200 protein-coding genes, 1 tRNA gene and 5 pseudogenes (2 of these 206 cut by a window edge) are annotated in these 226,871 nt (G+C 72.0%); 117 read left to right on the top strand and 89 right to left on the bottom strand.

The features are described from left to right. The 4 genes from IE244_RS11450 to IE244_RS11465 all read left to right on the top strand — a co-directional run. Positions 1–145 carry the end of a DUF3027 domain-containing protein gene (locus IE244_RS11450; RefSeq protein WP_191873122.1) on the top strand. 782 nt of this gene lie to the left of the window's left edge, so the window shows 145 of its 927 coding nt (coding positions 783–927); the start codon falls outside the window, past its left edge; it ends in the stop codon at positions 143–145. A gap of 265 nt (positions 146–410) precedes the next feature. Then, a complete protein-coding gene (locus tag IE244_RS11455) occupies positions 411–3,674 on the top strand; it encodes a sacsin N-terminal ATP-binding-like domain-containing protein (RefSeq protein ID WP_191873124.1) in 3,264 nt (1,087 codons plus the stop codon). A gap of 290 nt (positions 3,675–3,964) precedes the next feature. After that, a complete protein-coding gene (locus tag IE244_RS11460; protein ID WP_191873125.1) occupies positions 3,965–4,855 on the top strand; it encodes a hypothetical protein in 891 nt (296 codons plus the stop codon). Positions 4,856–5,065: 210 nt separating this feature from the next. Continuing rightward, a complete protein-coding gene (locus IE244_RS11465) occupies positions 5,066–5,896 on the top strand; it encodes a hypothetical protein (protein ID WP_191873126.1) in 831 nt (276 codons plus the stop codon). 62 nt (positions 5,897–5,958) lie between these two features. On the opposite strand, the gene IE244_RS11470 is transcribed toward IE244_RS11465, so the two are convergent. Then, on the bottom strand, positions 5,959–8,355 hold the full coding sequence (locus tag IE244_RS11470; RefSeq protein ID WP_191873127.1) for a cation-translocating P-type ATPase: 2,397 nt from the start codon (positions 8,353–8,355) through the stop codon (positions 5,959–5,961). A gap of 89 nt (positions 8,356–8,444) precedes the next feature. Then, positions 8,445–8,711 (bottom strand): DUF2530 domain-containing protein, encoded by a 267-nt coding sequence (locus tag IE244_RS11475; RefSeq protein WP_191873128.1) that lies wholly within the window; start codon positions 8,709–8,711, stop codon positions 8,445–8,447. 160 nt (positions 8,712–8,871) lie between these two features. Here IE244_RS11475 and IE244_RS11480 point away from each other — a divergent pair, with 160 nt between their 5' ends. After that, positions 8,872–10,323: an NCS2 family permease gene (locus IE244_RS11480; protein WP_191873129.1), complete on the top strand. Its 1,452-nt coding sequence runs from the start codon at positions 8,872–8,874 to the stop codon at positions 10,321–10,323. Positions 10,324–10,360: 37 nt separating this feature from the next. On the opposite strand, the gene IE244_RS11485 is transcribed toward IE244_RS11480, so the two are convergent. Further along, positions 10,361–10,543, bottom strand: coding sequence for a ribbon-helix-helix protein, CopG family (locus tag IE244_RS11485; RefSeq protein ID WP_191873130.1), 183 nt, complete (start codon positions 10,541–10,543; stop codon positions 10,361–10,363). 155 nt (positions 10,544–10,698) lie between these two features. Between IE244_RS11485 and IE244_RS11490 the strand changes: the two genes are divergently transcribed. Together IE244_RS11490 and IE244_RS11495 are read left to right on the top strand one after the other, a co-directional pair. Next, entirely contained in the window at positions 10,699–11,136 is a 438-nt protein-coding gene (locus IE244_RS11490; protein WP_191873131.1) for a MarR family winged helix-turn-helix transcriptional regulator, read from the top strand. Between the two features lie 27 nt (positions 11,137–11,163). Further along, on the top strand, positions 11,164–12,510 hold the full coding sequence (locus tag IE244_RS11495; protein ID WP_373305736.1) for an MFS transporter: 1,347 nt from the start codon (positions 11,164–11,166) through the stop codon (positions 12,508–12,510). 107 nt (positions 12,511–12,617) lie between these two features. Here IE244_RS11495 and IE244_RS11500 read toward each other — a convergent pair whose 3' ends face one another. Then, positions 12,618–13,133, bottom strand: coding sequence for a GNAT family N-acetyltransferase (locus IE244_RS11500; RefSeq protein WP_191873135.1), 516 nt, complete (start codon positions 13,131–13,133; stop codon positions 12,618–12,620). Between the two features lie 39 nt (positions 13,134–13,172). Between IE244_RS11500 and thpR the strand changes: the two genes are divergently transcribed. Beyond that, entirely contained in the window at positions 13,173–13,745 is a 573-nt protein-coding gene (thpR, locus tag IE244_RS11505) for an RNA 2',3'-cyclic phosphodiesterase (RefSeq protein WP_191873137.1), read from the top strand. 218 nt (positions 13,746–13,963) lie between these two features. On the opposite strand, the gene IE244_RS11510 is transcribed toward thpR, so the two are convergent. The 3 genes from IE244_RS11510 to IE244_RS11520 form a co-directional block, all read right to left on the bottom strand. Continuing rightward, entirely contained in the window at positions 13,964–14,965 is a 1,002-nt protein-coding gene (locus tag IE244_RS11510; protein ID WP_191873139.1) for an aldo/keto reductase, read from the bottom strand. Between the two features lie 48 nt (positions 14,966–15,013). After that, positions 15,014–15,598 (bottom strand): Uma2 family endonuclease, encoded by a 585-nt coding sequence (locus IE244_RS11515; protein WP_191873141.1) that lies wholly within the window; start codon positions 15,596–15,598, stop codon positions 15,014–15,016. A gap of 88 nt (positions 15,599–15,686) precedes the next feature. After that, entirely contained in the window at positions 15,687–16,370 is a 684-nt protein-coding gene (locus IE244_RS11520) for a GDSL-type esterase/lipase family protein (RefSeq protein ID WP_191873143.1), read from the bottom strand. Positions 16,371–16,481: 111 nt separating this feature from the next. Between IE244_RS11520 and IE244_RS11525 the strand changes: the two genes are divergently transcribed. Continuing rightward, positions 16,482–17,456, top strand: coding sequence for a PD40 domain-containing protein (locus IE244_RS11525; protein ID WP_191873145.1), 975 nt, complete (start codon positions 16,482–16,484; stop codon positions 17,454–17,456). A 74-nt stretch (positions 17,457–17,530) separates the two neighbouring features. Here the strand turns inward: IE244_RS11525 and serC are convergent, their stop codons facing one another. Further along, entirely contained in the window at positions 17,531–18,649 is a 1,119-nt protein-coding gene (serC, locus tag IE244_RS11530) for a phosphoserine transaminase (RefSeq protein WP_191873147.1), read from the bottom strand. Positions 18,650–18,806: 157 nt separating this feature from the next. Between serC and IE244_RS11535 the strand changes: the two are divergent. From IE244_RS11535 to IE244_RS11600, 15 genes and pseudogenes are all read left to right on the top strand, one after another. Continuing rightward, a pseudogene (locus IE244_RS11535) lies at positions 18,807–21,762 on the top strand (FAD-binding and (Fe-S)-binding domain-containing protein). Positions 21,763–21,819: 57 nt separating this feature from the next. Beyond that, positions 21,820–22,020 (top strand): SCO3870 family protein, encoded by a 201-nt coding sequence (locus IE244_RS11540; RefSeq protein ID WP_031169284.1) that lies wholly within the window; start codon positions 21,820–21,822, stop codon positions 22,018–22,020. A gap of 17 nt (positions 22,021–22,037) precedes the next feature. Next, positions 22,038–22,793: a metallophosphoesterase family protein gene (locus IE244_RS11545; protein WP_191873150.1), complete on the top strand. Its 756-nt coding sequence runs from the start codon at positions 22,038–22,040 to the stop codon at positions 22,791–22,793. A 206-nt stretch (positions 22,794–22,999) separates the two neighbouring features. Beyond that, complete coding sequence (locus IE244_RS42755) at positions 23,000–23,131, top strand: hypothetical protein (RefSeq protein WP_268252888.1); 132 nt, start codon at positions 23,000–23,002, stop codon at positions 23,129–23,131. 97 nt (positions 23,132–23,228) lie between these two features. Continuing rightward, a complete protein-coding gene (locus IE244_RS11550; RefSeq protein ID WP_191873151.1) occupies positions 23,229–25,295 on the top strand; it encodes an ABC transporter ATP-binding protein in 2,067 nt (688 codons plus the stop codon). A 136-nt stretch (positions 25,296–25,431) separates the two neighbouring features. Then, a complete protein-coding gene (locus tag IE244_RS11555) occupies positions 25,432–26,451 on the top strand; it encodes an EamA family transporter (protein WP_229854056.1) in 1,020 nt (339 codons plus the stop codon). A gap of 93 nt (positions 26,452–26,544) precedes the next feature. Continuing rightward, entirely contained in the window at positions 26,545–27,339 is a 795-nt protein-coding gene (locus IE244_RS11560; protein WP_191873155.1) for a TIGR03084 family metal-binding protein, read from the top strand. Beyond that, a complete protein-coding gene (locus tag IE244_RS11565; protein WP_191873158.1) occupies positions 27,336–29,012 on the top strand; it encodes an acyclic terpene utilization AtuA family protein in 1,677 nt (558 codons plus the stop codon). The genes IE244_RS11560 and IE244_RS11565 overlap by 4 nt, the downstream gene beginning before the upstream one ends. Next, positions 29,009–30,607, top strand: a complete 1,599-nt coding sequence (locus IE244_RS11570) for an acyl-CoA carboxylase subunit beta (protein ID WP_191873160.1) — start codon at positions 29,009–29,011, stop codon at positions 30,605–30,607. The genes IE244_RS11565 and IE244_RS11570 overlap by 4 nt, the downstream gene beginning before the upstream one ends. A gap of 8 nt (positions 30,608–30,615) precedes the next feature. Continuing rightward, positions 30,616–32,463, top strand: a complete 1,848-nt coding sequence (locus IE244_RS11575; protein WP_191873161.1) for an acetyl/propionyl/methylcrotonyl-CoA carboxylase subunit alpha — start codon at positions 30,616–30,618, stop codon at positions 32,461–32,463. Between the two features lie 56 nt (positions 32,464–32,519). Then, on the top strand, positions 32,520–33,680 hold the full coding sequence (locus IE244_RS11580; protein ID WP_191873162.1) for an acyl-CoA dehydrogenase family protein: 1,161 nt from the start codon (positions 32,520–32,522) through the stop codon (positions 33,678–33,680). Positions 33,681–33,708: 28 nt separating this feature from the next. Further along, positions 33,709–35,277: a 4-coumarate--CoA ligase family protein gene (locus IE244_RS11585; RefSeq protein WP_191873171.1), complete on the top strand. Its 1,569-nt coding sequence runs from the start codon at positions 33,709–33,711 to the stop codon at positions 35,275–35,277. Continuing rightward, a complete protein-coding gene (locus IE244_RS11590) occupies positions 35,274–36,011 on the top strand; it encodes an enoyl-CoA hydratase family protein (protein WP_191873173.1) in 738 nt (245 codons plus the stop codon). The genes IE244_RS11585 and IE244_RS11590 overlap by 4 nt, the downstream gene beginning before the upstream one ends. 4 nt (positions 36,012–36,015) lie before the next feature. Further along, positions 36,016–36,615, top strand: a complete 600-nt coding sequence (locus IE244_RS11595; RefSeq protein ID WP_191873175.1) for a TetR/AcrR family transcriptional regulator — start codon at positions 36,016–36,018, stop codon at positions 36,613–36,615. A gap of 288 nt (positions 36,616–36,903) precedes the next feature. Further along, a complete protein-coding gene (locus IE244_RS11600) occupies positions 36,904–37,938 on the top strand; it encodes an isopenicillin N synthase family dioxygenase (protein WP_191873177.1) in 1,035 nt (344 codons plus the stop codon). A 121-nt stretch (positions 37,939–38,059) separates the two neighbouring features. On the opposite strand, the gene IE244_RS11605 is transcribed toward IE244_RS11600, so the two are convergent. Further along, positions 38,060–39,160 (bottom strand): citrate synthase 2, encoded by a 1,101-nt coding sequence (locus IE244_RS11605; protein WP_031169308.1) that lies wholly within the window; start codon positions 39,158–39,160, stop codon positions 38,060–38,062. Positions 39,161–39,352: 192 nt separating this feature from the next. On the opposite strand from IE244_RS11605, the gene pdxH reads away from it, so the two are divergent. Then, a complete protein-coding gene (gene pdxH / locus IE244_RS11610) occupies positions 39,353–40,039 on the top strand; it encodes a pyridoxamine 5'-phosphate oxidase (RefSeq protein WP_191873180.1) in 687 nt (228 codons plus the stop codon). A 13-nt stretch (positions 40,040–40,052) separates the two neighbouring features. On the opposite strand, the gene IE244_RS11615 is transcribed toward pdxH, so the two are convergent. Both IE244_RS11615 and IE244_RS11620 read right to left on the bottom strand, forming a co-directional pair. Then, positions 40,053–41,441, bottom strand: coding sequence for a PAS domain-containing protein (locus IE244_RS11615; protein ID WP_191873182.1), 1,389 nt, complete (start codon positions 41,439–41,441; stop codon positions 40,053–40,055). 430 nt (positions 41,442–41,871) lie between these two features. Continuing rightward, positions 41,872–42,627 (bottom strand): SIS domain-containing protein, encoded by a 756-nt coding sequence (locus tag IE244_RS11620; RefSeq protein ID WP_191873184.1) that lies wholly within the window; start codon positions 42,625–42,627, stop codon positions 41,872–41,874. A gap of 203 nt (positions 42,628–42,830) precedes the next feature. Between IE244_RS11620 and IE244_RS11625 the strand changes: the two genes are divergently transcribed. Both IE244_RS11625 and IE244_RS11630 read left to right on the top strand, forming a co-directional pair. Beyond that, the gene (locus IE244_RS11625; protein ID WP_031169316.1) at positions 42,831–43,523 is read left to right on the top strand and encodes an iron-dependent transcriptional repressor DtxR; all 693 of its coding nucleotides are present in this window, start codon (positions 42,831–42,833) and stop codon (positions 43,521–43,523) included. 314 nt (positions 43,524–43,837) lie between these two features. Then, positions 43,838–44,725: an alpha/beta fold hydrolase gene (locus IE244_RS11630; protein WP_191873186.1), complete on the top strand. Its 888-nt coding sequence runs from the start codon at positions 43,838–43,840 to the stop codon at positions 44,723–44,725. Between the two features lie 33 nt (positions 44,726–44,758). Here IE244_RS11630 and IE244_RS11635 read toward each other — a convergent pair whose 3' ends face one another. From IE244_RS11635 to IE244_RS11645, 3 genes are read right to left on the bottom strand one after another with little or no spacing between them, the layout of a single operon-like run. Then, on the bottom strand, positions 44,759–46,345 hold the full coding sequence (locus IE244_RS11635; protein ID WP_191873187.1) for a transporter: 1,587 nt from the start codon (positions 46,343–46,345) through the stop codon (positions 44,759–44,761). Beyond that, the gene (locus IE244_RS11640; RefSeq protein WP_191873188.1) at positions 46,342–47,118 is read right to left on the bottom strand and encodes an ABC transporter ATP-binding protein; all 777 of its coding nucleotides are present in this window, start codon (positions 47,116–47,118) and stop codon (positions 46,342–46,344) included. The genes IE244_RS11635 and IE244_RS11640 overlap by 4 nt, the downstream gene beginning before the upstream one ends. A 52-nt stretch (positions 47,119–47,170) precedes the next feature. Next, positions 47,171–47,836, bottom strand: coding sequence for a bifunctional DNA primase/polymerase (locus IE244_RS11645; protein ID WP_191873190.1), 666 nt, complete (start codon positions 47,834–47,836; stop codon positions 47,171–47,173). 263 nt (positions 47,837–48,099) lie between these two features. On the opposite strand from IE244_RS11645, the gene IE244_RS11650 reads away from it, so the two are divergent. Continuing rightward, positions 48,100–49,485, top strand: a complete 1,386-nt coding sequence (locus tag IE244_RS11650; RefSeq protein WP_191873192.1) for an NsdA family TPR-like regulatory protein — start codon at positions 48,100–48,102, stop codon at positions 49,483–49,485. A 211-nt stretch (positions 49,486–49,696) separates the two neighbouring features. Next, positions 49,697–51,331, top strand: a complete 1,635-nt coding sequence (locus tag IE244_RS11655) for a hypothetical protein (protein ID WP_191873194.1) — start codon at positions 49,697–49,699, stop codon at positions 51,329–51,331. A gap of 29 nt (positions 51,332–51,360) precedes the next feature. Here IE244_RS11655 and IE244_RS11660 read toward each other — a convergent pair whose 3' ends face one another. Next, positions 51,361–52,689, bottom strand: coding sequence for an ABC transporter substrate-binding protein (locus IE244_RS11660; protein ID WP_191873197.1), 1,329 nt, complete (start codon positions 52,687–52,689; stop codon positions 51,361–51,363). 117 nt (positions 52,690–52,806) lie between these two features. Between IE244_RS11660 and IE244_RS11665 the strand changes: the two genes are divergently transcribed. Continuing rightward, positions 52,807–53,307: an SCO4402 family protein gene (locus IE244_RS11665; RefSeq protein ID WP_191873202.1), complete on the top strand. Its 501-nt coding sequence runs from the start codon at positions 52,807–52,809 to the stop codon at positions 53,305–53,307. A gap of 35 nt (positions 53,308–53,342) precedes the next feature. Further along, positions 53,343–54,224 carry a formyltetrahydrofolate deformylase gene (purU, locus tag IE244_RS11670; protein ID WP_191873203.1) on the top strand — a complete coding sequence of 294 codons (882 nt, stop codon included), beginning with the start codon at positions 53,343–53,345 and terminating at the stop codon, positions 54,222–54,224. A gap of 80 nt (positions 54,225–54,304) precedes the next feature. Here the strand turns inward: purU and IE244_RS11675 are convergent, their stop codons facing one another. Together IE244_RS11675 and IE244_RS11680 are read right to left on the bottom strand one after the other, a co-directional pair. Further along, entirely contained in the window at positions 54,305–55,660 is a 1,356-nt protein-coding gene (locus tag IE244_RS11675) for a zf-HC2 domain-containing protein (protein ID WP_373305737.1), read from the bottom strand. Positions 55,661–55,722: 62 nt separating this feature from the next. Continuing rightward, positions 55,723–56,292, bottom strand: coding sequence for a sigma-70 family RNA polymerase sigma factor (locus IE244_RS11680; protein ID WP_191873205.1), 570 nt, complete (start codon positions 56,290–56,292; stop codon positions 55,723–55,725). Positions 56,293–56,627: 335 nt separating this feature from the next. Here IE244_RS11680 and IE244_RS11685 point away from each other — a divergent pair, with 335 nt between their 5' ends. Then, the gene (locus IE244_RS11685) at positions 56,628–57,008 is read left to right on the top strand and encodes an STAS domain-containing protein (RefSeq protein WP_191873207.1); all 381 of its coding nucleotides are present in this window, start codon (positions 56,628–56,630) and stop codon (positions 57,006–57,008) included. Positions 57,009–57,205: 197 nt separating this feature from the next. Continuing rightward, a complete protein-coding gene (locus IE244_RS11690) occupies positions 57,206–57,718 on the top strand; it encodes an EF-hand domain-containing protein (protein WP_191873208.1) in 513 nt (170 codons plus the stop codon). Between the two features lie 53 nt (positions 57,719–57,771). Here IE244_RS11690 and IE244_RS11695 read toward each other — a convergent pair whose 3' ends face one another. Further along, the gene (locus IE244_RS11695) at positions 57,772–59,274 is read right to left on the bottom strand and encodes a class I adenylate-forming enzyme family protein (protein WP_191873210.1); all 1,503 of its coding nucleotides are present in this window, start codon (positions 59,272–59,274) and stop codon (positions 57,772–57,774) included. Between the two features lie 113 nt (positions 59,275–59,387). Here IE244_RS11695 and IE244_RS11700 point away from each other — a divergent pair, with 113 nt between their 5' ends. The 4 genes from IE244_RS11700 (at position 59,388) to IE244_RS11715 (ending at position 63,688) form a co-directional block, all read left to right on the top strand. Next, positions 59,388–60,581 (top strand): amidohydrolase family protein, encoded by a 1,194-nt coding sequence (locus IE244_RS11700; RefSeq protein ID WP_191873212.1) that lies wholly within the window; start codon positions 59,388–59,390, stop codon positions 60,579–60,581. Then, positions 60,581–61,714 carry an acyl-CoA dehydrogenase gene (locus IE244_RS11705; RefSeq protein ID WP_191873213.1) on the top strand — a complete coding sequence of 378 codons (1,134 nt, stop codon included), beginning with the start codon at positions 60,581–60,583 and terminating at the stop codon, positions 61,712–61,714. Before IE244_RS11700 ends, IE244_RS11705 begins: the two co-directional genes overlap by 1 nt. Positions 61,715–61,716: 2 nt before the next feature. Further along, complete coding sequence (locus tag IE244_RS11710) at positions 61,717–62,610, top strand: acyl-CoA dehydrogenase family protein (RefSeq protein WP_191873693.1); 894 nt, start codon at positions 61,717–61,719, stop codon at positions 62,608–62,610. A gap of 541 nt (positions 62,611–63,151) precedes the next feature. Next, positions 63,152–63,688 carry an ATP-binding protein gene (locus IE244_RS11715; RefSeq protein ID WP_191873694.1) on the top strand — a complete coding sequence of 179 codons (537 nt, stop codon included), beginning with the start codon at positions 63,152–63,154 and terminating at the stop codon, positions 63,686–63,688. A 256-nt stretch (positions 63,689–63,944) separates the two neighbouring features. Here IE244_RS11715 and IE244_RS11720 read toward each other — a convergent pair whose 3' ends face one another. Beyond that, positions 63,945–64,871, bottom strand: coding sequence for a cyclase family protein (locus IE244_RS11720; RefSeq protein ID WP_191873214.1), 927 nt, complete (start codon positions 64,869–64,871; stop codon positions 63,945–63,947). Positions 64,872–64,957: 86 nt separating this feature from the next. On the opposite strand from IE244_RS11720, the gene IE244_RS11725 reads away from it, so the two are divergent. From IE244_RS11725 to IE244_RS11735, 3 genes are all read left to right on the top strand, one after another. Further along, positions 64,958–65,869 (top strand): SDR family NAD(P)-dependent oxidoreductase, encoded by a 912-nt coding sequence (locus IE244_RS11725; protein WP_191873215.1) that lies wholly within the window; start codon positions 64,958–64,960, stop codon positions 65,867–65,869. Between the two features lie 86 nt (positions 65,870–65,955). Beyond that, positions 65,956–67,104 (top strand): acyl-CoA dehydrogenase family protein, encoded by a 1,149-nt coding sequence (locus IE244_RS11730; RefSeq protein ID WP_191873216.1) that lies wholly within the window; start codon positions 65,956–65,958, stop codon positions 67,102–67,104. Then, positions 67,104–68,153 (top strand): Zn-dependent alcohol dehydrogenase, encoded by a 1,050-nt coding sequence (locus tag IE244_RS11735; protein WP_191873217.1) that lies wholly within the window; start codon positions 67,104–67,106, stop codon positions 68,151–68,153. The genes IE244_RS11730 and IE244_RS11735 overlap by 1 nt, the downstream gene beginning before the upstream one ends. Here IE244_RS11735 and IE244_RS11740 read toward each other — a convergent pair. Beyond that, positions 68,075–69,139 carry a GlxA family transcriptional regulator gene (locus IE244_RS11740; RefSeq protein WP_191873218.1) on the bottom strand — a complete coding sequence of 355 codons (1,065 nt, stop codon included), beginning with the start codon at positions 69,137–69,139 and terminating at the stop codon, positions 68,075–68,077. The two genes, IE244_RS11735 and IE244_RS11740, sit on opposite strands and share 79 nt — an antisense overlap. Positions 69,140–69,210: 71 nt before the next feature. Here IE244_RS11740 and IE244_RS11745 point away from each other — a divergent pair, with 71 nt between their 5' ends. Beyond that, a complete protein-coding gene (locus IE244_RS11745) occupies positions 69,211–70,515 on the top strand; it encodes an MFS transporter (RefSeq protein ID WP_191873220.1) in 1,305 nt (434 codons plus the stop codon). A 123-nt stretch (positions 70,516–70,638) separates the two neighbouring features. Here IE244_RS11745 and IE244_RS11750 read toward each other — a convergent pair whose 3' ends face one another. Further along, positions 70,639–70,911 carry a hypothetical protein gene (locus tag IE244_RS11750; protein ID WP_191873222.1) on the bottom strand — a complete coding sequence of 91 codons (273 nt, stop codon included), beginning with the start codon at positions 70,909–70,911 and terminating at the stop codon, positions 70,639–70,641. Between the two features lie 76 nt (positions 70,912–70,987). Continuing rightward, complete coding sequence (locus IE244_RS11755) at positions 70,988–71,611, bottom strand: flavin reductase family protein (RefSeq protein ID WP_191873224.1); 624 nt, start codon at positions 71,609–71,611, stop codon at positions 70,988–70,990. An 82-nt stretch (positions 71,612–71,693) separates the two neighbouring features. On the opposite strand from IE244_RS11755, the gene IE244_RS11760 reads away from it, so the two are divergent. Further along, positions 71,694–72,611, top strand: coding sequence for a hypothetical protein (locus tag IE244_RS11760; protein ID WP_191873226.1), 918 nt, complete (start codon positions 71,694–71,696; stop codon positions 72,609–72,611). A gap of 3 nt (positions 72,612–72,614) precedes the next feature. On the opposite strand, the gene IE244_RS11765 is transcribed toward IE244_RS11760, so the two are convergent. The 3 genes from IE244_RS11765 to IE244_RS11775 form a co-directional block, all read right to left on the bottom strand. After that, a complete protein-coding gene (locus IE244_RS11765) occupies positions 72,615–73,403 on the bottom strand; it encodes an enoyl-CoA hydratase/isomerase family protein (RefSeq protein WP_191873228.1) in 789 nt (262 codons plus the stop codon). Next, positions 73,400–75,619: an acetate--CoA ligase family protein gene (locus IE244_RS11770; RefSeq protein ID WP_191873230.1), complete on the bottom strand. Its 2,220-nt coding sequence runs from the start codon at positions 75,617–75,619 to the stop codon at positions 73,400–73,402. The genes IE244_RS11765 and IE244_RS11770 overlap by 4 nt, the downstream gene beginning before the upstream one ends. Before the next feature lie 123 nt (positions 75,620–75,742). Beyond that, a complete protein-coding gene (locus IE244_RS11775) occupies positions 75,743–76,939 on the bottom strand; it encodes a flavin-containing monooxygenase (RefSeq protein ID WP_191873232.1) in 1,197 nt (398 codons plus the stop codon). A gap of 237 nt (positions 76,940–77,176) precedes the next feature. On the opposite strand from IE244_RS11775, the gene IE244_RS11780 reads away from it, so the two are divergent. The 4 genes from IE244_RS11780 (at position 77,177) to IE244_RS11795 (ending at position 79,622) form a co-directional block, all read left to right on the top strand. After that, positions 77,177–77,629, top strand: a complete 453-nt coding sequence (locus IE244_RS11780; protein WP_191873234.1) for a DoxX family membrane protein — start codon at positions 77,177–77,179, stop codon at positions 77,627–77,629. Then, positions 77,626–78,021 carry a Zn-ribbon domain-containing OB-fold protein gene (locus IE244_RS11785; protein ID WP_191873236.1) on the top strand — a complete coding sequence of 132 codons (396 nt, stop codon included), beginning with the start codon at positions 77,626–77,628 and terminating at the stop codon, positions 78,019–78,021. Before IE244_RS11780 ends, IE244_RS11785 begins: the two co-directional genes overlap by 4 nt. A gap of 101 nt (positions 78,022–78,122) precedes the next feature. Then, entirely contained in the window at positions 78,123–78,998 is an 876-nt protein-coding gene (locus tag IE244_RS11790; RefSeq protein WP_191873238.1) for a GNAT family N-acetyltransferase, read from the top strand. Between the two features lie 126 nt (positions 78,999–79,124). Beyond that, the gene (locus IE244_RS11795; protein WP_191873240.1) at positions 79,125–79,622 is read left to right on the top strand and encodes a DUF1453 family protein; all 498 of its coding nucleotides are present in this window, start codon (positions 79,125–79,127) and stop codon (positions 79,620–79,622) included. 73 nt (positions 79,623–79,695) lie between these two features. Here IE244_RS11795 and IE244_RS11800 read toward each other — a convergent pair whose 3' ends face one another. Further along, the gene (locus IE244_RS11800) at positions 79,696–80,361 is read right to left on the bottom strand and encodes a pyridoxine/pyridoxamine 5'-phosphate oxidase (protein WP_191873242.1); all 666 of its coding nucleotides are present in this window, start codon (positions 80,359–80,361) and stop codon (positions 79,696–79,698) included. A gap of 167 nt (positions 80,362–80,528) precedes the next feature. Between IE244_RS11800 and IE244_RS11805 the strand changes: the two genes are divergently transcribed. Further along, entirely contained in the window at positions 80,529–81,503 is a 975-nt protein-coding gene (locus IE244_RS11805; protein WP_229854057.1) for a CorA family divalent cation transporter, read from the top strand. Between the two features lie 10 nt (positions 81,504–81,513). Here IE244_RS11805 and IE244_RS11810 read toward each other — a convergent pair whose 3' ends face one another. Continuing rightward, on the bottom strand, positions 81,514–82,683 hold the full coding sequence (locus IE244_RS11810; RefSeq protein WP_191873244.1) for a thiolase C-terminal domain-containing protein: 1,170 nt from the start codon (positions 82,681–82,683) through the stop codon (positions 81,514–81,516). A 76-nt stretch (positions 82,684–82,759) separates the two neighbouring features. On the opposite strand from IE244_RS11810, the gene IE244_RS11815 reads away from it, so the two are divergent. Beyond that, positions 82,760–83,974 (top strand): acyl-CoA dehydrogenase family protein, encoded by a 1,215-nt coding sequence (locus tag IE244_RS11815; protein WP_191873246.1) that lies wholly within the window; start codon positions 82,760–82,762, stop codon positions 83,972–83,974. Next, the gene (locus tag IE244_RS11820; RefSeq protein ID WP_191873248.1) at positions 83,974–84,453 is read left to right on the top strand and encodes a nitroreductase family deazaflavin-dependent oxidoreductase; all 480 of its coding nucleotides are present in this window, start codon (positions 83,974–83,976) and stop codon (positions 84,451–84,453) included. Before IE244_RS11815 ends, IE244_RS11820 begins: the two co-directional genes overlap by 1 nt. Before the next feature lie 102 nt (positions 84,454–84,555). Here IE244_RS11820 and IE244_RS11825 read toward each other — a convergent pair whose 3' ends face one another. Beyond that, positions 84,556–85,173, bottom strand: a complete 618-nt coding sequence (locus IE244_RS11825; RefSeq protein ID WP_191873250.1) for a LysE family translocator — start codon at positions 85,171–85,173, stop codon at positions 84,556–84,558. A gap of 82 nt (positions 85,174–85,255) precedes the next feature. On the opposite strand from IE244_RS11825, the gene IE244_RS11830 reads away from it, so the two are divergent. Then, positions 85,256–85,708: an Lrp/AsnC family transcriptional regulator gene (locus tag IE244_RS11830; RefSeq protein WP_191873252.1), complete on the top strand. Its 453-nt coding sequence runs from the start codon at positions 85,256–85,258 to the stop codon at positions 85,706–85,708. A gap of 98 nt (positions 85,709–85,806) precedes the next feature. Here the strand turns inward: IE244_RS11830 and IE244_RS11835 are convergent, their stop codons facing one another. Next, positions 85,807–86,442: a TetR family transcriptional regulator gene (locus tag IE244_RS11835; protein WP_191873696.1), complete on the bottom strand. Its 636-nt coding sequence runs from the start codon at positions 86,440–86,442 to the stop codon at positions 85,807–85,809. A 134-nt stretch (positions 86,443–86,576) separates the two neighbouring features. Here IE244_RS11835 and kbpA point away from each other — a divergent pair, with 134 nt between their 5' ends. The 3 genes from kbpA (at position 86,577) to IE244_RS11850 (ending at position 90,195) form a co-directional block, all read left to right on the top strand. Beyond that, on the top strand, positions 86,577–87,329 hold the full coding sequence (gene kbpA / locus IE244_RS11840; RefSeq protein WP_191873254.1) for an AfsK-binding protein KbpA: 753 nt from the start codon (positions 86,577–86,579) through the stop codon (positions 87,327–87,329). 178 nt (positions 87,330–87,507) lie between these two features. Further along, a complete protein-coding gene (locus tag IE244_RS11845; protein WP_191873256.1) occupies positions 87,508–89,862 on the top strand; it encodes a serine/threonine-protein kinase in 2,355 nt (784 codons plus the stop codon). Between the two features lie 129 nt (positions 89,863–89,991). After that, a complete protein-coding gene (locus IE244_RS11850; RefSeq protein ID WP_191873258.1) occupies positions 89,992–90,195 on the top strand; it encodes a hypothetical protein in 204 nt (67 codons plus the stop codon). Here IE244_RS11850 and IE244_RS11855 read toward each other — a convergent pair. From IE244_RS11855 to IE244_RS11865, 3 genes are read right to left on the bottom strand one after another with little or no spacing between them, the layout of a single operon-like run. After that, entirely contained in the window at positions 90,192–90,977 is a 786-nt protein-coding gene (locus tag IE244_RS11855) for an enoyl-CoA hydratase/isomerase family protein (RefSeq protein WP_191873697.1), read from the bottom strand. The genes IE244_RS11850 and IE244_RS11855 overlap by 4 nt on opposite strands. Then, entirely contained in the window at positions 90,962–91,372 is a 411-nt protein-coding gene (locus IE244_RS11860) for a Zn-ribbon domain-containing OB-fold protein (RefSeq protein WP_191873260.1), read from the bottom strand. The genes IE244_RS11855 and IE244_RS11860 overlap by 16 nt, the downstream gene beginning before the upstream one ends. A gap of 10 nt (positions 91,373–91,382) precedes the next feature. Beyond that, positions 91,383–92,537: a lipid-transfer protein gene (locus IE244_RS11865; RefSeq protein ID WP_191873698.1), complete on the bottom strand. Its 1,155-nt coding sequence runs from the start codon at positions 92,535–92,537 to the stop codon at positions 91,383–91,385. A gap of 69 nt (positions 92,538–92,606) precedes the next feature. Between IE244_RS11865 and IE244_RS11870 the strand changes: the two genes are divergently transcribed. Beyond that, positions 92,607–94,238, top strand: a complete 1,632-nt coding sequence (locus IE244_RS11870; protein WP_229854058.1) for a FadD3 family acyl-CoA ligase — start codon at positions 92,607–92,609, stop codon at positions 94,236–94,238. A gap of 72 nt (positions 94,239–94,310) precedes the next feature. Here IE244_RS11870 and afsS read toward each other — a convergent pair whose 3' ends face one another. Together afsS and afsR are read right to left on the bottom strand one after the other, a co-directional pair. Then, positions 94,311–94,502 (bottom strand): regulatory protein AfsS, encoded by a 192-nt coding sequence (gene afsS / locus IE244_RS11875; RefSeq protein WP_191873261.1) that lies wholly within the window; start codon positions 94,500–94,502, stop codon positions 94,311–94,313. 196 nt (positions 94,503–94,698) lie between these two features. Then, complete coding sequence (gene afsR, locus IE244_RS11880; RefSeq protein ID WP_191873263.1) at positions 94,699–97,662, bottom strand: SARP-family global regulator AfsR; 2,964 nt, start codon at positions 97,660–97,662, stop codon at positions 94,699–94,701. 189 nt (positions 97,663–97,851) lie between these two features. Between afsR and IE244_RS11885 the strand changes: the two genes are divergently transcribed. The 6 genes from IE244_RS11885 to IE244_RS11910 all read left to right on the top strand — a co-directional run bounded on the left by IE244_RS11885 (position 97,852) and on the right by IE244_RS11910 (position 105,202). After that, positions 97,852–99,078 (top strand): amidohydrolase family protein, encoded by a 1,227-nt coding sequence (locus IE244_RS11885; RefSeq protein WP_229854059.1) that lies wholly within the window; start codon positions 97,852–97,854, stop codon positions 99,076–99,078. A gap of 5 nt (positions 99,079–99,083) precedes the next feature. Further along, a complete protein-coding gene (locus IE244_RS11890; RefSeq protein WP_191873700.1) occupies positions 99,084–100,001 on the top strand; it encodes an LLM class F420-dependent oxidoreductase in 918 nt (305 codons plus the stop codon). 10 nt (positions 100,002–100,011) lie between these two features. Beyond that, a complete protein-coding gene (locus IE244_RS11895; protein ID WP_191873267.1) occupies positions 100,012–100,782 on the top strand; it encodes an SDR family NAD(P)-dependent oxidoreductase in 771 nt (256 codons plus the stop codon). A gap of 100 nt (positions 100,783–100,882) precedes the next feature. Continuing rightward, on the top strand, positions 100,883–102,001 hold the full coding sequence (locus IE244_RS11900; protein ID WP_191873269.1) for an LLM class flavin-dependent oxidoreductase: 1,119 nt from the start codon (positions 100,883–100,885) through the stop codon (positions 101,999–102,001). Between the two features lie 13 nt (positions 102,002–102,014). After that, the gene (locus IE244_RS11905) at positions 102,015–103,745 is read left to right on the top strand and encodes an N-acyl-D-amino-acid deacylase family protein (protein WP_191873271.1); all 1,731 of its coding nucleotides are present in this window, start codon (positions 102,015–102,017) and stop codon (positions 103,743–103,745) included. Continuing rightward, positions 103,742–105,202 carry an aldehyde dehydrogenase family protein gene (locus IE244_RS11910; RefSeq protein ID WP_191873273.1) on the top strand — a complete coding sequence of 487 codons (1,461 nt, stop codon included), beginning with the start codon at positions 103,742–103,744 and terminating at the stop codon, positions 105,200–105,202. Before IE244_RS11905 ends, IE244_RS11910 begins: the two co-directional genes overlap by 4 nt. A 111-nt stretch (positions 105,203–105,313) precedes the next feature. Here the strand turns inward: IE244_RS11910 and IE244_RS11915 are convergent, their stop codons facing one another. From IE244_RS11915 to IE244_RS11930, 4 genes are all read right to left on the bottom strand, one after another. Beyond that, positions 105,314–106,204, bottom strand: coding sequence for a hypothetical protein (locus IE244_RS11915; protein WP_191873275.1), 891 nt, complete (start codon positions 106,202–106,204; stop codon positions 105,314–105,316). Positions 106,205–106,223: 19 nt separating this feature from the next. Continuing rightward, positions 106,224–106,619 (bottom strand): nitroreductase/quinone reductase family protein, encoded by a 396-nt coding sequence (locus IE244_RS11920; protein WP_191873277.1) that lies wholly within the window; start codon positions 106,617–106,619, stop codon positions 106,224–106,226. 107 nt (positions 106,620–106,726) lie between these two features. Then, complete coding sequence (locus IE244_RS11925; protein WP_191873278.1) at positions 106,727–108,043, bottom strand: carotenoid oxygenase family protein; 1,317 nt, start codon at positions 108,041–108,043, stop codon at positions 106,727–106,729. Then, on the bottom strand, positions 108,040–108,606 hold the full coding sequence (locus tag IE244_RS11930; RefSeq protein WP_191873279.1) for a hypothetical protein: 567 nt from the start codon (positions 108,604–108,606) through the stop codon (positions 108,040–108,042). The genes IE244_RS11925 and IE244_RS11930 overlap by 4 nt, the downstream gene beginning before the upstream one ends. Positions 108,607–108,718: 112 nt before the next feature. On the opposite strand from IE244_RS11930, the gene IE244_RS11935 reads away from it, so the two are divergent. Further along, positions 108,719–109,237, top strand: a complete 519-nt coding sequence (locus IE244_RS11935) for a PadR family transcriptional regulator (protein ID WP_191873280.1) — start codon at positions 108,719–108,721, stop codon at positions 109,235–109,237. On the opposite strand, the gene IE244_RS11940 is transcribed toward IE244_RS11935, so the two are convergent. Further along, on the bottom strand, positions 109,224–110,741 hold the full coding sequence (locus IE244_RS11940; protein ID WP_191873281.1) for a CehA/McbA family metallohydrolase: 1,518 nt from the start codon (positions 110,739–110,741) through the stop codon (positions 109,224–109,226). The two genes, IE244_RS11935 and IE244_RS11940, sit on opposite strands and share 14 nt — an antisense overlap. A 154-nt stretch (positions 110,742–110,895) precedes the next feature. On the opposite strand from IE244_RS11940, the gene IE244_RS11945 reads away from it, so the two are divergent. From IE244_RS11945 to IE244_RS11960, 4 genes are all read left to right on the top strand, one after another. Continuing rightward, complete coding sequence (locus tag IE244_RS11945; RefSeq protein ID WP_191873282.1) at positions 110,896–111,750, top strand: TIGR03619 family F420-dependent LLM class oxidoreductase; 855 nt, start codon at positions 110,896–110,898, stop codon at positions 111,748–111,750. A gap of 144 nt (positions 111,751–111,894) precedes the next feature. Continuing rightward, a complete protein-coding gene (locus IE244_RS11950) occupies positions 111,895–112,101 on the top strand; it encodes a hypothetical protein (protein ID WP_191873283.1) in 207 nt (68 codons plus the stop codon). Positions 112,102–112,155: 54 nt separating this feature from the next. Then, complete coding sequence (locus tag IE244_RS11955) at positions 112,156–114,741, top strand: bifunctional FO biosynthesis protein CofGH (protein ID WP_191873284.1); 2,586 nt, start codon at positions 112,156–112,158, stop codon at positions 114,739–114,741. 57 nt (positions 114,742–114,798) lie between these two features. Beyond that, entirely contained in the window at positions 114,799–115,365 is a 567-nt protein-coding gene (locus IE244_RS11960) for a hypothetical protein (RefSeq protein WP_191873286.1), read from the top strand. Here IE244_RS11960 and IE244_RS11965 read toward each other — a convergent pair. Further along, complete coding sequence (locus tag IE244_RS11965; RefSeq protein ID WP_191873288.1) at positions 115,358–115,864, bottom strand: DUF2165 domain-containing protein; 507 nt, start codon at positions 115,862–115,864, stop codon at positions 115,358–115,360. The genes IE244_RS11960 and IE244_RS11965 overlap by 8 nt on opposite strands. An 88-nt stretch (positions 115,865–115,952) precedes the next feature. Here IE244_RS11965 and IE244_RS11970 point away from each other — a divergent pair, with 88 nt between their 5' ends. Continuing rightward, positions 115,953–118,454 (top strand): tetratricopeptide repeat protein, encoded by a 2,502-nt coding sequence (locus IE244_RS11970; protein ID WP_191873290.1) that lies wholly within the window; start codon positions 115,953–115,955, stop codon positions 118,452–118,454. Between the two features lie 69 nt (positions 118,455–118,523). Then, positions 118,524–118,685 carry a hypothetical protein gene (locus IE244_RS11975; RefSeq protein ID WP_191873718.1) on the top strand — a complete coding sequence of 54 codons (162 nt, stop codon included), beginning with the start codon at positions 118,524–118,526 and terminating at the stop codon, positions 118,683–118,685. A gap of 18 nt (positions 118,686–118,703) precedes the next feature. On the opposite strand, the gene IE244_RS11980 is transcribed toward IE244_RS11975, so the two are convergent. Continuing rightward, positions 118,704–119,159, bottom strand: coding sequence for an SgcJ/EcaC family oxidoreductase (locus IE244_RS11980; RefSeq protein ID WP_191873292.1), 456 nt, complete (start codon positions 119,157–119,159; stop codon positions 118,704–118,706). 95 nt (positions 119,160–119,254) lie between these two features. Between IE244_RS11980 and IE244_RS11985 the strand changes: the two genes are divergently transcribed. Beyond that, complete coding sequence (locus IE244_RS11985; RefSeq protein ID WP_191873294.1) at positions 119,255–119,755, top strand: MarR family winged helix-turn-helix transcriptional regulator; 501 nt, start codon at positions 119,255–119,257, stop codon at positions 119,753–119,755. 21 nt (positions 119,756–119,776) lie between these two features. Here IE244_RS11985 and IE244_RS11990 read toward each other — a convergent pair whose 3' ends face one another. Beyond that, positions 119,777–120,799, bottom strand: coding sequence for an alpha/beta fold hydrolase (locus tag IE244_RS11990; RefSeq protein ID WP_191873296.1), 1,023 nt, complete (start codon positions 120,797–120,799; stop codon positions 119,777–119,779). Positions 120,800–120,903: 104 nt separating this feature from the next. Here IE244_RS11990 and IE244_RS11995 point away from each other — a divergent pair, with 104 nt between their 5' ends. Together IE244_RS11995 and IE244_RS12000 are read left to right on the top strand one after the other, a co-directional pair. Next, the gene (locus tag IE244_RS11995; RefSeq protein WP_191873297.1) at positions 120,904–121,650 is read left to right on the top strand and encodes a TetR/AcrR family transcriptional regulator; all 747 of its coding nucleotides are present in this window, start codon (positions 120,904–120,906) and stop codon (positions 121,648–121,650) included. Positions 121,651–121,745: 95 nt separating this feature from the next. Beyond that, positions 121,746–122,861 carry an ADP-ribosylglycohydrolase family protein gene (locus IE244_RS12000; RefSeq protein ID WP_191873298.1) on the top strand — a complete coding sequence of 372 codons (1,116 nt, stop codon included), beginning with the start codon at positions 121,746–121,748 and terminating at the stop codon, positions 122,859–122,861. A gap of 13 nt (positions 122,862–122,874) precedes the next feature. On the opposite strand, the gene IE244_RS12005 is transcribed toward IE244_RS12000, so the two are convergent. Together IE244_RS12005 and IE244_RS12010 are read right to left on the bottom strand one after the other, a co-directional pair. Then, positions 122,875–124,434, bottom strand: a complete 1,560-nt coding sequence (locus IE244_RS12005; RefSeq protein ID WP_191873299.1) for a sodium:solute symporter family protein — start codon at positions 124,432–124,434, stop codon at positions 122,875–122,877. A 127-nt stretch (positions 124,435–124,561) separates the two neighbouring features. Then, positions 124,562–125,350 carry an SDR family oxidoreductase gene (locus tag IE244_RS12010; protein ID WP_191873300.1) on the bottom strand — a complete coding sequence of 263 codons (789 nt, stop codon included), beginning with the start codon at positions 125,348–125,350 and terminating at the stop codon, positions 124,562–124,564. Between the two features lie 74 nt (positions 125,351–125,424). Between IE244_RS12010 and IE244_RS12015 the strand changes: the two genes are divergently transcribed. After that, entirely contained in the window at positions 125,425–126,273 is an 849-nt protein-coding gene (locus IE244_RS12015) for a hypothetical protein (protein WP_191873301.1), read from the top strand. A 14-nt stretch (positions 126,274–126,287) separates the two neighbouring features. Here IE244_RS12015 and IE244_RS12020 read toward each other — a convergent pair whose 3' ends face one another. After that, positions 126,288–128,180 (bottom strand): DUF8823 domain-containing protein, encoded by a 1,893-nt coding sequence (locus tag IE244_RS12020; protein ID WP_191873302.1) that lies wholly within the window; start codon positions 128,178–128,180, stop codon positions 126,288–126,290. A gap of 236 nt (positions 128,181–128,416) precedes the next feature. Beyond that, positions 128,417–131,071, bottom strand: a complete 2,655-nt coding sequence (locus IE244_RS12025) for a D-alanyl-D-alanine carboxypeptidase (RefSeq protein WP_191873303.1) — start codon at positions 131,069–131,071, stop codon at positions 128,417–128,419. Positions 131,072–131,252: 181 nt separating this feature from the next. Here IE244_RS12025 and IE244_RS12030 point away from each other — a divergent pair, with 181 nt between their 5' ends. The 3 genes from IE244_RS12030 to IE244_RS12040 all read left to right on the top strand — a co-directional run bounded on the left by IE244_RS12030 (position 131,253) and on the right by IE244_RS12040 (position 133,505). Further along, complete coding sequence (locus IE244_RS12030; protein WP_031169459.1) at positions 131,253–132,008, top strand: GOLPH3/VPS74 family protein; 756 nt, start codon at positions 131,253–131,255, stop codon at positions 132,006–132,008. 255 nt (positions 132,009–132,263) lie between these two features. Next, positions 132,264–133,121 (top strand): helix-turn-helix domain-containing protein, encoded by an 858-nt coding sequence (locus tag IE244_RS12035; protein ID WP_191873304.1) that lies wholly within the window; start codon positions 132,264–132,266, stop codon positions 133,119–133,121. Between the two features lie 189 nt (positions 133,122–133,310). Continuing rightward, positions 133,311–133,505: a DUF397 domain-containing protein gene (locus tag IE244_RS12040; RefSeq protein ID WP_191873306.1), complete on the top strand. Its 195-nt coding sequence runs from the start codon at positions 133,311–133,313 to the stop codon at positions 133,503–133,505. Positions 133,506–133,638: 133 nt separating this feature from the next. On the opposite strand, the gene IE244_RS12045 is transcribed toward IE244_RS12040, so the two are convergent. The 3 genes from IE244_RS12045 to IE244_RS12055 all read right to left on the bottom strand — a co-directional run bounded on the left by IE244_RS12045 (position 133,639) and on the right by IE244_RS12055 (position 136,126). Next, on the bottom strand, positions 133,639–134,505 hold the full coding sequence (locus IE244_RS12045) for a MerR family transcriptional regulator (RefSeq protein WP_191873307.1): 867 nt from the start codon (positions 134,503–134,505) through the stop codon (positions 133,639–133,641). Between the two features lie 67 nt (positions 134,506–134,572). Then, complete coding sequence (locus tag IE244_RS12050; RefSeq protein WP_031169467.1) at positions 134,573–135,061, bottom strand: glutathione peroxidase; 489 nt, start codon at positions 135,059–135,061, stop codon at positions 134,573–134,575. A gap of 9 nt (positions 135,062–135,070) precedes the next feature. Next, positions 135,071–136,126, bottom strand: coding sequence for an ArsR/SmtB family transcription factor (locus IE244_RS12055; RefSeq protein ID WP_191873308.1), 1,056 nt, complete (start codon positions 136,124–136,126; stop codon positions 135,071–135,073). An 84-nt stretch (positions 136,127–136,210) separates the two neighbouring features. On the opposite strand from IE244_RS12055, the gene IE244_RS12060 reads away from it, so the two are divergent. Next, on the top strand, positions 136,211–137,401 hold the full coding sequence (locus IE244_RS12060; RefSeq protein ID WP_191873309.1) for an MFS transporter: 1,191 nt from the start codon (positions 136,211–136,213) through the stop codon (positions 137,399–137,401). On the opposite strand, the pseudogene IE244_RS12065 reads toward IE244_RS12060, so the two are convergent. Continuing rightward, positions 137,349–138,173, bottom strand: a pseudogene (locus tag IE244_RS12065) (slipin family protein); the annotation flags it as partial. The gene IE244_RS12060 and the pseudogene IE244_RS12065 overlap by 53 nt on opposite strands. A gap of 217 nt (positions 138,174–138,390) precedes the next feature. On the opposite strand from IE244_RS12065, the gene IE244_RS12070 reads away from it, so the two are divergent. Beyond that, positions 138,391–138,855, top strand: a complete 465-nt coding sequence (locus IE244_RS12070) for a nuclear transport factor 2 family protein (protein WP_229854062.1) — start codon at positions 138,391–138,393, stop codon at positions 138,853–138,855. A 92-nt stretch (positions 138,856–138,947) separates the two neighbouring features. Here IE244_RS12070 and IE244_RS12075 read toward each other — a convergent pair whose 3' ends face one another. The 3 genes from IE244_RS12075 to IE244_RS12085 are packed head-to-tail and all read right to left on the bottom strand — an operon-like array spanning position 138,948 to position 141,256. After that, a complete protein-coding gene (locus tag IE244_RS12075) occupies positions 138,948–139,865 on the bottom strand; it encodes an MBL fold metallo-hydrolase (protein WP_191873311.1) in 918 nt (305 codons plus the stop codon). After that, the gene (locus IE244_RS12080; protein ID WP_191873312.1) at positions 139,862–140,422 is read right to left on the bottom strand and encodes a flavin reductase family protein; all 561 of its coding nucleotides are present in this window, start codon (positions 140,420–140,422) and stop codon (positions 139,862–139,864) included. Before IE244_RS12080 ends, IE244_RS12075 begins: the two co-directional genes overlap by 4 nt. 48 nt (positions 140,423–140,470) lie before the next feature. Next, positions 140,471–141,256, bottom strand: a complete 786-nt coding sequence (locus tag IE244_RS12085) for an SDR family NAD(P)-dependent oxidoreductase (RefSeq protein WP_031169480.1) — start codon at positions 141,254–141,256, stop codon at positions 140,471–140,473. Between the two features lie 242 nt (positions 141,257–141,498). Here IE244_RS12085 and IE244_RS12090 point away from each other — a divergent pair, with 242 nt between their 5' ends. From IE244_RS12090 to IE244_RS12100, 3 genes are all read left to right on the top strand, one after another. Then, positions 141,499–141,984 (top strand): SRPBCC domain-containing protein, encoded by a 486-nt coding sequence (locus IE244_RS12090; RefSeq protein WP_191873313.1) that lies wholly within the window; start codon positions 141,499–141,501, stop codon positions 141,982–141,984. 29 nt (positions 141,985–142,013) lie between these two features. Further along, the gene (locus IE244_RS12095) at positions 142,014–143,138 is read left to right on the top strand and encodes an acyl-CoA dehydrogenase family protein (protein ID WP_191873315.1); all 1,125 of its coding nucleotides are present in this window, start codon (positions 142,014–142,016) and stop codon (positions 143,136–143,138) included. Between the two features lie 101 nt (positions 143,139–143,239). Continuing rightward, the gene (locus IE244_RS12100) at positions 143,240–144,460 is read left to right on the top strand and encodes a cytochrome P450 (protein ID WP_229854063.1); all 1,221 of its coding nucleotides are present in this window, start codon (positions 143,240–143,242) and stop codon (positions 144,458–144,460) included. A 96-nt stretch (positions 144,461–144,556) separates the two neighbouring features. On the opposite strand, the gene IE244_RS12105 is transcribed toward IE244_RS12100, so the two are convergent. From IE244_RS12105 to IE244_RS12125, 5 genes are all read right to left on the bottom strand, one after another. Then, entirely contained in the window at positions 144,557–145,339 is a 783-nt protein-coding gene (locus IE244_RS12105) for a VOC family protein (RefSeq protein ID WP_191873319.1), read from the bottom strand. Positions 145,340–145,492: 153 nt separating this feature from the next. Continuing rightward, positions 145,493–146,020, bottom strand: coding sequence for a hypothetical protein (locus IE244_RS12110; RefSeq protein WP_191873321.1), 528 nt, complete (start codon positions 146,018–146,020; stop codon positions 145,493–145,495). Between the two features lie 69 nt (positions 146,021–146,089). Continuing rightward, the gene (locus IE244_RS12115) at positions 146,090–146,605 is read right to left on the bottom strand and encodes a hypothetical protein (RefSeq protein ID WP_191873323.1); all 516 of its coding nucleotides are present in this window, start codon (positions 146,603–146,605) and stop codon (positions 146,090–146,092) included. Positions 146,606–146,691: 86 nt separating this feature from the next. Beyond that, entirely contained in the window at positions 146,692–147,951 is a 1,260-nt protein-coding gene (locus IE244_RS12120; RefSeq protein WP_191873325.1) for an NAD(P)/FAD-dependent oxidoreductase, read from the bottom strand. Next, positions 147,951–148,274, bottom strand: coding sequence for a 2Fe-2S iron-sulfur cluster-binding protein (locus IE244_RS12125; protein ID WP_031169495.1), 324 nt, complete (start codon positions 148,272–148,274; stop codon positions 147,951–147,953). Before IE244_RS12125 ends, IE244_RS12120 begins: the two co-directional genes overlap by 1 nt. Before the next feature lie 245 nt (positions 148,275–148,519). On the opposite strand from IE244_RS12125, the gene IE244_RS12130 reads away from it, so the two are divergent. Further along, the gene (locus tag IE244_RS12130) at positions 148,520–149,980 is read left to right on the top strand and encodes an MFS transporter (protein WP_191873327.1); all 1,461 of its coding nucleotides are present in this window, start codon (positions 148,520–148,522) and stop codon (positions 149,978–149,980) included. A 216-nt stretch (positions 149,981–150,196) separates the two neighbouring features. Next, entirely contained in the window at positions 150,197–151,624 is a 1,428-nt protein-coding gene (locus IE244_RS12135) for an alpha/beta fold hydrolase (protein ID WP_191873329.1), read from the top strand. A gap of 77 nt (positions 151,625–151,701) precedes the next feature. Here IE244_RS12135 and IE244_RS12140 read toward each other — a convergent pair whose 3' ends face one another. The 6 genes from IE244_RS12140 to IE244_RS12165 all read right to left on the bottom strand — a co-directional run bounded on the left by IE244_RS12140 (position 151,702) and on the right by IE244_RS12165 (position 158,649). Then, positions 151,702–152,949: a cytochrome P450 gene (locus IE244_RS12140; RefSeq protein WP_229854064.1), complete on the bottom strand. Its 1,248-nt coding sequence runs from the start codon at positions 152,947–152,949 to the stop codon at positions 151,702–151,704. An 84-nt stretch (positions 152,950–153,033) separates the two neighbouring features. Further along, positions 153,034–153,798 (bottom strand): SDR family NAD(P)-dependent oxidoreductase, encoded by a 765-nt coding sequence (locus tag IE244_RS12145; protein WP_191873331.1) that lies wholly within the window; start codon positions 153,796–153,798, stop codon positions 153,034–153,036. A 148-nt stretch (positions 153,799–153,946) separates the two neighbouring features. Then, positions 153,947–155,029: a winged helix DNA-binding domain-containing protein gene (locus IE244_RS12150; protein ID WP_191873333.1), complete on the bottom strand. Its 1,083-nt coding sequence runs from the start codon at positions 155,027–155,029 to the stop codon at positions 153,947–153,949. Positions 155,030–155,066: 37 nt separating this feature from the next. Continuing rightward, entirely contained in the window at positions 155,067–156,089 is a 1,023-nt protein-coding gene (locus IE244_RS12155) for an MDR family NADP-dependent oxidoreductase (protein ID WP_191873335.1), read from the bottom strand. A gap of 22 nt (positions 156,090–156,111) precedes the next feature. Next, a complete protein-coding gene (locus IE244_RS12160) occupies positions 156,112–157,383 on the bottom strand; it encodes a cytochrome P450 (protein WP_191873337.1) in 1,272 nt (423 codons plus the stop codon). A 144-nt stretch (positions 157,384–157,527) separates the two neighbouring features. Then, entirely contained in the window at positions 157,528–158,649 is a 1,122-nt protein-coding gene (locus tag IE244_RS12165) for an epoxide hydrolase family protein (protein WP_191873339.1), read from the bottom strand. Between the two features lie 267 nt (positions 158,650–158,916). On the opposite strand from IE244_RS12165, the gene IE244_RS12170 reads away from it, so the two are divergent. From IE244_RS12170 to IE244_RS41865, 11 genes and pseudogenes are all read left to right on the top strand, one after another. Next, complete coding sequence (locus tag IE244_RS12170; RefSeq protein WP_191873341.1) at positions 158,917–159,939, top strand: CaiB/BaiF CoA transferase family protein; 1,023 nt, start codon at positions 158,917–158,919, stop codon at positions 159,937–159,939. A gap of 102 nt (positions 159,940–160,041) precedes the next feature. After that, positions 160,042–161,793 (top strand): MFS transporter, encoded by a 1,752-nt coding sequence (locus IE244_RS12175; protein WP_191873343.1) that lies wholly within the window; start codon positions 160,042–160,044, stop codon positions 161,791–161,793. A 235-nt stretch (positions 161,794–162,028) separates the two neighbouring features. Beyond that, the gene (gene cimA / locus IE244_RS12180; RefSeq protein ID WP_191873346.1) at positions 162,029–163,639 is read left to right on the top strand and encodes a citramalate synthase; all 1,611 of its coding nucleotides are present in this window, start codon (positions 162,029–162,031) and stop codon (positions 163,637–163,639) included. Between the two features lie 34 nt (positions 163,640–163,673). After that, entirely contained in the window at positions 163,674–164,732 is a 1,059-nt protein-coding gene (locus IE244_RS12185) for a ketoacyl-ACP synthase III family protein (protein WP_191873348.1), read from the top strand. A 116-nt stretch (positions 164,733–164,848) separates the two neighbouring features. Further along, positions 164,849–165,862: an aromatase/cyclase gene (locus IE244_RS12190; protein WP_191873350.1), complete on the top strand. Its 1,014-nt coding sequence runs from the start codon at positions 164,849–164,851 to the stop codon at positions 165,860–165,862. Further along, a complete protein-coding gene (locus tag IE244_RS12195) occupies positions 165,849–166,478 on the top strand; it encodes an antibiotic biosynthesis monooxygenase (protein ID WP_191873352.1) in 630 nt (209 codons plus the stop codon). The genes IE244_RS12190 and IE244_RS12195 overlap by 14 nt, the downstream gene beginning before the upstream one ends. Positions 166,479–166,595: 117 nt before the next feature. Further along, complete coding sequence (locus IE244_RS12200) at positions 166,596–166,784, top strand: acyl-CoA carboxylase subunit epsilon (RefSeq protein WP_191873354.1); 189 nt, start codon at positions 166,596–166,598, stop codon at positions 166,782–166,784. 69 nt (positions 166,785–166,853) lie between these two features. After that, complete coding sequence (locus IE244_RS12205; RefSeq protein WP_191873356.1) at positions 166,854–168,623, top strand: fatty acyl-AMP ligase; 1,770 nt, start codon at positions 166,854–166,856, stop codon at positions 168,621–168,623. Further along, a complete protein-coding gene (locus IE244_RS12210) occupies positions 168,620–170,539 on the top strand; it encodes an acyl-CoA dehydrogenase family protein (RefSeq protein ID WP_191873358.1) in 1,920 nt (639 codons plus the stop codon). The genes IE244_RS12205 and IE244_RS12210 overlap by 4 nt, the downstream gene beginning before the upstream one ends. A gap of 46 nt (positions 170,540–170,585) precedes the next feature. After that, entirely contained in the window at positions 170,586–171,845 is a 1,260-nt protein-coding gene (locus tag IE244_RS12215) for an acyltransferase domain-containing protein (protein ID WP_191873360.1), read from the top strand. A gap of 367 nt (positions 171,846–172,212) precedes the next feature. Continuing rightward, a pseudogene (locus IE244_RS41865) lies at positions 172,213–172,470 on the top strand (4'-phosphopantetheinyl transferase family protein); the annotation flags it as partial. Positions 172,471–172,680: 210 nt separating this feature from the next. Here the strand turns inward: IE244_RS41865 and IE244_RS12225 are convergent. From IE244_RS12225 to IE244_RS12240, 4 genes are all read right to left on the bottom strand, one after another. Further along, positions 172,681–173,295, bottom strand: coding sequence for a response regulator transcription factor (locus IE244_RS12225; protein WP_078963912.1), 615 nt, complete (start codon positions 173,293–173,295; stop codon positions 172,681–172,683). A gap of 45 nt (positions 173,296–173,340) precedes the next feature. Then, positions 173,341–174,579 (bottom strand): sensor histidine kinase, encoded by a 1,239-nt coding sequence (locus tag IE244_RS12230; protein WP_191873362.1) that lies wholly within the window; start codon positions 174,577–174,579, stop codon positions 173,341–173,343. Positions 174,580–174,666: 87 nt separating this feature from the next. Next, complete coding sequence (locus IE244_RS12235; RefSeq protein WP_191873364.1) at positions 174,667–176,943, bottom strand: TOMM precursor leader peptide-binding protein; 2,277 nt, start codon at positions 176,941–176,943, stop codon at positions 174,667–174,669. Next, positions 176,940–177,254: a hypothetical protein gene (locus tag IE244_RS12240; protein ID WP_191873366.1), complete on the bottom strand. Its 315-nt coding sequence runs from the start codon at positions 177,252–177,254 to the stop codon at positions 176,940–176,942. Before IE244_RS12240 ends, IE244_RS12235 begins: the two co-directional genes overlap by 4 nt. 292 nt (positions 177,255–177,546) lie before the next feature. Here IE244_RS12240 and IE244_RS12245 point away from each other — a divergent pair, with 292 nt between their 5' ends. The 7 genes from IE244_RS12245 to IE244_RS12275 all read left to right on the top strand — a co-directional run bounded on the left by IE244_RS12245 (position 177,547) and on the right by IE244_RS12275 (position 185,785). Further along, positions 177,547–178,359: an AfsR/SARP family transcriptional regulator gene (locus tag IE244_RS12245; RefSeq protein WP_191873368.1), complete on the top strand. Its 813-nt coding sequence runs from the start codon at positions 177,547–177,549 to the stop codon at positions 178,357–178,359. 532 nt (positions 178,360–178,891) lie between these two features. Continuing rightward, positions 178,892–180,481 carry an acyl-CoA carboxylase subunit beta gene (locus tag IE244_RS12250; protein ID WP_191873370.1) on the top strand — a complete coding sequence of 530 codons (1,590 nt, stop codon included), beginning with the start codon at positions 178,892–178,894 and terminating at the stop codon, positions 180,479–180,481. Between the two features lie 257 nt (positions 180,482–180,738). After that, on the top strand, positions 180,739–182,004 hold the full coding sequence (locus IE244_RS12255; RefSeq protein ID WP_308436260.1) for a beta-ketoacyl-[acyl-carrier-protein] synthase family protein: 1,266 nt from the start codon (positions 180,739–180,741) through the stop codon (positions 182,002–182,004). After that, on the top strand, positions 182,001–183,221 hold the full coding sequence (locus IE244_RS12260) for a ketosynthase chain-length factor (RefSeq protein ID WP_191873374.1): 1,221 nt from the start codon (positions 182,001–182,003) through the stop codon (positions 183,219–183,221). The genes IE244_RS12255 and IE244_RS12260 overlap by 4 nt, the downstream gene beginning before the upstream one ends. A 119-nt stretch (positions 183,222–183,340) precedes the next feature. Next, positions 183,341–183,565 carry an acyl carrier protein gene (locus tag IE244_RS12265; RefSeq protein ID WP_051926997.1) on the top strand — a complete coding sequence of 75 codons (225 nt, stop codon included), beginning with the start codon at positions 183,341–183,343 and terminating at the stop codon, positions 183,563–183,565. Positions 183,566–183,782: 217 nt separating this feature from the next. After that, positions 183,783–185,564: an acyltransferase domain-containing protein gene (locus IE244_RS12270; RefSeq protein WP_229854065.1), complete on the top strand. Its 1,782-nt coding sequence runs from the start codon at positions 183,783–183,785 to the stop codon at positions 185,562–185,564. Beyond that, complete coding sequence (locus IE244_RS12275) at positions 185,561–185,785, top strand: DUF6059 family protein (RefSeq protein WP_191873376.1); 225 nt, start codon at positions 185,561–185,563, stop codon at positions 185,783–185,785. Before IE244_RS12270 ends, IE244_RS12275 begins: the two co-directional genes overlap by 4 nt. A gap of 71 nt (positions 185,786–185,856) precedes the next feature. On the opposite strand, the gene IE244_RS12280 is transcribed toward IE244_RS12275, so the two are convergent. Continuing rightward, on the bottom strand, positions 185,857–186,213 hold the full coding sequence (locus IE244_RS12280; protein ID WP_191873378.1) for a hypothetical protein: 357 nt from the start codon (positions 186,211–186,213) through the stop codon (positions 185,857–185,859). A 236-nt stretch (positions 186,214–186,449) separates the two neighbouring features. On the opposite strand from IE244_RS12280, the gene IE244_RS12285 reads away from it, so the two are divergent. Beyond that, the gene (locus IE244_RS12285) at positions 186,450–187,913 is read left to right on the top strand and encodes a membrane-associated oxidoreductase (protein ID WP_191873380.1); all 1,464 of its coding nucleotides are present in this window, start codon (positions 186,450–186,452) and stop codon (positions 187,911–187,913) included. A gap of 42 nt (positions 187,914–187,955) precedes the next feature. Here IE244_RS12285 and IE244_RS12290 read toward each other — a convergent pair whose 3' ends face one another. Beyond that, positions 187,956–188,618 carry a DUF4097 family beta strand repeat-containing protein gene (locus IE244_RS12290; RefSeq protein ID WP_191873382.1) on the bottom strand — a complete coding sequence of 221 codons (663 nt, stop codon included), beginning with the start codon at positions 188,616–188,618 and terminating at the stop codon, positions 187,956–187,958. Between the two features lie 262 nt (positions 188,619–188,880). Between IE244_RS12290 and IE244_RS12295 the strand changes: the two genes are divergently transcribed. The 4 genes and pseudogenes from IE244_RS12295 to IE244_RS12310 all read left to right on the top strand — a co-directional run bounded on the left by IE244_RS12295 (position 188,881) and on the right by IE244_RS12310 (position 191,827). Then, positions 188,881–189,639: a GbsR/MarR family transcriptional regulator gene (locus IE244_RS12295; protein WP_191873703.1), complete on the top strand. Its 759-nt coding sequence runs from the start codon at positions 188,881–188,883 to the stop codon at positions 189,637–189,639. A gap of 104 nt (positions 189,640–189,743) precedes the next feature. Further along, positions 189,744–190,517 (top strand): annotated as a pseudogene (locus IE244_RS12300) (DUF817 domain-containing protein); the annotation flags it as partial. A gap of 231 nt (positions 190,518–190,748) precedes the next feature. Beyond that, complete coding sequence (locus tag IE244_RS12305; protein ID WP_191873386.1) at positions 190,749–191,339, top strand: hypothetical protein; 591 nt, start codon at positions 190,749–190,751, stop codon at positions 191,337–191,339. Positions 191,340–191,434: 95 nt separating this feature from the next. Next, the gene (locus IE244_RS12310; RefSeq protein ID WP_191873388.1) at positions 191,435–191,827 is read left to right on the top strand and encodes a hypothetical protein; all 393 of its coding nucleotides are present in this window, start codon (positions 191,435–191,437) and stop codon (positions 191,825–191,827) included. Positions 191,828–191,935: 108 nt separating this feature from the next. Here the strand turns inward: IE244_RS12310 and IE244_RS12315 are convergent, their stop codons facing one another. The 4 genes from IE244_RS12315 to IE244_RS12330 form a co-directional block, all read right to left on the bottom strand. Then, positions 191,936–192,250 (bottom strand): hypothetical protein, encoded by a 315-nt coding sequence (locus tag IE244_RS12315; protein ID WP_191873390.1) that lies wholly within the window; start codon positions 192,248–192,250, stop codon positions 191,936–191,938. A gap of 697 nt (positions 192,251–192,947) precedes the next feature. After that, positions 192,948–193,157 (bottom strand): hypothetical protein, encoded by a 210-nt coding sequence (locus IE244_RS12320; RefSeq protein WP_191873392.1) that lies wholly within the window; start codon positions 193,155–193,157, stop codon positions 192,948–192,950. Between the two features lie 190 nt (positions 193,158–193,347). Continuing rightward, positions 193,348–193,590, bottom strand: a complete 243-nt coding sequence (locus IE244_RS12325; RefSeq protein WP_191873394.1) for a hypothetical protein — start codon at positions 193,588–193,590, stop codon at positions 193,348–193,350. A gap of 121 nt (positions 193,591–193,711) precedes the next feature. Then, the gene (locus IE244_RS12330) at positions 193,712–194,506 is read right to left on the bottom strand and encodes an SDR family NAD(P)-dependent oxidoreductase (RefSeq protein WP_191873396.1); all 795 of its coding nucleotides are present in this window, start codon (positions 194,504–194,506) and stop codon (positions 193,712–193,714) included. Positions 194,507–194,715: 209 nt separating this feature from the next. On the opposite strand from IE244_RS12330, the gene IE244_RS12335 reads away from it, so the two are divergent. Together IE244_RS12335 and IE244_RS12340 are read left to right on the top strand one after the other, a co-directional pair. Then, the gene (locus IE244_RS12335; protein WP_191873398.1) at positions 194,716–195,456 is read left to right on the top strand and encodes a class I SAM-dependent methyltransferase; all 741 of its coding nucleotides are present in this window, start codon (positions 194,716–194,718) and stop codon (positions 195,454–195,456) included. A gap of 268 nt (positions 195,457–195,724) precedes the next feature. Further along, positions 195,725–196,207, top strand: coding sequence for a DUF5994 family protein (locus tag IE244_RS12340; protein ID WP_191873400.1), 483 nt, complete (start codon positions 195,725–195,727; stop codon positions 196,205–196,207). 2 nt (positions 196,208–196,209) lie between these two features. Here IE244_RS12340 and IE244_RS12345 read toward each other — a convergent pair whose 3' ends face one another. From IE244_RS12345 to IE244_RS12355, 3 genes are all read right to left on the bottom strand, one after another. Further along, the gene (locus IE244_RS12345) at positions 196,210–197,403 is read right to left on the bottom strand and encodes a PP2C family protein-serine/threonine phosphatase (RefSeq protein ID WP_191873704.1); all 1,194 of its coding nucleotides are present in this window, start codon (positions 197,401–197,403) and stop codon (positions 196,210–196,212) included. Positions 197,404–197,542: 139 nt separating this feature from the next. After that, positions 197,543–198,055 carry a DUF5994 family protein gene (locus IE244_RS12350; protein ID WP_229854066.1) on the bottom strand — a complete coding sequence of 171 codons (513 nt, stop codon included), beginning with the start codon at positions 198,053–198,055 and terminating at the stop codon, positions 197,543–197,545. Positions 198,056–198,308: 253 nt separating this feature from the next. Then, a complete protein-coding gene (locus IE244_RS12355; RefSeq protein ID WP_191873402.1) occupies positions 198,309–199,283 on the bottom strand; it encodes an STAS domain-containing protein in 975 nt (324 codons plus the stop codon). Between the two features lie 1,233 nt (positions 199,284–200,516). On the opposite strand from IE244_RS12355, the gene IE244_RS12360 reads away from it, so the two are divergent. Genes IE244_RS12360 through IE244_RS12370 form a run of 3 tightly spaced genes read left to right on the top strand, consistent with a single transcriptional unit; the run spans position 200,517 to position 206,610 of the window. Further along, positions 200,517–202,262 carry a type I restriction-modification system subunit M gene (locus tag IE244_RS12360; RefSeq protein ID WP_191873404.1) on the top strand — a complete coding sequence of 582 codons (1,746 nt, stop codon included), beginning with the start codon at positions 200,517–200,519 and terminating at the stop codon, positions 202,260–202,262. Continuing rightward, the gene (locus IE244_RS12365) at positions 202,259–203,467 is read left to right on the top strand and encodes a restriction endonuclease subunit S (protein ID WP_191873406.1); all 1,209 of its coding nucleotides are present in this window, start codon (positions 202,259–202,261) and stop codon (positions 203,465–203,467) included. Before IE244_RS12360 ends, IE244_RS12365 begins: the two co-directional genes overlap by 4 nt. Beyond that, positions 203,467–206,610 carry a type I restriction endonuclease subunit R gene (locus IE244_RS12370; RefSeq protein ID WP_191873408.1) on the top strand — a complete coding sequence of 1,048 codons (3,144 nt, stop codon included), beginning with the start codon at positions 203,467–203,469 and terminating at the stop codon, positions 206,608–206,610. Before IE244_RS12365 ends, IE244_RS12370 begins: the two co-directional genes overlap by 1 nt. Positions 206,611–207,037: 427 nt before the next feature. Here IE244_RS12370 and IE244_RS12375 read toward each other — a convergent pair whose 3' ends face one another. The 4 genes and pseudogenes from IE244_RS12375 to IE244_RS12390 form a co-directional block, all read right to left on the bottom strand. Continuing rightward, positions 207,038–208,138, bottom strand: a complete 1,101-nt coding sequence (locus tag IE244_RS12375) for a DUF3644 domain-containing protein (protein ID WP_373305738.1) — start codon at positions 208,136–208,138, stop codon at positions 207,038–207,040. Positions 208,139–208,341: 203 nt separating this feature from the next. After that, positions 208,342–208,611, bottom strand: a pseudogene (locus IE244_RS12380) (hypothetical protein); the annotation flags it as partial. Between the two features lie 158 nt (positions 208,612–208,769). Continuing rightward, positions 208,770–209,270, bottom strand: coding sequence for an NUDIX domain-containing protein (locus tag IE244_RS12385; RefSeq protein WP_191873412.1), 501 nt, complete (start codon positions 209,268–209,270; stop codon positions 208,770–208,772). 35 nt (positions 209,271–209,305) lie between these two features. Next, positions 209,306–210,658: an NsdA family TPR-like regulatory protein gene (locus IE244_RS12390; RefSeq protein ID WP_191873414.1), complete on the bottom strand. Its 1,353-nt coding sequence runs from the start codon at positions 210,656–210,658 to the stop codon at positions 209,306–209,308. Between the two features lie 225 nt (positions 210,659–210,883). Between IE244_RS12390 and IE244_RS12395 the strand changes: the two genes are divergently transcribed. The 5 genes from IE244_RS12395 to IE244_RS12415 all read left to right on the top strand — a co-directional run bounded on the left by IE244_RS12395 (position 210,884) and on the right by IE244_RS12415 (position 214,431). Continuing rightward, positions 210,884–211,633 (top strand): hypothetical protein, encoded by a 750-nt coding sequence (locus tag IE244_RS12395; protein WP_191873416.1) that lies wholly within the window; start codon positions 210,884–210,886, stop codon positions 211,631–211,633. Between the two features lie 83 nt (positions 211,634–211,716). Continuing rightward, positions 211,717–212,628, top strand: coding sequence for a phosphotransferase family protein (locus tag IE244_RS12400; RefSeq protein WP_191873417.1), 912 nt, complete (start codon positions 211,717–211,719; stop codon positions 212,626–212,628). A gap of 1 nt (position 212,629) precedes the next feature. Beyond that, positions 212,630–213,322 carry a class I SAM-dependent methyltransferase gene (locus IE244_RS12405; protein WP_191873419.1) on the top strand — a complete coding sequence of 231 codons (693 nt, stop codon included), beginning with the start codon at positions 212,630–212,632 and terminating at the stop codon, positions 213,320–213,322. 30 nt (positions 213,323–213,352) lie between these two features. Further along, entirely contained in the window at positions 213,353–213,931 is a 579-nt protein-coding gene (locus IE244_RS12410; RefSeq protein WP_191873421.1) for an HAD domain-containing protein, read from the top strand. 110 nt (positions 213,932–214,041) lie between these two features. Further along, entirely contained in the window at positions 214,042–214,431 is a 390-nt protein-coding gene (locus IE244_RS12415) for a TIR domain-containing protein (RefSeq protein ID WP_191873423.1), read from the top strand. Between the two features lie 149 nt (positions 214,432–214,580). Here the strand turns inward: IE244_RS12415 and IE244_RS12420 are convergent, their stop codons facing one another. The 5 genes from IE244_RS12420 to IE244_RS12440 all read right to left on the bottom strand — a co-directional run bounded on the left by IE244_RS12420 (position 214,581) and on the right by IE244_RS12440 (position 220,195). Continuing rightward, positions 214,581–216,296, bottom strand: a complete 1,716-nt coding sequence (locus IE244_RS12420) for a relaxase/mobilization nuclease domain-containing protein (protein ID WP_191873425.1) — start codon at positions 216,294–216,296, stop codon at positions 214,581–214,583. Further along, positions 216,293–216,853 carry a MobC family plasmid mobilization relaxosome protein gene (locus IE244_RS12425; protein ID WP_191873427.1) on the bottom strand — a complete coding sequence of 187 codons (561 nt, stop codon included), beginning with the start codon at positions 216,851–216,853 and terminating at the stop codon, positions 216,293–216,295. Before IE244_RS12425 ends, IE244_RS12420 begins: the two co-directional genes overlap by 4 nt. Positions 216,854–217,199: 346 nt before the next feature. Continuing rightward, positions 217,200–217,997: a DUF2637 domain-containing protein gene (locus IE244_RS12430; RefSeq protein ID WP_191873429.1), complete on the bottom strand. Its 798-nt coding sequence runs from the start codon at positions 217,995–217,997 to the stop codon at positions 217,200–217,202. Between the two features lie 431 nt (positions 217,998–218,428). Beyond that, positions 218,429–219,691 carry a DUF3631 domain-containing protein gene (locus tag IE244_RS12435; protein WP_191873431.1) on the bottom strand — a complete coding sequence of 421 codons (1,263 nt, stop codon included), beginning with the start codon at positions 219,689–219,691 and terminating at the stop codon, positions 218,429–218,431. Positions 219,692–219,955: 264 nt separating this feature from the next. Then, positions 219,956–220,195 carry a hypothetical protein gene (locus IE244_RS12440; RefSeq protein ID WP_191873433.1) on the bottom strand — a complete coding sequence of 80 codons (240 nt, stop codon included), beginning with the start codon at positions 220,193–220,195 and terminating at the stop codon, positions 219,956–219,958. A 96-nt stretch (positions 220,196–220,291) separates the two neighbouring features. Between IE244_RS12440 and IE244_RS12445 the strand changes: the two genes are divergently transcribed. Beyond that, complete coding sequence (locus IE244_RS12445; protein WP_191873435.1) at positions 220,292–220,978, top strand: helix-turn-helix domain-containing protein; 687 nt, start codon at positions 220,292–220,294, stop codon at positions 220,976–220,978. After that, entirely contained in the window at positions 220,975–222,636 is a 1,662-nt protein-coding gene (locus tag IE244_RS12450; protein WP_191873437.1) for a site-specific integrase, read from the top strand. The genes IE244_RS12445 and IE244_RS12450 overlap by 4 nt, the downstream gene beginning before the upstream one ends. A 47-nt stretch (positions 222,637–222,683) precedes the next feature. Here IE244_RS12450 and IE244_RS12455 read toward each other — a convergent pair. The 3 genes from IE244_RS12455 to IE244_RS12465 all read right to left on the bottom strand — a co-directional run bounded on the left by IE244_RS12455 (position 222,684) and on the right by IE244_RS12465 (position 225,875). Then, positions 222,684–222,756 (bottom strand) — tRNA-Arg (locus tag IE244_RS12455). 107 nt (positions 222,757–222,863) lie between these two features. Continuing rightward, positions 222,864–224,486 (bottom strand): IclR family transcriptional regulator domain-containing protein, encoded by a 1,623-nt coding sequence (locus IE244_RS12460; RefSeq protein ID WP_191873439.1) that lies wholly within the window; start codon positions 224,484–224,486, stop codon positions 222,864–222,866. A 153-nt stretch (positions 224,487–224,639) separates the two neighbouring features. Further along, complete coding sequence (locus IE244_RS12465; protein ID WP_229854067.1) at positions 224,640–225,875, bottom strand: M6 family metalloprotease domain-containing protein; 1,236 nt, start codon at positions 225,873–225,875, stop codon at positions 224,640–224,642. A gap of 469 nt (positions 225,876–226,344) precedes the next feature. Between IE244_RS12465 and IE244_RS12470 the strand changes: the two genes are divergently transcribed. Then, positions 226,345–226,871, top strand: partial view of a TetR/AcrR family transcriptional regulator gene (locus IE244_RS12470; RefSeq protein ID WP_191873443.1) — the 5' portion only. It continues 121 nt past the right edge of the window; the window shows 527 of its 648 coding nt (coding positions 1–527); its start codon is at positions 226,345–226,347; the stop codon falls past the right edge of the window.

Below are 226,871 nucleotides of genomic sequence, written 5' to 3' on the forward strand. Positions count from 1 at the left end.
CGCGGTCATGCCCAAGCCCCCGCAGCCGGCGCTCCCGGTCATCGACGAGACCCGGGTGGACCCCTTCCCCCTGCGTCCCGCCCGTGACTCCGGCTCGGTCCCCGACACGAGCGACGAGGCCACAGCGGAACTCGGCCACTCCTAGGCCCCGGCCCGCCCGTCCCTCCCCGGAAGGAGGGACGGGCGGATCCGTTCCCCCGGAAGGAGGGACGGGCGGATCCGTTTCCCCGCCTCCCGCCACGGCCTCCCGCCCCCGACCCCGCCTCCTGGGCCCCGGCGGCCGCCCGTGTCCCGGTACCGGAGGCGGGCCATGCCACGGATGCGCCCTTCACCCCTCCTCGGCGCCCCGGGACCGGTACCCCACCCCGCGCTGTACCTTCGTCCTCACGTCGACGAGGAGAGTGGGGAACGTGAGCAGCAAGTACGTGCGGCCGGCGGTCGAAGGGGCCGACCCGTTCGGGACGGCCCGGCTGCGCCGTGGTGTTCTCGACGCCTGGGCCACCAGCCCCGCCCGGTTCCGCGAGGACGCCAACGCCGAGGAGGACCTGGTCCTGGGCGGCTACCGGGACCGGCTGGTGGTCGAGCTCGCGCAGAACGCCGCCGATGCCGCCGCCCGTGCCCGGACCCCCGGCCGGCTGCGGCTCACGCTCCGCGACGGAGTCCTCGTCGCCGCCAACTCCGGTGCCCCGCTGGACGCGGCCGGTGTCGAGTCGCTGTCCACGCTGCGGGCCTCCGCCAAGCGGGACGCCGAGGTCACGCAGGGTGCCGTCGGCCGGTTCGGGGTCGGGTTCGCCGCCGTGCTCGCGGTGACCGACGAACCGGCGCTCGTGGGCCGGCACGGCGGTGTCCGCTGGTCCCTCGCCGAAGCGCGGGAGCTGGCCGCCGGGACCGCCCGGCACAGTCCCGGACTCGGGGACGAGGTCCGGCGCCGGGACGGGCACGTACCGCTGCTCCGGCTGCCCTTCGCCGCCGAGGGCACCGCTCCGGAGCCGTACGACACCGCCGTGATCCTGCCCCTGCGGGACGCGGCCGCCGGCGATCTCGCCGAACGGCTGCTGAACGCCGTCGACGACGCGCTGCTCCTCGCCCTGCCGGGCCTGGAGGAGGTCGTGGTGGAGATCGGCGACGAGGCACCGCGCGTGCTGCGCCGTCGTACCGAGGGCGCCGTCACCGTCGTGGAGGACTCCCGGGAGGGCACCACGCGGTGGCGCACCGCTTCCGCCCACGGGCCGCTCACCCCCGATCTGCTCGCCGACCGGCCCGTGGAGGAGCGACTGCGCCCCCACTGGTCGGTGACCTGGGCGGTGCCCGAGGACGACCAGGGGCGTCCGGTCCGTCCCCGGACGACCGCCGTCCTGCACGCGCCCACCCCCAGCGACGAACCCCTCGGCGTCCCCGCCCTCCTCATCGCCTCCTTCCCCCTCGACACCACCCGCCGGCACACGGCTCCCGGCCCGCTCACCGACTTCCTGGTGCAGCGCGCGGCCGACGTCTACGCCGAACTGCTCGCCGGCTGGCGCCCGGTGACGGAGGGGATCATCGACCTCGTGCCGGGGCCGCTCGGCAAGGGCGAGCTGGACGGGGCGCTGCGGCAGGCGGTCCTGCAGCGGCTGCCGCGGACCGAGTTCCTCCCACCCGCCCACCCTGCGTTCCTCCCGCCCGCCCACCCTGCGTTCCTCCCGCCCGCCCACCCTGCGTTCCTCCCGCCCGCCCACCAGACCGTCAGCCCCGCCGCCGGTCGGGCGGAGGAGGACGGCGACGGCCTTCCGGAGGCGCTGCGGCCCCGCGACGCGGAGATCGTGGAAGGCGCCGGGGCGGACACCGTGCGGGTGCTCGCCGAGGTGCTGCCCACGCTGCTGCCCGCCGGGCTGGAGCGGCGGGTCGAGCTGCGCACCCTCGGGGTGGCCCGGCTGCCGCTCGCCGATGCCGTCGACCGGCTCGCCGGACTGGAGAAGGACCCCGGCTGGTGGTGGCGGCTCTACGACAGCCTCGCCGGTGTCGACCCCGACCGGCTGTCCGGGCTGCCGGTGCCGCTCGCCGGGGGCCCCTCGCAGGCCTTCGGCACGGGGGCGGGACGGACCACGATCGGGCCCCGGCAGGTACTGCTGCCCACCTTGGACGGCCCCTCGATCGACGCGGAGGTCCTCGGCCGGCTCGGGCTGAAGATCGCTCACGAGGACGCCGCGCACCCGCTGCTGGAGAAGCTGGGCGCGCTGCCCGCCACCCCGCGCGCGGTCCTCACCACCCCGCAGGTGCGGGCCGCCGTCGCCGCCTCGCTGGACGAGGAGGGCGGGATCGGGGGCTGGGAGGAGGACGCCCCGGACGCCGAGGAACTGGCCGACGCCGTGCTCTCGCTGGTCCGGGACGCGGGCCTGGAGCCCGGTGACGAGCCCTGGCTGGGCGCGCTGGCACTGCCCGACGAGGACGGGGAACTCGCCCCCGCAGGTGAACTCGTCCTCCCCGGCAGCCCCTTCGCCCGGGTGATCCGTGCGGGTGAACTGGCCGCCGTGGACCACGACCTGGCCGAGCGGTGGGGCGCACAGCCGCTCACCGCCTGCGGGGTGCTCGCGGACTTCGCGCTCGTCCGGGCCACCGACGTCGTCCTCGACCCGGACGAACTGGAGCCCCGCGAGGGCGACTTCGCCGAGCCCGACGACGCCGGGCTGCTGGACGCGGTCGACGTGTGGTGCGAGGACATCCTCGACCGCTTCCCGGACAGCCCGGTGCCCCCGGTCGCCACCGAGCTGGTCGCGGTACGCGACCTGGACCTGGTGGACGACGAACACTGGCCCGAGGCGCTCGCGCTGCTGGCGCAGCCGCCGCTGCGGGACGCCCTCACCCAGCCGGTCCGCGTCCTGCTGCCCGACGGCACCCACGAGGTCGTACGGCCGTACACCGCGTGGTGGCTGCGCGGGCACCCCGTGCTGGACGGCCGCCGCCCGGCCGGTCTCCTCGCGGCCGGCGGGGACCCGCTGCTGCGCGGGCTGTACGACGAGGCCGACGCCACCGGGTTCGAGGACGAGCAGGTGCTGCGGGCGCTGGGTGTGCGGACCTCCGTGGCGGCCCTGCTGGACGAACCGGGCGGCGCCGCCGAGCTGCTGGACCGGCTGGCCGACCCGGAGCGGCCGGTCACGGCGGCCCAACTGCACGGCCTGTACGGGGCGTTGGCCGAGCTGGACCCGGAGCAGGTGACCCTGCCGGACGAGCTGCGGGCCGTGGTCGACGGGCGGGTGGCGGTCGTGGACGCCGCCGAGGCCGTCGTGGTCGACTCGCCGGACCTGCTGCCCTTCACCTCCTCGGTGCCGCTGCTGCCCGTCCCGCCGGCCCGGGCCGCGGAGCTGGCGGAGCTGTTCCAGGTGCGGCGGCTGAGCGAGTCCGTCACCGGCGAGGTGCACTCCGAGGGCGCCGAGCACGACGTGCCGGAGCCGGTGCGGGTGCTGCTCGGGGCGCGTACGCCCCGGACGTACGTCGAGCACGAAGAGCTGGTCGTGGACGGCGTGGAGATCGACTGGCGGCTCACCGACGACGGGGTGCTGCACGCGGCCACGCTGGAGGGCGTCGCGGCGGGCCTGGCCTGGGCGGCGGGGCAGTGGCCGCGGCGCTTCGAGGTGGCGGCCCTGCTGGAGGACCCGTCCCGGACGGAGGAACTGGCCAGGGACCGCTGGTTCGACTAGCTCCACGGATCTCTCACGACATTCTCAATCTCCTTACAACCGTTCCCCCGCGTGCCGAGTCTGACCCGCTGCAACAACAGGCTCACCGGTCACTACACACGCGGGGGAACACATGCGTATGCGCGCCTCTGTCACCGTCGACGCCACCCCCGCGTGGCCGCGCGGCAGCCCGCGGAACTTGCCGCGTGACCCGTACAACCACCTGGTCACCTCGCGGGTCTGATCCCCCGAGTCGACTGACTCCATGATCACTTGGACCTCGTGTCCACTTTCTCCACACAGGGGAACGCATGCGCATTCGTGCCACCGTGGCCGCCGTCTCCGGCGCCCTGGCCCTCTCCGCCTTCGTCGTGCCGGCCGCCCAGGCCGCCGACAGCGGTGCGTCTCACCGCATCGACTACGTGAAGTACTTCGCCCAGCACGCGTCTTCCGGCAAGACCGCGCTCGCCGCCACCTCGGCGCCCGTCGGCGACCTCGATGCGTCCTTCTCCAACTTCAAGATCGCCAAGGCGATCAAGGTCGGCACCACCAACAAGGTGTCCAGCACCGTCACCTACACGATGACCTACGGCGCCGACGTGGACATCGCCTCCGACAACTTCGTCACCATCCCGCTGATCTACCACGGCTCCGCGGACACCCCGGACAGCGTCCAGGGCTCCGACCTGCCGGCGCTCTGCAGGGTGGTCTCGGCGGGCACCGCCAGCTGCAAGGGCAGCATCGACATCTACCCGAAGACCAGCGACGCGGACCTGAAGCTGCGCAACTCCTACGCCGGTACCTGGCACGGCGCGGCCATCGCCGTGGACTTCGAGAGCGGGAACAGCTCCCTGCAGACGGGCTTCGCCGCCACCCTGGTCCAGCGCAACTCCACGCTGACGGTCAACGCCGCCCCGGAGCCGGTGACGAAGGGCGCCACCGTCACGGTGACGGGCAAGCTCGCCCGCGCCAACTGGGAGGACCACCAGTACCACGGCTACACCGGCCAGCCGGTGCAGCTGCAGTTCCGCAAGAAGGACTCCAGCACCTACACCACGCTGAAGACCCTCAAGACGGACTCCACGGGCAACCTGAAGACGACGACCAAGGCCACGGTCGACGGCTACTACCGCTTCTCCTTCGCGGGCACCTCGACGACTCCGGCGGTCAACGCCGCGGGTGACTTCGTCGACGTGCGGTAGGACGTGACGTAGGCAGCAGGACCCGTCCGGCCCCGGAAGCGCATGCCGCCCCCGGGGCCGGAACGTTTCTTCTCACTTGTGCCACGACCTGGCAATGCGGTCCTCAAATCTGGCCGGAAACCGCTCCTGCCGTACAACCAGCTCCCGGGGTCACGGATCTGATCGCGTGAGTCAACCGACTCCACGATCACTTCTCCCTCAGGGGAACGCATGCGCATTCGTGCCACCGTGGCCGCCGTCTCCGGCGCCCTGGCTCTCACCGCCCTCGCAGTCCCGGCCGCGCAGGCCGTCACCGACTCGGGCACGCCCTACACCCTGGACGCGAGCTTCTCCAACCTCTCGATCGGCAAGGCGACCAAGGTCGGAACCACCAACGAGGTCAGCGTCGCGTACTCGTACACGCTGACGCACGGTGCCGACGTGGACATCGCCGCGAAGGACTTCGTCACGGACGCCTTCCTCTACCACGGCACCTACAGCGACTCGTCCCCCGAGCTGTACGGCGACGACCCGGCGACCTGCACCGCCACCTCGTCGACGACGGCCACCTGCAAGGGGAACGTCACCATCTACCCGGCCGACGGCGACCTGCAGAACGCCTGGGCCGGCAGCTGGAGCGTGGCCGCCGAGGCGGTCGCCTTCAACGGCCAGGACCAGCAGAACCCCGACATGAGCAAGGTCGGCTACAAGGACCAGAGCGGCCTCGCCACGACGCTGGTGCAGCGCTACTCCAAGCTGACGGTGGACGCCGGCCCGGAGCCGGTCGCCAAGGGCAAGACCCTCACGGTCACGGGCAAGCTCTCCCGGGCCAACTGGGAGGACCACCAGTACCACGGCTACACCGGCCAGCCGGTCCAGCTGCAGTTCCGCAAGGCGGGCAGCAGCACGTACACCACCGTCAAGACGGTGACCACGGACGCGTACGGCAACCTGAAGACCACCACCACCGCCGCCTACGACGGCTACTGGCGCTTCAGCTTCGCCGGCACCTCCACCACTCCGGCGGTCAGCGCCACGGGTGACTACGTGGACGTGCAGTGAGGTAGCGCCCCCGCGGGGGCGGGGAACCGCGCGGCCCACGGCCTTGCGGTTCCCCACCGGCTTCAGCCGGGAAACCGCCGGGCCACCCACTTCCACAGGAACTCCAGCGCGGCCGATGCCACCACCGCGATGCCCACCGCGGTCCATGGCATCTCCACGCCGACCAGCTTCAGCGCGAAGAAACCCTGAAGCGACGGCACGACCAGGACCAGCAGGAAGGCCACACCCATCGCGGCCACCAGGGCCACCCGCCACCAGGTGTAGGGCCGGGCGACGATCGCCAGGATCCACATGGAGACGAGGAAGAGGGTCAGGGTGGCCGCGCTGGTCTCCGCGTCCAGCTGGCCGGGCCCGGTGTAGTGGTGCCGGGCGACCAGGTACGTCACGAAGGTCGCCGCTCCGGCCACCACGCCACCCGGGACCGAGTACCGCATCACCCGGCGCACGAAATGCGGTTTCGCCCGCTCCTTGTTGGGCGCCAGCGCCAGGAAGAACGCCGGCACGCCGATCGTGAGGGTGGACAGCAGGGTCAGGTGCCGTGGCAGGAACGGGTACTCGACCCGCCAGCACACCACCAGGACCGCCAGCAGCACCGAGTACACGGTCTTCACGAGGAACAGCGTCGCCACCCGCGTGATGTTGCCGATCACCCGGCGGCCCTCGCCCACCACCGACGGCAGACTCGCGAAGCTGTTGTCCAGCAGCACGATCTGCGCCACCGCACGCGTCGCCTCCGAGCCGGAGCCCATGGCGACCCCGATGTCGGCGTCCTTCAGCGCGAGCACGTCGTTCACCCCGTCACCGGTCATCGCGACGGTGTGCCCGTGCGACTGCAGCGCCCCCACCATGTCCCGTTTCTGCTGCGGCGTGACCCGGCCGAAGACCGTCCCCCCGTCCAGCGCCTCCGCCATCCGGGTCCGGTCGCCCGGCAGGTGCCGCGCGTCCACCGTCGAGCCCTCCAGGCCCAGCTTGGCGGCGACCGCGCCGACCGACACCGCGTTGTCCCCCGAGATGACCTTGGCGCGGACGTCCTGGTCCGCGAAGTAGCGCAGGGTGTCGGCCGCGTCGGGGCGCAGCCGCTGCTCCAGGACGACCAGGGCGGTGGGGCGGGCGCCGTGGGCCGGCTCGGGGTCGTCCAGGTCACGGCTCGCGCGGGCCAGGAGGAGCACCCGCAGGCCCTGCTCGTTCAGGCGCGCGGTGTCGCCCAGGGCCGGGTCGCCCTCGGCGAGCAGGACGTCCGGGGCGCCGAGCAGCCAGGTGCTGGTCTCGCCGTCGGCCTCGCTGAACGCGGCCCCGCTGTACTTGCGGGCCGAGGAGAAGGGCAGCGACTCCACACAGCGCCAGTCCTCACTGTCCGGGTAGGCGTCGATGATCGCCTGGAGGGAGGCGTTGGGGCGCGGGTCGGACTCGCCGAGCGCGCCGAGCACCCTGCGGACGTACCCCTCGTCGGCCCCGTCGAGCGGACGCAGCTCCGTGACGTCCATGCCGCCCTCGGTGAGCGTGCCGGTCTTGTCCAGGCAGACGGTGTCGACGCGGGCCAGTCCCTCGATCGCCGGCAGCTCCTGCACCAGGCACTGCTTGCGCCCGAGCCGGATGACACCGATCGCGAAGGCGACGGAGGTGAGCAGCACCAGCCCCTCCGGGACCATCGGGACGATGCCGCCGACCGTGCGGGCCACGGCGTCCTTGAAGCCGTAGCTCTTGACCACGAGCTGGGTGATCACCAGGCCGATCGCGGCCGGGACCATCATCCAGGTGACGTACTTGAGGATGGTGGAGATACCGGTGCGCAGCTCGGAGTGGACCAGGGTGAAGCGGGAGGCCTCCTCGGCGAGCTGGGCGGCGTAGGCCTCGCGGCCCACCTTGGCGGCCTTGAACGCCCCGCCGCCCGCGACGACGAAGCTGCCGGACAGGACGGGGGCGCCGGGGCGTTTGACGACGGGATCGGCCTCGCCGGTGAGCAGCGACTCGTCGATCTCCAGCCCGTCGGCCTCCGCGCACACCCCGTCGACCACGATCTTGTCGCCGGGCCCGATCTCGATCAGGTCGTCCAGGACGATCTCGGCGGTGGCGACCTCGGTGGCTCTGCCGTCCCGGCGTACGGTCGGCCGGGCCTCCCCGATCACCGCGAGCGAGTCGAGGGTCTGCTTGGCCCGCCACTCCTGGACGATGCCGATGCCGGTGTTGGCGAGGATGACGAAGCCGAACAGGCTGTCCTGGATCGGCGCGACGAACAGCATGATCAGCCACAGCACGCCGATGATCGCGTTGAACCGGGTGAAGACGTTGGCCCGGACGATCTCCCCGAGCGACCGGCTGCTGCGCACGGGCACGTCGTTGACCAGGCCACGCGCCACGCGCTCCGCCACTTCGGCGGCGCTCAGTCCGGTCGCGGGGCTCTTCGGCAGGGCCACGGGGTGCACGGGGTCGAGTTCGGCGCCCGCGTCTATATGGCTCATGCATTCGACGGTACGGGGGGATGTGTCCACCCGCCCGCTTTCCGGCCGACCGGGCGGGAGCGCCCCGCGGTCAGGTCCGGCCGGCGGAACTATTCAGCCGACGCTTCCCGCAGCCCCGCGGCCCGCTTCAGCGCGGCGTCCCGCCTGCGCACGTACCAGACGCCGACCAGCCCCAGCCCGCCGCCGGCCAGGCAGGTCCACAGCCACCACAGGTGCCCGTGGTCGTCGAACCAGCCGTAGAACGGCAGCTGGACCAGGAAGAGCACGAACCACACGATCGTGCCGCCGGTGATGGTGGCGACCACGGGCCCCTCCAGGGGCTCCGGCGCCTCGTGCTTGGGGGTCCACTTGGCCATGCGCACAGCTTAAGCGCCGCCTCCGCCCGGCCCTGTCTACGCGCGGAGATAGCGATCTCGCACTTATACGTTCATACTGAAACCGTTTGTCTTTGACCGCTTCTGCTCGTATGAAACTCCAACAGGGCTCGGGGGAACCCCGTCGGAGATGAGGTCTCGTATGTCCACCTCGGCACCTGCCAAGGTCCCCACCCCCGAGAAGCCGGGCGGCGCGCCCGCCTTCGGCGCCCTCGACCGCTACTTCAGGATCTCCGAGCGCGGCAGCTCCGTCGCCCGTGAGATCCGCGGTGGCTTCGCCACCTTCTTCGCGATGGCGTACATCATCGTGCTGAACCCGATCATCCTCAGCAGCGCGAAGGACATGTACGGGCATCACCTGGACAACGGTCAGCTGGTGACGGCGACCGCGCTGACCGCCGCGTTCACCACGCTCCTCATGGGTGTCATCGGCAACGTGCCGATCGCGCTGGCCGCGGGCCTCGGTGTGAACTCGGTCGTCGCCCTCCAGCTGGCGCCGCGGATGTCCTGGCCGGACGCCATGGGCATGGTCGTCCTCGCGGGCATCGTGGTCATGCTGCTGGTCGCCACGGGCCTGCGCGAGCGCGTGATGAACGCCGTGCCGTTCGGCCTGCGCAAGGCGATCTCGATCGGTATCGGCCTGTTCATCATGCTGATCGGCCTGGTCGACTCCGGCTTCGTCACCCGTATGCCGGACGCCGCGCAGACCACCGTCCCGCTGCAGCTCGGTACGGGCGGCCATCTGCACGGCTGGCCGGTGCTGGTCTTCATCCTGGGCGCGCTGCTGACCTTCGTGCTGATCGTCCGCAAGACGCCGGGCGCGATCCTCATCTCCATCGTCGGCATGACCGTCCTCGCGGTGGTCCTCAACGCGGTCACCACGATCCCGTCCTGGGGGCTGACGGTCCCGAAGTGGCCGGGCAACCCGGTCTCCACCCCCGACTTCGGCCTGGTCGGCCAGGTCAGCCTGTTCGGCGGTTTCTCCAAGGTCGGCCTGCTGACCGGCATCCTGTTCGTCTTCACGGTCCTGCTGTCGTGCTTCTTCGACGCGATGGGCACCATCATGGGCGTCAGCGACGAGGCCAAGCTGACCGACGCCGAGGGCTATATGCCGGGCATCAACAAGGTCCTCTTCGTCGACGGCCTCGCGGTCGCGGCGGGCGGTGCCAGCTCCTCCTCGGCCACCACCGCGTTCGTGGAGTCCACGGCCGGGGTCGGCGAGGGCGCCCGTACGGGATTCGCGAACGTCGTCACGGGCAGCCTGTTCGCCATCGCGCTGTTCCTCACCCCGATCGCCACGATGGTCCCGTCCCAGGCGGCCACCCCGGCGCTGGTCGCGGTCGGCTTCCTGATCCTGTCGAACTCCATCAAGGAGATCGACTGGGCGGACTACACCATCGCGATCCCGGCCTTCGTGACGATGCTGATGATGCCGTTCACCTACTCGATCACCAACGGCATCGGCATGGGCTTCATCACCTTCACCGTCCTGCGCCTGGCCGCCGGCCGGTTCCGGGAGGTCCCGGTGGCGATGTACGTCGTCTCGGCCGTGTTCGCCTTCTACTACCTGATGCCGGCCCTGGGCCTCACCTGAGCCATGCCCCTGCGCGGCGCCTCGGCCCTCCACGGCCTCAGGTGACGCCGTAGAACCTCTCCGTCTCCTCGACGGCGGCCTGGAACCGCTCGTCGAAGTCGTCCCGGATGAGCGTGCGGACCACATAGTCCTGCACGCTCATTCCTCTTTTCGCGGCGTGCTGCCGGAGTCTTTCGAGCAGCTCCCCGTCTATCCGCACGCTGAGCACAGTGGTCCCCATGGGTACGAGGGTCGCCATATCCGGCCACCCGGCGCGTCACTTTCCGGAGCTGACTCACTCATATGGGTGATCAGCCGGTCCAGTGGCCAGGGTCACGGGCATCAGGGGCGTGTCGCGGTGGTCTTTAGCGAGAGTAATGAGTTACTCTAAAGAACATGCCGGACCTCACCCATGGCGACGACGTGGCCGCCGTGAACTCCCTACGCTCCGCCGTGATGCGGTTGTCCCGTCGGCTCAAGCACCAGCGGGTCGACGAATCGCTGAGCCCCACCGAGATGTCGGTGCTCGGCACCCTGTTCCGCTGCGGCTCGGCCACGCCGGGTGAGCTGGCCCGCAAGGAGCACGTCCAGCCGCCGTCGATGACCCGCATCGTCGCGCTGCTCGAAGCCAAGGGGCTGGTCCGGCTGGAGCCGCACCCCGACGACCGGCGCCAGAAGGTCGTCACCCAGACCGAGCAGGCCGAGGCGATGTTGGAGGAGAGCCGCCGCAAGCGCAACGCGTTCCTGGCCGGTCTGGCCGAGGGTCTCGACGAGGACGAGTGGGCCGCCCTGCGCGCCGCCGCCCCCGTGCTGGAGAAGCTCGCGCACCTGTAAGCAAGCCATCAGAGGAGGCGAACCCTTTTGAGTACGGGATCCGGAATACCTTCCGCCCCCGCACCGACCGTCACTAGTGTCCCCACCCCCCGCAAGTCCTCGATGTTCAGCTCGCTGAAGATCAGGAACTACCGCCTCTTCTTCATCGGCCAGGTCGTCTCCAACACAGGCACCTGGATGCAGCGCATCGCCCAGGACTGGCTCGTCCTCAGCCTCACCGGCTCCTCCGCGGCCGTGGGCATCACGACGGCCCTGCAGTTCCTGCCGATGCTCCTGTTCGGCCTCTACGGCGGTGTCCTGGTCGACCGCCTGCCCAAGCGCCCCACGCTGCTGGTCACCCAGGCCGCCATGGCAGTGACCGGCCTGGCGCTCGCCTTCCTCACCCTCTCCGGCCACGTCCAGGTCTGGCACGTCTACGTCGCCGCGTTCGCCGTCGGCCTCGCCACGGTCGTGGACAACCCGGCCCGGCAGTCCTTCGTCTCCGAGATGGTCGGCCCCGGGCAGCTGCAGAACGCGGTCAGCCTGAACTCCGCGAACTTCCAGTCCGCCCGCCTGGTCGGCCCCGCCGTCGCCGGTCTCCTGATCACCGGGGTGGGCACCGGCTGGGCGTTCCTCGCCAACGGCCTGTCGTTCGCCGCGCCCATCGCCGGCCTGCTGCTGATGCGCGCCCGCGACCTGCACGTGGTCGAGCGCGCGCCGAGGGGGAAGGGCCAGCTGCGCGAGGGCCTGCAGTACGTGGCCGGCCGGCCGGAGCTGATCTGGCCGATCGTCCTGGTCGGCTTCATCGGCACCTTCGGCTTCAACTTCCCGGTGTGGCTGTCGGCCTACGCGGACGACGTCTTCCACTCCGGCGCCGGCTCCTACAGCCTCTTCAACACCCTGATGGCCTTCGGCTCCCTGGGCGGCGCGCTGCTGGCCGCCCGGCGTGGCACGGCCCGGCTGCGCATCCTGATCGCCGCCGCGCTGGCCTTCGGCGCGCTGGAGACCGTGGCCGCGCTGGTCCCGTCGTACTGGCTGTTCGCGCTGCTCATGGTCCCGATCGGGGTCTTCGGCCTGACGGTCAACGTCACGGCGAACACCGCGGTCCAGATGGCCACCGACCCGGCCATGCGCGGCCGGGTGATGGCCCTGTTCATGATGGTGTTCATGGGCGGCACGCCGCTGGGCGCGCCGGTCGTCGGCTGGATCACCGACACCTACGGCGCAAGGGCCGGCTTCGCCCTGGGCGGCGTCATCTCCGCCGCCGCGGCCGGGGTGATCGGCCTGGTGCTGGCCCGCATCGGCGGACTGCGGCTCGCGGTGCGCTGGCACCACGGCCATCCGCGGGTCCGCTTCGTGCCGAGGGAGCGGGAGGAGCTGGCGACGGCGGCGTAGGCCACCCGGCCGGGCCGTTCGGGCCGGCGTCGCAGGAGCGATCGCCGGGCGCCGGGTGCGGGTCCGTGGTGGGTTGCTCGCGCGGCTCCCCGCGCCCCTTCGGGGCCCTACAGGACCCGCCGGGCCAGCACCTGGCCCGGCCAGTCGTCCTCGCCGACCGTGAAGGGCTCGGTGCGGGTGAAGCCGTTGTTCTCGTAGTACGCGACCAGCTTGCCGTCGTCGCCCGCGTAGCAGTCCACGCGCAGCAGCGAGATCCCGGCCCGCCGGGTCTCCTCGGCCGCGTGCGCGAGCAGCGCGGCACCGGCACCGAGGCCCCTGAAGCGGCTGTCGGTGGCGAAGAGGTGGATGTACCGCTCGGGCTCGTCGGCGGGCTCCAGGTACGAGCCCGGGGCCTTGCTGAGGGTGAGCGTGGCCGCCGGGGCGCCGTCCACCTCGGCTATGTACGGCGTGCCCGCGCCGGTGATCTGGTGCACCAGCTCCACGGCCCGCTCGTTCGTCGACCAGGGCTCGGTGCCCCACTGACCGGTACGGCCCTGTGAGACGAGCCACTCCACAGCGCTGTCGAGCATGCCGAGGATCAGGGGGGCGTCGGCGGGGCCGCCTGTGCGCAGGGTGATCGTCATGGGCCCATCATGCCGACCGTCGTCTGCGAAGGTGAAGGAATGAGACTCTTCGCCGCGGTGCTCCCGCCGGAGCGCGTCGTCCACGAACTCGCCGCCGAAGTGGCCCGGTTGAAGCGGCTGCCCGATGCGGATCGGCTGCGCTGGACCGGGCGGCCGGGCTGGCACTTCACCCTCGCCTTCTACGGCGAGGTCGCCGACGACCTCGTACCGGACCTGTCGGACCGGCTGGCCCGTGCGGCCCACCGCACGGCCCCCTTCGCCCTGGCCCTGTCCGGCGGCGGCCAGTTCGGGCACGGCAAGGCCCTGTGGACGGGCGCGTCGGGCGAGGTGGAGGCGCTGCGGCTGCTGGCCGACCGGGCGGAGTCGGCGGCGCGCAAGGCGGGCGTGCCGATGGGGGAGCACCGGCGGTACAAGGCCCACCTGACGGTGGCACGCAGCCGGGACTCGGTGGACGTACGGCCGTACGTGGAGGTGCTGCGTGCCTTCGGCGGACGCCCCTGGACCGTGGACGAGCTGGTCCTGGTCCGCAGCCACCTGCCGCGGTCCGGAGTGGCGGGGGAGCAGCCCCGGTACGAGGCGGTTGCCCGCTGGGAGCTCGGCGGGGTTGGTTAGGCTCGGTGGCGTGGACCCGAAAACCCGGAACCGGATCATGGCCGGTGTGCTTGTGCTGATGTTCGTCGTGGTGGCCGTGGCGGCGGCCGTCAAGTAGCGGTGTGACGATGGCGCGGCGGGGAACTGCGGCCGGTACGCCGGGTGTGGGCCCGTCGTGGCCGGTCGCGCAGTTCCCCGCGCCCCTCGGGGGCGCCGCCCTCACGCAGCTGTGAACCGCGTCACCAGGCGAAGGCCTCCGGAGACGGACCCGGCCCCGGGAAGACCTCGTCCAGGCCGGCCAGCAGCTCGTCGCCCAGCTCCAGCTCCACGGCCCTGAGCGCCGACTCCAGCTGCGCGGCGGTGCGCGGGCCGACGATCGGGCCGGTCACGCCGGGCCGGGTCAGCAGCCAGGCCAGGGCCACCTCGCCGGGCTCCAGGCCGTGCTTGCCGACCAGGTCCTCGTACGCCTGGACCTGGGCGCGGGCGGCGGGGTCCTTGAGGGTGTCGGCGGCCCGGCCGGAGGCGCGGCGACCGCCCTCGACCTCCTTCTTGATGATCCCGCCGAGCAGTCCGCCGTGCAGCGGCGACCAGGGGATGACCCCGAGGCCGTAGTCCTGCGCGGCGGGGACGACCTCCATCTCGGCGCGCCGCTCGGCGAGGTTGTACAGGCACTGCTCGCTGACGAGACCGAGGGTGCCGCGCCGGGCGGCGGTCTCGTTCGCCTGGGCGATCTTGTAGCCGGGGAAGTTGGACGAACCGGCGTAGAGGATCTTGCCCTGCTGGACCAGGGTGTCGATCGCCTGCCAGATCTCCTCGAACGGCGTGTTCCGGTCGATGTGGTGGAACTGGTAGAGGTCGATGTGGTCGGTCTGCAGCCGCTTCAGGCTGGCGTCCACGGCCCGGCGGATGTTCAGCGCGGAGAGCCTGTCGTGGTTGGGCCAGGCGGGCTGACCGGGCTGGGCGTCGGTGGCCATGTTGCCGTAGACCTTGGTGGCGAGGACGACCTTGTCGCGGCGCTCGCCGCCCTTGGCGAACCAGTTGCCGATGATGGTCTCGGTCCGGCCCTTGTTCTCCCCCCACCCGTACACGTTGGCGGTGTCGAAGAAGTTGATCCCCGCGTCCAGCGCCGCGTCCATGATCGCGTGGCTGTCGGCCTCGTCGGTCTGCGGCCCGAAGTTCATCGTCCCGAGAACGAGTCGGCTGACCTTGAGTCCCGTGCGTCCTAGCTGCGTGTACTCCATGGTCCTCTAGCCAACGGCTTGAAGTGCGCTCTACGCAAGCGAGTTGGGCTAGTCGCGGGGGAAGTCGCCGGTTTTGAGGGTGAGGCCGAGGGGGGTCGTGGTCATGTCGACATCCGCTCCGAAGGCGACCGTCAGTTCGCTGACGTACTCGCCGTCCTTCGGCTGGCTGCAGAGGTGGCACTTGCCCTGGTAGGGATCGGCGACGAGGTAGACGGGCACCTCGGCGGTGGCGTAGGCCGTCTTCTTGGGGCCGTAGTCGTTGTGTCCCGTGCCCTTGGAGATGACCTCCGCGACGAACGCGACGTCCTCGCAGCGCCAGAGGCCCCCGGGCGTCTTCTCGGCGCCCTCGGCCACGAGTGTGACGTCGGAGCAGAAGCCGTTGAGGTGGCCCGGGTAGTCGATCCGGACGTCCGACTTGACGCGCTTGCGCGGGTACTTGGTGCGCAGCTGCTCATAGATGTCGGCGATGATCTCCCAGCGGGTGTCCCGCTGCGGCGACATGAAGATGGCCCCCTCGACGATGTCGACCTTGTATCCCTCGGGGGTGGTCCGCTCAAGCGACTCGAACAGGTCGTCCAGAGTCAGCTCGCCGCTCTCCTCGGCCATCTCGATCCTGTCTTCAAGGACGGTCATCGTGGCGCTCCTCCCCGGCTGCCCCACGCACGAGTGCAGCCGCGCGGTTCAACGATACGCACGGTGACCGGGGCACGCCGGAATCAGGTCAACCTGTTCCCGCCCCGTACGTCTGTCCGACCCCCCACGCCTCCCACATCGCCCCCGCGAAGGCCTCCGCGATCCGGTGTTCCCCGCTCGCGTTGGGATGCGTGCCGTCGTAGGTGTCGGTGTGGATGTCGTACGACTGGGGCGGCGAGGCCAGCAGGATCGGTGAGCGGGGTTCGTCCAGGTCGGCGACCGTCTTGGCGAGCAGGACGTTGAAGAGGTCCACCTGCTCGGCGAAGGAGGCGTCCGCCTCGGCCCGGATGTTCGGGATGACCGGGAGCAGGACCATGCGGATGCGCGGGGCGGCCTCGCGGGCACCGGTGACGAAGGCGCGCACGTTCTGCGCCGTCTGTTCGGCGTTGGTGTAGAAGCCCAGGTCGATCAGGCCGAGGGAGACCAGGAGGACGTCCGCCCGGTGCCGTCGCAGCGCGTCGCCGATCAGCGGTGCCATGTGCAGCCAGCCCTCGCCCCAGCCCGCCAGGTGGTGGCGCGGGAAGCCGGGATCGGCGTAGGCGTACGACGTGGGGGCGTCGGCCGACTTGTCGTACAGCTCCTCGCGGGGGCCGACGAAGGTGAACGGGCCGCCGTACGTGTCGCGCAGGTGCTGCCACAGACGGTAACGCCATGTGTGCTCGCCGGCGCTCCCGATCGTCATGGAGTCACCTACGGGCATGAACCTGAGCATCCGCTCATGATGGACGATCACGCGGGACGGTGGAATGTGAGGCCCACCACGTCCGACGGGCGCCGAGGAGCGCGCCGGGTGAACCCCCGGAGGGAATGGCAGGCTTGGGGCATGCGTCGATCGTTCGCCGTTCTCGCCGGGGTGCTGCTCACCGGCGCCTGCGCGCTGCCCGCCTCCGCCGCCGACGGGCCCGGCGACCAGGGGTTCACCCTCAAGGACCCGAGGATCACCGAGTCCAGCGGGCTCGCCGCCTCGCATCTCCACCCCGGCGTCTACTGGACGCACAACGACAGCAGCGACGGGCCGTACATCTACGCCGTCGACAGCCGGACCGGGAAGACCGTCGCCCGGATCACCCTGCGCGGCATCGGGTCCCCGCGGGACGTCGAGGCCATCTCGATCGGGCCCCACGACGAGATCTACGTCGGCGACATCGGCGACAACATGGGCGGCAAGTGGCCGTACGTGTGGATCTACCGGCTGCCCGAGCCGAAGGAGCTGAGGGACCAGACGGTCACCGCCACGCAGTACGTCGTGAAGTACGCGAACGGGCCGCGGGACGCCGAGTCGCTGATCGTCCACCCGAAGACCGGGCGGGTCTACATCATCGACAAGAAGGAGGACGGCGGGCACCTGTACGAGGGCCCGGCCGCCCTCTCCACCTCCGGCGCGAACATCTTCCGGCCCGTCGCCCCGGTCGACCTGTGGGCCACCGACGCGGCCTTCTCGCCGGACGGACGGCAGCTCGCCGTGCGCGGGTACCTCGGCGGGATCCTCTACGACTGGAACGGCGGGAGGATCAAGCGCGAGGGCCAGCTGGACGTGCCCCTGCAGGGACAGGGCGAGGGCGTCTCCTACTCGGCCGACGGGACGAGGCTGCTGTACAGCAGCGAGGGGGCGGACAGCGAGGTCGTGGCGAAGGACGCGCCGGACCGCCCCGCCGCCAAGTCGCCCTCTTCCGGCACCGGTTCGCGGAGCGGGAGCAGCTACGGCAGCGGCGGCTACGGCCTGAAGACCGGTGCCGTCGTCGTCGCCGTCGCTGTGGCCGCCCTGTTCGGGTTGCGGCGGCTGCGGCGCGGGAGCTGAGCCATACGAAGGGCGCCCGGTGTCCACCGGGCGCCCCTTGTCGTCTTACGCGGGAGGTCGTCTTCCGCGGGAGGTCAGAGCCGCTCGATCACGTGGTCGACGCACTTCGTCAGCGCCTCGACGTCCGCCGGGTCGATCGCCGGGAACATGGCGATGCGCAGCTGGTTGCGGCCGAGCTTGCGGTACGGCTCGGTGTCCACGATGCCGTTGGCGCGCAGCACCTTGGCGACCGCGGCCGCGTCGATCTCGTCCGAGAAGTCGATCGTGCCGATGACCTGCGAGCGCTTGGCCGGGTCGGTGACGAACGGGGTGGCGTACTTGGACTCCTCCGCCCAGGAGTACAGGCGGGTCGAGGAGTCCTTGGTGCGGGCCGTGGACCAGGCGAGGCCGCCCTGGCCGTTGAGCCACTTCAGCTGCTCGTTGAGCAGGAACAGGGTGGCGAGCGCCGGGGTGTTGTACGTCTGGTTCTTGCGGGAGTTGTCGATCGCCGTGGGGAGGCTGAAGAACTCCGGGACGTGGCGGCCGGAGGCGTGGACGCGCTCGGCGCGCTCGATCGCGGCCGGGGAGAAGACGCCGATCCACAGGCCGCCGTCGGAGGCGAAGGACTTCTGCGGGGCGAAGTAGTAGACGTCGGTCTCGGCGACGTCGACCGGGAGGCCGCCCGCGCCGGAGGTGGCGTCCACCAGGACGAGCGCGCCCTCGTCGGCGCCGGCCACGCGCTTGATCGGCATGGCGACACCGGTGGAGGTCTCGTTGTGGGTGAAGGCGTACACGTCCACGCCCGCCTCGGCCCGGGCCTCGGGGTGGGTGCCGGGGTCGGCGGCGACGACGGTCGGCTCGGCCAGCCAGGGCGCCAGCTTGGCGGCCTTGGCGAACTTGGACGAGAACTCGCCGAAGCTCAGGTGCTGGGACTTGTTCTCGATCAGACCGTGGGTGGCGATGTCCCAGAAGGCGGTCGAGCCGCCGTTGCCGAGGACCACCTCGTAGCCCTCGGGGAGCGAGAACAGGGAGCCGATGCCTTCGCGGACCTCGCCCACCAGGTTCTTGACCGGGGCCTGGCGGTGGGAGGTGCCGAGCAGGGAGCTGCCGGTGGCGGCGAGCGCCTCAAGTGCCTCGGTACGCACCTTGGAGGGGCCCGCGCCGAAGCGTCCGTCGGCGGGCTTGATGTCAGCGGGAATCTGGATGTCGGCCACGGTTCGGAGGGTATCCCGCGGGGCGAAACCGGGCGTAGCCGTGTCCGTCGGATGAGACAAGATCGTCAAAGCCTGGACTTGTGAAGTAGTACGACGATATGGGCGGGGCTGTGGAAAACTTTCGGTGACGGTCCGTGAGCGGATGCATCCTGGACGCATGACGGATCACTCGGGTCTGCGGGCGGAGCTGCGCGGGGTCGTCCGGGGCGAGGTCGGTTTCGACGTCACCTCCCGGGCGCTGGTCACCATGGACGCGTCCAACTACCGGCGGGTCCCGCTGGGCGTCGTGGCGCCGAGAGACGCCGACGACGTGGCCGCCGTGCTGGAGGTCTGCCGGGCGCATGGGGTGCCGGTGGTGGCGCGCGGCGGCGGCACGTCCATCGCGGGGCAGGCGACCGGTGCGGGCGTGGTGCTGGACTTCACCCGGCACATGAACGGCCTGCTGGAGCTGGACCCGGTCACCCGTACGGCCGTCGTCCAGCCGGGGCTCGTCCTGGACCGCCTCCAGGAGGCCGCGGCCCCGCACGGCCTGCGCTTCGGTCCCGACCCGTCCACGCACAGCCGGTGCACGCTCGGCGGGATGATCGGCAACAACTCCTGCGGCGCGCACTCGGTGGCCTGGGGGACCACCGCGGACAGCGTGCGCGAGCTGTCCGTCCTCACCGCGCGCGGGCAGCGGCTGCGGCTCGGCCGGGACTGGGCCGGGGCGCCCGAGGGGCTGCGGGAGCTGACGGAGGGCGAACTGGCCCGCCTGCGCACCGGCTTCCCGGACCTGCCCCGCCGCATCTCCGGGTACGCGCTGGACGCACTGCTGCCCGAGAGGGGCGCCGACGTCGCCCGCTCCTTCTGCGGTTCGGAGGGCACCCTCGGCATCCTCACCGAAGCGGTCGTGCGGCTCGTCCCGGCCCCCCGCGCCCATGCCCTCGCCGTGCTGGGGTACGGCGACGAGAGCGCCGCCGCCGAGGCCGCCGCCGGCCTGCTGCCGTACGGCCCGCTGACGGTGGAGGGCATGGCCGCCGACCTGGTGCGCGCCCCGGCCGGACTGCCCGAGGGGGGCGCCTGGCTGTTCGTGGAGACCGGCGGGGAGTCGGCGGCCGAGGCGGGCGCGCGTGCGCGGGAGATCGTCCGCGCGGCCGACGTGTCCGACTCCCTGGTGGTGACGGAGCCCGCCGCCCAGCGTGCCCTGTGGCGCATCCGCGAGGACGCGAGCGGCACGGCCACCCGCATGCCGGACGGCAGCGAGGCCTGGCCCGGCTGGGAGGACTGCGCGGTGCCGCCCGCCCGGCTCGGCGGCTATCTGCGCGACTTCCGCGCCCTGCTCACCGCCCACGGCCTGCGCGGTACGCCGTACGGCCACTTCGGCGACGGCTGCATCCACGTCCGTATCGACTTCGACCTGCTCACCGAGGCCGGCGTCGGCCGCTTCCGCCGCTTCTCCGAGGACCTGGCCGACCTGGTGGTGGAGCACGGCGGCTCGCTGTCCGGGGAACACGGGGACGGACAGGCCCGCGCGGAGCTGCTGCCACGCATGTACGGCGCCGAGACGGTGCGGCTGTTCGAGCGGGCCAAGGCGGTCTGGGACCCCGACGACCTGCTCAACCCCGGCATGCTGGTCCGTCCCGCCCCGCTCGACACGGGCCTGCGCTTCTCCGTGCTGCCGCGCAGGCCCGTCGACGTGGCCTTCGGCTACCCCGCCGACGACGGCGACTTCCGCGCCGCCGTCCGCCGCTGCGTCGGCGTCGCCAAGTGCCGGACGACCACGGCGGCCGGCCCCGCCGTGATGTGCCCGTCCTTCCGGGTGACCGGCGAGGAGGAGCACTCCACCCGCGGCCGGGCCCGGCTGCTGCACGAGATGCTGGCCGGCGAACTGGTCACCGACGGCTGGCGGTCCACAGAGGTCCGCGACGCCCTGGACCTGTGCCTGTCCTGCAAGGGCTGCCGCTCCGACTGCCCGGTCGGCGTCGACATGGCCACCTACAAGGCCGAGTTCCTGCACCACCACTACGCCGGCCGCCGCCGGCCCGCCGCCCACCTCAGCATGGGCCGGCTGCCGCAGTGGCTGCGCTGGGTGGCCCGCACGCACACGGCCCCGCTGCTCAACGCCCTCGCCGCGGTGGGGCCGTTGGCCGGTGCCGGCAAGCGCCTGGCCGGGGTCGCCGCCGAGCGGCGGATTCCCCGGCTGGCGAGGCGGACCTTCACCGGCTGGTGGCGCACGAGGAAACCGGCCCCGGGCCCCCGGGGAGCCGGCATCGGGCGGCCCGGGCGACCTGGTCGTGCTGTGGCCGGACACCTTCACCGAGCATCTGTCCCCCTCCGTCGGCCGGGCCGCCGTCCGGGTGCTGGAGGCCGCCGGGCTGCGCGTCGCCCTGCCGCCGACGCTGCTGCCGCGCGGGGGACGGATCGGTGACGGCCGGGCCGGACCGGCCACCGCGCTGCTCGCCGCCCGCCGGGCCCGGGTCTGCTGCGGCCTCACCTACCTCTCCACCGGCCAGCTCGACCGCGCCCGCACGGTCCTGCGCCGCACGCTGGACCTGATGGAACCGGTGCTGCGGGCCGGAGCCCCGGTCGTCGTCCTGGAACCGAGCTGCGCGGCGGCCCTGCGCACCGACCTGCCCGAGCTGCTGCACGACGACCCGCGTGCCGCCCGGCTGGCCTCGGCCGTCACCACCTTCGCCGAGGCCCTGGAGCGGCACGCCCCGCACTGGACTCCGCCGGCCGTGGACCGCCCGGTCGCCGGCCAGACCCACTGCCACCAGCACGCGGTGCTCGGCGACACCCCCGACCGGCGGCTGCGCGAGGCCGCGGGCCTCACCGGCGAGCTGAGCGGCGGCTGCTGCGGCCTCGCGGGCAACTTCGGCTTCGAGAAAGGCCACTTCGAGGTGTCGAGGGCCTGCGCGGAGGAACAGCTCCTCCCCGCCGTCCGCGAAGCACCCGAGCGAGCGGTGGTCCTGGCCGACGGCTTCTCCTGCCGCACCCAGCTGGAACAGCTGGCCGGGGTGCGGGGCAGGCATCTGGCGGAGGTGCTGGCGCAGGCGTTGGACGAAGAGGGGGCGAGGAGAGGGAGAAGGAAGAGGGGAGTTGAGGGGAAACCGGGTACGCACAAGGGCAGTTGACAGCGGATCCGTAGACTCGAAAGTGACCAGTCGCCTCACATCTCGGAGGAACCCCCCATGACGAAGGCACCGTTCGCCTCCCTGTCCGCCGCGATCGCGGCGCTCGGCACGGCTCTCGCGTTCCTCGCGGTCCAGCTCCGCACGGACGGATACGAGCCGTACGTCGAATCCGTGGCCACCGCCAGCGTCGTCATGTTCGTCACCGCGGCGCTCGTGGTGGTGACGTGGGTCCGTGCCGGCCGACGGCACTCGAACTGAACACCGCGGAACCGGGGGTGGAGCACACCCGCCTGGCGGTCCTCTCCGACATCCACGGAGTACTGCCCGCCCTGGAGGCAGTCCTCGCCGAGCCGGAGGTGGCCGCCGCCGACCGCATCGTCGTCACCGGCGACATCGCGGCGGGGCCCCAGCCGGTGGAGGTACTGGACCTGCTGCGGGAGCAGGGCGACCGGGTGCTGTGGCTCGCGGGGAACGCCGACCGGGAGCTCGTGGAGTACCGGCGCGGGCAGCGCACGGACATCCCCGACCCCATCGGCCCCTTCGCGGCCCGGGCGCTCCGCGACGACCAGGTCGGCTTCCTGGAGGCCCTCCCGAAGACCCTCACCCTGCGCGTCCGCGGCCTCGGCACGGTCCTGTTCTGCCATGCCACCCCGCGCGACGACGAGGAACTGGTCCTGGTGGACTCCCGGCCGGCCCGCTGGTCGGAGGTCCTGGGCGGCCTGGCGTCCGGCATCGGCACGGTCGTCTGCGGCCACACACACATGCCCTACGTCCGCCTGGCCCACGGCCGCCTGGTCGTCAACCCGGGCAGCGTCGGCATGCCCTACGGCCGCCCCGGCGCCCACTGGTGCCTCCTCGGCCCCGGCACCGACCTGCGCGTGACGCCGTACGACATCCCGGCGGCCGTCGCCCGGCTCACCGCCGCGTGCGCCTACCCGGACATCGCCGCGTGGGCGGACTACCACCTCCACGCCCGTGCGACGGACACGGAGGTGCTGGCCGCGTGGGGGCCGAAGGCCGGGAGCTCATAAGGCTGCTCTCAGGTTCGCAAGGGTTCGTAAGGGAATTCTCAGCTTCGAGCGGGTCCCTCAGGAACCGCAAAGGTATTCCAAGGTACTCACAGCCCCCCTTTGCCGATTTTGCCGTTCCGACTCCTGAGCGGCGTGTAAGTTCTTCGGTGTCGGGTTCCGGACGCGGAATTCAGCATCACACGTACAGTGCGAAATCAGGAGTCGGAATGAGCCTCAAGAAGCTGGCCCCGCTGCCCCCCAAGCCGAAGAAGCAGCTCCCGCCGCCGCCCCCGCCGAAGCCCAAGAAGAAGCACGCGCCGAAGCCGCTGCCCAAGCCGCTGCCCGGCCAGGACCGCTGAGCCGGCTGAACGCGCGGTGAATTAAAAGGGGGCCGATGGTGCACCGCCGGCCCCTTTTTCTTTTTCGTTCGGGACGGCGATTCGAAAGGGGAATCCGATGGGCGACGAGGACGACGAGTTCGAGTGCGAGACCCCCACCATTCCCGCCCGGACGGCATTCCGCCGTTTCTGGCCGCTGACGAAGGGGCTCAGGAGATGGCTGCTCCTCGTCTGGCTGTGCACGGTGCTCGCCGCGCTCGCCGAGACCGAGGCCATCCTGCTGTTCGGTGACCTCACCGACCACGCCCTGCAGAAGGGCTCGCCGGCCGCGTTCTGGAGCCCGGCGCTGAAGTGGCTGGGCATCGCGGTGCTCGGCGCGCTCGTCGCGTACGCCGGCAACTCCCTCGCCGCCTGGGCGACCGAGCGGTTCGTGATGCGGCTGCGCGAGCACGTCTTCGACCACGTCCAGCAACTGCCCCCGCACTTCTTCCAGCGTCACCGCCAGGGCGATCTGCTCTCCCGGCTGACCAGTGACGTGGAAGCGATCGAGACGATGGTCGTGTCCGGCCTGGTGGGCGCCGCCTCGGCGGCCTTCTCCGCCCTCTTCTACGCGGCCGCCGCGTTCTGGCTGCGCTGGGACCTGGCCGCCGCCACCTTCGTCCTCGCGCCCCTGTTCTGGCTGGCCGCCCGCCGCTTCTCCGGTTCCATCAAGGACGTCTCCCGCGAGGGCCGGGTCGCCGACGGCGCGATCACCTCCGTGGTGGAGGAGGCCCTCGGCACCATCGTGCTGACCCAGGCCTACGACCGCCGCGACGCCGAACGCCGCCGGCTGCACGAGGAGGCCACCGCCTGGTTCCGCGCCTCGGTCCGCTCCGCCCGCCTGAACGAGGCCTACGAGCAGCTCGTCCAGGTCATCGAGACGGTGTGCGTGCTCGCCGTGATCGGCATCGGCGCCTGGGAGATCTCCACCGGCCGGATGACCCTCGGTGAGCTCCTCGCCTTCGCCGCGTTCCTCGGCTACCTCTACCCGCCGGTGCGCGGCCTCGCCCAGCTGGGCCTCACCGTCACCGCCGCCACGGCGGGCGCCGAGCGGCTCATCGAGATCCTGGACGCCGGACCGTCGGTCACCGACCCCCGGCACCCGGCCGACACCGGCCGCCCGGACGGAACCGTCGAGGTCCGGGACGTGACCTTCCGCTACCCGGGCGCCGACGACACCGCCCTCGAAGGCCTGTCCTTCGCGGTGCGCCCCGGCGAGCTGGTGATCGTCACCGGCCCGAGCGGCGCGGGCAAGTCCACGGTGTCCAAGCTGCTGCTGCGCTTCTACGACCCGGACGCGGGCGACGTCCTGCTGGACGGCACCCCGCTGCGCGACTTCCCGCTGGCGCGCCTGCGGGAGTACGTCACCCTGCTCCCCCAGGAGACCCTGGTGCTGCACGACACGGTGCGCGCCAACATCGCCTGCGGCCGGCCCGGCGCCAGCGACCAGGCCATCGAGGAGGCGGCGAGGGCGGCGGACGCCCACGACTTCATCGTCCGGTTGCCCGACGGCTACGACACGCCGGTGGACTCCCACTCGGCCCGTCTGTCCGGCGGTCAGCTCCAGCGTCTGGCCATCGCCCGCGCCATCCTCCGCGACGCCCCGGTCCTGGTCCTGGACGAGCCCACGACCGGCCTGGACGCGATGGCCGCCCGCCGCGTGGTGAAGCCCCTGCGCCGCCTGATGGCCGGCCGTACGACGATCATGATCACGCACGACCTCAACCTCGCCCCCGACGCCGACCGCATCCTCGTCGTCGACCGGGGCCGGGTCGTGGAGACCGGCCGGCATGACGAGCTGCTCGCCCGGGGCGGGGCGTACGCGCGGCTGCACCGCTCGCAAAACGGCGCGGTGATGGACACCGGCGAACTGCGCATGCCGCTGTGGGAGGACCAGCGGGCACGGCAGCCGGATCACACCCCTCGGTACGGGCAGCCGGAGCACCCGGACCAGCATGGGCAGCCGGCTCCGACGTACCCGCATGGGCAGCCGACCCAGACGTACCCGCACGGGCAGGGATTCGAGGCGTACGCCCCCGCCGGGGCCTGGGCCCAGCCCGGCTGCGAGCCGTGCGGAAACATGCCGGCGTACCTGCCCGACGGCCGCCCCCTCTTCCGTGAGGAGCAGGCCTGGCCGGGCAGTTGACGGGGCGTCCGGCCGCCGACGGGATCCCACCATCCGGGACAGTGCCGTAAAGGGTTCACGCTCCTGTCGAAGTCCACTACCCTGGACCTGGCAGTACATCGCGATGAACGAACTCGATCAAGCACCAGGACCGCCCGTGACCGCCACCTCCAGCACCGCCACGCAGACCCCGGTCGCCCCCGTCCAGGGGCCGCGCCGCCTCGGCTCGCTGGGCCCGGTGGGCCTCGTCCTGGCCGGCGGAGTCTCGGTCCAGTTCGGCGGCGCCCTCGCGGTGACGCTGATGCCCCGGGCCGGCGCACCCGGCGTCGTCACCCTGCGCCTCCTCGCGGCGGCGCTGGTCCTCCTCCTGGTCTGCCGCCCCCGGCTGCGCGGCCACTCCCGCACCGACTGGGGCACGGTGGTCGCCTTCGGTATCGCCATGGGCGCGATGAACGGCCTCTTCTACGAGGCGGTCGCCCGTATCCCGCTGGGCCCGGCGGTCACCCTGGAGGTCCTCGGCCCGCTGGCCCTGTCCGTCCTGGCCTCCCGCCGCGCGATCAACGCCGTGTGGGCGGGCCTGGCCCTGCTCGGTGTGTTCCTGCTGGGCGGCGGAGGCTTCGACACCCTCGACCCCATAGGTGTCGCTTTTGCCCTGGGGGCCGGTGCCATGTGGGCGATCTATATCCTCTTCAGCGCCCGCACGGGCCGCCGCTTCCCCCAGGCGGACGGTCTGGCCCTCGCCATGGCCGTAGCGGCCGTTCTCTTCCTTCCGATCGGTGTGGCCTCGGCGGGCACCCGTCTGCTGAACCCCACCACGATCGCCCTCGGCGCGGCCGTGGCCCTGCTGTCCTCGGTCCTGCCCTACACCCTGGAACTGCTCGCCCTGCGCCGCCTGCCCGCCTCCACCTTCGCCATCCTGATGAGTCTCGAACCGGCGATCGCGGCAACGGCCGGTTTCCTCATCCTCGGCCAGTCCCTGTCCCTGCGGGAGGCGGGCGCGATCGCCCTGGTCATCGCGGCGAGCATCGGCGCGGTCCGCACCCAGGTCGGCCGGTCGAAGAGTCAGGCGGCGAGCGATGCGGGGGGCCGCGCGGGGAGCCAGGCGGAGAGTCGGGCAGGGAGTCGCGCTGAGAGTCACGCGGGGAGTCAGGTGGCGAGCTCCCCTCACGGGGCATAGGCGCCGGCACGCGCAGGGGAGCCGGCCCTGCGGCCGGAACAAATTCATGCAAGCACGCTTGATTGTTTCTGAGCCCGCTGCCATGCTCCCCTCATGGCCGACCCGACGCCCGTCATCGACGACCTGCGTGCGGAGAGCGAGGAACTCGACCGGCTCACCGCCGAGTTGACCCCCGCGCAGTGGGCGCTCCCCACTCCCGCGCCCGGGTGGACCCTCGCCCACCAGATCGCCCACCTCGCCTGGACCGACCGCTCGGCGCTGCTGGCCGTCACCGATGCGGACGCCTTCCAGGCGCTGGTCGAGAAGGCGCTCACCGCTCCCGGCTCGTTCGTGGACCAGGGCGCGGAGGAAGGCGCCCGTCTGGCGCCCGCCGAACTGCTGGCGGGATGGCGGGAAGGGCGTGACGCGCTCGACCGGGCGCTGCGTGCGGCTCCACCCGGCTCCCGTTTCCCCTGGTACGGCCCGCCCATGTCGGCCGCCTCGATGGCCACGGCCCGTCTTATGGAGACCTGGGCCCATGGGCTGGACATCGCCGAGGCGCTGGGTGTGGTCCGCCCACCCGGCGATCGGCTCAGGCATGTGGCCCGGCTCGGGGTGCGGACCCGCGACTTCGCCCACACCGTCCACGGGCTCACCCCGCCCGCCGACGAGTTCCGCGTGGAACTGACCGCGCCCTCCGGCGAGGTGTGGACATACGGCCCCGAAGACGCCCCGCAACGCGTCACCGGCCCCGTCCTCGACTTCTGCCTCCTCGTCACCCAGCGCGCCCACCGCACCGACCTCGCCCTGACCGCCGTGGGCCCGGACGCCGACCGCTGGCTGGACATCGCGCAGGCGTTCGCGGGCCCGCCCGGTACCGGCCGCCCGCCGAAGGGGGCTCCGGCGTGACCGTGCTGCGCGTCGGCAACTTCTCCGGCTTCTACGGCGACCGCGCGGCCGCCCTGCGCGAGATGCTCACCGGCGGCGAGGTGGACGTCCTCACCGGCGACTACCTCGCCGAACTCACCATGCTGATCCTCGCCCGCGACCGGTTGAAGGACCCGTCCGCCGGATACGCCCGCACCTTCCTGCGCCAGCTGGAGGACTGCCTCGGCCTCGCCCGCGAGCGCGGGGTGAAGATCGTCGTCAACGCGGGCGGCCTCAATCCGGCCGGACTCGCCGAGGCGACCCGGGAACTGGCCGGCCGGCTCGGCATCCCGGCCGCCGTCGCGCACGTCGAGGGCGACGACCTGACCGCCCGCCACCCCGGCGCCCTCGCCGCCCACGCCTACCTCGGCGGCTTCGGCATCGCCGAGTGCCTGCGGGCCGGCGCGGACATCGTCGTCACCGGGCGGGTGACCGACGCGGCCCTCGTCACCGGGCCCGCCGCCGCCCACTTCGGCTGGCGGCCGGGGGAGTACGACCGGCTCGCGGGCGCCGTCGTCGCCGGGCACGTGCTGGAGTGCGGCACGCAGGCCACCGGCGGGAACTACGCGTTCTTCCGGGAGGGGGACGTACGCCGGCCCGGCTTCCCGCTCGCCGAGATCCACGCCGACGGCAGCAGTGTCGTCACCAAGCACCCCGGCACCGGCGGCCTGGTCGACGTCGGCACGGTCACCGCCCAGCTGCTGTACGAGACCGGCGGCGGCCGGTACGCCGGGCCCGATGTCACCGCCCGGCTGGACACCGCCCGGCTGAGCCAGGACGGCCCGGACCGGGTGCGGATCGAGGGTGTGCGGGGGGAGGCGCCGCCGCCGACGCTCAAGGCCGGGCTCAACCGGCTCGGCGGCTTCCGCAACGAGGTCGCCTTCGTCCTCACCGGACTCGACATCGAGGCCAAGGCGGACCTGGTGCGCGAGCAGCTCACCGACGCGCTCGCCAAGTCCCCGCCGGCCGAGGTGCGTTGGGAACTGGTCCGCACCGACCGGGCGGACGCCGGCACCGAGGAGACGGCGAGCGCCCTGCTGCGGCTCGTCGTACGGGATCCGGACGAGCGGGTCGTCGGCCGGGCGCTGAGCGGGGCCGCGGTGGAGCTGGCGCTGGCCAGCTACCCGGGCTTCCATGTGCTGTCCCCACCCGAAAAGGGCACCCCTTACGGGGTCTTCGAGGATGTGGCCGTCGCCCATGGCGCCGTAGACCACACGGCCGTTCTCCCCGACGGACGCCGTGTTCCCGTGCCGCCGCCCCGGGAAACCCGGCCGCTGAGCGACGTACCGCCCCCACCCCTGCCCCCGCCGCTGCCGGCCGGTCCGACCCGGCGTGCGCCGCTCGGCCTGGTCGCCGGCGCCCGCAGCGGGGACAAGGGCGGGAACGCCAACGTCGGCGTCTGGGCCCGCACCGAGGACGCCTGGCGGTGGCTCGCGCACGAGCTGACCGCCGAAAGGTTCCAGCAGCTGATCCCCGAGAGCCGCGACCTGCCCGTCACCCGGCACGTGCTGCCGAACCTGCGCGCGGTCAACTTCGTCGTCGAGGGCATCCTCGGCGCGGGTGTCGCCGCCCGCCACCGCTTCGACCCGCAGGCCAAGGCCCTCGGCGAATGGCTGCGCTCCCGCCACCTGGACATCCCGGAGACCCTCCTGTGACGGTTCTCAAGACAGCGCTGGACCCCGCCGGCCCCGATCACCGGGCCCACCGCGAGGCCATGCTCGCCAAGCTCGCCGACCTCGACGCCGAGCACGCCAAGGCGCTCGCGGGCGGCGGCGAGAAGTACGTCGCACGGCACCGGGAGCGCGGCAAGCTGCTCGCCCGCGAACGCATCGAACTGCTCCTCGACCCCGACACCCCGTTCCTGGAGCTGTCCCCGCTCGCCGCCTGGGGCAGCGACTACACCGTCGGCGCCTCCCTGGTCACCGGCATCGGCGTGGTCGAGGGCGTGGAGTGCCTGATCACCGCCAACGACCCGACCGTGCGCGGCGGCGCGAGCAACCCGTGGAGCCTGAAGAAGGCCCTGCGCGCCAACGACATCGCCCTCGCCAACCGGCTGCCCTGCATCAGCCTGGTGGAGTCGGGCGGTGCGGACCTGCCGTCGCAGAAGGAGATCTTCATTCCCGGCGGCGCGATCTTCCGCGACCTCACCCGGCTGTCGGCGGCCGGGATTCCCACGATCGCGGTCGTCTTCGGCAACTCCACGGCCGGGGGCGCCTACGTCCCGGGCATGTCCGACCACGTGATCATGGTCAAGGAGCGGGCGAAGGTCTTCCTCGGCGGGCCGCCGCTGGTGAAGATGGCCACCGGCGAGGAGAGCGACGACGAGTCCCTCGGCGGCGCCGAGATGCACGCGCGCGTGTCCGGCCTCGCCGACCACTTCGCCGTCGACGAGCCGGACGCGTTGCGCCGGGCCCGCCGGGTGGTCGCCCGCCTCAACCACCGCAAGGCGTACCCGGACCCCGGACCCGCCGAGCCGCCCCGGTACGACCCGGAGGAGCTGCTGGGCATCGTCCCCGGCGACCTCAGGACGCCCTTCGACCCGCGCGAGGTCATCGCCCGGATCGTGGACGCCTCCGACTTCGACGAGTTCAAGCCGCTGTACGGCACGAGTCTGGTGACCGGCTGGGCGAGCCTGCACGGCTACCCGGTCGGGATCCTGGCCAACGCCCAGGGCGTCCTGTTCAGCGCCGAGTCGCAGAAGGCGGCCCAGTTCATCCAGCTCGCCAACCAGCGCGACATCCCGCTGCTCTTCCTGCACAACACCACCGGCTACATGGTCGGCAAGGAGTACGAGCAGGGCGGGATCATCAAACACGGCGCGATGATGATCAACGCGGTGAGCAACAGCAAGGTCCCGCATCTGTCCGTGCTCATGGGGGCGTCGTACGGCGCCGGGCACTACGGCATGTGCGGACGGGCGTACGACCCCCGGTTCCTGTTCGCCTGGCCCAGCGCCAAGTCCGCCGTCATGGGCCCGCAGCAGCTCGCCGGCGTGCTGTCGATCGTCGCCCGCCAGTCGGCCGAGGCGAAGGGGCAGCCGTACGACGAGGACGCGGACGCCGCCCTGCGCGCCATGGTGGAGCGGCAGATCGAGTCCGAGTCGCTGCCGATGTTCCTGTCCGGGCGGCTGTACGACGACGGTGTCATCGACCCGCGCGACACCCGCACCGTCCTCGGCCTGTGCCTGTCCGCCGTGCACACCGCGCCCTACGAGGGCGCGCGCGGCGGCTTCGGCGTCTTCCGGATGTGAGGGACCACGTGATTTCGACTCTGCTCGTCGCCAACCGGGGCGAGATCGCCTGCCGGATCTTCCGCAGCTGCCGCGACATGGGCATCCGGACGGTCGCCGTGCACTCGGACGCCGACGCGGACGCACTCCACACGCGCGTGGCCGACGCCGCCGTACGGCTGCCGGGCGCGGCGCCCGCCGAGACGTATCTGCGCGGCGACCTGATCGTGGAGGCGGCCCTGGCCGCCGGGGCCGACGCCGTGCACCCCGGCTACGGCTTCCTCGCCGAGAACGCCGGCTTCGCCCGCGCGGTCCTCGACGCCGGACTGACCTGGATCGGCCCCCCTCCGGAGGCGATCGAGGCGATGGCGTCCAAGACCCGCGCGAAGGAGCTGATGGGCATCGCCGCCCTCGCCGAAGCCGACATCGTCGAGACCGACCTGCCGGTGCTGGTCAAGGCGGCCGCCGGCGGCGGTGGACGCGGGATGCGGATCGTGCGCCGCCTGGACGAGCTGGGCGCCGCCCTGGAAGGCGCACGCGCCGAGGCCGCGAGCGCCTTCGGTGACGGCGAGGTCTTCGTGGAGCCGTACCTGGAACACGGCCGCCACGTCGAGGTGCAGATCCTCGCCGACACCCACGGCACGATCTGGCCGCTCGGCACCCGCGACTGCTCCCTCCAGCGCCGCCACCAGAAGGTCATCGAGGAGGCCCCGGCGCCCGGCCTCTCCGAGGCGCTCACCAACGACCTGTACGCGCTCGCCGTGCAGGCCGCCTGCGCCGTCGCCTACGTCGGCGCCGGCACCGTCGAGTTCCTGGTCGCCGACGGACGCGCCCACTTCCTGGAGATGAACACCCGCCTCCAGGTCGAACACCCGGTGACGGAGGAGGTGTTCGGCGTCGACCTGGTGGCGGAACAGATCCGCGTCGCCGAGGGCCACGCCCTCGAAAAGGACCCGCCACGCGCGCGTGGCCACGCCATCGAGGCCCGCCTGTACGCCGAGGACCCCGCCCGCGACTGGGCCCCGCAGACCGGCACCCTGCACCGCCTCGCCGTACCGGCCGGCGTCCGCCTGGACACGGGCTACACCGACGGCGACACCGTCGGCGTCCACTACGACCCCATGCTCGCCAAGGCCGTCGCCCACGCCCCCACCCGCGCGGAGGCGATCCGCCGGCTCGCCGGCGCACTGGAGCGCACGGTGATCCACGGCCCGGTCACCAACCGGGACCTGCTGGTGCGCTCGCTGCGCCACGAGGAGTTCACCGGCGGCCGCGCCGACACCGGCTTCTACGACCGCCACCTCACCGGACTCACCGAGCCCGCCCCCGATCCGTACGCCCCCCTGGCCGCCGCCCTCGCCGACGCCCACGGCCGCTCCCGCTTCGGCGGCTGGCGCAACGTTCCCTCGCAGCCGCAGGTCAAGCGGTACGAGATGGCGGGCGAGGAGCACGAGGTCCGCTACCGCCACGGCAGGCAGGGACTCGCGGCGGACGGGGTGCGGGTCGTGCACGCCGGGGAGGGCCTGGTCGTCCTCGAAGCCGACGGTGTGGAGCGCCGGTTCGAGGTGTGCGCCTACGGCGACGAGGTGTACGTCGACGGCACCCGTCTGACCGCCCTGCCCCGCTTCCCCGACCCCACCGCCCAGCTCGCACCGGGCTCCCTGCTCGCCCCCATGCCGGGCACGGTCGTACGCGTCGCCGAGGGCCTGACGGAAGGGGCGACGGTGCAGGCCGGCCAGGGACTCGTATGGCTGGAGGCGATGAAGATGCAACATCAGATCACCGCGCCGGTCACCGGCACGCTCAGCGCCCTGCACGCCAGACCCGGGCAGCAGGTGGAGCCCGGCCTGCTGCTGGCAGTGGTGCAACCCGCCTGAAGGGGCGCGGGGAACCACGCGAGCGACCACCCACACGCCGCACTCGGAGGACTCGCATGACCACGCACATCGAATCCGAAGAACACAAAGCCCTGCGGTCCGCGGTAGCGGCCCTGGGCAGACGTTTCGGCCGCGACTACCTCGTACAGACCGTCGCCGCGGGCAGGCCCCCCACCGAACTCTGGTCCGAAGCGGGCAAACTCGGCTACCTGGGCGTCAGCCTCCCGGAGGAGTACGGAGGCGGCGGCGGTGGCATCACCGAACTCTCCCTCGTGCTGGAGGAGTTGGGCGCCGCAGGCTCCCCCCTCCTCATGCTGGTGGTCTCACCGGCCATCTGCGGCACCGTGATCGCCCGCTTCGGCACGGAGGACCAGAAGCGGCAGTGGCTCCCCGGTATCGCCGACGGCACCCGCCTCATGGCCTTCGGCATCACCGAACCCGACGCCGGCTCCAACAGCCACCGCATCACCACCACGGCCCGCCGCGACGGCGCCGACTGGCTCCTGACCGGGCGCAAGGTCTTCATCTCCGGTGTCGACATCGCGGACGCCGTCCTCATCGTCGGCCGCACGGAGGACGCGCGCACCGGACGCCTCAAGCCCTGCCTGTTCATCGTCCCGACCGACGCCGAGGGCTTCCACCGGCGCCCGATCGACATGGAGCTGAGCGCCGCCGAGAAGCAGTTCGAGCTGGTGCTGGACGACGTACGGCTGCCTGCCGACGCCCTCGTCGGCGACGAGGACGCCGGCCTGCTGCAGCTGTTCGCCGGGCTCAACCCCGAGCGCATCATGACGGCGGCCTTCGCCATCGGGATGGGCCGCTACGCACTCGCCAGAGCCGTCGAGTACGCCCGCGACCGCAACGTCTGGAAGACCCCCATCGGCGCCCACCAGGCCATCGCCCACCCCCTGGCGCAGGCGCACATCGACCTGGAACTGGCCCGGCTGATGACGCGGAAGGCGGCCCACCTCTACGACGCCGGCGACGACACCGGCGCGGGTGAGGCCGCCAACATGGCCAAGTACGCGGCCGGGGAGGCCTGCGTGAAGGCCGTCGACCAGGCCGTGCACACCCTCGGCGGCAACGGCCTCACCCGGGAATTCGGACTCGCCTCGTTGATAACGGCCGCACGCGTGGCTCGTATCGCTCCGGTGAGCCGGGAGATGATTCTCAACTACGTCTCCCATCAGACCCTGGGCCTGCCCAAGTCGTACTAGGCGAGCCGCAGACCGTCCTGGAGGAACCGTGTTCCGCAGCGAGTACGCAGACGTTCCGCCCGTAGCACTGCCCATCCACGACGCCGTCCTGGGCCACGCCGCCGACTTCGGCGAGCGCCCCGCCCTCGTCGACGGCACGGACGGCACCACCCTCTCGTACGCGCAGGTGAACCGGTTCCACCGGCGCCTCGCCGCCTCCCTCGCCGACGCGGGCGTCCGCAAGGGCGACGTCCTCGCCCTGCACAGCCCCAACACCATCGCCTTCCCGACCGCCTTCTACGGGGCCACACGCGCGGGCGCGGCCGTCACCACCGTGCATCCGCTCGCCACACCCGAGGAGTTCGCCAAACAGCTCGGCGACAGCGGCGCCCGCTGGATCATCACCGTCTCCCCCCTGCTGGAGACGGCCCGCCGCGCCGCCGAACTCGCGGGCGGCGTACGGGAGATCTTCGTGTGCGACAGCGCGCCCGGACACCGCTCCCTGACCGACATGCTCGCCGCCGACGCCCCCGAGCCGCACCTCACCATCGACCCGGACGAGGACATCGCCGCGCTGCCCTACTCCTCCGGCACCACCGGCATCCCCAAGGGCGTGATGCTCACCCACCGGCAGATCGCCACCAACCTGGCCCAGCTGGAGCCCGCCGTCCCCACCGGACCGGACGAACGCATCCTCGCCGTGCTGCCGTTCTTCCACATCTACGGCCTCACCGCCCTGATGAACGCCCCCCTGAGGAAGGGCGCCACGGTCGTCGTACTGCCTCGCTTCGACCTGGAGACCTTCCTCGCCGCGATCGAGAAACACCGCATCACCGGCCTGTACGTCGCCCCGCCGATCGTCCTCGCCCTCGCCAAGCACCCGGCGGTCACCCGCTACGACCTCTCCTCACTGACGTACGTCATGAGCGCCGCCGCCCCGCTGGACGCCGCACTCGCCCGCGCCTGCTCCGACCGGCTCGGCCTGCCCCCCATCGGCCAGGCCTACGGCATGACGGAACTGTCACCCGGCACCCACGTCGTCCCCCTCGACCGCCTGCACGAGGCCCCCGCCGGCACCGTCGGCAGGCTCATCGCCGGCACCGAGATGCGGATCGTCTCCCTCGGCGACCCCGGCAAGGACCTCGGCACCGGCGAACCCGGCGAGATCCTGATCCGTGGCCCCCAGGTGATGAAGGGCTACCTCGGCCGTCCTGACGCCACCGCCGCGATGATCGACGCCGACGGCTGGCTGCACACCGGGGACGTCGGCTACACCGACGCCGGGGGCTGGCTGTTCGTCGTGGACCGGGTGAAGGAACTCATCAAGTACAAGGGCTTCCAGGTGGCCCCCGCCGAACTGGAGGCCCTGCTGCTCACCCACCCCGGCATCGCCGACGCCGCCGTCATCGGCTCCCGCAACGACGACGGCAACGAGATCCCGCACGCCTTCGTCGTCCGCGCCGGCACCGCCCCGGACCTGACCGAGAACGAGATCATGCTGCACGTAGCCGAACGCGTCGCCCCCTACAAGCGGGTCCGCCGGGTCACCTTCGTCGACACCGTGCCCCGCGCCGCCTCCGGAAAGATCCTGCGCCGACAGCTCAGGGAGCGCCCGTGACCGCGCTGATCGGCCGCACGCGCGCCCGTGCCGTCGAAACCCTCAGCCTGGACGCCACCGAGACCCGCAACGCGCTCTCGGCGGCACTCGTCCGCGACCTCGCGGGCGCCCTCACCGACTGCGCCGGGGACCCCGAGGTCCGGGCCGTCGTCCTCACCCACACCGGCACCACCTTCTGCGCCGGCGCCGACCTGCGCGACCCGCCCCACCCCGACGCCCTGCTCGCCCTGCTCCGGCAGGTCGTCGAGCTGCCCAGACCCGTCGTCGCCCGGGTCACCGGACACGTCCGCGCCGGCGGCCTCGGCCTCCTGGCGGCCTGCGACATCGCCGCCGCCGGCCCCCGGGCCACCTTCGCCTTCACCGAGGTCCGCATCGGCGTGGCCCCCGCGGTGATCTCCCTGCCGGTCATCCCGCGCACCGACCCCCGCGCACTGGCCCGCTACTACCTCACCGGCGAACGCTTCGACCCCGCCGAAGCCGTACGCCTCGGCCTGCTCACCGTCACCGGTGACGACGTGGACGAAGCCCTCGCGCCCGTACTGGACGGCCTGCGCCGCTCCTCCCCCGAGGCCCTGGACGAGACGAAACAGCTGCTCACGGCTAGGGTGCTGGAAACGTTCGACCGGGACGCGGCGGAGCTGACCGCGCTCTCGGCCCGGCTGTTCTCCACCGCCCAGGCCCGGGAGGGGATGACGGCCTTCCTGGAAAGACGGGATGCGGCATGGGTGGTGTGACCACATGAGCACAACGGTGGAACGCGACCGCGTACCCAAGCAGGACCGCAGCCGGGCCACCCGGCAGCGGCTCCTGGAGGCCGCCGTGGCCTGCCTGGCCGAACACGGCTGGGCGGGCTCGACCGTCGCCGTCGTCGCCGAGCGCGCCGGTGTCTCCCGCGGCGCCGCCCAGCACCACTTCCCGACCCGCGAGGACCTGTTCACGGCCGCCGTCGAGTACGTCGCCGAGGAACGCTCCACCGCCCTGCGGGCGCTCTTCCCGGGCGGCCCCGCCGACCGCCGCGCCGTCGTCGCCGCCCTCGTCGACCTCTACACCGGCCCCCTCTTCCGCGCCGCCCTGCACCTGTGGGTCGCCGCCTCCAACGAGGACCAGCTGCGCTCGCGCGTGACCGAGCTGGAGGCCCGCGTCGGCCGCGAGACCCACCGCATCGCCGTCGACCTCCTCGGCGCCGACGAGTCCCGCCCCGGCGTCCGCGAGAACGTCCAGGGCCTGCTCGACATGGCCCGCGGCCTCGGCCTCGCCAACCTCCTCACCGACGACACCGCCCGCCGGGACCGCGTCGTCGCCCAGTGGGCCGACTTGCTCGACCGCGCCCTGGGCTGAGCCGCCACCGGGGCCCGGTCCCGGCCACAGGGACCTTCCGGACCGCCGAGCACACCCGCTCCGAGCGTGAGGTGGGCCACACCCCTATCCGGCGGCGGGCAGTACCCTTGCCGCATGCTTCCGATGCTCGTTCGACGCCGCCACGTGGACTACGTGCGCGTCACGAGCATGGGCTGTCGCCATTCGGCCTGATTCAGCCCCCTTTTTTCTCCCCTTCTTACGGCATCCTGGGCGCCGCCCTACCCTCGGCGGCCTGCCCGTGGCCCACACACCCCTGTGGACGCATCCATGACGACGCACACCGCGACGACGACCTCGTCGTACGACCAGCTCCCCATCATCGACCTGTCGGCGGCCGAACACGGCCCCCAGGCCCGCGCACTGCTCCACGCCCAACTGCACAGCGCCGCACACGACGTGGGTTTCTTCCAGCTCGTCGGGCACGGCGTCACCCCGGCCGAGACCGACGCGCTGCTCACCGCCATGCGCGCCTTCTTCACCCTCCCCGAGGCCGACCGGCTCGCCCTCGACAACGTCAACTCGCCCCATTTCCGCGGCTACACCCGCACCGGCGACGAACGCACCGCCGGCGCCCGCGACTGGCGCGACCAGCTCGACATAGGCGCCGAACGCCCCGCCCGCGTCCCCGCCGCCGGCGAACCCCCGTACTGGTGGCTGCAGGGCCCCAACCAGTGGCCGGCCGCCCTCCCCGAGCTGCGCACCGCGGCCCTCGCCTGGATCGACAAGCTCAGCGGGGTCGCCGAACGCCTCCTGCGCGAACTCCTCACCGCGATAGGCGCCCCCGCCGACTTCTACGACCCGGTCTTCGGCGACCACGCCCACCCCCACCTCAAGCTCGTCCGCTACCCCGGCAGCGCGGGCGACGGCACCGACCAGGGCGTGGGTGCCCACAAGGACTACGGCTTCCTGACCCTGCTCCTGCAGGACACCGTGGGCGGCCTCCAGGTCCAGCGCGAGGACGGCCGCTTCCACGACGTCCCGCCCATCGACGGCGCCTTCGTGGTCAATCTCGGCGAACTCCTGGAGGTCGCCACCAACGGCTACCTGCTGGCCACCAACCACCGCGTGGTCAGCCCTCCCGGGGCCACCGAACGCTTCTCCGTGCCGTTCTTCTACAACCCCCGCCTGGACGCGCGGGTCGAGCCGCTGCCCTTCCCGCACGCGTCGAAGGCCCCCGGCATCACGACGGACCCGACGAACCCCCTCTACGCCGAGTACGGCTACAACGAACTCAAGGGCAAACTCAGGGCCCACCCGCTGGTGGCGGAGAGGCACCACGCGGAGCTGCTGGCGCCCGCGTGAGAAGCCGCCCCCAAGGGGCGCCTCTCAGGGGCGCGGGGCGGTACCGACAGGCGGCTCCGCCGCGTGGGCGCGACGGGCCACCACCGGCCCGCAGCCGTCCGCGCCCCTGAGCCGCCCCTTCTCAGCGGGCGATCTCCCCGTACCCCTCGATGTCCTCCGGCCGCCGCGGCCCCGGTCCCACATACCGAGCGGAAGGCCGCACCAGACGACCGGTCCGCTTCTGCTCAAGAATGTGCGCCGACCACCCCGCCGTACGGGCGCACGTGAACATCGAAGTGAACATGTTCGCCGGGACCTCGGCGAAGTCCAGCATGATCGCGGCCCAGAACTCCACGTTCGTGGCCAGCACCCGATCCGGCCGCCGGTTGTGCAGCTCCTCCAGCGCCGCCTTCTCCAGCGCCTCCGCGACCTCGAACCGCGGAGCCCCCAGCTCCCGCGCCGTGCGCCGCAGCACCCGCGCCCGCGGATCCTCCGCCCGGTACACCCGGTGCCCGAACCCCATCAGCCGCTCACCCCGGTCCAGGGCCTGCCGGACATACGCCTCCGCGTCCCCCGTCCGCTCGATCTCCTCGATCATCCCGAGCACCCGCGACGGCGCACCCCCGTGCAGCGGCCCGGACATCGCCCCGACCGCCCCGGACAGCGCCGCGGCGACGTCCGCGCCCGTCGACGCGATCACCCGCGCCGTGAACGTCGACGCGTTCATCCCGTGCTCGGCGGCGGACGTCCAGTACGCGTCCACGGCCGCGACATGCCGCGGATCCGGCTCACCCCGCCAGCGGATCATGAACCGCTCCACCACCGACTTCGCCTTGTCGATCTCCCGCTGCGGCACCATCGGCAGCATCTGCCCCCGCGCGGACTGGGCGACGTACGACAGCGCCATGACGGCCGCCCGCGCCAGGTCGTCCCGGGCCCGCCGCTCGTCGATGTCGAGCAGCGGCTTCAGCCCCCACACCGGCGCCAGCATGGCCAGCGCCGACTGCACGTCCACCCGGATGTCCCCGGAGTGCACCGGGATCGGGAACGGCTCCGCGGGCGGCAGACCGGGATTGAAGGCACCGTCGACCAGCAGCCCCCACACGTTCCCGAACGAGACGTGCCCCACCAGATCCTCGATGTCGACGCCCCGGTAGCGCAGGGCACCGCCCTCCTTGTCCGGTTCGGCGATCTCCGTCTCGAACGCGACGACTCCCTCGAGTCCGGGTACGAAATCGGACATCAGGCGGCTCCTCGTGATGTGGTCGGCGGCGGTCACCCCCGTGATGCCCCGATCGGCCGGTGGTCACCCAAACCGCAAGGGAACCAGCACGATAACCCCCAGTGTCACACTTGGGGAGCCCACGCGACACTCAGTGCCAGAGCCGTCGGAGGCCTCCTGGACGCACACACCGCACGTCGGCAAGATGACCGCGTGACCGACCGCGAACCCTTTCCGGACCCCGTCCTCGACCCTGCGGCCATGCGCAAGCAGTACCGGGCCGAGGGCCTCGCCGAACAGGACCTCGCCACGCACCCCATGGACCAGTTCGCCCGCTGGTTCGAGGACGCCGCCCGGGCGGCCCTGCACGGCACGGTCTACGAACCCAACGCGATGGTCGTCTCCACGGCGGACGCGACAGGCCGCCCCAGCTCGCGCACCGTCCTCATGAAGCAGTTCGACACCGAGGGCTTCGTCTTCTACACCAACTACGACTCCCGCAAGGCCCGCGACCTGGCCGAGAACCCGCACACCTGCCTGCTCTTCCCCTGGCACCCGCTCGCCCGCCAGGTCATCGTCACCGGCACCGCCCACCGCACCGCCCGCGACGAGACCACCGCCTACTTCCGCAGCCGCCCGCACGGCTCACAGCTGGGCGCCTGGGCCAGCGCCCAGTCCGCACCCATCGCCTCCCGCGCCGAACTGGACACCGCCTACGCCGACCTGGAGGCCCGCTACCCCGAAGGCGAACAGGTCCCCGTCCCCCCGCACTGGGGCGGCTACCGCGTCACCCCGGAGACGATCGAGTTCTGGCAGGGCCGCGAGAACCGCCTCCACGACCGCCTCCTGTACACCCTGCGGCCCGACGGCCGCTGGCAGGTGGAACGCCTCAGTCCCTGACCCGCCCCGAGGCCTACGCGTCCCGCACCGCCTCCGCCAGATCCAGCGCCGCCGCGATCCGCGCCGCCACGTCCTCCGCATAGGCCGCGTCCGACCGTTCGAAACGGCTGCGTCCCGCACCGCGCAGGAACGTCACCACACCCAGCGTCCGCCCCCGGCTGCGCAGCACCACACACAGGGCGTGCACCGCGTCACCGGGCCACTGCCGGGCCAGCGCCCACTCCCGCGCCCGCTCCGCGGGGACCGACCCGGCGTCCGCGCGAACGGCCCCGGACCGCTCCACACACTGCAGCGCCGGATGACCCGCCTCGTAGCGCACCGGCAGCCCGGCCGCGCCCGTGAGCAGGCTCGGCCCCGGCGCCCCGGCGGGCGTCGCCGCCAGCCGCACCAGCCGTACGGCCCCCTCCTCACCCGCCGGACGCGGGGACGGCAGGACACGGTCGATCAACGCGTGATCCGCGAACCCCGCCAGGGCGAAGTCCAGATGGACGGTGGCCGCCTCGGCCGGATCCTCGCACTCGGCGGCGGCACGCGCGGCCCGGTGCAGCTGGTTGGTACGGAACCGCAGCAGGGCCGCCTCCTGCTCGCCCTGCTTGGCCTCCGTGACGTCCTGGAACAGCCAGCCGACGCCCAGCGGCACCGGCTCCTCCGCCAGCGGCGAGGCCAGCCGCACGAACCCGTTCCGCCAGCAGCGCCGCTTCTCGCCCTCCGAGGCCCGCACGGCCACCCACATCTCGGCCGGCGCGGGCGGCGCACCCTCGGCCAGCACATGCGTGAGCGCGGCCTCCAGCTCCTCCACGCCCTGCGCGAGCAGCTCACCGAGCGGCCTGCCCAGCGCCGACGTGCGCCCGATCCCGAGGACCCGGGCCGCGTACGCGTTGACCACGGCGGGCCGCAGATCGGCGTCGATCAGTACGACCCCCCAGGCCGCGTCCTCGAACAGCGCCTCGCTCAGCGCGATCGACCGCTCCAGATCGATCTGCGCGTGCACCTCGCTGAACGCGCAGTACAGGCCGGCCGGCTTCCCCTCCGGACCGCGCACGGCGGCGGACTGCGTCCGCACCAGCACCCGTCCGCCGTCCTTCGTGACCAGCGCGAACTCATGCACCTGCCGCCCGGGCGCGTGCATCGCCGAGATCAGCCGGGCCTGCACCTCCTCGGCGTCGGCGCTGCGCACCGCCCACCCGGCGAACCCGTGCCGCCCCACCGCCTCGGCGGCCGTCCACCCCAGGATCCGCTCGGCCTCACGGTTCCAGTGCGTGACGACCCCGTCGGCGTCGAAGGCGCACAGCGCCGCGTCCATGCCGTCGAGCAGCGCGGCGAGCAGGTCGGATCCCCCGGACTCGCCGGGCTCGTCCGGCCCCAGCTCATCGGTGGTCCCACTCCGCCGGGAAGCACTCACATGGACCCCCTGGAGGCTGCGTCGGCGCGCATCCGGCGCGCGGTTCGCTCACTGCCCTTCATTCAACTCGAACGTGACCCAGCCCACATCCTGTTCCCGCAAGATTGAGGGAATCGATGCGCACCGAAAGACGCGCGCCGAAAAAAGAGGTTGAGCGCCTCCCGTCGGCTTCCTAGGCTGTGGGTACACGAGAAGGGAGGTGGTTCGGCAGATGTATGAGAACCGGACGCGTGAGGTGGCTGCGGGCTAGCGGCCCGCCACCACATCCAGTGCGGTGCCGGACCAGCACGTAAAGGCGTGCAGCCGGCCCAATCCCAAGCAGTCACCCGACCCGCGAGCTCGCCGGTACGTCCGGCCGGCTTCTTGGCCCGAGAGGCCAAGGACCCGAGCTCGCGGGTCGTCTGCGTGTGCGCGAGCGGCGGTGCCCTGCTCAGCGGCGGTAGAAGATCCGGTCCCCGTACTCCTCCAGCACGCGGGCGTTCCACTCGTGGCCGCCGTCGACGTTGCCGGAGCGCAGGAGCGGGGGTTCGATGCCGCGGTCGGCGAGGGTGGCGGCGGTGGTGGCCAGGACGGCCTGCATCAGGGCGGTGGTGACGACCGTGGAGGCGGGGGCGAAGGGCGCCGGGATGGTGTCCAGGGTGAGTTCCGCGTCGCCGACGGCGATCTTGGAGTCCAGGACGATGTCGCAGTGGTCCTTGAGGAAGGTGCCGGAGCTGTGCCGGGACGTGGTCTGCGCGGCGTAGGCGACCGAGGTGACGCCGATGACCCGGACGCCGTGGGCGCGGGCGTTGAGGGCCATCTCCACGGGCAGTGCGTTGCGGCCGGAGAGGGAGATGATCACCAGGGCGTCGCCCGGCCGGACGGGTGAGGTGTCGAGGACGGCGCTCGCGAGTCCGTCGACGCGTTCGAGGGCGGAGCCGAGGGTGGCGGGGGTGACGTCGACGCCGACGACGCCGGGGACGGCGAGCAGGTTCATCAGGGCGAGGCCGCCGGCGCGGTAGACGACGTCCTGGGCGGCCAGCGAGGAGTGCCCGGCGCCGAAGGCGAACAGGCGGCCGCCGGCGGCGACGGTGTCGGCGAGCAGGGTGGCGGCCGCGGTGATCGGCTCGGCCTCCTCCTCGCGGAGCCGTCGCAGCAGGGTGATGGCGGCGTCGAAGAACAGGTCGGCAGGCGTGCCGTCGCTCATGCGGTGCCCCTTCGCAGCGTCTGTGTCGCGGATCACCGTGCGGTCTGGACCAGTGCGGTGTCAATACGGCGCGGCGCGGGCGGCGGCTCCCCGGTGGCCGCCCGTTTTCGCCGCGGCCCCCAGATGTCAGTGGGATCCGGCAGAATTGATGCCAGGGCCAGCGCACGCGCCGGGCTGCCGGCAGAGGTAATCGAGGGGCACGTATGTCCGGACTGATCGACACCACGGAGATGTATCTCCGCACCATCCTCGAACTCGAAGAGGAAGGCGTCGTCCCCATGCGCGCCCGCATCGCGGAGCGGCTGGACCAGAGCGGGCCGACGGTCAGCCAGACGGTGGCGCGCATGGAGCGCGACGGTCTGGTGTCCGTGGCCAGCGACCGGCACCTGGAGCTGACGGACGAGGGCCGTCGGCTGGCGACGCGCGTGATGCGCAAGCACCGGCTGGCCGAGTGTCTTCTCGTCGATGTGATCGGCCTGGAGTGGGAGCAGGTGCACGCGGAGGCCTGCCGCTGGGAGCACGTGATGAGCGAGGCCGTCGAGCGGCGCGTGCTGGAGCTGCTGCGGCATCCCACCGAGTCGCCGTACGGCAACCCGATCCCGGGGCTTGAGGAGCTGGGCGAGAAGGACGGGGCCGACCCGTTCCTGGACGAGAGCATGGTCTCGCTGGCCGACCTGGATCCGGGCACGGACGGCAAGACGGTCGTGGTCCGCCGGATCGGCGAGCCGATCCAGACGGACGCCCAGCTGATGTACACGCTGCGGCGTGCGGGTGTGCAGCCCGGCTCCGTGGTGAGCGTGACGGAGTCGGCCGGCGGTGTGCTGGTGGGCAGTGGCGGCGAGGCGGCCGAGCTGGAGGCGGATGTCGCCTCGCATGTGTTCGTCGCCAAGCGCTGAGCAGGGGAGGGCCCCGGCGCCTTGTGGCGCCGGGGCCTGTCCTCCCCTGTGCTGACCCGGAGCCCCGAGCTCTCAGGGTCATCCCCCTCGGACCGTTTTTCCCCGAGCGGTCCGCCTCCCGCCAGAAAAGATCCCCTGGGCGGCGGCGATCATTCCTGGAGGGGTGTCACTCGAATGAGGGGTGTTGTCCGCAGAGACAGATCTTTCGAATGGGTATTCGATAGTCTGCGGCGGCAGTACGACAGCGACAGCAGCGAGTACGAGTACGGCAGTACACCGGTACGAGGCAGGCGGAGCTGGGGGGTGCCAGGCCGATGGCGCGGCGTATGGACGTGACGGGAGCGGGCGGTGTGCGCCTGGCCGCCTGGGAGTTCGCCGATCCGCCCAAGACGGGGCTCGACGGCCCGGACGGCGGGGCGGACCCCGGGCCGGGCGGTCCGGGCGTGCTGTTACTCCACGGTCTGATGGGCCGGGCCTCCCACTGGGCCTCGACCGCCCGCTGGCTCGCCGCACGCCACCGCGCGGTCGCCCTCGACCAGCGCGGCCACGGGCAGAGCGAGAAGCCCCCGCAGGCGGCCTGGACCCGTGAGGCGTATGTCGAGGACGCCGAGGCCGCGGTGGAACAGCTCGGTCTCGCCCCCGTGGTGCTCATCGGCCACGCGATGGGCGCGCTGACCGCCTGGCAGCTCGCCGCGAGGCGCCCGGAACTGGTGCGGGGCCTGGTCATCTGTGACATGCGGGCCTCCGCGCTGGGGGCCGCCTCGCAGCGGGAGTGGGCGGACTGGTTCAGGGCGTGGCCCCTTCCCTTCGCGACGCTCGCCGACGTCCGCAAGTGGTTCGGTGAGGACGATCCGTGGGTGGAGCGGCCGAACCCGGCGCGCGGGGAGTACTACGCCGAGGTGATGCACGAGTGCGCCGACGGCTGGCGGCCCGTCTTCGAGCCGGAGCAGATGCTCAGGTCCCGGGAGACATGGGTGTACGACGCGCACTGGGAGGAGCTGGCCCAGGTGCGGTGCCCGGCGCTGGTCGTGCGGGGGCTGGACGGGGAGCTGGGGCGGGCGGAGGCGCAGGAGATGGTGCGGGTGCTGCCGGCGGGGCAGTACGCGGAGGTTCCTGATGCCGGTCACCTCGCGCACTACGACATGCCGGGGGCTTGGCGGGAGGCCGTGCAGTCGTTTCTTGACCAGGTGCTCGGGGACTGAGGGCGCCTTCCCGGCGCCCCTGAGGGACCGCGCTCACCCCTTGCTGACGGCGGTCAGGATCTCCGGGAGGCGGGCCGCCGTTCGCGGAGCGGCCAGGCGCAGGCCCACCAGGGTCAGTCCCGTGCCGTACGCTCCCCCGGCCGGCAGCAGCAGCCACCCCCACCCCGTCCCGTCCGCGCTCACGTGGAGCCAGACGGTGAGGGCGATGACGGGGGAGCAGAGCAGGGCCGCTGCGATCATGCCGCCGAAGATGGAGATCCAGGCGAGGCCGGCCTGGCCCGGGGCGACGTTCCTGTGGCCCTCCTGGGGGATGGAGTAGGGGAAGCGGGCCGACGTCCAGGCGCCGGTCGCGAGCATCGCCCCGAGCAGTGCCAAGGACAGCCCCAGGACCTCCGGCAGCCGCTCCCAGGTGCCCAGCAGCGCCGTCGTCAGCACCGTCACGAGTGCCGCGTAGGGCAGGGTGACCAGCAGCAGGGCCAGGGCCCGGCCGCGCAGCTCGGCGTAGGCGTCCCGGGGCGCGGAGATGGTCGAGGCCACCATCCAGAACGCGGAGCCGTCCTGCCCGAACTGGTTGTACATCTGGATGCCGAGCATCCCGGCCGCGAAGCACGCGAAGTACACCGACCCGGTGCCCTGTACCGCGTTGAACACCGGCACGATCAGCCCGATCGCCAGCGCGGCGACCCAGGCGGCCTTGGTCTTCGGGTCCCGCCAGATGTAGCGCAGGCTCCGTTCCATGACCGTGCCCGTGCGGCCTCGCGGCAGCAGCCGGCCGGGGCCGGCGGCCGGGCGGCTGCGGCTTCCCGTGCCGGCCGGCGGCAGTGTGGAGGCGTCGGGCGCGGTCATCAGCCGGGTGAGGCTCCGCGCCCAGAGGGTGATCAGTGCCGCCAGCCCGGCGCCGGTCACGGCGAGCTGGGCGGCGGCGACGCCGTACGACCCCTCGCTCGCCGTGCCTACCGCAGCCACCGCCGACGCCGGCGGCACCCAGGCCAGCACGTCCGCGACCGGCTGCAGGGGTCGCAGGCCGGCCGAACCCAGCCGCTGCGCGCCGAAGTTGACCAGCTGTGCCCCGACGGCGATCACCAGCCCGCTCAGGACGGCCAGGTCGCGGCCCTTCCTGCTGCTCAGCAGCCGTACGTTGGCGGTGGCGACGGCCCGGGCCAGCGCCACGCAGACCAGCAGGGAGGGGACGACGACGGCGACGGCGCACAGGTACCCGGCGGGGCCGTGCGCCAGGGACAGTGCGCAGCCCGCGAGGACCAGCAGGGTGAACAGCGGGCCGGTGCCGACCAGGGAGGCCGCGAGCAGCGCCCGGACCAGCGGCCGGGGGCGCAGCGGAAGCATCACCAGCCGGGTCGGGTCCAGCGTCTCGTCGCCGGTCGGGAAGAACAGCGGCAGCACCGCCCAGCCCAGCGCCAGCAGGGCGGTCCCCGGTACGGCGACGGCCTCGGCGTGCGGATGCCCGTGCAGCGCGAGCAGTCCGAGCAGTTGCAGCAGGGCGAACAGGACCGTGACGACCGCCGAGGCGACGAACGCGGCCCGCCGGCCCCCGGACTGCCGTAGTCCGTTCCGCAGCAGGGACAGTTTCAGCCGCACGAGGGCGGCGGTGAGGTTCGTCATCGGGCCGCCCCGCCGCCCAGCCAGTCCAGGTCGGACCCGGTGTCCCGGCCGCTCGCCCCGACCAGCTCCAGGAACGCCCCCTGGAGGGTCGGATGCGCGCCGCGGACCTCGGCCAGCGGGCCGGTGGCGCGGATCCGCCCGGCCGCCATCACCGCGACCCAGTCGCACAGCGACTCGACCAGCTCCATGACGTGGGAGGAGAAGACGACGGTGGCGCCGGAGGCCGTGTACCGCTCCAGGACGCCCCGGATGATCTGCGCGGACACCGGGTCGACGCCCTCGAAGGGCTCGTCGAGGAAGAGGACGTCGGGGTTGTGCAGCAGGGCGGCGGCGAGTCCGATCTTCTTGCGCATGCCGGTCGAGTAGTCGACGACGAGCTTGTGCTGGGCGCCGGCCAGGTCGAGGACGTCCAGCAGCTGGGTGGCCCGTTTGTCGACCTCGGCTCCCGGCAGCCCGCGCAGCCGCCCCGCGTACCCGAGCAACTCCCGCCCCGACAGCCGCTCGAACAGCCTGAGCCCCTCCGGCAGCACCCCGATCCGTGCCTTGACGGCCACCGGGTCCCGCCACACGTCGTGCCCGACGACCTCCACGGTCCCGTCATCGGGCCGCAGCAGCCCGGTCACCATGGAGAGGGTGGTGGTCTTCCCGGCCCCGTTCGGCCCGACCAGCCCTATGAACTTCCCGGCGGGCAGGGCGAGATCGATGCCGCCGACGGCGACCTGCTGCCCGAACCGCTTCCAGAGCCCCCGCACCCGCACTGCCACATCCGTCATGCATGAAGGCTACGGCGCGGGCAGCGGGACCGGATCCACGCGGCGGAGACGGCTACCGGTCCCGGCCGCACGCGTAAGCGAGCGGCGAGATCAACTCCTCCGCGTCCGGCAGCCACCGGTTCGCCGGCGTGGGCCGGCAGGCCCACTGCACAGCTCCCCGGGACCCGAACCGGGTGGGGGGAGCGGCCACATACGATCCTTCGCCCAGGGCGACCAGATCCAGGGACGAGAGCGTCCACCCCAACTTCCGTACCCGCTCGGGGACTTTTGCGGACGCCCCCGGCAGGACGAAGAAGTTCATCCGCCGGTCCGGGCTGAGCGTGACCGGGCCCAGGGTCAACTCCATCCGCTCCATCCGGGCGAGGGCCAGGAATCCCGCGCTCTCCGGGACGGACAGCGCGTCGAACGTCCGCCCCGTCGGCAGCAGGATCGACGCCGTCGGCTGCTTCTGCCACATCCGGCGGGCGACCGTCGCGCTGCCGGTCGCCTGTGTGGCCCAGTCGGGGCGCGCGGGGTGCGCACCCGGCGCAGGGCAGGAAGCGTCGCCGCACGAGCAGCGCTGCTGGCCGGCGACCGCTTCCAGACAGGTGCCCGGGAACACGTCCCAGTGGCGTTCCTCGGCGTAGCGTACGGCGGTCTCCAGCAGCGATTCCCTGCGTTGCTGCGGAATCTGACCGGCAATCTGAGTGTTTCGGGCGCCCGCGATCGTCTCTTCCACGTCCCTCTCAACTCCCGCGTCCACCTGGAGTTACGGCTGCGGTGCGCGCGGGGGCGGAGCATCGGTTCCGCAGTCGGGGCGCATGGGTGCACGGGCGGGGGCGCGCGGGAGGAGGCACGGCGTGAGCTGGGTAGCCAGGGAGGGGGTTGGCAGCCGTCGTTACCCCGGCAAACGGCACATGTCGCGCATTGACGGTATGTCAGCTGGGCAGTGATCTTTCCGGAACGGTCACGTCCAGGGGATCGCAACGCAGGGGGTAGCACATGGCCGCAAGGCCTCTCGTGGCGAGGCAGCCGAACGAACGGCTGCAGGCACTCATCCAGGAAGCGGGGTGCTCGAACGCCGGGCTGGCCCGGCGGGTCAACATGTGCGGCGCCGAGCACGGCCTCGACCTGCGCTACGACAAGACGTCCGTGGCCCGCTGGCTGCGGGGCCAGCAGCCCCGGGGCCGGGCCCCGGCGATCATCGCGGAGGCGCTCGGGCGCAAGCTCGGCCGTACGGTCACGATCGACGAGATCGGCATGGCCAACGGCAAGAACCTGGCCTCGGGCGTCGGTCTCCAGTTCTCGCCGACGGTACTGGGGGCCATCGAGCAGGTCTGCGAGCTGTGGCGCAGCGACGTGGGCCGGCGGGACTTCCTGTCCGGCTCCTCCGTCGCCGCCTCCGCGCTGGTCGAGCCCAGCCGCGACTGGCTGATCTCGGCGCCGGACGCCCAGGTGAGCCGGCAGGCCGGGCCGCGCGTGGGGCAGGCCGACGTGGCGGCCGTACGGTCCATGACGCAGGCGCTGACCGATCTCGACCACCAGTACGGCAGCGGGCACGTCCGCCCGGTCGTCGTGCACTACCTCAACAGCGTCGTGTCCGGGCTGCTCGCGGGCTCGTACCGGGAGACGGTCGGGCGGGAACTCTTCGCGGCCGTGTCCCGGCTGACCGAGCTGGCGGGCTACATGGCGGTGGACACCGGGCAACCGGGGCTGGCCCAGCGGTACTACATCCAGTCGCTGCGGCTGGCGCAGGCCGCCGGGGACCGCGGGTACGGCGGTTACGTCCTGGCCGCGTCCATGAGCCACCTCGCCGCGCAGCTCGGGAACCCGCGTGAGATCTCCCAGCTGGCGCGGGCCGCGCAGGAGGGGACGCGGGGGCAGGTGACCCCGCGTGTGGAGGCGATGTTCCACGCGGCCGAGGCGCGCGGGCACGCCCTGCTCGGCGACACCCGCGCGGCGCAGGCGTCCATCGGGCGGGCGGTGACGGCGATGGAGCAGGCCGACGGCTCCCGCGACGACGACCCGGTGTGGATCCGGCACTTCGACGAGGCGTATCTCGCCGACGAGCTGGCGCACTGTCACCGCGACCTCGGGCAGGCCGAGCAGGCGGCCCGGTACGCCGAGCAGTCGCTGGCCGGGCATCCGGAGACCAGGGCCCGCAGGCGCGCCATCGGCTATGTGCTGCTGGCCACGGCCCAGGTGCAGCAGCGGGAGATCGAACAGGCCTGCAGCACGGGCGTGAAGGCGGTGGAGCTGCTGGAGTCGCTGCGCTCCAACCGGGGAGCGGAGTACCTGGAGGATCTGCAGCAGCGCCTGGAGCCCTTCCGGGAGGAGGCGGTGGTACGGGAGTTCGGGGCGCGCCTCGATCTCCAGCAGGCGGCGTGAACACCGGTCCCGCGGTCGCGTGAACGCATGGCGAACGGCACCCGTCGGCAGGGAGGGGCGCCCTGTACGTGCCATGTACAGCGCTCCGCGGGACGGCTGTGTTACCGGTGTCACAGGGAAGAAGATCGCGCCCTGAGCTGCGTGGCACCCGGCTCGGGGGACCCGGTAGCGTGAGCCCGATTCACAAGGTCCCCCATTAGTAGGAGTCCCGGTGACGCAGAGTGGACGGGGCGAGGAGCCCTCGGCGCGGCCCGCGCACGAAGGCATCGTGCTGCCCTCCGACGGAGGCGAGCCCTTGCTGCCCGGCATGACCGGCCCGCCCGCCCCCGCCGCGCCGGCCGGCGGTCAGGCCTGGGGCGGTTCCTGGGGGCCCGGGCAGCAGGCGCCCCAGCAGGACCAGGCCTGGCCCCCGGCGGCGGCCCAGCAGTGGCACACCCCCGATGCCCCGCACCAGCAGCTCCCCGCCGCGAACCCCGGCCCGCTGCCCCCGGAGGGCGCACCGGCTCCGGCGTACGCCGGCCAGCCGTCGTACGACCACCAGGGTGGCTACGGCGCCGGCCCGCAGCCCGGTCACGGCACCCCCGATCCGTACCAGCAGCCGCGGCACCCGCAGCCGCAGGCGGGCGCCGCGCCGCTTCCGCCGGCCGTGCCGGACGCCTACCCGGCGGCCGCCGCCCCGCTGCCCCCGACGGCCGACGGTGCCACGCAGTACATACCGCCGGTCCCGGCCGCACCCGCCGACGAGGGCGCGACGCAGTACATCCCGCCCGTGCAGGCGGCCGGCGCCGAGGGCGCCACCCAGTACCTGCCGCCGGTGCCGGCGGCGGCGGACGACGGCGCGACCCAGTACATCCCGCCGGTGGCACCCGGCGCGCTGCCGCCCGAGTCGGGCGCCGAGGAGACGCGGTACCTCGGCCAGGTGCCCCGGCAGCAGACGCCGCCCGCGCCGTCCGACGCGGAGGCCACCCAGTACATCCCGCCGTACGCCGCGCAGGCGCAGGGCGCGGACCGGCAGCCGCCCTCCGAGTTCGACAACCTCTTCCGCGGCGGCCCGGCGGGCGGCGACGGCCCGGCCGGCTCCACCCAGCAGATGCCGCGCGTCCAGCAGCCGGACGCCTACCCGGGTCCGGCGCAGGCGTCGTACAGCCCGCAGCAGCCCTCCTACGGCGCGAACCAGCCGTCGTACGACCCCGGGCACGACGACGACCGGCCCCGCGGCCGGTCGCGGGTGCCGATGATCGCCGCCATCGGTGTCGGCCTCGTCGTCGTCGGCGTGGGGGCCGGCGTGCTGCTCAGCGGCGGGGGCGACAAGAGCCAGGGCACCGACGGCAAGACGGTCGCGGCCACCTCCCCGGCTCCCGGCCAGGGCTCCTCCGCGCCCGCCGCCGACCCGGCCCGGCAGCAGGCGGTCGCGCTGGACAAGCTGCTCGCCGACAGCGGCAGCAGCCGCGCCTCGGTGATCAACGCGGTGGGCGACGTCAGGCGCTGCGACAACCTCGACCAGGCCGCCACCGACCTGCGCGACGCGGCCAAGCAGCGCAACGGACTGGTCACCCGGCTCGGCGGGCTGAGCGTCGACAAGCTGCCGGCCAACGGTGATCTCACCGCCGCGCTCACCAAGGCCTGGCAGGCGTCCGCCGCGGCCGACGACCACTACGCGGCCTGGGCCGACCAGGCCAAGGGCCGCAAGGTCTGCCGCAAGGGCCACGCCCGCGTCACGGGCGAGACCCAGGCCGCCAACCGGGAGAGCAACACCGCCAGCGCGCAGAAGGTGAAGGCGGCGGCGCTGTGGAACGCGATCGCCCGGAAGTACGGCCTGACCCTGCGCCAGCCCACCCAGCTGTGACCCGGGCGTGAGGGACGCGCCGGCGGGGGTCACACCACGTCGGCGCTCTCCAGCGTGCGCGTCATGTCGGTGATGCCGTCGAGGCCGCCGAGGCCCCTGCGGGCCGCGACCAGCTTGCCGTCCTGGACCACCTGGAGGGTGACGTCGGCGTTGACCATCCGCGGGAAGCCGACCGCGGCCAGCTTGCCCTCGTAGGGCCAGTGCAGGGTCGGGGTGAGACCGCCGGTGGAGACGCGCAGGCCGTCGTCGAGGGTGTGCCGCACGCTGTCGGCGCTCACCTCGCCGGTGCCTATCTTCTCCAGGGCGGCCTTCAGCACGGTGTAGGCGATCCAGGTGGTCTGCACTCCGGCGTCCGCGGGGTCGATGCGGTTGTCGCCGAAGGCCTCCTCGTTGATCACCTTCTTCATCGGGTCCCACCGGGCGTCGGACGCCGGCGGGTACCAGCCGGTGATGTACGCCCCCTCGTACGGTCCGGACGCACCGCCGGTGGCGTTGATCACGGTCTGGTCGACGCTGCCGAGCACGGTCCCGAGCCGTACCCCGGGGAAGGATTCGCGAGCCCGCCGGAAGGAGTCCATGAAGGTGTCGGTGCGGTCGCCGAGCGCGGGCACGACGCAGCCCTTCTTCAGCACGTCCTTGGTGGCGTAGCGCAGCGCCTGGTCGGCCTGGTCGCCGTACTCGGTGGCGTCCTCGGCGGCCAGGTGGTCGCCCGCCTGAACGTGTCTGCCCGCCTTGAGGCCGGAGTCGAGCAGGGCGGGCAGTTCGTCGCCGGCGATGCTGTCCGGGCGGATCAGGGCGACGTTGCCGCAGGTGGCGGCGAGAGCCTGGCCGAGACCGGCGAGCAGGGCCGGCTGGCCGCCGTTGACCGGGTAGGACATCTGGCCGGTGAACTCGTCGTTGGTGACGCCGTAGCCGCCGATGTAGGGGATGCCGGCGCCTTCCAGCGGGGCGAGGTAGGAGTCGCCGAACTGGCTGTAGGAGCCGACGACCGCGACCACGTTCTCGTCGGCCGCGCGCCGCGCGCACTTGGCGGCGCCCACGCCGTCGTTGTTGTCGTTGCAGGTCAGGACCTGGAGCTTGCGGCCGTCGAGGCCGCCGTGCGCGTTGATCCACTTGGCGTAGGCGAGGGCCATGGCGGGCATGCCCGGCTTGTTGGTCGCGTCGGTGTCCTGCGGGGCCCAGGTCATGACCTTGACCGTGTCGTCGTCCCCGGTGCCCCCCGTGACACCGGGGACGACCCCGCACCCGGCGGTGAGCGACGCACAGAGGGCCACGGCGCCCGCGGACAGCGCGGTGGCTCTGCCGGGGCGGAAGGCCGGGTGGAGGAAGGTACTAGCGGTGCGTCGCCTGCCGGTCATGCACACGCACGATTCCCTCACACCACTAACCGGGGAGTGACCCAGAGTCAACGAAGAGTGACATCGAGGTGAATTACAGGGGGTGGTGAGGCTGGTGTGACAGGGAACGTACGATCGATGACCGTGCAAGGTTCGGAGAACTCTTCCCGTCGCGGCCGTCGCTCCTTCACCATGGGCGGCATGCCCCTAAGCGACATGCCATGGTGGCGCTGGCGCAGCAATGTGCGCTCGGCGCTGCACATGCTCTCCGATCCGGTGTTCCAGCGGGACGTCTGGCTGGCGGGCGTGGACGGGTACGGCGACGTCACCGACGCCGTGTACCGGCTGGTGGAGGACACCTGGCTGGACAACTGGTCCGCGGAGAAGTACGTCGGCACGATCTTCCGGGACTCCCAGGAGGCGGCGCTGGTGGACACCGCCGTCCTGCGGGTGCTGCGGATCATGCACCAGGTCGGCCCGGACGCGCCGGTCTCCGCGTACCTCGACCACGAGGGGTGGCCGGAAGCGGTGCGGGCGGCGCGGGACGCGCACATACGTCTCGCGGCGAGTGACGGCGATGACCCGGACACGCCGCCGAAGAGTCTGGAAGTGCTGCGGATTCTGACGCGAACCGCGTAGGCGCGGCGGCGACGCGGTGTGCGAACCTGTAGGGCATGAATGAGCAGCCTGCGCCCGCCGCCGCACCGGCCGACCAGTACGTCCTCACCCTTTCCTGCCCGGACAAGCAGGGCATCGTGCACGCCGTGTCGAGCTACCTGTTCATGACCGGCTGCAACATCGAGGACAGCCAGCAGTTCGGCGACCACGACACGGGTCTGTTCTTCATGCGGGTCCACTTCACGGCCGACGCGCCGCTGACGGTGGAGAAGCTGCGGGCGAGCTTCGCGGCGATCGGCGACTCCTTCCACATGGACTGGCAGATCAACCGGGCCGACGCGAAGATGCCCATCGTGCTGATGGTCAGCAAGTTCGGGCACTGCCTGAACGACCTGCTGTTCCGGGCCCGGATCGGTGCGCTTCCGGTGGACATCGTGGGCGTGGTCTCCAATCACACCGATTTCGAAGAGCTGGTGGGCTCGTACAACATCCCCTTTCACCACCTTCCGGTCACGAAGGAGACGAAGGCGGAGGCCGAGGGGAAGCTGCTGGAGATCGTCCGCGAGCAGGGCGTCGAACTGGTCGTCCTCGCCCGTTACATGCAGGTCCTCTCGGACGACCTGTGCAAGCAGCTCAGCGGCCGGATCATCAACATCCACCACTCCTTCCTGCCGAGCTTCAAGGGCGCGAAGCCGTACCACCAGGCGCACGCCAGGGGCGTCAAGCTCATCGGGGCGACCGCGCACTACGTGACCGCCGACCTCGACGAGGGGCCGATCATCGAGCAGGAGGTCGAGCGGGTGGGGCATGACGTCACGCCGGACCAGCTGGTCGCGATCGGACGGGACGTGGAGTGCCAGGCGCTGGCACGGGCCGTCAAGTGGCACGCGGAGCGCAGGATCCTGCTCAACGGGCGCCGTACGGTGGTGTTCGCCTAGCGGACCGGCGGCGGCCGCGGGTGCGGGTGTGCGGCCACGTACGACCCACCCACGGCCACCCGTGAGACGGCGACCAGCCCCTACATCCGGCTCAGGCTCGCCACGGCGAACAGCACGTCCCTGATCGCCTCCCGGTCGCCCGCCTGCCCCGCTGCCGCCTCCGCGGGAGACACATGACCCGCGGCCAGCTGACAGAACTCCGAGCCGTCCAGCGCGACATGGGCCACCTCGAAGTCGGCGGAGCCCCGTGCCGCCGGTGAGTCCAGGGGGATCAGCCACTCGCCGCCGCCCGAGCCCTCGATCTCCAGGCGCAGGCTGCGGCCGGGCTCGCCGGCGAGGCCGAGGTGCCGTCCCCGGCCGGGCGCGGCCAGCCCTCTTCGCCGGCGGTCCGCCAGCACGGAGGGCAGCATGCGGGCCGCGAGGTCGATCATCCGGTTCATGTGACGCGGCGCGGGCGGCTGGTAGGGGTAGTCCACCGCCTCCGCGATGTCCTCGGCGTGCACCCAGCACTCGAAGGCCCGGTCCAGCATCGCGTCGTGCAGCGGCAGGTCGAAGTCGCCGTACGACACGGCGAGTCCGCCCGCGTGGCCGCCGGTGAAGGACGTCGTCCGCACCAGGCTGTGGCTCTGCTCCCGCCAGGGTCCCCGCACCGACCGGGTCGGCGGGAAGCGGGAGGTCCGCCAGTACGCCTCGGTGCGTCCGGCCGGGCCCGCCGCGTGCTGCTCCGCCTTCCCGGCGACCTCGGCCAGCGGGTCCTCCAGGCCGAGCGCGACGGCGATCAGGCCGTCCACGGACAGCAGGTGCGCGATCACCCCGGCCACGGTCGTACGCCGGTTCCGCGCCGTGTCGGCCGCGAACCACCGCAGCCGCACCGGCGCATGCCACTCCGCGTCCCCGAAGTCCTGCAGCAGGGCGTCCAGACGGGCGGTCTCGGCGTCGTACGGCGCCGCCCACTCCGGCACGGGGATGCGCGGCGGCCGGCGCTCCAGGCAGCTCTCCAGGACGCGGGCCCGCAGGCCGGGGTCCAGGTCGAGGCTCTCGTGCTGGTGCAGCAGGCCGACCGCCTCGCGCAGCCGGCGGGCCTCGTCGGCGCAACCGCCGCACGAGCCGAGGTGATCCTCGACGGCCGCGGTCTCCGCCGCCGAGCAGGCGGCCAGCGCCCAGGCGCCCAGGAGTGATTTCAGCACGTCGTGCGGCAGGTCGAGCGGCGCGGGCGCGAGGCCGGCGAGGTCGGGCAGCACAAGGCCGTTGTCCTCGACGGAGGCGCGGGGCGTCGGTATGCGCGGCGGCACGTCCGGGCCGGGGGCCTCGGCGCCGGGCGGCGTGTGCCCCGTGCCGTCGCCGGCGCTCCCGCCGCCGGGGTGGCCGTCGCCACGCCGGGCACCGGAGGCGCCGTGCCCCTCGGGGCCCCGCCGCGAGGATCCCTCGCCCCCCACTCCTCCTCCGCGCCCCTCTTCTCCCTCGGGCCCGTCGGACGCCTCGAACCGTCCCGCCCCGCTCACACCGCACCTCCGTGTCCCGGTGGTGTCCCGGCGTCGTGGGCGGTGGAGAGCAGCTGCAGCCCGAGGCGGAGCCGGCGGCGGGCCTCGTCCTCGGTGACGCCGAGGTCGACGGCGGTCTGGCGGTAGTCGCGGCGCTGGAAGTAGGCCAGGTCGAGGGCGCGCCGCAGCGGGGCGGGCATGGAGTGGACGATGTAGTCGGCGCGGGCGGCGACCGAGGCGCGGCGCACCTTGCGCTCCAGGTCCGCCAGGGAGCCGCCGCCCTCCGGCAGCGCCGCGGTCTCGCTGTCGCGCAACCGCTGCACGGCGAGCCGGTGGGTCACCCCGGCGACCCAGGTGCGCAGCGGGCCCTTCCCGGGGTCGTACGTCTCGGGGTGTTCCCACAGGTGCGCGAAGACCTCGCGGGTGAGGGTGTCGGCGGCCTTCTCGTCGCCGAGGACGCGGTGGGCGAGGCCGTGGACGAGCGAGGCGAACCGGTCGTACATCTCGCCCAGGGCGGCGGCCTCACCGCGGGCGAGCCGCTGCTGCATCTTGCGGTCCCCGCGGGGCGGTACGTCCTTCGTGGCCATGCGGTCCCCTCCCCTCACCCGTGTCCGGCCCGTCCAGCGTGTCTGCACCGTGTTCTCGAATGTAGTCGGCACCTCTGACAGTGCACGCCCCTTTGTGTCAATGTGCGCCCCCCGAAGCGCCGCTGGTGATAGTGCCCTCTTCACATAAGCTTCACACGGAGCGTGAGTTTCTCTGATCGAACAGGATCGGTAGTGACCGAAACAAGCCCTCTGTTGATCACGGCTGGTTTGCTGCTCGACGTTTCAGGGAACGGCCGGTGGGCAGCCGCTGCGGAAGCAAGCGAAGGAACTGCTTCCGTTTCCGGGCGGTTCCGGGATCCGGCGAGCGGAGGGGCATGGCCGTGGCATTCAACGTGACCGGCGTCGAAGAGGGCGAGTGGGCCGTGCTCCGGGTGTCCGGGGAGCTGGACCTGATGACGTCGCCGGTTCTGCGGCAACGTGTGCACGACGTCGTCGCCGAGGGGCACCACAGTCTCGTCGTGGACCTCTCCGACGTGTTCTTCTGTGATTCCAGCGGGGTCGGTGTCCTCATCGCCGCCCGCCGGCTCATCCGCTCCTGTCAGGGCCGGCTCCGGCTCATCCTGCCCGACCGGGGCGCCGACGACGGTTCGCACGTCAACCGGGTGCTCGGCGCGCTCGGTGTCCGCCGTCTGTTCGACGTCCACCCCGATGTGGGATCGGCGACGAGCGACGAGGCGGACCCGCTCTCCGCGTGACGGCCGCCGAGGTCTTCGCGACAAGGCCACACTGTTGTCGCAGAATTCCCCCGGTCTTGGCACAACCGCCGGATTCCCGTCGTCCGGCGGCCGTCCGCGCCTTACGCTCGCTCCTGCCAGGTCGGTCACGCAACCGCCCGACGCACCACCCCTTGGCCGTACCCGTACGACGCACACATAAGGCGGTCCGAACAGACATGGTCAGCACCGAGTACGAGCGCAGGATCGCCGCCCGGTTCGCCACCTTCGACCAGGACGGCAACGGCTGGATCGACCGTGAGGACTTCAACGCGGCGGCCAAGGCGCTCCTCGCCGAGTTCACGGTGACCGCCCGCTCCGACAAGGGGCAGGCGCTGTACGCCGGCGCGGAGGCGTTCTGGCAGGGCATGGCCGGGATCGCGGACCGGGACGGCGACCAGCGCATCACCCGCGAGGAGTTCGTCACCGGCGCGGTCAAGCGCCTGCGCGACAACCCCGAACGCTTCGCCGAGATCGCCCGCCCGTTCCTGCACGCCGCCCTCGCGGTGGCGGACCCGGACGCCGACGGCCGGCTCACGGTCGCCGACACCGCGCGCGTCCTGCGCGTCCTGCACGTCCCCGCGGACGTCGCCGAGGCCACCGCCGCGGCCCTCGACTCCGACGCCGACGGCACCATCACCGAACCGGACGTCATCCCGGCCTTCGCCCGCTACTTCACGGTCGCGGAGTAGCCACCCCCGCCGGGACACCGGCAGGGCGGGACCCAGGGGTGCCCGCCCTGTTGTCAGGGTCTCGAAAACCGTTCCCGCAGTCGGTACTTCAGCACCTTGCGCAGGGTGTCGTTGCGGGGCAGCTCCCGTACCACCTCCAGCCGCTCCGGGAGCTTGTGCACGGACAGGCCCGCCGCGCGCAGGTACGCGACGGCCGCCGGCAGGGTCAACCGTTCGGCTCCCGAGGGCTGTTCCACCACCGCGCAGACCAGCTCGCCCCGTTCGGCGTCCGGCAGGCCGATCACGGCCGCGTCCGCGACCGCGGGATGCGCGGCGAGCAGGTCCTCGATCTCCTTGGCCGAGATGTTCTCGCCCTTGCGGATGATCACGTCCTTCAGGCGGCCGGTGAGCACCAGATGGCCGGACTCCGTCAGCCGGCCCAGGTCGCCGGTGCGCAGGAAGCCGTCGGCGTCGAAGGCGGCGGCCGTCTGCGCGGGGTCCAGATAGCCCTGGCAGACGGCCTCACCGCGCAGCCGTATCTCACCGTCCACGATCCGGATCTCCATGCCGGCCGGCGGGCGGCCCTCGGTGGTGGCCAGGTGCTCCGGGGTGTCCCGCGGGTCGCCCATGGTGATCATCGGGACCTCGGTCATGCCGTAGCCGTGGGTGAGCTGGACGCCCATCTCGCGGACCACCGCGTGGTAGACCTCCGGCGGCTTGGGCGCGCCGCCGCCCGCGAGCAGGCGCAGGGACGGGATCACCTTCTCCTGCGGCCGTCTGCGCTGCTCGGCCAGGAACATGGAGTAGAAGGCCGTGGAGCCGCCGGCCACCGTCACCTTGTGCCGCCGGTACTCCGGGAGTGCGTCCGGCAGCGCGAAGTGCTCGAACATCACCGCCGGGAAGCCGTACAGCAGCAGCATCACCGTGTAGTCGGGGCCGGCTATGTGGGCGTAGGGGAAGGCCATCGAGCCGACGTCGTCCGGGGTCAGGCGCAGGGCGTGGGCGAGGCAGGAGCCGCCGGCGATCAGGGAGCGGTCGGTGTGCAGCACGCCCTTGGGGTCGGAGGTGGTGCCCGAGGTCCAGTAGATCCAGCGGACCGAGGTGCCCTCGGCGGGCGGGGCGGGCAGCACGGACGGGTCGCCGTCGGGAAGGGTGTCGTACGCCTCGAAGACGCCCTTCGCACCCAGCCGGCGGGCCATCTCCGTGTGGTCGTGGCCCCGCCACACGCCCGGGACCGCGAAGAACTCCGCCTTCGACTCCCTGAGCGCGAAGCCGACCTCCCGGTCCCGGTAGAACGGGATCACCGGGGACTGCACGGCGCCCAGGCGGGCCAGCGCGAAGGACAGCAGGGCGGTCTCGATACGGGTGGGCAGCTGCCAGGAGACCACCGTGCCGGGACGCACGCCCATGCCGTACAGACCGGCCGCCACCCGCTCGGCCCGTGTGCGCAGTTCGCCGAAGGTGAGGGTGCGGTCCTGCTGGAGCAGCACCGGGCGGTCCGGGGTGCGGCCGGCGCGGCGGACGACCAGGTCCCACAGCGTGCGGGCGGAGCCCAGGGAGTGCGGGGTCTCGTTCACGGATGCCCCTGACTGTCTTGGCTGACGAACCGTCAGGTGCCATGCTATCTGACGGGTCATCAGATAAGTACCCGTCCGGGTGCTGTCCGACGGAGGGGAACGCGAGGGGAACCATGACCGAACTGCCCCGCATCATCAGCGTCGACGACCATGTGATCGAGCCCGCCCACCTCTTCGAGGCCTGGCTGCCGGCCAGGTACCGGGACCGGGGGCCCAAACCGCTGACCGCCGGCATCGGGGAGCTCGCCTACGTCGGCGGCAAATACCAGATCACCATGGACCCGGAGGGCCAGCCGACGGACTGGTGGATCTACGAGGACCTGAAGTTCCCGTACAAGCGCAACATCGCCGCCGTCGGCTTCGACCGGGACGAGATGACGCTGGAGGGGATCACGAGGGAGCAGATGCGCCCGGGGTGCTGGGACCCCGCCGAGCGTCTGAAGGACATGGACCTCAACCACGTCGAGGCCAGCCTCTGCTTCCCGACCTTCCCCCGCTTCTGCGGGCAGACCTTCGCCGAGGCGCACGACAAGGAGGTCGCCCTCGCCTGCGTCCGCGCCTACAACGACTGGATGGTGGAGGAGTGGTGCGGGGACAGCGGCGGCCGGCTGATCCCGCTGTGCCTGATCCCGCTGTGGGACGTCGGGCTGGCGGTCGCCGAGATCCGGCGCAACGCCGCGCGCGGGGTGCGGGCGGTGACCTTCTCCGAGATCCCCACCCACCTCGGGCTGCCGTCCATCCACTCCGGCTACTGGGACCCGTTCTTCGCGGCCTGCCAGGAGACCGGCACGGTCGTCAACATGCACATCGGCAGCAGCTCCCAGATGCCCGCCGCCTCCCCGGACGCCCCGCCCGCCGTCCAGGCCTCGCTCAGCTTCAACAACGCGATGGCCTCGATGATGGACTACCTCTTCAGCGGGGTCCTGGTGAGGTTCCCCCGGCTCAAACTCGCCTACTCGGAAGGCCAGATGGGCTGGATCCCGTACGCCCTGGAGCGCGCCGACGACGTGTGGGAGGAACACCGGGCCTGGGGCGGTGTGCGCGACCTGATCCCGGAGCCGCCGTCGACGTACTACTACCGGCAGATCTTCTGCTGCTTCTTCCGCGACAAGCACGGTATCGCCTCGCTCGACGTCGTCGGCCGCGACAACGCCACCTTCGAGACCGACTACCCGCACGTCGACTCGACCTTCCCGCACACCAAGGAGGTCGCCCTCGACCATGTGAAGGGCCTGGACGACGAGACGGTCCACAAGCTGATGCGGGGCAACGCCATCCGCATGCTGGACCTGGACCTCGACAGGTGATGGACCTCTCCCACACGCCCGAGGAGGACGAGTTCCGGGCCCGGCTGCGCGAGTGGCTCGCCAAGGTGCTGCCCACCCTGCCGGCCGGGCCGCCCCCCGCCGACTGGCCCGCGCGCAGGGCCTACGACCTGGGCTGGCAGCGGATGCTGTACGACGCCGGGTACGCCGACGTCCACTGGGACGCCTCGCCGACCACCCGGCTGATCTTCCTGGAGGAGACCGAGAAGGCGGGCGCGCCCTATGTGGGGGCGAACTTCGTGGGGCTGCTGCACGCGGGCCCCACCATCGCCGCCGAAGGCACGCCCGAACAGCGGGCGCGCTGGCTGCCGCCGATCCTGCGCGGCGAGGAGGTGTGGTGCCAGGGGTTCAGCGAACCGGACGCCGGCTCCGACCTCGCCGCGCTGCGCACGCGCGCGTGGCGCGACGGCGACGACTACGTGGTCACCGGGTCCAAGATCTGGACCTCCCACGCCGAGGTCGCCGACTGGTGCGAACTGCTGGTCCGCACCGACCCCGGGGCGCCCCGGCACGGGGGCATCACCTGGCTCGCGATGCCCATGGACGCGCCGGGCGTCTCGGTACGGCCCCTGCGCACGCTCGCCGGGTCGGCGGAGTTCGCCGAGGTGTTCCTGGACGAGGTCCGGGTGCCGGTGGCCCACCGGGTGGGCGCGGAGAACGACGGCTGGCGCGTGACCATGGTGACCCTGTCGTTCGAGCGCGGCACGGCCTTCGTCGGCGAGGTCGTCGCCTGCCGCCGGGTGCTGCGCGAGCTCGCCCGCACGGCACGGGAGAACGGCCGCTGGGACGATCCCGTGCTGCGGCGCCGGCTCGGACGGCTGGAGGCGGAGTTCCGGGCGCTGTGGCGGCTGACGCAGTGGAACGTGAGCGAGGCGGAGGCGAACGGGGGAGTGCCGGGTGCCGGAGGCTCGGTCTTCAAGCTCCGCTACTCGCACGCCCGCCAGGAGCTGTACGACACCGCGGCCGACGTACTCGGCCCGGACGGCCTCGACCTGGACCGTCCCTGGGTCCTGGACCGCCTGTCCTCCCTCTCCTACACGATCGCCGCAGGCACCTCGCAGATCCAGCGCAACATCGTGGCGGAGCGGATCCTCGGCCTGCCGAAGGGGAGATGAGTGTGCGTTTCCAACTCAGCGACGACCAGCGGGCGTTGCGGTCCGGTGTGCGGGAGGTGCTGGACCGGCGGTTCGGGCGGGAGGCGTTGCGCGCGGCCGTCGACGCGCCGGGGCGGCTCGACCGGGAACTGTGGCGGGCGCTCGGGGACGCGGGGCTCTTCGCCCTGCGGCTGCCCGAGGCGGAGGGCGGGGCCGGGCTGGGCCTGCCGGAGGCGGTACTGGCCTTCGAGGAGGCGGGCCGGGCACTCCTGCCCGGCCCGCTCGTGGCCACCCACCTGGCGGCCGGCACCGTCCCGGGCGCGTCCACCGGCGAGACGGTCGTGACCGCGGTGGACGGGGAACTGGTGGAATGGCTGGACGCGGCGGACGTGGTGCGCGGCGACGCGACCGGCTCCGCCCCCATCCGTTCCCTGGACCCCCTCACCCCCCTGCACCGCCTCCCGGCCGGCACGGACTCCGGCGCGCCCGACGGCAACGGCACCCAGATCCCCGTGGCCACCCTCCTCACCGCCGCGGAACAGCTCGGCACGGCCGCGCGCGTGACCGAGCTGGCCGTCCAACACGCCCGCACACGGGAACAGTTCGGCCGTCCCATCGGCGCCTTCCAGGCGGTCAAGCACCTGTGTGCCGACCTCCTGACCCGCACGGAGACCGCACGCGTCGCCGTGTACGCGGCCGCCCTCACCGCCGACCCGGCGGACATCGCCGCCGCCCGGCTGCTCGCCGACGAGGCCGCCGTACGCGGTGCCCGCGACTGCCTCCAGGTGCACGGCGGGATGGGTTTCACCTGGGAAGCCGATGTGCATCTGCACCTGAAGCGGGCATGGGTGCGGGCCCAGCGTGGCGGGGGGAACACGGAGAGTGAGGAACTTCTCGCCGCTCACCTGGTGACCTGAAGAGCCGACAGTGCCCTGGGCTGCGACGCGGCAAAAGCCTTGGCCCACGATGTCGCGGATCGTGGCATATCGGTATCACGGAGCGTCGATATCTGGTTGTGTCCAAAGCGCGACTCGTCACGGCCCGGAGTCGGGACCCCTCTCCGGTACCTTGTGTGGGATGCGAGTGGCTGCGAGCACGAGCCGGGCCGGCGATGCCCCTGGGGTGATGCCGGGTCGCGCCGCTGCTCGCGGGGCGGTTACGGCTTCGGCCACCGCCTGTTCGACTCCCCGGAACGAGCGTCGCACAGTATGCCTCGCGCGTACTCCTTCGCGCTGGAATATGCCCGAAGCGCTTGTTGGGGTGACTGTACGTCAACCATGCTGTCGCGTAAGGGATTCACGGTCCGTGACCCTTGCTCTGGCCGTTGTTCTGGCCATGCAGAAAATGGCTACGATCGTGGCCCTCGTGATCGTCGCCGCGGCCTCGTCCGTGGCGGCCGGTCGGCGTGGGTTCATGTGTCCGCCGGTTCGGATGGTGTGAGCGGTGCAGGTGCTTCAAGTGCAGCTGGAGATCCGGCCCGACCCCTCGGAGGTGGGACGGGCGCGGAGGTGGGCCCGCTCGCGGCTCGCGGGGCTGGGGATAGCGGCCGACGAGCCACTGGCCGAGACCCTGATCCTGCTCGTGTCCGAGCTGGTGACCAACGCCGTGGTGCACACCGGCCACACGGCCGTCCTGCGGCTCTCCCTGCCCGGCGCGGGTCCCGAGGCGCCCGGGGTGACGGACACCGCCGAGGTGGCCGGCCCTGCCGAGGTGGCCGGCGCCGCCGAGACGTCCGCGGTGGACACGGTGCGCGTCGAGGTGGCCGACAGCTCCTCCCGCGCCCCCGTGCCGCGCTGCGCCGGCAGTGACGCCACCGGCGGCCGGGGCCTCGCCCTCGTGGACTGCCTGGCCGACCGCTGGGGCTGGAGCCCCGAGGGTGTCGGCAAGAGCATCTGGTGCGAACTGGACCGCTGTTCGAAGCCCGGGAAGAGCGCGGCGATGGCGTACGGGGGCGGACTGTCCGCGTACGAGGGTCTCGCCTTCGAGGCGGTGTAGCGCCCGGCGCGGTGTGCGCCGGGGATGCTTCCGTGCGCGGGCGCCGTGAACAGGGCGTACGTAACAGATCCCGTACCGGCGTTGACGAGTCGTGACCGTCTGATCACGCTTGTGGGCGACGATTCGCCGCGAGGGGACGGCGAGGGCCTGGGTGACGGCGGCCCTCGCCGAGTGTGGGTCGCACCCGGTGGGCGGCGCGTGCGCGTGACCGTGGGGGGAGGCGCGCCGCCGGCCGGTCCAGCGGTCCGCGGACCACTCAGAGGACGGCCACGGGTGCCACGGGGGTCCCTGTCGCACCGACGAACGGCTCGGGCATCGCCGACAGCAGGAACGCGTACCGCCCTTCTTCTCCACAGGCTGTGGACAACTCTTCGAGATTCCAGTTCTGCCCCTGCAGCATCCCCATCTCCACCAGGTCCAGGGCGTGCACGGGCAGCCACAGATTCTCCGTCTCGGGCGGAAATATCTCAAAAGTGAGCGTGTCGTTCGCGACCGCCGCCACGTCGCGCGCGTGGAACCACTCCGGCGTGCGGATCGACAACCCCGGCGACGGATAGCCGTACCCGTGCCGGTCCCCGGCCAGATACACCCGCACCTGCCCGGTGCGGACGAGCACGACGTCCCCGGCCCGCACCCGCACCCCGCCGAACTCCTCCGCCGCCTCCAGGTCCTCCGGTGTGACCGCGTGCGCCCCCGCCAGCCGGTCCACGCCCCGCGCGCGTGCCACATCCAGCAGCACCCCGCGCGAGACGATGTGCCGCGCCTTGTCGATCCCGCCGAACTCGGCGCCGCCGTGCGCGGTGACCGTGTGCGCCGGGCGGCCGTTGTAGAGCTTCCCCGAGTGCGAGACATGGGTGAGGGCGTCCCAGTGGGTGCCCGCCTGCAGGCCCATGGTCACCGCGTCGTCGCTGCACGCCACCGTGCCCGGCCCGAACAGCTCCTGGTTGATCTGGACCATGGCGTGCAGCGGGTTGACGCGGCCGGGGATCACGCCCGTCTGCACCCCGTCCGGCCGGAGCGGCAGTGCGAGGGGGACACGGCGGCCGGTGCGGACCCCGGCGGCGGCCCGGCGCACCACCTCGTCCGTGATCAGGTTCAGGGTTCCGATCTCGTCGTCGGCCCCCCAGCGGCCCCAGTTGTTGACGCGCTCGGCGATCTCGTGGAACTCCTTCGGCAGTGCCATCCGGTGCCTCCCCGGGGCTTGTGTCCGCGCAACCGACGCGCCATAAAATCTAACGGTCCGTCAGAAACCACGGGAAGGGGCCGGGCGTGGGGAACTTCTTGGCAGGAAGGGTCGTCGCCGTGACGGGCGCCGGACGTGGCATCGGCCGGGCGGTCGCGCGGGCGGCCGCCGCCGAGGGGGCGAAGGTCGTCGTCAACGACTACGGCGTCTCCGTGGACGGCGCCTCGCCCACGAGCGAGGTCGCCGCGGCCGTCGTCAAGGAGATCGAGGCGGCGGGCGGCGAGGCGGTCGCGGTCGCCGACGACGTCTCCACGATGGCGGGCGGGCAGCGGGTGGTGGACACCGCGCTGTCGGTGTACGGCCGGCTGGACGGGGTCGTGTGCGTCGCCGGGATCCTGCGCGAACGCATGCTGTTCAACATGACCGAGGAGGAGTGGGACCCCGTGGTCGCCACGCACCTCAAGGGCACGTTCACCGTCTTCCGGGCGGCGTCGGCCGTGATGCGGCGCCAGCGCTCGGGCACGCTGATCGGCTTCACCAGCGGGAACCATCAGGGGTCGGTGTCGCAGGCCAACTACAGCGCGGCGAAGGGCGGGATCATCTCGCTCGTGCGCAGCGCGGCGCTGGGTCTGCACAAGTACGGGGTGAGCGCGAACGCGGTCGCGCCGGTGGCCCGTACGCGGATGTCGGCGAACGTTCCCATGGAGCTGGCGGAGATCGGCGAGCCGGAGGACGTGGCCGCGCTGGTGGTGTACCTGCTGTCCGAGGGGGCTGCCGCGCAGGGCGTCACCGGGCAGGTGTACACCGTCGCGGGGCCGAAGATCGCGGTGTGGGCGCAGCCGCGTGAACTCCGTGCGATGTACGGGCAGGGGCGCTGGACGCCGGAGCGGATCGCCGAGGCTCTGCCGGGGTCGGTGGGGGTGGACCCGATGCCGATGCTGTCCCGGCTCTCGGCGATGGAGGAGGCGGCGCGGAGTGGTACTCGGCCGAACGCGTAAGAGCTCGGGGGTGCGTGGTGATCCGGCGGTGGCCGCTCGCGCAGTTCCCCGCGCCTCTGCCGGGGCGCTCAAGCTGAGGGGGTTCCATGGATTTCGGGTTCAGCCGTGAGGACGAGGACTTCCGGGCCGAAGTCCGTGCCTGGCTCGCCGCCCATGTCCATCGGACAGCGGACCGCCGCACCTGGGAACGCACCCTCGGCGCGGACGGCTGGATCGGGCTCGGCTGGCCGGAGGCGGGGTACGGGAACCGCGCGGCCACCCTCACGCAGCAGGTCGTCTGGGCCGAGGAGTACGCCCGCTCGGCCGCGCCGCCCCGCTCGGGGCACATCGGCGAGAACCTGCTCGCCCCCACCCTCCTCGCGCACGGCACGGCCGAGCAGAAGTCCCGTTTCCTGCCCCCGGTCGCGGCCGGCGAGGAACTGTGGTGCCAGGGCTACAGCGAACCCGGCGCCGGGTCGGACCTGGCGGGTGTGCGCACGGCGGCGGTGCGGGAGGGGGACCGGTACCGGATCAGCGGACAGAAGATCTGGACCTCGCTCGCCCGCGAGGCCGACTGGTGCTTCGTGCTGGCCCGTACCGACCCGGAGTCCAGGCGCCACCACGGCCTCGGCTTCCTCCTCGTCCCCATGGACCAGCCCGGCCGCGTCGAGGTCCGCCCCATCCGGCAGATGACCGGCACCAGCGACTTCAACGAGGTCTTCTTCGACGGGGCGTACGCGCGCGTGGAGCACCTCGTCGGGGGAGAGGGGCGGGGGTGGGAGGTGGCCATGAGCCTGCTCGGCTTCGAGCGGGGGGTCGCCACACTCGCGCAACAGGTCGGCTTCGCCGCCGAGTTGGACGCCGTCGTGCGCGCGGCGGTGGAGAGCGGAGCGGTCCGCGACCCCGTCGTACGGGCGCGGCTCGTGCGGCAGTGGGCCGAGCTGCGGACCATGCGCCGGCACGCCCTGCGCACCCTCGGCGGTTCGGCCGGACCCGGCGCCCCCAGCGTGGCCAAGCTGCTGTGGGGCACCTGGCACCAGCGCCTCGGTGAGCTCGCCGTCCAGGTGCGCGGGGCGCGGGCCGCCGTCGGCCCCGCGGACTGGTCGCCCTCGGCGCCGTACGAACTCGGCGCGGACCAGCACCTGTTCCTCTTCTCCCGGGCCGACACGATCTACGGCGGCTCGGACCAGGTCCAGCGCACGATCATCGCCGAGCGCGTGCTCGGTCTGCCCAGAGAGCCCAAGGGGGCCGTGTGATGCGTGGTGTGGTGTTCGACGGCAGCCAGGTGCGGGTCGTGGACGATCTGGTGGTGCGCGAGCCGGGCCCCGGCGAGGTGCGGGTGGCCGTCGCGGCGGCGGGACTGTGCCACAGCGATCTGTCCGTGGTGGACGGCACCATCCCCTTCCCGGTACCGGTGGTGCTGGGGCACGAGGGTGCGGGGGTGGTGGAGGCGGTCGGCGCCGGCGTCACCCATGTCGAGCCCGGCGACCATGTGGCGCTGTCCACGCTCGCCAACTGCGGCGCGTGCGCGGACTGCGACCGGGGCCGGCCGACGATGTGCCGGCGGGCGATCGGCCGGCCCGGGAAGCCGTTCACCCGCGGGAGCGCGTCCGTCCACCAGTTCGCCGCCAACTCGGCGTTCGCCGAGCGCACGGTCGTCAAGGCCGTGCAGGCGGTGCGGATCCCCGAGGACGTCCCCCTGCGGTCCGCCGCGCTGATCGGGTGCGGGGTGCTCACGGGCGTGGGGGCGGTGCTGAACCGGGCACGGGTGGACCGCGGGGACAGCGTCGTCGTCATCGGGACGGGCGGCATCGGGCTGAACGTGCTGCAGGGCGCGCGGCTCGCCGGGGCGCTCAGGATCGTCGCCGTGGACGCCAACCCGGCCAAGGAGGAGGCGGCCCGGCTGTTCGGCGCCACCGACTTCCTGACCTCGGCGCGGGGAGTGCGGGACCTGCTGCCCACGGGCGCCGACCACGTCTTCGAGTGCGTCGGCCGGGTGGAGCTGATCCGGCAGGCGATCGACCTCCTCGACCGGCACGGCCAGGCGATCCTGCTGGGCGTGCCCCCGGCGACCGCCGAGGCGTCCTTCGTCGTCTCCTCGCTGTATCTGGACAAGTCCGTCCTCGGCTGCCGCTACGGCTCCGCGCGCCCCCAGCGGGACATCGCCCTCTACGCCGAGCTGTACCGGCAGGGCCGCCTGCTGCTCGACGAGCTGGTGACGGCCGTCTACCCGGTGGAGGACTTCGCCAAGGCCCGCGCGGACGCGGAGGCGGGGCGGGTGGCCCGCGCGGTGCTCACGTTCTGACGCCGCTCCTTGAACGTCCGGCGGTAGGCGGTCGGTGTCACTCCGAGCGCCTGCTGCAGGTGCTGGCGCATCGACTGGGCCGTGCCGAAGCCCGCCTCGCGGGCCACCTGGTCGATGGACAGGTCGGTGGTCTCCAGCAGGTGCCGGGCGCGCTCGACGCGCTGCTGGGTGAGCCACTGGCCGGGGCTGACCCCGGCCTCCTCGCGGAACCGGCGGGTGAAGGTGCGTACCGACATGGCCTCCTGCTCGGCCATGTCCCGCAGCTGGATCGGCTCGTGCAGCCGGCCCAGCGCCCAGGCGCGGGCGGCCGTGGTCGTGGCCCACTGCGGGTCGGGCACCGGGCGTTCGATGTACTGGGCCTGGCCGCCGTCGCGGTGCGGCGGTACGACCGTGCGCCGGGCGACCTCGTTGGCGACCGCCGTACCGAAGTCGCGGCGCACCATGTGCAGACACAGGTCGATCCCGGCGGCCACCCCGGCCGAGGTCAGCACGTCGCCGTCGTCGATGAACAGCACGTCCGCGTCCACTGCGATCTTCGGGAACATCCGCTGGAAGCGCTCGGCGTCGGCCCAGTGCGTGGTCGCCGGGCGGCCGTCCAGGTATCCGGCGGCGGCGAGGACGTAGACGCCGGTGCAGATGGAGGCGAGCCGGGTGCCGGGGCGGACACGGGCGAGCGCGGCGGCCAGCTCGTCGGTGAGCCGCCCCTCCTCGAAGACCGGGCCCAGCTCGTACGACGCCGGGACGACGACCGTGTCGGCGCCGGCGAGCGCCTCCGGGCCGTGGGCCACGTGGATGGCGAAGTCGGCGTCCGTCTCGACCGGGCCGGGCGGCCGTACCGAGCACGTCACCACCTCGTACAGGGCCCGGCCCCGCTCGTCCTTCGGGCGGCCGAAGATCCGGTGCGGGATGCCCAGCTCGAAGGGAAGCAGGCCGTCGAGTGCGAGGACGACGACCCGGTGCGGACGGAACTCCTCGGAACCACGCATGGCCCGATCCTACCGAACGCTGTCCTTCGGGCCACTCGATGCACGCTCATCGAGGAAGGACGCTCTATGACGTGACTCAGACAAGCCCCGCCGCAGCCCCCGTCCAGGCCCCGCCCGACCGGCGCCGCCGTGTGCACCGCGCCTGGTTCGTCGCCGCCGTCACCTTCGTCACGATCATCGGCGCGGCCGCCTTCCGTTCCCTGCCCGGCCTGCTCATCGACCCGCTGCACCAGGAGTTCGGCTGGTCCCGCGGCACGATCGGCGCGGCCGTCTCCCTCAACCTCGCGCTCTACGGCCTCACCGCGCCCTTCGCCGCCGCGCTGATGGACCGTTTCGGCATCCGCCGGGTGGTCGCCGTCGCGCTGACCGTGATCGCCGTCGGCTCCGGCCTCACCGTGTGGATGACGGCGGCCTGGCAGCTGTGGCTGTGCTGGGGCCTGCTGGTCGGCCTCGGCAGCGGCTCGATGGCCCTGGCCTTCGCCGCCACCGTCACCAACCGCTGGTTCACCGAGCGGCGCGGCCTGGTCAGCGGCATCCTCACCGCCGCGTCCGCCTCCGGCCAGCTGATCTTCCTGCCGGTGCTGTCCTGGCTGACCGAGCACCACGGCTGGCGCCCGGCCGCCGTGACCGTGGCCCTGGCCGCCCTCGCCGTCGTCCCCTTCGTCTGGATCCTGCTGCGCGACCACCCCGCCGACATCGGCCAGAAGCCGTACGGGGCCCGGGAGTTCGTGCCCAAGCCGGCGCCGGTGACCGGTGCCGCCCGCCGCACGCTGAAGGTCCTCTCGGCCTCCGTCCGCACCGGCACCTTCTGGCTGCTCGCCGGGACCTTCGCGATCTGCGGCGCCTCCACCAACGGCCTGATCCAGACCCACTTCGTGCCCGCCGAGCACGACCACGGCATGCCCGTCACGACGGCGGCCTCGCTGCTCGCGGTCGTCGGCGTGTTCGACGTGGTCGGCACCATCGCCTCCGGCTGGTTCACCGACCGCTTCGAACCGCGGCGCCTGCTGGCGGTCTACTACGCCCTGCGCGGCATCTCCCTCGTCTTCCTCCCGATGCTGCTGGGCCCGGCGGTCCACCCGCCGATGCTGTTCTTCATCGTCTTCTACGGCCTCGACTGGGTGGCGACCGTCCCGCCGACCCTGGCCCTGTGCCGCGAGCAGTACGGCGAGGACAGCGCCATCGTCTTCGGCTGGGTGCTCGCATCCCACCAGGTCGGCGCGGCCCTCGTCGCCTACCTCGGCGGCCTCGCCCGGGACGTCTTCGGCTCCTACGACGTCGTCTGGTACGCCTCCGGCACGCTGTGCGCGGCGGCGGCCCTGATGTCCCTGGTGATCCGCCGCCGCCCGGCCGCCCTCGTGCCGGCCGTGTCCTGAAGGGGCTGCCCCGCGCGGACGCCCGCCCCCGCCACCCCCACGCGAGCGACCCGCGCGGCCCCCTGCACACGGCGCGCGGGGCCGAGGTGACCTCGCTGTGGCGGCCGGGGGGCTGAGAGCCCGTCAGAAGCGTCCCGCGAGCTCACCGGTGAGGCTGGTGAGGAGGCCCTCGTCCTCGTCGTCATCGTCCGGGTGCGCGGCCTCGGCGCGCGTGTGGCCGCGGGTGAGGCCGCGGGTGAGGTCGCCGTGCGTCCGGCCGTGGGTGGGCTCGGGCCGGGTGCCCGGCCGCGTGACGACGGACCACTTCGGAACGGACGCGGCCGCGCCCGTCACGCCGATGCTGGCGAGCAGGACGGGGGTGGTGAGCACGACGGCCAGGGCTCTACGGGCAAGCATGACTTTCTCCTCGTTCAGGACGATTTGTCGCCGCCTAGCTACCCCGGCGTCCCTTCCGAAAAAACCGCTCATCGAACTAATCGCTCGTACGGCCGGGCGCCTTCCCTCCCTGGCCGAGCAGGGCGAAGCGACCCCGGTGGAAGAGCAGCGGGTCGGCCGGTTCCTCGGCGCCGAGGGCGTTCACCCGGCCCACCACGATGAGGTGGTCGCCCCCGGTGTGCACGGCGTGGACGATGCAGTCGATCCAGGCGGCGGCACCGGCGAGGCGCGGTGAGCCGGACGCGGGCGCCGGGTCGTACGCCACGCCCGCGAACTTGTCCGCCCCGCTCACCGCGAAGGCCCGGCACAGCCCGTCCTGGCCGGCGCTGAGCACGTTGACGCAGAAGACGCCCGCGCGGGCGATGCGCGGCCAGGTGGCCGACGTACGGCCCACCATGAAGCAGACCAGGGGCGGTTCCAGGGAGAGGGAGGCGAAGGACTGGCAGGCGAAGCCGGCGGGGGATCCCGAGGGATCCTCCGGCGGTGCCGTGATCACGGTCACGCCGCTCGCGAAGCTCCCCAGCACCCGCCGGAACTCCCCCGGCTCCACCGGTGCCCGCTCGTCCTCCCGCACGCACCGCAACTCCGGCCGCGGCAACGGCTCCACGGGCCCGCGCCCCAGATACCGGACGGCGGCGGCCGCCGCCCCTGCGTGTCCCATCACGCCGTCCATTGAAGCTGACGGATCGTCAGATAGGAAGCCTGGTGACCGGCCCCGTGCCGGCACTTCGTAGGGTGCGGCCATGGGGTGGGCGACAACGCGTGAACAGGTCCGGGCGGTGCGGAGCGATCTGGCCGCGGCGATCCCGGTGAACGCGGCGCAACTGCCGGCCGCCGGGCTGCTGTGGTGGATCCTGAGCACCACCGAGGACCAGTACGACAGCGGCTACGACGGCGCCTGGGGGATCTTCTGCCTGCTGGTGTTCGCCCCGCTGCTGCTGCCGGTCCTCGGCCTGCTGCTCTCCGTCGTGCTGACGCTGCCCGCCGTCGTGTTCGCCCGGCCGGTGACGCGGCGGTCCGGCGGCCCGGAGTGGGCCTGCCGCACGGTCGCGGCGGCGGTCGTGGCCGTCGGCTGGGGCGCGGTGGCGGCGGTGCTGTGGCACTGGCCGTTCGTCACCACCACCTCGGTCCTCACCGCCCTCGGCCTGCTGCCCGCCCTCGGCATCGCCTACGTCCGCACGCGCTCCTGGTCGAGGTGGGGCCTGTGGTGGCGCTCGGCACTCGCCTGCGCCGCCCTCTTCGCCCTGGCCCTCGGCGGCGGGCTCGCGGCCTCCCTGAGCGGCCTGGTCCCCCCGTACGAGCCGCCCCGGCTGACCCCCGCCCAGCTCACCGGAGTCTGGCGCGGCGACAACGGCGCCGAGCTGCGCCTGGAGCGTGCGGGCCGGGCCGAGGCCCGCGGACTCCCCGTCGAACCCACCGACCGCGACCCGGCGACCCCGGGCCACAGGGACTACGTGGTCTGCTCGGGCTCCGGCGCCTGGAAGCCGGACGCGGGGACGGGCGACACCGACCGCCCCGGCATCCTCCTGCACCTCGACACCGGCTGCGGCGAGGACACCCGCTGGTCCGTCAGCGGCACCGAGGAAAGTCCCCGGCTGTACGTCCTGTTCGGCGATCCGGACGCGGGCACGCTGCGTGTCCTCGACCGCGCCGACGGCTGACCCTCACCGCCCCCGGAACTCCGGGCCGCGCCGCTCCGCGAACGCCCTGAGCCCCTCCCGGGCGTCCTCGGTCGTCATGTTGATCTCCTGGGCCCAGGCCTCCGCCGCGAAGGCGGTCGCGCGGTCGCTGTCGAGGGAGGTGTTCACGAGGTGTTTGGTCAGGGCCAGGGCGCGGGTGGGGCCGGAGGCCAGACGTGTCGCCCACGCGCCGGCCGTCTTCTCCAGGTCGGCGTCGGGGACGACCCGGTTGACCAGGCCCAGACGCTCCGCGTCCGGTGCCGGGAGCGCGTCGCCGAGGAACATCAGCTCCTTGGCCCGCTGGGGGCCCAGCAGCCGGGGGAGCAGATAGGCGCCGCCGGCGTCCGGCACCAGCCCCCGGCGGACGAACACCTCGATGAAGCGGGCCGACTCGGCGGCCAGGACCAGGTCGCAGGCGAGCGCCAGATGCGCCCCCAGCCCCGCCGCCGTCCCGTTCACCGCGGCGATCACCGGCTTCTCGCAGTCCAGGACCGCCGCGATCAGGCGCTGGGCGCCCAGGCGGAGCACACGCGCCACATCGCCCGGCAGCCGGCCGCCGCCCCCGGCCCCGCCCCGCAGGTCCGCTCCGGCGCAGAAGCCCCGGCCGGTGCCGGTCAGCACCACCGCCCGTACCCCCGGGTCCGCCGACGCCTCGGCCAGCAGGCCGATCAACCGGTCCCGCAGCTCGGGGGTGAGCGCGTTGAGGGCATCGGGGCGGTTCAGGGTGAGGTACGCGACCTGAGCGCGGACCTCGTGCGTGATCCCGGCGGTCATCGGCACACCACCAGCGCGTCCAGCGCGACCGCGCCCTGCCCCCGCGGCAGCACCAGCAGCGGGTTGATGTCCAGCTCCGCGATGTGGTCGCCGAGTTCCAGGGCCATGCGCTGCACCCGCAGAACCACCTCCACCAGCGCGTCCCGGTCGGCCGGCGGCCGGCCCCGGACGCCGTCCAGCAGCGCCCGGCCCCGGAGCTCCCCGAGCATGGCGCGGGCCTGGTCCTCGCCGAACGGGGGAACGCGTACGGCGGCGTCGTGCAGGACCTCCACCAGCACCCCGCCGAGTCCGGCCGTCACGGTCGGGCCGAACAGGTCGTCGTGGGTCACCCCGACGACCATCTCCACGCCCTGCCCGACCATCTGGCACACCAGGATCCCGTCCAGCTCGACCCCTTCGTAGCGGGCGATGTCGGTCAGTTCGCGGTAGGCGTCCCGGACCTGACTGGCCGAGGTCAGGCCGATCTTCACCAGGCCGAGTTCGGTCTTGTGGGCGATCCGGGCGCCGGACGCCTTCATCACCACCGGGTAGCCGACCTGCGCGGCGGCGCGTACGGCCGCCGCCGCGCTGGTCACCAGCTGCTCGCGCGGGACCCGGATGCCGTAGGCGCGCAGCAGCTGCTTGGCCGCGTGCTCGCTGAGCTGCTGGCCGGGGTGCATCAGGGCCTCGGCCTTGCGGAAGGAGGGGGACGGGGTGCGCGGGGCCTCGTCGAAGGGGGAGCGGTAGTCGCCGACGAAGGCGTGGTGGTCCAGCCAGGCGCGGACGGCGCTCAGGCAGTTGCCCACCGTGCGGAAGGTGGCCACGCGGGAGGAGCCGAGCAGGACCTCGCGGTACGCGGCCTCGGTGCCGACCGGCGAGCCCCACACCACGCACACCAGCTTGTCCGTCTCCTCCGCCGCCTCGACCAGGTCCGCCACGAGCCTGTCGCTCAGCGGCGGGAAGGGGCCGGTGATCGGGCAGATCAGCGCCCCGACCGACGGGTCGGCGAGGAGCGCGTCGATGATCTTCCGGCCCCGGTGGTCGCCGACCGGATGCCCGCCGTTGTCCACCGGGTTGGCGACGCTCAGGTACTCCGGTATCCACTGGTGCAGCTCGGCCTGCTTGGCCTCGGACAGCCGGGGGAGCCGCAGCCCGGCCGCCGTGGCCAGGTCGGCGGCGTGGGCGCCGGTGCCGCCGGAGATCGAGTACACGGCCACCCCGTCCGCCAGCGGGGCCCGGGCCCGCGCCAACAGGGCGGCGGTGTCCTGGAGTTCGTCGAGTCCGTCGACCCGGACGACCCCGAACTGGCGCATCGCCGCGTCCACCACGTCGTCGGCGCCCGTGAGCTTGCCGGTGTGCGAGGCGGCCGTACGCGCGCCGGCCTCGGTGCGGCCGACCTTCACCGCGACCACCGGCACCTTGCGGCGGGCGGCGCGGTCGGCGGCCAGCAGGAAGGCGCGGCCGTCCTTCAGCCCCTCCACGTAACAGGCGATGGCGCCGACCTCGGGCTGCTCGGCGAACCAGGAGAGGAAGTCGGCGGTCTCCAGGTCGGCCTCGTTGCCGGTGGGAGCCCAGTGGGAGAGCCGGATGCCCAGCTCCTGGAGGGCGAAGACGGGGCGGCCCTGGTGTCCGGACTGGGTGATGAGCGCGATCGCCGGGCCGGTCAGGTCCTCCCGGAAGTGCTCGAAGGCGTTGAGGTTGGTGTTGGGGCCGAGCAGCCGCAGGCCCGAGCGGCGCACGGCGTCCGCGAGCCGCCGCTGTGCCTCGGCGCCCGTCTCGCCGGTCTCGGCGAACCCGGAGGCGAAGGCGACCGCGAACTTCACCTTGGTGTCGGCCAGTTCGCGGATCACCGGCAACGGGTCGGCCACCAGCAGCACCGCCAGGTCGACCGGTCCGGGCAGGGCGGCGACGGAGGCGGCGCAGGGGATGCCGAAGACGGACGGGCGGGTCGGGTGCACCGGATGCACCCGGGCGCCGACCCGCTCGGCCCACGCCAGCAGCTGCCGGGTGATCCCGGTGTTCGGCCGCCCCTCCGCGTCCGAGGCGCCGATCACGGCCACCGACTCGGGCCGGAAGAAGCGGGTGAGGTCGGGTACGTCCGTGTACAGCGGGCGTCCGCTGACGTCGAGGTCGTCGACCCGGTCGTGGACGGCGGGGCCGGGCCGCTGCCCGCCGCACGCGATGACCCGGGCCCGGCGGGAGTCGGTGGTGAGGGTGCCGTGGGTTGATCCAAGCATCGGTCCGCCCCGCTCCTGTGAGACAGCACAAGTAAACTGACGCTCTGTCAGATTACTGAACTGACGCATTGTCAGGAACGGGTCGGACACCGCAAAGTTACCGCCGGGTGCGGCACGCGGGCATCACCGCCGGCTGCGCAGATACCCGGCCGCCGCCTTCGCGATCTTCCTGGCGTCGAGCGCCATCTCGCGGAACATCCCGCTGATCGGGTTGGTGTACCCGGTGAAGTACAGGCCCGGCGCCTGCGCGGGCGTGCCGCCGCCGTGCACGACCGGCTTCCCGCGGTCGTCCAGCACCCCGAGATGGCCCACCAGGCCCTCCAGGGCGCGGGTGTACCCGGTCGCCGCGATCACCGCGTCCGGCTCGACGCGGCTTCCGTCGGCGAGGACGACCTTCCCCGGGCTCCCCTCCTCGAAGGACTCCACGGCGGCCACGATCTCCACCCTGCCCTTGCGCACGGCGTCGATCAGGCCGACGTCCTGCACCGGGATGGCGCCCTGCCGCACCCTGCTGTACAGCCCGGTGTCCGGCCGGGGCAGCCCGTGGGCGGACAGGTCCGGCACGCCCACCCTCGCCTGGAGCCGGCACAGCCGGTCCACGAGCCCCACCGGCAGCCGCCGCACCAGCACGCCCGAGTACTGCGCGGGCCAGCCGAGGGTCGATCGGCGCACCAGGTGCGGGACGGTGCGGACGGCCAGCCGCACCCGCGCCGCCCCGCCCTCCACCAGGTCCACGGCGATCTCGGCGCCGGTGTTGCCGACACCGACGACCAGGACGTCCCGGCCGGCGTACGGCGCGGCGTTGCGGTAGTCGCCGGCGTGCAGGAACTCCCCGCCGTAGCCCGCCCGGCCCGGCCAGTCGGGCACGCGCGGAGTGTGGTTGTAGCCGGTGGCGACGACCACCGCGCTGCCGGTCAGCTCGCGTCCGCCGGAGGCGTGCAGCAGCCAGCCGGTGCCGTCCCCGGTCCGCTCGACGCGGAAGACCTCCACACCGGTGACGATCTCCAGTTCATGGTGCTCGGCGTACTTCTCCAGATAGCGCACCACGTCGTCCCGGGACACCCAGCGCCCGAACCTGCGGGGGATCTTCAGGCCCGGCAGGGCGGACAGCCGGCGGGTGGTGTGCAGGTGCAGGCGGTCGTAGTGGCCGCGCCAGGAGGCGCCCAGCCGGTCGGCCTTGTCCAGGACCACGGCCCGTATGCCCCGGGCCCGCAGCGCGTGGGCGGCGGCCAGCCCGCCCGGACCGGCGCCGATGACATAGACCGGGCGGTCGGCGGGGGTGACGGAGAGCGGTACGGAAGCGGAACGGGAGTCGGCCATGCTCGGAGCGTAATCACGCACTCCGTTGATGGGTCTCGGTCAAGACCGGAATTGGTTGCGGATTGATCACGGGTGTAGGAGGAGCGGGTGGGGCCGGTGACGTAGAAGACCTGGTTGTGGCGGTACGGCGATCGGCCCCTCCCCGGCCGGCCGGGCGAGGGGCGGCAAGGCGGAGCGCCGGATTCAAGAGGGGCTCACAGGTGGGCTTTGAGCGGCATCTGACGTACCGTCAGATCCATGGACTCCCTATGGCTGGACGGCGCTCAGTGGCTGGCGGTGCTGCGGATCGGTCTCGGGCTGTGGTGGCTGGAGAGCTGGCGGCACAAGGACAAGAAGGCCTGGTTCGAACGGGGCAGCGGCATCGCGTGGGCGGCGGACGTGGCGGCCGAACACCGCTGGGCGGTGGTGCGGACGGGCTTCGAGACGGTGGTGAAGCCACGTCCGAAGCTGATGGCGTACGTCGTCGCCTACGCCGAACTCTCCCTCGGCCTCGGCCTGATCCTGGGTTTCCTGACCCCGGTGGCGCTGCTCGGCGGGCTGGTGCTGAACGCGGTCTACTTCGTCCTGATGATCCACGACTGGGCCGAGCAGGGCCAGAACTCGATGATGGCGCTGATCTCGCTGTCCGGCTTCTTCGGAATGGCATGGCAGACCTGGTCGCTGGACGCCTGGCTGGGGTGGTTCCGATGAGCGCGGCGCGCTACGACCTCCCGGAGCCCGACGCCTTCACCCGGCCCTACTGGGAGGCGGCCGCGCGGGGCCGGCTGCTGATCCGTCGCTGCGGGTCCTGCGGCCGGGCCCACCACTACCCGCGCGAGTTCTGCCCGCACTGCTGGAGCGAGGAGGTGACCTGGGAGGAGGCGAGCGGCAGGGCCGTGCTCTACACCTGGTCCACGGTCCACCGCAACGACCTTCCGCCCTTCGGTGACCGTACGCCCTACGTGGCCGCCGTGGTCGACCTGGCGGAGGGCCCGCGGATGATGACGCAGGTGGTGGACTGCGCGGGACGGGACCTGCGGGCCGGGCTGCCGCTGCGCGTGACCTTCGCGGAGAGCAAGCCGGTGTTCCGGCCGGAGGACTGAGCCCCTGAGGACTGAGCCCCTGGGGGCTGTGCCCCGGAGGGCTGAGCTCCCGGAGGGAAAACCGGTGTCCCGCCCGGACGTTCGCGTCGATCATGGGCCGTATGCGCCCCGACAACTGGTGTCTCACCGAAGACCTCGACGAGTTCCTCTCCCGCGCGGGCGACTTCCTGCGCTCCCGTCCGGCGCTGCACACGGTGCCGCTGACGGTGACGGACGCGCTGCGCCGTCGCGGGCTGCACCTGTACGGCGAGGAGGCCCCCCTCTTCGGCCTGCTGGAAGCGGACGACGGCACGGTACGGGCCGCCTTCCTCCACACCCCGCCGTTCCCCGTCCACGTCACCGGGCTCACCCCGCGGGAGGCCGACGCGCTGGCGGCCCGGTACGCGGAGCTGGGTCGCCCACTCCCCGGAGTCTCCGCGCCGCAGGAGACGGCGGAGCACTTCGCGGCGGCCTGGCGCCGGCACACCGGTACGGCGGTCGCCGCCGACAGGAGGCAACGGCTGTACCGCCTGGACGAGTTGACCGAACCGGAGCCCCGGCCGCAGGGACGGGCGCGGACCGCCGGGCCGGCCGACCGGGATCTGCTGATCCGCTGGTTCGAGGAGTTCCAGGAGATCACCGGCGGCGTCGGCCAGGACGCGGGCAACTGGGCCGACGCCCGTATCTCCCACGGTGGCGTCACCTTCTGGGAAGCCCACGACGGGGAGCCGCTCGCCATGGCCGGAGCCACCCCCGAGACGGCCGGCCAGGTCCGCATCGCCCCCGTCTACACCCCGGCGGCCCTGCGGGGGCGCGGCTACGCGGGCGCGGCCACGGCCGAGGTGAGCAGGGCCGCGCGGGAGGCGGGCGTGGCGGAGGTCCTGCTCTTCACCGACCTCGCCAACCCGACGAGCAACGGCCTGTACCGGCGGATCGGGTACCGGCCGGTGGCGGACTTCTCGGTGTGGCGGTTCGCCGGCACCGCCCTGGGCGGCTGAGCCGAGCGGGCGGGGGCCGGGGGGCAGCGGGCAGGGCCACCCCGCGGCCCGGCCCCCGGAACGCCCGCCATAATGACCGGCAGGGGCGGCGCCCCTGAACACGGGTGCCGCAAACGGGGAGTTGACATGCAGAACACGAACGGCGGGGCCGGCCTCGTCCTGGCGGTGGTGGTCGTCGGCCTGGTGGTGCGCCGGCAGCTGCGCACCCGTCCGGTACGGCACAACGGCTCCCTGATCGCACCGGCGATCCTCGCTGTCCTGGGCGCCGTGGGGATCGCCTTCGGTGTCGCCTCGGTCGTCGAGGACCGCCCGCTGACCACGCTGCCCGTGGTGCTCCTGGTGGCCAGCCTGGCCGTCGCGGCGGCGTTGGGCGCGGTCAGGGCCCGGACCGTACGGGTCTGGCGCGGGCCCCAGGACGAGGTGCTGCGCAAGGGGACCGTCGCGACCACCGGGCTGTGGCTCGCCTCGGTGGCCGTGCACATCGGGCTGGCCCTGTGGATCGACCACGCCACGGGGACCGGGGTGCTGGGGACCGCGTCGCTGTACGCCTACCTGGCGATCGGCCTGGGCACGCAGAACCTCCTGGTCCGAGGGCGCGCCGCCGCGCTGCGTCCGCAGGGCTGAGGCCGGGCTCCGGCCCGCGGCGCGCCGGCGCTGACCACCGGCGCCGCGGCCGGCCCGGGTGAGCTGCCCGGCCTCACGGCCACAGCAGCCCCCTGCTCCAGCCGAACTCCGTCCTGCGGTACTCCAGGCGTACGTGCCGCCGCTCGGCGTCCCCCTGGAAGAACTCCACCGTCCGGGGGTGCAGCCGGTACAGGGTCCAGGTCGGGGACGGCTCGGCCGGGTTCTCGCGGGCCCGGTCCCAGGCCGTCCGCGACGCCCGCCGCAGCTCCTCCAGCGAGGACAGCTCCTCGCTCTGCCGGCCGGTGAGCGCCGCGGCCAGCGCCCCCGTCGAGCGGGCGTGCAGATCCGCCTGGCTCTCCTGGGCCGGAGCGGCCGTCACCGGCCCGCGCACCCGCACCTGGCGGCCCAGCACCGGCCAGTAGAAGGCCAGCGCCGCGTACGGGTGGGTGCCCAGGGCCCGGCCCTTGCGGCTGGAGCGGTGCGTGGCGAAGGACCAGCCGTCCGCGTCGGCGCCGTGCAGCATCACGATCCGTACGTCCGGCTCCCCCTGCCCGTCCACCGTGGCCAGCGACATCGTGTGCGGCTCCGGCTGCCCCGCCGCCACCGCGTCCGCGAACCAGCTCGTGAACAGGGGCAGCGGGGTCGGCGGGGCGGTGTCCGGGTCGAACGGGCGCAGGTCCGTGACGTCCGGGTCCCATACCCGCAGCGGCCTCAGCAGTGCGTGGAGATCCGTTTCCATGTGCCGAGTATCTCCGCCCGGCCGTCCGCCGGTGCGGGCGCGCCCGGCCGAGTGAGGTCGTCCGTTCGGCGGCCGTCCCGCGACGCGCACGAGTGCTTCCGGATGCGCGGACGCCGGGGCACGGGGAGGCTCGAAGCCACGGGCTTCGGGAGCGACGGTGAGCGGCGATGATCGTAACGGTGGTGTCGATGCCGGAAGGGACCATCACCCGCACGGATGTCTCGGAGGCGCGGGAGCGGCTGGCCGCGGACCGCTTCCTGCTCGTCGACGTCGAGCTGCCGACGCAGGCACCGGCACGGGAGACGCCGATCGCCGATCAGCTGGGCCTGGACGCCGAGGACCTGGACTGGTTCGGCAGGCCGGACGAGCCCGTGCGGGCGGAGTTCCTGGGGGACCGGGCCTCGTTCGTCGTGCCGGTGGTCCACGAGGACGGCATCGCCCACCTCCACGTGGTGGTGACGGAGCGGTTTCTGGCCACCGCGCACCGGGGCCAGGCCGGGCTGGCGAAGAGCTTCGCCGCGGTGTTGCGGCACGAGCGGCCCGACGACACCGTGGCCGTGCTCTTCCTGCTGCTCCAGGAGGCCTTGACCACCTTCCGCCGGGCCGCCGTGCGGGCCCTGCTGCAGACGGAGGAACTTGAGGACGACATGTTCGAGTACCGGCGCCCGGAGCAGGTCTACCGGCTGGCGCGGCTGCGGCGGCGTTCCGCCCTCCTGCACCACGCGCTGCTGCCCTATCTCCAGGTGACCGACGAGATCATCACCCGGCGGATGATGAGCTCCGCCTTCCCCGCGGAGCGGCAACGGCGTGCCCAGGAGTTCCAGGCCGCCGGAAGGCTGGTGCTCGCCGACATCGAGTCCCTCCAGGACGCCACCCGGCGGGCCTTCAGCAGTTACTCCTCGCTCGTCGCGGGCGAGCAGAACGGAGTGATCAACCGGCTGGCGATCGTGTCGGTGATCTTCCTGCCGCTGTCGTTCCTGACCGGGTTCTTCGGCATGAACTTCACGTTCCTGACGAACAGACTGGAGACCAAGGACGAATTCTGGCTGCTCGCCGTGGGGCTGCAGGTGGTCGCCCTGATCGGCTCCGCCTACCTCCTGCACCGCACCCGTATCTGGCGCAGACTGCGGGACGACGACTGAAACGGACCCGTCACCGGCCCAGCACCACCGTCCCCGAGGAGCAGAACCACCCGCCCGTCCCCGAGGCCACCCCCAGTCTCGGCAGCTGTCCGTCCCGGGCCCGCACCTGCCGCTCCCCGCCCTCGCCGCGCAGCTGTCGTACCGCCTCCACCAGCAGGAACAGCCCGCGCATGCCGGGGTGCTGGGCGGACAGCCCGCCCCCGTCGGTGTTCACCGGCAGGTCCCCGCCCCGCGCCAGCAGCCGGCCCTTCTCCACGAACGCACCGCCCTCGCCCTTCGCGCAGAAGCCCAGGTCCTCCAGGGTCACCAGGGTCATGTAGGTGAAGGCGTCGTAGATCTGCGCGAAGTCGATCTCGGCGGGGCGCACCCCGGCCCGCGCGAAGGCGAGGCGGCCGCTGACCGCCGCCGGGGACACCGTGAAGTCCCGCCACCCGGACATCGCCGCGTGCGAGACGTGCTCGCCGGTGCCGAGGATCCAGACCGGTGCCGTGCGGCAGTCCCGTACGTACTCCTCGGCCGCCAGCAGGACCGCCGCGCCGCCGTCCGAGCGCAGGCAGCAGTGCAGCCTGGTGAAGGGATCGGCGATCATCGGGCCGGCGAGGACGTCGTCCACCGTGATCGGGTCGCGGAACATCGCCTCCGGGTTCAGTGCCGCGTTGGCCCTGGCCTGGACCGCCACCTGCGCCAGCTGTTCGACGGTCGTACCGTGCTCGATCATGTGGCGGCGGGCGGCCATCGCGTACTTGGCGATCAGGGTGTGGCCGTAGGGGACCTCGAACTGCAGGGGGCCGCGGGCGCCGAAGGAGAGGTCGCCCGTCCTGCGGCCCGCCCTGATGTCCGCCCGTGCCGTCGAGCCGTAGACGAGGAGGACGGCGTTCGCGTGGCCCGCCGCTATCGCGTCCGCCGCGTGCGCCGCCATGACCTCCCAGGTCGAGCCGCCGACCGAGGTGGAGTCCACCCAGGTGGGGCGCAGGCCCAGATACTCGGCCACCTCGACCGGGGCCAGCGTGCCGAGGCCCGCGGAGGCGAATCCGTCCACCACCTCACGGCCGAGACCGGCGTCGGCCAGGGCACGGCGGGCCGCCTGCGCGTGCAGCGAGTACGGGGTGGCGTCGTCCACGCGTCCGCAGTCGGAGAGCGAGACACCCACCACGGCGACTTTCCGGCTTCCCGGAGTCATCACAGCCCACCTTCCCCTGTGCATATCGTTGCCGGACTCCTAATATGACGGCCCGTCAGATGCGGAGGGAAGAGCCATGGACACGCGCCTCACCGCCGAGCAGGACGAGATCCGCCGCACCCTGCGCGAGCTGCTGCACAAGCGGTGCGGCCCGGCGGAGCTGCGGGCCGCCGTCGACAGTCCGGCCGGACACGACCCCCTGCTGTGGTCCGCCCTCGCCGACCAGCTCGGCCTGCCGGGGCTCGCCCTGCCCGAGCGGTACGGCGGTGTCGGCTGCTCGGTCACCGAACTGGCCCTGGCCTGCGAGGAGACCGGCCGCTCCCTCGCCTCCTGCCCGCTGCTCGCCACCGCCGTCCTCACCGCCCCGCTGCTCCTCGCGCTGGGCACACCGGCCCAGCGCGCCGAGCTGCTGCCGGGCCTGGCCGCCGGCACCCGTACCGCCGCACTCGCCGTCCCCGGCCCCGCGCTCACCACCGCCCTCGCCCTGACCGGCGACAACGGCGGCTTCGCCGCCGGCGGCGGACGGGCTGGCGGGGTCCAGGTCCGGCGCGCCGACGGCGAATGGCGGCTGTACGGGCAGGTCGAGCAGGTACTGGACGGGCACAGCGCGGATCTGCTGCTCGTCGCCGCGCACACCGGCGGCTTCGCCCGGTCCCGGACCCTGCTGTTCCTGGTGGCGGGGGACGCGCCCGGTGTCGTACGGATCCGGCAGACCGCGCTCGACGCCACCCGGCCGCAGGCGCGTGTGCAACTCCGCGACGTGCCGGCGGAGTTGCTCGGGGAGGAGGACGCGGACGTGCTGCCCGCCCTCGCCGCCCTGGGGGACTCGGCCGCCGCCGTGCTCGCCTGCGAGGCCGTCGGGGCGGCCGACCGGGTGCTGGAGCGGACCGTGGAGTACGTGCGGCAGCGCGAGCAGTTCGGGCGGCCCGTCGGGTCCTTCCAGGCGGTGAAGCACCGGTTGGCCGATGTGTACGTGGGGGTGCAGGCGGCTCGGTCGGCGGCGTACCACGCCGCGTGGGCCGCCGCCTGTGCCCCGGTCTCGCCGTCGGCGGCCTGCGGGTCGCCGGCCGGTGGCGGGCTCGCGCTCGCCCAGGCGCTGGAGGCGTTGCGGCTGGCCGCCGGCGAGGGGATCCAGCTGCACGGCGGGATCGGGTTCACCTGGGAGCACGACGCGCAGCTGTACTTCAAGCGGGCGGCCGGGGACGAGCTGCTGTTCGGGCCCGTGCACCGGCTGCGGGACCGGGCCGCCGAGGCCGCCGGGCTCTTCGCAGGCGGCGAGGTGGCGGTGTGATGGCCGGGCCCGGTGCCCGGCTCGTGCAGCGGGTGTCGTCCACCCGGGCCTTCGCGAGGGTCGCCCCGCATGTGGTGCCGGCGCTGGACCGGGCCGTGCACCGGCTCACCGGGGGCCGGTTCCTGCTCAGCGCCCGGATGCTGCCCGGGGTGGTCCTCACCTCCACCGGCGCCCGCAGCGGACTGCCCCGCCGGACGCCGCTGGCCTGTATGCCGCAGGAGGACGGCAGGAGCTGGATCCTGGTCGGCTCCAACTTCGGGCGGACCGGGCATCCCGCCTGGACCCACAACCTCCTGGCCCACCCCGAGGCGTCGATCAGCTGGAAGGGGCGGGACGTCCCGGTCACCGCCCGGCTGCTGGCGGGGGAGGAGCGGGCGGCGGCCTGGCGGGCGGTCCTCGCGTTCTGGCCTCCGTACGCCGCGTACCAGGCCCGGGTGAGCAGGCAGATCCGGCTGTTCCGGATCACCGCAGCTCCCTGAGGGGCGCGGGGCCGTATCGCTGTGCGGCTGCGCCGCGTGGGCGCGACCGGCCACGACGCTGCCGCAGCCGCCCGACGGCACGTCGCGGCACCTGCTGCGGCGCTAGAGCGTGGCCAACCGCTCCACCAGCAAGAACGCCCCGATCCCCAGCATCGCCGCCCCCGACGTCCGCGTCACCGCACGAGCCGCGGCCGGCCTCGCGGAAAGCAGCGCACGCGCCAGCGTGCCGACCGTGAGGTAGACCGCCGCGCAGCAGGCCATGTGCAGCAGGCCCATGGCCGCCGTCTGGACGGCGACCGGCAGGTGGGTGCCGTGCAGGGTGAGGAACTGCGGGAGGACGGAGAGGTACAGCAGCAGGCCCTTGGGGTTCAGCCCGCTGATCGTGGCGCCGCGCAGGAAGAGACCCCGGTCGTCGGCGGACCGCTCCGCCGCGCCCGGCACCGCCGGCCGGCGCAGCACCCCCCAGCCCAGCCACAGCAGATACCCGGCGCCCGCCACCGTCAGGACCGTCAGCAGCCGGGGCGAGCCCGCCACCAGGACCGCGAGGCCCGCCGTCGCGAGGGCCGTGTGCAGGGCATAACCGGAGACCAGGCCGGCGACCGCGCGCGTGACGGGGCGCCCGCGCAGGGCGGCCGCGATGACATACGCCCAGTCGGCGCCCGGTACGCACACCAGCAGCAGGTCCACGGCGAGGAAGGAGAAGAGCAGTCCCGAGTCCATGTCGGCGACATTAGGCGTGAATGGCCCGAAAGTGTTCCCGAAGTTTGCCCACAGCCCGCCTGTCTGAGGGAAGATCTGCCACATGGACGACGTAGACCGGAAAATCCTTGCCGAACTGCAGCAGGATGGGCGGCTGACCGTGACCGAGCTGGCCGCGCGGGTGCGGCTCAGCGTCTCGCCCTGTCACCGGCGGCTGCGCGAGCTGGAGCGCTGCGGCGCCATCCAGGGCTACCGCGCGATCGTGGACGCGACCGCGCTCGGCCTGAACTTCGAGGCGCTGGTCTTCGTCTCCATGCGGCAGGAGGACCGGGACACGGTCGCCGAGTTCGAGCGGGCGGTCGGAGAGCTGGAGCACGTCCTCGACGCCCAGCGACTGTTCGGTGAGCCCGACTATCTGCTCCGGGTCGCCACCGCCGACCTCGCGGCCTTCCAGCGGCTGTACGACGAGCGGCTCGCCACCCTGCCCGGAGTGCAGCGGCTGACCTCGACCCTCGTGATGAAGCACGTCGTACGGGACCGGCCGCTGCCCGCGTGAGGCGGCGCACAGCAGAGCAGGCGGCGGCTCACCACAGGTGAACCACCGCCCGCCAGACAGGACTTGGGGACCGGGAAAAAGGGTGCGCCGGGGCCGTGTTACCTGCTCGGCTTCTTCCCGGTCACGCCCAGGTGGACCAACAGGGCCAGGTTCGGCTTGAGTTCCGCCTGCTTCACGCCCCAGGACGAGAAGCCCTTCTGGTGCGCCGCCACCGCCGCGAGCATCGCGACCAGCGAACCGGCCACCGCCGCCGGATTCACGTCCTTGTCGACCCTGCCCTTGGACTGCAGCTCGGCGATGGCGTCGGAGAGGGAGTTGTTCACCGAGTTCAGGATCTTCATGCGGATCTTGTAGAACCGTTTGTCCCCCTCGGCCGCGCCGAGGTCGACCACCCGCAGGATCGCGTCGTTCTTCCGCCAGAACTCCAGGAAGCCGTCCACGAGTTCCTGCGCGGTCTGCCATCCCGACTTCCCGGCCCAGGACCGGCCCTCCAGCAGTTCGGTCAATCCGGCGCCCTCGGCCGCCATTTGCTCGGCGATCTCCAGGACGGCGCCTTCGACGTCCGGGAAGTACTGGTAGAAGGTCGCGGGTGAAGTGCCCGCCTTCCGGGCGACATCGATGACCTTGACGTCCCGGTAGGGGGAGGAGCTGAGCATCTCGCTGAGGCAGTCGAGCAGCTTCTGCCGGGTCGCCTGCCCACGCCGGCCGGCCACGCGGCCGTCGACGGTACGCACTTGTCCTGTCATGCCGTCAGCTTACCGACGGGTGATCGGAGCGCGATTCGGCCGACTGCAAATGGGGTGCACGGGTGCGCTGAGGGTGGTGTGCCTGGTCTGCGGGGTGCCTGTGACCCGGTTACTTTGACGGCATGGCCGAAAACAGGGCATCCGGGAACGAAGAGGCGGAAGAGACCCGAGGGGTCTACGGGGAGGGCGTACCGTGCTGGGTGGACGCCCAGCTCGCCGACGTCGAGGCCGGCAAGCGGTTCTACGGGGAGCTCTTCGGGTGGACCTTCGCGCCCGCCTACGGCTCCTCGGTGTGGGCCCGGCTGACGGGGGAGCCCGTCGCCTCGCTGGCCCCCAAGATCGACGGCCGTATGCCCACCGTCTGGACGGTCTCCTTCGCCACTCCCGACGCCCGGGCGCTCGGCCGGCGGATCACCGAGGCCGGCGGGCAGGTGGTCATGGCCCCCTTCCCGGTGGGTGACCTCGGTGTCGCCGCCCTCGCCGCCGACCCCGAGGGCGCGGTCTTCGGGCTGTGGCAGGCGGGCAGCCACCACGGCTTCGGGCGGCGGCACGAGCCCGGCACCTTCGTCTGGGCCGAGCTCTACACCCGGGACACCGCCGGTGCCAACGCCTTCTACGGCGGTCTCTTCCACGACGCCCTCTTCGGCGAGGGGGCGGAGCCCGACTTCGGCCGCGCCCACGTCACCGAGGTCTTCCCGGCCGAGATGCCCCCGCACTTCCTCGCCCACTTCCGGGTGACGGACCTCGACGACGCCCTCGGGGCCGTACGGCGTCTCGGGGGCCGGGTGCAGGCGCCACCCTTTGAGACGTCGTACGGACGAGTGGCCGTCGTCACCGACAATCAGGGGGCGTCGTTCGCACTGCTGCAGCGCTGATCCGTCCGCTTTGGCCGGATTGATGACGAGACACCCCTATTCTCACCGGGTTCGCAACCAGCCGCCCGGCCAGGAAGAATCGGGGTGCGTGCCGCCATCGCGGTGCGGTGGTGAGACGCTGCACTTCGGTCGCGTACATATGTGGGTGGCGCGGCTCGTACGGGGAGGTGGCAGGCAAGTGGTGGATCAGCTGACGCAGCACGATCCGCGGCGGATCGGGCCGTTCGAGGTGCTGGGCCGGCTGGGCGCCGGCGGCATGGGGCTGGTCTATCTCGCGCGCTCGGCGTCCGGCCGGCGCGTGGCGATCAAGACGGTGCGCACCGAGCTGGCCGAGGACCAGCTGTTCCGGGTCCGCTTCACCCGTGAGGTGGAGGCGGCCCGCGCGGTCTCCGGCTTCTACACGGCGGCCGTCGTCGACGCCGACCCGCGCGCCGCCGTGCCCTGGCTCGCGACCGCGTACGTCCCGGCGCCCTCCCTTGAGGAGATAGTGAACGACTGCGGGCCGCTGCCGGCCCAGGCCGTGCGCTGGCTGGCGGCGGGGGTGGCGGAGGCCCTGCAGTCCATCCACGGCGCGGGGCTGGTGCACCGCGACCTCAAGCCGTCCAACGTGCTCGTGGTCGAGGACGGCCCCCGGGTGATCGACTTCGGTATCGCCTCCGGAGTCTCGAACACCCGCCTGACCATGACGAACGTCGCCGTCGGCACCCCCGCCTACATGTCCCCGGAGCAGGCCAAGGACTCCCGCAGCGTCACCGGCGCCAGCGATGTCTTCTCGCTCGGCTCGATGCTGGTCTTCGCGGCCACCGGGCACCCGCCCTTCCATGGCGCCAACCCGGTCGAGACGGTGTTCATGCTGCTGCGCGAGGGCCCGGACCTCACCGGCCTGCCCGACGAGCTGCGCCCGCTCATCGAGGTCTGTATGCAGATGGAGGCCTCCGCCCGTCCCACCCCCGCCGACCTGCAGGCCCAGCTGGCGCCGCACCTCTTCGGATCCGGCTCCGACGACAGCGGCACCGCCTCCGCCTGGCTGCCCGAGAAGGCCGTCGCCCTCATCGAGGCCCGCCGCGGCGGGCGCCCCGCCGCCAAGCCGTCCCTGGCCCCGACCGGCGGCCCCAGGAGCGGCGGCCGCTCGGCCGTACCCCCGCCGCCCCCGTACGACCCGCCCGCCCCGGTCGGCGCCCCCGACACCGGCCCGGTCCGGCTGGCCGGCGCCCAGGTGCCCATCGGCCCCGGCCCGCGCGTCGCGGACGCCCGCGCCGCCGCCGTCAAGGCGCCGCCGCCGGAGGCCGGCCTGGTCGCCAGCTGGTCCCGCCCGCGCACCGGTGTCGCCGGTGTCGCCGGCACAGACCCTGCCGTAGGCCCTGCCGCGCCGCCCGCCCCGGCCCAGCCTCCGGAGACGGCGAACGGCTGGCGGCCCTGGCGGTTCCGCATGTCCAACGAGGTCTGGGGCACCCCCGCCGTCGACGGCGACCTGGTCTACGTCACCTCCTTCGAGGTGCACGCCCTGGACGTGGGCACCGGCCGCCGCCGTTTCAAGACGCGGGACGTGGCCTGGTCGATGGCGGTGGCGGACGGCCGTATCCACGCCTCCGACGGCCCGACCCTGTTCGCCCTGGACGCCCGCGAGGGCACCGACCTGTGGCGGCTGTCCACGGACGCCTGGGTGTACTCCCTCAAGGCCGACCGCGGCACGGTCGTCACCGGCACCCGCGGCGGCGGTGTGCAGGCCTGGGAGGCCGCGAACGGGCAGAAGCTGTGGGAGATCACCGGCTGCCAGACCGACTTCGAGTCCCCCGAGGCCGGCCCGCTCGTCCACGACGGCACGGTCTACGTCTGGCAGGACGCCCGGCTGCGCGCCCTGGAGGCCCGCACCGGTGAGGAACGCTGGTCGTACCCGGTCGGCGACGCCGCCTCCTGCGGCGGTGTGCCCGTCCGCCTCGCGCCCGCGCCCGACGGCTACGTCTACGTCTCGGCCGGCACCCGCGTCCTCGCCGTCGAGGCGGCGAGCGGCATGGTCCGCTGGCACTTCGAGGCCCCCGCGGTCTTCCTCTGCCCGCCCGCCTTCACCCCCGGCCCGGCGGTGACCGGCGGCGGGGTGTACCTCGCCGACTACCTCGGCACGGTCTACGCCCTCGACGCCACCGACGGCCGCGACCGCTGGCGCATCGCGACCGAGGCCCGCTCCTCCGTGGAACCGGTGCTCGTGGCGGCCGGGCACGTCCATGTCGGCAGCGGCAAGGGCCTGTACACCCTGGACGCGGTCACCGGCACGCCCAAGTGGCGCTTCCAGGCGGGCGGTGACGTCGTGGGCGCGCCCGCGGTGGCCGATGGCCGTATCCACTTCGGTTCGACGGACCATCTGCTGTACACGTTGAAGGCCGACGACGGCCGGCTCAGGTGGAAGCTGGCCACGGGTGGCGAGATCACCGGCTCCCCGGTCGTCAAGGACGGCGTGGTGTACGCGTGCAGCAAGGACCGGTGCGTGTACGCGCTGGACGCGGAGAAGGGGACGGGAACGGCACGCACCGCGTGAGGGGTGTGCGACGGCCGTCGTACCGGTGTGTCACGGAAGGGCTCCAGACGGCGGCCGTCCCAGGGCTGACGCTACCCCCGGCGCACCGCGGCCGCCACGCGGTGTCACCCGGTCGGTAGGGTCATGGACATGCCCACGCGGGCACGGGCGCGCACGCACCTTCGAGGCCGAGGCCGCTACCTGGCCGACAGCGCGACCGCACCCCACACGGCGTACGCGAAGGTCTCGGTGCCGGCCAAGGGCGTCAGGACCGTCAGGGTCCCGTTCGACAGGAACGACATCGACCTGCTCGACCACTGCGAGGCGGACCCCAGGGCCCGGCTCGCCGACTAGCGCAGCCGGAACTCCCGCCGTCTCCCCGTGAACAGTTCCGCCTGACGTGCGGGCGGCAGATTGCCGAGGGCGACCAGATGCGGGGCCTGGGCGAACGCCTGGGCCAGGGCAGCCTCCCGGGCCGCCCACAGCGCCCGTACGGTCCCCTGCACCCCCTCCGGCGGGCAGGCGGCGACGGCGGTGGCGCAGCGCACGGCGGCCGCCAACGCCCCGCCCGGCTCGGTGACTTCCGTGACCAGGCCGATCTCGTGGGCCCGCCGGGCGGAGATCCGTTCGGCGGTGCCCATGAGCATCATCCGGGCCACCTCCCCGTACGGCATCCGCGCGGCCATCAGCATGGACTCGTAGGCGCTGACCATGCCGTACGTGGTGTGCGGATCGAAGAACTCGGCCGTCGGGTCGGCGACGACGAACTCGCTCTCGCCCAGCAGATAGAAGGCGCCCCCGCAGGCCATCCCGCGCACGGCGGCCACCACCGGCTTCCACAGGTCGTTCGCCTTCGGCCCGATCCGCAGCAGCGGATCGTCCTGCATGTACGGCGACGAGGGCTGCGGTACGACGGCGTCCCGGTCGATCCCGGTGCAGAACGCCCGCTCCCCGCTCCCGGTGAGCACCACGGCCCGCACGAAGTCGTCGAACCGCAACTCCCCCCACACCCGGACGAGTTCGCGCACCATCTCCAGGTCGACGGCGTTGAGCCGCTCGGGCCGGTCCAGCGTGACGACGGCGACACCGCTGTCCCGGTCGGTGTCCACCCGGACGGTGCTCACGCCGGCACCCAGCGCGGCAGCCCGTCGTCGCCGAACGCCACCCGCACCCGGGCACCGATCCGGATGCGCCCCGGATCGACGGAGTCCAGGGGCGCCCCGGCGTGGCTGACCAGATTCCCGACCAGCCGGATGCGCGGATGCTCCTCCAGCTCCACCACGACGACGTTGTACGGCGCCTGCGCGGCGTAGTCGGGCAGCAGCGGCGGATGCGGCACGACGTACGACCACACCCGCCCGCGCCCCGACACCGGCCGCCACTCGGCCGCGAAGGACTGGCAGTGCGGGCAGCAGGGCCGGGGCGGGAACCGCGGCTCACCGCAGTCCCCGCAGGCCTGGACGCGCAGTTCACCGCGGGCCGCGTACTCCCAGAAGGGCGCGCCGTCGGTGTCGGTGACGGGGGTCAGCATGATCGGCTCCTCAGTTCCGCAGCAGCAGGGCGGAGGTGGGCACGCCTTCCCCGGCGGTGACCAGGCAGGTGGCGGCGCCGGGTACCTGGGCGGTGCTGGTCCCGCGCAGTTGCTTCACGCCCTCGGTGATGAGGTTGAAGCCGTGCACATAGGCCTCGCTGAGCCCGCCGCCGCTGGTGTTGAGGGGCAGCCGTCCCCCGATCTCCAGGGCCCCCTGTTCGGTGAACGCCCCGCCCTCCCCTCGCCCGCAGAAGCCGTATCCCTCCAGGGAGAGCGGGATGAGCGCGGTGAAGGCGTCGTAGATCTGGGCCACGTCCACGTCGTCCGGGGTGAGGTCGGCGTGCTTCCACAGGTGGCGGGCGGCGGTCCAGGCCGGGCCGGTGAGGGGGTCGTCGTTCCAGTAGTTGACCATGCCGTGGTGCTGGGCGGGCAGTCCCTGGGCGGCGGAGTGGACGTAGACGGGCCGGTGGCGGCAGTCCCGGGCCCGTTCCCGGCCGACGACCACGCACGCGAGGGCCCCGTCCGTCTCCAGGCAGTTGTCGAAGAGGCAGAGCGGCTCGCTGATCCACCGGGAGGTCATGTACATCTCGCGGGTCAGCGGCCGTTCGTACATGACGGCGGCCGGATTCTGGTTGGCCCGGTTCCGGCAGGCGAGGGCGACGTTGAAGAGGTGGTCGCGGGTGGCGCCGTACTCGTGCAGGTAGCGGCGGGTGAGCATGGCGATCTCGTCGGCGGGCCGGAGCAGCCCGAAGGGCCGGGTCCACTGGGCGGGGGTGGGCAGCTGCACCGCGGTGTCGGTCCACGGCCGGGGCCCGCTGCCCCGTTTCCGGGACCGCCAGGCGACGCCGACGGTGGCCTGCCCGCAGGCGATGGCGGCGGCGAGGTGGGCGACGGTGGCGCAGGAGCCGCCCCCGCCGTACCCCGCCTTGCTGAAGAAGGTCAGGTCACCGAAGCCCACGGCCTTCGCCAGCTCCACCTCGTCGGTCTCCTCCATGGTGTAGGAGGCGAGCCCGTCGACCTCGCCGGGTGCTATCCCCGCGTCGTCGAGCGCGGCCAGCACGGCCCGGCAGGCGAGCGTCTTCTCGTCCTGCGGAAGGTGCTTGGCGAACGCGGTCTGTCCGATCCCGACGATGGCGGTGGCGTCCTTGATCCCGGTTCCTGCCATGGCTGTCACGGCGTCCCCCTCTCCTGACAGTGTGTCAGATTACCGCTAATCTGACGGACAGTCAGCTCTTTGGTTTCCGGCTGGGAGGCGGTCGTGGTCGAGTGGGACACCATTCCGGAACTGGTGCGCTGGTCGGCCGCGCGGTACGCGGACACCGAGGCCGTGGTCGACGGCCGCACGAGGATCACCTACGCCGAACTGGGCACCCGCGTCGAACACGCGGCGGCGGCCTGCCTGGCGAGCGGGGTGGAGGCCGGTGACCGGGTGGCGGTGTGGGCGCCCAACTCCCTGGACTGGATGGTGGCGGCCCTCGGGGCGGTGACGGCGGGCGCGGTCCTGGTCCCGCTCAACACCCGCTTCAAGGGGGCGGAGGCGGCGGACGTACTGCGCCGCAGCGGGGCCAGGCTGCTCTTCGTCACGGGCACCTTCCTGGGCACGTCCTACGTGGCGAGCCTGCGCCGGGCGGCGGGGGAGGGGGCGCCGGGGGCGGCGCCCGGCCGGGGCCCGCTGCCCGGCCTGCCCGCGCTGGAGGAGGTGGTGGTCCTGGCGGAGGACGCGCCGTGCGACTTCCGGACGTGGAAGGACTTCCTGGCGGGCGGCGAGGGGGTGGGCGGTGCCGGGGTGCGGCGGCGCGCGGGGGAGCTGACGGGCGGGGCCGTGTCGGACATCGTCTACACGTCCGGTACGACGGGCCGTCCCAAGGGCGCGGTGATCACCCACGCGCAGACCCTGCGGGCGTACGCGATCTGGGCGGACCTGGCGGGCCTGCGCCCCACGGACCGCTACCTCATCGTCAACCCCTTCTTCCACACCTTCGGCTACAAGGCCGGGGTGATCGCCTGTCTGATGCGCGGGGCGACGATGGTCCCGCAGCCGGTGTTCAACGTGGAGACGGCGCTGGCGAACATAGCGGCGGAACGGATCTCGGTCCTGCCGGGCCCCCCGACCCTGCACCAGTCGCTGCTGGACCACCCGGCGCGGGACGCCCACGACCTGTCGGCGCTGCGGCTGGTGGTGACGGGGGCGGCGGTGGTGCCGTTGCGGCTGGTGGAACGCCTGCGCGGCGAACTCGGCGTGGGTACGGTCCTGACGGCGTACGGCCTGTCCGAGGCGAGCGGCATCGTCACGATGTGCCGGCGCGGCGACGACCCGTCGCTGATCGCGTCCTCCTCCGGCCGTGCGATCCCGGGCACGCAGGTGAGGGTCGTGGACGCGTCCGGGGCCCCGGTACCGGCCGGCACACCGGGCGAGGTCCTGGTCCGCGGGTTCAACGTGATGCGCGGCTACTTCCAGGACGACGCGGCGACCTCCCAGGTGATCTCCGCGGACGGCTGGCTGAGCACGGGCGACGTGGGCGTCCTGGACCCGTCGGGGAACCTGCGCATCACGGATCGCATCAAGGACATGTTCATCGTCGGCGGCTTCAACGCCTACCCGGCGGAGATAGAGCAGCTGCTGGGCCTGCACCCGGACGTCCGGGAGGCGGCCGTGATCGGCGTCCCCGACCCCCGCCTCGGCGAGGTGGCCAAGGCCTTCGTCGTGCGCCGCCCCGGTTCACCCCTCACCGCCGACGACCTGATCGCCTGGTCCCGGCGCGAGATGGCGAACTACAAGGTGCCGAGGGCGGTGGAGTTCGTGCGCGAGCTGCCGCGCAACGCGAGCGGGAAGGTGGTGAAGGGGGTTCTGCGCGGGAGGGGGTGAGGCGCGGACACGCCTCGGCCGCGGCGGCTCCCCCTCGGTGCCGCCGCGGCCGGTCCCCCGTCGGAGGGTGGGCTACTTCCCGTTCAGGTCCAGCGCCGGCGGTGCCGGCATGTGGCTGTCCATCGTGGTGATCGTCTCGTCCTTCGGCGGTGCCGGCATGTGGCTGTCGAGGGTCGTGACGGCGTCGTCCTTCGGCGGAGCCGGCATGTGGCTGTCGAGGGTGATGACCTCGTCCGCGATCTTGGGCTCTTCGGTGTTGCTCATGAAAACTCCCCTGTGCCAGAGCTGAGGGGAACGCCCGTTCGGCAACTCCCCCGCGAGCTGTCGAACGGGCGTTCCGGGGCGCTCACCTTATCCGTGAGTCCCACGCGATCCACCGGCTCCCCCCGGTTGCGGCGGATCGATGCCTTGAGGATGGCAAGCGGCGATAAACGTTCGATGAACGCGGTGTCCGGCGAGGTCAGAGCAGTGCGACCGAGGGAAGCAGGCGCCGCAGCTCGTCGGCCTCGGGCGAGCCCGCGCCCTCATAGACGGCGAGTGCCTCGCGCCAGCACGCCCTCGCCCGGTCCGTCTGCTCCAGCCTCTCCAGCGAGTGCCCCAGGAGCGTCAGGATGTTGGCGCGCATCCAGTCGCCCCCAATGTAACCGGTCGTCAGCGCCTGTTCGGCATGCTGCGCGGCCCGGGCAGGGCGCCCCACGGCCAGGTGGACCTGGGCGATACGGAACTGGGTGGTGCCCTCCCACAGGCGCTGCCGGTTCACGGTGAACGTCGCCAGCGCCGCGCCGAGCTCCTCCAGCGCCTCGTCGTGGTGCCCGCTGTGTCCGAGCGCGATGCCCAGCGCGTACCGGGCGTTGGCCAGCCGGAAGGTCAGCCCGAGTTCGTCGTAGATGGCGATGCCCTGACGCACCAGTTCGATGGCGGTCGAGGCGCGGTCCAGCGAGACCAGGACGCGGGAGAGGTTGCACAGGGCGCTGGCCTCGCCCGGGCGGTTGCCGTCGGTGCGGAACGCCTTGATCGCCTCACGCAGGTGGGTCTCGCTGACGGAGCGCCGGTTCAGGCAGTTGGCGATGATGCCCTGCTCGTTGTGGGCGTTGCCGTAGGTCCAGGGGTCACCCGTGACGAGGCCGAGCGCGATGGCGCGCTCGGTCTCGGCGCCGGCCTCCTCGAACCGGCCGGCATGGCTGAGCACCTGCGCCAGCGTGGTCCGGGCCCTGCCCTCCGCGTAGGCGTCGCCGAGGACGGCCGCGGCGTCGCGGGCGGCCTGGGTCGCCGCCCCGTAGCGCAACGCACTGGCTCCGGACTCGGCCAGGTCCTTCGAGGCGAGCAGCAGGTCGACGGCCTTGCGCAGCGTGGCGGCGGCGAGTGACTGCTGGACGCAGGCGAGGATGCAGGCCGCTTCGGCGTGCAGCCAGTCCAGGGCCCCGGCGTCGTCCGCGAACTCCCGGCCGGGGCGCTCCGTCTTCTCCAGGTGGTCCACGGTGCGGTCCCCGGGGCGCTCTATGGCGTACACCCGCGTCGCCGTGGCCAGGTAGAAGTCCAGCAACCGCGACATCGCGGCCGCCCGCTCACCGGGCGGCTGCTCGTCCCGCTCCGCACAGGCCCGCGCGTACAGCCGGACCAGGTCGTGGAAGCGGTAGCGCCCCGGCGCGGCCGACTCCAGGAGGGAGGTGTCGACCAGGGACTCCAGCAGGTCCTCCGTCTCCTCCTGCGGGAGGTCCAGGGCCGCGGCAGCCGCCGCCAGCGAGATGTCCGGACCGTCCGCCAGGCCCAGCAGACGAAAGGCCCGGCCCTGGGCCGGCTCCAGCTGGCCGTAGCCGAGCTCGAAGGTGGCCTTCACGGCCAGGTCGCCGGCCTGGAGTTCGTCCAGGCGGCGGCGCTCGTCCGCCAGCTTGGCCGCCAGCACCGAGACGGTCCAGGTGCGGCGGGCCGCCAGGCGGGAGGCCGCGATGCGGATCGCCAGCGGGAGGAACCCGCACGCGGCGACCACGTCCAGCGCCGCCTCCCGTTCCGCGGCCACCCGCTCCTCGCCCACGATCTTCGTGAAGAGGGCGAGCGCCTCGTCGGGGGACATGACGTCCAGGTCCACCAGGTGCGCCCCGGCCAGGTCCAGCATCCGCACCCGCGAGGTCACGAGGGCGGCGCAGCCCTCCGTCCCCGGCAGCAGCGGCCGCACCTGTGCCGCGTCCTTCGCGTTGTCCAGCAGGACCAGCACCCGGCGGCCGTCCAGGACCGAGCGGTACAGGGCCGCCCGTTCCTCCAGCGAGTCGGGGATCGCCGAGTCCGCCGTGCCCAGCGCGCGCAGGAAGGTGCCGAGGACCGTCTCCGGTTCCGCGGGGCGCGGCCCGGCTCCCTGCAGGTCCACGTACAGCTGTCCGTCCGGGAACGCGTGGCGGGCCTTGTGGGCGACGTGCACCGCGAGCGTCGTCTTGCCCACGCCGCCGATCCCGGCCAGCGCGGAGACCGCCATCACCCGGCCCTCCGCCTCGGACGCCGACGCCAGCACCTCGCTCAGCTCGTCGACGAAGGCGGCCCGGCCGGTGAAGTCCGGGACCGAGGCGGGCAGCTGGGCCGGGCGCACGGGCACCGCCGCCGGTTCCGCGGCCGGCGTGGCGGGCTCGGCCAGGGCCGGGTCGGCCTGGAGGATGCGCTGCTGCAGTTCGCGCAGGCCCGGCCGCGGGTCCACGCCCAGCTCCTCCGCCAGCAGCCGCCGGGTGTCCGCGTACACGGCGAGGGCCTCGGCCTGTCGCCCGCTGCGGTACAGCGCCAGCATCAGCAGCTCGCGCAGGCGCTCCCGCAGCGGATGCGCCGCCGTCAGGGCCGTCAGCTCCGAGACCGCCTCGGCGTGGCAGCCCTGCTCCAGGTCCATGTCCAGGCGGCTTTCGAGCAGCTGGAGACGCCATTCCTCCAGGCGGACCCGTTGGGCGTCCGCGTACGGGCCGGGGACGCCGGCCAGCGGCTCGCCGTCCCACAGGGCCAGGGCCTGGTTCAGCACCTCCCGCGCCTGGCCCAGGTCCCCTGTGCCGCGCGCCTTCTCGGCCTCCGTCGCGAGGTCCTGGACCACCGCCACGTCCAGGGCGCCGTCGCGCAGGCCCCGTACCGCGTAGCCCCCGGACTCGCTGACCAGGACCCCGGGGTCCAGGACCTTGCGCAGACGGGACGCGTAGGTACGCAGGGCCGCCAGCGCCTGGGACGGCGGCTCGGCGCCCCAGAGCGCGTCGATCAGCTCCGCCGCCGTCGCCGTACGGCCTTCGCGCAGCAGCAGGGCGGCCAGCAGGGCCCGCTGCTGCGGGGAGCCGGTGTTCAGCGTCTCCCCGCCGCGCCAGGCCCGCACCGGACCGAGTACGCCGAAGCGCAACGCCGCCGGTTCCGCGACGGCCGCGGAGCCGGGACGCCGCTGCTCAGGCACTCGCGGCCCACCGTCCATGCGTTCGCCCCCTTAGGCATCACGAACAACCCCGTCAGTTTGCCTTGTTCGAGGCGGTTCCGTCAGCCGCGGGAGACGCCGATCACAGACCGGTGCACCGGAGTCCACAAGGCCCTCACACGGCCTTCGCACAGAGTCGCCCGGCCACACTAGCTGACGGACCGTCAGATCAACGCTACCGTGAGCGCCATGGACACCCAGAGCCCCTTCCCCCGGATCATCTCGGTCGACGACCACACGGTGGAGCCCGCGCACGTCTGGCAGGACCGGCTCCCGAAGAAGTACCTGGACGCCGGGCCCCGGATCGTGCGCGCCCCGCTGAAGGAGATGACCTTCCTGGGCGGCCGTTTCAAGCCCGTCATGGGCGAGCCCGGCAGCACCGAGGGCCCCCTCGGCGACTGGTGGGTCTACGAGGACCTGCGCCGGCCCCTCACCCGCCTCGACACCGCCGTCGGGTACGCCAGGGACGAGGTCAGGCTGGAGGTCATCACCTACGAGCAGATGCGGGCGGGCTCCTACGACGTCCCCGCCCGGCTCGCCGACATGGACGTCAACCACGTCCAGTCCGGTCTCTGCTTCCCCACCTTCCCCCGCTTCTGCGGGCAGACCTTCACGGAGGCGGCGGACAAGGAGCTCGCGCTGCTCTGCGTGCGCGCCTACAACGACTGGATGGTGGAGGAGTGGTGCGGGCCGGACGCCCACGGCCGGCTCATACCGCTCACCCTCATTCCGCTGTGGGACGCCCGGCTGGCGGCCGCGGAGGTCCGGCGCAACGCCGAGCGGGGCGTGCGGGCCGTCGCCTTCTCCGAGATACCCCCGCACCTCGGCCTGCCCTCGGTCCACACCGACGACTGGGACCCGTTCTTCGCGGCCTGCGACGAGACCGGCACGGTCGTCGCCATGCACATCGGCTCCAGCAGCCGCATGCCCTCCACCTCCGCCGACGCCCCGCCCGCCGTCGGCTCCACCATCACCTTCGCCAACTGCTGCTTCTCGATGGTCGACTGGCTGATGAGCGGCAAGTTCGAGCGCTTCCCGAACCTCAGGGTCATGTATGCCGAGGGACAGATCGGGTGGATTCCGTACATCCTCGAACGCGCCGACGTGGTGTGGGAGGAGAACCGGGGGTGGGGCGGGGTCGCCGACAAGGTCACCCGGCCGCCGTCCGAGCTGTTCGCCGGGCATGTGTACGGCTGCTTCTTCGACGACGCCTTCGGGCTGAGGAACCTGGACGCCATCGGGGTAGGCAACGTCCTGTACGAGACCGACTACCCGCACTCCGACTCCACCTGGCCGAAGTCCCGCGAGGTCGGCGAGGCGCAGATGGGGCACCTGCCGGCGGACGTGGTCGAGCGGATCGTCCGCGGGAACGCCATCGAGCTGCTGGGTCTCACCCCCGAGGGACTCTGGCGGTGAGTGCCCTGGCGTACGGCATCCAGCTGCCCGTGCAGGCGCAGAGCACCCTGTTCGCGGAAGCCTGGGAGGCCGGGGCCGGACCGGAGGACCTGGTGGCGGTGGCGCGGGCCGCGGAGCGTGCCGGGTTCGGCTACCTCGCCTGCTGCGACCACGTGGCCGTCCCGCGCCGGCTCGCCCGGGCGATGAGCACGGTCTGGTACGACCCCGTCGCCACCCTCGCCCACCTCGCCGCCGTGACCGGGCGGATCCGGCTGCTCAGCCATGTGGCCGTCGTCGGGCTGCGGCACCCGCTGCTCACCGCCAAGCAGTACGCCACCCTCGACCACCTCTCCGGCGGCCGGCTGGTCCTCGGGGTGGGGGCCGGACATGTGCGCGAGGAGTTCGAGGCGCTGGGCGTGGACTTCGAGCGGCGCGGGGCCCTGCTGGACGAGACGGTCGACGCGCTGCGCGCCGCCCTCGGACCGCAGGAGTTTCCCGAGCACCACGGGAAGTTCTACGACTTCGAGGGGCTGGGGCAGCGGCCACGGCCCGCGCAGCCGGCCGTACCGCTGTGGGTCGGCGGCTCCTCGCCCGCCGCCGTCCGCCGGGCCGCGCTGAAGGGCGACGGCTGGCTGCCGCAGGGGGACGCGCGGGAGCGGCTGCCCGCGCAGGTCGCCCGGCTGCGGCGGCTGCGCGACGAGGCGGGCGCCGAGGGGCCGTTCACCGTCGGGGCGATCGCCGAGCCGCTGTACGTCGGGCGGCCCGGCTGGGACACCGGACCGTGGACGCTGACCGGGGCGCCGGAGGAGATCGCCGGGTCGCTGCGGGCGTACCCGGCGATGGGCGTGGACCAGATCCAGGTGCGGTTCCGCAGCCGGAGCCGGGCCGAACTCATCGAGCAGATCGAGCTGTTCGGGGCGGAGGTCGCACCCCGGCTGCAGTGAGGAGGGCACCATGGGCAAGCTGGACGGGCGGGTCGTGATCGTCACCGGGGCGGCGCGCGGACAGGGCGAGCAGGAGGCGCGGCTGTTCCGGGCGGAGGGCGCGCGGGTGGCCGTCGCCGATGTGCTGGACGGGCAGGGCAAGGCCCTGGCCGAGGAGATAGGCGCGCTGTACGTCCACCTCGACGTGGGCACGGAGGACGGCTGGCGGGAGGCCGTCGGCGCCGTCAAGGAGGCGTACGGGCGCGTCGACGGGCTGGTGAACAACGCGGGCATCCTGCGCTTCAACGCCCTCGTGGACACCCCGCTGGACGAGTTCATGCAGGTCGTGCAGGTCAACCAGGTCGGCTGCTTCCTGGGGATGAAGGCCGTGGCGCCCGAGATGGCCGACGGGGGCACGATCGTGAACACTGCCTCCTACACGGCCCTGACCGGTATGGCGGCCGTGGGCACGTACGCGGCCACCAAGCACGCGGTGCTCGGGCTGACCCGGGTGGCCGCGCTGGAGCTGGCGGGCCGGGGCATCCGGGTCAACGCGATCTGCCCGGGCGCCATCGACACCCCGATGTCCAACCCGGCGCGCCTCGACCCGGACGCCGACCCGGAGGAGATGAGCCGGGCGCTGGACGAGCTGTACCGCAAGCTCGTGCCGCTCGGCCGGGTCGGACAGCCCGAGGAGGTCGCCCGGCTGGCGCTCTTCCTCACCTCGCAGGACTCCTCGTACATCACCGGCCAGCCGTTCGTGATCGACGGCGGGTGGCTGGCCGGGGTCACCGTTATCTGACTGACCGTCAGCTATTGACGGTCGCGGCGGCCGGTGCGACAGTCGGCCGACGAACGCTGTCTGACTGCACGTCAGAAACGACTGGGGACGGTGAACCGCCTTGGAATTCGGGCTCTTTGTACAGGGATACGTGGGCAAGCGCGCCGAGACCGACCCGCTGGCCGAGCACAAGGCGCTGATGGAGGAGACCGAGTACGTCATCCAGGCGGACCAGTCCGGCTTCAAGTACGCCTGGGCCTCCGAGCACCACTTCCTGGAGGAGTACTCGCACCTGTCGGCCAACGACGTGTTCCTGGGGTACCTGGCGCACGCGACGGAGCGCATCCACCTCGGCTCCGGGATCTTCAACCCCCTGGCCCAGGTCAACCACCCCGTGAAGGTCGCCGAGAAGGTCGCCATGCTGGACCACCTCAGCGAGGGGCGCTTCGAGTTCGGCAGCGGCCGGGGGGCCGGGTCGCACGAGATCCTCGGGTTCATACCGGGGGTGACCGACATGAACCACACCAAGGAGATCTGGGAGGAGACGATCGCCGAGTTCCCGAAGATGTGGCTCCAGGACGAGTACGCCGGCTTCCAGGGCAAGCACTGGCAGCTGCCGCCGCGCAAGGTCCTGCCGAAGCCGTACGGGACCTCGCACCCGGCGATGTGGTACGCGGCCGGGTCCCCGCCGTCGTACGCCATGGCCGCGAAGAAGGGGCTCGGCGTGCTCGGCTTCAGCATCCAGAAGGTCTCCGACATGGAGTGGGTCCTGGAGCAGTACAAGACGGCGATCGTGAACGCGGAGCCGGTGGGGGACTTCGTCAACGACAACGTGATGGTGACGACGACGGCGATCTGCGCGCCGACGCACGCGGAGGCGATCGAGATCGCGGTCGGTGGGGGGCTGCACTACCTGCCCTCGCTGGTCTTCCGCTACCACGACACGTTCCCGCGGCCCGAGGGGTTCCCCGTCTGGCCGGAGACGCTGCCCCCCTACACACCGGAGTTCGTGGAGCTGCTCATCGAGGAGGAGCTGCTGATCTGCGGTGATCCGGACGAGGTGCTGCGGCAGTGCAAGCGGTGGGAGCAGGCCGGGGCGGACCAGCTCTGCTTCGGGCTGCCGGTGGGCGTGCCGAAGGAGGAGACGCTGCAGACGATCCGGCTCATCGGTGAGCAGGTGATCCCGAAGATCGACACGGATCCGGTGCACCGGACGTCCCGGTTCCGCCAGGCTGTCTGAGGGGGTTCCCGGCATGTTGGACCACCTGATCAAGGGAGCCACCGTCGTCGACGGGACGGGCGCGCCCGCCCGCGCCGCCGACGTCGGCATACGCGACGGCCGTATCGCCGCCGTGGGCAAGGTCACCGAGGAGGCCCGCAGCACCGAGGACGCCGCCGGGCTCGTCCTCACCCCCGGCTTCGTCGACCCGCACACCCACTACGACGCCCAGCTCTTCTGGGACCCGTACGCCACGCCGTCCCTCAACCACGGGGTGACCACCGTCGCCGCCGGCAACTGCGGCTTCACCCTCGCGCCCCTGAACCCCGCCCGCCCCGAGGACGCCGACTACACCCGCCGCATGATGTCCAAGGTGGAGGGGATGTCCCTGGTGGCGCTGGAGGAGGGTGCGCCCTGGAACTGGCATTCCTTCGGGGAGTACCTGGACGCCCTCGACGGCCGTATCGCCGTCAACGCCGGGTTCATGGTCGGGCACTGTGCGCTGCGCCGGTATGTGATGGGCCCGGACGCCATCGGCGGGCAGCCCGGGGACGGGCAACTCACCGAGATGCTCCGGCTGTTCCACGCGGCCATGGACGCCGGGGCCTGGGGGCTCTCCACCACCCAGTCGTCCACGCACTCCGACGGGGACGGACAGCCCGTCGCCTCCCGGCACGCGCGGCCGGCGGAGCTGCTGGCCCTCTCCCGCGCCGTCGGGGAGCACGAGGGGACCCAGATCGAGGCGATCGTCGCCGGGTGCCTGGACCAGTTCAGCGACGACGAGATCGACCTGCTGGCGGAGATGAGCGCGGCGGCCGGGCGGCCGCTCAACTGGAACGTGCTCACCGTCGACGCGGCCGTACCGGAGCGGGTGCCGCGCCAGCTCGGCGCGAGCGAGCGGGCCCGCAAGGCCGGCGGGCGGGTGGTGGCGCTCACCATGCCGATCCTCACCCCCATGAACATGTCCCTCGGCACCTTCTGCGCCCTGAACCTGATCCCCGGCTGGGGGCAGGTCCTCGGGCTGCCCGTCCCCGAGCGGATGGCGCGGCTGCGGGACCCCGCCGTCCGGGAGGAGATGCTGCGCCGGGCCCGCTCGAAGGAGGCGGGTGTCTTCCGGCGGCTGGCGAACTTCGGCCGGTACGTCATCGGGGACACCTACAGCGCGGCCAACCAGGGCCTGACCGGCCGGGTCGTGCGGGACATCGCCGAGGAGCGGGGGCAGGACCCCTTCACCTGCCTCGTGGAGATCTGCGCCGCCGACGAACTCCGTACGGTCCTGTGGCCCATGCCCACCGACAACGACCCCGCCTCCTGGGCGCTGCGCGCCGAGACCTGGCAGCACGAGGACGTGCTGCTCGGCGGGTCCGACGCGGGCGCGCACCTGGACCGGATGTGCGGGGCGCCGTACACCACCCGGTTCCTCGGGGACTGTCTGCGTGGCCGGAAGCTGGTCGGGCTGGAGCGCGCCGTGCAGATGCTGACCGACGAGCCGGCGCGGCTGTTCGGGCTGCGGGAGCGCGGCCGGATCCGGGAGGGCTGGCATGCGGACCTCGTCCTCTTCGACCCGGAGCGGATCGAGGCCGGGCACGCCCGGCTGGTGCACGACCTGCCGGGTGACAGCCCCCGCCTGGACTCCCGGGCGATCGGGGTGCGGGCCGTGTGGGTCAACGGCGTCGAGGCGATCCGGGACGACGTGGTGAGCGGCGCGGTGCCCGGGAAGGTGCTGCGGTCCGGCACGGACACGCGGACGGTGAGCACCCGGTGATCCCGGCCGGCGAGGGACAGCGGCTGTTCGTCGGCGGGCAGTGGCTGGAGCCGGACGGCGGGCACTACCCGGTGACCGACCCGGCCACCGAGGAGAGGGTCGGCTGGGCGCCGGAGGCCTCGCCGGAGCAGGCCCGGGCGGCCTGCGCGGCGGCCCGGGAGGCGTTCGGCGCGTGGTCGCGGACCCGGCCCGAGGAGCGGGCGGCGGTGCTGGGCCGGGCGGCCGACCTGATCCGGGGGCGGACGGAGCCGTACACCGAGCTGGCGTGCGCCGAGACCGGGGCCACGACCGGGACGGCCCGGGCGATGCAGGTCGGGGTGGCCGCCGCGCGGTTCCGCCGGTACGCGCGTGTGGAGCCCGCCGAGTGGGCCGTCGCGCCGCAGGTCAACGAGGCCGGCCCGATGGGGCGGGCCGCGGTGATGGGGGCCCTGGCCCTGCGGCAGCCCGTCGGGGTCGTCAGCTGCATCACCTCCTACAACAACCCCTGGGCCAACCCGGCCGGCAAGGTCGCACCGGCCCTGGCCATGGGCAACACGGTGGTCGTGAAGCCCGCCCCGCAGGATCCGCTGTCCGTCTACCGGATGGCCGAGGCGCTGGAGGAGGCCGGGGCGCCGCCGGGCGTGGTGAACGTCGTCTCCGGGCGTCAGGTGTCCGTCGGGGAGGCGGTGGTCGGCTCCGGCGACGTCGACATGGTCAGCTTCACCGGGTCCACGGCCGTCGGCCGGCGCATCGCCGAGGCGTGCGGGCGGGACATGAAACGCCAGCTGATGGAGCTGGGCGGGAAGGGCGCGGCGCTGGTGTTCGACGACGCCGACCTCGGCTCGGCCGTCGCCGGGATCGGCACCACCTTCTCCTTCTACAGCGGGCAGATCTGCACGGCCCCGACGCGGGTGCTGGCCCAGCGCGGGGTGTACGCACAGCTGGTCGGCCGACTCGCCGGATACGCCCGGAGGTTGCCGGTGGGTGATCCGAGGGGGCCGGGCACGGTCGTCGGGCCGGTGATCTCGGCCGAGCACCGGGCGCGCGTGGAGTCGTACGTCGAACTCGGGCGGAAGGAGGGCGCGTCCGTGGTCGTGGGCGGGGAACGGCCGCCGCTGGAGCACGGCTTCTATGTGGCGCCGACCCTGCTCGCCGACTGCGCCAACGACATGCGGGTGGCCCGGGAGGAGATCTTCGGACCGGTGGTCGTGGTGATCCCCTTCGACGAGGAGGACGAGGGCGTGGCCCTCGCCAACGACTCCGACTACGGCCTCGTCGACTACGTCTGGTCCGGCGACGTGGCCCGCGCCTTCCGGGTGGCCCGGCGGCTGCGGGCCGGCGGCGTCGGGGTCAACACCGTCGGCCGCAACATGGAGGCCCCCTTCGGCGGCTTCAAGAAGAGCGGGGTGGGCCGCGACGTGGGTTCCTACGCCCTGCACGCGTACAGCGAGGTGCAGGCGATCGTGTGGCCGGGGTGAGGATCCGGCACCCCGGACGCCGCGGACGCCGCGGACGCCGTGGACGCCGTCATGGATGCCATGGACGCCATGGGGCGGTCGGGTCGCGGTGGCGGGCGGGGGGATCCGGGTTCACTGGGTGAAGAACGACGCCGGGTGGCGGGGGTCGGCCGAGCAGGTGAAGAGGCCGCCGTGGCTGAACCGGCCGACGATCATGTCCACCGGTTCGCGCAGCGGGTCGCCGACCGCGTCGCCCGGCTCGGCGTCGCGCTCCTCCAGTGGCCGGAAGCGGTGCGGCGCACCGTCGGGGCCGAAGGTGCCGAGCCCGTACTCGGTCGTGTCGAACTGGAGGAACAGCTCCAGCGGGGCCCCGCAGTCGCCGCAGTCCAGCGGGTCCGGACGGTCCGTCGTGCCCCACCCCAGGAAGCCGCCGAGCTTGTAGCCGGGGACGGTGGTGAGGTCGTCGGCCAGGTCGCGTTCCTCCAGCCAGGCCCCGAAGCGCTCGGCGAGGCCGGCCGGGAGCTCCTCGCCGCCGGGATAGTCCGTGATCCGCTCGGGGTGCAGGACGCACGGACGCGGGATCATGTCCTCGCCGTACTCCCAGTGCTCCGCGGGGTCCGGCTGCTCGCCGAGCGGGCCGGTGAGCTCGGCGGACCGGCGCCAGAACAGCCGGCAGGCCTGGCCCCAGCCCTGCGGGTGCGGCTGGTCGTGCCAGTCGGGGCACCACAGCAGCTGGACCAGGTCCGTGCCGTCCGGGAAGCGGATCTCCGGGAAGCCGGCGGCGGTGAACTGGGCCACGGCCACCATCGGCAGCGCGTACGCCCGGCCGCCCGTGTCCTTGTGGTCGGCGCACCGCGGCCACGGCTCGGCGGCCGGCCACCACACGGGCCCGCCGATGTGGCTGTCGCGCACGCCGGGCGTACCGCGGCGCGGGTGCAGCCGGACGGCCGGGCGGGCGTGGCGCAGCAGTTCCGGGACGTCGCGCGCGGGATCGATGAGGGAGGGGGCGGTGGTGAGCTTCACGCGGGCAGTGTTCCCGCGGTCAGTCCTCCAGGTCCACCCGGACGGTCAGCAGGTCCGTGCCGAACGCCTTCACCGCGGCGCTGTTGAAGCGGGGCAGCGAGCGCAGCCGGGCCACCGGGTCGTCGTCGGGAAGGAGGTGGGCGGTGCCCCGGTGCCAGTGGCCGGCGATGCGGACGCGGACCCTCGGGTCGGCCTGGATGTTGCGCACGTACTGCGACCGGTGGCCGAACTCGGAGACCAGCCAGAAGGACGTGCCGACCCGGCGTCCGCCGACCGGCGTCTGCCGGGGCAGGCCGGACGTGCGGCCGGTGGTCTCCAGGAGGACCTGGAACGGCAGCCGCCGGTTGAGGGGGTTGGCCAGGTGCCGCTGGAAGCGGGTCACCAGGCGGTGCTTGAGATCGGTGCGGCCTGCCATCTCTCCTGCTCTCGATCGCCGTTGCCGTGCCGGGCGCCGGTGGTGTGGATGCCGTGGCAGCAGTGTAGGAGGACGGGCGCGGCGGGCGGACGACGGCGCCGGCCCTCTCAGTGGAGGGGCTGGTCCGCCAGCCAGTTGCCGTGGAAGCCGAACGGCACCCGGGCCGGCAGGTGGATCGCGGCGACCGGGGGCGCGGTGAGGTCGTCGGCGTCCAGGACGACCAGGTCGCTGCGGCCGGCGGCGGCGTCGTACACGTACGTCAGGAGCCAGCCGGGGCCGCCGGGCGTGCCGTCGGCGGGGGCGAAGGCGGCCTCCCCGGGGGTGCGGCCGGGCCCGAAGTCGTGTGCGGTGACGGCCCCGGAGGACAGGTCGTAGCGGACCAGGGAGGTGCCGCTCGTCATGTGCCCGTGTCCGGCGGCGAGACCGGTCAGCCGGTCGTCGACGCGCGGGAACTCGCCCGGCCGGTCGTCGCACTGCTCCTCGCGGACCGTGCCGGCCGCCGGGTCGACGGTCCACTTCCACAGCACCGCCTGCTGCGGCCGTGTGCCGCCGTCCGCGTCGCGGCGCCACATCTGCGGGTAGCGCATCACATACAGCACGACGGTGCCGTCCGGCGCGTCGTGGGCGTTGAGGACGTGGAAGACGTAGCAGGGGCCGACCGGGAACCAGCGGACCCGGCCGTGCGGGTCGTCGCGGCGCAGCAGACCGAGCCGGGCGCCGTGGCCGTCGTCCCAGCTGTAGGGCATCGTGCCGCCGGCCAGGGCGAGTTCGACGTCGAAGACGACCGGCAGGTCCATGAGGACGACGTGCCCGGCGGTGAGCGCGAAGTCGTGCAGCATCGTCGGTCCGGGCACCTCGACGGGCCTGCTGAGCACCAACTCGCCGTCGGCGTCGGCGCGGTGGTAGGTGAGGTGGGTGGGCTCCAGCATGCCGTAGCCGAAGAAGTGCAGTTCGCCGGTGGCCGGGCAGGTCTTGGGGTGGGCGGTCATCGCGGTGTGCAGCCGGCCGCCGAAGTCGTACGGGCCCTTGGTGTCCAGGTCACAGGTCAGCTCGTAGGGCAGGGCGGTCTCGACCAGGGCCAGGGTGCGGCCCGCGTGGCGGACGACGTGGGTGTTGGCGGGGCCGGCGGTGAGGTCGCGCCGGCCGTCCCCGTCGTACATCCGCGCCCCGTCGGTGAGCCGGCTGGTGCGCACCCAGCGGTTGCGGTAGGAGACGGCCCGGCCGCCCTCCAGGCGCACCCCGTGGATCATGCCGTCGCCGAAGAACCAGTGGCCGGAGGCGGCGTCGGCCGGGTTCGGGCCGTTGCGCAGGTACCAGCCGGACAGCTCGGGCGGGAGCGCGCCGGTCACCGGCAGGTCGTGCGCGGTGAGTTCCTCGGTGACCGGGGCGTAGTTGCCGGTCAGGTGCCGGGGCGCGGCGGTCATCGGGTCACCTGCCCGGCGGCGGCCTTCGCCTGGGCGTGGGCGACATAGCGGACGGTGAAGACCATCGGGACGGCGAAGCCGGCGATCTGGACGAGGGTCGCGGGCGTGGAGTGGGCGTGTCCGGAGCGGTCGAGCAGGGCCAGGACGACGGCGGTGACGGCGAACGCGGCGGTCCATACGGCGGTGATGACCACGTTGATCCGGATGAACGGCTTCAGGGTCCAGACCTCGCGCGGGGTGGTGCGCTGGGCGATGCCCAGGGTGAAGGGCCGGCCGGCGGCCAGCGACGCCCCGGCGATCACGGCGAGGGTGCCGGAGGAGAGGGCGGCGGAGTACTCGTGCACGCCCGAGTGCGGGTCGGCGAAGGCGACGGCCGCGAGCGCCGCGAAGAAGGCCGCCGAGCCGCACTCGATGACGAGGGCGTCGAAACCGGCGCCGTCCCTCTTCTGGTGGGCGATGAGCGCCACGGACACCACGAGGGCGGCCAGGGCGCCCCACTGCCAGTTCCCCGAGGGGATGACGGCGAAGACGATCCACGGCAAGAACGTGCGCAGGTACGACATGGAGTTCCCCCTGAGGTCCGAGTGGTCCGGTGCCGGTTGGTTCCTGTTCCGACATGTCAAAACTAGAAGGTCGACTCTCGACATGTCAATACTGGAATGTAAGCTGAGCGGTATGAGCCTCAGACACGCACTCCTCGGCCTGCTCTCGGAGCGCCCCGCCAGCGGCTACGACCTGCTGAAGACGTTCGAGACCTCGCTGGCCAACGTCTGGCCGGCGACCCAGAGCCAGATCTACACCGAGCTGACCAAACTGGCGGGCTCCGGGCTGATCACGGTGGCCGCCGAGGGCCCGCGCGGCCGCAAGGAGTACGCGATCACCGACGAGGGCATGGCGGAGCTGCGCCACTGGCTGACCGGGGTCGCCCCCCAGCGCAACACCCGCAGCGACATCCTGCTGCGCGTCTTCTTCCTCGGTGTGCTGCCGCCGGAACAGGCACACGCCTACCTGACCGGCCTGATCGAGATGTCCCGGGAGGGGCACGAGCGGTTGCGGCAGCTCGCGGACGCCGTCGACTGGGACGACGACAACCTCTCCGTCTACGGCCGCATCGCGCTGGAGTACGGCCTGCGCTTCAACGCGATGCGGCGGGAGTGGGCCGAGTGGGCGGCCGAGCAGATCAAGCAGCCGTGAGGAAGACCGGGTTGGTGAGGGCGGCCGGCGGCCCCGGCACCGGGCCTGCGGCCGCCTCGTGCCGCAGCTCGGCGCGTACGTACGCCGCGTAGGCGGGGGTCGTACGCCACTCGACCGTGCCCGTGCCCGACACCGGCAGCGGATCGCTGGTGAACAGCACACCCTGGTCGGTGACGAAGCGGACCGAGCAGCGCGGGGCGCCCGAGACCTCCAGCCGGACGGTCACGGGGGTGTCGGCGGCCAGGGTGAGCCGCTCGCCGATGCCCGCCTGCTGCCCGCGCCCGCCCGTCACCGTGAGGGCGAGGGTCACGTTCTTCGACTCGGCCACGTACGAGCGTCCGGCGCGGATGCCTTCCTGGATCGCCTCCCGGGTCAGGTCGTCGGCGAGGACGACCGTCTGGGGCATGCCGACCGTGTCCGGGTCGCGGTGGGCGTCGCTGTTGCCCATCGCCGGGAGCCAGTCCCGCCCCTGCCGCACGGAGGCGACCAGCAGGTTGTCCCAGTCGGCGAGCGTCACCTCGTCGTCCGGGGTGAAGGGGCCGTTCCACACCTCCACGGCGTCCGCCTCGGCGAAGCCGAACTTCCAGCCGCAGCCGACGCAGGTGGCGTGCGGGTGGGCCGGGACGACCAGGCCGCCGGCGCGGCGGATGTCCCGCGCGAAGCGGGCCCAGCGGTTGTCCCGGGCCCGGTAGCGCCAGTCCACGAAGGTGCCCGGGGTGGTGCCGAGGGCCAGCACATGGCCGTTGCGGGTGGTGACCTCCTCGCCGAGCATGATCAGCAGGTCGTCGCCCGCCTCGTCCGCCCAGTGCGGGTGCGAGGAGTTGGTGTTGTGGTCGGAGGAGTGGATGAAGTCCAGGCCCGCCGCCCGTGCCAGGGCCGCGATCTGGGCCGGGGTGCGCCGGCCGTCGGAGTGCCAGGAGTGCAGGTGGCAGTCGCCCCGGTACCAGGCCCGGCCCCGGCCCTTCGCCCGGGACGGCGGATACACCGGCCTCGGGGTCTCGCCCGCCTCGCCGTAGGTCAGCGTGATCGTCAGCTCGTAGGCCAGCCCCTGCGGCGCCACCGTGTAGGGGCCCAGCGCGACATGCCAGGTGCCCTCCCGCACCGGGCCGGGGAGGTAGCCCGGCGTGGCGTCGTCGGCGCGGACGAAGAACTCCGTGCGCGCGCCGCCCGACCAGCCCCTGAAGCCCCGGCCGCCCAGTTCGGTGCCGCGCTCGTCGAAGAGTCCGATGTCGAGTGCGTTGCCCTGGGTGCCGGCGGGGACCGAGGGCTTGTCGTAGGTGTAGGAGACCTTGATCTCGCGTACGCCGGCGGGGACTTCGACCGGTACGTACACGAAGTCGGGGGAGCCGGGTGGCAGGGTGCCGTGTGCCGTCCGGGTCTCCTGGCGCTGACCGTCCGCCGCTGCGAAGCTCACGCTCCCCAACGTAAGGGCAGCGGCGGCGCCCGTCACGAACAGCGCGCGTCTGCCGATGCCGTGAGCCTGGTCGTGCGTGTCTTCACCCATGGTGTCACTCTCCCGTCCGAGCGTGAACTCCCGTGAAAGAGAGGGGAATTGTCACACGACCATGTGTCATGCACGCGACCTTCAGGCCACCGTCCGAGAGCGGTGCCGACCGGTTGGTATGGACAGTGGAAGTCCGGCCCGGTACGGATGGGCCATGCGTATCGCCGTCACCATCTTCCTCACCGACGAGACCATCGCGCCGGTACGACTCGCCCGCGCGCTCGAACAGCGCGGATACGCCGGCCTCTACCTCCCCGAACACACCCACATCCCGGTGGAGCGGACGACCCCGTACCCCGCCGGCGGCGACCTGCCCCGCGAGTACGGCCGCACCCTCGACCCCTTCGTCGCCCTCGGCCAGGCGGCGGCCGTCACCGAGCGCCTCGGCCTCGGTACCGGCGTCACCCTGCCCGCCCAGCACGACCCCATCGCCCTGGCCAAGCAGATCGCCACCCTCGACCACCTGTCCGGCGGCCGTTTCACCCTCGGCGTCGGCTACGGCTGGAACGTCGAGGAGGCCGCCGACCACGGCGTGAACTGGCGGACCCGCCGGGACCTGGTCCGGGACCGGATGCGGCTCATGCAGGCCCTGTGGTCCGGGGAGCCGACGGCGTACGAGGGCGGGTTCGGCGGCGTCCGGGCCAGCCACGCCTACCCCAAGCCCGCACGCGCACCGCGCGGCCCGGTGACCGGCCCCCGCACGCTCGTCGGCGGCACCGCCGGGCCGAAGCTGTTCGCGCACATCGCCGAGTACGCCGACGGCTGGCTGCCGATCGGCGGCCGGGGCCTCACCGAGTCCCTGCCGGTGCTGCGCTCGGTCTGGGCGGACGCGGGCCGCGACCCGGCCGCCCTCCAGGTGGTCCCGTACGCGGTCCAGCCCACGCCCGGCAAGCTGGCCCACTACGCCGAGCTGGGCATCGAGGAGGTGGTGCTCCAACTGCCTCCGGCCGGAGAGGCCGAGGTGTTGCGGGCGCTGGACGCCTGTACCGGTCATCTGCCGGGCGCCTGAGGTCGCCTGACGATGCGTCGGGCGACCCGGAACCGGCCCGTATGAGGGCCATCGGTAAACTGCCGGGGACGAAGCGAGTCGGGTGGACAGCGGCAGGCGATCGACCGGTTCGGTTCCCTCACCCGACCCGGCGAAGAGAGCGTCATGAGGATTGCCTGGCTCACGCGGCTCGCACTGCACTTCGATGAATTCGACTACAGCAAGGGGCCGTTGCCCGCCACCGTCGGCACGGTCTCGGTCCTGCTCACCGCCCTGCTGGTAGGCCACGCGCTGCGCCGCCGCCGGGCCGTCGCCCTGATGGCCGCGGGCCTCACCTCCGCCGCCGGCATCGGATGGCTGGCCCTGCACTGAACAGGGCCGGGCGGCTGCTCTCCGGCCTGATCAAGCCGAACGTATGCTCAGAGAATGACGACACCCGCGACCCCCGGAACCGGCCCGACCGAGAACTCCATGCGTCGCGCCCTCAAACGCGCCCGGGACGGCGTCGCCCTCGACGTCTTCGAGGCGGCGGTGCTGCTCCAGGCCCGCGGCGAGGCCCTGACCGACCTCGCCGCGTCCGCCGCCCGGGTGCGGGACGCGGGTCTCGAGCAGGCGGGCCGCCCCGGCGTCATCACCTACTCGAAGAGCGTCTTCATCCCCCTCACCCGGCTGTGCCGGGACAAGTGCCACTACTGCACCTTCGTCACCGTCCCCGGCAAGCTGCGCCGCGCGGGCCACGGGATGTTCATGTCCCCGGACGAGGTGCTGGACATCGCACGCAAGGGCGCCGCCCTCGGCTGCAAGGAAGCCCTGATCACCCTGGGCGACAAGCCGGAGGACCGCTGGCCCGAGGCGCGTGAGTGGCTCGACGCGCACGGCTACGACGACACGATCGCCTACGTCCGTGCCATCTCCATCCGCATCCTGGAGGAGACGGGCCTGCTGCCCCACCTCAACCCGGGTGTGATGACCTGGACGGACTTCCAGCGCCTGAAGCCGGTGGCCCCGTCCATGGGCATGATGCTGGAGACGACCGCCACCCGGCTGTGGTCCGAGCCCGGCGGCCCGCACCACGGCTCCCCGGACAAGGAGCCCGCCGTACGGCTGCGGGTGCTGGAGGACGCCGGCCGCTCCTCGGTGCCCTTTACCTCCGGCCTGCTCATCGGCATCGGCGAGACCCACGAGGAGCGGGCCGAGTCCCTCTTCGCGCTCCGCAAGGTCTCCCGCGCCTACCACGGCATCCAGGAACTGATCATCCAGAACTTCCGCGCCAAGCCGGACACGGCGATGCGCGGCATGCCGGACGCCGAACTGGACGAGCTGGTCGCCACGGTGGCCGTGGCCCGGCACATCCTGGGCCCGTCCGCCTGCCTGCAGGCCCCGCCCAACCTGGTCGACTCCGAGTACGAGCGGCTGATCGGCGCCGGCATCGACGACTGGGGCGGGGTGTCGCCCCTCACCATCGACCACGTCAACCCCGAACGCCCCTGGCCGCAGATCGAGGAGCTCACCGAGCGCTCCCGCGCGGCCGGCTTCGAACTGCGCGAACGCCTCTGCGTCTACCCCGAGTTCGTGGTGCGGGGCGAACCCTGGCTGGACCCGCGGCTGCGCCCGCACGTGGACGCGCTGGCCGACCCGGCCACGGGCCTGGCCCGCCCGGACGCGCCGGTCGAGGGCCGCCCGTGGCAGGAGCCGGAGGAGGCCTTCGTACCGGCCGGCCGGACGGACCTGCACCGCACCATCGACACCGAGGGCCGCACCGCGGACCGGCGCGACGACTTCGACGAGGTGTACGGCGACTGGGCGGCGCTGCGCGAGGCCGCCGCCCCGGGCATGGCGCCGGAGCGCATCGACACGGACGTACGGCAGGCGCTGCGCACCGCGGCCGACGACCCCACGAAGCTGACCGACGCCGAGGCTCTGGCCCTCCTGCACGCGGACGGCCCGGCGCTGGACGCGCTGTGCCAGGTGGCCGACGACGTCCGGAAGACGGCGGTCGGCGACGACGTGACGTACATCGTCACCCGCAACATCAACTTCACCAACGTCTGCTACACGGGCTGTCGCTTCTGCGCCTTCGCGCAGCGCAGGACGGACGCGGACGCGTACACCCTCTCCCTCGGACAGGTCGCGGACCGCGCCCAGCAGGCCTGGGAGGTGGGCGCGGTCGAGGTGTGCATGCAGGGCGGCATCCACCCCGACCTGCCGGGCACGGCGTACTTCGACATCGCGAAGGCGGTGAAGGAGCGGGTCCCCGGTATGCATGTGCACGCCTTCTCGCCGATGGAGGTGGTGAACGGCGCGACCCGCACCGGCATGTCCGTGCGCGAGTGGCTCACGGCGGCCAGGGAGTCCGGCCTGGACACCATCCCGGGCACGGCGGCGGAGATCCTGGACGACGAGGTCCGCTGGGTGCTGACCAAGGGCAAACTGCCGGCGGCCACCTGGATCGAGGTGGTCAGGACGGCTCACGAGCTGGGCATCCGCTCGTCCTCGACGATGATGTACGGCCATGTCGACCAGCCCCGCCACTGGCTCGGCCACCTGCGCACGCTGGCCCGGATCCAGCGCGAGACGGGCGGCTTCACCGAGTTCGTGACGCTCCCGTTCATCCACACCAACGCCCCGGTGTACCTGGCGGGCATCGCCCGGCCCGGCCCGACGACGCGGGACAACCGGGCGGTGACGGCGATGGCCCGGCTGCTCCTGCACCCCTGGATCCCCAACATCCAGACAAGCTGGGTCAAACTGGGCGCCGAGGGGGCGGCGGAGATGCTGCGCTCCGGCGCGAACGACCTGGGCGGCACCCTGATGGAGGAGACGATCTCCCGGATGGCGGGCTCGTCGTACGGCTCGTACAAGTCGGTGCGCGACCTGGTGGCCGTGGCCGAGGCGGCCGGCCGCCCGGCGAAGCCGCGCACCACGCTCTACGGCGAGGTCGGCGAGGAACGGCGGCGGGCTGCGGAGGCCTCCGACGGCCACCTGCCGGAACTGCTGCCGGTCCTGGACTGAGTACGATGATCCGACCCCCGACCTGACGCGGGGCCCCGTAGCGGAGGAGATGCACCCGTGGCTGCCCGACTGCCCTCCTGGGCCTGGGTCACCGGTCTGACGGCAGGCGCGACCGCGGCGGTCGTGGCCCTCGCCGTGCAGGCGGACCACGGGCCGCATCCCACGGCCGCCGTGGTCAAGCCGAGCCCGTCGGCGTCGGCGAACACCCGCACGCCCGCGACACCGACGACGCCGTCCGTGCCCGCCCTGCCCGACGCCTCCGGCACGGGTCGCCGGATCGTGTACTCCCTCGGCGACAAGCGTGTGTGGCTGGTGGACGCGACGGGCCGGGCGATCCGCACGTTCACGGTGTGGCCGGGCTCGGTGAGCCCGCGGCCCGGCCGCTACTCGGTCACGCTGCGCATCCAGTCCCTCAAGGGGTCGGACGGCGTCGAGATCGAGCACGTCATGTACTTCACCAAGGCGGACGGCGTGAACATAGCCTTCTCCAACGCCCTCGACGGCTCCTCGCCGCCGCCCGCGGCGGACGGCCGGAAGCTGGGCGGCATCCGCCTCCACAAGGAGGACGGAGCCGCGCTGTGGTCCTTCGGTGACACGAACACGCGGGTGACGGTCGTCACATAGCGTCGTCCCTGCGGGCGGGCAGCAGATTGACGACCAACGCCACTCCGCTGAGCAGGAACACCCGGGTCGCGGCGTCCAGCCCGTTCCAGGCCTTCGACTGCCACATGGCGAACCACTCACCGCCGATCGCGATGAACCCGGCGCCGAAGAGCAGCAGCAGCATCAGCAGCCCATAGGTGGACAGGCGCCGGGCGAGGTCGTCTTTTCGCCACGCCCAGAACCAGGTCCCCCCGATCAGCACGAGGGCGGCCACGGTCTCCCACACGATGATCGCGACGTACGCGGTGTCCTGCAGCGCGGTGCTCGTGATCGCCCGCCACATCAGGTCGTCGTCCTTGAAGGTCGTGTCCATCGCCAGTACGTGCCGTACGAACTGCTGGTTCGTCCCGAAGTCGGTGATGTTCCCGAGGGCGACCAGGGCGATGTAGAGGGCGAGTATGCCGGTGAGCACACCGGCGGCCAGCCTCAGGCCGGAGTGACGCGTGGGGGTGGTGGTCATGGCTGAATTCTCCCCCGCCGTGGCCCGCGTCGGCGCGTGCCCATTGCGCCAGAATGAAGAGTCCGGCTTCGGGGGGAAAGGCGTACGCATGGCGCAGGCACGGCCGTCGATGCAGGAGCTCATCGGACGGCGCAGACGGGCGGGCTTCGTCGGACGCAGTGACGAACGGGCGGCCTTCCGCGCCAACTTGGACGTACTCCCCGAGGACGAACGCCACCGCTTCCTCTTCCACGTGCACGGCAACGCCGGTGTCGGAAAGACGTTCCTGGTGCGGGAGCTGGAACAGATCGCGCGGGAGCGGGGCGCGCTGACGGCGTACGTCGACGAGGGCGCGGGGAGCGTGCCGGAGGCGATGGCGTCGATCAGTCGTGAGTTCCGCCGACAGGGCCGGGAGTTCAGGAAGCTCGAAAAGGCGTTGGTCATGTACCGGGAACGGCGGCACGAGGCCGAGGTGGTGATGGCCGGGCTGGAGCCGGAGCCGGAGCGCCCGTCGGCGGTGACGGCGACGGCGGTACGGGCGGGGCTGGCCGGCCTGAGCATGCTGCCGGGAGCGGGACCCTTCGTGGGCGCGGTCGACCCGGCTCAGCTGTCCCAGTACGCCGAGAGGGTGCGGCGGGGCCTCAGCGCCCGGTTCGGCAACCAGGACGACGTGCAGCTGGTGCTGTCACCCGAGCGCGAGCTGACACCCGGACTGCTCGACGAGTTGGCCACGGTGGCGGCCTCGGTGCCGTGGATCGTCCTGTTCTTCGACACGTACGAAAGGACCGGGCCGTTCGTCGACAGCTGGCTGCAAGAGCTGATGACGACGGACCGGCACGGGGCGCTGCCCGCCAACGTGGTCGTGGTCACGGCCGGCCAGCGCCCTTTCGATGCGGCCCGCTGGGGCGGCTTCGCGGACTTCGTGACGCACGTGCCGCTCGGGCCGTTCACGGAGGCGGAGGCCCGGGGACTGCTTGCAGACCGGGGTGTGCGGGACGAGTCGGTCGTCGCGGAGGTCCTGCGGCTGACGGGCGGGCTGCCGGTGCTCGTCTCCACCCTCGCGGAGGCGAGACCCGCCGATCCCGGCGACGTCGGGGATCCGAGCGCGGACGCCGTGGAGCGGTTCCTGAAGTGGGAGCGGGATCCGGTGCGGCGGGGAGTGGCTCTGGCCTGCGCGGTGCCCCGGCGGCTCGACGCGGACGTGTTCCGGGCCGTGGTGGACTGCGAGGAGTCTGGACTCGACGCCCTGTACGGGTGGTTGCGAGGCCTGCCGTTCGTCGACGGGCGCGGCGGGGGAGTCCGGTACCACGACGTCGTACGGGCGCCGATGCTGCGGCTGCAGCGGGCACGGTCGCCCCGGGGGTGGGGGGAGCTGCAGCGGCGGCTGGCGGGAGCGTTCGGGCAGTGGCGGGGTGAACACGAAGGGGCGCGGGACACCGAGCAGCTGTGGGCGGACGAGGAGTGGCGGGAACTGCGGCTGGCCGAGTCCTACCACCGGCTGTGCGCGGGGGACCGGGAGGCGGTGCCAGAGGTACTGCGGGAGTTCGTCCACGCCTGCGCCGCCGGTGACGCCACGGCCCAGCGGTGGGCGCGGGCCCTCGCGGACGCGGGCGAGGACGCCGACGCGGAGTCCGCGGCTCGCTGGGGCAGCGAGCTGACGCAGGCCCTCGGGAACGGCGGAGTGGCCGCCGCACTCGGGCTGCTGCTGCACCGGGCGGCGCTCGACGAGCCGGACCGGGCGCTCGCCCACGCGGTGCGGGGCGCCGCGCTGCGGCGCGGCGGCGCGTACACCGAGGCACTGACCGCATTCGCGAGTGCCATCGCTCTGGATCCCGGCCTGGCGCGGGCCTACCGCGGCCGGGCCCTGGCCCACGGCGAGCTGGGGGACTACCAGTCGGCCCTCGCGGACATGGAACAGGCCGTGGCGCTCGCACCGGACGACCCGTGGAGTCACGCGGTGCGGGGCGAGTACCACCGCATGCTGCGCGACCACGACGAGGCGATCCGGCACCTGGACGAGGCGATCCGGCTCGACCCGGCCGGCGACTTCGCCTGGGCCTCCCGAGGCGCCACCCACCTCGCCCGGGGGGAACTCGACAGCGCCCTCGACGATCTGAACCAGGCCCTGGAACTCAACCCGGCCTACGCCTGGGCGCTCGCCCGCCGGGCCCGCGTCTGGCGCGCCCGCGCCGAGCCCGCCCGTCAGCTCGCCGACCTCGACCGTGCCCTCGCCCTCCAGCCGGACTGGGCCTGGGGCCGCTGCGAACGAGGTGACGCCCTCCGCGTGGCCGGGCGCGACGAGGAAGCCCTCGCCGACTACGACCGCGCGCTCGCCCTCGACCCCGAGTACGCGTCGGCGTACGCGAGCCGGGGCGTGTCGCTGGCCAACCTCGGCCGCCACAGGGAGGGTCTGGCCGACCTGGACCGCGCGGTCCGGCTGAGGCCGGAATACCCCTGGGCGGAGTGCCGACGGGGGATCGTCCTGCTCGAACTGGGGTCCCCCGATGCGGCGCTGGCCGCCCTGGGCAGGGCGAGGTCCTTGTCACCGCACGACGAGTGGATCCTCGAGTGGCACGGCAGGGCGCTGGCCGCCGTCAGCGATCAGCAGTGAACGGTCCCCAGCTCGGCCTGCCGCATCCCGGCGGACTTCCGCCACACCTTGATCTGCCGTCCGGCCGCCTTGAGTACGGCCTCGGCCTCCTCGTCCTCCATCCTCGCCCCTCCTGACGTACGAGCCGTACTGGGCGAGTTCGACATCCTCGGCGGTCGCGGCTTCATCAGCTTCCTCGCCGTACCCCGCCACCAGTGCGTCTACGTCTGCAACGTCACCTGGTACGGCTGAACGTGCTGTGACGTCCGCTCACCTCTCGGCCGCCGGAACCAGGTCCGGGTTGAACCTGTAGGAGACCGACTCCATCAGCGGCTTGCGCTTGGTGTTGTGGAAGGCCGCGATGCGCCATGTGCCGTCGGGCTGCCGGACCAGTGTGTACGTCTGGATCTTGCTGAGCGTGCGCGGTCGTTTGGTCTTGTAGGTGTCGCCGCGCCCGTTGACCAGCGCCACGTCCGGGCCGTGGAAGCGGATGTCGAGGACCTCGTCGGCGAGCTTGGTGCCCTTGAGGAAGCTCGTGAACAGGGCGCGGTGGCTGTCCACGATGTCCCGGCGGCCCTGGTAGAAGGTGCCGACGTAGGTGATGTAGGTGGCGTCCTCGGTGAACAGCTCGCCGTAGGCGTCGGCGTCCTGGCGCTCCCAGGCGGCGACGAGTTCGTCCAGTACGGCGGTGACGGCGGTGACCTCGGGGGTGGCGGGGTTCGGCATGGTGGGGTTCTCCCCTGTTCGTTAGACTGCGTGCAGATTCTGAATCTAGGCAGTATCTGCATCCGTGCAGATAAATTTAGGAGAGGAACCGGGTGATGGCAACCCCCTTGGGCGGCGGCGACGAGCATGTGATCTTCCGTCAGTACCTCGATGCCGTAGGCCTCCAGGGGCTGGCCAGCGCCGAAGCCGCCGGTCTGCACACATCGGAGTGGTACGCGCTCAGCCTGATCGCGGTGGAGGGCGGACTCACCTCGGGGGAGCTGGCCACCAGGACCGGCCTGACCACCGGTGCCACCACCCGCCTGATCGACCGCCTGGAGCGGGCCGGGTACGCGCGTCGCGCCTCGGACCCCAGGGACCGCCGACGGGTGATCGTGGAACCGGTCCCGGACGCGCTCGCCCGGGTCGAGGAGGTCGTGGGCCCCGCCCGCCGTCACATCGCCGAGGTCCTGTCCCGCTACAGCCCCGAGCAGCGGGCGTTGCTCTTCGACTACTTCGAGCACGCCGCACCCGCGTTCCGCGCGGCCACCGAGGAGATCCGCAAGGCGGTCGCGCCGAGGCGGAGAAGGGCGGGCCGGGCGCAGGCCGGTGGCTGACACCGCCCTGGTGCCCCGGTCTCAGCGCACCGCCTCCCCCGTCACCACCGGCCGGACCCTCGTCAGCAGCAGGTCCAGGAACCGCTCGGGGTGGCGGAAGGACGCGAAGTGGCTCGCCTCGCCGATGAGGGCGAAGTCCTTCACGGGGGCGCTGACCGCCTCGTGGAAGCGGCGGACCGGCTCCGGGGGAGTGAGGACGTCGCTGTCGCCCTGGAAGAAGAAGACGGGCAGGCGGAAGGCGGTGCCCTCGGTGTACTCGTCGATCGTCGTCGCCTGGGGGCCCAGCACCTCCGAGAAGGTCTGGGCCTTCAGGTAGGTGCGCAGCTCGCGCAGGGTGTGGAGCGGGGAGAACCAGAGGGAGCGGATCACGACCGTCTTCATGGTGTCGTAGGTGAGCGGGTCGGTCGTCACCACCGTCTTCGCGTACTCCGCCCAGTCGTGGGCCGACCAGGCGGACGGGTCGGGCCCCATCGCCGCCACCTTCGCCCGCTGCTTCGTCTTGCCCGCCTTCTCCAGCCGGGCCAGCAGCGCCTCGTAGGCGGAGGTGTCACGGCCGCCCCCGACGATGTTCTGGTCGGTGCCGACGTACGCCGAGTACCGCTCGGGGTGGTTGCGGGCCAGGCGGAGGCCGGTGATCGTGCCGAAGCTGTTGGCCACCAGCACGACCTTGTCCACACCCAGGCGGGCGCGGACGTGGTCCGTGACCTCCAGGGCGTCCTGGTAGAGGCGGTCGAGGGTCAGCTCGCCCTGGCGCTCGGGGCCGCCCGCCGCGAAGGTCCGGCCGGCGCCGCGCATGTCCCAGCGGACGATCGTGAAGTGCCGTTCCCAGGCGCGGGTGCGCGGGGTGAAGACGAGGTTGGAGGCGCCGGGGCCGCCGTGGATCTCCAGGATCACGGGGTTCGTCCGGTCCTCGCCGCGGACGGAGATCCACTGGTCGATGCCGCCGATGCGGACGTACGAGGACTCGTCGACGCCGTTGGCGGTGGTGATCGCGAGCTTCTTCGCGAGAGCGCGGCGCTTCAGGGCCCGGTAGGTGAGGAGCATGGTGTTCCCCCTAAACTGTTTATGTCGTCAGCTGTTGCGTTTACGGTATATACAGTTGGTGGGCGGAGTCAACGGGCTTCGCCGAGGACACCGGGAGGACCACCGTGGCCGGACGGAACAAGGAGCAGCAGCAGGACGGACCGCGCGATCCGCGCGCGACCCTCGCGCTGCTGTGGGGCGAGCAGGACAGGCCCACGCGCGGGCCCAAGCCGAAGCTGACGCCGCAGCGCATCGCCTCGGCCGCCGCCGAACTGGCCGACCGGGAGGGGCTGGAGGCCGTCTCCATGACCAAGGTGGCGGGCGAGTTCGGGGTCTCCGCCATGGCGCTGTACCGGTACGTCCCCGGCAAGACCGAACTCGTCGAGCTGATGGTGGAGGCGGTGCTGGCCGAGGGTCCGGACCTGTCCGGCGTGCCGGAAGAGGACTGGCGGGCGGCCGTACGGGAGTGGACCCGGCAGTGCGCGCGCGTCTACGCGGACCACCCCTGGCTGCTCGGCGCCACCGCGATGCGCCGCCAGATCATGGGGCCCTGCCAGCTGCGGTGGCTGGACGCGGCGCTCGCCGCGCTGGAGCCGACCGGTCTGGACGGAGCGCGCCGCCATCAGGTCTTCCTGCTGCTCATCGGTCTCGTCCGCAACCTCGCCCAGCAGCGCGGCGACCACGACGAGGAGCGGGACCGGGAGTGGAACCGGCTCTCCGCGGAGCTCCTCGCCCGGTATGCCGACCGCTTCCCCGCGCTCGCCAAGGCCGTCGCCGAGGGCGCCTTCGCGGCGGACGGCATCGATCCGCTCGACTTCGGACTCGACCGGATTCTTGACGGAGTCGAAGCGCTCGTAGCTGGGCGGGAATGACCGGTGGGGGGCGATTTGCCCCCGTGAACGGACCGTTCCCCGTCGATTACAGTGCCTAGCGTCGTACGGACGGACGGTGCCGTGAGGAGGTCTGGGTGGGTGCGACGTCCGGCGCCGTCTGGGGCCGATCCGAACAGCAGGACTTCCGCAGCAGGGTGCGCGGCACCCTGCTCGGGGCCGCCGTGGGCGACGCGCTGGGCGGGCCCGCCGATCCGCTGTCCCTGGAGGAGATCCGGGCCGCCTACGGCGCCGAGGGACTGCTCGACCTGGCCTTCGGGCACGGGCGGCGCGGCACGGTCACCCACCACACCCAGCTCACGCTGTTCACCGTGGACGGCCTGATACGCGCCCAGGTACGGCGGGACACCGGGGCCTGGCATCCGCCGACCGATCTGCACCGGGCGTACCGGCGCTGGGCGGCCACCCAGCGGGACTGGGGGCCCGACGAGCGCCGCAAGGACGACGGCTGGCTCGCGCGGGAGGAGTGGCTGTACGCCCGCCGGGATCCGACCCGGGCGCTGCTCATCGGGTTCGGCGACGAGACCATGGGCACGCTGGAGTCACCGAAGAACCCCGGCGAGCTGGGGCCGGAGGCGGTGGCCCGCTCCGGGCCCTTCGGGCTGCTGGTCGGCTGGGAGCCGCAGCTGGTCGCGCAGCTGGCGGTGGAGTGCGCGGCCCAGAGCCACGGGCACCCCATCGCCTACCTGTCGGCGGGCGCGTACGCCGTGATCGTGCATGCGCTGGCCCGGGGCGAGAGCCTGGACGGCGCCGTGCAGCGGGCCCTCGCCCTGCTCGCCGCCCGGCCGGGCCACCAGCCCGTCTCGGACGCCCTGCAGCATGCCCTCGGTGCGGTGCGGCAGGGGATCCCCGGCCCCACCCGGGTGGAGGAGCTGGCCGGTGACGGCACGGCGGACGGGCTGCTGGCGGCGTCCGTGTACTGCGCGCTGGTCGGCGAGGACGTGCGGCACGGGCTGTGCCTGGCGGTGAACCAGGGCGGGCCGTCGGCGGCGGCGGGCGCGCTGACCGGCGGGCTGCTGGGCGCCCTGCACGGCGAGACGGCCCTTCCGCCGGCCTGGCTGGCGGAGCTGGAGGGCCGTCCGACGATGCTGGAACTCGCGGATGACTTTGCGATGGAGATGACCCAGGGCCCGGCGCTCCACGGTCCCGCCGGATCGTCGCCGGGCTGGCTGGCCCGGTATCCGCGGGCGTGAGCCCCGTACCCGCCTACGGCGCCCCCACCACGTCGTCCCCCGCACCCGCGGGAACCGGCACCGCCGTCACCGCGTCCCCGTCGGTGTTGACCTTCTCGATGACGGCCAGGCGTTCGGGCGTGTCCTCGGGCTTCACGTACCCGATCACGGTGTACAGGACCAGGGACACCGCGAGCGGCACCGAGACCTGGTACTGCAGGGGCACCCCGCCGGGGACGCTCCAGCTGATGGGGTAGTTCACCAGCCAGAACGCCAGCAGGCCCGCCGCCCAGCTGGTCAGCGCCGCCGTCGGACCGGAGCGGCGGAACGGGCGGAGCAGGCCCAGCATCATCGGGATGGCGATCGGGCCCATCAGGCCGGCCACCCACTTGATGACCACCGTGATGATGTCCTTGAAGGCGGGGGAGTCGACCTGCGTGGCCACCGCCATGGACAGCCCCAGGAAGACGACCGTCGTGACGCGGGCCGCGATCAGCCCCGACCGCTGCCCCCAGGCCCGCGCGCGGGAGGACAGCACCGGCGCCACGTCCCGCGTGAACACCGCCGCGATCGCGTTCGCGTCGGAGGAACACATGGCCATCGTGTGGGCGAAGAAGCCGACGACGACCAGGCCCAGCAGACCGTGCGGCAGGAGCTGTTCGGTCATCAGGCCGTAGGAGTCGGAGCCGTCCGGCTTCTGGGCGTGGACCAGGAGCGGCGACATCCACATGGGGAAGAACAGGACGACCGGCCAGACCAGCCACAGGACCGCCGACAGCCGGGCCCCGCGCTCGGCCTCGTGCGCGCTGCCCGTGGCCATGTAGCGCTGCGCCTGGTTGAGCATGCCGCCGTTGTACTCGAAGAGCTTGATGAAGAGGAAGGCGAGCAGGAACACCGTGCCGTAGGGGCCGACCAGCGGCTTGCCGTGGCCGTGCAGCGCGGGGTGGTCCCAGGCGTCGAGGAAGCCGATGTGCCGCTCGCCCAGTTTCAGGACGACGGCCACGAACATCGAGACACCGGCCAGCAACTGGATGACGAACTGGCCGAGTTCGGTCAGCGCGTCCGCCCACAGGCCGCCGATCGTGCAGTACACGGCCGTGATCGCGCCGGTGATGAGGATGCCCTGGTTCAGGGTGACACCGGTGAACACCGACAACAGGGTGGCGATGGCCGCCCACTTGGCGCCGACGTCCACGATCTTCAGCAGCATTCCCGACCAGGCGAGCGCCTGCTGCGTGGGGAGGTTGTAACGGTTCTTCAGGTACTCCAGCGGGGAGGCCACATGGAGCCGGGAGCGCAGTCGGTTGATGCGCGGCGCGAACAGCCTCGACCCGATGGCGATGCCGAGCGCGATGGGGAAGGACCAGGTGACGAAGGAGGTGACGCCGTAGGTGTAGGCGATACCCGCGTACCCCGTGAACATGACCGCGCTGTAGCCCGACATGTGGTGCGAGATGCCGGAGAGCCACCAGGGCATCTTGCCGCCGGCCGTGAAGAAGTCGGAGACGTTGTCCACGCGCTTGTGCGACCAGACGCCGATCGCGACCATCACACCGAAGTAGCCGATGAGCACGGCCCAGTCGAGACTGTTCATGTGCTCGATCGTGGGTGTGTTCACATGAACGCGACAAGCAACCGTAAGGTCAAGTCGCGGCAAAATCGTTCTACTTGATGACTCCTGTTCAGTCACATGAACAGCGCGGAGGAGTGCGCGAGGGGCGTCAGCGCATCAGTTCTCCCGCGTTGACCAGCAGGGACTGCCCGGTGATGGCGCGCGAGCGGTCCGACGACAGGAACACCGCCGCGTCCGCCACGTCCCCGTCCGTCGCCAGCTCCGGCAGCGCCATCCGCTCCGTCAGCCGCCCCAGCACCTCCGCCTCCGCCACTCCTTCCGTCTGCGCGGTGAACTGGACGTAGGCCTGCACCGGCGGTCCCCACATCCAGCCCGGCAGCACGGTGTTGACCCGGATCCGGTACGGCCCCAGTTCCCGCGCCAGCGAGTACATCGCGCTGGTCAGTGCCCCCTTCGAGGCGGCGTACGCGGCCTGCCTCACCTGGGAGGGCGCGGCGACGGCCGACTGCGTCCCCACGAAGACCACCGAGCCGCCCCCGCCCGCCCTGAGCGCCGGCAGACACGCCCGGGTCATCCGCAGGGTGCCGAGCAGGTTCACGTCGATGACCGACTGCCAGGTCGCGAAGTCCGCGTCCTGCAGCCCGCCGAAGTGCGAGTCCCAGGCGGCCACGTGCACCACCGCGTCGACGCCGCCGAACCGGTCCCGCGCCAGCCCCGCCAGCGCCGCGCACTGGCCCTCGTCGGTGATGTCCGTCGGCCGGTACGCCGTCCGTGTGCCGTCCGGGTCGATCTCCGCCGCGCTCTTGGCGAGGTTCGCCTCGGTGCGGGCCCCGAGCACCGCGTTCCCGCCGTCCCGTACGACGGCCGCGGCGACCTGATGGCCGAGCCCGGCACCCACTCCCGATACGACGACTGTCTTGCCTGCGAGCAGGGACATCGGTGCCTCCCGCGGTATGGCGGTTCATCTGACGGAGCGTCAGAGTATGGGCCGTCGCAGGAAAGGGGAACCGTATGAGCGACGAGACCCGCAGCGAGCTGTACGCCGAGCTGGCCGCCGTAGGACCGTACGGCGTGCGCCCCGGCCACGCGCTGATCACCATGGTGGAGCCGCACCCCGGCCACGAGTACGCCTACAACCGCTGGTACGAGGACGACCACTACTACGCCGGCGCGATGGCCATGCCCTGGATGTACGCGGGCCGCCGCTGGGTCGCCACCAGGGACCTGCAGCTGCTGCGCCACCCGGAGAAGTCGGCGGTCGCCCAGCCGGTCACCGCCGGCTGCTACCTCTCCACCTACTGGATCACCGACGGCCGCTACGACGACCACATGAAGTGGACCGTCGCCATCAACCGGCGCCTGAACCGTGACGCCCGCGTCTACCACGACCGCACCCACGTCTTCACGGCCTTCCAGGACCACGAGACGACGGTCTACCGGGACGGCGCGGCCGGCCCCCGGGACTTCCACGCCCTCGACCACCCGTACGCCGGGCTGGTGCTGGAGGTGATCGACAGCGAGTCGGCCGGGCAGCGGGCCGAGCTGCTGCGCTGGCTGCGCGGCCGGCACCTGCCGAAGCGGCTGTCCGGCTCCCCGGCCGCGATGGTGACCGTGTTCCGCCCCACCCCGCTGCCCGGCGACCGCATGACCTACGTCCGCCAGGTCGAGGGCGTGGACACCCGGCTGACCCTGCTGTGGTTCCTGGAGGCCGACCCGAGGGAGTGCTGGGCGGAGCACTTCACCGGGCTGGACACGGACGTGTCCGACGCCGGGCTCGGCCGGGTGGAGCTGGTGGCCCCGTTCGTCCCGACCGTCCCCGGCACCGATGCCCACGTCGCCGAACTACGCGGACCGGCGTAGCGGGCGGCGGGGCCTCACTTCAGCTCGTCCGGGCACGGCGTACCGCGCGGCAGCTGGTAGGGCGCGGCCAGCCGGTAGGTCCCCGCCTTCGGCGCGAGCAACTCGGTCCACTTGTCCCCGTTCGCGTCCTGCGGGGTCTCCATCAGACACCCGTTGACGTTCCGGTACTTCTTCGGCGTACCGGAGGAGACCGGCTGCGGCGCCTTCAGGCTCTTGCCGTGCTCGTCGACGACGCTCAGCCACGGCGAGTACGGGATCCTGATCAGGATCCGCCCGGCCTTGCGCACCCGGAGCGTCATCTCGCCCTGCCCGGCGTGGTCCACCACCGCGTCGGGCTCGGCGAGCGGCGTCGGATCGGTCACCTGGAACAGCTGCCAGTTGGCGTCGCCCCAGACCTGCTTCAGATACGGCATCCCGCGGCGCAGCAGCTGCACCTCACGCTCGCCGCCGTCGCCGTCCGGGTCGTCCTTCGGCAGGACGACGAAGTGGATGGCCCAGCGCTGGAGCCACTCGTGGTAGTTCGCCGAGTTGAGGGTGTCGTCGTAGAAGAGGGGGTTGCGCTCCATGTCGGCCTGCCGGTTCCAGCCGCGCGCCAGGTTGACGTACGGCGCGAGCGCGGACGCCTCCCGGTGCGAGCGGGCCGGGACGACCTCGACGCGGCCCTTCTCGGCGCCGGCCCGCTGCAGCTGGTGGACGAGCGGGGCGAGCTCCCGGGCCCAGGACGCGGCCGGGGTCGTGTGCATGATGTCGTCCACCGTCTTGAAGCCGATCCACCCGGCGAAGCCGAGCAGGGCCAGCACGGCCGCGTACCACTTGCGCGACTTGCGCACCGTGAACGGCAGCGCCGCCACCAGCGTCGCACCCGCGAACAGCATGGGCAGACGGGAGATGTTCGAGCCGATCTGGGAGTTGATCAGCCACACCAGGACCACGCCGAGGCTGTAGACGGCCGCCGTCAGCCGGACCGTCACCCACTCCCTGGGGACCAGGAACAGGCACAGCAGGCCGTACAGCAGCGGCAGGATCACCGAGCCGAACGTCATCGGCTGGGTGCCGGAGAACGGGAAGAGGAAGTACGAGGCGGCCACGACCGCCGTCGGGGCCAGCCCCAGCGCCCAGGCGCCCGGCCGCCGCTTCTGCAGGAACAGCGCGGCCGCGACCAGGCCCACGAACAGCCCCGAGACGGGCGAGGCCATGGTGGACAGCCCGGCCAGGGGAGCGGCCACCGCCGCCTTCGCCCAGCGTTTGTACCGCCACCGGTACGGCCAGCAGAAGACGGCCGCGACGGCGCCGAGCGCGAACATGGTGCCGAGACCGAAGGTCACGCGGCCCGAGATCGCGTTGCACAGCAGCGCGAAGACCCCGGCGAGGGACGCCCACAGCGGGTTCCGCACCGCCCGGCTGCGGATCAGGACCAGGGTCAGCAGGCCCGCCGAGACGGTCCCGGCGATCATCATCGTCGTACGGACGCCGAGGACGGCCATCAGATACGGCGACACCACGCTGTACGACACCGGGTGCATGCCGCCGTACCAGGCGAGGTTGTACGCCGAGTCCGGGTGCCGGCCGACGAACTCCGCCCAGGCGTCCTGGGCCGCGAGATCGCCACCGCTGTTCGCGAACGTGAAGAACCAGATGATGTGCAGGACGCCCGCGAGGGCCGTCATGGACAGCACGGGGTGTCTGAGCAGCCGCTGCCGCAGGGGTTCGGCGGCGGCGAGGAGGCCCGCGAGTCCACGCGGGCGTACGTCGGGGCGCTCGCCGGCGGCAGGGCCGTCCGGCAGGCCGGTGCGGCCGGCGGGGAGGTCGCCGCGACCCTCCCGGTCAGCTGTGGACAGACGTATTCGCGGGCCGGATCCCGAGCCCGGCTCGGCGTCGTCGGCGCGTGTCGGCTCCGCTGTGGCCACCTGAAGGCACTCCCCGTGTCCCGTCTTCTGTTCTCGGCCGAGGTCGTGGTCCTCCCGGCCGCTTCTGTTCAGGGCCGGGTTCCCTGGTCTTCCCGGCCGCTTCCCGTTCAGTTCGCGGTCATGTCCCGTGACCGACGACCTGCCCCGATTCGTGACGCTAGCACGCACCCCGCCGAGGGGCTCCCGGGTGGGGCCGCCGTCGGCGGGGTGCGCGGGGTGGGCGGGCGGTGGTGCGATCAGCCCAGACGGGTCAGCTTGGCGCCGAATCCGGGCTGTGCCAGATCCTTCTGCAGGGCTACCGGGACCTTGACCGCACCGACCGTACCGTCACCCACGGTGAGCATGCCCACCTGGGTTCCGGCCTTCGCCGTGTGCGGCACCTCGTCGGAGGCGAAGGACAGCTTCACCTTCAGGCCCGCCCAGCCGACGGCCGTGACGTCCTTGGTGAGCACGATCGGGGTGTGGCCGCCGAGCCGGTCGTCCACATAGCCGACCACCGCGCCCTTCTTCAGGATCTTCGACGAGGTCAACGCGTTCTGCGCGGCGAGCAGCGCGGTCTTGCTGACCCTGTTGACCGTCTTGAGGATCGACGTGCCCTGGTGCTGGCCGAGGATCACGCCGACGATCGTCACCGTCTGGCCGCCGACCTGCTTGCGGGAGGCGAAGAGCAGATTGCCGCCGGCCGCGGTGGTGCTGCCGGTCTTGATGCCGATCGCGCCGATCAGGTACGGCAGGTCGTTCACGTTGTTCCAGTTGTGGCCGGAGGGGTCCGTCCAGCTGGCCGCGCTGGTGATGGCGACCAGCGCGGGGTTCTTGACGACCGCGCGGCCGAGCTTGACCTGGTCCTCGGCCGTGGAGACGGTCGTCTCCTTCAGGCCCGAGGGGTCCGTGTACGTCGTGTGGGTCATCCCCAGTTCCCTGGCGGTCGCGTTCATCTTCTTCACGAACGCCGCCTCCGAGCCCGCGTCCCAGCGCGCGAGCAGCCGGGCGATGTTGTTGGCGGAGGGGATCATGACCGCCGACAGGGCCTGCTTCTCGGTGAGGTACTGGCCGGCCTTGACGGTGTTGAGCGTGGACTCGCCGCCGCTCTTGTCGTAGCCGCCCTCCTTCTCCGCCTGCGGGTCCACCTTGATCCTCGGGCCTTCCTGGCCCGGCTTGAGCGGGTGGTTCCGGAGGATGATGTAGGAGGTCATGGTCTTGGCGACCGAGCCGATGGCCGCGGGGGTCTGCTTGCCGAAGTGGCCCATGGTGCCGATGCCGTCGACGTCCATCCAGCCCTGGCCTTCGCCCGGCCACGGCAGGTTCGTCGTGCCGTCGAACGTGTAGCTGTCCTTGGCGGTGAGCGACAGGGTGGGCGACGGCAGCGGGCGCATCGCCTGTACGACCGCGAAGATGATCACCAGGAGCAGGACCAGGGGGGTCCAGATCTTGACCCGGCGCACGAGCGTGCGGACCGGGGTCTCCGGGGGCGGCGGCGTGTTCGTCAGCTCCGCCAGGAGGTCCAGCGGGGGCTTCGGCGGGAGCGGCTGCTGGGTGGTGCGCTCGGGGCCGACCTGGGGGACGGGAGTGGTGGCGTCCGGCTTGGCGGCGGGCTTGGCAGCGGGCTTGGTGGCCGGTGCCATGTCGTTCTTGAGCGCGACGAACTTGCTGGTGCGTTCGGCGTCGGACTCGGGGGTCTTGGGGGCGGGGGGCTTGGCGCCGAGCTTGAGCATGGTCGTGGGCTGGTCGACCTGCGGGGCCGGCTTGGGCGATATCGCCTTGAAGACGGTGGTGGGCTGGTCGACGGGCGCGGGGTCCTGCGGGGCGTCCTCGGCCTCCCCCGCCTCGGCTTCGCCGTCGGCGGGGTCCTCGTTCCCACCCGCACCACCCGTGCGGGTTTCGTCGTCGGCTGCGGGTGGCCCCTGCGGGGTGTCCTCGCCGTCGGCGTCCCCGGGCGCGTCCTCGGCCCCCTCCGCCTCGGCTTCGCCGTCGGCGCTCCCGGCCTCCGGGCCCGCCTCGGCGTCACCGTCCACGTCGGCCTTCGTGCCCGCGTCGGCCTTGGCGTCCGCGTCGGTCTTGGCGTCCGCGTCGGTCTTGGCGTCCGCGTCGGTCTTGGCGTCCGCGTCGGTCTTGGCGTCCGCGTCGGTCTTGGCGTCCGCGTCGGTCTTGGCGTCCGCGTCGGTCTTCGTGTCCGCGTCGGTCTTCGTATCCGAGTCGGCCTTGGCGTCCGAGTCGGCCTTGGCGTCCGCGTCGGTCTTCGTGTCCGCGTCGGTCTTCGTGTCCGTGTCGGCCTTGGCGTCCGTGTCGGTCTTGGCGTCCGCGTCGGTCTTCGTGTCTGCGTCGGTCTTCGTGTCCGAGTCGGCCTTGGCGTCCGCGGCGGACTTCGTCTCGGGCTTCGGGTTCGCGTCGGCCGCAGGGGCGTCGGACGTGGGATCCGCCTCCGCCTTCGTGTCCGAGTCGGGGTCAGAGTCCGTCTCCGCCTCGGCGTTCGGCTTCTCTCGGTTTGCGTTCGCGTCGGTCTTGTCGGCGTTCTCGGGCGCCTTCTGACCGGTGTTCGACTCGGCGTCCACGTCGGCCTCCGGGGCGGAGTCCGTCCTCGCGGTCTCGGCCGTCTGCTTCTTCTCCGGTGCCGCGGCGCGTACCCACGCCGAGACCGCCTCGCGGAGGGCGGTGTCCTCCTCGGGGGTCTCGCCGGGCTCGGGTTCCGGTGCGCCGGGCTTCGCGTCGCGTATCGACAGGATCTTCGTCGCCGTGTCCACGCCGCCCGGCGCGGAATCCTTTTCGCGGGAGACCGCGAGGCGCGGATCGCGGGCCTCGGGAACCGTACCCGCGTTCCCCGACGTCGGTTCTGCCGACGACTGACGCTGCTTCGACTTGTCGGGGGACTCGCCCGCCACCGATGCCTCCTCCATGCGCCGCGCGCCCACGCGCGCGCCCTGTCCGAACCATGTACCAGTGTCCTGTGTGAGGGCGTGGCCCCTGCGGTAGACGAGAACGACATACCTGCCGGTTCCCTCACGAACCGGTCACGCACCCTCGACAGACCAATGTGAGAGGGGTCACCCTGTCATTCATCCACGCGGGGAGGCATGGATGGGCAGGAGCCGCAGAACACTTCCGGAGGAGCTTCTGCTGCTGGCACTGGACCCGGCCACGGGTACCACTGCGCAGCCGCAGTCGCTCGACCTCGGTCTGGCCGGTGCACAGCTAGTGGAGCTGGCGCTGGCCGGACGGATAGCCCCAGACGGGGATCGTATCGCCGTGGTGGTGCCACGGCCGACTGGAGATCCGACTTTGGACTGCGCGTTGGAGTTGCTGCGACGTCGCGGCGCTCCCGTGCGGGCTGTTCACTGGATCGGCGGGCCTCGGCTGGGGCTCCGTCAGACCTACCTCTCGCATCTGGAGCGGTGCGGCATGGTGCATGCCGTGGCCGGTCAGATGTGCGGGGTGCTGCCGACGACTCGCTACCAGGCGACGGACAACGAGATCAGCCGGGAGATCCGAGCCCGGCTGGACTCCGCGATCCGCACCGGCGTACCGCCGGACCCGCGGACCGCGGCGCTCGCCGCCCTGGCGCACGCCGTCGGACTCGGCAAGCACCTGTACCCGGGGAACGAAGGGCGGTCGTCCCGGTCCCGGCTGCGGGATCTGATCCGGCATGACCCGATGGGCGGTCTTGTCGCGCACGCCGTGATGGACGTGCAGAACGGTGCAGCGGCGCAGCCGCGCCGCGGACCGGCCGCCACCGGTCGGCAGGGCGCGGCCGGCGCCAGGGCCGTGGCGGAACCCGCACGCGGGGTTCCGATGCAGCCGCACCGCGGGTCCATGGCGCGTGCCGTGGCCCACTGAGCCGTACCCCCGGTCCCCACGACCAGGTTCGGGAGCCGCTGGTCCGAGCGGGGCGGTGAGATCCTTCCACGGGGTCTCACCGTCCCGCTCGACTGCGTCCCGGCACCCCTTCGGGTGGCGAGCCGTGGCGAAGTGACGCGTACGCGCCGCATATCCACCATTTCCCAGCGGTAGAAAGCACCTTGGTGGCAGTCTGCTCAACAGCAGATACGGAAAGTGTCAAGCAACAGGCAGGCAGCCGGAGGTGCACGTCCCGTGGCGTCCAATGTCAATCCCACCGTCAGGCGGCGCCGGCTGGGCCAGGAGCTGCGCAGGCTCCGCGAGCTCAAGGGCATGACGGCCGAGGAAGTGGCCGAGCGACTGCTCGTGTCGCAGTCGAAGATCAGTCGGCTGGAGAACGGCCGCAGAAGTATCAGTCAGCGCGATGTGCGTGACCTGTGCGGGGTCTACGAGGTAGAGGACCAGCGGATCGTCGACTCGCTGATGGAGATGGCGCGCGACTCGCGGCAGCAGGGCTGGTGGCACACCTTCGGGGACATCCCGTACAGCGTCTACATCGGCCTGGAGACGGACGCCGAGTCGCTGCGGGTGTACGAGCCCCAGCTGGTGACGGGTCTGCTGCAGACCCGCGCCTACGCGGAGGCCCTGGTGCAGGGCGCGTTGCCGGAGACGTCGACCGCCGAGATCGAGAAGCGCGTGCAGGTCCGCATGCGCCGACAGGAACGTATCACCGCCGAGAACAACCCGCTCCGGCTGTGGGTGGTGCTGGACGAGGCGGCGCTGCGCCGGGTCGTCGGGAGCAAACTGGTGATGCGCGAGCAGCTGGAGCACCTGATCGAGATGTCCCAGCTGCCGCACGTCACCGTGCAGGTCCTGCCGTTCGAGGTGGGCGCGCATCCGGGGCTCAACGGCCAGTACGCGATCCTGGAGTTCACCGACGCGGCCGACTCCAGCGTGGTGTACCTGGAGGGCGTCACCAGCGACCTCTACCTGGAGAAGGCCCAGGACGTGCAGAAGTACGCCGTGATGTACGAGCATCTACGGGCACAGTCCCTCAATGTGGAGCAATCCCGACAGCACATTGCGAAGGTGGCCAAGCAGTACGCGGAATGAGCCGCTGTCACAGAGGGCGCCGGATCGTACACCGTCGGTCCGCCTCAGTGGAAGGCCCCCTTGGAATATGCCATCCGGTTGAGTGAACGACTACTCCAGCAGAGGCAGTTGCCCGGTAGCGTCGATCACGCCAATCAGACGACAAGGTTGGCGTGAACCGCACTACCGCAACTCGCAACAGGAGTGGACATGGCACTGATTCAGGGCGCTTCGGAGACGTGGATGAAGTCCTCCTATTCCGCGGGCAACGGCGCCTGCGTCGAGGTCAAGTCGCCCACCGACGCCACCGAGCTCGCCGTCCGTGACTCCAAGGCCCTCCAGGGCCCCGTCCTGGCCTTCCCCGCCGAAGCGTGGAACGCCTTCGTGGCCTCGGTCAAGGCCTAGGGGGCTCTCCCTGACCCTCGTCCGTAAAGACCCCCCCGACGAAGACAACTTCACAAGCACCACCAGAAGAGCCCTCTCGACCAGTCGCCGTCCTTGCCGAGAGGGCTCGGTCACGCCCCGGTGGTGCCGCTGGTCACCGCACCGGGAACGCCACGTCGCACACCGGGTCGTGCGGGCCCGCCGCGTCCCAGTCCGCGAAGTAGACCTCGCGGCTCGGGCCGGCCATCCGAAGGCCCTCACCCGCCATCCACTGCTCCACCGCCTCGAAGGCGGCCAGGATCTGCGGGTGGGCCACCTGGGCCTTGGTGATCCGGGTGCAGGCCAGCCGGGCCGCCGGCTCGACCCGTACCGTCGTCTCCCAGGGCCGCCCCCGCTCGGCGGCCCACGCCCGGGCCGCCGCCTCGTCCGCCACCGGTACGCACGACTCGGCCGGCCCGTCGCTCTCCATCGACACCTCCGCGTGGTAGACGACGAACGGCGCCCCCGTCATCCCCCCGCACTCCCGGGCCGCCGCCTCCAGCCGGCCCAGCGACGCGCCGATCCACGTCGGCAGCTCGTCCGCCAGGGTGTGCCGTCGCTCGGTGATCACCACCTGGGCCGGCACGTCCACGGTCTCGATCACGAACTTCCCGTACATCTCGGAGCTCCTCCCCGACAGCCGTCCACGGAGGTACTCGGCGAGGGTCCGCTGCCCGGCCACCCGGGTCTCCACGTCCGCCCAGTAGGCGGCCAGCCGGCCGGCGGCCTCGGTGCCCTCGGCCCCGAGCACCTCGGCGATCCGGGCCAGCGGCATGTCCAGCTGCCGCAGCAGGGCCACGAGCCGGGCGCGGTCGACCTGGTCGGCGCGGTAGTAGCGGTAGCCGGTCGCCTCGTCGACGTGCGCGGGGGCCAGCAGGCCGAGCCGGTCGTACAGCCGCAGCGCCTTGGCCGACAGCCGGGCCCGCGCGGCGAACGCGCCGATGGTGAGCAGGTCGTCGTCCACGACGTCATCCTCCGTCACCGGGCGGCTCTTTCCGCCCGGTGACAGGGACGTTCGGCCCTGTCCCAGGGGCAGGGTCAAGCCGGGCTCAGGCGAGCTGGGCCTCGATGGCCGTCACGACCGCGTCCGACTCCGGCTCGGTCTGCGGCGAGAAGCGGGCGACGACCGTGCCGTCCCGGCCGATCAGGAACTTCTCGAAGTTCCAGCGGATGTCACCGCTGTGCCCCTCGTCGTCCGCGAAGCCGACGAGCCGTTCGTACAGCGGGTGCCGGCCCTCGCCGTTCACCTCGGCCTTCTCGGTGAGCGGGAAGGTCACGCCGTACGTCGCCGAGCAGAACTCGGCGATCTCCTCGGCGGTGCCGGGCTCCTGCCCGAGGAACTGGTTGCAGGGCACGCCGAGCACGGTGAAGCCGCGTGCGGCGTACCGTTCCTGCAGTTTCTCCAGGCCCGTGTACTGGGGGGTGAGGCCGCACTTCGAGGCGACGTTCACGATGAGGACGGCTTTCCCGGCGTACTGGGCAAGGTCCGCGGGGCCGCCGGTGAGGGCGTCGATGTCGACGTTCAGTACGTTGGTCATGCCTGGATGCTATGCGCTCCGCGGGCCGGGCGTTCGGGGGCCGTCTTCAGCCGCGGGCCGGCGGTCGCCGGGCGTGCGGTTCCCCGTGCCCCTTGCCGGCGCTCCCCCCGCTTGCGTCAGGACGTCACCGGCCCGCGTGCGGACGTACAGCACGGACCGTCCCGCCCGGCGCCGTTCGACGAGGCCCGCCTCCCGCAGGACCCTCAGATGGCGGCCCACCGACCCCAGCCCCTGACCGGTCACCGCCGTGAGCTGGGTGGTGCTCAGGGGGGACGCGAGGAGGAGCAGGACGTCAGCGCGGGCCGGCCCCAGGAGCGCGCCCAGGGCCGACGGGACGGTCCGGGCGGCGGGGTGGGCGAGGGCGCCTGCGCACGGGTAGACCGCCGCGTAGCGCACCCCGTCCTCCCAGGCCACCCAGCCCGCCCGCTGCACGGTCACCGGCACGAGGAGCAGCTCGGCGCCGGCGATCTCGCGGGGCGGGTACGCGTGCGGGTTGATCTGGAGGCGGTTCTCGCCGAGCCATCTGGTGCGTCCGGGGCGCAGCGCGTCGAGCACGCTCGCCCAGCCGCCCCGGCTCACCTGCGCCGTCCGCGCGACCACGTCCGCCTCCAGCACCCGCCGGCGCCGCTCCCAGGACGGCCGTACGGTCTCCTCCCACACCCACTCCAGGAGCAGGGCCGCCCGCTCGGGCAGGTCGTCGCGGTCCAGCTCGGCGGGGAGCGGGCCGCCCAGCGAGGTGCGCAGATGGGCGCGCGCCGCGTCGGGCGGGGCTGCCCGGACACGGGCCACCTCGTCGGCGAACCGCTCGCCGCCTCGGGGCGGCGGTGTCAGGAAGTCGGCGATCCACCTCCGGCCGAGTCCGGCGCCGACCAGCCGGGCCGTCACCGGATCGGCGGCCAGCCGCGCGCGGTAGGCCGGCAGATGGGACCGCAGCCACCGCTGCTCACCGGGATGCGCGGCGTCCGCCGCGTGCAGCAGTTTCAGGTTTGCGAAGGTCTCGGCGAGCGGGGAGACGACGAACCGGCTGCGGGCGAGCGTGTCCGCGTTGAGCTCCCACCAGCCCATCCCGGCCCCCTCACGGCCGTACGGCCTTTCGCGCTCGCGCGAAACAATAACGAGCCGCGTGCGGGCCGGCCGAGACTCCCGGGCATGCCTGGTTACCGATCACTGTTCCGCACCCCGGAGTTCACCCCGCTCTTCCTCGGCTCGGCCGCGCAGACCGCCGCGCAGACCGTCGGCGGGCTGGCCCTCGGCACGCTCGTGTACCGCGCGACCGGATCGCCGCTGCTGTCGGCGGTGAGCATGTTCGGCCCGTCGCTCGCCCAGGTGCTCGGCGCGAGCTTCCTGCTGTCCGGCGCCGACCGGCTGCCGCCGCGTACGGCGCTGGGCGCGATCGCGCTGGTGTTCGCCGCCGGGACGGCGGTGCAGGCGGTGCCCGGGCTGCCGGTCGGCGCGACCCTCGGCGTCGTGCTGGTGCTGGGGCTCGTGGCCTCGCTGGGCGGCGGGGTCCACTGGGGGCTGCTGAACGAGGTGCTCGACAAGGGCCGCTACCTGCCGGGGCGTTCGCTGTTCAACATGATGGGCGGGCTGATGCAGATCGCCGGGTTCGCCACCGGCGGGGCCCTGCTCGCCGCGCTCTCCCCGCGGGTGTGCCTGCTGGCGGCCGCCGGGCTGTACCTGCTCGCCGCGCTGGTGCTGCGGCTCGGCCTGACCGCCCGCCCGCCCCGGGCCGCGGGCCGCCCCTCCGCGGCGGCGACCTGGCGCACCAACGCCCTGCTCTGGTCGTCCCGCCCCCGCCGTCTCACCTACCTCGGCCTGTGGCTGCCCAACGGCATGGTCGTCGGCTGCGAGTCGCTGTACGTGGCGTACGCGCCGCACGCCGCCGGCACGCTGTTCGCCTGCGGCGCGTTCGGGATGTTCGCCGGGGACGTGGCGGTCGGACGGCTGCTGCCGCCCGCCGTACGACGCCGGCTGGCGACGCCGCTCCTGCTGCTGCTCGCCGCGCCGTACCTGGTGTTCTGCGCGCGTCCGCCGCTGCCGGTGGCGGCGGTGTGCGTGGCGGTCGCCTCCGTCGGGTTCGGTGCGAGTCTGCTGCAGCAGGAGCGGCTGGTGGAGCTGACGCCGGGTGAACTCGCCGGTCAGGCCCTCGGGCTGCACTCGGCGGGGATGCTGACCCTGCAGGGGGTGAGCGCGACGGTGGCCGGGACACTGGCGCAGCTCACCTCGCCCGCCGTGGGGATGACGGTGATGGCGGCGGGCTCGGTGTGCGTCACGCTGGCGCTGGCTACGGCCGGTCGTCGGTCTCCCGCGCCGGAGCCGGAGCCTGCCGGGGCACGTTGAGGTCGGCGTCGATCTTCTGGACGGCCCGGTCGAAGTAGCGCAGCAGTTCGACCGGGAAGGGCATGACGAGGGTCGAGTTCTTCTCGGCGGCCACCTCCACGACCGTCTGCAGAAGCCGCAGCTGCATCGCCTCGGGGGTGTCGGACATGATCCTCGACGCGTTGGCGAGCTGCTGGGCGGCCTGGAACTCGCCGTCGGCGGTGATGACCCGGGCCCGCCGTTCCCGCTCGGCCTCGGCCTGGCGGGACATGGACCGCTTCAGCGACTCCGGCAGCTGGACGTCCTTGATCTCGACGCGGTCGATGTGGACGCCCCAGCCGGCGGCCGGGCTGTCGATCATCAGGGCCAGTCCCTCGTGCAGCCGCTCCCGGTCGGAGAGGAGGTCGTCGAGGTCGCTCTTGCCGATGATGGAGCGCAGCGAGGACTGGGCGACCTGGCCGACCGCGAAGACGTAGTCCTGGACCTCGATGGCCGCGCGCACCGGGTCGGTCACCCGGAAGTAGACGACCGCGTCGACCTTCACCGACACGTTGTCCCGGGTGATGCCCTCCTGCGTGGGCACGGGCATGGTCACGATCTGCACGTTCACCTTGCGCATCCGGTCGGCGAACGGGATGAGGAAGGTGATGCCGGGCGGACGGTGGCTCGGCAGGGCCTTGCCCCAGCGGAACACCACCCCGCGCTCCACCTGGTTGACGACCCGCATCCCGCTCTTCAGCACGCACAGCAGGAGCAGTACGACGACGACCACTGCGACGACGGTGCCTTCCATGGCACTCCCATCTCCGACGCGTTGTTCCGTCCGGTACAGGACAACCAGGAGGACACCGGGGCGGGGGCGGGCGGATGCGGCCGGGGCGTCAGGGAAACGTAAAGAAAGCCGGACGCCCGGCTGACCGGCCCTCCAGCGGGCCTGGAGCGGGAGCGGGCAGCGTGGGGGTAGTCGGGCTGCCGGAGTGGGGCGGCCGTTGTCACTGAGGGGAGACGCCGTGTCCCAGGCGGTCAGGAATACGTACGCACAGGTCTCCGGGGAGGTCTACGCCGAGGTCCGGACGTTCTACGCGTGGCAGATGCGCCGGGTCGACGCGCTGGACATCGAGGGGTTCGCCGCCACGTTCACCGAGGACGGGGAGGTCGTGCACGCGGGCGGGGCCGTGCAGCGCGGGCGGGAGCAGATGCTCGCGGGGATGCGGGCCGCGCTGCCCCGCTACCGCGACATCGCCGTACGGCACTGGTTCGACCACGTGCTGATCGAGGCCGACCCGGTCGACGGGGACACCCTGCACGTGTCGTACTACTCGCTCGTCACCCAGACCGACCGTGAGGGCAACGTCGTCTTCGAGCCGACCTTCACCGTCGAGGACGAGCTGGTGCGCCGGGACGGAGTGCTCTACACCAGGCGCCGGGTGATCCACCGCGACACCCCGGTGGAGCCGCCCGTGCAGGCCGGCTGAGGCCTCGGGCGCGAACGGCGAGCGGGGATGCGCCGGACGGTGTACGACCGTCCGGCGCATCCCCGTTGTGCTGTGCGCGTTGTGCGGGTCGCTCAGGCGTGGCAGGCGGGCAGGCCGCCGTGGAAGGCGACCATCTCCTTGAAGGACGCCACGACGTCGAGCCGGGCGCCGGGGGGCAGGCCCTGCCGCTCGGCGAAGGCCCGGTGCAGATTGCCCACCAGGCGCTCGGCGTCGACCAGACCGGCGAACTCGCCCAGGTCGGCGCGCTCCGCGGCCTGCAGCGGGGACAGGCCCTCGCGCAGACCGTCCGCGGCCAGGCGGTCCAGCAGCCGCAGATACGCCTCCGTGAAGTCCAGCAGCTCCGGGCCACCGGCCGGACCGTGGCCCGGTACCACCGTGCGCGGACCCAGCGCGCGCAGCCGCCGCAGCGCCTCCAGCGAACCGCTGACCGAGCCCATCAGGACGTACGGGGTGACCCCCGACCACACGACGTCGCCGGTGAACAGCACCGCCCGCTCGGGGACCCACACGACCACGTCGTTCGCGGTGTGCGCCGGTCCCACATGCAGCAGCTCGGCCCGCGGGCCGCCCGTGTGCAGCGTCAGCGTGTCCTGGAAGGTGAGTGAAGGCAGGGTGAGCGGTGTCTCGCCCCACTCCACGCCGGGCCACAGCCCCCGCAGGTGCAGACCCGCCTCCGCGCTGTCCGACCGGGTCCCGGTGTGCGCGACGACCAGCGCCCGCGGCGTGAACTGGCCGTTGCCGAAGGTGTGGTCGCCGTGGAAGTGGGTGTTGACCACGAAGTCGACCCCGCCGGGGACGACCCGTTCGACGGCCTCGCGCAGTCGCCGGGTGCGGGCCTCGGTGGCCGCCGTGTCGACGAGGACCGCGAAGTCCTCGCCGACCACCAGGCCCGCGTTGTTCACGCACCAACCGCCGCCGGGCTGCACATACGCGTACACGCCCTCCGCCACCTGCTCCAGCGACGGCGGCGCCTGGACGGGAGCGCTCATGCCGCCCTGCCCCGGTCCCCGGCGGCCGGTGCGGCAGCGGTGACGTGCGCGTAGGCGCCGCGGTGGAACACGAGCGGCCGGGCCTCGCCGGACCGGTTGTGCACGGTCACGACCCGGCCGATGAGCAGGACGTGGTCGCCGGCCTCGTGCTCGTCGTACAGCTCGCACTCGAAGTACGCCTCGGCCGCGGGGAGCACGGCGTGGCCGAGGGTGCCCTCGACCGCGCCGAGGCGCGTCATCGCGGCCCGGCCCGCCGGGCGGTCCGGACGGCAGAACTCCTGGGCCAGGTCGCGCTGCGACTCGCTGAGCACGTTCACGGCGAAGCCGCCGCCGCGCTGGATCTTCGGACGCATCCGGCCGTCCGCCTTGACCGAGACCAGCAGCAGCATCGGATCGAGGGACACCGAGGTCAGACTGTTGAGGGTCATGACGATGGTGTCGTCGCCGCTGCCCTGTGTGAGCAGGGTGACCCCGGTGGGGAAGCGGCCCATCGCGGCCCGGAAGGCGGCGACGTCGGTTGTGGGTTCGGCGAGCAGCGTGCCACCGGTGTCGGTCATCGTGGAGGCTCCGTCTCTCGTAGCGGGGTCGGCGGCGGTCGGTGGGGATCAGTAGTTGCCCAGGCCGCCGCAGACGTTGAGCGCCTGGGCGGTGATGGAGGCGGCGGTGTCCGAGGCGAGATAGCCGACCAGGCCCGCCACCTCCTCGGGGGTGGAGTAACGGCCCAGCGGGATCTTCGCGTTGAACTTCTCGAGCATCTCCTGCTCGCTCACGCCGTAGTGGCCGGCGTAGCCCTGGCGGACCCGCTGTGCCATCGGGGTCTCGACGTAGCCGGGGCACACCGCGTTCACCGTGATGCCGGTCTTCGCCAGCTCCTTGCCCACGGCCTTGGTGAAGCCGACGACGCCGTGCTTGGAGGCCGAGTAGGGGGCGGCCAGCTCGACGCCCTGCTTGCCGCCGGTGGAGGCGATGTTGATGATGCGGCCCCAGTCGCCGTCCCGCATCCGTCCGGTGCTCAGCACCTCGCGGGTCACCCGGAACGTGCCGTTCAGGTTGGTGTCGATCACGTCGAGCCACAGGGCGTCCGGCAGCTCGGCGGTGACACCGCCGCCGCCCCGGCCCGCGTTGTTGACGAGGATGTCGATCCGCCCGTACGCGGCCACCGCCGCCTCGACGGCGGCCTTCACCTGCTCGCTGGAAGTGACGTCGCAGACCGCGCCGGAAACCTCCAGGCCCTCCTCGCGCAGCCGCTTCACCACCGTGGTGACGCTTTCCTCGGCACGCGCCACCCCGAACACCGCCGCCCCCTGACGGGCCAGCAGTTCGGTCACGGCCAGCCCGATCCCGCTGGTCGCGCCGGTGACGAAGGCAACCCGTCGTCCCGCTTCTGTCATCGTGCTCTCCCAAGAGGTCGTGGGGCCGGGAACGGGACGACCGTGACCGGGGGGCCTAGGACGCCGGTCGCCTCCGGCCGGAGCGGGGCGCGGGGAACCGCGCGGTCCGCCACGACGCGGCCGCAGCCGCACGACGACACCACGCGGCACCCCCATCGCCGCCCTACCGGCGATCCGGCGCATGTCGAGCCCCACACGCCAGCGTGATCGGACCTGTGCAGACGCCGGACAAGGAGGGCCCCGTGCCCGAACAGACGCAGACCATCCCCGACGTACGGAAGTCGGTGACCGTGGCGGCCAGCCCCGCCGACTGTTTCCGCGTGTTCACCGAGCAGCCGGCCGAGTGGTGGCCGGCCTCCCACGTGCTGGTCAAGAAGGAGCGGGCCGGGCTCGCCTTCGACCCCGGTGTCGGCGGCCGGTACTACGAGTGGGACGTGGAGGGCACCGAGATCGCCTGGGGCCGGGTCCTGGAGTGGGAGCCGGGCCGCCGGCTCGTCATGACCTGGCGCATCGACGGGAACTGGCAGTCCATCCCGGACGACGAGCGGGCCAGTGAGATCGAGGTCGACATCGAGCCCGTGGACGCCACGCACACCAAGGTGTCGCTCGCACACGTCAAGCTCCACAAGCACGGTGAAGGCGCCGAGCGGATCTTCCGCGCCCTGGACGGCCCCAGCCCGGGGGAGACCCTGGAGCGCTTCGCGCAGGCCGTCGCACGCGGCGTCTGACCGTCTCGTCACGACAGGAGGTCACAGGGATGGGAAACGACTCCGGCAACGGAACAGGACTGCTCCCCGCCGCCGACAAACTGCGTCTGCTCGCGGCCGAGCACGCCCCCGAGGCGGACCGGCGACGCGCTCTCGCCCCGGCGGTGACCGAGGCGCTGACCGAGGCCGGCTTCGCCCGGCACTTCGTGGCCGGGCGGTGGGGCGGCAGCGAGGGCACGTTCGGTGAGCTGACCCGCGCGGTCCTCACCGTCGGCGAGGGCTGTGCCGCCACCGCGTGGTGCGCGTCCCTGGCCGCGTACTCGGCACGCTTCGCCGCCCACCTGCCCGCCGAGGGGCACCGGGCGCTGTGGGGCCAGAGCCCGGACACGGTCATCGCCACGGGGCTGATGCCCGCCGGGCGGGCCCGGCCGGCCGACGGCGGCTGGCGGCTCACGGGCCGCTGGGCCTACGTCAGCGGCATCGACTTCGCCGACTGGGCGCTGCTGTGTGGCGCGGTCGCCCGGTCCCACGACGACGGGCCGCCCGAGCTGCGGTTCTTCGCGCTGCCCCAGGGCGCGTTCAGCGTCGAACGGACCTGGGACAGCGTCGGTATGCGGGCCACCGGCAGCCACACGGTCGTCGTCGACGACGCCCTCGTACCGGATCATCTGTCGTTCGCCCGCACCGACATGCTCAGCGGGCGCAACGCCACCTCCGAGGTGCCCGCCCACAACGTGCCGTTCCAGGCCGTCGGCGGGCTGACCTTCATCGCGCCCGTGGTGGGCGCCGCCGCCGGCGCGCTGCAGGCGGCCGGCGGGCTGCTGACCGGACGCAAGCGCACCGTCACCGCCGAGACCAAGCTGGTACGGGCCTCCGGACGCATCGACGCGGCCCGGCACCTCGTCGAGCAGAACGCCGGCGTCCTCGACACGCGCGCCTTCACGCCCGAGCTGATGGCACGCAACGAACGCAACGCCACCTTCTCCGCCGAACTCCTGCAGGGCGCCCTGGAGCTGCTGGTCCGCGCCACCGGCACGGGCGGCCTCGGGGAGACCCACGCCCTGCAGCGGATATGGCGGGACGTCACCTCGGCCACCAGCCACGTCGCCCTGCAGTACGACACCGCGGCCCGCAAGAACTACTCCACGGTGCTGCTCGGCCCCGCCGACACCTGAGGGGGCCCGGCGCCGAAACGGCTCCAGTTCCAGCCGACTTGGTCTCCATCACCGGTTCCTACGGTGGTGGAGACCTTGGCCGCTACATCGAAGGAGTCACGGTGACTGCCCTTCAGGAATCCGATGTGTACCCCCTGCCCGGTTCGTCGTACCGGGGACCGGCACCGCGCTACGCGGAGCTGCGCCAGACCCGGCCGGTGGTCAAGGTGCGCACCGCGGGCGGGGTGGACGCCTGGCTGGTGACCCGCTACCAGGACGTGCGGGAGCTGTCCGCCGACCCCCGGCTGAGCCGGGCGCTGGCCTGCGGCGAGGGCGCCCCGCGGATCGGCGGCACCATGCACACCACCCCCGAGATGATCATCTCGCTGGACTCGCCCGAGCACTCCCGGCTGCGCAAGCTGGTGGCCGGCGCCTTCACGATGCGCCGGATCGAGCGCATGCGGGACAACGTGCAGAAGGTCTGCGACGAACTCCTCGACGGCATCGAGGCGCGCGGCGGCACCGCCGACCTGGTGCAGGAGTTCGCGGTCCCGCTGCCGCTGACCGTCATCGGCGAGCTCCTCGGCGTACCGGCCGAGGACCTGCGCACCTTCGAGAAGTGGGCCCGTGCCTTCGCCACCGTCGACGAGCGGGCCGGCGGCAAGGAGTCCCTCGACGGGCTCGCCAAGCTCAGCGAGTACATCGTCGGCCTCATCGCCGAAAAGCGGGCCAACCCCACCGACGACATGCTCTCCGAGCTGATCGCCGCCCGCGACAACGACGACCGGCTCAGCGAGCAGGAGCTCGTCACCTTCGGCTTCACGCTCATCGGCGCCGGCTTCGACACCACCGCCAACCAGCTCGCCAACTCCGTGCTGGCGCTGCTGGTGGACGCCCGCGACAAGTGGGAGTGGCTGCGCGAGGACCACGCCCGGATCCCGGTGGCCGTCGAGGAACTCCTGCGGCACGTCAACCTGTTCGCCACCGACACCTCCGGGTTCCCGCGGATCGCGGCGGAGGACATCGAGGTCGGCGGCGTGACCATCCGCAAGGGCGACGCGGTGCTGCTCGCCCTGGCCTCCGCCAACCGGGACGAGACCGTCTTCGCCGACCCCGACCGGCTCGACCTGGCCCGCGACCACAACCCGCACATCTCCTTCGGCCACGGCCTGCACTACTGCCTCGGCAAGCACCTGGGCCGCATGGAGCTGGTGATCGCCATCGAGGCCCTGGTGTCCCGCTTCCCCGACCTGCGCCTGGCCGTGCCCGAGTCCGAACTGCCCTGGCACGTCGGCGAGATCAACCACACGCTGACCAGCCTGCCGGTGGTCTGGGGGGACTGAGCGAAACCCACCGGACGGCGCACCGGAGCACAGCGCACAGGAGCCGGTCCCGGAACCCGCCAGGGGTTCCGGGACCGGCTCGTCCGGCTACGGCGGTCAGCTCGCCGCGGCGCCGGCGTCCTTGACCGGGCCCATCACCGCGAACCGCGCGCCCTGGTCGTCGGCGACGAGGGCGGAGCGCCCGAACGGGCTGTCCGAGGGCTCACGGCTCACGCTGCCGCCCAGCTCCAGCACCTTCGCCACCGTCTCGTCGGTGTCGGCCACCGAGAAGTACACGAGGGCGTGCGCGGGGACCTCGGCCGGGATGAACTCGCCCATCTGCAGGCGCCCGGCGACGGGCTGCGGGTTGCCCTGCAGGAACCACAGCTTGAAGTCGAAGGGGCCGTCGGAGATCTGCTGCCCGGTGAAGCCGAACACGGTCTCGTAGAACGGGTCGACGGCGTCCTTGTCCCGGGTGTAGATCTCCGGCCAGAAGAACGAGCCGGGCACTCCCTGGACGTCGAAGCCCGCGCGCGTGCCCGGCTGCCAGGCGCCGATGTGCGCCCCGCCCGGGTCGGTCGCCACCAGCAGGGTCCCGGCGTCACCGATCGCGGTCGGCTCCACCACGACCTTGCCGCCGGCCTCCCCGATGCGCCGGGCCAGGTCCTGGGCGTCCGGGGTGGCGAAGTACAGGTTCCAGGCGGCGGGGGCGCCGCCCTGCGCGGGCGCGAGGGCGGCGACGCTCTTGCCGTCCTTCAGCGCCGGCGTGTAGGAGCCGAACCGCTCGTCACCCGGCTCGAAGGTCCAGCCGAGCAGCGCCCCGTAGAAGCGTCGCGCGGCCTCCAGGTCGGGGACGCTGACGTCGACCCAGCACGGGGATCCGGCGGCGAATGCGGTCATGTCTGCCTCATTTCGTTGCAGCAGGGGGGTACACAGACGTGGTCATGGCGCACGCTAGGGGCGTCCGCTGGAGCGGTGGACGAGAACGGCCCGCGCCCGGCTCGAGGGGGAGCGAGCCGGGCGCGGGCCGTGGTCCCAAGGGCCGCGCGACGATCAGGGCACGCGGGTGCCCCGCGCGCTGACCGTGATCGGGCCGAGCCGGGCACCGGTCTTCTCGACGACGGTGAACGCGACGGCGGTCGTGGTGAAGGTGTCGCCCACGATCCGGCCCTGGTGCACCGCGTACACCGTGCCCGGGTAGGTGCCGCCGGAGTCGGCCACGTCGGGGCCGCCGTGCGTGATGGAGAACGCAAACGCACCGTCGGGCCGCGCCGTCCAGTAACCGCTGCCGGGGTACTGGGGGGTGCCGTCCGGGCCCGGAGCGCCGTCCGTGGTCAGCGTGTGATCGGCGGCGAACGTGAAGTGCGAGGTCGAGGTCACCGCGTCCGGTCCGGTGCCGATGGTGACGGCGGTGGTCCAGGTGCCCACCGGGGACATCGCCGGGGAGACCGGGTCGGCGGCCGCGGTGGAGGCGGCAGCGGCCCCGGTGAACACCGCGGCCACCAGAGCGAGCCACAGGCCGAGGGCTCGCAGGGTGGCGCGGCGGGGCCGCACATGAGCGATCGTGCTGGTGTCAGACATGGGGGGTACCTCTCGGACGTGGGGGCGGAGTCTGACCCGGGTGTGCCGCGCCGGCCTGCGCGGCGGGGGTCACTGGCTGGTGGCGTCGGACACCTTGACGGCCTGGGCGCTCACCGAGATCGGGCCCTGCATGGTGCCGTCCTGCTGGGTGGTGAAGGCGTAGGCGTGCGTGCTGAAACGGGTGCCGTGGTGGCTGAGGTGCCCGATGTGCTCGGCCTGTACGGCACCGAGGTAGGCGCCGTCCGGACGGCCGTTGTGGTTGATGTACATCGCGATGTCGCCGCGGCCGTCCTCGTTCCAGAATCCGTGGGCCACGTAGGCGGGCACGCCGTCGCCGTCCTTGGGGCCCTCCGCCGACAGCCGGTGGTCCGGGGCGAACACGAAGCGCGGCGTGGTGACCGCGGCGCCCCCGTCCGGTGTGGTGACGGAGACCGTGAGGTCCCAGGTGCCGACCAGGGCGTCGGTGCGGGGGGCCGCGCCACTGGGCGCCGCCGACAGGGTCAGCGTCCCGGCGATCGCGGCGGACACGGCCAGCGACGCCAGCAGGGTGCGGCGGGTACGGGTGGTCGATCTGCTCTCGGACATGTGGGGACAGCCTCTCTGGTGCGGGTGCCGGTGGCCGGCGCTCTGGTCTGGCGGGTCGGGCAGGTCTGTCTGCCCCGTGTGCGGGGTCACGCGTGCGCCGGGGCCGGTGAACTCGGCCTCGTCACGAAGGACTTGAGGTCGAAGCCCGGGGCGCGCGCCTCGGCGGGGGAGGGGCCGGTGCCCGACGACAGAAGACGGCGGGCGATGGCGTGGTCCGCGGGCCTGCCGACCGACTCGGCGCCGGTCAGCCGGCCCGCGCGGAAACACAGCACGGAGAAACGGGCGCCGTCGGGATCGCCGACGGTCACCGTCTCGTCGTGTCCCGCGGTCAGTCCGGCCATCTGCAGCCGCAGCGCGTACTGCTCGGACCAGAACCAGGGGACCGCGGTGTACGGCACGGACTCGCCGCAGATCGCGGCGGCCACGCACCGGGCCTGGTCCGACGCGTTCTGCACCGACTCCAGGCGAATGTGGCGCCCTTGGCGGGCGCTGGGGAAACGGGCGCAGTCACCGATGGCGTACACGGACCGGTCGTCCGTGCGCAGCCACTGGTCGACGATGACGCCGTCACCGACGAGGAGCCCCGCCTCGGTGGCGAGCCGCGTCTCGGGCAGGGCGCCGACGCCCACGATCACGAGGTCCGCGGGCAGCCGCCGGCCGTCCAGCAGCTGCACCCCGGCGACCTCGCCCGCGGGGGTGCCGTGCAGGGCCGTGACCTCCGCGCCGAGCAGCAGTCGCACCCCCTGGCTCCGGTGCCGGCCGGCCAGCCACTCGGACAGCTGCGGGGTCAGGGCACGGGCGAGGACACGCCGCTGCGCCTCCACCACGGTGACGTCGTGGCCCAGGCCGCGCACGGTGGCGGCGGTCTCCAGTCCGACGAACCCGGCGCCGAGCACGACGACCTGCCGGGGCGGACCGGAGAGCAGGCCGCGCAGCGCCTCCGCGTCGGCGAGCGTGCGCAGCGTCAGCACACCGGACAGGTCCATGCCGGGCACCGGAAGCGTGCGCGGCCGGGAACCGGTGGCGAGGACCAGCTTGTCGTAGCGCAGCGTGCCGCCCGAGGCCAGCCGGACCCGCTGGACGTCCGGCTCGACGCGCTCCGCACGGTCGCCGCAGACCAGGGTGATGTCCTGCGCCGAGAAGAACGACTCGGTGCGCAGCGTCAGTTCGTCGTGGCGTGTGGCGCCGGTGAGGAAGCCCTTCGACAGCGGCGGCCGCTGGTACGGCGCCACCGGCTCCTCGCCGACCAGCGTGACCGGACCGCCGTAGCCCTTGGCGCGCAGCGCGGCCACCGTGTCCAGGCCGCCCTGTCCGGCGCCGATGACGACGACCCCCCGGGCGGCCATCAGCTCTGCGCCTCGGGCAGGTGCACCACGAGCCCGTCCAGCTCCTCGGTGACCGGCAGCTGGCAGCTGAGCCGGCTGTTCTCCCGGCGCGGGCAGGCCGTGCCGTACAGCACGTCGTCCTCGACGGAGTCCATCGACGGCAGCGGCACGGTGCTCTGCTCGTCGACGTAGACGTGGCAGGTGCCGCACTGCGCGGAGCCGCCGCACTGCGCCTCGATGCCGTCGATGTTGTTCAGCTTCGCGCCGCGCATGACCGTGTTGGGTGCCTGGACGTCGACGACGGTGGCGGTGCCGTTGGGATGCAAGTAGGTGATCTTGGCCATGGCGCTCTCCTCGGGGAATGTCGTCCGGCCCTTACGGCGGTACGGGATCCGGTCCGCGACGGCGGCGGATCCGCCCCGCTCACGTACGGAGGGGGACTGTGGGCGCCCGGTCTTGAGACGCCCTTGAGCGCCCCTTTAGGCGGCTGGCCGGATCCGTACGGCGCACCGCGCCCGCGGCCGGCCGGGTCCGTGGGGCTCGACCCGGCCGCGATCGGCCGTCGACCACCCGGGCGCAGCGTGCCCGCATGACCGCTTCGACCGTGCGGCCCGCCGCGACGCCCGTCCGCACCGGGCCGCGGCTCGGGCTCGTCCTCGCCGCCTGCTGCCTGGGCCAGTTCATGAACGTGCTCGACGCCTCGGTGGTCAACGTGGCGCTGCCCGCCATCGCCGGGGACCTGCACTTCGACCGGCACCACCTGCAACTGGTCAACAACGCCTACACCGTCGTCGTGTGCGGCTTCCTGCTGCTCGGCGGCAGACTGGCCGACCTGTTCGGACAGCGCAGGATCTTCCTGGCCGGCGTCGGCCTGTTCACGCTCGCCAGCGCCGTCGGCGGGCTGGCGCACAGCCCGGCGACCCTGATCCTGGCCCGCGCCTTCCAGGGCCTGGGCGCCGCCGTCATGGCGCCCGCCACGCTCACCGTGCTCGGTACGACGTTCACCCGGCCCGAGGCCCGCGCGCGGGCCTTCGGCTGGTGGAGCGGGGTGTCCGGGGCCGCGGGGGCGATCGGTGTGCTGGCCGGCGGTGCCATCACCGAGTGGCTGTCCTGGCGCTGGACCCTCCTGATCAACGTGCCCATCGGGCTGGTCCTGTTCGCGACCGTCCGCTGGGTCGTACCGCCGGGACAGCACCGTGACGGGCCGCGCCCCCGCCTCGACGTCCCCGGCGCCGTCACCGTCACGCTCGGCCTGATGGCGGTGGTCTGCGCGGTCGCCGAGGCGCACACCTACGGCTGGACGTCGGCCGCGGTCCTCTCCCCGCTCGTCGGCGGGGCCGCGATGCTCGGGCTGTTCGTACTGATCCAGGCCCGGTTCGCCCGGCATCCGCTGGTCCCGCTCGACGTCTTCCGCATCCGCTCGGTGGCCGCCGCCAACCTGGTCGCCTTCTTCGGCGTCGCGGCGCTGTTCAGCACCTTCTACTTCTTCACCCTGCTGCTCCAGCAGGTCCTCGGCTACAGCCCCGTGCGCACCGGCCTGAGCTATCTGCCGCTGTCGGCGGGCATCGCGCTCGGCGGCTGGGGTGTGTCCGGGCTCGTCCCGCGCACCGGGCCCCGGCCCGTCCTGCTGACCGGCCTGGCGCTGTCCAGTCTCGGCCTGCTGTGGCTGGCGCAGGCGGACGCGGACGCCACCTACGTCACGGACCTGCTCGGGCCCGTCGTGCTGCTCGGCTTCGGCATGGGCGCGGTGCTCAACGCCACGACGAACGCCGCCACCGCCGGCCTGCCCGCCCACCAGGCGGGCCTGGGCTCCGGGCTGCTCAACACCACACGTCAGCTCGGCAGCGCCCTCGGCCTGGTGACGCTGGCCGCGCTGTCGGCCCGCCGTATCGACGAGGCGTCGTCCCCCGGACCGGCGGCCTCCGCCCACGCGCTCGCCTCCGGCTACGACCTCGCCCTCACCGGCGGCGCCGTCTTCGCGGCCATCGGCCTCCTGGCCGCCCTGGCGGTGCCGGGGCGGGGGAAGGACAAAGGCGTTCCCGAGCAGTGAGAGGGGTGCGGTCCGCGTGGTGACGCCGGTGCCGGTGCGCGCCCCGGAGGGGCGCGGGGAACTGCGCGACCAGCCACGACGCAGCCGCAAGCCGAACGACGGCACAGCACGGCACTTCCCTCGCGGCACGGCCCGGAGCGCCCGTCAGGAAAGGATCCAGGCCCCCTCAAGCCACTGACGGGACGCTGAACCTCCTGACCAGAACGGAGGTTCGCGGTGCTCACCGACTTCTACGCCCAGCGACCGCAGTGGTCGCCGGACCCCGACGACGCACTGCTCGAACACGCGACGATCCAGGTGCCGCGCGACTACGCGGACCCGGACGGCGAACGGATCGACATCGCCCTCAGCCGCCGCCGGGCGACAGAGCCGACGCGGCGGCGCGGCATCCTCCTCGGGGTCAACGGAGGCCCCGGCGGTGACTGGGGCGCCGGCCGCGGACTGCCCGACAAGTACGCCGGCACACCGCTGCACGAGGTGTACGACCTGATCGGGTTCGACCCGCGCGGCACCGGCGCGTCCACCAACCTGCTCGCCGAGGTCACCGTCCCCACCGTCCCGTTCGACTCCCGCCCGCCCGACGAGCTGTTCCCCCGGCTCGCCGAGGACATGCGGCTGCGCGAGGAGGCCTGCGCCCGCGCGGGCGGCGAGCTGCGCCGACACATCAGCACCCCCAACACGGCCCGCGACATGGACGTCATCCGCGGCGTACTCGAAGAGGAGCGGCTGAACTTCGTCGGCTACGCCTACGGCGCGTACGTCGGAGCCGTGTACGGCACGCTGTTCCCCGCCCGCCTCGACCGCAGCGTCCTCGACTCGTGCGTCCACCCCGACTGGACCTGGCGCGAGCAGTTCCTGTGGCAGGGCGACGCGGTGCGGCGCAACGTCGAACGCTGGGCCGAGTGGACGGCCGCCCGCCAGCTGCACTTCGGCCTGGGCGACACACGGGAGAAGGTGTTCGCCGGGATCGAGGAGGTCGTCGTACGCCTGGACGGCCTCGGGCAGGGCCCGCAGCTGCGCACCCTGTTCGACGGTGCCGTCGGCAACCGCGCGGCCGACCGCGGCCAGTGGGCGGAACTCGGCGCCCTCGTCGCCGCGTTGGGCAAGGCGGCCGCCGCCGGCGACGCCGACGCCTGCCGGCGGCTGCTGCAGGAGCAGGGCACCTGGCGTCCCGACGACAGCGAGGGCTCGCTGCGCTGCGGCGTCCTGGAAGCCATCACGCTCGAACACCGGTGGCCCGCCGACCTGGAGGTGTACTACCAGGACATGCGGGAGTTCCGGGAGCGCTACCCGTACGGCTACGGCGTGCTGCGCGCCCAGCCCTGGGTGGGGGCCTTCCGCGCCTTCGAGCCCGCCGAACCCCCGGTCGTGCCGGTCCGCGACGGCTACCCGGTGGGCCTGGTGGTGCAGGCCGACGGCGACCCGATGGACCACTACGCGGGCGGCGTGGCCATGGCGGAGCGCCTCGGCCACCACCTGCTCACCGTCGAGGACTCCGGCGAGCACGAGGTGTACGTGCTCGGCGGCAACCCGTACGTCGACGCCGTGGTCCACCGCTACCTCGTCGACGGCGAGCTGCCGGCGTCCCGCGCCACCTGCCCGGGCCGCACCCCGCGCCCGGACATCGCCGCCGACCCGGACTGACCGCGGCGGCAGGAGACGTGACGCGAGGGGCCCGGTACCGATGCGGTACCGGGCCCCTCGTCGTACGCGCGGCGACCTCACCACGTGACGGGCAGCCCCCACAGGCCGTAGATGACGGCGCCCTCCTTGCGCGGGATCTCCAGGAACGGCCGGGCCAGCTTCAGCGTCGGGACGCGCTGGAACAGCTTGCTCCACACGATCTCCAGCTCCAGCCGCGCCAGGTCCGCGCCGATGCAGTGGTGCACGCCGTGCCCGAAGCCCAGGTGCTTGCGGCTGCCACGGGTGATGTCCAGCTTCTCCGGCTCGGGGAAGACCTCCGGGTCGCGGTTGGCGGCGAGCCCCAGGCAGAGGATGCCGTCGCCCTTGCGGATCACCTGGCCGCCGATCTCGATGTCCTCCAGCGCGACGCGCGGTACGGCCGTGTCGCCGATGGTCGCGAAACGCACCAGCTCCTCCACGGCGGGCTTCACCAGGGAGGGGTCGTTGAGGAGCAGCTCCAGCTGGTCGGGGTTCTCCAGCAGGCAGGCCGTGCCCAGCGAGATCTGGCTGGCGGTGGTCTCGTGGCCGCCGTTCATCAGCAGCCGCACCATGTTGAACAGGTCGCGGTCGGTGTACTCCTCGCCGGACTCCGCGTAGTCGGCCATGGCCCGGCTCAGCAGGTCCTCGCCCGGCTTGCGCCGCTTGAGCTGGATCAGCTCCCGGATGTAGGCGTTGACCTCGACGATCGCCGCCTGCCGCTCCTCGGTGGTGCTGTGGCCGCCGAGCAGGGCCGTGCCGTGCTTGATGAAGAAGTCGTGCTGGTCCTGCGGGATGCCCAGCAGCTCGCAGATCACCGTCATGGGGACGGCGAGGGAGAACACCCGGTGGAAGTCCGCCGGAGGCTGCAGGGCGAGGAGCTTGTCCAGGTGGTCGTCGACGATCTCCTCGATCCGCGGACGCAGCCGCTGCACCTGGCGGTTGGTGAACGTCAGCGCCGCCTTGCGCCGGGTGGAGCTGTGCTCCTTGCCGTCGTAGCCGATGAACGACGTCTCCGTGCGGTACTCGGGCGGGGCGATGAAGTAGAACGGGAAGTTGTCGTGCTTGCGGGAGGCGCTGATCCGCGGGTCGGTGAGCAGCGTCTTGATGGTCTGGTAGCCCGTCACCGTCCATATGCGCAGGCCCGAGCCGGTCAGGGTGACCTGCGAGACGTCCTTGCCGATCATCTCCGCGTACTCGGCGGGCGGCGTGAACGGGCAGGTGCGCTGGTACGGGAACGTCTTGCCCTCGGCCGGCGCGTCCGGCTCTTCGGCAGGGGTGGACACGGCCTCGGTGGCACTGGTGGTCACGGTGGGTCCTTTCAGAAGGCTCAGAAGACTCGGAAGGCGTGGGTGCCTGGGAGGTGCCTGAAAAGTGCCTGGGCCCGCGGGGCCCTAGCGGGCGGCGATGTCCAGACCGCCGTCGACCGTGATGATCTGGCCGGTGACCAGCTCGTTCACCCGGTCCGCGAGACGGGTGATCCACTGGGCGACGTCCTCGGGCTCGGCGATCCGGCCCAGCGGGACGGTGGCGGCGACGCCCGCGAACAGGCCCTCGACCTGCTCCGGGCCCAGACCGTTGGCCGCGTAGGCGTCGGTGCGCACGAACCCGGGGGCGACGGCGTTGACCCGGATGCCGCGCGGGGCCAGCTCGGCGGCCCAGCTGCGGGTGAAGCTGTGCACGGCAGCCTTGCTCGCCGAGTACACGGAGCTGTCCGGGCCCGGGTTGTGCCCGCCCCGGCTGGAGACCAGCACGATCTGGCCGCCGGGGGAGCGCAGCAGGGGCAGCAGGTGCCCGGTGAGCAGCAGCGGGCCGAGGAGGTTGGTCTCGACGACGTCCCGGGCGGTGACCGCGTCGAGCGCCGCCAGCGGGCTGAAACGGAAGATCCCCGCGTTGTGCACCAGTACGTCCAGCACACCGCCCCGCTCGCCCACCGCGTCGGCGACGGCCTGCGCACCGGCCTCGGTGGTCACGTCCGCGCCCACCGGCACGATCGCCTCGTGCAGGGCGCCGACCTCGGCGAGCCGTTCCTTGCGCCGGCCGGTGATGATCACCGTGCGCGCGCCGAGTTCCGCGAACGACAGCGCGGCGGCACGGCCGATACCGGTGCCGCCTCCCGTGACGACGACGGTCTGCTCCGCAAAGGGCTGGTCCGGCATGGCGGTTCCCTCTCTGGTTCGGTCCGAGGGGGCCAGTACAGCGGGTGCGTCTTGGGCGGTGGTCGAGCGTGGGGCGAGCACGGGGCGCCGGCCGCCGGGCGGGCGGGCACGCGGGGCCGGCGGACCTCAGAGCCCCGTGCCCGGGGTCTCAGGCCCAGCGGATCTCCGGGTCCGTGCGGTGCGGTGCCACGAAGGCCAGCAGGGCGCGGCCCTCGCGTTCCACGGCCGCGCGGTCCCGGCGCGCGAGCGGGCGCCCCAGCGGCTCGACGACCAGGGCGCCGTCCTCGATCCGCCACAGCGCCCGCACGAAACCGTCCACGAGCACCGTCGACCTGATCAGCCCGTTGCGGGTGAAGACCAGGCGCCGCTGCTCCTCGGTGAGGATGCGGCTGCGGTCGGCGTGGGCGAGCAGGATGTTGTCGAACTCCGGCAGGAACCGCACCGGGGCCCGCGTCGAGGGATCGGGCAGCGGCGCGTCGGGGACGTCGTACAGATCGCTCCCGTTCTCGTCCTGGAACACCCGCAGTCCGGGCCGCAGCCGCTTGACGACCGCGCCGATCCGGGTCAGCCCGGACCAGGCCTGGATGTCCTTGACGGTGGCCGGTCCGAAGGCGGCCAGATACCGCCGTACCAGGGTGTCCGGCGCGGTGTCGGTCTCCAGGGGGCGCCCCAGCCAGGTCTCGGCGGTGCCGTGCACGGCCAGCCCGCCCTCGCCCCACACCCCGCGCGGCGGCAGCTGCACCAGCGGCACGCGGGCGCGGATGACGTTGGCGAGGGCGAACGGCTCGTACTGCGGCCAGCGTTCGGCGAGCAGCGCGCCGAGGCCGCCCAGCGTGAGCCGCTCGGCATCGGTCAGCTTGCGTCCGTAGGCGCTGACCTCGTCGAGGTCGAGGCCATCGAGCCGGCGGCCGAAGGTGCTGGTCAGCTGGCGGTCCAGGCCGCTCTGCAGCACCGGCCGCAGGGCCAGGCAGTCCCGTGCCGTGACCAGGTGGATGGTGCCGCGCATCAGCGCGATCCGCACCGCCTCACGCCCCCGGATCAGCTCCGCGAGCTCCTCGGCGGCGAAGCCGGCGAGCCGGGTCCACAGGCCGATGTACGGCGGCTCCTGCGCCTGCGCCTGCATGCCGACCAGATGCTCCAGGACGGCGGAGGCGGACCCCGGCCGCCGCTCCAGCAGCAGCTGCCGCGCCAGCAGCGCCCTGTTCAGCGCGCGCCGGTCCAGTACGGTCATCCCGCCTCCGCCTCTCTCCCCGCGAGCGGGGCCCCGTTCAGGACAGCTTCACCACGACGGTGCCGCTGTACCTGCGTTCCAGCAGTGCCACGAAGGTCTCGGGCAGTACGGTCACCCCGCCCTCGACCACAGTGTGCGGGAAGACGATCCGTCCCTCGCGCAGCCAGGCGCCGAACTGGGCGTTCCACTCCTCGATCTGGTCCGGCGTGTGCAGCGTCGCGAAGCCCCGCAGCGTCAGCGACTTGGTGATGGCCGACATCAGCGCGAGCCGGGGACGGCCGCCCTCGTCCGCACCGTGCTGTCCGGCCAGCGCACCGCACAGCGCGAACCTGGCGCCCGGCGCGGCGATCTGGACCGCCGCCTCGAACTGCTCGCCGCCGACGTTGTCGAAGACCACGTTCAGCCCGTCCGGGGCCAGCTCCGCCAGCTGCTCGGCCACCGGGCCGTCGTGGTAGTCGAACGCGGCGTCGAAGCCGAGCTCGTCGACCAGGAAGTCGACCTTCTCCTTGGAACCGGTGCTGCCGATGACCTTCGCCGCGCCCTTCAGCCTGGCGATCTGCCCGGCCAGCGCGCCGACCCCGTTGGTGGCGCCGGACACGAACACCACATCGCCCTCGCCGACCTCGGCGGTGCCGACCATGCCGTGCCACGCGGTCGGGCCCTGGGAGAGGAAGTACTCCGGCCCCGGCAGCAGCGAGCGGTCCCGCTTGAAGAACTCGTGGGCGGTGCCGACGGCGTACTCACGCCAGCCGTTGAAGTGCTCGACCAGATCGCCCACGGCGAGCAGCGGGCTGTGGGACCTGACCACCGTGCCCACCGTACGGCCCCACATGGCCACGCCCGGCTGGAACACCGGGATCGGCAGCGCGGTGTCCGGGTTCATCTGGTCCCGGGCGACGGAGCCCAGCGTCATCCAGTCGTTGCGTACGACGACCTGGCCCTCGCCGGGTTCTTCGAGCGGCGACTCGCCGGGCTCGAAGTGGTCCAGGGTGACGGGTCCTTCGGGGTAGGCGGCGAGCCGGATCTCCCGGCTCGCCGCGGGCAGCTGCTCGGTGGTCATGGGTGCTCCCTGGGAATGCGCGTCAGAGGTGCAGATGGAGGGGAAGGGCCAGCAGGTTGTGGTTCACGTCGCCCAGCCGCCAGGACAGGTCCCGTTCCGCCACGGCGAGCCGGGCGCCGGGAAAGCGGCGGGTCAACTCCTCAAGGGCGACGGCCAGTTCGAGGCGGGCCAGCGGCGCCCCGAGGCAGCGGTGGATGCCGTGGCCGAACGCCAGATGCCCGGGCCCCGCGCGCCGCAGGTCGACGTGGTCGGGGTGCTCGAACACGGCGGCGTCCCGGTTGCCCGAGGGGAAGGCGAGGAAGACCGCGTCGCCGGCCGGGACGGTGACACCGCCGATGACCACGTCCTCGGTGGCGATCCTCGGCAGGCCCGAGGTGTCGTTGCCGTTGAGGTTGACCGTGCGCAGCAGTTCCTCGACGGCGGCCGGGATGTCCTCGGGGTGCTCGCCCAGGTGCCGCCAGGAGGCGGGATGGTCGGCGAGCAGGGCCAGGGTGACGTTGGCGAGCTGGCCCGCGGACGAGTCGAAGCCGGCGCCCAGGAGGGTGAAGCCGAGGGCGACCAGTTCGTCGAAGGAGAGTGCGTCGTCCGCGGGTGCGCCGGGGCCTTGCGCGCTCCGGGGGGCCCGCAGCCGGGCGGCGGCGAGTGCCGAGAGGACGTCGTCGCCGGGGGTCTGCCGCTTGGCCGCCACCAGGCCCGCGATGTACTCGCCCAGCCTCTTCCCGCCCTCCGCGCTGTGCTCGGGGGGCGCCGACACGTCGGCGAACTGCCGCACCCAGGTGTGGAACTGCTCCCGGTCCGCCTCGGGGACGCCGAGGAGTTCGCAGATCACGGTCATCGCGAGCGGTGCCGCGAAGGAGGCGACCAGGTCCACGGGGCCGCCGGTCGCCTTGGCCGCGCCCTCCAGCAAGTCCAGCAGCCGGGACGCCAGCTCCCGCACCCGGGGGCGCATCGCCTCGATCCGGCCGGGCGAGAAGGCCTGCTCGGCCAGGGCGCGCAGCCGGGTGTGGTCGGGCGGGTCGACCGAGATGATCATCCCGGGCGGCGCCTGGAAGAGGCCGCTGAAGGCCGGGGCACCGGGCGCGTAGGCGGCGGCCCGGCTGAGCCGGGGCTCTTCGAGCGCGGCCTTGATGTCGGCGTACCGGGTGACCAGCCAGGCGTGGCCGCCGCCCTGCCACCGCACCCGCACGACGGGCCGCTCGCGCCGCAGCCGGGCGAACAGCGGGGCGGGCCCGCGGTAACTCGACCCGGGGAAGGGGAAGGGGGGCAGGTCTGGGGAGGAGTGCGCGTCAGGCACGATCGTGGCTCCTCGGTAGGGCGAGCGAGGTCGACTGCGGCCGGTCCGGCGCCGGGAAGGGGCGCGGGGCGGTGTTCCTGTGCGGCCCGCCGCGTCGGCGCGGTACTCGCGCGACGGCGTGGCCCGGCCGCATGGAAGGCGTGCTCAGCGCAGGGTCCGGAAGAAGGACCGGAGTTCCTCCACCAGCAGCTCCGGCTGCTCCAACGCCGGGAAGTGCCCGCCGCGTCCGTGGTCCGTCCACCGCCGCAGATCCGTGAATCGCCCTTCGCACCAGGCCCGCGGCATCCGCGCGTCCTTGGGGAACACCGAGAGCGCCGCGGGCACGTGCACGGGGGCGAGGGCCATCTTGTTGTGGCTCTCCCAGTAGATGCGGGCCGACGAGGCACCGGTGCGGCACAGCCACGCCAGGGTCACGCAGTCGAGCAGCGTGTCGCGCGGGACCAGCTTCTCCAGGTCGCCATCGTGGTCGCTCCACGCCCAGTACTTCTCGACCATCCAGGCCAGCTGGGCGACGGGGGAGTCGGTGAGCCCGTAGCCGAGGGTCTGCGGCCGGGTCGCCTGGATGACCGAGTAGCCGCCCTCGTTCTGCTGGAACTCCTTGAGCGCGGCGAGGCCGGCCAGGTCCCTGTCGTCCAGGGCCACCTGTTCCTGCGGCGGCCTGGCGAACGGCATGGCCAGGTGGACGCCCACCAGGTGGGCGGCGTCGGTCTCGCCGAGTACGCCGGTGAGGAAGGAGCCCCAGTCGACGCCGTGGGCCGCGTAGCGGTCGTAGCCGAGCCGGCCCATCAGTTCGGCCCAGGCCGCGGCCGTACGCTCGACCGTCCAGCCGGGGGTGGACGGCTTGTCGCTGAAGGCGAAGCCGGGCAGCGAGGGGCAGACCACGTGGAAGGCGTCGGCCGGGTCCTCGGGGTGGGTCAGGGGCTGGATCAGGTCGAGGAACTCGACGACCGAGCCGGGCCAGCCGTGGCTGAGGAGCAGCGGCAGGGCGTCCGTGTGCGGGGAGCGCACATGGAGGAAGTGCACGCCGAGTCCGTCGATCTCGGTGCGGAACTGGGGCAGGGCGTTCAGCCGCGCCTCGGCCGGCCGCCAGTCGTACGCGGTCCGCCAGTGCTCGGCCAGTTCTCTCAGGTACGCCAGCGGCACCCCCTGCGACCAGTCGTCCACGGTCTGCGGCTCGGGCCAGCGGGTGCGGGACAGGCGGTCCCTGAGGTCGGTGAGGTCCGCCTCGTCGAATGCCACGTGGAACGGCGTGACGTCCCTGCTCATCGCTGGCCCTCCCGGGTCCGGTGCGTACTGGGGTCCCGCGGAGGCTAGGCGGCCGGGCTTGAGCACGGGTGGACCGTGCAGGCGGCCCCCCGGCCGTGAGCGGCCGGGAGCGGACGTGCCGGAGGGTGCCCGCCCCCGGCGGCCGGCGACGGCCCAGCGCCCCCCTTCAGCCCCCGGCGCACCGGTTCCAGTGCGGCGCGAGCAGGCCTGAGGCGGAGTTCCAGGGGCCGCTTGCAGCGTGCCCACTCCGACGAGGAGGAGCCGCAGATGGCGACAGGCACAGGACCGTTGCACGGCCTGCGGGTGGTGGAGCTCGCGGCGATCGGGCCCGCCCCGTTCGCCTGCATGATCTTCGCGGACCTGGGGGCCGACGTGGTGCGGGTCGACCGGACCGACGGCGCCCGGTCGTTCGCGGACTGGCACGGAGAACTCGACCGCGGGCGCCGCTCGGTGGAGCTGGACCTCAAGGACCCGGGCGACGTCGACTGGCTGCTGCGGCAGCTGGAGCAGTCGGACGTCCTGGTGGAGGGGTTCAGGCCGGGCGTGGCGGAGCGGCTCGGCATCGGCCCGGACGAATGCCTGGGGCGCAACCCCCGCCTGGTGTACGGCCGGATGACCGGCTGGGGCCAGGAGGGGCCGCTGGCCCGGACCCCGGGTCATGACATCAACTACCTGGCGCTGACCGGGGCGTTGCACGCGATCGGGGAGGCCGGCGGTCCCCCCGTGCCGCCGGTCAATCTGCTGGGTGACTTCGCGGGCGGCGCGATGTTCCTGGTCGCCGGGGTGCTGGCCGCGCTGTACGAGCGGCAGTCCTCCGGCCGGGGGCAGGTGGTGGACGCCGCGATCGTGGACGGGGCCGGGGCGATGCTCGGCATGCTGACCGCGATGGCCGACAGCGGTCAGTGGCGGCATGAACGCGGGGTCAACCTGCTGGACGGCGGGGCGCCCTTCTACACCTGCTACGAGTGTGCCGACGGCGGCCATGTGGCCGTCGGCGCGCTGGAGGAGCGGTTCTACGGGGCGCTGCTGAAGGGTCTGCAGCTGGATCCGGAGCGGTTGCCCGATCGGAGCGACCCGCTCAACTGGCCCTCGCTGCGGCGGGTGTTCGCCCGCCGGTTCCACACCCGCAGCCGGGACGAGTGGGCCCGCCGTTTCGAGGAGACGGAGGCGTGCGTGACGCCGGTCCTCAGCGTCACGGAGGCCGCCGCACACCCTCATCACCAGGCCAGGGGCAGTGGGCCCGCCACCCCCGCGCCGCGCTTCAGCAGGACTCAAGCGGAATTCCACTGACCGCGGTCATCCTGCCCGGTGGGCGACAGGTTTGCCCACCCTCGCCCGCTTGCCCCACAACTACCCCCCAACAACCCCCCAAGTAATCAGAGAGGCCACATCATGGCTATTTCGTCCGAACAGGCATCGTCCGTCGAGACGGAGGTGGACAGCAGGACGACGGGCGCGGATCCGACGGCGGGGGACAGGCCGCTGGACCCCCGGCGCTGGGCAGCCCTGCTGGTGCTGCTCGTCTCCGCCTTCCTGGATCTGCTGGACGGCACGATCGCCAATGTGGCGGCGCCGTCCATGCAGCGGGAGCTGGGCGCCGGGTACTCGGCCATCCAGTGGGTTCTGGTGGGCTACCAGCTCGCCTTCGCCCTGACCCTGATCCTCGGCGGGCGGCTCGGTGACATCTACGGCCGCAAGAAGATGTTCCTCGTCGGCGTCGCCGGGTTCACGCTGTGCTCGCTCGCGGCCGGCATCGCCCAGGAGCCGTGGCAGCTGGTCGTGGCGCGGGTGGTCCAGGGCGCCTCGTCCGGTGTGATGGTGCCGCAGGTGCTGTCGATCATCCACGTCACCTTCAACGACAAGGAACGGGGCACCGCCTTCGCCCTGCACGGCCTGGTCGGCGGTCTCGCCGCGACGCTCGGTCTGGCCCTCGGCGGCCTGCTCGTGGAGTGGAACCTGTTCGGTCTCGACTGGCGGCTGGTGTTCCTGGTCAACGTGCCCGTCGGCCTGGTGGGCCTGGTGTACGGCGCGAAGGTCATCACCGAGTCGAAGGCACCGCAGGCGCTGCGGCTGGACATCCGCGGCGTGGTGCTGCTGACCCTCGGCTTCGTGATGCTGGTCTTCCCGCTGCTGCAGGGCCGCGAGATGGGCTGGCCCGTGCTGGGCTTCGTCTCCATGGGCGCCTCCGTGCTGGTGATCGCCGGCTTCGTCGCCTGGCAGCGCGAGAAGACCCGCCGGGACGGATCGCCGCTGGTGGAGCTGGGTCTCTTCCGCACCCGCAGCTACTCGGCCGGCCTCGGCGTGAACCTGATCTTCTACGCGGGCATGGGCATGTTCACCATCGGCTGGACGCTGTACATGCAGGTCGGCCAGGGCTGGTCCCCGATGCGGGCCGGTCTGACCAGCCTCCCATTCTGCGTCGGCGCCTTCCTCACCGCCACGTCGTCCGTGATGATCCTGGTGCCCAAGTTCGGCCGCAAGGCGATGCAGATCGGCGCCGTGGTGCTGATGGTCGGCTTGGGCTCGTACATCTGGGTGGCCGGCAAGTACGGCCACGACGTCACCTCCTGGAAGATCGCGATCCCGCTGTTCCTGGTCGGCCTCGGCTTCGGCACGGTGGCCACCCCGCTGCCGCTGATCGTCACCTCCGAGGTGCCGCACGAGCACGCGGGCTCGGCCTCCGGCGTGGTCAACACCAACACCCAGCTCGGCTTCGCCATCGGCGGCGCCCTGATCAGCGTGATCTTCTTCGGCGGCATCGTCGGCAACACCACCGACAACGTCGATCACCAGCTTCCGCAGCTGCGCAAGGAACTGGTGGCGAGCGCGCAGGTCACCCCCGGTGACGCGGACAAGATCGCCGCGGCCTACCGGACCTGCGCCATCGACCGGGCGAGCGAGAAGGACGCCTCCGTCGTGCCCGCGAGCTGCACCGTGCAGCCGCTGCGGGACGCCAAGGTCGCCCAGATCGTCGGCACGTACGGCAAGGCGCAGGTCGGTGACTCCTTCTCCGACAGCTTCCGCACGCTGCTCAAGGCCTTCATCGGGGTCACCGCCGTGGTGCTCCTGCTGATGTTCGCCCTGCCCAAGCGGCTGCGCCAGGAGCAGCCGGCCGGCGAGCCCGAGACCGCAGCGGCCTCCTGAGCAGACGCCCGGCACGACATCACAGGGGCCGGACGGCACACCAGCCGCCCGGCCCCTCAGCCGTGCCCGAGCGGACGACCGCCCGAGAGGTCACCACGACCCGTGGCCGCCGGACGGCCCCTCACCCCACCCCCGGCAGCGTTCAAGCACAGCTCCGGGTCCTTGCGAGCCCCGGGCCGGACTCTGGGTGAAGCCGCGCAGCGAGCCCGCTGCAGGCCGACAGGAAGGAGGGGCGATGGTGCAACAGAGCTTCCAGCTCTACGACACGACCCTGCGCGACGGAACCCAGATGGCGGGTCTTGCCCTCACCGTCGACGACAAGCTCGCCATTGCGCGCAGCCTGGATGCCCTCGGCGTGGGATTCATCGAGGGCGGCTGGCCCGGCGCGGTACCGAAGGACACCGAGTTCTTCCGCAGGGCACGCACCGAACTCGACCTCAGAGCCGCCCTGCTGACGGCCTTCGGCGCCACCCGCAGGCCGGACGTCGCCGTCTCGCAGGACCCGCAGGTGCGGGCGCTGCTCCAGGCGGAGACGCCCGTGGTGACACTCGTCGCCAAGAGCCACACCGGCCATGTCGACCGGGCCCTGCGCACCACGCTCGCGGAGAACCTCGCCATGATCCGGTCCACGGTGCAGCACCTGGTGCTCGCCGGACGCCGGGTGTTCCTGGACGCCGAACACTACTTCGACGGCTACGTCTCCAACCGGGAGTACGCCCTGGAAGTCGTGCGCACCGCCGCGGAGGCCGGCGCCGAGACCGTGGTGCTGTGCGACACCAACGGCGGTTCGCTGCCGGAGGAGGTCAAGGCGGTCGTCGCCGACACCATCGCCATGACCGGCGCCGCCATCGGCATCCACTGTCACGACGACACCGGCTGCGCGGTCGCCAACACCATGGCCGCCGTGGACGCGGGCGCCGTGCACGCCCAGGGCACCGCGCACGGCTACGGCGAACGCTGCGGCAACGCGAACCTGTTCACCGTCATGGCGAACCTCGTCCTCAAGCGGGGCCGGGAGGTGATCCCCCTGGAGCGGCTCGTGGAGCTGGAGCCCACCGGCCGGGTCATCGCGGAGGTCACCGGGATCCCCCGCGTCCCCGCGGCCCCCTACGTCGGTACGGCCGCCTTCACCCACAAGGCGGGCCTGCACGCCTCCGCGCTGCGCGTCGACCCCGGCCTGTACCAGCACATCGACCCGGCCCGCGTCGGCAACGCCATGCGCGTCCTGGTCTCCGACATGGGCGGCCGTTCCTCCGTCGAGCTGAAGGCCCGCGAACTGGGCTACGACGTCGCCGCCGGTTCCGACGCGGTGGGCCGGGCCGCGGCCCGGGTCAAGGAGCTGGAGAGCCGCGGCTACAGCTTCGAGTCCGCCGACGCCTCCTTCGCGCTGCTGCTCCGTGCCGAGCTGGCCGGGCACACCCCGCCGGCGCCGTTCGGCGTGGAGTCCTGGCAGGTGGCCGTGGACGGGGACGGCGGTGCGCAGGCCTCGATGGGCCTGCGTGTCGCGGGGACCCCGCGCACCGCCACCGGCCTGGGCCGGGAGCCCGTGCACGCCCTGGACGCCGCGCTGCACCAGGCCCTGGACCCGGTCTTCCCCGCACTGACCGGGCTGCGCCTGACCGGGCACACGGTCCGGGAACTCGCCGGGGACCGCACGGCGCCGCCCTCGGTGCGGGTGCTGCTGTCGTTCCGGTGCGGCGACCGGCGCTGGGGCACCGTCGGCGTGGACCGGCATGCGACGGGTGCGGCCCTGACGGCCCTGCTCGACGCCGTCCACTACGTCCTGTCCGACGCGCCGGAGCGGCGCCGGGACACCGAGAGCCTGGTGGCCGCACCGGCCGGCTGACCTCTTCGAACCCTCTGGAGCCTCTGGAGCGGCTGTGCGTGTGGAAGACATCTACCTGCGGGGGACCTCCGTACGTCTCCCGTCCCGTTTACGTATCGACGACGCCGTGGCCGCGGGCGAGTGCCCGCCCGGCCTCGCCGCCGCCACCGGCGCCGTCTCGGTGGCGTACGCCCCGGACGAGTCCGCCGCCGAGATGGCGGCACACGCCGCCCACACGGCACTGGGCCGTGCGGGCAGCGCCCCTGCCGACGTCGACCTGGTGCTGCACGCCGACACCTACCACCAGGGCCAGGACCTGTGGCCGGTGGCCTCGTACATCCAGCGGGAGGCCCTCGGCAACAACTGCCCCGCCCTGGAGATCCGGCAGATGTCGAACGGGGGCCTCGCCGCCCTCGACCTGGCCGCCGCCTACCTCACGGCCGGCCACGGCCACGGCGACGCGCTGCTCACCTGCGCCGACCGCTTCTGCACCCCCGGCATCGACCGCTGGCAGACCGACCCCGGCACGCCCTATGCCGACGGCGCCTCGGCGCTGGTGCTGTCCCGGCGCGGCGGCTTCGCCCGGCTGGTCTCCCTGGCCCTGCACGCCGACGCGTCGCTGGAGCCCCTGCACCGCGGTGACGAGCCGTTCACCAGGGCCCCGTTCAGCAGCCGGATGCCCGTCGACTTCGAGGAGGCCAAGCGGGCCTTCGTCGGCCGGGTGGGGATGTCATACGCCATCACCCGGGCGCACGCCGGGCAGCAGACCGTGCTCAAGCAGGCCCTCGCCGACGCCGGCATGGAACTCGGCGACGCGCGCTGGGTGGTGCTCCCGCACTTCGGGCGGCGCCGGCTGCAGGCCATCTATTACAAGCCATTCGGCATCGAACCGGACCGCACCACCTGGGAGTTCAGCCGGACCGTCGGGCACCTGGGGGCCGGCGACCAGTTCGCGAGCCTCGACCACCTGCTGGTCTCCGGAAAGGCCGGCCCCGGCGACCGCCTGGTGCTCGTCAGCGTCGGGGCGGGCTACAGCTGGGGCTGTGCCGTCGTCGAGATCACCGCACGCCCCGACTGGGTCCCGGACCGGGAGGACGATACCGGCAGGTCCTGACGCCGTACCCGGCCCGATGCGGCCGGTCTCCACCCGCCGTCGAGGTGCGCTCGAGGCGGCTGTGCCACTCTGCTGACCGCCGTCCCCGACGGCACGATTCGAAGGAAGGACCCGCCGTGGCGACGACCGTTACGAGCGATTCACCGGACACCGCCCCCGTCACCGGCACCCATCTGACGGAGCACTCCATCACCGTGGCGGCGCCGCCGCAGGCCTGCTACGCGCTGGTGGCGGACGTCGCCTCCTGGCCCCAGGTGTTCGGCCCGACCGTGCACGTCGAGGTGCAGGAGGAGAGCCGCGACGACGCGGGCACGGGTGAACAGCTGCTGCGCATCTGGGCGATCGCCAACGAACAGGTGCGCACCTGGACCTCGCGCCGCACCCTCGACCCGCACTCCCGCACCGTCACCTTCCGCCAGGTGGTCCCGGCGGCCCCCGTCGCCTCGATGGGCGGCACCTGGCGCATCGAGGCCCTGGAGGACGGCACGACGCGGGTGGTGCTCCTGCACGACTACCGCGCCGTCCATGACGACCCGGAGGCCGAGGAGCTCATCGAGCGCGCCGTCGACCGCAACAGCGTCGCCGAACTCGCCGCCCTGAAGAACGCGGCGGAACTCGGCGAGTCCGCAGCGGAACTGCAGTTCACGTTCAGCGACTCGGTGACGGTCGCCGGAGCCGCCGGCGACGTGTACGCCTTCCTGGACCGTGCCGACCTGTGGCCGGAGCGGCTGCCCCATGTGGCGCGGCTCGCCCTCACCGAGGACGAACCGGGCATCCAGCACATGGACATGGACACCCGCAGCCCGGACGGCTCCCTGCACAACACCACGTCGGTCCGGGTGTGTCTCAGGGACCGCAGGGAGATCGTGTACAAGCAGCTGCGGGTACCCGTGGCGATGCGGGTACACACCGGACGCTGGACCATCGAACCGTCGGGCGACGGGGAGACCCTCACCGTCACCTCGTGGCACACGGTGGTGCTCGACCCCGAGGGAGTACGCTCCGCGCTCGGCCCCGACGCCACGCTCGCCGAGGCCCGGGCCCTGGTCCGCAAGGCCCTGGGCACCAACAGCTCCACCACCCTGCGCCATGCCAAGCAATTCGCGGAGGACGTGCATGCCGGGACGTGACCTCACCGGACCCGTCACGATCATCAACCGTTTCGAGGTGAAGGGCGACACCGACAGGTTCGAGCGGCTGTTCCGGGAACACTCCCAGTTCCTGCGCCGCCGCACCGACTTCGACTTCCTGGTGACCGTACGCCTCGCCGAACACCCGCACATCTACGTCCACCTGGGACACTGGCGCACCCTGCGCGCCTTCCGCGACACCGTGCACGACGAGACCTTCCTGGGTCACGTCGAGCGACTGGAGCCGCTCGTCGAGACGGAGGTCGACCAGGCCGTCAGCGTCGACCGGGTGCTGCGCGACAACGCCCGTCCCGGCACCGAGAGCGTGGTCCTGCTGCGCGCCCGGGTCGGCGGGGACTGGCGTACCTTCGAGCGGAGGTTCGCCGCCCTCACCGAGCGCCTCGGCGAGGCGGACGGCTTCGGCGGCAGCGACCTGCTGCGCTCCCTGCTGCGGCCCGCCCTCTACACGGGCGTGCTGTGGTGGCGGGACGCCGAGTCCCTGGACCGGGCCCTGGACAGCGAACCGGTCCAGGCCGCCCGGCGGGAGCTGCAGCGCGGCGCCGAGGTCGTGCTGGAGCGGACCCGGCACGTGGCCTACGAGCGCGTGATCGACTGACCCGCCCGCCCCGGGGCCGGCGCCCCAGCGGCAACCGAGCCGAGGACCTCCCGGTCCTCGGCTCGGTCGCGTTCGTGACGCGAGGGCCGCTCTAGCTGGTACATGCACGCTGGTGCCATGACCGACGAGACGCACATCACCGTGGTGCGCGGCCGGCCCGACGCCGCCGAACTGGCCGCCGTCACCGCCGTGTTGCTCGCCCTGGCCCGCCGTGACCGGGAACCGGACCAGGAGGCGAAGGCGGCCTACGCGGACTGGACCGTCAAGAGCGCCGGTCACCGGGTGCCGTCCTGGCCGGGGAGATGACCGGCGGACCACGACCACCTGTCGCCCCGGCGCACCAGAGCGACATCACGACACCGAAAGGGGAGGGCGTTGACCGGCCACCGGACATTCACCGACATCGTGCGGGGCAGAGTCGCCGAGTCACCCGACCGTGAGGCGCTGATCGTCCTCACCGAGCGGGACGGAGCGCTGCTGCCGGAGACGCTCTCGTACGCCGAACTCGACCGGGCCGCCCGCACCGTGGCCGCCCGGATCGGACGCCACGCCGCGCCCGGCGAGCGGGTCCTGCTCCTGCACCAGTCACCCAGCCTGTTCGGCATCGGCTTCCTCGCCTGCCTGTACGCGGGGGTGATCGCGGTGCCCGCCGCGCCGCTCGGCGCCCTCGGCCGGCCCGAGGAACGAGTCGCGGGCATCGTGAAGGACTCCGGCGCCGGCTGTGTGCTCACCTCGCTCGCGGAGGCCCTCGACGTCACCCAGCTGCTGGCCCGCACCGGGCACGGGCGGGTCACCTGCATCCCCACCGACGCCGACGTCCCGGAGGCCGCGCAGGGCGTTCCCGGCGGCGACGGCACCGACGGCGGGGCACCGTGGCGGCCGCCGCGGCAGGAGCCCGACGACGTGGCGTTCCTGCAGTACACCTCGGGCTCGACCCGCGAGCCGCGCGGCGTGATCGTGACCCACCGCGCGCTGCTCGCCAACCACCGGGCGATCCACACGGCGCTGGGCACCGTGCCCGGCGGCAGGATCGGCGGATGGCTGCCGCTGCACCACGACATGGGCCTGATCGGCCAGCTGCTGCACGCCCTGTGGCTCGGCGGTACCGCCGTCCTGCTCTCCCCGGTCGCCTTCGCCAAGCGCCCGGCCCACTGGCTGGAGACCATCTCGCGCTACGGGCTCACCGTGAGCGGCGCCCCCGACTTCGCCTACGACCTGTGCGTGCGCCGTGTCAACGACAGCCAGCTCGCCGGGCTCGACCTCTCGGGCTGGCAGGTCGCGGTGAGCGGCGGTGAACCCGTCAACTCCGCCGTCATGCGCGCCTTCGCCGACCGGTTCGCCCCCGCGGGGCTGCGCGCCGAGGCGCTCGTGGCCGCCTACGGCCTGGCCGAGGCCACGCTGCTCGTCGCCGGCGACCGCACCACCTGCGCGTTCGGCACCCATGCCCTCCCCGGGCCGCCGGGCGCCGCCGAGCCCGAGCGTGCGGTCGTGTCCTGCGGCCGGCCCGCCGGCGTCGAGGTCCGCATCGTCGACCCCGACACCCGCAGGGCGCTGGAGGACGGCCGGGTCGGCGAGATATGGGTGCGCGGCGAGTCGGTCTCGCCCGGCTACTGGGGCAGCCCGAGGGACAGCGCCGACACCTTCGACGGGCGGATCAGGGACGGCGAAGGCGGCTATCTGCGCACGGGTGACCTCGGCGCGCTGATCGACGGGCGGCTGTGCGTGACCGGCCGGATCAAGGACGTCATCGTGGTGGCGGGACGCAACCTGTATCCGCAGGACCTGGAGCGCACGGTCCGCGAGGTCAGCGCCCTGTTCGGCTCCGGCACCGCCTTCGGGGTGCCCGGTGAGCGCGAGCACGTCGTCGTGGTCCAGGAACTGCGCGCCCGCAGCCGCTACGGCGTGGACCTGGCCGAACTCACCGCCGGCGTGCAGCGGCGGCTGAGCGAGCAGTACGACGTGGCCCCGGGTGGTGTGCTCCTGGTCCGCCCCGGCACGGTCCGGCGCACCACCAGCGGCAAGCTGGAGCGGGCCGCCATGCGCCGGATGTTCCTCAACGGCGAACTGACCGCGCTGCACCAGTGGGTCGACCCGGAGGTCGAGCGCCTGATGCACAGCGTCCCCCCACGAAAGGAACGCCGATGACAACAACGCCCGGCGCGCCGGAGATGCCGTCAGCGGCAGCGTCCCGAAGGGGCGCGGGGAACGGCGCGCCCAGCCACGACGCCCCCGCACCCGCCGACCGCCCACTCCCGGCACCCCCTGCGGCGCACTCCGCAAACCCCGCGGAGCCCCCCGCAAACCCCGCGGAGCAAACCCGTATCGACGCCCTTGAGGCCGCCCTGGGCCCCCTGGACGACCCGCGGAACCCGCTCGGCGCCGCAGCGCTGCTCGCCGCCGACGCGGCGGGCGAGCCCGTGGCCGGCGCCGAGCGGGTGCTCGACACGTTCGGTCTGAACGCCGAGTTCGTCCCCGCCGAACTCGGCGGCCGGCTGACGCGCATGGACGTCCTCGGCCGGCTGCTGCGCCCGCTGTTCCGCCGGGACGCCTCTCTGGGCTTCGGATACGGCCTGAGCTGCTTCTTCGCCGCGGTTCCGGTGTGGACCGCGGGCAGTGACACGCAGCGCCGGCTGGTCGCCCGGCTGCTGCTGGGCGGCGACCGGGTCGCCGTCGCCCGGCACGAGGTGGCGCACGGCAACGACTTCGTCCGCGACGAGCTGACCGCCCGGCCCGCCGCCGGGGGCGGCCTGACGGTGAGCGGCAGCAAGACCGCGATCGCCAACGCGGGCCGGTCCCGCGGCCTGGTCGTCTTCGCCCGCACCTCGGCCGCCCCGGGCGGCGGCCGCAGCCACTCGGTGCTGCTCCTGGACCGCGCCGACCTGGCTGACGGCCAGATCACCGACACCGGACGGCACTCCACCAACGGGATGCGCGGCGCCGAGTTCGGCGGCCTCGCCTTCGCCGACTGCACCGTGCCCGACAGCGCGGTGCTCGGCCGTATCGGCGACGGCTACGAACTGTCGCTGCGGTCCTCGCTGCTGATCCGCGGCCTGATCCCGTCGATCGTGCTCGCCGGCGTCGACACCGCGCTGCGCACGGTGGCCGCCTTCGCCACCCGGCGCCGCGACGACGGCCGCTCCTCGCTCGACGTGCGGCACGTGCGCGACGTGCTCACCGGCGCCTTCCTCGACCTGCTGCTCATCGACTGCCTGGCTCTGGTCGCCACCCGGTCGCTGCACCTGCTGCCGCACCAGATGAGCGTCTACGCGGCGTCCGCGGCCTATCTCGCGCCGCGGCTTGCCGCCGAGACGATGGACGAGATGGCGGCGGTGCTCGGCGAGGAGAGCTTCGCGGTGAGCGGCACCTACGGCATGTTCCAGAAGCAGCTGCGCGACCTGCCCGTCACCTCGCTCGGTCACGCCGGCAGCGCGGGCCGCCAGGTCAGCATCCTGCCGCAGCTGCCGCACTTCGCCCGGCACGCCTGGTTCGCGGAACGGGAGGCACCGGGGGCGCTGTTCCGGCCGCACGAGGACCTGCCCCCGCTGGACCTGCCACGCCTGTCCCTGCTCTCCGGCAGCGACCCGCTGGCCGCAACCCTGGTGGCCTGCACCACCTGGCTGGAGTCGGCCGACCTCACCGAGCGGGGACGCGAGGACTGGCGGCTGCTGCGCTCGCTCGCCCAGGCCTTCACCGGTGAACTGCGCGACCTGGCCAAGGCGTTCGGCGAGATCGATCCCGGTGACCGCGCCGCGCTGGCCAGCCCGCGCAACTTCGCGCTCGCCGACCGCTACACCCTGGTCCTGGCGGCGGCGGCCTGCCTGGGGACCTGGCGCGAGCAGACCAGCGCTCCGACCGACGCGTTCCTGGCCGACCCGGCCTGGGCGTTCGCGGTGCTCCACCGCCTCGCCCGGCGCCTCGGCCTGCCCCTGCCCGACCCGGCCGAGGACCGGGCGGGCGGGGGCAGCCGCGTCGCCGCGTGCGAACAGCGCGTGCTCGCCGAGGCGCTGGACCGCCTGCACGGCCGCCGCAGCTACGACTTGTACGGCTCCGCGCTGGCCTGATCCGCCGGCGGAGGTATCCACCCGAGCCCGAGATGGAGCACCGACCATGTCTGAACCCCAGCACGACGACACACACGACGACTCCTTCGGCGCGGCCCAGCGCGAATGGCTCACGGAGCGGCTCACCCACTACCTCGGGGTGCCGGTGGACGAGAACGTGCCGTTCCACCAGTACGGAGGCTTCGACTCGGTGGCCGCGCTCAGCCTGTACGGCGACATCGAGGAGGAGTTCGGGCCGGTGGTCGACCCCACCGACATCGAGACGTACCCCACCGTGCGGGAGCTGGCCCGGTTCATGGCCCAGCACGACCCGCGTCCGGCGGGCGGCGGCCTGGTGCGGGCGGCGTTCGTGTTCACCGGGCAGGGCTCCCAGCACCCGGGCATGACCTCCGGCCTGTACTGGAACTGCACCGGCTACCGCGCCCATCTCGACCAGGCCGCCGCCGAGTTGCTGCCCTACACCGGTACGTCGGTGGTGGAGCTGATCCTCGGCAACGACCCGCGCATCCACCAGACCGCGTTCACCCAGCCCGCGCTGTTCGCCGTCGAGTACGCCCTGGCGCAGACCCTGCGGGAGGAGGGCGTGACCCCGGTCGCCGTGCTGGGCCACGGCATCGGGGAGTTCGCGGCGGCCACCGTCGCGGGCGCGCTGTCGCTGCCGGACGCCGCCAAGCTGGTCGCGCTGCGCGGCGCCTTCATGCAGTACCTGCCCTCCGACGGCGGCATGATGGCCACCTGCGCGGCCCCGTTCGAGGCGGCCGAGCTGGTCGCGTCCGAGCCCGGCGTCGGCATCAGCGCCATCAACGCCGCCAAGGCCACCGTGCTCTCCGGCGACCGCGAGGGTCTCGAACGCATCCAGGAGCAGCTGGAGAGCCGGGGCATCGCCTGCCGCCATCTGGCGGTGACCCACCCCTTCCACTCGCCGCTGATGGCGCCCATGGTGCCGAAGTTCGACGCCGTGGCCCGCCGGGTCGCCGGCGGCGCCGCCCGGGTGCCGTTCTACTCCACCCTGTACGGCCGGCTGACCACCGAACCGCTCTACGGGGCGTACTGGAGCGAGCAGATCACCTCCCCCGTCCGCTTCGCCGACGCCGCCCGGGCGATGCTCGCCCAGCAGACGCCGACCCATGTGGTGGAGATCGGGCCCCGGGTGGTGCTCACGCCGTTCCTGCGCCGGATGGGCGGCACCGAGGGGCCGACCTGCCTGGCGGTGTGCCGCGGCCCGGAGAGCGACGCGGTGGACCTGGCCGGGGTGATCTCGGCACTCGACGCGGGACCGCTGGCGGCGGCGCTGGCCGGGGCGTGAGCCGATGACGACGATCGGCCGGCCGGTGTTCGCGCCGGGACCGGACAGCCCCTGGGAGCGGGTGCACGAGGAACTCGTCCGCACCGGCAGTGTCGTGGTGCACGGCAGGATGCCCGACTGGCAGCCGGACCCCGGCGCGGCGGACCTGCGCCTGCTCCTCGGCCGGGACTGGGCCCGGTACGAGAAGCTCACCCGGCCCGGCATGCGGCAGCGCTTCCTCGCCTCCCGGCTGTTTCTGCGGCACACCGCCGCGGCGGCCGTGCAGACGCTGCCGCACCTGGTCGACGTGGCCTATCTGCCGGGCGGGCGCCCCTATGTGCGCGGCCTGGACCAGATCGACATCAGCCTCAGCCACACCGACGAGACGATGGTCGTCGGCGTCACCCGCCGGGGCCGGATCGGCGTCGACGTGGAGCGCGCCGACCGCCGGCTCGCGCACACCGGTTCCGAGGCGCAGGCCTGCACCCCGTTCGAGAAACGGCACCTCGACCGGGGCACGGAGAGCGTCCGCAACGACACGATGGTGCGGCTGTGGACGCTGAAGGAGGCGTACAGCAAGGCGCTCGGCCAGGGCCTGCGGTTCCGTTTCACCGAGTTCGGCTTCGCCCTGCTCGGGGCCTCCGGCGCCCGGCTGGTCCGCCCCGACGGCTCGGCCACGGACGACGGCGGCTGGACGTTCGGGACCTTCGCCGTCGGCGGCAGCCATGTGGTCAGCGTGGCGGTGTTCGACGACGGGTTCGGGGAGCTGTCGGACGTCTCGGTGGGGACGACGCTGCACGAGGGGCTGCTGGACGCGCTGTACGGGGTGACCGGCGGGGTGCCCGGCCCGGCCGGCTCAGGGGATCCAGCCGGCGTCCTCGGCGATGCGTATGGCGTCGACGCGGTTGCGGGCGCCGAGCTTGCCGACGATCGAGGTGAGGTAGTTACGGACGGTGCCCTTGGTGAGGTACAGGCAGCCGGCGATCTCGGCGGCATCGGCTCCGCGGGCCGCCAGCCGTAGCACTTCCATCTCCCGGCGGGACAGCGGGTTGTCCGGGTAGTCCCAGGCGGTCAGGGCCAGTTGGGGGTCGACGACCCGTCCGCCCATCGCCACGGAGCGCACCGCGCAGGCCAGCTGGTCCGGAGGGGAGTCCTTCAGGAGGAAGCCGGAGACATGAGCCGACATGGCACGGCGCAGGGTGCCGGGCTTGCCCAGGCTGGTGAGGATGAGGGAGCGGCAACTGGGGAGCTGTTCATGCAGGTCGGCGGCGGCCGTCAGGCCGTCCATGCCCGGCAGGTCGACATCGATCACCGCCACGTCGGGCCGTACCCGGAGCGCGGTGCTGACGATCGTGTCGCCCCGGTCCACGGTGGCGATGACCCTGAGATCCGGCTCAAGTTGCAGCAGTGCGACCAGCGCGCCGCGGATCATGTGCACGTCCTCGGCGAGCAGGACGGTGATGGATGGCACCTGTTACCTCCCCCAGGCAGCGGTGTCTTGTCTGATCGGCCCTGTTCAGGCTTCGGATCTCTCCGGGTCCGGCGCGTCGCCGCCCGTGCCCGCGCGGGCCTCGCCCTTGCGCGGCTGGAGCGGGGCCCGGGCCACGAGGCGGAACAGGCCTTCCTCGTCGACGCCGGCTGTCAGTTCCCCGCCGATGTCGGTGAGCCTCGTCCGCAGATTGCCCAGACCGCTCCCGCCACCGGAACGCGTGTCGGGCTCCCCCCCGTTCGCCACACCGTCGTTCACCAACGTGAGCAAAACCGTTTCCGTCCCGCTGGTGGCCTTGATGGTACATATCTCGGCCTTGCTGTGCCTGAGGATGTTGGTGACTCCTTCCCTCAGCGCGGTCGCGAGAACCGTGTCGACCACAGGATGCAGCCGTTCGACCCGCACGTCGACCTCCGTGCGCACCTCGGCCGACATCAGCACCTGCGCCGCCGACTCCGCCTCGTCGCGCAGCGACATGTCCCGGTAGCCGCGCGAGACGAGCCGTACGTCGGCCAGGGCCTGGCGCGCGACGAACAGCAGGGACGTGGTCTCGTCCGACGCCAGTTCCGGCCGGGTGGCGATCAGCCGGCTGACCAGCTCGCCCTTGAGCGTGATCGTGGACAGGCTGTATCCGAGCAGGTCGTGCAGGTCCCGGGCGAAGCGCAGCCGTTCCTGGGTGACGGCCATGCGGGCCAACTGTTCACGGGTGTCGTGCAGTTGGCGTACGAGGTCGGTGAGGCGGGTCAGACCGTAGATGACCAGCCCGCCGAGGAGGATGGAGAGGCCGACGTACGTCCCGTAGAGCGCGCCCAGCGAGATGGTCGGATACACGGGCGAGCCGACGAGGACGAGCCCGAACAGCGGCCAGGCGACGCGGTTCGGAAGGGTGAGCAGGATCGTCGCCGCGAGCGGTCCCTGCATGCTGCCCCAGTTGAGGCCGAACCACACGACCGGCAGGTAGGTCAGGACGGCTTGGGCCGCCAGGGTGACCAGGCGCCGCCGCAGCGGCCAGGCGCGTGCCGAGGGTGAGGTGAGGGTGAACTGCAGGCCGAACTCGACCAGCACGACGCCGATGCAGATGACGAACTTGGCGGTGCCCGACGTGTCGTACGTCAGCACGTTGAGGATGACGATGGCGCAGTAGCAGCACAGGACGACGATCATGATCGCGCGGGCGAGGCGGGGAGCCAGTGCCGGATGGACCGAGGTGTGGGGGGAACCCTCGGCATCCGCGGGACTTTCCGTTCGCCGGAAAGCGTCCGGCATTCGTGACCTCCTCGCCCGGGGACATGGCGCAAGGCATGGTATGGGCACGACTGAACGGCGGCCAGTGATGGCTGCAATTAGCCTGTTTCACACGAACAAGGCGATGGGGTTCAGGTCGTCATAACGCGTCGCGCGCGCGATGCGACCGAGTGTCACAGGAATGTCGTAGAGGCGGCCGGGCGCGAACCTCGCCCAGAAATGACGCATCCCGGGGATGATCACCTTCACCACGGGAAGTCGCACGTCAGGCCGAGTCTGGTCGAGGACCAGCAGTTCCATGCCCCGTTCCCGCACCAGACGCTCGGCCACGCTCAGGTCGTCGAGCAGGTCCTCCCGTGGTTCGCACCCGTAACTTGCGGGGGTGCGTGGTGACTCGGCCGGGTCGGGTACGAGATATGGCTGATTCCGGGTAGTCGCCCCGGTCCACCAGGAGGCCAGCTCCGGGTGTACGGATCCGAACGCGGCGCCCACTTCCGCTTCCACCTCCGGTGGCGGGAGCAACTGCGCCATCTCGGTCACCGCGCGGCGCAGCGCCGTACGCGGGTCGAAATGCGCGCCGAACCCGAAGCAAATACGCGGGGACAGCGCGCCCTTGCGGCAGGAGACCGCGGCCATGACGGGGATGCCGAAGTCCGTGGTCAGGTCGAGCACCCACATTTCGCGTCCCAACCGCCGGTAGGCGGTGCGCACCTGGGTGAGCCACGGCTCGTCGAAGGCGTCCAGGTCCACGCCGGGCTGCCGGGTGCGGTTGTACCACCACAGGCCCGCCGCGTCGCGCTCGACCACTTCGAGGAAACCCTGCAGTGCCGCGTCCTCCAGACTGCTGCCGGCCGCGTTGCCGTTGGAGTCCGCCCCGATCGGCGACGGCCGGCGGCCGGGCCCGGAACCGAAGTAGAGCATCGACGTGGGCAGCAGACGGTGGGTCCCCGCGGTCACCGACCACACCGGTGTCCATTCCGTCGGGGCGTGGGGGTCGAAGGCCGGCGGCACGTACTGGGCCGCGGCGGCCGAGCGGTTCCAGCGCTCCCGCTGGGCGAACTGCCGGTCCGCGTAGAGCTGGCAGGCGTTGGGGTGCAGCGCGCTGTCGCCGAGCCCCGCGAGGGTGTCGACGACGACCGGCTCGTCCCCCTGGCGGGTCGCGCTGTAGCGCTCGACCGCCTCGCACAGCGCGCCGACCTCGGCCTCCAGCGGTGTGGTCCCCTTGCCGCCGCTGTGACTGCGCAGCCCGTGCCGCAGTCCCGCGAGCGAGTCGGCGTGCAGCGCGGGATTGCGCCCGGAGAGATAGCGGTTGAGGCCGGGCGGCGTGCCCGGGGCCGACCGCAGCTCCGGTACGACGCCGGTCAGCGGGTCGACGAGGTGGCGGTAGCGGCTCAGGACCGTTTCGGCGGACAGGGCCCGGTGACCGCCGCCGGCCGTGGCCGACTTCAGCCGGGAGACGAAGGACACCGGGCGTCGTACGCTCGCCGCCACCAGGCCGGGATCGCCGCACTCGGGGCACTGGGGGCGCCGGGCCACCGCGTGGTGGCGCGTGCGCAGCGTGCGGGTGTCCAGCGTGCACAGGGCGGCCTGCTCCGCGTAGCGCATCCCGGCGACCCACTTCATCGTCTCCAGGACGGCGCTCTGCAGCCCCAGCGCGCGGACGGACGCCAGACAGGCCCGCGGAAGCGGCACCGGGCCGGGCAGTCCGAGCACCCGCTGCACCGGCCCCTGAGTGGCGCGATGCCCGCGCAACCGGTGTGCGAGGCACGACCAGCAGGCTCCGTCGGGGACGCCGAACACCGGACCCACCCAGGCCTCGACACCGCACGGCTTGGCCAGCAGCCAGGGCCGGCCCGCGGCCCGGTGCCGCGCGTCCACGCCGGCCAGCATCGGGTCCAGGTAGTCCTCGCACACGACCAGCGTGAAGGCGGCGGACCGCTCGTCGGCGGCCAGCGTCAGACCGGAGGCGAGGCACTCCTCGCGGATCGGGCCGGCGTCCGCCCGGCCGAGCACCAGGACCTCCACCGGCGTGCCGCTCAGCGCCGCCTGGGCGCCCGAGCCGCTCAGACCGGCCAGTTCCCAGTACGCCTCCGCCGCCGCATCCGCCGACGGAGCGCGATAGCCGATGAACTGCGCCTGGGCGAGCGCGGCGATCGTCCGGCCCGCCGCCCCGACGTCCATCACGGTCGCGGCCTCCTGGAGAACGGCCTCCAGGGTCCGGGTCCCGTCGAGCAGCGGGGCGACGGCCTCGACGTGCGGGCCGTGCAGGGCGGTCGTGCCGCGCTCCGACAACAGGTACACAGCCTCACCGCCGACGACCTCGACGCGCAGGTGGGGCTTGAACCCCACCTGCGGTGCCGTGACGGGTACGGGAGATCTGCTCATGCGGCCGGCACGACGACGTCGTACGGCGCGTCCTGCGTGCAACCGCCGCCGGGGCCGCCGCAGAAGTACGCGAGGCCGGTGTTCTCGTCGTCGAGGTCCTCGATCACCAGCGTGTCCTGGCCGGCTCCCACCAGATACACCGGCTCCGCCGCCGCGAGTCCGAACTCCGCGAGCACGGACACCGGATCGGTGAGGTAGCGCTCGGTCAGTTCCGGTTCGAGGCCGGCGCGGGCCGTGAGGAGCGCGATGTCGAGGTGCTGCGGGGGCGTTGCCGCCGGGCGGGCCGGCGCGGGGATGATCAACGTGCTCATGGAACCCTCCAGAGTCATGAGTGTTGAGAAGCGCTGCGAATCGGGAATCCGTTCGGCTGTCCCGCGACTCGAATTCTGGGGGGCGTGGTTTCAAGCCGCACAGTGCGGGCGTCACCATCGCGCTATGACATTTTCATAGGCCTCTTCATGACCCGCGCACTGTGGCTCGAACCCGGCTGCTGCGAAGCTTTTGCCTTGCTCGGGAGGCGGCGACCGCCGGTCCCTCGGCCGACGGCACCGCCCGCGTAAGACGGGGGCGGGCACCGCCCGCGCGAGACGGGAGAGTGATCACATGGACATCAAGGTACTGGGTCGGCTCACGGCGGAACTCAACGGGGTGTCGGTGGTGCCGAGTGCCGCCAAGCCGCGGCAGATTCTCGCCCTGCTCGCCCTGCAGACCGGACGCGTCGTCACCGTGCCGACGCTGATGGAGGAGATCTGGGGCGAGGACATACCCCGCAGTGCCGCCACCACCCTGCAGACCTACATCCTCCAGCTCAGGCGCAAGATATCCGCCGCCCTGGAGGGCGACGAGAGCAGGCAGCCCAAGGACATCCTGGTCACCCAGCACGGCGGTTACCTCCTGGAGGTGCAGCCGGGGCAGATCGACGTCCAGGAGTTCGAGCAGCTGTGTGCCTCCGGCCGGGACGCCCACGAGGCGACCGACTACCGGACCTCGGCGGAGCTGCTGCGCAGAGCACTGGACCTGTGGCAGGGGCCGGCCCTCGTGGACGTGCCCGTCGGCAGCGTCCTGGAACTGGAGGCGCTGCGGCTCGAAGAGGACCGCATGGCGGCGCTGGAGCTGCGCATCGAGGCCGATCTGCGCCTCGGGAGGCACGCCGAGATCGTGCCCGAACTGCGGGTGCTGGTGGCCAAGCACCCCATGCACGAGAACTTCTGCGCGCATCTGATGACCGCGCTGCACCGCTCCAACAAGGCCTGGCGCGCCCTGGAGGCCTATCAGCGGCTGCGTGGCTCGCTCGTCGAGGAGCTCGGTCTCGAACCGTCGCCCGGACTGCAGCGGCTGCACCAGTCGATCCTCTCGGCGGACCCTTCCCTGGACGCCGAGCTGCTCCACCAGGTCCCCACCTCGGCGGCGGGCTGACCCGCACGGCCGACCGAGTCTGCGCCTCCAGTGGACGGCGCCCGGGTCGATCGCCTGCTCCACGAGGCCGACCGGGTGTCCCGCCCCTGCCCGTGGCCGGCCGCGCACGCCCCCGCCCGGGCCCACGGCCCCGGCGCGCCAACGCCCCGCGGTGTGACCGCGCCTCCGCGCCCACACCCCACCGCACAGCGGAAGGCAGCCGTTTCCGGCCCGGCGCCCTTCTCAGCAGTAACGCTCCGCCATCACGGCCGAGTTGGCCGCCGCCCACGCCGACGCCCCGCCGCGCGGCCGAAGCCGACCGCTCCGCCTCCACACCGGCCGAGCCCGCCTTCCCGCCCCGGCCGCCCGGCGAGCCGGTCGCTGCGCCCCCAGCCAGCGCCGACAGCACCATGGATCCGGCGGTGCCGTAGTTCCTTGAGGGGCGCGGGGAACTGCGCGATCGGCCCACGACGGCCCGCAGGCACGCACGACCGGTCCGGCACCGGCGACGGGGTTCGAGGCGGGTTCGAGGTGGCGGGCCTACGTTCGGCCGATGACGATCCTCGACGACCTCACGGTCTCCACAGCCGCCCCTGACCTGCGCCGAGCCGCCGCGGAGCTGCGCCGTATCAAAGAGGAAGTGAGCCGTGGCCCCGATCCCGAGGCCACCCGGCGCCAGCACGCGAAGAACAAGCTCACCGCCCACGAACGGCTGACCGTCCTCTTCGACGAGGGCACCTTCACCGAGATCGAGCCGCTGCGCCGGCACCGCGCCACCGGCTTCGGCCTGGAGGACAAGAAGCCCCACGGCGACGGCGTGGTCATCGGCTGGGGCCTGGTCCACGGCCGTACCGTCTTCGCGTACGCCCATGACTTCCGCGTCTTCGCCGGTGCGCTCGGCGAGGCGCACGCCGCCAAGGTGCACAAGGTGATGGACCTGGCCGAGGCGGCCGGCGCACCCCTGGTGTCGCTCAACGACGGCGCGGGCGCCCGCATCCAGGAAGGCGTCACCGCGCTCGCCGGCTACGGCGGCATCTTCCGCCGCAACGTCGCCGCCTCCGGCGTCATCCCGCAGATCAGCGTGATGCTCGGCCCGTGCGCCGGCGGCGCCGCCTACAGCCCCGCCCTGACCGACTTCGTGTTCATGGTGCGCGAGACCGCCCAGATGTTCATCACCGGCCCCGACGTCGTCCAGGCGGTCACCGGCGAGAAGATCACCCACAACGGCCTCGGCGGCGCCGAACCGCACGCGACCGCCTCCGGCGTCTGCCACTTCGCCTACGACGACGAGACCGAGTGCCTGGAGGACGTCCGCTTCCTCATCTCGCTGCTGCCCTCCAACAACCGCGAGCTGCCGCCCGCCGCCCCGGGCGCCGACCCCGCCGACCGGAGCACCGAGGCCCTGTGCGACCTCGTACCGGCCGAGCCGGGCCGCTCGTACGACGTCCGTGACGTCATCGCGGAACTCGTCGACGACGGCGAGTACTTCGAGGTCCACGAGGCCTGGGCGCGCAACGTGGTGTGCGCGCTGGCCCGCCTCGACGGGCACACCGTGGGCATCGTCGCCAACCAGCCCGCCGTGCTCGCCGGAGTGCTCGACATCCACGCCAGTGAGAAGGCCGCACGCTTCGTCTCCACCTGCGACGCCTTCAACATCCCGCTGGTCACCCTCGTCGACGTGCCCGGCTTCCTGCCCGGCGTCGACCAGGAGCACAACGGCATCATCCGGCACGGCGCGAAACTGCTGTACGCCTACTGCAACGCCACCGTGCCCCGGATCTCCGTGGTGCTGCGCAAGGCCTACGGCGGCGCCTACATCGTCATGGACTCCCGGTCCATCGGCTGCGACCTGTCCTTCGCCTGGCCGACCAACGAGATCGCCGTGATGGGCGCCGAGGGCGCCGCGAACGTCATCTTCCGCCGGGAGATCAACGCCTCCGACGACCCCGAGGCCGTACGGGCGCAGCGCATCAAGGAGTACAAGACCGAGCTGATGCACCCCTACTACGCCGCCGAACGCGGCCTGGTGGACGACGTCATCGAGCCGGCCGAGACCCGTTCCGTACTGATCCGGTCCCTGGCCATGCTGCGCGGCAAGAAGGCCGAAGTGCCGGCCCGCAAGCACGGCAATCTCCCCACCTGACCTGGGCGAACACGGCGTCCACGCGGACACGAGCGGCCGTCGAGCACCTGCCCGTTCCATGGGATGCACCGGATACGGCGGCGCGTCACGAGCGGGCGGCCGTCCGGGCCGGCCGGCCGGGGCGAGACCGCATCCATGGCAGCCCCGGCCGCCGCGACACCGCAGTGCTCCGGACGAAGGGATCGACAGTGGCCCGCACAGTTCCATCCGGCAGGGAGTGCGCGAAGCACCCCGCCCCGTCGAAGGCGAGGTAGATGATGCGTCGAGTTGCCATCACCGGACTGGGCGTCGTGGCCCCTGGCGGGATCGGCGTCAAGGAGTACTGGGATCTGCTCACCGCAGGCCGTACCGCCACCCGCACCATCTCCTTCTACGACCCCTCCCAGTTCCGCTCCCGGGTCGCCGCCGAGTGCGACTTCGACCCGCTGGCCGCCGGCCTCTCCCAGCAGGAGACCCGCCGGCTGGACCGGGCCGCGCAGTTCGCGGTCGTCTCCACCCGTGAGGCGCTCGCCGACAGCGGCCTCGACACCTCCGCCCTCGACCCGGGCCGGATCGGCACCTCGCTCGGCAGCGCGGTCGGCTGCACCACCAGCCTGGAACGCGAGTACGCGGTGGTCAGCGACGGCGGCCGGGAGTGGCTCGTCGACCACACCTACGCGATTCCCCAGCTCTACCGGCACTTCGTGCCCAGCTCCATGGCCGCCGAGGTGGGCCAGGCGGCCGGCGCCGAGGGACCCGCGGCCGTGGTCTCCACCGGCTGCACCTCGGGCCTGGACTCGCTCGGCCACGCGGTGGAACTGATCCGCGAGGGCACCTGCGACGTCATGATCGCCGGCGCGACCGAGGCTCCGATCTCCCCGATCACCTCCGCCTGCTTCGACGCGATCCTCGCCACCACCCCGCGCAACGACACCCCCGAGAGCGCCTGCCGCCCCTTCGACCGGACCCGCAGCGGCCTGGTCCTCGGGGAGGGCGCGGCCGTCCTGGTCCTGGAGGAGCTGGAGAGCGCCCGGGCCCGGGGAGCGCACGTCTACGCCGAGATCGCGGGCTTCGCCCAGCGCTGCAACGCGTACCACATGACCGGCCTCAAGCCGGACGGCCGCGAGATGTCCGAGGCCATCGACGCCGCCCTCGCCGAGGCCCGGATCGACCCGTCCGCGATCGACTACATCAACGCGCACGGTTCCGGCACCAAGATGAACGACCGCCACGAGACGGGCGCGTTCAAGCGCAGCCTGGGCGAGCACGCCTACCGGACCGCGATCAGCTCCATCAAGTCGATGATCGGGCACTCGCTCGGCGCGATCGGCTCCCTGGAGATCGCCGCCTGTGCCCTCGCCATGGAGCACGGTGTGCTGCCGCCCACCGCGAACCTGCACGAGCCGGACCCCGACCTCGACCTCGACTACATCCCGTTGACCGCCCGTGAGAAGCAGACGGACGTCGTCCTCAGCGTGGGCAGCGGCTTCGGCGGCTTCCAGAGCGCGATGGTCCTCGCGCGACCGGAAAGGAGCATCGCATGACCACGACGACCGTGGTGACCGGCCTCGGCATCGCCGCGCCCAACGGTCTGGGCACCGAGGACTACTGGAAGGCGACACTGGCGGGCGAGTCGGGCATCGGCCCGGTCACCCGGTTCGACGCCACGCGCTACCCGGCCCGGCTGGCGGGCGAGGTGCCCGGGTTCGTCGCCGAGGAGCACATCCCCAGCCGGCTCATGCCGCAGACCGACCACATGACCCGCCTCGCCCTGGCCGCCGCGGAGTGGGCCCTGGAGGACGCCGGCATCGACACCGGGGACGTGCCCGAGTACGGCATGGGCACGGTCACCTCGGCGTCCGGCGGCGCCGTCGAGTTCGGCCAGCGCGAGCTGCAGAACCTGTGGAGCAAGGGCAAGGAGCACGTCAGCGCCTACCAGTCCTTCGCCTGGTTCTACGCCGTCAACACCGGCCAGATCTCCATCCGGCACAAGCTGCGCGGCCCCAGCGGCGTCCTGCTGACCGAGCAGGCCGGCGGCATCGACGCCATCGGCCAGGCCCGCCGCCATGTCCGCAAGGGGTTCCAGGCGGTCGTCTCCGGCGGTGTCGACGCGGGCATCTGCCCCTGGGGCTGGGTCCCGCAGCTCGCCGCCGGCCTGATGAGCACCGAGCAGGACCCGGCCCGGGCGTTCCTGCCCTTCTCCGCCGACGCGAGCGGATACGTGGTCGGCGAGGGCGGCGCCATCCTGGTGGCCGAGGACCTCGCGGCGGCCCGCGCGCGGGGCGCGTCCCACGTCTACGGCGAGATCGCCGGGTACGCCGCCACGCTCGACCCCGCCCCCGGCTCCGGGCGCCCGCCGGGCCTGGTCAAAGCCGTCCGCACCGCCCTCGCCGACGCCGGGCTCGCCCCCGCCGACATCGACGTCGTCTTCGCCGACGCCGCCGGTGTCCCGGAACTGGACCGCGCCGAGGCCGAGGCCCTGGCGGAGGTGTTCGGCCCGGGCGCCGTACCGGTGACCGCCCCCAAGTCGTCCACCGGGCGGCTGCTCGCCGGCGGCGCCGCCCTCGACGCGGCCACCGCCCTGCTCGCCCTGCGCGACGGGGTCGTCCCGCACACCGCGGGCGTCGGCGCCCCCGCCGCCGGCTACCCGATCGACCTGGTCACCGGGGCACCCCGGGAGGCGGACCTGCGCAACGCCCTGGTCCTCGCCCGCGGCCACGGCGGCTTCAACGCGGCCCTCGTCGTCAGCCGCACGGCGTGACCACCGCGCACCACATCCCTCGTCACACCCTGAGTCAGGCACCACACACATCACCCAACGGAGGACCCACCGTGACCACCACCACGAGCACCACCGTCACCCTGGCCGACCTGACCCGGATGCTGCGCGAGAGCGCGGGCGAGGAGGAGGGCATCGACCTGGACGGCGACGTCCTCGACACCCCGTTCCTGGAACTCGGCTACGACTCGCTCGCCCTGCTGCAGGTCATAGGCGAGGTCCAGCGCACCTACGGCATCAGCGTCCCGGACGACGCGGTCGTCGACGCCGAGACCCCCCGTGCTCTGCTTGAGCTCATCAACTCCGGCCAGGGCAGCGAGGCCTGAGCCGGACGGTGCGGGCCGCCCCGATTCCGGATCCCCCGCCGCCAGGGGCGGCCCGCACTCCTCTCCCGACCCGACCCTCCCTCGACCCCCCTGCCCCCGGACCCGACTCCCCCCGGACCCGGCTCTTCCCCCGACCCGACTCCTCCCCCCACCCCTGGTTTCCTGTCGATCCTTGCCCCACCGGCCGCGGCGGTCCGCGGCCCACGAGGAGGTACCCATGCCGCTGACGGCTGACAGCGCGGTGATCCGGAGGCTGATGGTCCGTCCGGGCCCCGCCGGAGAGGACAGGGCGCCCGTGCCGGCGTCGGCGGCCGCGGTCTCCGCGGTGCTGCGGGCCTTCGGCCGCTCCCCCCGCGACCTGCCCGTACGGACCGTCGTCTACGTCGGTGCCCACGCGCCGGACCCCGCCCTCGCCCCCGAGCACGAGGGTTTCGCGGTGCGCACCGCCTCGGCGCCCGGCCGCGCCCTGCGCCTGGCCCACCAGGAACTCCACGACGGAACCGCCGACTTCGCGCTCGTCGCCGGTTTCGACGAGCCCGAGGCCGGGACCATCACGGTCTACGCGGTCAAACGCGCCGCGGAGGCGGTCGCCGACGGCGACGCCGTCCTCGGCGTCCTCGACCTCGCCACCGCTGACCCCGATGCCGCGCCCGAGCTGACGCCCCTGGTCCACGGACACCGTGCCACCGACCCGGGCCGGCACCGGCTGCTGCTGTGGTCGGGCCGGGACGAGCAGGACGAGCAGCGGGTGCGCGGCGAACTGCTGCCCCTGCTCTCGGGCCTGCACCACGAGGCGTTCCCCGCACTGCCCACCGTGGTGCCGTGCGGCACCGAGCCCGGACCGGTGCGCGGTGCCGCCGTCACCGTCGCCGCGCTGTCCGCCGCCGCGGTGCACAAGGCGCGGGCGGTCACCGCGAAGCGGCCCCGGCCCGTCGCCCTGCTCTTCCCTGGCCAGGGCTCCCAGCACCACGCCATGGCGGCCGGCCTGTACGGACGGGAGCCGGTGTTCACCGCCGCCTTCGACGCGGCCCTGTCCCACATGGGCGCCGAGGGCCCGCGGATCCGCGCCGACTGGCTCACCGACGGCCGGCCCCTCATCCCGGTCGACGACGTGCGCCGGGCCCAGCCGCTGCTGTTCGCCGTCGACTACGCGCTCGGCCGCATGGTGATCGGCTGGGGGGTGCGCCCCACCGCCGTGCTGGGGCACAGCGCGGGTGAACTCGTCGCCGCGGCCATCGCCGGTGCCGTCGCCCTGCCCGACGCGGTCGCCATGGTCATGGAGCGCGTCCGCGAGGCGGTGAAGATCCCGCCCGGCGGCATGCTCGCGGTCGCCGCGGAGGAGCACCGTCTGCGCCCCTACCTGCGCGACGACGTGGCCATCGCCGCCGTCAACGCCAACCAGCAGACCATGCTGGCGGGTTCGGCCGAGCCGCTCGCCGAGATCGCCCAGGCGCTGCGTGCGGACGGCCTGACCGTGGTCACCGTACCGGCGACCAGCCCCTTCCACTCCCCGGCGATGGCCCCCGCGTCACGGGCGGTGGAGGAGGCCTACCGGGACATCCCCCTCCGCCCGCCGGCACTGCCGTTGTACTCCGGCTACACCGGCGAGCTGCTGCGTCCCGAGGAGGCGGTCAGTCCGCGCTTCTGGGCCCGTCAGATCACCGACACGGTGTACTTCAAGCAGGCCCTGGAGTCCCTGCTCGCCGCCGACGACATGCTGCTGATCGAGGCGGGCCCCAGGCAGACCCTCACCGCCTTCGCCCGCCGGCACCGCGCGGTACGGCTGGGTGCCAGCGCCGCCGTACCGCTGCTCCCGGGCCGCCCGGGCACGGCGGAGGCCGACCGCCAGTCGGTCCTCACCGCGGCGGCCAGGCTCTGGACCGAGGGCCACACCCCCTCCCCGGTCGCGCTGTCCGCCCTGTGGACCTGGGGCGCCGGCCCGCGCACCGCCCACGAGACCACCGCCGCCACCCCACGACTCGCCGTGGTGACCTCATGAGGAGCACCACGGCGACAACGGTCCTGCGCGTGCTGAAGGTGATCTACGGCACCCTGGTCGCGGCAGGCCGCATGTACGTCTGGATCCCCCTGACGGACCTGTATCCCGACCCCTCCGACCCCCCGCCCCATCACCCCGAACGCCTGCGCCCCGACCTCCCCCTGACCGCGTACGAACGCGCCCTGGAACGCGAACTGACGACGGAGGGCCGGCTGAGCTGAGCCCTCCGGCACACCCGGGAGCACCCCTCGGAGCCTTGCGCAGGCCCCTTCGAGGGGTGCTTTCGGCATCCCTACTCGCTGGTCATCGCCACCGTCGCGCCGTGTGCCGTGGTGACGGTCAGGAACACCGTCACCCTGGCGCCGAAGGCATTGGAGACATCGAGGGTCTCGCCGCCCTGCGCCCCGATGCAGCCGAGCGTCATACCCGTCTGCGCGGGGACGTCCAGGACCAGCCCGTCCTGCGGTCCGGTCGACCCGCTTCCCCGGAACTGACTCGGGGGCGTCAGGATCTGCACGCCCCCTTGCGAGGTTTCGACGTTCCGGGCCCAGATGTACAGCAGAAAGTCCTTGTCGCTGGTCACATGCACGACGCTCTCGTGGTCACCGAGACCGAAGTACCCACGGACGACGTGGTCGCCATTGGCCATAGCGGTTTTCCCTTCCGGGCCGTACGACCGGCCGTGGCCGCCGGCCCGCACGACGATGCTGATTCGGCGGCTGTGGACACTGTGTCCCCGTGGCGCCGCGCCGGTGAAGACGCGAGCCGACCGAGCGGGAGTGCAACGGGGGGCGTGTGGTGGCGAACCTTCGTGGGAGCATCTCCTGCGCGCCGCGCGCACAACGGAGTTGACAGGGACAGGACGTGACGCCAGAGTCCCGGCTGATGGACACGAACGATCTCACGTCTGCCGAACTGAGGGTCTGGCGGGCCTTCGCCCGAGGCGAGGTGGTGGACTTCCGCGCCTCGGACGACGAAGACCCGGCCCAGGGGGCGGACTGGGGACCCGACCGGACGGTCCGGGCGATCGTGTTACGGGCCCTGCTCCTCAACGGGCCGGCGCAGGACGGGGAGATACCGGCCCTCAGACTGGGAGGCGCGCGCATCACCGGCGTACTCGACCTGCAGTACGGCGTGATCGACCATCCCTTACGGCTGAGCGACTGCTTCTTCGAGGACGTGCCCCGGCTGTACGCAGCCCGGCTCCGCCACCTGAGCCTCAGGGGTTCCGTACTGCCCGGCCTGGCCGCCGCCACCCTGCGCGTGGAGGGCAACCTGCACCTGACGGGCTGCCGGTTCCCCGGCCAGGTCCGGCTCGGCGGCACGCACATCACCGGGACGCTGTTCCTGGACCGGGCCGAGATCACCGCACCGGACACCACGCAGCCCGCGCTCCTGCTCGACCACGCGACCATCGGCGGCGATCTGCGGGCACCCGGACTCCGCACACACGGTGCGGTCGACCTCACCAGCACCTCGATCGCCGGCTCGGCCAGCCTCGACGACGCACGGCTGAGCCACCCCGGCAGCTTCGCCCTCGACGCCCAGACACTCCTGGTCGAAGGCGACTTCCACATGCGCAACGTCCGCACACAGGGCTGGATCGGCCTGCGGGGCGCCCGCATCACCGGACGGCTCGACCTGTCCTACGCGACCCTGTCGAATCCCGGCGACGCCGCACTGCGCGCGAGCAGCTCCACCATCGGGGAACTCTGGTTGCGCAAGGGCCCGCCCATGCAAGGCACCCTGAATCTGCGCCGCGCCCAGATCGAGGTGCTGTTCCTGGAACCGGAGGCGGTGCCGGAGGAGGTGCTTTTCAACGGGCTCGTCTACACCGACCTCACACCGCACGAGCCCGCCGAACGCCGCCTGCCCATGCTGGAGCGCGACGGCGACGGCTACCTCCCCCACGACTACGAGCAGTTGACCGCCGCCTACCGCCGGGTCGGCGACGACCACGCCGCCCGCCTCGTCCAGCTCGCCAAGCAGCGCCGCCTGCGGGGCACCCGGGCCTGGTACGGACGCCTGTGGGGCTACGCCCAGGACGCCACCGTCGGCTACGGCTTCCGTCCGCTGCGCGCCTGCGCCTGGCTGCTGTCCCTGCTGGCCGTCGGCTCGCTCGCGTACGCCCTGCACCACCCCCGCCCGCTCAAGGTGTCCGAGGCCCCGCACTTCAACCCGGTCTTCTACACCCTCGACCTGCTGCTCCCCGTCATCTCCTTCGGCCAGGAGGACGCCTTCGCGCCGGACGGCTGGTACCAGGCGCTGTCCTACGCCCTCATCATCACCGGCTGGATCCTCGCCACGACGGTCGTCACCGGCGTGACCAGGAACGTCAGCCGCCAGTGAGACCGTGCGCGACGTGCCGGCCCGCGGTCGCGGTGCCACGGCTCAGAGGCTGCGGGCGGTGATGTCGCCGTGGGAGGTGGTGGCACGGATGTCGAGTTCGGCGGTGCCGTCGCTCCTGAGGGCGTTGCTGACGCGGCCGTAGGCGGTGCCGGCGTCCAGGGCGGCCGAGACGCCGGTGGCGGCGCCGACCGTGATGTCGCCGGACTGGGTGCGGAGCACGACCGTGCCGCGTACGGCCTCGGTGATCCGGATGTCGCCGCGTGCGGTGCTGATCTCGGCGGGGCCGTTCAGCCGGCCGATCTCGATGTCGCCGTCGACGGCGGTGAGGCGCAGGCCGGCGGTCTCGTCCAGTTTGATCTGGCGGTAGGCGCCGTCGAAGGCGACGTCGCCGAGGCGGCCGAGGGTGCGCAGTTCGGCGGCTGCCGCCTTGGCCTCGATCCGGGATCCGGCGGGCAGCTTGACCGTCACCTCGATGGCTCCGGAGGGGCCGACGTACTGGTTCTTCACCGCGGTGCGGATGTGCAGGACGCCGTCGGCGTAGTCGACCGTGGTCTGCTCGGCCGCCTTGACGTCGCGGCCCTTGGAGGCGTTCGCGGGCAGCACCTCGACCGAGGTGTCGGTCCGCTGCGCGGCGATGAACTGGACGCGTCCGGCGGGGATGTCCAGGACGGCGGAGATCGGGGCGGGGGTGTCGAACTTCTGCATCGTGCTCTCCTCTGCGTGTGCTGCTCTCTTCTTTCCGAACACTGGAAAAGCTACGTTGCTTTCAGAATTTAGGCAACAAGTTCATTGCCTAGGATCCTTACCTCTGCAGCTCAGAGCCCAATTATCATTGCAACGCCCTCCCGCTTAACGCAACGACAGACGATCGACCGTTGCAATACATTGAAGGTGAACGCTATGGTGGAGGCGTCGGGGAACGCCGAGCAGCGCCATGGAGCACCCGTGGGGCATGAAGGGGGTCGTGATGCCGGGAGGCAGGCTCACCCAGCAGGAGCGCCAGCAGATCGCGACGGGACTGGCCGACGGCCTGGCCTACGCCGAGATCGCCCGCCGCCTCGACCGGCCGACCTCCACGGTCACACGCGAGGTGATGCGGAACGGCGGCCCCACCGGCTACCGCGCCGACCTGGCCCACCGCGCCACCCACCAGCGCACCCACCGGCGCAGGCAGACCGCGCCCCCGGGGGCGCGGGCGCTCCCGCAGCCCTACGGACGCGACGCCGAAGCCGTGCGCGCGTACCAGGAGACCCTCACCACGGTCTTCATGACCTCGGGCCTGCCCAAGATGATGGCCCGGGTGCTGGGCTGCCTCTACACCACCGACACCGGCAGCCTCACCGCCTCCGAACTCGCCGAGCGCCTCCAGGTCAGCCCGGCCTCCATCTCCAAAGCGATCACGTTCCTCGAAGGCCTGGACCTCGTCCGCCGGGAACGCGACGAACGCCGCCGCGAGCGCTACGTCGTCGACGACGACCTCTGGTACCAGTCGATGATCCGCAGTGCCCGGGCCAACGACCAGTTCATCGAGACGGCGCGGCAGGGCGTCGGCATCCTCGGCAAAGGCACCCCGGCCGCCGCCCGCCTCGAAAACGCCGCCCGCTTCCTCGACTTCGTCAGCGAAGCACTCATCCGCGCGGCGGAACAGGGCCGCGAGGTCCTCTACACCCGGACCGGACCGACCCCGGACGACGAAGAGCCGACCGCCCCACCGGCCGCACCCTGAGCCGAAGCCGACCTCAGCCATGACCGGGACACGGCTCCCTCGCTGGGCACCGTCAAGAGACCGCCGGAACCTTCCGGGCGTGGACGCACGTCCTTCCGCGTGACATGTTCAACTCCAGCGCGTACTTCACCGGCCCTGTCACCTCATCGGTGCGCCAGTTGCTCGATTTCGCCTGGGCGCAGACCCGAGCCTGCGCTTTCGCCATCGCGCTGCTGTCCGGGGTGGCGGTGTCCACCCTGCTCCCAGGCCTCCCGGTGGCCCGGTACGACCTGCTCGTCGTCTACGGCGTGCTGCTCACCCTGCTCTTCTGGCTGCGCGGCTGGGAGTCCGGGCGGGACATCGCCGTCATCACCGTCTGCCACGTCATCGGCCTGGCCTTCGAACTGGTGAAGGTGTCCCTGGGCTCATGGAGCTACCCGGAGCCGGCCGTGCTGAAGTTCGCCGGCGTACCGCTGTACGGAGGATTCCTCTACGCGGCCGTCGGCAGTTACGTCTGCCGGGCCTGGCACCTCTTCGACCTTGAACTGATCCGCTACCGGCCCAGGGCGACCGCGGCGGTGGCCGCGGCCGTCTACCTCAACTTCTTCAGCCATCACTGGCTGCCCGATGCGCGCTGGCCGTTGGCCGCACTGCTGGTGGCCGTCACCGCGGGCACCTCCGCGCGGTTCACGGTGCGCGGCGTACGCCGCCACATGCCGCTGGCCTTGTCGTTCGTCCTGATCGGCTTCTTCCTGTGGGTGGCGGAGAACCTCGCCACCTACCTGGGCGCGTGGCGCTACCCCTACCAGCTCCACGGCTGGCAGCCCGTCGGCGTGGAGAAGTTCGGCGCATGGTCCCTGCTGATCAGCATCACGGTCGTCCTGGTGGCCGCCGGCCGGCCCGGTGGGAAGGCCGGTGCGGCCACACCGGAACCCCGATGGTTTCCCCCTTCGCCGCGCACCGTAACGGCTGCTCTTCGCTTGCGCGGGTTTCCGGGAATGCGCACCCATGTGGCGCATGATCGAAGTGCAGTCGGTGACGCTCGCCTCGACGATGACGGTGAAGGGCGGAGTGCGATGCCGTGACGGCCGAGCACTCCGCCGAGTCATGCGTCAAAGAAAGAGGGAACCATGACGACAACGACGGAGACCCCCACTCGGGAAAAGGCCGGGGTAGGCCAGGAAGAGGCCGGGGAGGAATCCGCCTTCGGTCCGCTCCTGCTGGCAGCACTGCTGTCCCGGCGCGAAGAGCGCGGTGAGGAGTCGATCATCGAGCACCCGCTTCTCCTCGCCGCGCTCGCGCGCCGTCGCCGTGAGGGAGGCGGTGAGGAGTCGGGCATCGAGCACCCGCTGCTTCTGGCCGCGCTCGCGCGCCGTCGTCGTGAGGAGGGCGGTGAGGGGTCGATCATCGACCACCCGCTTCTCCTGGCTGCGCTGATGCATCGGCGTCGTGAGGAGCGCGGCGAGTCGATCATCGAGAACCCGCTGCTTCTGGCCGCGCTCGCGCGCCGTCGCCGTGAGGGAGGCGGTGAGGAGTCGGGCATCGAGCACCCGCTGCTTCTGGCCGCGCTCGCGCGCCGTCGTCGTGAGGAGGGCGGTGAGGGGTCGATCATCGACCACCCGCTTCTCCTGGCTGCGCTGATGCATCGGCGTCGTGAGGAGCGCGGCGAGTCGATCATCGAGAACCCGCTGCTTCTCGCCGCGCTCATGCGCCGCGCATAGGAAAGGCAAAAGGCAACACCCCTGCCCTCCGACTGTTGTAGTCCGCAGCATCGGAGGGCAGGTCCGTACGGAAATCCAAGACTTGAGGAACCGCAATGGCAGCTGCGTCAGGTGGACAATCGGATCGGGATCCCTTCGAAGCCTTCGTCGACGAGATCTTCGAGGAGATGGTGCGCGATGCCGGAATCCCGCATACCGGCACCGGTTCCAGGCAAGGAAAGGACCCGCTGGCCGGAGCCCTGATGGAAGCGGCCGTGGCGTCCCTTTCCCAGCCGCCCTCCCGTTCCTCCGAACTGGAGAGGATGCTGTTCGCGCAGACCCTGGCGACCGCACTGGCAGAATCCCTCGCGCCCGCTCTGGCCGATGTGCTGGCCTCGGAGGTCATGAAGGTGCTGACCCACCGCGCCTCCTCGCACGGCGGAGGCACCCACGAAACCATCGGCGACGCTGGCCGCCGCCGTTCTTCAGGATCCGGCGACCGCTCCTAGGGGGCCGTTTCCCTGCCGTGCGCCTTGGCCCCGACCCACGCCGAGGCATGGGCCGGGGCCCGCGTCACCCCACCCTGGCCGGGCTCAGGGCTGTCGGGCTCGCGGCCGTCACGTGGTGCGGAGCGACCGAAGACAGTGATACGCCGACCTGAGGTAGAAGCCCAGAACCGTGACCGCCAGTCCGAAGCTGAGCGCGTCGAAGACCTCGACGACGAGGTGAGGCGCGCGAAGCAGGCCCGGCACCCTGGCGCAGATCATTCCCAGGCCCATGAGGAGGGGCTGCCATGTCCAGATGAAGGGCCTGCCCTGTTCGGGACGCTCGTTCTTCCGGACTCGGGTCCGCTGCCACCGCCGGCCCCCGAGGCCACCCAGCACCAGCACACACCCCATCGCGACCACGGACCAGTCCATGAACCGCAGCATCACATCTCCCTCGATCCGGAAGGATCTTCCTCCGGCGGGTGGCCAAAGGCAAGGGACCGTTGTCAGTGCCCGCGGCTATGGTCTCCAGCGCGCGGTCGGCTTCCGGGGGTTCCAGCTCCGAAGGGAATGGTTGCATCCCTGACCTGTCCGGGGGCGGCCCGGAGACTCGTCCGGGACCTAACCGACGGTCAGGCTTCGTCGATGACCACAAGGTGACCTGCCAGCGCCGACCGCGCACTGCTCAGGCAGGGGGGTTGGCCGCCAGCCGGCAGGCACCGTTCGCGGCGCCGCCCGGCACGCCGGCCGCGGTCAGGCCCTTCACACAGCCTTGCAGGTCATTGTGCACACCTTGGGTACACGCCGTTCTGACGGCATCCGAGACGTCGACGCCCGCCCCCTGGACCAGGTTGGTGCAGGCCGGGATGTCCGCATGGGCGGCGGGGGCGGCGAAGGCCACACCGAGTGCGAGGGCTAGACCGGTGAGGAGACCGGCTGCGCGGGACGACGTACACATGGGAGCCACCTACTCTCCTGGGTTGGCCGGGACTCGCAGGTTCAACGCGCCGAGCAGCGGACCGGCGGCAAGGCGCGGTACGTGCTCCGGGAGACCGTCAAGACCGCTCCGGCGCACGGACGTTGCCGTCAAGGACAGCTGTCACCACAGCCTGTGGAGCGGCGCCCGCCCAGTCCGGCGCGCTCAGGTGATGCCTTCCGAGTGCCCGTCGGGGAACCTGCACGTGGGAGGGAGGTAGGGGCCGCCCGGGTGGACCGTTCCGCCCTCGGCCGTGCACTGTTCGGCCGAGATGGTCGGATACGTCGCCGCCTGAGCGGTGGCGGCGCCGACGGCACTCATGCCGACGAGGGTTGCTGTGGCGAGGGTGAGCCCAAGCAGTCGTCGTACACGCACGGCCTTCTCCTCTCGCGTGTCCCTGGTGCGGTGCTTCGGGATGACCGGGCTCATGCCAGGGACGCCCTATTACTCAGAATGGGTGACGCTGAGCAAACACGCGAGTCGTGGCGGGCGGGCGCCGCAACCCCGCCGACACGGGACGGAGGTGCCCCGCGCTCGCTCGTGCCGTGAATCCGCCGACGATGTGTCAGCTGTCTCGCGCGGCCGCGGCGAGGTCGGCGGCGGAGCGGTGAGCGGTTGGCGCGGTCGTCAGGGTTCGGGCCAGCGCGAGTGCTCGCCGCTCGGCTGCGGCGCGGTGGGCGGAGTCGGTGATGGTGGTGAAGTCAGCGGGGCGGGCGAAGCCGACGACCCGGCGGATGATCTCGGCGCCGCAGAATCCGAGCGTGTCGGTGAACAGCTCATCGAGGTAGCGCTGTCGTTCAGCCTCCAACGCGTTGGTGGCGACCGAACCACAACGCCAACACCCACCCGGCCGTCTTCGGATCCCTGCGGGTGACCACCCTTGCGCGGTCAAGTGGCGTCTGGTCGGGCACGTAGGCAGGCGCAAGAGATCACAATGTCTTGACCTGGCCGCCGTCGATGGTGAACTCGGCTCCTGTGATGTTGCCGGCGAGCGGGGAGGCGAGGAAGAGAGCCAGATCGGCGACTTCGTGAGCTTCGGTGACTCGTCCTGTGGAGATGCCCATGCTCTGCGGCACGACCGCATCGATGGCTTCCTGCGCGGTGGTCCCGGCCTGGGCTGCCGTGGCATCGGCGAAGCCGCCCGGCGCGGTCCAGAAGGGAGTGCGAACCGGCCCCGGGGCGATCGCGTTGACCCGGACGCCTCGCGGTGCGAACTCCTCGGACAGCGACTTGGTCAGGCTGCTCAGCCCGGCCTTGGCCGCGGAGTAGTCCACGACCACGGGGAAGGGCAGACGCGCGTTGATGGAGCTGATGTTGATGATGGAACCCCCGTCCACGACCAGCAGGTGAGGAAGCGCAGCGCGGCTGGCCCGGACCGCGCTGAACAGGGTCATGTCGAAGATCCGTTGCCACTCGGCGTCGTCGATGTCCAGGAAGCTCGGACGGGGCGTCGCGGTCCCCAGATTGTTGACCAGGACGTCGACCCTGCCGTACTGGTCCACCGCGTGTCGGACGAGTGCGCCCGGTCCGTCTGCGGTGGACAAGTCGACCGGGACTGCGGTGACGCCGTACTTCTCGTGGAGCCCTTTGAGCTCGGGAGTAATGCTCCGGCTGCCGACGGTGACGTGTGCGCCTTCACGGGCGAACGCATCGGCGATGGCCAGGCCGATGCCCTTGCTCGCTCCGGTGACGACGGCGACCCTGTCCTTGAGCTGGAGGTCCATGGCGGTCCTTTTCCGGGTTGGTCACCCCCTCTATCGAGGGTAGGCAGAACTCATGTACCTGAGCATGCCTGAGGCCCGGCTTCAGGTACGAGGCCTGGCTTTAGGGCTGGTCCGGCGATCATGGGCCGAGCCAGGGCCGGACCGAGGCGAGGGCCTGCCTGCGCCCCCATCGTGTTGACCGCCCCGGCAGGCAGTGCTGGAGTCGGCACGTGGACAGCATCCCCGCCAATCGGCGGCTCTGGAACCAGATCAGCAGCGCCTACCAACGCGAGCACGACCCGCAGATCGGCGCCACACCCCGGCTGTGGGGCATGTACTCCATCCCCGACGCGCACCTGCACGCCCTGGGCGACGTCACCGGCAAGCGCGTCCTCGAACTCGGCTGCGGCGCCGGCCAGTGGTCCAGGGCGCTCGCCGCCGAGGGGGCCACCGTGGTCGGGCTCGACCTGTCCGAAGCCCAACTCGCCGCAGCGTCCAGCGCGATGGGAGCGGTCCGCTACCCGCTGGTGCAAGGCGCCGCCGAACAACTTCCCTTCGCCGCCGACAGCTTCGACCTGGTGTTCTGCGACTTCGGCGGGCTCAGCTGGGCGCCCCCGCACCTGGCCGTCCCGCAGGCCGCACGCGTCTTGACCCGAGGCGGGCGCCTGGTGTTCAACGTCGCCAGCCCATGGTTCGAAGCTTGCTACGACGAAGCCGCCAGCCGCGTGACCACGACGCTGCAGCAGGACTACTTCGGGCTGAACACCATCGCCGAAGGCGAGGGCGCGACCAGCTATCAGCTCACCTATGGCGACTGGGTCAAGGTCCTGCGTGGCGCGGGTCTCGTCATCGACGACCTCATCGAGCCGAGGCCCGCACTCGGAACACCCAACGGCTACAACGAAACCGACCCACCCGACTGGGCACACCGCTGGCCGGCGGAACTCCTCTGGGTAACCCACAAACCGTAAGTGCTGTTGCGGAAGCGCCCTGGTCGTCAGTGACCGCCCGCGTCGATGTCAGAAGCAGATGGCAAAGGCCCCGGACCATGATCGCTCCGGGGCCTTTTCCCGTGTGCCCCCGGCAGGATTCGAACCTGCGACACCCGCTTTAGGAGTTTTCCCTGGAAAGGGCTGTGACAGGGCGAATTTGAAAATCGGCCCCGTGGCACGAGGAGTAGCGTGTAAAAGGCGAGGCGAGTCCCGTGATCGCACCGATTCCCGAAGACGGGTGATCCTCATGACCGACTCCGATGCACGGCCTGTTTCCCGGCATCTGCCCAGCGGTGTTCACGAGGCCGTGCAGCCGGGATGTGCGCTGCTCAGGCTGGAGACCACGGAGTCGCGCGAAGGCGTCCTCGACGGTGCGTGGTGGCCGCGGTCGCGCGACATCGCCGCCGAGCTGCCCGCGCTGCTGAGCGCCCTCACCGGTCATCTCGGCCCCGTCACGCGCGTCGGGCTGGACACCACGGCCTGGGAAGGGCTCCCGACGCGGATCGTCGTCGACGACCGAGTGGTACACATCGACTCCTTTCCGCTGGGCGACGACACCGTGCTGATCACCCGAGGTGACCAGGACATCTTCTCGCTGCTGGTGGTTCCGCCGGACACAGCGCCCGAGGCCGCCCGTGCCGCGATGGCTCAGGCCGTCCGGGCCGACAACGTCACCCAGGCGAATCAGATACTCATCGACACAGGAAGCGCGCAGGTGCCGCCAGAGTGAGGTCATCCGCGCCACTCCACCAGGAGCAGCGTCGCGTCATCCGTGGTGTGTCCGCCCCGCGCCCGCTTGAGCGTGTGGGACAGGGACCGTGCCACCGCCCGGATTCCGCGGCCGGTTCTCTCCAACTGGTTCACCCAGTCGATCATCAGGTCCTCCCCGAACTCGTCCTCCCCGGTCTTGTGCTCCTCGATCAGTCCGTCCGTGAAGCAGAGGAGGCGGTCCCCCGGCTCCAGCTTCATCTCGCTCGTCTGCGGCTGCGGACCCCCGAAGCCGACAGGGAGGGTCGTCGGACCGGTCAGCCGGAGTGTGACGCGGTGATCACGGACGAGCATCGGTGACGGGTGCCCGGCGTTGACCCACTGAAGATGCCCCGTCGTGGTGTCCAGCTGCAGCATTTGCGCGGTGACGAAGTGCTCGGGGCCGAACTGGTCCGCCACAGCGCGGTCCATGAAGGCGTAGATCTCCGGCAGCCCGGTGCCGGCGCGGCGGGCGTGGCGGTAGGAGCCGATGGCCACGGTCGCCATCGTGGCCGCGTCCAGTCCGTGCCCCATCGCGTCGATCATGGCCACGTGGAGGACGTCTCCGTTGAGGGCGTAGTCGAAGCTGTCACCCGCCACGTCATAGGCGGGTTCCAGGATCCCGGCCACGGCGACCCGAGGCATGATCATTGCCAGCGGTGGCAGCAGGGCCCACTGGATCTCGGCGGCGACGCTCATCGGTTCCCTGCGTCGGACACCGAAGAAGAGGTCGGAGTAGCCGTGCTTGGTCACGAGCAGGTCGGCCACCAGGCCGGCGATCCTGCGCAGTATGCGGCGGTCGTGGTCATCGACGCTGTCCAACGTCACTGCCATGACCCCGACCTGGTCGCCGCCGTCCAGCAGTGGCAGGTGAACCCGCACGCCGTCGTCCTCGGACAGTTCGACGGGGTGAGCGTCGAGAAAGCAGCGGCCTGCCTCGGAGTCGTCGATCACCTGCGGTTCGCCGTCCGTGAGGCCGTCGCCGGGCAGGGGTACGAGCAGCAGTTGGCCGTAGTCCTGCAGCAGCACCTGAGGCCGACGGCCCCCGAGCCGTTCCACCACGTCGGCGACCAACGGCCCGATGAGATGGGGCGGCAATTCGTGCGCGCGATCGAGGACCTCTCCCAGCAGAGCTTCCCCGAAGCTCTCGGAGCGGTCCGCACGCTGTTCGGCCGTCATCCCCTCACCTGCCATGCTCCGAGCCGATCGGAGCGGCGGGCTGGGACGGTGCAGGGTCTGCCAGTGTCATCGCTCCATCGAGGGGTCGTAGACGCCCCGGGACTGGCCCCGTCACCCGGGCCCGTCCGGATCGGGCCTCTCACCTGAGTCCGGACCCTCCTTCCGACTCCCATGTGTCCTGTCCGTCGAGGCCGCTCTCGGCGAGTGCCAGCAGGCGCGGAGCCGACAGTGGGTTTTCGGGGTCGGCGGCAGCGGTCAGCAGCCGGCTTGCCGTTCCGGCCGGCTCGTCGGGGGGGATCACCAGCAGTTCCCAGCGTCCCACGGTGCCGCAGTCCACGGTGATGGCATGCGCCTCGGCGGCGAAGTCGCTCAGGATCACCTCGATCACATGGCCGGGCGCCATCACCTCCTGCGGGGCGTCGGGCCAGGCGGCGGTCCCCACGGTCACGCGGGTGAGGGTGCCGATGCTCGGATCCAAGGAGCCGACCAGCGCGGGCAGCTCCAGTTCCAGTGCGTCGCAGCGCGGCCACCACGCCCCGTCCAGCGGACCATGACTGACGTCCGGCGTGAGGCGCAGCCGGGGCAAGGGCATCCGGTAGGAGTGTCCGTCACCTGGCGCCGTACCTTCGGCGGGCTTGGTGATGGCGTTCATCGTGCGATCCCGTTCCAGGCGGCTTCAGGCTGCCCGTGTCTGTCACTCGCCGGGAACGGCGCCGCCGTGGTCGTGCGCCCGAAAAGCTCTCGGTATCTGTCAGGCTACTCCCGGCCGTGGCGGGCGGCGTGGTGCGCAGCCATCGCGCGGAGAGGCAGACAGCCATCGCGTGGAGACACGTCCGTACGGCGGACGACGGGTGCCGTGACCGCCCCGGCCGGTACGACCGTCGGCTCATCGCTCCTCTGCCGCATCATCGGCGTGCCAAGGGCACCTCTTCGACAGGCAGGGTCAACACGCAAGGGGCGACAGGGCCGGGCAGCCCGACGACCTCACCCATGTTCTGCCAGCCCCAGGACGAGAAGGCGGCTTGTCCTGCCTGGTCGGCAGGATGCAGCAGGGTGACCCCGAGGGAGGAGTGCAGGTCTGTGAGCAGACGCTGTTGCAGGCGGCGGGCGATATCGCGGTGCTGAACGTGCGGATGGGCCACGACCTGGGTGAGGACGACGAACCGTGCGCGGGAGGTGAGCCGCTGGATGATCTCCTGGAGCGTTCCGTCGACCCCCCCGCGACCGGAGCCGTCAGAGCCCACCGGAAAACCGAAGGCGCAACCGACCAGCACCGTCGTCTCGGCGACCAGCAGGGCGAAGCCGGGGCGGTGGGCAGTGACCGCCAAGCGGTGCAGGAAGTCTCCGCGGTCGTGGTACGCCTCGCCAGCGGTGCCCGCGACGGACTCCGCAGCCAGGTCCGCGATGTCCTCGCGCATACCTTCGGCCTGCCAGCGGGTCAGCCGGCGAAGCCGGATCCCGTCCTTGAGGACCGGCTGATCCGGCCGACGAGCGGGGTCATCGAGCGCCCGCGGCACGGTACTCGTGAGGTCACCGGGCGCGGCGGGCGGCACGGGACTCACGGGGGCCGTAAGGAGCAGCGAAGTCGATCCGGTCGCATCGAGGAGCCGGGTGATCTGCGCGCACGGATGGTGCAGCCGCAGGCGAGCGTGGACCCGGCCGGCGCGCCGTGATGCCGACAGGAGGACGTCCAAGCCCCTGGCGTCGCAGGACCCGACCGTGGTCAGGTCGATATCGATCACGGTGACGCCGTCCAGCAGACACTGCTCCACTGCGGCCCGCAGCAGCGGCGTCGTGGTCGGCCCGATGTCACCGGCAAGCGTGACGAGCGTCCGCTCTCCTCGGTTCCGCCGATGGATGTCCAGCCGGGAAAAGGTCATCACGCCTCCCCTCGGCGGGGTTGCGGACCTGCACGGGTGCTGAGCGCGGCCCCTGCCGTGATGAGCTTGCGCGGAGTTGCTCCGACCGCGGCGGACATGATGCCGACCCGTCTCCGCGCCGACCACTGGGGCGGCCCGGGGTTCGTCTCTCGCCGAGGACGACCCGGCGGGGCAGCCGGAGTGCGTGATGCCCTCGGTACTTCAACCGTACGTCGGCCGCACCGGAAGCGGCTGCGGCGACGGGCGCGCGGCACGGTAGGTGCCGCATCACCTCACGGGCCGTGCCCCGGTCCGGGCTCTGCGACGAGTACGAGCGCATGGGTTCCCGTCAGGCCCGGCTTGCGAAGAGCGCCTCCAGCGGTGTCCTCCACGCCTATGACGTGGTGAACCGAACGCCCTCCCCACTCCCTCTCCCGTCAGGCGGCCTGACGCGCGGGCGGACTTGCCCCGACGACAGGGCGTCTGAGGGGTCAGGTCTTGAGGCGGCTGACTGTGACGCGCTGGCCCTTCAGCAGGGGCAGGTTGCGCACGTGGAAGGCGTGGGCGCCCGTGACGTTGCTCCCGCATGGGCCACAGCAGCTCGCGCGCCGCGCTGAGCTATCAGCACATGACCAGCGACCGTGACCGGGCCATCGCGGATCGGCTCGGGGCCATGATCTGGGGCGGTGGGGGAGCGGCCTCCGACTCGGTGGCCTCCGACTCGGCCGAGAGGGGTCCTGCCGGGCCGTAGTGGCACGTCTGTGGCACGACCCCTGAAACGCCGAAGGGCCAGCCTGGGAGGGGATCCCTCCTGAGCTGGCCCTTCTCTCTGTGCCCCCGGCAGGATTCGAACCTGCGACACCCGCTTTAGGAGTGGGATCGAATCCTTGCCGGGGGGTGCCTGGCGCTGCCGTGCGATGCTGTTTCCCCTGGTCAGAACCGCACGGCGAGCCACTTCGTCCGGCTCATGCGGGCCTGTATCGGGCAGTCCGCTCACGCATCGCTCACGCACCTGAGGTACCTCGGTGTCGTGCTGGCGCATCCCCGTCTCTTCGTAGGGGAGTCTGCGGGGGCCCGGTTCGTTCTTGCGGCCTTCCAACGCCTTGCACATGTTGCCGCTCCGGCAACATGTGCAAGCAGCCGCGCCGATTGGCATGAGCACGTCTAGGAGGTTTCTTAGCTGAACCATGGGATGCTGGCTGGTCCCTTTGGCAAAGTGATCGTCACTGCTAGACGATTCTCGTGAGGAACCTTGTGAGTACGCTCGGTAGCTTCATCTGGTCGATCGCCGACCAGCTTCGGGGGCCCTATCGCCCCAACCAGTACGGGACTGTGATTCTTCCGTTCACGATCCTGAGACGGCTCGATTGCGTACTTGAGCCGGACCGTGCGGTGGTGCGAGAGCTGGCTGCGAGGTACGAGAACCCGAACCGGCTCAAGGTCGAGGTCAAGAAGGCCACGGGGCGGACGTTCTACAACACCTCCAACTACGAATTCGCGAACCTGCTGGCCGATGCGGATGGGCTGGCGGACAACCTCGCTGACTACATTGACCGGTTCTCGGCCGATGTGGACGTGTTCGAGTATTTTGACTTCAAGAAGGAGATCCTGGCCCTGGAGAAAGCTGGACTCCTGCGCGAGATCGTCAAGTCCTTCGGCGCCGTCGACCTGCATCCCAAAGTGGTGTCCAACGCCGACATGGGGGATGCGTTCGAGTACATCATCCGCAAGTTCAACGAGGCCGCGAACGAGACCTCCGGAGACCACTACACGCCGCGCGACGCGATCCGGCTGCTGGTTGATCTGCTCTTCGCTGAGAAGGACGTCGCCCCCTCCGGGGGCAGCATCGTCCGGACGCTGTACGACCCCACCGCCGGCACCGGCGGCATGCTCTCCCTGGCAGAGGAGCACCTGCTCGCTCAGAAGCCCGAGGCGAAGCTCAGCCTGTACGGCCAGGAGTACAACCCGCAGTCGTACGCCATCTGCAAGTCCGACCTGCTCGCGAAGGGGCACTACGCGACCAACATCGCCTTCGGTAACACGCTCACTGACGACGCCTTCAAGGGCCGCCAGTTCGACTTTTGCATGTCTAACCCGCCCTACGGGGTGGACTGGAAGCAGTACGCCAAGGCAGTCAAGGCGGAGCGTGACTCCGCCGGCCCCTACGGCCGATTCGCGCCGGGACTCCCCGCGACCTCGGACGGCCAAATGCTCTTCCTGCTCCACTTGGCCCACAAGATGCGCGCCCCCGAGGACGGTGGTGGCCGCGTCGGCATCATCATGAACGGCTCGCCGCTCTTCAACGGCGCTGCCGAATCCGGCCCCTCCAACATCCGTAGGTGGCTGCTGGAGAACGACCTGGTCGAGGCGATCGTCGCGCTGCCGACCAACATGTTCTTCAACACCGGCATCGCCACCTACATCTGGATCCTCGACAACACCAAGCAAGCAGACCGTCAGGGCAAGGTCCAGCTCATCGACGGCACGTCGTTCTGGACCAAGATGCGCAAGAACCTCGGGGCCAAGGGGCGCGAGATCAGCGACGATGATCGTGCCGAGGTAGTGCGGCTGTACGCCGACTTCGAGGACGCCGACCCCGACCACTCCAAGGTGCTGCGCAACGACGAGTTCGGCTACTGGACCATCACCGTCGAGCGTCCCCTGCTCGATGAGGACGGGAACCCTGTCGTGGATCGCAAGGGCAACCCGAAGCCCGACTCGAAAAAGCGTGACACCGAAAATGTGCCCTTCGCCTACGGTGGCTCAACCGCCGGTGCGACAGGAAAACGCGAGGTCATCCAGACGTACTTCGACACGGAGGTGAAGCCGCATGTTCCTGACGCTTGGATCGACTGGTCCAAGACCAAGACCGGCTACGAGATTCCCTTCACCCGCCACTTCTACAAGTACGTGCCACCCCGCCCGCTCGCCGAGATCGACGCCGACCTGGAGAAGCAGGTTGCCAAGATCCTTGATCTCCTCCGCGAGGTGGAGCAGTGATCACCACCCCGCCGCCCGACTGGCGTGAGACAACGGTGCGGCGAGTGTTGCGCCTGCTGGACCGACCTGCTCGGTCGGGGCTCGGTGTTATCACCGCCTATCGGGATGGCACAGTCACTCTGCGTTCGAACCGCCGAGAGGACGGCTACACCTTTTCTGATAGCGAGAACGGTTATCAGGAGATCCGCCCCGGCGACCTGGTCTTCCACGCCCTCGACGGTTTTGCTGGCGCCGTCGGCGTCTCGGACAGTCATGGCAACGGTTCACCCGTCTACCACGTCTGCGAACCTGTGGTGGGCGACGATCCCGCTTACCTTGCCCGCCTGCTACGCCACCTTGGTACCTCCGGGTTCCTCGCCACCCAGGCGCCGAACGTCCGCGAACGCAGCGTTGATTTCCGTAACTGGAGTACCTTCGCCCGCATTCCTCTTGTATTGCCCCCGGCCGACGAACAGCGAGCCATCGCCCACTACCTCGATCGCGAGACGGCCCGCATCGACACGCTCATCGAGGAGCAGCAGCGGTTGATCGAGATGCTCCGCGAGCGACGGCAAGCCATCATCGACGTGGCCTTTTCGGTGCTTGGTGAGCCTTGCGTGCAATTGCGCCGATACGTCAGATTCCTGACGAGTGGCTCCCGCGGGTGGGCCGATTACTACGCGGATGCGGGCGAGCGTTTCGTCCGCATCGGGAACTTGCCGCGAGCCAGCCTCGACCTTCGAGGTGACGTCCAGTTCGTCGACCTGCCAGCGAATGTGACTGAGGGCTCGCGAACGATGCTGGAGGCAGGAGATCTGCTCTTCTCCATTACGGCCTACTTGGGATCGGTCGCCGTGGTTGGGGGCGACTGGGTCGGTGCGTACGTTAGCCAGCATGTGGCTCTCTGCCGTTTGGAGTCAGAGCATGTGGATTCCAGGTTCATTGGGTGGTTCATGCTGACCACCAAGGGCCAAGATCAGCTCAAGGAAGGTGCTGCAGGCGGGGCGAAGATGCAGCTGGCGCTCGATGACATCAGGGGACTTCGTGTGCCAGTCGCGCCCATCAACGAACAGCGAAACATCGCTGCATCCCTCGATGAGCAGACCGCAAAGATCGACACGCTCATCGAGGAGACCGAGCGCTTCATCGAGCTCTCCAAGGAACGGCGGTCGGCGTTGATCACGGCGGCGGTGACGGGGCAGATTGACGTACGCGAGGGGGCGTGATGGCCGATCACAACGAGGTGGTCTTCGAGACGGAGATCTGTAAGTACCTCGAGGCTCACGGTTGGCTGTACTCGGAGAACGACCGTGACGGCGGGGAGTACGACAGGGAGCGGGCGCTGTTCCCGAATGACCTGTACGCGTGGCTGCAGGAGACGCAGAAGCCGGCGTACGAGAAGGCATTGAAGGCGGCGGGCTCGCAGGCGAGGTTCCTCGACGTGCTGACCGCGGCGCTGGACAGGCCGCTGGAGCATGGTGGGGGCACACTGAACATCCTGCGCAACGGGGTGCAGTACATCGGTGGCGGCCGGTTGAAGATGGCGCAGTTCCGCCCCGAGACCTCGCTCAACGCGACAACCACGGCGCACTACGAGGCGATGCGGGTCCGGGTGGTGCGGCAGGTGCACTTCTCGACCGCTGATCAGCGCATCCTCGATCTGGTGTTCTTCATCAACGGCCTTCCGGTGGCCACGGTGGAGTTGAAGACGGACTTCACCCAGTCGCTGGATGAGGCGATCAACCAGTACAAGCAGGACCGCAACCCACTGACTAATGGGCGGCCCGAGCCGCTGCTGTCCTTCGGACACCGCGCTCTGGTCCACTTCGCGGTCTCGAACGACCTCGCGGCGATGACCACCAGGCTGGAGGGGGAGAAGACCCACTTCCTGCCGTTCAACATCGGCTTCGACAGCGGTGCCGGCAACCCGCCTGGCGCGGACGGACGGTCGTCGACGGCGTACCTGTGGGAACGCGTCTGGGAGAAACACGCCTGGCTGAACATCATCGGGCGGCTGATGATTGTGCAGACCAAGGAGGAGTGGGACGTCACCACCGGCACGTCGGTGAGGCGTACGAGCATGCTCTTCCCACGGTTCCACCAGTGGGAGGCCGTCACGAGCATCGTCGAGGCGGTGAAGGAGGAGGGTGTCGGGCAGCGGTACCTGATTGAGCACTCGGCCGGGTCGGGGAAGACGAACACCATCGCCTGGACGGCCCACCGGCTGGCGCGGCTGCACGTTGATGATCGGAAGGTCTTCGACTCAGTCATCGTGGTCGTGGACCGCACTGTGCTCGACTCCCAGCTGCAGGATGCGATCCGGCAGATCGACGGCACCGGCAAGATCGTCGTGACTATCAGCCCCGAGGACGTCCGCAAGGCCGGCGCGAAATCGAAGTCGGGTCTGCTGGCGCAAGCGTTGAAGAACGGCGAGCTGATCATCGCGGTTACGGTGCAGACTTTCCCGCATGCGCTGGACGAGATCCGGACCGACGCTAGCCTCAAGGGCAAGCGGTTCGCCGTCATCGCCGATGAGGCGCACTCCTCCCAGTCGGGTCAGATCTCCTCGAAGCTGAAGCAGGTACTGACGGCCGAGGAGGTCAAGGAGATCGAGGAGGGCGGCGAGGTCGATGTGGAGTCGGTGCTGGCCTCGGAGATGACCGAGCGGGCCGAGTCGGAGAACATCTCCTACTTCGCCTTCACCGCGACGCCGAAGAACAAGACCCTCGAATTGTTCGGCCGCAAGGGTGCCGACGGGAAGCCGCGCGAGTTCCACCTGTACTCGATGAAGCAGGCGATTGAGGAGGGCTACATCCTCGACGTGCTCAAGGGCTATCAGTCCTACGACACGGCGTTGAAGATCGCCGGCAGGGCCGAGAGCGGTGATGGGGGAGAGGTCGAGGAGGCTGCTGCCCGCAAGGGTCTCATGCGGTGGGTACAACTCCACCCGACGAACATCAGCCAGAAGGTGCAGATCATCGTCGAGCACTTCCACGCCAACGTCGCCTACCTCCTTGAAGGCAAGGCGAAGGCGATGGTGGTGACCGACTCGCGCAAATCCGCGGTGAAGTACAAACTGGCCATCGACGCCTATATCGCCAGGCGCCGCGCCGAGGACGCCTCGTACAACTACCGCACCCTGGTCGCCTTCTCTGCCGGGGTGACGATGGGCGAGGACGAGACCTGGCACAGCGATTGGGGCCCGCAGCCTTCCAAGGATGACGAGTTCACCGAAGCCAACATGAACCCCGGTGCCGGGGCTGATCTGGCAGCCGCATTCAAGGGCGATACGTACAAGATCATGCTGGTCGCCAACAAGTTCCAGACCGGCTTCGACCAGCCCTTACTCTCGGCGATGTACATAGACAAGAAGCTGTCAGGGGTCACCGCGGTGCAGACGCTCTCGCGGCTCAACCGCACCCACCGCACGGCTGGTGGGGAGCAGAAGCGCAAGACATTCGTCATCGACTTCGCCAACAAGCCCGAGGACATCAAGGCAGCCTTCGAGCCGTACTTCAAGAACGCGACCCTGGAGACCGAGACCGATCCGTACGTCGTCGTCCACCTGGCTAACAAGCTTGCCCAGGCCGGAATCTACACCGAGGACGACGTTCGCAAGGTCGCCGAGCTGTGGGTGACTCGGAAGGGCAACAACGCGCTCTCGGCGGCGATCAGCCCGGCGCAGCACGGTTTCCGGCGCCGCTACGCGCGGGCGATCGAGGAGGAGAACAAGGTCACGCTCCAGGAGCTCGACCTGTTCCGCAAGGATGTCTCCACCTACGTACGTCTCTATGACTTCATGTCCCAGATCGTCGACTACGGCGATCCCTACATGGAGATGCTCTCGATCTTCCTGCGCTTGCTGGAGAAGGTCATCGCCGAGTCCGCCTGGGCGGCCGAGGTGGACCTTTCCGACGTGGTGCTGGTCGGGGTCAAGCACAACAAGGCAATCCAGGTCGACATCTCACTTGTGGGCGACGGGCAGCTGAAGGGCATCAGCGCCGCCGGCACGGGAATGAAGAAGGATCCGAAGTACGTCGCGCTCCAGGTCGTCATAGACAAGATGAACGACCTCTTCGGTGCCGAATCGTTCGCCGAGTACCAGGTCAGGGAGTTCGTGCAGGGACTCGTCCAGCGGTTGCTCGCCGACCCGAACCTGATCAGGCAGACCAAGGCGAACTCCAAGAAGCAGTTCCTGGAGTCACCAGATTTCCAAGCCGCCGTTACGGAGGCGGTCGCAGACAACCAGGACGCCCACAACACGATGGCTGACTACTTCTTCACCGACGGGCCGGCCATCAACTCGATCATCGTCGCCCTTGCGGATGCCTTCTACGAAGCAGCGATCGATCAGCAGGTGGATTCATAGATACGGCAGCACGCGCGTCGCACCCCAGCAAGCGGGCCTTGGGTCAAGGGCCGCCCGCCTACTGCCAGACTCCGACCTCAGCGTTTGCGCCAGTCTTTGTGGGGTTCGATGAGGGTGCTGCCTCCTGCCCACTTCATCCTGCAGACCGGGCAGATCACGTACCACTCGTCGCCTGGTGCACTTTCGTCCATGTACCCGTCCTGTCCTGTCCCAGGGCAGTCTTCGGTGATTTCTTCTTGACGCATTGCTTCCCCTCAGTGCCTGGTTGACCAGGCTGCGCCTTCGGCGGCGACAGCGGCAGAGCGGATGCAGGCTAGCGCAGCCCACTGACACGAGCAGGGCACTCGACAATCGTTGGTGGCGATACTCCGACGTCCAGAGCACGATGGTCTCCGCAAGTAGTCAAGATCGCCATAGGTCGCGATGATCACCCAGCTCGACAGCCGGGCACTTTGCAGGACTCCAGTTGGCGGGCGGACGGGTTGTGAGCTCGCCAGACGGCTTCCAGATCCAACGTGTCGCGCGCGGTGCGCATGCGGGTGAAGGCGTTGTCGGAAAAGCGCTTCAGGCGTTGGGAGCTGAATACGAACTCGTGGCAACACGCGGGATCAGCGTCGATGCCCAGGTGCCGCCGCAACGCGACGCACTTGGGTTGGGTCAAGGCAAGGGCCCCAGCGAGCTCGGCCGCTGAGCGGTGGAATTTGGCCTGGAGGTCCACCTCCCGGATCGCGGCGGCGGGCACGGTTTCATCAGCTGCATAGCGCACAGGCGGAGCCGCCTGGTTCTTGACGAAGCGCACCTTGATCAGCAGCCCCTCACCGTCCGTAGCAGTAGCCAGCTCCTCCAAGCGAGGGAAGACTTCCGAGCGCGTCGCTCCCCCGCGTATGCCAGCCTGAACGCGATCGACGTCCTTACTCGAGACGCGGGTCTCCGGCCCGGTGTGGGCCTCCATCGCCAACAAGGTTCGAATCCTGGCTCGCGCCTCGTGCGTCGCTCGTCGGCCCGGCTTGAGTAGGGCCGCGATCTGTGTGTATTCCTCGTCCAGGAGGAGCGCAAGGTCACGGGGCGGGTCAACCGACACCGGCAGTACACGGTCTGGCAGGTGGTCAGCGAGCGGCTCCTTGAATACGCCCCTGAGCAGGTCGTCGAAGAGTGTCACGGCAGCTCGGGCATGCACGTAAAGCAGTTGCTCGGAAACCTGGTTGAACCAGTGTTGCTCGTCATCACGCATGGCATCGATGGCTCTGAGCGTCCCTGCGTCAGGCTCGCTGAGCTTGATGTCCGGGTGTTCTGCAGCCTTGCGTACGCAGGTCTCAAATCCAAGTGACCGCCCCAGGGCCGGGTCGAAGACGCTAATGCCCTTCTGCACGAGCGCGGCTTTCAGCAGCATCTCGAAGGAGTGCTGAAGGTGCAGAAGTACCTTCGTTTCTCGCCCTCGGTTGTGCGGCGAGTTGAATGCCTCGGCCGCCGCAACCATCGAAGAAACGGCCTTCTCCTTGAGGACACGAGCCTCTTGCCTCAGTCTCACTCGCAGCCCTCACGTTCCAGACGCACCAGATAATCGGTGTCCAGGGTAGAGGTTTCCTGTCATTACGGGCTGGTAGATGCTACGACGAGCACCAGACCCGCTCGGTCGCCCCGTCTCTGTGCCCAACATGTTCAACGAGGCCCGCCGGACGTGCTCCGAGACTGGGCTCCGAGGGTCAATTCCTGCGCTGCCCGCCTCTTGGGTCAGCGGTGTCGCGGATCATCACGGTGAGGACCGGCGAGGCCGGTGACGGCTGGCTTTGCCCGATATCCTGGCGCGGTGGTGCGCAGTGCGGCTCCGAACTCCTGCAGCATGCGCGTGACCCGGGCGTGCTGGGTGGCGGCTTCGGCGGGAACCTTCATCGCGGTGGCCGTGGCGGCATCGGGGGCGCCCTGGGCGAGCTGGGCGTGGGCGAGGCGGGTCGCGGTGATGGCCCGAGAGCGGATCATGTGGGGCCGGAGGGCGGCCAGGCAATGTCAGTTCTGCCATGCGCGCGGCTGGTCGGTCGGGGATGTGGGCAAGCAACCGGCAGCCGGCCGCGCAAGGTCTTTAACCTCTGGAACACGGGGCGCAACAAATAATCACGGCCCTGTTCCGAGTCGCGCAGGCCACGCTGCCGCCGTGCTGATCCCTACTTCCACCCATCCAGCGATACCTGAGGGCCACCGGTGAGATAGCGGTGGAGGGCGCTCGCGGTGGTGTCCACGAACTCCTCCGGGATGGCATCGGCATCGACCCAGCAGACCTGAGCGTGCTTGCTAGGTTCGCGGTTCTCCGGTTCGCCGGTCCAGTCGTGCGCGGCGAAGACCACCGTGAGGAAGCCGTTGGGAGCTTCGACGCCCCAAGCGCCATGGATGACGTGGGCGACCTTCAGGGCCTCCGGCTTCACGGTCAGGCCGGTCTCCTCGTACAGCTCGCGTACGGCGGTCTCGGTAATCGGCTCACCGGGTTCGCTCTTGCCGACCGGGAGGTCCCACATGCCCTGGGCGAACTTGGCGTTCTGGCTGCGCTGGAGGAGGACGACGCGGTTGGTGGCCTTGTCGTGGACGATGATGGCGGCGACCAGCAGGGTCATGGATTCGAGGGCGGGCTTGAGGGCTTTGGGGTGGTCGTCGGTTGTCCGCTGAGCCACGGTTGTGTCCCTTCGTCGGCCGGTTGGTGGGCAGCTTAGGCCAGTGCTTCGCGTGCGCGGCGGGCCAGTTCGACCGCGCCGGGCACCCTGCGGCGCTGGTAGACGGCGAGAGTGGAGCGAAGCGAACTGATCGCCTTGCGGGTGCGGTCGGAGGTCATTCCCTCCATGAGGATCAGGGCCTGGGACCAGGCGGCGACGGCCTCATCGGCTCGGGCCTGGGCGGCGAGGCTGTCGCCGAGGTCGGCGTAGGTGAGCGCGTGGACGCGCTTGTACTTCTCGGGATCCCAGCGCACCAGTGCGTCGCGGTGCTGCTGCTCGGTGCCTACGTGGTCCGCGAGGTCGGTCAGTGTGCGGGCAGTGTGGCTGGCGACGGTGCCGGCTGCCGGACCGCTGACGCGGGAATAACTCGGCTGTGGACCGTCGTCACGTAGGAGGGCGTCTTCGGCGGCGAGCAGGGCTCGAGCCGCTGCGGGCTTCTCGCCCACAGCGGCGTACGCGCGGGCATGGGTGATGTGGAGCAGCGCCTCGGTCTGGCCGTCGACGCGGCCCAGGCCGCGGATCAGTGCGCCCTCTACGAGGTCGACGCAGTGGTGGGGCTGCTTGAGGCTGAGGGCCTGGTGGGCGAGGGCGCGCATCATCCAGGCGGCGTGGCCGTGTGGGTCGGCTTCGCAGGCGAGTTGGTAGCCGACCTGGTAGTAGCGCTGGGCGGCGCCTTCCTGGCCGAGGTCGTGGTGCTTCCACCCTGCGAGGTAGGCGAGTTCTGCGACCGCTCCGAAGGCTGCCTGGCGTAAGGCTTCGTTCGGGAACCGTCCGCGGAGCATGGGGGCGGCGGTGTCGGCGAGATACGCGGTGACGGTGGTGAGTCCATGGCCGCCGCCGAGGCGCTCGTCGGCGGCGCTGAAAGCTGCGGTGATCTGGCGTACGACGTCCACGTCCTCCGCACCGACCAGTGAGCTACCGGAGCGGGCGCGGAGCATGCGCGCTGTGGCTTCGTGGTCATAGGCAAGGGGCATGGCGACGCCGGCTGCGGTGAAGGCGGCCACGGCCAGGAAGCGTCGGCGTTCGACGTCGGCACGGCCCAGGTCGGTCGCGGCGAGGACGGGATCAGCCTGCTCGGTCGGTGCCTCGCCTCCGCGGAGACCGATCTCCGTCTCGGAGACCGTGCGGCCTGCTCGCCGGGACAGTGCCTCGGCGAGGTACTGGGCGGTCCGGCCGGTCGGCTGGCGGGTGCCGTTCACCCAATGGGAGACAGCCGACTTGTTGGTCTGGAGGGTCTCGCCGTTCTCGGCAGCGATGCGTCGGATGTCCTTTGCCAGAGCCTCGTAGGTGCAGCCCGTCGCCTCGATGGTGTCGCGCAGGCGGGAGTTGGGTTCTCTCTGCGCTGCCACGACCGCCTCCGCTCCGGAGTTGTAAACCGCGTATACCGCTTTGACTGCCTCTCACCGTACCCACTGTGTGTGACGGCGTGTTCACTGAATATCAGCCGCCCGGCCCGGTCCGACACCGTGACCAGGCTCCCCCCTTCGGCCGGGCGGCTCCCTGAAGTTCCGTACACCCGTTCCGGGTTCAGGCATGCCTGTGCCCGAACCCGGCCGATCAGAGACGGAGACACGGTGACCACCATCGACACCACGGCCATCACGGTCGAGCTGCCCCAGGCGTTCGACGAGCGCTGGAGCCGACTGCCGGGCATCCAGGTCGACGGCCGGCGCATCACGATCGACCCGGCCGAGTACTTCTTCCGCTTCGAGTCCAACACCTGGCTCGTCGCCGACTGGGAGCTGGTCAGGTCCCAGCTCCTGGACGTGGAGGAGACCACCGAGAGCGCGGTCGAGCAGCTCGCCCTGGACTTCATCAAGGCCCACAGTGAGTCCACCTCGGACGCCGCCCGCGTGCTGGCCACCGCCTACGAGGTGTACGCCTACCTGTTCCGCGACGAGCACCTCGCCGACCTCGGTCTGCCGCAGATCACCGCCGAGCACCTGCGGATGCTGCGCGAGGCGGCCACGCTGATGGCGCTCAACAAGGTCGAGCTGGACGGGCACATCTCCAACGTCGGCCCGTGCTGGTTCTTCCCCGCCGCCACCTCGGTCGTATTCGACCTGGACGACGAGATGGGCGGGATGCTGGACGAGGTCTACCACGGCAGCTGGTTCAACGAGCACCGCCGCATCGAGTCCATCAAGGCCCACACCGCCCTCGGCGGCCGGCTCGTGCACGGCTGCCAGTCTGTGCCGGACCAGTCCGGCGGCGTCGTCGCACCCTACGGTGCGTCGATGACCGCCTTCCGCTCCGACCTCGCAGCCTTCAAGGCCGGCTGGATCGAGCAGGTCTACGCCCACCGCGTCAGCCCTGCCGCGTAGCACCCGCACCGCACGCCAGGCTCCGGGGCGGGCAGGCACCTCTCGCCTGCCCCGGACGCCCCCACCGCACTGGAGAGCCCTTCATGGACGCGACCCTCAACGCCGAACTCCTGGACAACCTGCTGACCCTCGCCAACCAAACCTGCGCATCGCGTGAGGAGGTGCGCGTCTGGTCCATGTCCGGCGTCGAGCGTCTGACCTTCACCGACGGCAGCACCGCCATCTTCAAGTACGCCAGGAGGCCCTTCGACAGGGAGGAACAGGCACTCCGGTTGGCAAAAACGCTCGGCGTCCCCGTTCCTTCCGTTCACGCCTCGGCAGTGCTGGACGGCTGGCTCGGGATGCTGCTGGAAGACCTCGGCGCTCCCATCCGCGAAGCCGACGACCTCGACGGCGCCGCCGCAGCCGTGGTCCTGCACCGCACCCGCACGGCCGCGGCCCTGCCTGTCCTCGATCAGGAGGGTCTGCGCGGCCTCCCGGCGCGAGCCTCGGAACACCTCGGCCACCTGCGCAAGGCCGACCGGTGGGAGGACACCCACGACATCGAGGACGCGCTCGACCGCATCGCCCAAGCCGCCGAAGCGCGCTCGGCCGGCGCCGCGTTCGGCCCGTTCGGCTGGGTGCACTCCGAGTTCCACCCCACCAGCCTCCACATCGGCCGGCGCGGCTGGCGCCTGCTGGACTTCGCCCGCGCCTTCACCGGCCCCGGCCTGCTCGACCTCGCCAGCTGGCACGGCACCCTCGACAACCCCGACCCCGCCCGACTGCGGGTCTTCCTGGAGACGTACGTCAGCGAAGGCGGCACCCCTGACGCCCTCGCCAAGCGTGGCGGGCTTCCGGCCGAGAAGTGGGCGCTGGGCTGGCACCGCGTCTGGGCCGTCGAGTGGTTCATGGAGCAGTCCATCCGCTGGATCAACGACCCGGCCACAGACCCCGCCTACATCAAGGCCGTACGCCGGCACCTCACCGACGTCCTCCACCTCCTGGAGGTCTGACGTGCTTGCCCAGGCGTCCCCCTGGTACGTCCACGCGCTCCAGCGCACCACGGCCACCCCCGCCGAGCCCCTGTCCGTCCCCGCGCGGATGGAATGGACTACACGGCCCGGCAGCGGACCCGGCGCCGAAATCCTCGCACCGGATCTGCGCCGCAAGCGACTGCTGGAACTCGGCTGCGGCCCCGGCCACAACGCCGCCCACCTCGCCACCCGCTACGGCGCCCACGTCACCGGCGTCGACCTCGTCGGCCTACAGGTCCGCCGAGCCCGCTCCCACTACGGACGGCTGAACAACCTCACCTTCGTCGCCGGACACGCCCTGCACTACCTGCAAGCCTCCGACGAGCGCTTCGACGCGATCTACTCCGTCTTCGGAGCGATCGGCCTCGTCGCCCCTGAGCTTCTGCTCCCGGCCATCACCCAGCACCTCAAACCCGGATGCACCCTCGCCTTCTCCGTCCCCCACCCTCAGCGGGGCGGCAGGCGCCCTTCCACCGATGACCGGCCCGGCCGCGACTACGTCACCCTTCCCGACCGCACGCGCCTGCCCATCGCGCGCTGGGAGTTCGACGCGGAACGCTGGGAGAAGCACCTCGGACGAGCGGGTCTCTGGCTCGCCTCGGCCCAGGAATTCCACGACGCCCGCCACGGCCTCTGGCCCACCACCCTGCTGATCACCGCGCGCAAGCTCTGACCCCAGCCCCTGCCCCCCTGGGAGAACCCGATGCGCCCGCCCTACCTGCTTCTCGACATCGACGGCGTCCTCATCCCCTTCCCGGACGCGGAAGGAGCCGGCCCCGAGACCCACACCCGCCACGACGTCGTACCCACCGGCCGAACCGCCGACAACCCAGTCACCATCTGGCTCAACCCAGCCCACGGTCCCCTGCTCATGCACGTGATCCGAACCGGCCTGGTCACCCCCGTCTGGTGCACCAGCTGGCGCCAGGACGCCACCACGCTCATCGGCCCGCTCCTCGGCCTCCCGCCCCTGCCACACGTCGAGCTGCCACGTCCGCAGATCACGACCAGCCACCCCAACGGCTACCTGTGGAAACGCGACCACCTCGACGCCTGGCTCGGCGACGCGCCCGCCATCTGGATCGACGACGACTTCGCCAACCTCGACCACGAATGGGCCAGGGAGCGCACCGCCCGTGGCCATGTCACCGCCCTCGTCCAGCCGGACCCGCACGTCGGGCTCCTGGCAGAGCACTTGGTCGAGGTCTTGGCTCGTGCGGCCCTGTTGCCCGTCGCACGGGCTGATGCCCCAGGTGTCTCATGTGAAGCGAGGGTCGCCTAGACGACCTATTCCAAGGGGTCAGTGATCGTAGGCGATGCTCCTTAAAGCATGTCGTCGGTCGTCGCTCGTCTCCGCAGGCACCCCTTGGAACACACCACCAGGAGGAACCAATGACATACCCGCAACCGCTCACCCCCGAGGGGAAACTCGCCGACGCGAAGAAGCAGCTGAGCCTCCCGCGTATCGTCGCGATCTGCGGCTCCACCCGTTTCATGACCGAGATGACCGAGGCCGATCTGCGGGAGACGAAAGCTGGAAAGATTGTCGTCAAGCCGGGTTGCGACATGAAGTCGCCGCACGAACTTTGGTCCGATCCTGTCGAGGCCGAGGCGCTGAAGGTTCGACTTGACGATCTGCACCGAGCGAAGATCCGGCTCGCTGATGAGGTGCTCGTAGTCGGCGACTACATCGGAGACAGCACCCGAGCCGAAATCGCCTACGCCCGGTCGCTGGGCAAGCCCGTGCGGTTCACACACCCCGAAGTCGACCCCGCCGCCTGACCGCCCGCCCCCGCACCCTCCGCAGGCACCCCTTGGAATTGATCACCGAGGGCGGCAAGACCCGGGAATCGCTGATGCCCTCGTCACTAGCAGGGAGCGAGGGCATCAGACTGACGGCTATGGCGGTAGACCGCAGGCCGTGTCGACCCCTAGCGACGCTGTCGGTGCCGCTGTCCGATAGGCATCGTTGCCGCAGCCGTGGTCTGGGGGCTGGGGCCCTGCTGGGCGGGGACCGAGCCAGCGATGGTCGAGCGTCGGCGGGCTGCCTCGGCTCGGCGGTTGGGTGCCGGGTTTCGGCCGGTGTGCTGAATGCGGGCGATGAGGACGCGGGCGGGTTGGCGGGCGGTGGTCAGTTCTCGCTCTGCGGCGGCATCCTTGAGGAGCTGGTGGGGCTGATGGCCGCGGGCTTCGGCGTCGGCGAGAACGGTGGCGAGTGCAGGCCAGGCCGGGTCGGTGAGGATCCGCTCGGCGTGGACGGGGACTGCCGCTCGTACGTCGCTGGCCAGGACGCCACACGCTTGTGCCCTTGGGGGCCAGGCTTCGAGTTCGGTGAGCGTGGGGGTGAGGGCGTGGTCGGCGGCGGTCCGGAGGTGCTGGACTGCCTGGTGGGCCGCTTCGGCTTGGTGGGCGTGGTTCTTTGCTTCGTGCCAACGTCCGGCGACGATGGCGGCCCAGACGAAACCGGCGAGCAGTGCGGCCAGCGCGCTGCCGTCGGGGCCGGTGGCGGTGTAAACGATGTCGCGGGCCGCGAGGCGCAGGGCGTGGGCGGCGCGGTCCTCGGCGCGAATCCGGGAGCGCTGGGCTCGACTGAACGCCTTGGATGCAGCCAGGAGTTCGGCACGCAGGTTGGCGGGTGCCTTCTGGGCGGTGGCTTCAATCAGTTCGCCGAGGGCTGCGATGTGGGCCTGGGCGCGGGTGTCGTCGGCGAGGTCTGCGTGGAGGGTGTCGAGCGCGTCGGTGGCCTGGTGCCAAGGGGTGCTGGAGCGGTTGCGGCGGGCGGTGGGGTGCTCTTCGGGCTGGCTGGATTCGAGGCGGGCCTTGATCTTGGGCAGGGAGAGGTCGGGAGCGATCTTGCCTCCGGGGTGGAAGATTTGCTCACCGTTCTCGTTGAGGTCGCCGGGGCGGCCGGCGGCGTAACCGAGGAGGTCTCCTGACGGGCCGCGTCGGGTCTTGACCTCGATGCCGTCGGCTTCGAGGTAGGCGATGAATTCTTCGGCGCCTGTCACGTGGGGGATGGCGGCGCGGATGCGGTCCTGGAGCCACTCGGGGCTGGTCTGTTCCCAGCCGAGGCGTTCGGCCTTGTGCATCTCGGCCTGGGTGGGCCGGCGCACACCGGTGCGGTCGCCCTTCTTCAGCCGACGCAGCCCGTAGTCCTTCTCGATCTCGCGGCAGGCGTCGCCGACGCGCAGGCCGCTGTCGTGGAGTTTGGGGCGGCGGCCGTCTTCGCGGACGTTGGTGGCGAGGATGTGGATGTGGTCGTCGGCGTGGCGTACGGCGACCCAGCGGCAGGCCAGGTCGTCGTCGGCGGGGGCGATGCCGGCGGCCTGGACGATGCGCTGGGCGATCTCGGCCCACTCGGCGTCGGAGAGGTAGCGGTCCTCGGGCGCGGCGCGGACGGGGCAGTGCCAGACATGGTCGGTGACCGGCTTGCCGAACTCGCTGTTGCGCAGGCGTACGGGCGCGTCGAGATGGCGGGCGAGTTCGGTGAGCGTGGCGTTCTCATCGCGGCCGGGGTCGGGCCTGCCGAGCATGGCGAATCCGGCCACGATGTGCGGGTCGAGGTGTTCGTCGTGGCGTCCGGGACCGTAGAGGTAGGCGAGCAGACCACGGGTGTTGGACCCGGCCGGTTTGATGGCGGCGATCACGCGGCTGCCTCCGTCTCCGGATCGGTGGGCTGGCGCAGGGCCTCGGCGATCAGCTCCAGCAGGTCGTGGAGCTCGGCCAGGCGCTCGCGAATGTCGGACGGGGCCTGGTCGCTGTTGAGGGCACGGGCGATCTGGTTGACGTTGACGCCGATCCGGTTGAGCTGGCGCAGGACCTGAGCGCGGAAGACGTGGGTGCGGCGGCGGTCCTCGGACAGGGGCAGGTTGGCGGTGAACCGGCCGGCGAGGAAGGCGAGGACGATGTCGGCGGCGAAACCGGACTCGCCCTTGTAGCCGTGCTGGGTCGCTGCCTCCTGAAGCTGGGTGTGCTCGTCGCCGGTGAAGCGCAGGGGGCCCACTCGGACGACGCGCTTGGTGCCGGTGAAGCGGCGGATCGTGGGCTGCACTTTCTGCACGGCGGGCTCGCCGACTGTGGTCTCGGCGGCACGGACGGGGCGAAGGACTTCGCGCTGGGCGGCATGGAGCGAGTCCGGGTCGGGGCTGCCTTCGGCCCCGCCCTCCTGGTCCTGCGCCCCCTGGCGCTGGGCCGTCTCCGCCACCCCCGGGGCGGAGACCCCCGAAGACCGGCCTTGAGTCGGACTCGGGGTACTACTGGCTCCGCCGGGGGCCACCCGTCCGAACGCACGCCGCAGACGGTTCATCAGCGTAGGGGACTTCGTCAGCGGTATCGGCACGTCGTGAGTGTCTTCGGGGCGGTGCGGGTCGTGCGTCACGGGCGGTGCTCCAGGAGAGGTGGGGAAGGCGGGCAGTTCCGCAGGAGGGGGCGGCGGAGTGGGGGCGGTCACCGCGTCGTCCGCAGATGTGGAGAAGCGGGCGGTGAGTGAGACGGGTGGCCGACTGGCCGGGGTGACCGGAGGAGTTCCGGTCACCCTGTAGGGATTCCGGTCAGTCGCTGTCCGGACCGGTCTCGGCGGCGGCTGCGATTTCGGGCCGGAGGGTGGTCATCACGTCGGTCTGCCGCTCGCTGCTGATCGTCAGCCCCTTGGCCTTGACGGCCTTTCGGAGCAGTGACCGGGTGAGCGTGCCGTGTTCGGCGAGGGCGATCCGGCCGATCTCCACGAGTTCGTCAAGCGTGGCGCTGGGCGGACGGCCACCGCGCGGCCTGTTCTCCGCAACCTCGGAAGGCGGTTCCGTCGGCTGGGCGGCCACGGCGGTCGGAGGCACGGGCTGGGCGGGTTCGGCCGGTGGCTCGGCGAACGTGGCGGGGACGGTGACCGGTGGTTCTGGCACCGGAGCCGATGCGGGTTCCGGATGGCCCGCAGGCTGGTCGACGAGCTGGTGGATCTGCCGCATCAGGACGCCGAAGGCCAGCAGTGCGGCGGTCGGGGGGACCGCGGCGACCATGTAGTCGAGCAGCGGCACGGTGCCCGCGCTGCCGGTGCCGTTGACTCCGGCAACGTTGAGCGCGATGGAGCCGACCGATCCGGTGGCCGTCAGGGAGATCGCCCACTTGTCGGTCACTCTGCGCAGGCCCGCGCGGAGCATGAGCAGTTCGCCCGCGACGATGAAGGCGTCCAGGGTCGCCGGCCAGGCCCAGCGGCGGGTGGGAGAGCTGCGCAGCCCGTGCTGTCCGGCGACCTCGGCGAGGTGTGCGTACGACAGCCAGAATCCGCTGATGGTGAGGGCGACGATGACGACCCCGGCCGCACCGAGCGTGTACCGCTCGATGTCCTGCTTGGTCATCGACAGCCGTCCTCCGTCGGGGCGGTGCCCCCGACGGGTGGTTGTGCGTGTGGGGGTGGGGAGGGTCAAGCGGGGTGCTCCTGGGGTTTGGCGGTGTGATCCGTCTTGCCGTCTTAGCCGTTGCAAGCGCAGGTCAGGGCCGGTACGGCAGGGGCGTGGATGTGCCGTACCGGCGGCGTCTCGTCGTGTCCCCGGCCGAGCCGGACGGCACTGCTACGTTGTGCTGTCCTGCTCGGCGGGGCTGTGACCTGCGGTGATACGGCGAGGACGCGTGGGACGGCACAAGACGGGTCCGGGCTGCGTCCTCCCGGCGGCAGCGATCACGATGATCACCTTGCCGTCTTGTCCTCGGTTGCCGTCTTGTCTGCATGCCGTTTGACCTGCGGAATCACGGCAGGGACGGCAGGGACGCCCACCGGGGGATGCGGGGGTCAGTCAGTGCTGAGGGCGGCAGGCTCGGTGTCCACTGGGTGGACAGTGGGGCAGTAGCGCCGCCAGGGGTCGAGGAACTTGTTGCGCATGTAGCCCTTGCGCTGGGTTCCGTCGGGGAGGCGAACGTTGCCGGGCCTGATATCGAACTCTCGGAGCATCGCTGCCAGGTCCTTGGCGTTCAGCCCGTTGCGTCCCCACTCCGCCCAGGGGCTCTCGGCATCCTGCCGGAGCTGGTGGAGTAGTTCGTCCGTGGTAAGGCTGTCGGGCTCGCGCTGGGCTACGAACACCCTGCGGATGTCGGCGAGGATTCGGGCTCCGCCGGGCCGGTCCTCCTCTGCCTCGACCTCTGCGGCGACCATCCGTGCGCACGCCTCGCGGGCGCGACGGGGCCAGGATCCGGCGGCCAGGTCCGCGATGATGACCAATGGCTCCCAGGTGTCGGCGGCCCGGTCCTCCACCGGCATGTCCGGCTCCAGGTCCGCTGCCTCATCCAGCAGCGGCCTTGCCCATGCAGCGATCCGGTCGCGCAGGTCGTGCAGAGCGGGGATGTCGCGTCGGGAGCGGAAGGGCTTGACGCGCTCGCCCTCCGCCCGGCGGCGCATACGGATCACCACAGCTCGATCCATGATCGTGTCGGGCAGGTCACCGATCCCGGCGAGGGCCGCCATGGCGAAGGTGGCGAACCGGTGCGGGGTGTGGTCGTTGCCGACCACCCGCGTGACGTAGCGGTTGCGCTGGTGGCCGGCGTTGAGCAGGCCGCGCATCTCCTCGTTCTTCTCCGCCATCTTCGGCGTGCCGAAGATGGTGTCCGCCTCGTCCACCAGGAGCGTGGGCGGCTCCTCGGTGATCGACCGGAACACCGCGGCCGGTGTGGTGTTGATGGTGAGCATCGGCTCGTGGACCGTCTCGGTCAGTACGTCCAGCAGCCGCGACTTGCCGCACCGCTTCGCCGGACCCACCACCGCCAGCCGCGGCGCGTGCTGCCAGGCTGGCTGCAGATGCGTGGCCGCCACCCACAGCGTCACCGCATCCAGCGCCTCCGGCGAGGGCAGGATCACGAACTTCGCTATCTGCGCACGCAGTTCGTCCAGCAGCGCCGAGCCGGCGGTCGGCTCCGGATCCGGTGCCGGAGTCTCGACCGCCTCGACCGGCGCAGTCGGCTCGGGTTCGCCCTGGCCGGGCTTGCCCGGTACCGCGACCGGCGGCCATGCGGTGGCAGGGGGTTCGGGGGTGGAATAGGGCGCGGGGTTCTCAGGTTGCACCAGGTGGCTCCTCTTCTGCGCCGCCGGGCATGCAGGCCCAGCGGCGCGGATCGTTCGTTGGAGACGGGCGACGGGGATTCCCGAGCCTCCGGCGTTGCCGCGCCGGAGGCTCGCTGCGTTTCAGAGACTGAACACGCGCTGTGTCCCGAGTCGGGACACTCGCTCGGTTCCCCGAGGGAACACGGACAGTACGTCCGCCCCCGGCAACAGTCCAGCGTTTCTGTGTCAGCTCAGCGCAGAACCGTCTGCTACGCTCCCGCCTCTTCACGCCGCCAGCCCGAGCAGCTCCAACAAGTCCGCGGTCACCACCCGGTAGGCGTTGCCCAGGCGCAGCACCTTGCACGGGTAGGCGCCCCGCTTCGCCAACTCATAGCCCTTGCTCCGGCCGAGCCCAAGTGCTCGATTGCTCGTGTCCAGGTCAACTGCCACGGGAAGGGCGAGTACCTCTTCCCGGCTCATCCCCTTCGAGCCCTTCGAGTCTTTGGCCGTCGCGTCGTCACGCATGTAGTGCGTCCCTCTTCGTGCAGCCCTCGGCGAACGCGGTCATCACGTCCGGCTCCAGGCGTCTACAAACCAGGATGGCCAAGCTAATGTGTCTTCATGACACAACGTGGTTTCGATGATGGAAGTGACGAGGACGACGTCCCCGAGTGGGCGGACCGGATCAAGGCCAACGTCGCCGGCGAAGTCCGGCGCAGAAGGAAGGAGATGAGGTGGAGTGCGCAGGATCTGGCGGATCGGTGCGAGCAACTCGGGCACCCCATCCCGCGCAACGTGATTGCCAACATGGAGTCCGGCCGCCGGGCGAACCTCCCCCTCGTGGACGTGATGGTCCTGGCCGCCGCCCTGGAGACTTACCCGGTCTGCCTGATCTTCCCGGTCGGCTACGTCGAGGAGACCCAGGAACTGCCGTTGCAGCATCTCGTGCCCACCTGGGACGCCCTACGCCGCTTCACCGGCGAGGAGGAAGTACCCGGCTACGACGCGGGCCTGGTCCCCGACTTCGAACTGCACGCCAGCCTCGTCCGTACCGCTCTCGCTGCCCTCGAAGAGGAAGAACAGGCCCGGTTCGCGGCCAAGACGGCCACCAGCCGCGCCGAAATTGAAGAGGCCGAGCGCCAGCGGGCCAAGTACGCCGACCAGGCCATCTCCGCCAAGTACAGGCTCCGCTACCTCCGCCGCGAGCTCCGCGAGGACGGGGCCACCCTGCCCCATCTGCCACCCGCCCTGGGCGACGTAGACCCGCCCGAACCCAATACCGACACCACCCCGGAGGAACGCCCTTGAAGGGCTCCACCCATCGCCGCTGCTACTGCCGTGACCCCCACACGGGCAAGCCGCTCGGTAAGAAATGCCCTAAGCTCTCCAGCCGCAAGCACGGCTCGTACTCCATACGCCAGGAGCTCCCGCCCCGCGAGGACGGCACCCGCCGCTCCTTCAGTCGCGCCGGCTACGACAGCCTCAAGGCCGCCCAGACCGACCTTGACCACGTCCGTGCCCTGCTCGGCCTCGCCGACTCCGACGACGGCGAGGGTCTGGCCCAGATCGCCGAGCTGCTGGAGAAGGTGGCTGAGGAGAAGGCGCCGCTGCCGGGCATCGAGGCGACCCACAGGCGCCTCAGCCACGGCCTGGACCTGACCAGCCGTCTCACCGTCGGTGAATGGCTGGACATGTGGCTGGCGGGCAAAAAGGGGCGGCAGAGCGCTATCAGCCGCGACGAGAGCAACATCAGGGTTCACCTCAAACCGCGGATCGGGCACCTGCGGCTCGACCGCCTCCGGGTCACCCACCTCACGGAGATGTTCGAGGCCATCGCCGAGGCCAACGTCGAGATCGCCGAAGGCAACGCCGCACGGCGCAAGGCGTTCGAAGACCTGGCCCAGATCCCCTGGAAGGGCCGGGAGCACCGCGCTCGACGCAAGGCGATGAAGGCGGCGATCGAGGAGATGGAGCCCTACCGCCGCATCGTGGGCCCGGCTACCCGCCAGCGCGTACGCTCCACCCTGCGTGCCGCCCTGAACGCCGCGATCGCCCAGCAGCTCATCACCTTCAACCCGGCGGCCCACGTCGAGTTGGAGGCGGGCAAGCGGCCCAAGGCGCTGGTGTGGACGGACGAACGCATCCTCCACTGGAAGCGCACCGGCGAGAAGCCGTCGCCGGTGATGGTCTGGACGCCGGAGCACACCGGCCTCTTCCTCGACCACGTCGCGGAGGACCGCCTGTACGCGCTGTTCCACCTGATCGCATTCCGAGGGCTGCGACGAGGCGAGGCGTGCGGGCAGAAGTGGACCGACACTCACCTTGACGCCGGCCTCATCACCGTCGCCAAGCAACTCGTCGTGGACGGCTGGGAGGTGTACGAGGACGATCCCAAGACCGATGCCGGCGCGCGGACCATCGCGCTCGACTCCGACACGGTCCAGGCTCTCAAGCGGCACCGCGCCCAGCAGGACAAGGACCGCGAGGAGTGGAAGAGCGCCTGGGTGGAGACCGGCCGCGTCTTCACCAAGGAGAATGGCGAGATGCTCCACCCCGCCAACGTCACACGGCGGTTCGTCGAGCTGTACGAAGAGATCGGCCTCCCACCGGTCCGGCTCCACGACCTGCGCCACGGTGCCGCGACGCTGGCTCACGCGGCCGGGGCCGACCTGAAGGACATCCAGGAGATGCTCGGCCACTCCTCGATCACCATCACGGCCGATACCTACACGAGCCTGCTCCCCGAAGCGGACCTGGCGATCGCCGAGGCCGCAGCCCGGCTCGTACCGCGCGCCCGCGCCGCCTCCAAGGACGACGCTCCGGAAGCCAAGCACAAGGCCGGAGAGCCGGAGGCGAACGTGCCAAACGGTGTTGATCCGTCCGAAGAAATCTCGGGGTCTGGCACCCCGTCCGCTCACGCACCGCTCACGCAAACGGCCCCGGACGAGATGCCCGAGGCCGAATAGGACCCCTCTCTGGGGAAGAAACCCCAGGTCAGAGCGGTAACGCGTTGTGCCCCCGGCAGGATTCGAACCTGCGACACCCGCTTTAGGAGAGCGGTGCTCTATCCCCTGAGCTACGAAGGCATTGCTCGATCAGTGGCGACGAGGCCACCGCCGACAGTGTAGCGGGTGGCTCGTCGTGGCACGGCGGGTCGGGGCTTGCGGGGAGCAGGGGAGTGGGGGAGGGGGGTTCAGGACGGAGGGACGCGGCCGAAGCGGGAGGCGGTGTGGAGGTCCGTCTGGATGCGGTCGGCGGTTGCGCGGAGGGCGGGGAGGACGTCCTGGAGGCAGTCCCGCAGGCTGCGCCGGGCCGTATGGGTGGCGACGTTCAGCGCGGTGACCGCCCTGCCGGACCGGTCCCGTACCGGTACGGCGAGGGACCGCAGGCCCGACTCCAGCTCCTCGTCGACCAGGGCGTAGCCCTGGTCGCGGACCTGGGCGAGGGCCGGGGGGAGGGGGGAGGCGGTGTCCGCCAGGAGGACGCGGCCCAGGGAGGTCGCGGCGGCGGGCAGGCGGGCGCCGACCGCGATGTGCACGGTCAGCACCCGGCGCGTGTCCGCTCCGGCGGTGTACTGGATCTCGGTGCCGTCGGCCGTCAGCACCGCCAGCGCCGTCGGTTCCTGCAACCGGTCCGCGAGGGCCCGCAGATGTGGTTCGGCCAGGCGCGGGAGGGTGCTGCGGGACAGTGGCGGGAAGCCGAGGTCCAGGACGCGCGGGGTGAGGGTGAAGGTGCGGTCGGGGTGCGCCAGCACCAGGCCGAGGTGTTCGTGGGTGAGCAGCGCGCGGCGCGCCGTGGCCCGGGCCAGGCCGGTCGCCCGTGCCACCTCGGTCAGGGACAGCGCCGAGCGGCCCTCGCCGTACGCGGCCGGCACGGTCAGACCGCGGGCCAGGGACTCCACGAAGTCCCGGCCCAGCTCGTGCTTGGACGCCGTGGTCCAGCTCGCGAGGCCCGCGGGCGGTGGGCCGGGCCGCGGCGGGGGAGCGGTGCGCAGGTCGCACTCCATCGCCGCCGCGGCCGTACGAAGCCGGGGCAGGAGGCTGCCGCGCAGGCCGGCCGCGGAGTGTCGGCTCGTATGGCTGACCACGCTCGCCACGCAGGCCGGACGGCCGGTGGCCGGATCCCGCACCGGTACGGACACCGCGACCAGGCCCGGTTCGATCAGCTGGTCGTCCACCGCCCAGCCGTCCCGGCGCGCCCGCTCCACCCGTGCCGGGAAGGCGGAGTCGCCGGTGGGCACCGGGCCGGGCGGTACGGCGGGGAACGCCGTGTCCGCCGGGTCGGCCGCCCGGCGGGCGTGCCAGCGGGTCCATTCCCGCGGGGTCCACTCGGTCGCGAACAGCGGGCCGGGCGCGGTGCGTTCGGCCGGGAGGAGGTCGCCGATGCGGAAGCTGACGGACATCGCGCGGCGGCGGGTGGCCTGGTGGACGAAGCGGATGCCGTCGAGGTCGGCGACCGCGAGCGACACCGACTCGTCCAGCTCGTCGTCCAGCTCGTCGGCGAGCGCGTCGGCGCGGGCGCCGAGCAGCGCGGGCAGGCGGAGGGCGGCCAGGTAGGCGTTTCCCAGCTCCATCACGCCGGGGGTGAGGACGACGTCCCGGCCGTCGAGGCGGACGTAGCCCATGCGGGCCAGCGTGGCGGTGATCCGGTCGACCGTGGACCGGGCGAGCCCGGTGGTCCGCTCCAGCGCGCTCGGACTCAGCGTGCCGCCCGCCTCGGTCAGCCGCCGCAGCACACCGACCCCGCGCAGCAACGGCCCCACCGCTTCCCCCGTACCGCCGCGGGCGTCGGCATCCAGTGCGGTCTTCGCGGGCATCGGCTCTCCGGTACGGCATACGGGCACGCCCAAGGTAGACCCCGCCCGGCTCCCCTCGCCCGAACGGCCCTCACCTGCCCCGACGGCCGGCCGCCACTTGCCCGAACGGCCCCCGCATTCCCCTGAAGTGCCCCCGCATCCCCCCGAGGTTCCCTACGACCGCGTGACCCGGATCCGGTAGGCGCCGTCCTCGTCCGTGCCGATCACCCGCACGGTGACGCCGTGGCGGGGGTCCTTGAAGGTGCTGCCGGGGGAGAAGGGGGCGTCGGAGAGTTCCGCCTGGACGTTGGGGCTGCGGGTGCAGCCGCCGCTGCCGGGGTGGCTGTCGTAGACCCGGACGGGACCGCGTCCGGTGTCGATGGTGCCGTCGACCTTGTAGATCAGCAGCCCCGGCCGGCAGATCGCCTCGTCGTTGCCGCCCTGCTCGCGCACCTCCAGCGCGTAGGAGCTGTGCGCGTCGACGGGGACGAGGACCAGCTTCCCGCCGCCGGGCTTGTACAGCGGCGTCAGCAGGTACTCGGTGCTCCCCCGGGCCGCCGCGCAGCTCACCTGGGAGCTGTCCAGCCAGCCCAGCTTCCACTTGTGCCAGGCCAACAGGTCGTTTCCGGCCCCCCAGTCCTCGCTCATGATGTCCCAGTGCCCGACCGCGCTCCCGCCCTCCTGCGTGTACAGGTCGGGCAGGCCGAAGGTGTGGCCGTTCTCGTGCGGCAGCACGCGGTAGCCGGTGCGGTCGTAGGAGCCGGAGCCGTCGTCCTGGCGGGAGTAGACGAAGGACGCGTTGGCGATGGGGACGCCGTCGGCGACCGGGGCGTCGATGTTGCCGGCGAAGGTCACGGACAGGACGGTGTCCAGTGCGGAGGGGCCGGCGTTGGGGGAGATCAGGACGTTGAGGAGGTCGTACGAGCGGAAGTCCACGGCCGGGTCGGCCGCGTCCACGATGTCCTGTACGAGCTGCCGGTAGCCGGGATCGAAGGGGGAGCCGCGCTCTATGCCGTACTCCTTGAAGGGTTTGGGCATCCGCAGCCATGCGGTGATCGGCGTCTCGGGCCGGTAGTCCAGGCGGCCGTACGACGCGGTGCGGAACCACTCCTGGGTCCGCGGGAAGAACTCGTGGAAGCGGTCCATGGCGCTGCCCTGCCCGGGCGCGTCGGAGAAGTCGACCATCAGGGTCAGGGCGTGGACCGTGCCCGTGGAGCGGGCGTAGCCGTGCGGGGTGGGCAGGCCCTCGGTCATCTGCACGTCGCGGCCGCCGTGGACGGTGCAGGGGGCGAGGGCGGCGGAGCGGGCCATGCCGGTGGGCCCTGCGGTGGTGGGCGCCGTCAGGTGTCCGGTCCCGGCCGAGGTGCTGACCGCGAGGGTCAGTGCGGTCACCGCGGCCAGGGTGGCCACCCGGCGCGGGCGTATGCGGCGGCGGGTGCGGCCGCGGCCTTCGCGGCCCCGGCCGCCCTGGGGGGAACCGCCGCCGCGGGGGCGGGCGGGGGTGTGGCCTCCTGCGGGGAGGCGCCCGTGGGGAAGGGATATGCGGTGGGGCGGCTCCGGCTGCATGCATGGGCCCTTCGCTCCACGGCAGCCGCCGGTCTCCGGCTGCACCCTTGCGCTCACCCTGTGTCGCCGGGGTGGGGGCCGCGCGCTGGAGGAGACCGATCGTGGGAATGCCGGTCCGCACGGGGGTGAATCCGGGCCGGTGAGGAGTGTGGCGGCGGGTGTGGCTCAGGTCACAGTGATTCTTCGCGCGGGCGGGAAATAACCGGGGACCGTTTCCCCGTTTAGCCCTGTGTCCGAGCGAAACGGGGACTCCCTCCCCGGATCGCCGGCGAGGCACCCCGTGCTTCGCCCCCTCGCTTCAAAGGAGTCCACCGTGTCGACCGCGACCACCCCCGCATCGCGCAAGGTGCACCGGCCCCGCGCCGACGCCCTGCGCAACCGGGAGCGGATCGTCACCGCCGCCCGGGAGATGTTCGTCGAGCACGGCTTGGACGTGCCGCTCGACGAGATCGCCCGCCGGGCCGGCGTCGGCAACGCCACGGTGTACCGCAACTTCCCCGACCGCGAGGCCCTCGTCCGCGAGGTCGTCTGCTCCGTCATGGACCGGACGGCCGAGGCGGCCGAGGTGGCCCTCGCCGAGACCGGGGACGCCTTCGCCGCGCTGGAACACTTCGTGCACGCCGCCGCCGACGAGCGGATCAGCGCGCTGTGCCCGATGATCTCCAGCACGTTCGACCAGCACCACCCCGACCTGGAAGCCTCCCGCGAGCGCATCGAACAGCTCGTGGAGGAGGTCATGGGCCGGGCCAAGGCGGCCGGACAGCTGCGGCCCGACGTCGGCGTCGGCGATCTGCTGATCGTCGTGGCCCAGCTGAGCCGGCCCCCGGCCGGCACGGACTG

This window comes from Streptomyces filipinensis (genome assembly GCF_014649495.1).
In the GTDB taxonomy this organism is placed as follows: Bacteria; Actinomycetota; Actinomycetes; order Streptomycetales; family Streptomycetaceae; genus Streptomyces; species Streptomyces filipinensis.

Excerpts from the sequence above, each read along its gene's own strand:
- IE244_RS11630 (WP_191873186.1), top strand. The coding sequence starts at position 43,838 with ATGGCGCGGCGTATGGACGTGACGGGAGCGGGCGGTGTGCGCCTGGCC.
- IE244_RS11950 (WP_191873283.1), top strand. The coding sequence starts at position 111,895 with ATGAGGATTGCCTGGCTCACGCGGCTCGCACTGCACTTCGATGAATTC.
- IE244_RS12230 (WP_191873362.1), bottom strand. The coding sequence starts at position 174,579 with ATGCCGGACGCTTTCCGGCGAACGGAAAGTCCCGCGGATGCCGAGGGT.
- IE244_RS11465 (WP_191873126.1), top strand. The coding sequence starts at position 5,066 with ATGCGCATTCGTGCCACCGTGGCCGCCGTCTCCGGCGCCCTGGCTCTC.
- IE244_RS12025 (WP_191873303.1), bottom strand. The coding sequence starts at position 131,071 with ATGGAGGAGGCATCGGTGGCGGGCGAGTCCCCCGACAAGTCGAAGCAG.
- IE244_RS12095 (WP_191873315.1), top strand. The coding sequence starts at position 142,014 with ATGGGAAACGACTCCGGCAACGGAACAGGACTGCTCCCCGCCGCCGAC.
- IE244_RS11785 (WP_191873236.1), top strand. The coding sequence starts at position 77,626 with ATGAGCGCGGCGCGCTACGACCTCCCGGAGCCCGACGCCTTCACCCGG.
- IE244_RS12315 (WP_191873390.1), bottom strand. The coding sequence starts at position 192,250 with ATGCTGCGGTTCATGGACTGGTCCGTGGTCGCGATGGGGTGTGTGCTG.
- IE244_RS12270 (WP_229854065.1), top strand. The coding sequence starts at position 183,783 with ATGCCGCTGACGGCTGACAGCGCGGTGATCCGGAGGCTGATGGTCCGT.
- IE244_RS11700 (WP_191873212.1), top strand. The coding sequence starts at position 59,388 with ATGACCGAACTGCCCCGCATCATCAGCGTCGACGACCATGTGATCGAG.
- IE244_RS11765 (WP_191873228.1), bottom strand. The coding sequence starts at position 73,403 with ATGACCGCCGGGATCACGCACGAGGTCCGCGCTCAGGTCGCGTACCTC.
- IE244_RS12215 (WP_191873360.1), top strand. The coding sequence starts at position 170,586 with ATGTCTGAACCCCAGCACGACGACACACACGACGACTCCTTCGGCGCG.
- IE244_RS12265 (WP_051926997.1), top strand. The coding sequence starts at position 183,341 with ATGCTGCGCGAGAGCGCGGGCGAGGAGGAGGGCATCGACCTGGACGGC.
- IE244_RS11850 (WP_191873258.1), top strand. The coding sequence starts at position 89,992 with ATGCCCACGCGGGCACGGGCGCGCACGCACCTTCGAGGCCGAGGCCGC.
- IE244_RS11775 (WP_191873232.1), bottom strand. The coding sequence starts at position 76,939 with ATGGCCGACTCCCGTTCCGCTTCCGTACCGCTCTCCGTCACCCCCGCC.
- IE244_RS12260 (WP_191873374.1), top strand. The coding sequence starts at position 182,001 with ATGACCACGACGACCGTGGTGACCGGCCTCGGCATCGCCGCGCCCAAC.
- IE244_RS12280 (WP_191873378.1), bottom strand. The coding sequence starts at position 186,213 with ATGGCCAATGGCGACCACGTCGTCCGTGGGTACTTCGGTCTCGGTGAC.
- IE244_RS12240 (WP_191873366.1), bottom strand. The coding sequence starts at position 177,254 with ATGAGCACGTTGATCATCCCCGCGCCGGCCCGCCCGGCGGCAACGCCC.
- IE244_RS11600 (WP_191873177.1), top strand. The coding sequence starts at position 36,904 with ATGACGACGCACACCGCGACGACGACCTCGTCGTACGACCAGCTCCCC.
- IE244_RS11500 (WP_191873135.1), bottom strand. The coding sequence starts at position 13,133 with ATGACGATCACCCTGCGCACAGGCGGCCCCGCCGACGCCCCCCTGATC.
- IE244_RS11820 (WP_191873248.1), top strand. The coding sequence starts at position 83,974 with ATGGCCGGGCCCGGTGCCCGGCTCGTGCAGCGGGTGTCGTCCACCCGG.
- IE244_RS11470 (WP_191873127.1), bottom strand. The coding sequence starts at position 8,355 with ATGAGCCATATAGACGCGGGCGCCGAACTCGACCCCGTGCACCCCGTG.
- IE244_RS11480 (WP_191873129.1), top strand. The coding sequence starts at position 8,872 with ATGTCCACCTCGGCACCTGCCAAGGTCCCCACCCCCGAGAAGCCGGGC.
- IE244_RS11755 (WP_191873224.1), bottom strand. The coding sequence starts at position 71,611 with ATGGGACACGCAGGGGCGGCGGCCGCCGCCGTCCGGTATCTGGGGCGC.
- IE244_RS11990 (WP_191873296.1), bottom strand. The coding sequence starts at position 120,799 with ATGCTCCTCACCTACCGGGCCCTGAAGCGCCGCGCTCTCGCGAAGAAG.
- IE244_RS12290 (WP_191873382.1), bottom strand. The coding sequence starts at position 188,618 with ATGCAGAAGTTCGACACCCCCGCCCCGATCTCCGCCGTCCTGGACATC.
- IE244_RS42755 (WP_268252888.1), top strand. The coding sequence starts at position 23,000 with ATGAGCCTCAAGAAGCTGGCCCCGCTGCCCCCCAAGCCGAAGAAGCAG.
- IE244_RS11810 (WP_191873244.1), bottom strand. The coding sequence starts at position 82,683 with ATGACTCCGGGAAGCCGGAAAGTCGCCGTGGTGGGTGTCTCGCTCTCC.
- IE244_RS11460 (WP_191873125.1), top strand. The coding sequence starts at position 3,965 with ATGCGCATTCGTGCCACCGTGGCCGCCGTCTCCGGCGCCCTGGCCCTC.
- IE244_RS11985 (WP_191873294.1), top strand. The coding sequence starts at position 119,255 with ATGGCAACCCCCTTGGGCGGCGGCGACGAGCATGTGATCTTCCGTCAG.
- IE244_RS12285 (WP_191873380.1), top strand. The coding sequence starts at position 186,450 with ATGGACACGAACGATCTCACGTCTGCCGAACTGAGGGTCTGGCGGGCC.
- IE244_RS12440 (WP_191873433.1), bottom strand. The coding sequence starts at position 220,195 with ATGCGTGACGACGCGACGGCCAAAGACTCGAAGGGCTCGAAGGGGATG.
- afsS (WP_191873261.1), bottom strand. The coding sequence starts at position 94,502 with ATGAGCAACACCGAAGAGCCCAAGATCGCGGACGAGGTCATCACCCTC.
- IE244_RS12460 (WP_191873439.1), bottom strand. The coding sequence starts at position 224,486 with ATGCCCGCGAAGACCGCACTGGATGCCGACGCCCGCGGCGGTACGGGG.
- cimA (WP_191873346.1), top strand. The coding sequence starts at position 162,029 with ATGGTGCAACAGAGCTTCCAGCTCTACGACACGACCCTGCGCGACGGA.
- IE244_RS11490 (WP_191873131.1), top strand. The coding sequence starts at position 10,699 with ATGCCGGACCTCACCCATGGCGACGACGTGGCCGCCGTGAACTCCCTA.
- IE244_RS12200 (WP_191873354.1), top strand. The coding sequence starts at position 166,596 with ATGACCGACGAGACGCACATCACCGTGGTGCGCGGCCGGCCCGACGCC.
- IE244_RS12275 (WP_191873376.1), top strand. The coding sequence starts at position 185,561 with ATGAGGAGCACCACGGCGACAACGGTCCTGCGCGTGCTGAAGGTGATC.
- IE244_RS12050 (WP_031169467.1), bottom strand. The coding sequence starts at position 135,061 with ATGACCAACGTACTGAACGTCGACATCGACGCCCTCACCGGCGGCCCC.
- IE244_RS11750 (WP_191873222.1), bottom strand. The coding sequence starts at position 70,911 with ATGCTTGCCCGTAGAGCCCTGGCCGTCGTGCTCACCACCCCCGTCCTG.
- IE244_RS12110 (WP_191873321.1), bottom strand. The coding sequence starts at position 146,020 with ATGTCTGACACCAGCACGATCGCTCATGTGCGGCCCCGCCGCGCCACC.
- IE244_RS12310 (WP_191873388.1), top strand. The coding sequence starts at position 191,435 with ATGGCAGCTGCGTCAGGTGGACAATCGGATCGGGATCCCTTCGAAGCC.
- IE244_RS12030 (WP_031169459.1), top strand. The coding sequence starts at position 131,253 with ATGGGCAGGAGCCGCAGAACACTTCCGGAGGAGCTTCTGCTGCTGGCA.
- IE244_RS11595 (WP_191873175.1), top strand. The coding sequence starts at position 36,016 with ATGAGCACAACGGTGGAACGCGACCGCGTACCCAAGCAGGACCGCAGC.
- IE244_RS11550 (WP_191873151.1), top strand. The coding sequence starts at position 23,229 with ATGGGCGACGAGGACGACGAGTTCGAGTGCGAGACCCCCACCATTCCC.
- IE244_RS11925 (WP_191873278.1), bottom strand. The coding sequence starts at position 108,043 with ATGACCGCCGCGCCCCGGCACCTGACCGGCAACTACGCCCCGGTCACC.
- IE244_RS12015 (WP_191873301.1), top strand. The coding sequence starts at position 125,425 with ATGAGCGACGAGACCCGCAGCGAGCTGTACGCCGAGCTGGCCGCCGTA.
- IE244_RS11660 (WP_191873197.1), bottom strand. The coding sequence starts at position 52,689 with ATGACCGGCAGGCGACGCACCGCTAGTACCTTCCTCCACCCGGCCTTC.
- IE244_RS12245 (WP_191873368.1), top strand. The coding sequence starts at position 177,547 with ATGGACATCAAGGTACTGGGTCGGCTCACGGCGGAACTCAACGGGGTG.
- IE244_RS11885 (WP_229854059.1), top strand. The coding sequence starts at position 97,852 with ATGGACACCCAGAGCCCCTTCCCCCGGATCATCTCGGTCGACGACCAC.
- IE244_RS12170 (WP_191873341.1), top strand. The coding sequence starts at position 158,917 with ATGGCGACAGGCACAGGACCGTTGCACGGCCTGCGGGTGGTGGAGCTC.
- IE244_RS12040 (WP_191873306.1), top strand. The coding sequence starts at position 133,311 with ATGGCACTGATTCAGGGCGCTTCGGAGACGTGGATGAAGTCCTCCTAT.
- thpR (WP_191873137.1), top strand. The coding sequence starts at position 13,173 with ATGAGACTCTTCGCCGCGGTGCTCCCGCCGGAGCGCGTCGTCCACGAA.
- IE244_RS12075 (WP_191873311.1), bottom strand. The coding sequence starts at position 139,865 with ATGAGCGCTCCCGTCCAGGCGCCGCCGTCGCTGGAGCAGGTGGCGGAG.
- IE244_RS12175 (WP_191873343.1), top strand. The coding sequence starts at position 160,042 with ATGGCTATTTCGTCCGAACAGGCATCGTCCGTCGAGACGGAGGTGGAC.
- IE244_RS12295 (WP_191873703.1), top strand. The coding sequence starts at position 188,881 with ATGCCGGGAGGCAGGCTCACCCAGCAGGAGCGCCAGCAGATCGCGACG.
- IE244_RS12010 (WP_191873300.1), bottom strand. The coding sequence starts at position 125,350 with ATGTCCCTGCTCGCAGGCAAGACAGTCGTCGTATCGGGAGTGGGTGCC.
- afsR (WP_191873263.1), bottom strand. The coding sequence starts at position 97,662 with ATGGACGGTGGGCCGCGAGTGCCTGAGCAGCGGCGTCCCGGCTCCGCG.
- IE244_RS12055 (WP_191873308.1), bottom strand. The coding sequence starts at position 136,126 with ATGGGCTGGTGGGAGCTCAACGCGGACACGCTCGCCCGCAGCCGGTTC.
- IE244_RS11740 (WP_191873218.1), bottom strand. The coding sequence starts at position 69,139 with ATGCGTGGTTCCGAGGAGTTCCGTCCGCACCGGGTCGTCGTCCTCGCA.
- IE244_RS12130 (WP_191873327.1), top strand. The coding sequence starts at position 148,520 with ATGACCGCTTCGACCGTGCGGCCCGCCGCGACGCCCGTCCGCACCGGG.
- kbpA (WP_191873254.1), top strand. The coding sequence starts at position 86,577 with ATGGCCGAAAACAGGGCATCCGGGAACGAAGAGGCGGAAGAGACCCGA.
- IE244_RS11690 (WP_191873208.1), top strand. The coding sequence starts at position 57,206 with ATGGTCAGCACCGAGTACGAGCGCAGGATCGCCGCCCGGTTCGCCACC.
- IE244_RS11860 (WP_191873260.1), bottom strand. The coding sequence starts at position 91,372 with ATGCTGACCCCCGTCACCGACACCGACGGCGCGCCCTTCTGGGAGTAC.
- IE244_RS11805 (WP_229854057.1), top strand. The coding sequence starts at position 80,529 with ATGATCGTAACGGTGGTGTCGATGCCGGAAGGGACCATCACCCGCACG.
- IE244_RS11680 (WP_191873205.1), bottom strand. The coding sequence starts at position 56,292 with ATGGCCACGAAGGACGTACCGCCCCGCGGGGACCGCAAGATGCAGCAG.
- IE244_RS12005 (WP_191873299.1), bottom strand. The coding sequence starts at position 124,434 with ATGAACAGTCTCGACTGGGCCGTGCTCATCGGCTACTTCGGTGTGATG.
- IE244_RS12445 (WP_191873435.1), top strand. The coding sequence starts at position 220,292 with ATGACACAACGTGGTTTCGATGATGGAAGTGACGAGGACGACGTCCCC.
- IE244_RS11795 (WP_191873240.1), top strand. The coding sequence starts at position 79,125 with ATGCAGAACACGAACGGCGGGGCCGGCCTCGTCCTGGCGGTGGTGGTC.
- IE244_RS11735 (WP_191873217.1), top strand. The coding sequence starts at position 67,104 with ATGCGTGGTGTGGTGTTCGACGGCAGCCAGGTGCGGGTCGTGGACGAT.
- IE244_RS11540 (WP_031169284.1), top strand. The coding sequence starts at position 21,820 with ATGACGAAGGCACCGTTCGCCTCCCTGTCCGCCGCGATCGCGGCGCTC.
- IE244_RS11760 (WP_191873226.1), top strand. The coding sequence starts at position 71,694 with ATGGGGTGGGCGACAACGCGTGAACAGGTCCGGGCGGTGCGGAGCGAT.
- IE244_RS11650 (WP_191873192.1), top strand. The coding sequence starts at position 48,100 with ATGGCCGCAAGGCCTCTCGTGGCGAGGCAGCCGAACGAACGGCTGCAG.
- IE244_RS11720 (WP_191873214.1), bottom strand. The coding sequence starts at position 64,871 with ATGGCACTGCCGAAGGAGTTCCACGAGATCGCCGAGCGCGTCAACAAC.
- IE244_RS11895 (WP_191873267.1), top strand. The coding sequence starts at position 100,012 with ATGGGCAAGCTGGACGGGCGGGTCGTGATCGTCACCGGGGCGGCGCGC.
- IE244_RS11940 (WP_191873281.1), bottom strand. The coding sequence starts at position 110,741 with ATGGGTGAAGACACGCACGACCAGGCTCACGGCATCGGCAGACGCGCG.
- IE244_RS12345 (WP_191873704.1), bottom strand. The coding sequence starts at position 197,403 with ATGACGGCCGAACAGCGTGCGGACCGCTCCGAGAGCTTCGGGGAAGCT.
- IE244_RS11640 (WP_191873188.1), bottom strand. The coding sequence starts at position 47,118 with ATGACGGATGTGGCAGTGCGGGTGCGGGGGCTCTGGAAGCGGTTCGGG.
- IE244_RS11830 (WP_191873252.1), top strand. The coding sequence starts at position 85,256 with ATGGACGACGTAGACCGGAAAATCCTTGCCGAACTGCAGCAGGATGGG.
- IE244_RS12145 (WP_191873331.1), bottom strand. The coding sequence starts at position 153,798 with ATGCCGGACCAGCCCTTTGCGGAGCAGACCGTCGTCGTCACGGGAGGC.
- IE244_RS11800 (WP_191873242.1), bottom strand. The coding sequence starts at position 80,361 with ATGGAAACGGATCTCCACGCACTGCTGAGGCCGCTGCGGGTATGGGAC.
- IE244_RS11730 (WP_191873216.1), top strand. The coding sequence starts at position 65,956 with ATGGATTTCGGGTTCAGCCGTGAGGACGAGGACTTCCGGGCCGAAGTC.
- IE244_RS11525 (WP_191873145.1), top strand. The coding sequence starts at position 16,482 with ATGCGTCGATCGTTCGCCGTTCTCGCCGGGGTGCTGCTCACCGGCGCC.
- IE244_RS12120 (WP_191873325.1), bottom strand. The coding sequence starts at position 147,951 with ATGGCCGCCCGGGGGGTCGTCGTCATCGGCGCCGGACAGGGCGGCCTG.
- purU (WP_191873203.1), top strand. The coding sequence starts at position 53,343 with ATGAATGAGCAGCCTGCGCCCGCCGCCGCACCGGCCGACCAGTACGTC.
- IE244_RS11665 (WP_191873202.1), top strand. The coding sequence starts at position 52,807 with ATGACCGTGCAAGGTTCGGAGAACTCTTCCCGTCGCGGCCGTCGCTCC.
- IE244_RS11790 (WP_191873238.1), top strand. The coding sequence starts at position 78,123 with ATGCGCCCCGACAACTGGTGTCTCACCGAAGACCTCGACGAGTTCCTC.
- IE244_RS11510 (WP_191873139.1), bottom strand. The coding sequence starts at position 14,965 with ATGGAGTACACGCAGCTAGGACGCACGGGACTCAAGGTCAGCCGACTC.
- IE244_RS11770 (WP_191873230.1), bottom strand. The coding sequence starts at position 75,619 with ATGCTTGGATCAACCCACGGCACCCTCACCACCGACTCCCGCCGGGCC.
- IE244_RS12430 (WP_191873429.1), bottom strand. The coding sequence starts at position 217,997 with ATGACCAAGCAGGACATCGAGCGGTACACGCTCGGTGCGGCCGGGGTC.
- IE244_RS11485 (WP_191873130.1), bottom strand. The coding sequence starts at position 10,543 with ATGGGGACCACTGTGCTCAGCGTGCGGATAGACGGGGAGCTGCTCGAA.
- IE244_RS11955 (WP_191873284.1), top strand. The coding sequence starts at position 112,156 with ATGACGACACCCGCGACCCCCGGAACCGGCCCGACCGAGAACTCCATG.
- IE244_RS11685 (WP_191873207.1), top strand. The coding sequence starts at position 56,628 with ATGGCCGTGGCATTCAACGTGACCGGCGTCGAAGAGGGCGAGTGGGCC.
- IE244_RS11705 (WP_191873213.1), top strand. The coding sequence starts at position 60,581 with ATGGACCTCTCCCACACGCCCGAGGAGGACGAGTTCCGGGCCCGGCTG.
- IE244_RS11815 (WP_191873246.1), top strand. The coding sequence starts at position 82,760 with ATGGACACGCGCCTCACCGCCGAGCAGGACGAGATCCGCCGCACCCTG.
- IE244_RS12165 (WP_191873339.1), bottom strand. The coding sequence starts at position 158,649 with ATGAGCAGGGACGTCACGCCGTTCCACGTGGCATTCGACGAGGCGGAC.
- IE244_RS12155 (WP_191873335.1), bottom strand. The coding sequence starts at position 156,089 with ATGACCACCGAGCAGCTGCCCGCGGCGAGCCGGGAGATCCGGCTCGCC.
- IE244_RS12400 (WP_191873417.1), top strand. The coding sequence starts at position 211,717 with ATGGACGCGACCCTCAACGCCGAACTCCTGGACAACCTGCTGACCCTC.
- IE244_RS12105 (WP_191873319.1), bottom strand. The coding sequence starts at position 145,339 with ATGACCGCATTCGCCGCCGGATCCCCGTGCTGGGTCGACGTCAGCGTC.
- IE244_RS11515 (WP_191873141.1), bottom strand. The coding sequence starts at position 15,598 with ATGACCGTCCTTGAAGACAGGATCGAGATGGCCGAGGAGAGCGGCGAG.
- IE244_RS12370 (WP_191873408.1), top strand. The coding sequence starts at position 203,467 with ATGGCCGATCACAACGAGGTGGTCTTCGAGACGGAGATCTGTAAGTAC.
- IE244_RS12330 (WP_191873396.1), bottom strand. The coding sequence starts at position 194,506 with ATGGACCTCCAGCTCAAGGACAGGGTCGCCGTCGTCACCGGAGCGAGC.
- IE244_RS11945 (WP_191873282.1), top strand. The coding sequence starts at position 110,896 with ATGCGTATCGCCGTCACCATCTTCCTCACCGACGAGACCATCGCGCCG.
- IE244_RS11930 (WP_191873279.1), bottom strand. The coding sequence starts at position 108,606 with ATGTCGTACCTGCGCACGTTCTTGCCGTGGATCGTCTTCGCCGTCATC.
- IE244_RS12305 (WP_191873386.1), top strand. The coding sequence starts at position 190,749 with ATGACGACAACGACGGAGACCCCCACTCGGGAAAAGGCCGGGGTAGGC.
- IE244_RS12250 (WP_191873370.1), top strand. The coding sequence starts at position 178,892 with ATGACGATCCTCGACGACCTCACGGTCTCCACAGCCGCCCCTGACCTG.
- IE244_RS12195 (WP_191873352.1), top strand. The coding sequence starts at position 165,849 with ATGCCGGGACGTGACCTCACCGGACCCGTCACGATCATCAACCGTTTC.
- IE244_RS12150 (WP_191873333.1), bottom strand. The coding sequence starts at position 155,029 with ATGACCGTACTGGACCGGCGCGCGCTGAACAGGGCGCTGCTGGCGCGG.
- IE244_RS11920 (WP_191873277.1), bottom strand. The coding sequence starts at position 106,619 with ATGGCAGGCCGCACCGATCTCAAGCACCGCCTGGTGACCCGCTTCCAG.
- IE244_RS11605 (WP_031169308.1), bottom strand. The coding sequence starts at position 39,160 with ATGTCCGATTTCGTACCCGGACTCGAGGGAGTCGTCGCGTTCGAGACG.
- IE244_RS12080 (WP_191873312.1), bottom strand. The coding sequence starts at position 140,422 with ATGACCGACACCGGTGGCACGCTGCTCGCCGAACCCACAACCGACGTC.
- IE244_RS11580 (WP_191873162.1), top strand. The coding sequence starts at position 32,520 with ATGACCACGCACATCGAATCCGAAGAACACAAAGCCCTGCGGTCCGCG.
- IE244_RS11560 (WP_191873155.1), top strand. The coding sequence starts at position 26,545 with ATGGCCGACCCGACGCCCGTCATCGACGACCTGCGTGCGGAGAGCGAG.
- IE244_RS12125 (WP_031169495.1), bottom strand. The coding sequence starts at position 148,274 with ATGGCCAAGATCACCTACTTGCATCCCAACGGCACCGCCACCGTCGTC.
- IE244_RS12255 (WP_308436260.1), top strand. The coding sequence starts at position 180,739 with ATGCGTCGAGTTGCCATCACCGGACTGGGCGTCGTGGCCCCTGGCGGG.
- IE244_RS11780 (WP_191873234.1), top strand. The coding sequence starts at position 77,177 with ATGGACTCCCTATGGCTGGACGGCGCTCAGTGGCTGGCGGTGCTGCGG.
- IE244_RS11980 (WP_191873292.1), bottom strand. The coding sequence starts at position 119,159 with ATGCCGAACCCCGCCACCCCCGAGGTCACCGCCGTCACCGCCGTACTG.
- IE244_RS11970 (WP_191873290.1), top strand. The coding sequence starts at position 115,953 with ATGGCGCAGGCACGGCCGTCGATGCAGGAGCTCATCGGACGGCGCAGA.
- IE244_RS12350 (WP_229854066.1), bottom strand. The coding sequence starts at position 198,055 with ATGAACGCCATCACCAAGCCCGCCGAAGGTACGGCGCCAGGTGACGGA.
- IE244_RS12060 (WP_191873309.1), top strand. The coding sequence starts at position 136,211 with ATGCCTGGTTACCGATCACTGTTCCGCACCCCGGAGTTCACCCCGCTC.
- IE244_RS12210 (WP_191873358.1), top strand. The coding sequence starts at position 168,620 with ATGACAACAACGCCCGGCGCGCCGGAGATGCCGTCAGCGGCAGCGTCC.
- IE244_RS11935 (WP_191873280.1), top strand. The coding sequence starts at position 108,719 with ATGAGCCTCAGACACGCACTCCTCGGCCTGCTCTCGGAGCGCCCCGCC.
- IE244_RS11905 (WP_191873271.1), top strand. The coding sequence starts at position 102,015 with ATGTTGGACCACCTGATCAAGGGAGCCACCGTCGTCGACGGGACGGGC.
- IE244_RS11965 (WP_191873288.1), bottom strand. The coding sequence starts at position 115,864 with ATGACCACCACCCCCACGCGTCACTCCGGCCTGAGGCTGGCCGCCGGT.
- IE244_RS12340 (WP_191873400.1), top strand. The coding sequence starts at position 195,725 with ATGACCGACTCCGATGCACGGCCTGTTTCCCGGCATCTGCCCAGCGGT.
- IE244_RS12115 (WP_191873323.1), bottom strand. The coding sequence starts at position 146,605 with ATGTCCGAGAGCAGATCGACCACCCGTACCCGCCGCACCCTGCTGGCG.
- IE244_RS11625 (WP_031169316.1), top strand. The coding sequence starts at position 42,831 with ATGTCCGGACTGATCGACACCACGGAGATGTATCTCCGCACCATCCTC.
- IE244_RS12085 (WP_031169480.1), bottom strand. The coding sequence starts at position 141,256 with ATGACAGAAGCGGGACGACGGGTTGCCTTCGTCACCGGCGCGACCAGC.
- IE244_RS11635 (WP_191873187.1), bottom strand. The coding sequence starts at position 46,345 with ATGACGAACCTCACCGCCGCCCTCGTGCGGCTGAAACTGTCCCTGCTG.
- IE244_RS12235 (WP_191873364.1), bottom strand. The coding sequence starts at position 176,943 with ATGAGCAGATCTCCCGTACCCGTCACGGCACCGCAGGTGGGGTTCAAG.
- IE244_RS12410 (WP_191873421.1), top strand. The coding sequence starts at position 213,353 with ATGCGCCCGCCCTACCTGCTTCTCGACATCGACGGCGTCCTCATCCCC.
- IE244_RS11475 (WP_191873128.1), bottom strand. The coding sequence starts at position 8,711 with ATGGCCAAGTGGACCCCCAAGCACGAGGCGCCGGAGCCCCTGGAGGGG.
- IE244_RS12355 (WP_191873402.1), bottom strand. The coding sequence starts at position 199,283 with ATGACCTTTTCCCGGCTGGACATCCATCGGCGGAACCGAGGAGAGCGG.
- IE244_RS12415 (WP_191873423.1), top strand. The coding sequence starts at position 214,042 with ATGACATACCCGCAACCGCTCACCCCCGAGGGGAAACTCGCCGACGCG.
- IE244_RS11865 (WP_191873698.1), bottom strand. The coding sequence starts at position 92,537 with ATGGCAGGAACCGGGATCAAGGACGCCACCGCCATCGTCGGGATCGGA.
- IE244_RS11520 (WP_191873143.1), bottom strand. The coding sequence starts at position 16,370 with ATGCTCAGGTTCATGCCCGTAGGTGACTCCATGACGATCGGGAGCGCC.
- IE244_RS11825 (WP_191873250.1), bottom strand. The coding sequence starts at position 85,173 with ATGGACTCGGGACTGCTCTTCTCCTTCCTCGCCGTGGACCTGCTGCTG.
- IE244_RS11620 (WP_191873184.1), bottom strand. The coding sequence starts at position 42,627 with ATGAGCGACGGCACGCCTGCCGACCTGTTCTTCGACGCCGCCATCACC.